This is a genomic window from Neomegalonema perideroedes DSM 15528 (genome assembly GCF_000374145.1).
GTDB classification, from domain to species: Bacteria; Pseudomonadota; Alphaproteobacteria; order Rhodobacterales; family Rhodobacteraceae; genus Neomegalonema; species Neomegalonema perideroedes.
Window position 1 is genome coordinate 57672 of sequence record NZ_KB893653.1, and the last position, 224587, is coordinate 282258.

General features: G+C 67.3%; 208 protein-coding genes and 4 tRNA genes (2 of these 212 only partly in view). 94 read left to right on the plus strand and 118 right to left on the minus strand.

Translation table 11 applies throughout. The annotated features are described in order from the left end of the window. Positions 1 to 532, plus strand: partial view of a gamma-glutamylcyclotransferase gene (locus B161_RS0100215; RefSeq protein ID WP_018631329.1) — the 3' portion only. 29 nt of this gene lie to the left of the window's left edge; 532 of the gene's 561 nt are visible here — the last part of the coding sequence; the start codon falls outside the window, past its left edge; it ends in the stop codon at positions 530 to 532. A 24-nt stretch (positions 533 to 556) separates the two neighbouring features. Here the strand turns inward: B161_RS0100215 and B161_RS0100220 are convergent, their stop codons facing one another. The 5 genes from B161_RS0100220 to B161_RS18395 form a co-directional block, all read right to left on the minus strand. Then, positions 557 to 1138: a DUF998 domain-containing protein gene (locus tag B161_RS0100220; protein ID WP_018631330.1), complete on the minus strand. Its 582-nt coding sequence runs from the start codon at positions 1136 to 1138 to the stop codon at positions 557 to 559. A 195-nt stretch (positions 1139 to 1333) separates the two neighbouring features. Then, complete coding sequence (gene nusB, locus B161_RS0100225) at positions 1334 to 1861, minus strand: transcription antitermination factor NusB (protein ID WP_018631331.1); 528 nt, start codon at positions 1859 to 1861, stop codon at positions 1334 to 1336. After that, on the minus strand, positions 1854 to 2411 hold the full coding sequence (locus tag B161_RS0100230; protein WP_018631332.1) for a 6,7-dimethyl-8-ribityllumazine synthase: 558 nt from the start codon (positions 2409 to 2411) through the stop codon (positions 1854 to 1856). Before B161_RS0100230 ends, nusB begins: the two co-directional genes overlap by 8 nt. Before the next feature lie 3 nt (positions 2412 to 2414). After that, positions 2415 to 3029: a riboflavin synthase gene (locus B161_RS0100235; RefSeq protein WP_018631333.1), complete on the minus strand. Its 615-nt coding sequence runs from the start codon at positions 3027 to 3029 to the stop codon at positions 2415 to 2417. 48 nt (positions 3030 to 3077) lie between these two features. Next, the gene (locus B161_RS18395) at positions 3078 to 3890 is read right to left on the minus strand and encodes an SseB family protein (RefSeq protein WP_018631334.1); all 813 of its coding nucleotides are present in this window, start codon (positions 3888 to 3890) and stop codon (positions 3078 to 3080) included. 330 nt (positions 3891 to 4220) lie between these two features. Between B161_RS18395 and pyk the strand changes: the two genes are divergently transcribed. Then, complete coding sequence (gene pyk / locus B161_RS0100245; RefSeq protein ID WP_018631335.1) at positions 4221 to 5648, plus strand: pyruvate kinase; 1428 nt, start codon at positions 4221 to 4223, stop codon at positions 5646 to 5648. Between the two features lie 27 nt (positions 5649 to 5675). Here the strand turns inward: pyk and B161_RS0100250 are convergent, their stop codons facing one another. From B161_RS0100250 to B161_RS0100260, 3 genes are all read right to left on the minus strand, one after another. Next, complete coding sequence (locus B161_RS0100250) at positions 5676 to 6518, minus strand: EamA family transporter (RefSeq protein ID WP_018631336.1); 843 nt, start codon at positions 6516 to 6518, stop codon at positions 5676 to 5678. Positions 6519 to 6617: 99 nt separating this feature from the next. Further along, positions 6618 to 8858 carry a DNA topoisomerase IV subunit A gene (gene parC, locus B161_RS0100255; protein WP_018631337.1) on the minus strand — a complete coding sequence of 747 codons (2241 nt, stop codon included), beginning with the start codon at positions 8856 to 8858 and terminating at the stop codon, positions 6618 to 6620. A 59-nt stretch (positions 8859 to 8917) separates the two neighbouring features. Beyond that, positions 8918 to 9937 (minus strand): AbrB family transcriptional regulator, encoded by a 1020-nt coding sequence (locus B161_RS0100260; protein WP_018631338.1) that lies wholly within the window; start codon positions 9935 to 9937, stop codon positions 8918 to 8920. 176 nt (positions 9938 to 10113) lie between these two features. On the opposite strand from B161_RS0100260, the gene truA reads away from it, so the two are divergent. Both truA and B161_RS0100270 read left to right on the plus strand, forming a co-directional pair. Continuing rightward, the gene (gene truA / locus B161_RS0100265; RefSeq protein ID WP_018631339.1) at positions 10114 to 10869 is read left to right on the plus strand and encodes a tRNA pseudouridine(38-40) synthase TruA; all 756 of its coding nucleotides are present in this window, start codon (positions 10114 to 10116) and stop codon (positions 10867 to 10869) included. Positions 10870 to 11144: 275 nt separating this feature from the next. Further along, positions 11145 to 12062: a transferrin-binding protein-like solute binding protein gene (locus tag B161_RS0100270; RefSeq protein WP_018631340.1), complete on the plus strand. Its 918-nt coding sequence runs from the start codon at positions 11145 to 11147 to the stop codon at positions 12060 to 12062. 19 nt (positions 12063 to 12081) lie between these two features. Here the strand turns inward: B161_RS0100270 and B161_RS0100275 are convergent, their stop codons facing one another. From B161_RS0100275 to B161_RS0100285, 3 genes are read right to left on the minus strand one after another with little or no spacing between them, the layout of a single operon-like run. Then, positions 12082 to 12555: a hypothetical protein gene (locus tag B161_RS0100275; protein ID WP_018631341.1), complete on the minus strand. Its 474-nt coding sequence runs from the start codon at positions 12553 to 12555 to the stop codon at positions 12082 to 12084. Next, positions 12552 to 13379, minus strand: a complete 828-nt coding sequence (locus B161_RS16035; protein WP_018631342.1) for a lysophospholipid acyltransferase family protein — start codon at positions 13377 to 13379, stop codon at positions 12552 to 12554. The genes B161_RS0100275 and B161_RS16035 overlap by 4 nt, the downstream gene beginning before the upstream one ends. After that, on the minus strand, positions 13376 to 14179 hold the full coding sequence (locus B161_RS0100285) for a GNAT family N-acetyltransferase (RefSeq protein ID WP_018631343.1): 804 nt from the start codon (positions 14177 to 14179) through the stop codon (positions 13376 to 13378). The genes B161_RS16035 and B161_RS0100285 overlap by 4 nt, the downstream gene beginning before the upstream one ends. A 245-nt stretch (positions 14180 to 14424) precedes the next feature. Here B161_RS0100285 and B161_RS0100290 point away from each other — a divergent pair. From B161_RS0100290 to B161_RS0100305, 4 genes are all read left to right on the plus strand, one after another. Beyond that, positions 14425 to 14499, plus strand: a tRNA-Asn gene (locus tag B161_RS0100290). Between the two features lie 374 nt (positions 14500 to 14873). Continuing rightward, positions 14874 to 15752: a 3-hydroxybutyryl-CoA dehydrogenase gene (locus B161_RS0100295; RefSeq protein ID WP_018631344.1), complete on the plus strand. Its 879-nt coding sequence runs from the start codon at positions 14874 to 14876 to the stop codon at positions 15750 to 15752. 110 nt (positions 15753 to 15862) lie between these two features. After that, entirely contained in the window at positions 15863 to 16738 is an 876-nt protein-coding gene (locus B161_RS16040) for a class I SAM-dependent methyltransferase (protein WP_018631345.1), read from the plus strand. A gap of 74 nt (positions 16739 to 16812) precedes the next feature. After that, on the plus strand, positions 16813 to 17790 hold the full coding sequence (locus tag B161_RS0100305) for a chorismate mutase (protein ID WP_018631346.1): 978 nt from the start codon (positions 16813 to 16815) through the stop codon (positions 17788 to 17790). Here B161_RS0100305 and B161_RS0100310 read toward each other — a convergent pair. Further along, positions 17757 to 18002 (minus strand): hypothetical protein, encoded by a 246-nt coding sequence (locus B161_RS0100310; protein ID WP_018631347.1) that lies wholly within the window; start codon positions 18000 to 18002, stop codon positions 17757 to 17759. The two genes, B161_RS0100305 and B161_RS0100310, sit on opposite strands and share 34 nt — an antisense overlap. Positions 18003 to 18248: 246 nt before the next feature. Here B161_RS0100310 and B161_RS0100315 point away from each other — a divergent pair, with 246 nt between their 5' ends. The 4 genes from B161_RS0100315 (at position 18249) to B161_RS0100330 (ending at position 22468) form a co-directional block, all read left to right on the plus strand. Further along, positions 18249 to 19049, plus strand: coding sequence for a 3-hydroxybutyrate dehydrogenase (locus B161_RS0100315; RefSeq protein WP_018631348.1), 801 nt, complete (start codon positions 18249 to 18251; stop codon positions 19047 to 19049). Beyond that, on the plus strand, positions 19046 to 20080 hold the full coding sequence (locus B161_RS0100320) for a patatin-like phospholipase family protein (protein ID WP_018631349.1): 1035 nt from the start codon (positions 19046 to 19048) through the stop codon (positions 20078 to 20080). Before B161_RS0100315 ends, B161_RS0100320 begins: the two co-directional genes overlap by 4 nt. 76 nt (positions 20081 to 20156) lie before the next feature. Continuing rightward, positions 20157 to 22073, plus strand: coding sequence for a potassium transporter Kup (locus B161_RS0100325; protein ID WP_018631350.1), 1917 nt, complete (start codon positions 20157 to 20159; stop codon positions 22071 to 22073). Between the two features lie 8 nt (positions 22074 to 22081). After that, positions 22082 to 22468 (plus strand): glyoxalase superfamily protein, encoded by a 387-nt coding sequence (locus B161_RS0100330; RefSeq protein WP_018631351.1) that lies wholly within the window; start codon positions 22082 to 22084, stop codon positions 22466 to 22468. Between the two features lie 15 nt (positions 22469 to 22483). Here B161_RS0100330 and B161_RS0100335 read toward each other — a convergent pair whose 3' ends face one another. The 3 genes from B161_RS0100335 to B161_RS0100345 all read right to left on the minus strand — a co-directional run bounded on the left by B161_RS0100335 (position 22484) and on the right by B161_RS0100345 (position 24709). Continuing rightward, on the minus strand, positions 22484 to 23671 hold the full coding sequence (locus B161_RS0100335) for an amidohydrolase (protein ID WP_018631352.1): 1188 nt from the start codon (positions 23669 to 23671) through the stop codon (positions 22484 to 22486). Positions 23672 to 23738: 67 nt separating this feature from the next. Beyond that, positions 23739 to 24482 (minus strand): tRNA1(Val) (adenine(37)-N6)-methyltransferase, encoded by a 744-nt coding sequence (locus B161_RS0100340; protein ID WP_018631353.1) that lies wholly within the window; start codon positions 24480 to 24482, stop codon positions 23739 to 23741. Continuing rightward, a complete protein-coding gene (locus B161_RS0100345; protein ID WP_018631354.1) occupies positions 24479 to 24709 on the minus strand; it encodes a putative signal transducing protein in 231 nt (76 codons plus the stop codon). The genes B161_RS0100340 and B161_RS0100345 overlap by 4 nt, the downstream gene beginning before the upstream one ends. 109 nt (positions 24710 to 24818) lie before the next feature. On the opposite strand from B161_RS0100345, the gene B161_RS0100350 reads away from it, so the two are divergent. Beyond that, entirely contained in the window at positions 24819 to 25826 is a 1008-nt protein-coding gene (locus B161_RS0100350; RefSeq protein WP_018631355.1) for a polyprenyl synthetase family protein, read from the plus strand. A gap of 37 nt (positions 25827 to 25863) precedes the next feature. On the opposite strand, the gene B161_RS0100355 is transcribed toward B161_RS0100350, so the two are convergent. Next, positions 25864 to 26463, minus strand: a complete 600-nt coding sequence (locus tag B161_RS0100355) for a hypothetical protein (RefSeq protein WP_018631356.1) — start codon at positions 26461 to 26463, stop codon at positions 25864 to 25866. A gap of 340 nt (positions 26464 to 26803) precedes the next feature. Between B161_RS0100355 and truB the strand changes: the two genes are divergently transcribed. From truB to pnp, 3 genes are all read left to right on the plus strand, one after another. After that, positions 26804 to 27703 (plus strand): tRNA pseudouridine(55) synthase TruB, encoded by a 900-nt coding sequence (gene truB / locus B161_RS0100360; protein WP_018631357.1) that lies wholly within the window; start codon positions 26804 to 26806, stop codon positions 27701 to 27703. 13 nt (positions 27704 to 27716) lie between these two features. Then, complete coding sequence (gene rpsO, locus B161_RS0100365; protein ID WP_018631358.1) at positions 27717 to 27986, plus strand: 30S ribosomal protein S15; 270 nt, start codon at positions 27717 to 27719, stop codon at positions 27984 to 27986. 202 nt (positions 27987 to 28188) lie between these two features. Next, positions 28189 to 30438 (plus strand): polyribonucleotide nucleotidyltransferase, encoded by a 2250-nt coding sequence (gene pnp, locus B161_RS16045; RefSeq protein WP_040788856.1) that lies wholly within the window; start codon positions 28189 to 28191, stop codon positions 30436 to 30438. Positions 30439 to 30601: 163 nt separating this feature from the next. On the opposite strand, the gene prfH is transcribed toward pnp, so the two are convergent. The 3 genes from prfH to B161_RS0100385 form a co-directional block, all read right to left on the minus strand. After that, positions 30602 to 31225 carry a peptide chain release factor H gene (gene prfH / locus B161_RS0100375; protein WP_018631360.1) on the minus strand — a complete coding sequence of 208 codons (624 nt, stop codon included), beginning with the start codon at positions 31223 to 31225 and terminating at the stop codon, positions 30602 to 30604. Continuing rightward, entirely contained in the window at positions 31222 to 32370 is a 1149-nt protein-coding gene (locus tag B161_RS0100380; RefSeq protein WP_018631361.1) for an RtcB family protein, read from the minus strand. Before B161_RS0100380 ends, prfH begins: the two co-directional genes overlap by 4 nt. A 285-nt stretch (positions 32371 to 32655) precedes the next feature. After that, positions 32656 to 32880 (minus strand): hypothetical protein, encoded by a 225-nt coding sequence (locus B161_RS0100385; protein WP_018631362.1) that lies wholly within the window; start codon positions 32878 to 32880, stop codon positions 32656 to 32658. A gap of 476 nt (positions 32881 to 33356) precedes the next feature. On the opposite strand from B161_RS0100385, the gene nadA reads away from it, so the two are divergent. After that, positions 33357 to 34445 (plus strand): quinolinate synthase NadA, encoded by a 1089-nt coding sequence (nadA, locus tag B161_RS0100390; protein WP_018631363.1) that lies wholly within the window; start codon positions 33357 to 33359, stop codon positions 34443 to 34445. Positions 34446 to 34616: 171 nt separating this feature from the next. Here the strand turns inward: nadA and B161_RS0100395 are convergent. The 4 genes from B161_RS0100395 to B161_RS0100410 all read right to left on the minus strand — a co-directional run bounded on the left by B161_RS0100395 (position 34617) and on the right by B161_RS0100410 (position 37684). After that, positions 34617 to 34693, minus strand: a tRNA-Arg gene (locus B161_RS0100395). A gap of 205 nt (positions 34694 to 34898) precedes the next feature. Next, on the minus strand, positions 34899 to 35825 hold the full coding sequence (gene tsf / locus B161_RS0100400; protein ID WP_018631364.1) for a translation elongation factor Ts: 927 nt from the start codon (positions 35823 to 35825) through the stop codon (positions 34899 to 34901). A gap of 164 nt (positions 35826 to 35989) precedes the next feature. Continuing rightward, entirely contained in the window at positions 35990 to 36763 is a 774-nt protein-coding gene (gene rpsB, locus B161_RS16050; protein WP_018631365.1) for a 30S ribosomal protein S2, read from the minus strand. Between the two features lie 180 nt (positions 36764 to 36943). Further along, entirely contained in the window at positions 36944 to 37684 is a 741-nt protein-coding gene (locus B161_RS0100410) for a hypothetical protein (RefSeq protein WP_018631366.1), read from the minus strand. 682 nt (positions 37685 to 38366) lie between these two features. On the opposite strand from B161_RS0100410, the gene B161_RS0100420 reads away from it, so the two are divergent. The 3 genes from B161_RS0100420 (at position 38367) to B161_RS0100430 (ending at position 43390) form a co-directional block, all read left to right on the plus strand. Beyond that, a complete protein-coding gene (locus B161_RS0100420) occupies positions 38367 to 38891 on the plus strand; it encodes a hypothetical protein (protein WP_018631368.1) in 525 nt (174 codons plus the stop codon). Between the two features lie 219 nt (positions 38892 to 39110). Then, the gene (locus B161_RS18400) at positions 39111 to 40637 is read left to right on the plus strand and encodes a penicillin-binding protein activator (RefSeq protein WP_018631369.1); all 1527 of its coding nucleotides are present in this window, start codon (positions 39111 to 39113) and stop codon (positions 40635 to 40637) included. After that, entirely contained in the window at positions 40634 to 43390 is a 2757-nt protein-coding gene (locus B161_RS0100430) for a [protein-PII] uridylyltransferase (protein ID WP_018631370.1), read from the plus strand. The genes B161_RS18400 and B161_RS0100430 overlap by 4 nt, the downstream gene beginning before the upstream one ends. 16 nt (positions 43391 to 43406) lie before the next feature. On the opposite strand, the gene B161_RS0100435 is transcribed toward B161_RS0100430, so the two are convergent. From B161_RS0100435 to B161_RS0100500, 13 genes are all read right to left on the minus strand, one after another. Next, positions 43407 to 43742 (minus strand): hypothetical protein, encoded by a 336-nt coding sequence (locus tag B161_RS0100435; RefSeq protein ID WP_018631371.1) that lies wholly within the window; start codon positions 43740 to 43742, stop codon positions 43407 to 43409. 293 nt (positions 43743 to 44035) lie between these two features. Beyond that, positions 44036 to 45964 (minus strand): acetate--CoA ligase, encoded by a 1929-nt coding sequence (gene acs, locus B161_RS0100440; protein ID WP_018631372.1) that lies wholly within the window; start codon positions 45962 to 45964, stop codon positions 44036 to 44038. Positions 45965 to 46263: 299 nt separating this feature from the next. Beyond that, positions 46264 to 48678: a phenylalanine--tRNA ligase subunit beta gene (gene pheT / locus B161_RS0100445; protein ID WP_018631373.1), complete on the minus strand. Its 2415-nt coding sequence runs from the start codon at positions 48676 to 48678 to the stop codon at positions 46264 to 46266. Between the two features lie 110 nt (positions 48679 to 48788). Beyond that, positions 48789 to 49865, minus strand: coding sequence for a phenylalanine--tRNA ligase subunit alpha (gene pheS, locus B161_RS0100450; protein ID WP_018631374.1), 1077 nt, complete (start codon positions 49863 to 49865; stop codon positions 48789 to 48791). Between the two features lie 111 nt (positions 49866 to 49976). Further along, on the minus strand, positions 49977 to 50339 hold the full coding sequence (locus tag B161_RS0100455; protein WP_018631375.1) for a hypothetical protein: 363 nt from the start codon (positions 50337 to 50339) through the stop codon (positions 49977 to 49979). A gap of 28 nt (positions 50340 to 50367) precedes the next feature. Beyond that, the gene (locus tag B161_RS0100460; protein ID WP_018631376.1) at positions 50368 to 50898 is read right to left on the minus strand and encodes a hypothetical protein; all 531 of its coding nucleotides are present in this window, start codon (positions 50896 to 50898) and stop codon (positions 50368 to 50370) included. 321 nt (positions 50899 to 51219) lie between these two features. Then, positions 51220 to 52002 carry a hypothetical protein gene (locus B161_RS16060; RefSeq protein ID WP_018631377.1) on the minus strand — a complete coding sequence of 261 codons (783 nt, stop codon included), beginning with the start codon at positions 52000 to 52002 and terminating at the stop codon, positions 51220 to 51222. Between the two features lie 6 nt (positions 52003 to 52008). Continuing rightward, the gene (locus tag B161_RS0100470) at positions 52009 to 52482 is read right to left on the minus strand and encodes a hypothetical protein (RefSeq protein WP_157755497.1); all 474 of its coding nucleotides are present in this window, start codon (positions 52480 to 52482) and stop codon (positions 52009 to 52011) included. A 311-nt stretch (positions 52483 to 52793) separates the two neighbouring features. Next, a complete protein-coding gene (gene rplT, locus B161_RS0100480; protein ID WP_018631380.1) occupies positions 52794 to 53147 on the minus strand; it encodes a 50S ribosomal protein L20 in 354 nt (117 codons plus the stop codon). Positions 53148 to 53166: 19 nt separating this feature from the next. Continuing rightward, positions 53167 to 53370, minus strand: coding sequence for a 50S ribosomal protein L35 (gene rpmI, locus B161_RS0100485; protein WP_018631381.1), 204 nt, complete (start codon positions 53368 to 53370; stop codon positions 53167 to 53169). A 197-nt stretch (positions 53371 to 53567) separates the two neighbouring features. After that, on the minus strand, positions 53568 to 55100 hold the full coding sequence (locus B161_RS0100490) for an acyl-CoA carboxylase subunit beta (protein WP_018631382.1): 1533 nt from the start codon (positions 55098 to 55100) through the stop codon (positions 53568 to 53570). A 32-nt stretch (positions 55101 to 55132) separates the two neighbouring features. Continuing rightward, a complete protein-coding gene (locus B161_RS0100495) occupies positions 55133 to 56284 on the minus strand; it encodes a COX15/CtaA family protein (RefSeq protein ID WP_018631383.1) in 1152 nt (383 codons plus the stop codon). A gap of 107 nt (positions 56285 to 56391) precedes the next feature. Next, entirely contained in the window at positions 56392 to 57099 is a 708-nt protein-coding gene (locus tag B161_RS0100500; RefSeq protein WP_018631384.1) for a tetratricopeptide repeat protein, read from the minus strand. Between the two features lie 265 nt (positions 57100 to 57364). On the opposite strand from B161_RS0100500, the gene B161_RS0100505 reads away from it, so the two are divergent. The 5 genes from B161_RS0100505 (at position 57365) to B161_RS0100525 (ending at position 64097) form a co-directional block, all read left to right on the plus strand. Beyond that, positions 57365 to 57859, plus strand: coding sequence for an Hsp20 family protein (locus tag B161_RS0100505; RefSeq protein WP_018631385.1), 495 nt, complete (start codon positions 57365 to 57367; stop codon positions 57857 to 57859). Positions 57860 to 58139: 280 nt separating this feature from the next. Further along, entirely contained in the window at positions 58140 to 59654 is a 1515-nt protein-coding gene (locus tag B161_RS0100510; RefSeq protein ID WP_018631386.1) for a Ppx/GppA family phosphatase, read from the plus strand. A gap of 548 nt (positions 59655 to 60202) precedes the next feature. Continuing rightward, complete coding sequence (proS, locus tag B161_RS0100515; RefSeq protein WP_018631387.1) at positions 60203 to 61540, plus strand: proline--tRNA ligase; 1338 nt, start codon at positions 60203 to 60205, stop codon at positions 61538 to 61540. Positions 61541 to 61555: 15 nt separating this feature from the next. Then, on the plus strand, positions 61556 to 63412 hold the full coding sequence (locus B161_RS0100520; RefSeq protein WP_018631388.1) for a lipoprotein-releasing ABC transporter permease subunit: 1857 nt from the start codon (positions 61556 to 61558) through the stop codon (positions 63410 to 63412). Next, a complete protein-coding gene (locus tag B161_RS0100525) occupies positions 63405 to 64097 on the plus strand; it encodes an ABC transporter ATP-binding protein (protein WP_018631389.1) in 693 nt (230 codons plus the stop codon). Before B161_RS0100520 ends, B161_RS0100525 begins: the two co-directional genes overlap by 8 nt. Positions 64098 to 65063: 966 nt before the next feature. Here the strand turns inward: B161_RS0100525 and B161_RS0100535 are convergent. Beyond that, complete coding sequence (locus B161_RS0100535; RefSeq protein ID WP_018631391.1) at positions 65064 to 65867, minus strand: 3-deoxy-manno-octulosonate cytidylyltransferase; 804 nt, start codon at positions 65865 to 65867, stop codon at positions 65064 to 65066. A gap of 253 nt (positions 65868 to 66120) precedes the next feature. Beyond that, complete coding sequence (locus B161_RS16065) at positions 66121 to 66738, minus strand: YcbK family protein (protein WP_018631392.1); 618 nt, start codon at positions 66736 to 66738, stop codon at positions 66121 to 66123. A gap of 201 nt (positions 66739 to 66939) precedes the next feature. Between B161_RS16065 and clpB the strand changes: the two genes are divergently transcribed. Both clpB and B161_RS0100550 read left to right on the plus strand, forming a co-directional pair. Next, positions 66940 to 69567: an ATP-dependent chaperone ClpB gene (clpB, locus tag B161_RS0100545; protein ID WP_018631393.1), complete on the plus strand. Its 2628-nt coding sequence runs from the start codon at positions 66940 to 66942 to the stop codon at positions 69565 to 69567. A gap of 165 nt (positions 69568 to 69732) precedes the next feature. Next, positions 69733 to 70128: a hypothetical protein gene (locus B161_RS0100550; RefSeq protein ID WP_018631394.1), complete on the plus strand. Its 396-nt coding sequence runs from the start codon at positions 69733 to 69735 to the stop codon at positions 70126 to 70128. Between the two features lie 32 nt (positions 70129 to 70160). Here the strand turns inward: B161_RS0100550 and B161_RS0100555 are convergent, their stop codons facing one another. Together B161_RS0100555 and sseA are read right to left on the minus strand one after the other, a co-directional pair. Continuing rightward, complete coding sequence (locus B161_RS0100555; RefSeq protein WP_018631395.1) at positions 70161 to 70610, minus strand: DsrE family protein; 450 nt, start codon at positions 70608 to 70610, stop codon at positions 70161 to 70163. 23 nt (positions 70611 to 70633) lie between these two features. Next, complete coding sequence (sseA, locus tag B161_RS0100560) at positions 70634 to 71506, minus strand: 3-mercaptopyruvate sulfurtransferase (RefSeq protein ID WP_018631396.1); 873 nt, start codon at positions 71504 to 71506, stop codon at positions 70634 to 70636. A 118-nt stretch (positions 71507 to 71624) separates the two neighbouring features. On the opposite strand from sseA, the gene B161_RS16070 reads away from it, so the two are divergent. Further along, complete coding sequence (locus tag B161_RS16070) at positions 71625 to 72965, plus strand: ATP-binding protein (protein ID WP_157755498.1); 1341 nt, start codon at positions 71625 to 71627, stop codon at positions 72963 to 72965. A gap of 83 nt (positions 72966 to 73048) precedes the next feature. Continuing rightward, positions 73049 to 73125, plus strand: a tRNA-Met gene (locus tag B161_RS0100570). Positions 73126 to 73243: 118 nt separating this feature from the next. Here B161_RS0100570 and leuD read toward each other — a convergent pair. The 8 genes from leuD to traA form a co-directional block, all read right to left on the minus strand. Then, a complete protein-coding gene (gene leuD / locus B161_RS0100575) occupies positions 73244 to 73864 on the minus strand; it encodes a 3-isopropylmalate dehydratase small subunit (protein ID WP_018631398.1) in 621 nt (206 codons plus the stop codon). A 91-nt stretch (positions 73865 to 73955) separates the two neighbouring features. Beyond that, positions 73956 to 74690 carry a hypothetical protein gene (locus B161_RS18405; protein ID WP_157755499.1) on the minus strand — a complete coding sequence of 245 codons (735 nt, stop codon included), beginning with the start codon at positions 74688 to 74690 and terminating at the stop codon, positions 73956 to 73958. Then, complete coding sequence (locus B161_RS0100585) at positions 74651 to 76300, minus strand: recombinase family protein (RefSeq protein WP_018631400.1); 1650 nt, start codon at positions 76298 to 76300, stop codon at positions 74651 to 74653. Before B161_RS0100585 ends, B161_RS18405 begins: the two co-directional genes overlap by 40 nt. A 43-nt stretch (positions 76301 to 76343) precedes the next feature. Beyond that, on the minus strand, positions 76344 to 76676 hold the full coding sequence (locus B161_RS0100590; protein ID WP_018631401.1) for a type II toxin-antitoxin system HicB family antitoxin: 333 nt from the start codon (positions 76674 to 76676) through the stop codon (positions 76344 to 76346). Next, entirely contained in the window at positions 76673 to 76927 is a 255-nt protein-coding gene (locus tag B161_RS19065; protein WP_083922785.1) for a type II toxin-antitoxin system HicA family toxin, read from the minus strand. The genes B161_RS0100590 and B161_RS19065 overlap by 4 nt, the downstream gene beginning before the upstream one ends. Positions 76928 to 76943: 16 nt before the next feature. After that, positions 76944 to 77258 (minus strand): hypothetical protein, encoded by a 315-nt coding sequence (locus B161_RS19070; RefSeq protein ID WP_083922786.1) that lies wholly within the window; start codon positions 77256 to 77258, stop codon positions 76944 to 76946. Continuing rightward, on the minus strand, positions 77248 to 77475 hold the full coding sequence (locus B161_RS0100605) for a helix-turn-helix transcriptional regulator (RefSeq protein ID WP_018631404.1): 228 nt from the start codon (positions 77473 to 77475) through the stop codon (positions 77248 to 77250). The genes B161_RS19070 and B161_RS0100605 overlap by 11 nt, the downstream gene beginning before the upstream one ends. A gap of 137 nt (positions 77476 to 77612) precedes the next feature. Continuing rightward, complete coding sequence (gene traA, locus B161_RS0100610) at positions 77613 to 80591, minus strand: Ti-type conjugative transfer relaxase TraA (protein WP_018631405.1); 2979 nt, start codon at positions 80589 to 80591, stop codon at positions 77613 to 77615. Positions 80592 to 80762: 171 nt separating this feature from the next. On the opposite strand from traA, the gene B161_RS16080 reads away from it, so the two are divergent. From B161_RS16080 to B161_RS19080, 8 genes are all read left to right on the plus strand, one after another. Beyond that, complete coding sequence (locus B161_RS16080; RefSeq protein WP_205619209.1) at positions 80763 to 81089, plus strand: conjugal transfer protein TraD; 327 nt, start codon at positions 80763 to 80765, stop codon at positions 81087 to 81089. Between the two features lies 1 nt (position 81090). Then, positions 81091 to 81342, plus strand: a complete 252-nt coding sequence (locus B161_RS0100615; protein WP_026310092.1) for a conjugal transfer protein TraD — start codon at positions 81091 to 81093, stop codon at positions 81340 to 81342. A gap of 136 nt (positions 81343 to 81478) precedes the next feature. Beyond that, positions 81479 to 81685 carry a type II toxin-antitoxin system Phd/YefM family antitoxin gene (locus B161_RS16085; RefSeq protein ID WP_018631407.1) on the plus strand — a complete coding sequence of 69 codons (207 nt, stop codon included), beginning with the start codon at positions 81479 to 81481 and terminating at the stop codon, positions 81683 to 81685. 11 nt (positions 81686 to 81696) lie between these two features. Next, positions 81697 to 83262 (plus strand): type I restriction-modification system subunit M, encoded by a 1566-nt coding sequence (locus B161_RS0100625; RefSeq protein ID WP_205619210.1) that lies wholly within the window; start codon positions 81697 to 81699, stop codon positions 83260 to 83262. After that, positions 83259 to 84494, plus strand: coding sequence for a restriction endonuclease subunit S (locus tag B161_RS19075; RefSeq protein WP_040788868.1), 1236 nt, complete (start codon positions 83259 to 83261; stop codon positions 84492 to 84494). Before B161_RS0100625 ends, B161_RS19075 begins: the two co-directional genes overlap by 4 nt. Then, positions 84491 to 87514, plus strand: a complete 3024-nt coding sequence (locus B161_RS0100635) for a type I restriction endonuclease subunit R (RefSeq protein ID WP_018631410.1) — start codon at positions 84491 to 84493, stop codon at positions 87512 to 87514. Before B161_RS19075 ends, B161_RS0100635 begins: the two co-directional genes overlap by 4 nt. Beyond that, positions 87511 to 88461, plus strand: a complete 951-nt coding sequence (locus B161_RS0100640; RefSeq protein WP_051085711.1) for a restriction endonuclease — start codon at positions 87511 to 87513, stop codon at positions 88459 to 88461. Before B161_RS0100635 ends, B161_RS0100640 begins: the two co-directional genes overlap by 4 nt. 39 nt (positions 88462 to 88500) lie before the next feature. Then, a complete protein-coding gene (locus B161_RS19080) occupies positions 88501 to 89718 on the plus strand; it encodes a DUF3644 domain-containing protein (protein WP_083922788.1) in 1218 nt (405 codons plus the stop codon). Between the two features lie 28 nt (positions 89719 to 89746). Here B161_RS19080 and B161_RS0100650 read toward each other — a convergent pair whose 3' ends face one another. The 4 genes from B161_RS0100650 to leuS all read right to left on the minus strand — a co-directional run bounded on the left by B161_RS0100650 (position 89747) and on the right by leuS (position 94488). Further along, a complete protein-coding gene (locus B161_RS0100650; RefSeq protein WP_018631413.1) occupies positions 89747 to 90163 on the minus strand; it encodes a hypothetical protein in 417 nt (138 codons plus the stop codon). Between the two features lie 98 nt (positions 90164 to 90261). Next, positions 90262 to 91302 (minus strand): DNA polymerase III subunit delta, encoded by a 1041-nt coding sequence (gene holA, locus B161_RS16095; protein WP_157755500.1) that lies wholly within the window; start codon positions 91300 to 91302, stop codon positions 90262 to 90264. Beyond that, complete coding sequence (gene lptE, locus B161_RS0100660; RefSeq protein WP_018631415.1) at positions 91299 to 91853, minus strand: LPS assembly lipoprotein LptE; 555 nt, start codon at positions 91851 to 91853, stop codon at positions 91299 to 91301. The genes holA and lptE overlap by 4 nt, the downstream gene beginning before the upstream one ends. A 31-nt stretch (positions 91854 to 91884) precedes the next feature. Next, positions 91885 to 94488 (minus strand): leucine--tRNA ligase, encoded by a 2604-nt coding sequence (gene leuS / locus B161_RS0100665; RefSeq protein ID WP_018631416.1) that lies wholly within the window; start codon positions 94486 to 94488, stop codon positions 91885 to 91887. Between the two features lie 304 nt (positions 94489 to 94792). Here leuS and B161_RS0100670 point away from each other — a divergent pair, with 304 nt between their 5' ends. Next, positions 94793 to 95632: a S49 family peptidase gene (locus B161_RS0100670; protein WP_018631417.1), complete on the plus strand. Its 840-nt coding sequence runs from the start codon at positions 94793 to 94795 to the stop codon at positions 95630 to 95632. A gap of 6 nt (positions 95633 to 95638) precedes the next feature. On the opposite strand, the gene B161_RS0100675 is transcribed toward B161_RS0100670, so the two are convergent. The 5 genes from B161_RS0100675 to rph all read right to left on the minus strand — a co-directional run bounded on the left by B161_RS0100675 (position 95639) and on the right by rph (position 99208). Next, positions 95639 to 96274, minus strand: coding sequence for a LysE family translocator (locus B161_RS0100675; protein ID WP_018631418.1), 636 nt, complete (start codon positions 96272 to 96274; stop codon positions 95639 to 95641). Between the two features lie 80 nt (positions 96275 to 96354). Next, positions 96355 to 97458 (minus strand): enoyl-CoA hydratase/isomerase family protein, encoded by a 1104-nt coding sequence (locus B161_RS16100; protein WP_018631419.1) that lies wholly within the window; start codon positions 97456 to 97458, stop codon positions 96355 to 96357. Between the two features lie 33 nt (positions 97459 to 97491). Next, positions 97492 to 97872 carry a RidA family protein gene (locus B161_RS0100685; protein WP_018631420.1) on the minus strand — a complete coding sequence of 127 codons (381 nt, stop codon included), beginning with the start codon at positions 97870 to 97872 and terminating at the stop codon, positions 97492 to 97494. Between the two features lie 8 nt (positions 97873 to 97880). Next, positions 97881 to 98489 (minus strand): RdgB/HAM1 family non-canonical purine NTP pyrophosphatase, encoded by a 609-nt coding sequence (rdgB, locus tag B161_RS0100690; RefSeq protein WP_018631421.1) that lies wholly within the window; start codon positions 98487 to 98489, stop codon positions 97881 to 97883. Next, positions 98489 to 99208 carry a ribonuclease PH gene (rph, locus tag B161_RS0100695; protein ID WP_018631422.1) on the minus strand — a complete coding sequence of 240 codons (720 nt, stop codon included), beginning with the start codon at positions 99206 to 99208 and terminating at the stop codon, positions 98489 to 98491. The genes rdgB and rph overlap by 1 nt, the downstream gene beginning before the upstream one ends. A gap of 274 nt (positions 99209 to 99482) precedes the next feature. Between rph and B161_RS0100700 the strand changes: the two genes are divergently transcribed. Together B161_RS0100700 and B161_RS0100705 are read left to right on the plus strand one after the other, a co-directional pair. Further along, positions 99483 to 100070 carry a hypothetical protein gene (locus B161_RS0100700; RefSeq protein ID WP_018631423.1) on the plus strand — a complete coding sequence of 196 codons (588 nt, stop codon included), beginning with the start codon at positions 99483 to 99485 and terminating at the stop codon, positions 100068 to 100070. 144 nt (positions 100071 to 100214) lie between these two features. After that, positions 100215 to 100886 (plus strand): invasion associated locus B family protein, encoded by a 672-nt coding sequence (locus tag B161_RS0100705; RefSeq protein ID WP_018631424.1) that lies wholly within the window; start codon positions 100215 to 100217, stop codon positions 100884 to 100886. 83 nt (positions 100887 to 100969) lie between these two features. Here B161_RS0100705 and B161_RS0100710 read toward each other — a convergent pair whose 3' ends face one another. From B161_RS0100710 to B161_RS0100720, 3 genes are all read right to left on the minus strand, one after another. Further along, on the minus strand, positions 100970 to 101542 hold the full coding sequence (locus B161_RS0100710; protein WP_018631425.1) for a cob(I)yrinic acid a,c-diamide adenosyltransferase: 573 nt from the start codon (positions 101540 to 101542) through the stop codon (positions 100970 to 100972). A 2-nt stretch (positions 101543 to 101544) separates the two neighbouring features. Beyond that, positions 101545 to 101754 carry an HIG1 domain-containing protein gene (locus B161_RS0100715; RefSeq protein WP_018631426.1) on the minus strand — a complete coding sequence of 70 codons (210 nt, stop codon included), beginning with the start codon at positions 101752 to 101754 and terminating at the stop codon, positions 101545 to 101547. Between the two features lie 127 nt (positions 101755 to 101881). Then, on the minus strand, positions 101882 to 102739 hold the full coding sequence (locus B161_RS0100720) for an SDR family NAD(P)-dependent oxidoreductase (RefSeq protein WP_018631427.1): 858 nt from the start codon (positions 102737 to 102739) through the stop codon (positions 101882 to 101884). A 97-nt stretch (positions 102740 to 102836) separates the two neighbouring features. Here B161_RS0100720 and B161_RS16105 point away from each other — a divergent pair, with 97 nt between their 5' ends. The 9 genes from B161_RS16105 (at position 102837) to B161_RS0100765 (ending at position 113857) form a co-directional block, all read left to right on the plus strand. Continuing rightward, a complete protein-coding gene (locus tag B161_RS16105) occupies positions 102837 to 103820 on the plus strand; it encodes a LysR family transcriptional regulator (RefSeq protein WP_018631428.1) in 984 nt (327 codons plus the stop codon). 4 nt (positions 103821 to 103824) lie between these two features. After that, on the plus strand, positions 103825 to 104550 hold the full coding sequence (gene recO, locus B161_RS0100730; RefSeq protein WP_018631429.1) for a DNA repair protein RecO: 726 nt from the start codon (positions 103825 to 103827) through the stop codon (positions 104548 to 104550). Between the two features lie 268 nt (positions 104551 to 104818). Further along, positions 104819 to 108241 carry a hypothetical protein gene (locus tag B161_RS0100735; RefSeq protein WP_020607766.1) on the plus strand — a complete coding sequence of 1141 codons (3423 nt, stop codon included), beginning with the start codon at positions 104819 to 104821 and terminating at the stop codon, positions 108239 to 108241. 152 nt (positions 108242 to 108393) lie between these two features. Further along, a complete protein-coding gene (locus tag B161_RS16110) occupies positions 108394 to 108888 on the plus strand; it encodes a c-type cytochrome (RefSeq protein ID WP_018631430.1) in 495 nt (164 codons plus the stop codon). Beyond that, positions 108888 to 109802 carry a cytochrome c gene (locus B161_RS0100745; protein WP_018631431.1) on the plus strand — a complete coding sequence of 305 codons (915 nt, stop codon included), beginning with the start codon at positions 108888 to 108890 and terminating at the stop codon, positions 109800 to 109802. Before B161_RS16110 ends, B161_RS0100745 begins: the two co-directional genes overlap by 1 nt. Before the next feature lie 187 nt (positions 109803 to 109989). After that, on the plus strand, positions 109990 to 110955 hold the full coding sequence (locus B161_RS0100750) for a Bug family tripartite tricarboxylate transporter substrate binding protein (protein ID WP_018631432.1): 966 nt from the start codon (positions 109990 to 109992) through the stop codon (positions 110953 to 110955). A gap of 71 nt (positions 110956 to 111026) precedes the next feature. Continuing rightward, positions 111027 to 111536: a tripartite tricarboxylate transporter TctB family protein gene (locus B161_RS18415; protein ID WP_018631433.1), complete on the plus strand. Its 510-nt coding sequence runs from the start codon at positions 111027 to 111029 to the stop codon at positions 111534 to 111536. 119 nt (positions 111537 to 111655) lie between these two features. Continuing rightward, the gene (locus B161_RS0100760; RefSeq protein ID WP_018631434.1) at positions 111656 to 113161 is read left to right on the plus strand and encodes a tripartite tricarboxylate transporter permease; all 1506 of its coding nucleotides are present in this window, start codon (positions 111656 to 111658) and stop codon (positions 113159 to 113161) included. Between the two features lie 36 nt (positions 113162 to 113197). Next, positions 113198 to 113857 carry a TerC family protein gene (locus B161_RS0100765; RefSeq protein WP_018631435.1) on the plus strand — a complete coding sequence of 220 codons (660 nt, stop codon included), beginning with the start codon at positions 113198 to 113200 and terminating at the stop codon, positions 113855 to 113857. Between the two features lie 60 nt (positions 113858 to 113917). Here B161_RS0100765 and tpiA read toward each other — a convergent pair whose 3' ends face one another. From tpiA to B161_RS0100785, 4 genes are all read right to left on the minus strand, one after another. After that, the gene (tpiA, locus tag B161_RS0100770) at positions 113918 to 114652 is read right to left on the minus strand and encodes a triose-phosphate isomerase (protein ID WP_018631436.1); all 735 of its coding nucleotides are present in this window, start codon (positions 114650 to 114652) and stop codon (positions 113918 to 113920) included. Further along, complete coding sequence (locus B161_RS0100775) at positions 114649 to 115035, minus strand: TfoX/Sxy family protein (protein WP_018631437.1); 387 nt, start codon at positions 115033 to 115035, stop codon at positions 114649 to 114651. The genes tpiA and B161_RS0100775 overlap by 4 nt, the downstream gene beginning before the upstream one ends. Positions 115036 to 115221: 186 nt before the next feature. Then, positions 115222 to 115539 carry a YbjQ family protein gene (locus tag B161_RS0100780; RefSeq protein WP_018631438.1) on the minus strand — a complete coding sequence of 106 codons (318 nt, stop codon included), beginning with the start codon at positions 115537 to 115539 and terminating at the stop codon, positions 115222 to 115224. A 103-nt stretch (positions 115540 to 115642) separates the two neighbouring features. Beyond that, positions 115643 to 116458: a class II glutamine amidotransferase gene (locus B161_RS0100785; protein ID WP_018631439.1), complete on the minus strand. Its 816-nt coding sequence runs from the start codon at positions 116456 to 116458 to the stop codon at positions 115643 to 115645. 249 nt (positions 116459 to 116707) lie between these two features. Here B161_RS0100785 and B161_RS0100790 point away from each other — a divergent pair, with 249 nt between their 5' ends. The 6 genes from B161_RS0100790 (at position 116708) to B161_RS0100815 (ending at position 121493) form a co-directional block, all read left to right on the plus strand. Continuing rightward, positions 116708 to 117409 carry a response regulator transcription factor gene (locus B161_RS0100790; RefSeq protein ID WP_018631440.1) on the plus strand — a complete coding sequence of 234 codons (702 nt, stop codon included), beginning with the start codon at positions 116708 to 116710 and terminating at the stop codon, positions 117407 to 117409. Next, positions 117378 to 119078, plus strand: a complete 1701-nt coding sequence (locus B161_RS0100795; RefSeq protein WP_018631441.1) for a stimulus-sensing domain-containing protein — start codon at positions 117378 to 117380, stop codon at positions 119076 to 119078. Before B161_RS0100790 ends, B161_RS0100795 begins: the two co-directional genes overlap by 32 nt. A gap of 217 nt (positions 119079 to 119295) precedes the next feature. Then, positions 119296 to 120237 carry an RNase adapter RapZ gene (gene rapZ, locus B161_RS0100800; RefSeq protein WP_018631442.1) on the plus strand — a complete coding sequence of 314 codons (942 nt, stop codon included), beginning with the start codon at positions 119296 to 119298 and terminating at the stop codon, positions 120235 to 120237. A gap of 97 nt (positions 120238 to 120334) precedes the next feature. After that, positions 120335 to 120613 carry an HPr family phosphocarrier protein gene (locus B161_RS0100805; protein WP_018631443.1) on the plus strand — a complete coding sequence of 93 codons (279 nt, stop codon included), beginning with the start codon at positions 120335 to 120337 and terminating at the stop codon, positions 120611 to 120613. Continuing rightward, positions 120610 to 120957: a divalent-cation tolerance protein CutA gene (gene cutA / locus B161_RS0100810; protein ID WP_018631444.1), complete on the plus strand. Its 348-nt coding sequence runs from the start codon at positions 120610 to 120612 to the stop codon at positions 120955 to 120957. Before B161_RS0100805 ends, cutA begins: the two co-directional genes overlap by 4 nt. A gap of 89 nt (positions 120958 to 121046) precedes the next feature. Then, positions 121047 to 121493, plus strand: a complete 447-nt coding sequence (locus B161_RS0100815) for a DMT family transporter (RefSeq protein WP_018631445.1) — start codon at positions 121047 to 121049, stop codon at positions 121491 to 121493. Between the two features lie 71 nt (positions 121494 to 121564). On the opposite strand, the gene B161_RS0100820 is transcribed toward B161_RS0100815, so the two are convergent. The 5 genes from B161_RS0100820 to B161_RS0100840 all read right to left on the minus strand — a co-directional run bounded on the left by B161_RS0100820 (position 121565) and on the right by B161_RS0100840 (position 128857). After that, a complete protein-coding gene (locus B161_RS0100820; RefSeq protein WP_018631446.1) occupies positions 121565 to 122641 on the minus strand; it encodes an NAD(P)/FAD-dependent oxidoreductase in 1077 nt (358 codons plus the stop codon). 145 nt (positions 122642 to 122786) lie between these two features. Then, on the minus strand, positions 122787 to 123578 hold the full coding sequence (locus tag B161_RS0100825; RefSeq protein WP_083922901.1) for an RlmE family RNA methyltransferase: 792 nt from the start codon (positions 123576 to 123578) through the stop codon (positions 122787 to 122789). Positions 123579 to 123597: 19 nt separating this feature from the next. Further along, on the minus strand, positions 123598 to 124776 hold the full coding sequence (locus B161_RS16120; protein WP_018631448.1) for a Ppx/GppA phosphatase family protein: 1179 nt from the start codon (positions 124774 to 124776) through the stop codon (positions 123598 to 123600). A gap of 122 nt (positions 124777 to 124898) precedes the next feature. Further along, on the minus strand, positions 124899 to 127394 hold the full coding sequence (gene hrpB, locus B161_RS0100835) for an ATP-dependent helicase HrpB (RefSeq protein WP_018631449.1): 2496 nt from the start codon (positions 127392 to 127394) through the stop codon (positions 124899 to 124901). After that, a complete protein-coding gene (locus B161_RS0100840; protein ID WP_018631450.1) occupies positions 127391 to 128857 on the minus strand; it encodes a cytochrome P450 in 1467 nt (488 codons plus the stop codon). Before B161_RS0100840 ends, hrpB begins: the two co-directional genes overlap by 4 nt. Positions 128858 to 128917: 60 nt before the next feature. Here B161_RS0100840 and B161_RS0100845 point away from each other — a divergent pair, with 60 nt between their 5' ends. Next, positions 128918 to 129826, plus strand: coding sequence for a glutathione S-transferase N-terminal domain-containing protein (locus B161_RS0100845; protein WP_018631451.1), 909 nt, complete (start codon positions 128918 to 128920; stop codon positions 129824 to 129826). A 38-nt stretch (positions 129827 to 129864) separates the two neighbouring features. Here B161_RS0100845 and B161_RS0100850 read toward each other — a convergent pair whose 3' ends face one another. From B161_RS0100850 to hemE, 8 genes are all read right to left on the minus strand, one after another. Further along, on the minus strand, positions 129865 to 130785 hold the full coding sequence (locus B161_RS0100850) for a ParB/RepB/Spo0J family partition protein (RefSeq protein WP_018631452.1): 921 nt from the start codon (positions 130783 to 130785) through the stop codon (positions 129865 to 129867). 14 nt (positions 130786 to 130799) lie between these two features. Further along, entirely contained in the window at positions 130800 to 131657 is an 858-nt protein-coding gene (locus tag B161_RS0100855) for a ParA family protein (protein WP_018631453.1), read from the minus strand. Further along, a complete protein-coding gene (gene rsmG, locus B161_RS0100860) occupies positions 131657 to 132277 on the minus strand; it encodes a 16S rRNA (guanine(527)-N(7))-methyltransferase RsmG (RefSeq protein ID WP_040789003.1) in 621 nt (206 codons plus the stop codon). Before rsmG ends, B161_RS0100855 begins: the two co-directional genes overlap by 1 nt. A 23-nt stretch (positions 132278 to 132300) precedes the next feature. Beyond that, the gene (gene mnmG / locus B161_RS0100865; RefSeq protein WP_018631455.1) at positions 132301 to 134196 is read right to left on the minus strand and encodes a tRNA uridine-5-carboxymethylaminomethyl(34) synthesis enzyme MnmG; all 1896 of its coding nucleotides are present in this window, start codon (positions 134194 to 134196) and stop codon (positions 132301 to 132303) included. A gap of 5 nt (positions 134197 to 134201) precedes the next feature. After that, a complete protein-coding gene (mnmE, locus tag B161_RS0100870) occupies positions 134202 to 135590 on the minus strand; it encodes a tRNA uridine-5-carboxymethylaminomethyl(34) synthesis GTPase MnmE (protein WP_018631456.1) in 1389 nt (462 codons plus the stop codon). Between the two features lie 221 nt (positions 135591 to 135811). Then, positions 135812 to 137083 (minus strand): transcription termination factor Rho, encoded by a 1272-nt coding sequence (gene rho / locus B161_RS0100875; RefSeq protein ID WP_018631457.1) that lies wholly within the window; start codon positions 137081 to 137083, stop codon positions 135812 to 135814. 182 nt (positions 137084 to 137265) lie between these two features. Beyond that, complete coding sequence (gene hemJ / locus B161_RS0100885; protein WP_018631459.1) at positions 137266 to 137715, minus strand: protoporphyrinogen oxidase HemJ; 450 nt, start codon at positions 137713 to 137715, stop codon at positions 137266 to 137268. 2 nt (positions 137716 to 137717) lie between these two features. Then, on the minus strand, positions 137718 to 138755 hold the full coding sequence (gene hemE, locus B161_RS0100890; protein ID WP_018631460.1) for a uroporphyrinogen decarboxylase: 1038 nt from the start codon (positions 138753 to 138755) through the stop codon (positions 137718 to 137720). 529 nt (positions 138756 to 139284) lie between these two features. On the opposite strand from hemE, the gene B161_RS16125 reads away from it, so the two are divergent. Genes B161_RS16125 through dnaQ form a run of 5 tightly spaced genes read left to right on the plus strand, consistent with a single transcriptional unit; the run spans position 139285 to position 143012 of the window. Continuing rightward, positions 139285 to 140244: a pyruvate, water dikinase regulatory protein gene (locus B161_RS16125; RefSeq protein ID WP_018631461.1), complete on the plus strand. Its 960-nt coding sequence runs from the start codon at positions 139285 to 139287 to the stop codon at positions 140242 to 140244. Next, the gene (locus tag B161_RS0100900; protein ID WP_018631462.1) at positions 140241 to 140834 is read left to right on the plus strand and encodes a Maf family protein; all 594 of its coding nucleotides are present in this window, start codon (positions 140241 to 140243) and stop codon (positions 140832 to 140834) included. The genes B161_RS16125 and B161_RS0100900 overlap by 4 nt, the downstream gene beginning before the upstream one ends. Continuing rightward, complete coding sequence (locus B161_RS0100905) at positions 140831 to 141670, plus strand: shikimate dehydrogenase (RefSeq protein WP_018631463.1); 840 nt, start codon at positions 140831 to 140833, stop codon at positions 141668 to 141670. Before B161_RS0100900 ends, B161_RS0100905 begins: the two co-directional genes overlap by 4 nt. Then, positions 141667 to 142281 carry a dephospho-CoA kinase gene (coaE, locus tag B161_RS0100910; protein ID WP_018631464.1) on the plus strand — a complete coding sequence of 205 codons (615 nt, stop codon included), beginning with the start codon at positions 141667 to 141669 and terminating at the stop codon, positions 142279 to 142281. Before B161_RS0100905 ends, coaE begins: the two co-directional genes overlap by 4 nt. Next, positions 142278 to 143012 carry a DNA polymerase III subunit epsilon gene (dnaQ, locus tag B161_RS0100915; protein ID WP_018631465.1) on the plus strand — a complete coding sequence of 245 codons (735 nt, stop codon included), beginning with the start codon at positions 142278 to 142280 and terminating at the stop codon, positions 143010 to 143012. Before coaE ends, dnaQ begins: the two co-directional genes overlap by 4 nt. A gap of 61 nt (positions 143013 to 143073) precedes the next feature. Here the strand turns inward: dnaQ and secB are convergent, their stop codons facing one another. Further along, positions 143074 to 143574 carry a protein-export chaperone SecB gene (secB, locus tag B161_RS0100920; protein WP_018631466.1) on the minus strand — a complete coding sequence of 167 codons (501 nt, stop codon included), beginning with the start codon at positions 143572 to 143574 and terminating at the stop codon, positions 143074 to 143076. 304 nt (positions 143575 to 143878) lie between these two features. Between secB and B161_RS0100925 the strand changes: the two genes are divergently transcribed. From B161_RS0100925 to B161_RS0100935, 3 genes are all read left to right on the plus strand, one after another. Beyond that, positions 143879 to 144541, plus strand: coding sequence for a Tim44/TimA family putative adaptor protein (locus tag B161_RS0100925; protein WP_018631467.1), 663 nt, complete (start codon positions 143879 to 143881; stop codon positions 144539 to 144541). Positions 144542 to 144559: 18 nt separating this feature from the next. Next, on the plus strand, positions 144560 to 145975 hold the full coding sequence (gene mltA / locus B161_RS0100930; RefSeq protein ID WP_018631468.1) for a murein transglycosylase A: 1416 nt from the start codon (positions 144560 to 144562) through the stop codon (positions 145973 to 145975). Positions 145976 to 146114: 139 nt separating this feature from the next. Further along, complete coding sequence (locus B161_RS0100935; protein WP_018631469.1) at positions 146115 to 146777, plus strand: Smr/MutS family protein; 663 nt, start codon at positions 146115 to 146117, stop codon at positions 146775 to 146777. 71 nt (positions 146778 to 146848) lie between these two features. Here B161_RS0100935 and B161_RS16130 read toward each other — a convergent pair whose 3' ends face one another. The 10 genes from B161_RS16130 to B161_RS0100985 all read right to left on the minus strand — a co-directional run bounded on the left by B161_RS16130 (position 146849) and on the right by B161_RS0100985 (position 161192). Beyond that, a complete protein-coding gene (locus tag B161_RS16130; protein WP_040788882.1) occupies positions 146849 to 149332 on the minus strand; it encodes a DUF2497 domain-containing protein in 2484 nt (827 codons plus the stop codon). A 301-nt stretch (positions 149333 to 149633) separates the two neighbouring features. After that, positions 149634 to 151064, minus strand: a complete 1431-nt coding sequence (locus tag B161_RS0100945; protein ID WP_018631470.1) for a TolC family outer membrane protein — start codon at positions 151062 to 151064, stop codon at positions 149634 to 149636. 56 nt (positions 151065 to 151120) lie between these two features. Further along, positions 151121 to 151786, minus strand: a complete 666-nt coding sequence (locus B161_RS0100950) for a protein-L-isoaspartate O-methyltransferase family protein (RefSeq protein ID WP_018631471.1) — start codon at positions 151784 to 151786, stop codon at positions 151121 to 151123. A gap of 379 nt (positions 151787 to 152165) precedes the next feature. After that, positions 152166 to 153038: a carboxylating nicotinate-nucleotide diphosphorylase gene (nadC, locus tag B161_RS0100955; RefSeq protein WP_018631472.1), complete on the minus strand. Its 873-nt coding sequence runs from the start codon at positions 153036 to 153038 to the stop codon at positions 152166 to 152168. Then, positions 153035 to 154630, minus strand: a complete 1596-nt coding sequence (locus tag B161_RS0100960) for an L-aspartate oxidase (protein ID WP_018631473.1) — start codon at positions 154628 to 154630, stop codon at positions 153035 to 153037. Before B161_RS0100960 ends, nadC begins: the two co-directional genes overlap by 4 nt. An 84-nt stretch (positions 154631 to 154714) precedes the next feature. After that, the gene (locus B161_RS0100965; RefSeq protein WP_018631474.1) at positions 154715 to 155239 is read right to left on the minus strand and encodes a hypothetical protein; all 525 of its coding nucleotides are present in this window, start codon (positions 155237 to 155239) and stop codon (positions 154715 to 154717) included. Positions 155240 to 155288: 49 nt separating this feature from the next. Next, on the minus strand, positions 155289 to 155786 hold the full coding sequence (locus B161_RS0100970; RefSeq protein ID WP_018631475.1) for a hypothetical protein: 498 nt from the start codon (positions 155784 to 155786) through the stop codon (positions 155289 to 155291). 206 nt (positions 155787 to 155992) lie between these two features. After that, positions 155993 to 157813: an aminopeptidase P family protein gene (locus B161_RS0100975; protein ID WP_018631476.1), complete on the minus strand. Its 1821-nt coding sequence runs from the start codon at positions 157811 to 157813 to the stop codon at positions 155993 to 155995. Continuing rightward, positions 157794 to 159665: an ABCB family ABC transporter ATP-binding protein/permease gene (locus tag B161_RS0100980; RefSeq protein ID WP_018631477.1), complete on the minus strand. Its 1872-nt coding sequence runs from the start codon at positions 159663 to 159665 to the stop codon at positions 157794 to 157796. The genes B161_RS0100975 and B161_RS0100980 overlap by 20 nt, the downstream gene beginning before the upstream one ends. Positions 159666 to 159767: 102 nt before the next feature. Beyond that, the gene (locus tag B161_RS0100985) at positions 159768 to 161192 is read right to left on the minus strand and encodes an aminotransferase-like domain-containing protein (RefSeq protein ID WP_018631478.1); all 1425 of its coding nucleotides are present in this window, start codon (positions 161190 to 161192) and stop codon (positions 159768 to 159770) included. A 128-nt stretch (positions 161193 to 161320) separates the two neighbouring features. Here B161_RS0100985 and B161_RS0100990 point away from each other — a divergent pair, with 128 nt between their 5' ends. Continuing rightward, positions 161321 to 161539: a hypothetical protein gene (locus B161_RS0100990; protein ID WP_018631479.1), complete on the plus strand. Its 219-nt coding sequence runs from the start codon at positions 161321 to 161323 to the stop codon at positions 161537 to 161539. Positions 161540 to 161646: 107 nt separating this feature from the next. Here the strand turns inward: B161_RS0100990 and aroA are convergent, their stop codons facing one another. Continuing rightward, positions 161647 to 162996, minus strand: a complete 1350-nt coding sequence (gene aroA / locus B161_RS0100995; RefSeq protein ID WP_018631480.1) for a 3-phosphoshikimate 1-carboxyvinyltransferase — start codon at positions 162994 to 162996, stop codon at positions 161647 to 161649. Positions 162997 to 163239: 243 nt separating this feature from the next. Here aroA and B161_RS0101000 point away from each other — a divergent pair. The 8 genes from B161_RS0101000 to B161_RS0101040 all read left to right on the plus strand — a co-directional run bounded on the left by B161_RS0101000 (position 163240) and on the right by B161_RS0101040 (position 170235). After that, positions 163240 to 163314: transfer RNA gene (locus tag B161_RS0101000), tRNA-Val, on the plus strand. An 87-nt stretch (positions 163315 to 163401) separates the two neighbouring features. Further along, entirely contained in the window at positions 163402 to 163527 is a 126-nt protein-coding gene (gene ykgO, locus B161_RS0101005; protein ID WP_026310104.1) for a type B 50S ribosomal protein L36, read from the plus strand. Between the two features lie 272 nt (positions 163528 to 163799). Next, positions 163800 to 165464 (plus strand): replicative DNA helicase, encoded by a 1665-nt coding sequence (locus tag B161_RS0101015; protein WP_018631482.1) that lies wholly within the window; start codon positions 163800 to 163802, stop codon positions 165462 to 165464. Positions 165465 to 165584: 120 nt separating this feature from the next. Continuing rightward, the gene (locus B161_RS0101020; RefSeq protein WP_018631483.1) at positions 165585 to 166643 is read left to right on the plus strand and encodes a MaoC family dehydratase; all 1059 of its coding nucleotides are present in this window, start codon (positions 165585 to 165587) and stop codon (positions 166641 to 166643) included. Between the two features lie 35 nt (positions 166644 to 166678). Then, positions 166679 to 167866 carry a phosphoglycerate kinase gene (locus tag B161_RS0101025; RefSeq protein ID WP_026310106.1) on the plus strand — a complete coding sequence of 396 codons (1188 nt, stop codon included), beginning with the start codon at positions 166679 to 166681 and terminating at the stop codon, positions 167864 to 167866. 174 nt (positions 167867 to 168040) lie between these two features. Next, the gene (locus tag B161_RS0101030) at positions 168041 to 169252 is read left to right on the plus strand and encodes an MFS transporter (RefSeq protein WP_169338259.1); all 1212 of its coding nucleotides are present in this window, start codon (positions 168041 to 168043) and stop codon (positions 169250 to 169252) included. Then, on the plus strand, positions 169249 to 169656 hold the full coding sequence (gene mutT, locus B161_RS0101035) for an 8-oxo-dGTP diphosphatase MutT (RefSeq protein WP_018631486.1): 408 nt from the start codon (positions 169249 to 169251) through the stop codon (positions 169654 to 169656). Before B161_RS0101030 ends, mutT begins: the two co-directional genes overlap by 4 nt. Before the next feature lie 63 nt (positions 169657 to 169719). After that, positions 169720 to 170235, plus strand: a complete 516-nt coding sequence (locus B161_RS0101040; protein WP_018631487.1) for a hypothetical protein — start codon at positions 169720 to 169722, stop codon at positions 170233 to 170235. Here the strand turns inward: B161_RS0101040 and B161_RS0101045 are convergent. After that, on the minus strand, positions 170232 to 170768 hold the full coding sequence (locus tag B161_RS0101045) for an invasion associated locus B family protein (RefSeq protein WP_018631488.1): 537 nt from the start codon (positions 170766 to 170768) through the stop codon (positions 170232 to 170234). The two genes, B161_RS0101040 and B161_RS0101045, sit on opposite strands and share 4 nt — an antisense overlap. Before the next feature lie 143 nt (positions 170769 to 170911). Between B161_RS0101045 and def the strand changes: the two genes are divergently transcribed. The 9 genes from def to B161_RS0101090 all read left to right on the plus strand — a co-directional run bounded on the left by def (position 170912) and on the right by B161_RS0101090 (position 182077). Then, a complete protein-coding gene (def, locus tag B161_RS0101050) occupies positions 170912 to 171463 on the plus strand; it encodes a peptide deformylase (protein ID WP_040789009.1) in 552 nt (183 codons plus the stop codon). 40 nt (positions 171464 to 171503) lie between these two features. Further along, on the plus strand, positions 171504 to 172700 hold the full coding sequence (locus tag B161_RS0101055) for an Mrp/NBP35 family ATP-binding protein (protein ID WP_018631490.1): 1197 nt from the start codon (positions 171504 to 171506) through the stop codon (positions 172698 to 172700). 201 nt (positions 172701 to 172901) lie between these two features. After that, a complete protein-coding gene (locus tag B161_RS0101060) occupies positions 172902 to 173576 on the plus strand; it encodes a protein-L-isoaspartate(D-aspartate) O-methyltransferase (protein WP_018631491.1) in 675 nt (224 codons plus the stop codon). Positions 173577 to 173613: 37 nt separating this feature from the next. Then, a complete protein-coding gene (locus B161_RS0101065; RefSeq protein WP_018631492.1) occupies positions 173614 to 175896 on the plus strand; it encodes a LysM peptidoglycan-binding domain-containing protein in 2283 nt (760 codons plus the stop codon). Between the two features lie 144 nt (positions 175897 to 176040). Continuing rightward, positions 176041 to 177252: an FAD-dependent monooxygenase gene (locus B161_RS0101070; RefSeq protein ID WP_018631493.1), complete on the plus strand. Its 1212-nt coding sequence runs from the start codon at positions 176041 to 176043 to the stop codon at positions 177250 to 177252. Beyond that, positions 177249 to 178523, plus strand: coding sequence for a hypothetical protein (locus B161_RS16135; protein WP_018631494.1), 1275 nt, complete (start codon positions 177249 to 177251; stop codon positions 178521 to 178523). Before B161_RS0101070 ends, B161_RS16135 begins: the two co-directional genes overlap by 4 nt. Beyond that, entirely contained in the window at positions 178520 to 179914 is a 1395-nt protein-coding gene (locus B161_RS0101080; RefSeq protein ID WP_018631495.1) for a cytochrome P450, read from the plus strand. Before B161_RS16135 ends, B161_RS0101080 begins: the two co-directional genes overlap by 4 nt. A 154-nt stretch (positions 179915 to 180068) precedes the next feature. Then, on the plus strand, positions 180069 to 180755 hold the full coding sequence (locus tag B161_RS0101085; RefSeq protein WP_018631496.1) for a tellurite resistance TerB family protein: 687 nt from the start codon (positions 180069 to 180071) through the stop codon (positions 180753 to 180755). A 77-nt stretch (positions 180756 to 180832) separates the two neighbouring features. Continuing rightward, a complete protein-coding gene (locus B161_RS0101090; protein WP_018631497.1) occupies positions 180833 to 182077 on the plus strand; it encodes a hypothetical protein in 1245 nt (414 codons plus the stop codon). A gap of 134 nt (positions 182078 to 182211) precedes the next feature. On the opposite strand, the gene B161_RS0101095 is transcribed toward B161_RS0101090, so the two are convergent. Continuing rightward, the gene (locus B161_RS0101095; RefSeq protein ID WP_018631498.1) at positions 182212 to 183141 is read right to left on the minus strand and encodes a class I fructose-bisphosphate aldolase; all 930 of its coding nucleotides are present in this window, start codon (positions 183139 to 183141) and stop codon (positions 182212 to 182214) included. A 206-nt stretch (positions 183142 to 183347) separates the two neighbouring features. Here B161_RS0101095 and B161_RS0101100 point away from each other — a divergent pair, with 206 nt between their 5' ends. Both B161_RS0101100 and B161_RS0101105 read left to right on the plus strand, forming a co-directional pair. Beyond that, positions 183348 to 184658, plus strand: coding sequence for a pilus assembly protein TadG-related protein (locus tag B161_RS0101100; protein WP_157755501.1), 1311 nt, complete (start codon positions 183348 to 183350; stop codon positions 184656 to 184658). 190 nt (positions 184659 to 184848) lie between these two features. After that, the gene (locus tag B161_RS0101105; RefSeq protein WP_018631500.1) at positions 184849 to 186129 is read left to right on the plus strand and encodes a pilus assembly protein TadG-related protein; all 1281 of its coding nucleotides are present in this window, start codon (positions 184849 to 184851) and stop codon (positions 186127 to 186129) included. A gap of 5 nt (positions 186130 to 186134) precedes the next feature. Here the strand turns inward: B161_RS0101105 and B161_RS0101110 are convergent, their stop codons facing one another. The 9 genes from B161_RS0101110 to ettA form a co-directional block, all read right to left on the minus strand. Then, the gene (locus B161_RS0101110; RefSeq protein ID WP_018631501.1) at positions 186135 to 187538 is read right to left on the minus strand and encodes an AMP-binding protein; all 1404 of its coding nucleotides are present in this window, start codon (positions 187536 to 187538) and stop codon (positions 186135 to 186137) included. Beyond that, the gene (locus B161_RS0101115; protein ID WP_018631502.1) at positions 187535 to 188389 is read right to left on the minus strand and encodes a hypothetical protein; all 855 of its coding nucleotides are present in this window, start codon (positions 188387 to 188389) and stop codon (positions 187535 to 187537) included. The genes B161_RS0101110 and B161_RS0101115 overlap by 4 nt, the downstream gene beginning before the upstream one ends. Further along, a complete protein-coding gene (locus B161_RS0101120; RefSeq protein WP_018631503.1) occupies positions 188386 to 189720 on the minus strand; it encodes a diacylglycerol/polyprenol kinase family protein in 1335 nt (444 codons plus the stop codon). Before B161_RS0101120 ends, B161_RS0101115 begins: the two co-directional genes overlap by 4 nt. Then, complete coding sequence (locus B161_RS0101125; RefSeq protein ID WP_018631504.1) at positions 189717 to 190829, minus strand: DUF3419 family protein; 1113 nt, start codon at positions 190827 to 190829, stop codon at positions 189717 to 189719. Before B161_RS0101125 ends, B161_RS0101120 begins: the two co-directional genes overlap by 4 nt. After that, positions 190826 to 193267: a PEP/pyruvate-binding domain-containing protein gene (locus tag B161_RS0101130; protein ID WP_018631505.1), complete on the minus strand. Its 2442-nt coding sequence runs from the start codon at positions 193265 to 193267 to the stop codon at positions 190826 to 190828. Before B161_RS0101130 ends, B161_RS0101125 begins: the two co-directional genes overlap by 4 nt. Then, entirely contained in the window at positions 193264 to 194196 is a 933-nt protein-coding gene (locus B161_RS0101135; protein WP_018631506.1) for a UbiA family prenyltransferase, read from the minus strand. Before B161_RS0101135 ends, B161_RS0101130 begins: the two co-directional genes overlap by 4 nt. Then, entirely contained in the window at positions 194193 to 195599 is a 1407-nt protein-coding gene (locus B161_RS0101140; protein ID WP_018631507.1) for a hydroxymethylglutaryl-CoA reductase, read from the minus strand. The genes B161_RS0101135 and B161_RS0101140 overlap by 4 nt, the downstream gene beginning before the upstream one ends. Before the next feature lie 222 nt (positions 195600 to 195821). Then, positions 195822 to 196289: a hypothetical protein gene (locus B161_RS0101145; protein WP_018631508.1), complete on the minus strand. Its 468-nt coding sequence runs from the start codon at positions 196287 to 196289 to the stop codon at positions 195822 to 195824. A gap of 113 nt (positions 196290 to 196402) precedes the next feature. Further along, complete coding sequence (ettA, locus tag B161_RS0101150; RefSeq protein WP_018631509.1) at positions 196403 to 198067, minus strand: energy-dependent translational throttle protein EttA; 1665 nt, start codon at positions 198065 to 198067, stop codon at positions 196403 to 196405. Between the two features lie 247 nt (positions 198068 to 198314). Here ettA and B161_RS0101155 point away from each other — a divergent pair, with 247 nt between their 5' ends. Both B161_RS0101155 and B161_RS16140 read left to right on the plus strand, forming a co-directional pair. Further along, complete coding sequence (locus B161_RS0101155; RefSeq protein WP_026310108.1) at positions 198315 to 199166, plus strand: hypothetical protein; 852 nt, start codon at positions 198315 to 198317, stop codon at positions 199164 to 199166. 466 nt (positions 199167 to 199632) lie between these two features. Next, entirely contained in the window at positions 199633 to 200247 is a 615-nt protein-coding gene (locus B161_RS16140; protein ID WP_040788888.1) for a hypothetical protein, read from the plus strand. Between the two features lie 79 nt (positions 200248 to 200326). Here the strand turns inward: B161_RS16140 and B161_RS0101165 are convergent, their stop codons facing one another. After that, on the minus strand, positions 200327 to 201565 hold the full coding sequence (locus B161_RS0101165; protein ID WP_040789013.1) for an NAD(P)/FAD-dependent oxidoreductase: 1239 nt from the start codon (positions 201563 to 201565) through the stop codon (positions 200327 to 200329). A gap of 2 nt (positions 201566 to 201567) precedes the next feature. Next, complete coding sequence (locus B161_RS0101170; protein ID WP_018631511.1) at positions 201568 to 201993, minus strand: hypothetical protein; 426 nt, start codon at positions 201991 to 201993, stop codon at positions 201568 to 201570. A 99-nt stretch (positions 201994 to 202092) separates the two neighbouring features. Here B161_RS0101170 and B161_RS0101175 point away from each other — a divergent pair, with 99 nt between their 5' ends. Together B161_RS0101175 and B161_RS0101180 are read left to right on the plus strand one after the other, a co-directional pair. Then, on the plus strand, positions 202093 to 202581 hold the full coding sequence (locus B161_RS0101175) for a peroxiredoxin (RefSeq protein ID WP_018631512.1): 489 nt from the start codon (positions 202093 to 202095) through the stop codon (positions 202579 to 202581). A gap of 55 nt (positions 202582 to 202636) precedes the next feature. Continuing rightward, complete coding sequence (locus B161_RS0101180) at positions 202637 to 203209, plus strand: nicotinate-nucleotide adenylyltransferase (protein WP_026310109.1); 573 nt, start codon at positions 202637 to 202639, stop codon at positions 203207 to 203209. A gap of 6 nt (positions 203210 to 203215) precedes the next feature. Here the strand turns inward: B161_RS0101180 and B161_RS0101185 are convergent, their stop codons facing one another. The 11 genes from B161_RS0101185 to tgt form a co-directional block, all read right to left on the minus strand. Then, positions 203216 to 203491 carry a hypothetical protein gene (locus B161_RS0101185; RefSeq protein WP_018631514.1) on the minus strand — a complete coding sequence of 92 codons (276 nt, stop codon included), beginning with the start codon at positions 203489 to 203491 and terminating at the stop codon, positions 203216 to 203218. 153 nt (positions 203492 to 203644) lie between these two features. After that, on the minus strand, positions 203645 to 204247 hold the full coding sequence (locus tag B161_RS0101190) for a hypothetical protein (protein WP_026310110.1): 603 nt from the start codon (positions 204245 to 204247) through the stop codon (positions 203645 to 203647). Between the two features lie 119 nt (positions 204248 to 204366). Then, complete coding sequence (locus B161_RS0101195) at positions 204367 to 205893, minus strand: UbiD family decarboxylase (RefSeq protein WP_018631515.1); 1527 nt, start codon at positions 205891 to 205893, stop codon at positions 204367 to 204369. A 66-nt stretch (positions 205894 to 205959) separates the two neighbouring features. Then, positions 205960 to 207651, minus strand: coding sequence for a DNA repair protein RecN (gene recN, locus B161_RS0101200; RefSeq protein WP_018631516.1), 1692 nt, complete (start codon positions 207649 to 207651; stop codon positions 205960 to 205962). Between the two features lie 141 nt (positions 207652 to 207792). Then, a complete protein-coding gene (locus tag B161_RS0101205) occupies positions 207793 to 208683 on the minus strand; it encodes an outer membrane protein assembly factor BamD (protein ID WP_018631517.1) in 891 nt (296 codons plus the stop codon). Positions 208684 to 208892: 209 nt separating this feature from the next. Further along, positions 208893 to 209843 carry a UDP-3-O-acyl-N-acetylglucosamine deacetylase gene (lpxC, locus tag B161_RS16145; protein WP_051085725.1) on the minus strand — a complete coding sequence of 317 codons (951 nt, stop codon included), beginning with the start codon at positions 209841 to 209843 and terminating at the stop codon, positions 208893 to 208895. Between the two features lie 136 nt (positions 209844 to 209979). Then, positions 209980 to 210456 (minus strand): SspB family protein, encoded by a 477-nt coding sequence (locus B161_RS0101215; RefSeq protein ID WP_018631520.1) that lies wholly within the window; start codon positions 210454 to 210456, stop codon positions 209980 to 209982. Positions 210457 to 210609: 153 nt separating this feature from the next. Continuing rightward, positions 210610 to 211191: a hypothetical protein gene (locus B161_RS18420; protein WP_018631522.1), complete on the minus strand. Its 582-nt coding sequence runs from the start codon at positions 211189 to 211191 to the stop codon at positions 210610 to 210612. Positions 211192 to 211419: 228 nt separating this feature from the next. Continuing rightward, positions 211420 to 212685 carry a phosphoribosylamine--glycine ligase gene (gene purD / locus B161_RS0101225; RefSeq protein WP_018631523.1) on the minus strand — a complete coding sequence of 422 codons (1266 nt, stop codon included), beginning with the start codon at positions 212683 to 212685 and terminating at the stop codon, positions 211420 to 211422. Positions 212686 to 212785: 100 nt separating this feature from the next. After that, complete coding sequence (locus tag B161_RS0101230; RefSeq protein ID WP_018631525.1) at positions 212786 to 213226, minus strand: GNAT family N-acetyltransferase; 441 nt, start codon at positions 213224 to 213226, stop codon at positions 212786 to 212788. Further along, positions 213223 to 214356, minus strand: coding sequence for a tRNA guanosine(34) transglycosylase Tgt (gene tgt, locus B161_RS0101235; RefSeq protein WP_018631527.1), 1134 nt, complete (start codon positions 214354 to 214356; stop codon positions 213223 to 213225). Before tgt ends, B161_RS0101230 begins: the two co-directional genes overlap by 4 nt. 200 nt (positions 214357 to 214556) lie before the next feature. Between tgt and B161_RS18425 the strand changes: the two genes are divergently transcribed. The 3 genes from B161_RS18425 to B161_RS0101250 are packed head-to-tail and all read left to right on the plus strand — an operon-like array spanning position 214557 to position 216618. Continuing rightward, a complete protein-coding gene (locus tag B161_RS18425; protein WP_018631529.1) occupies positions 214557 to 215777 on the plus strand; it encodes a cysteine hydrolase family protein in 1221 nt (406 codons plus the stop codon). Continuing rightward, positions 215774 to 216214, plus strand: coding sequence for a DUF59 domain-containing protein (locus B161_RS0101245; protein ID WP_018631531.1), 441 nt, complete (start codon positions 215774 to 215776; stop codon positions 216212 to 216214). Before B161_RS18425 ends, B161_RS0101245 begins: the two co-directional genes overlap by 4 nt. An 11-nt stretch (positions 216215 to 216225) precedes the next feature. Next, positions 216226 to 216618 carry a HesB/IscA family protein gene (locus B161_RS0101250; protein WP_018631532.1) on the plus strand — a complete coding sequence of 131 codons (393 nt, stop codon included), beginning with the start codon at positions 216226 to 216228 and terminating at the stop codon, positions 216616 to 216618. A gap of 336 nt (positions 216619 to 216954) precedes the next feature. On the opposite strand, the gene kdsA is transcribed toward B161_RS0101250, so the two are convergent. From kdsA to B161_RS16165, 3 genes are all read right to left on the minus strand, one after another. Further along, positions 216955 to 217809 carry a 3-deoxy-8-phosphooctulonate synthase gene (gene kdsA / locus B161_RS0101260; RefSeq protein WP_018631535.1) on the minus strand — a complete coding sequence of 285 codons (855 nt, stop codon included), beginning with the start codon at positions 217807 to 217809 and terminating at the stop codon, positions 216955 to 216957. A 92-nt stretch (positions 217810 to 217901) separates the two neighbouring features. After that, on the minus strand, positions 217902 to 219200 hold the full coding sequence (locus tag B161_RS18430; protein WP_018631536.1) for a protelomerase family protein: 1299 nt from the start codon (positions 219198 to 219200) through the stop codon (positions 217902 to 217904). Positions 219201 to 219284: 84 nt separating this feature from the next. Next, on the minus strand, positions 219285 to 219722 hold the full coding sequence (locus B161_RS16165) for a methyltransferase family protein (protein WP_018631537.1): 438 nt from the start codon (positions 219720 to 219722) through the stop codon (positions 219285 to 219287). Positions 219723 to 220141: 419 nt separating this feature from the next. On the opposite strand from B161_RS16165, the gene B161_RS0101275 reads away from it, so the two are divergent. From B161_RS0101275 to add, 3 genes are all read left to right on the plus strand, one after another. Continuing rightward, complete coding sequence (locus B161_RS0101275) at positions 220142 to 220735, plus strand: GNAT family N-acetyltransferase (RefSeq protein ID WP_018631538.1); 594 nt, start codon at positions 220142 to 220144, stop codon at positions 220733 to 220735. Between the two features lie 99 nt (positions 220736 to 220834). Next, entirely contained in the window at positions 220835 to 221752 is a 918-nt protein-coding gene (locus B161_RS0101280) for a DMT family transporter (RefSeq protein WP_018631539.1), read from the plus strand. Positions 221753 to 221881: 129 nt separating this feature from the next. Further along, positions 221882 to 222853 carry an adenosine deaminase gene (gene add / locus B161_RS0101285; protein ID WP_018631540.1) on the plus strand — a complete coding sequence of 324 codons (972 nt, stop codon included), beginning with the start codon at positions 221882 to 221884 and terminating at the stop codon, positions 222851 to 222853. A 75-nt stretch (positions 222854 to 222928) separates the two neighbouring features. Here add and ilvN read toward each other — a convergent pair whose 3' ends face one another. Continuing rightward, complete coding sequence (ilvN, locus tag B161_RS0101290) at positions 222929 to 223450, minus strand: acetolactate synthase small subunit (RefSeq protein WP_018631541.1); 522 nt, start codon at positions 223448 to 223450, stop codon at positions 222929 to 222931. 25 nt (positions 223451 to 223475) lie between these two features. Further along, positions 223476 to 224587: the 3' portion of an acetolactate synthase 3 large subunit gene (locus B161_RS0101295; RefSeq protein ID WP_018631542.1), read on the minus strand. 643 nt of this gene lie beyond the right edge of the window; only the last 1112 of its 1755 coding nucleotides appear in the window; its start codon lies off the right edge, out of view — the gene reads right to left on this strand; it ends in the stop codon at positions 223476 to 223478.

Consider the following 224587-nt stretch of genomic DNA (forward strand, 5'->3'; position numbering starts at 1 on the left):
CGGCTATGGTTCTTTGATGTGGAATCCCGATTTTCCCTATGTCGAGCGGCGCCCGGCCCTGCTGGAGGGCTGCGCCCGAAGGTTCGCCTTATGGTCCACAGAATACCGCGGCACGGCGGAGCGTCCGGGGCTGGTGCTGACGCTGGAGCCCGCGCAGGACGCGACCTGCCGGGGCGTGGCTTTCCGGATCGCGCCCGCCGCCGTGGAGGAGACTCTCGCGGGGCTGCGGGCGCGCGAGCTGGTGACCGGAGCTTATGAAGAGGCCTGGCGGCCCGTCCGGCTGCTCGACGAGGCGGGGGGCGCGGCGGAGGCGGTCTGCTATCTGGCGCGCTTAGGCCATCCGCAGCACGCCGGGGGCCTGAGCCTCGCGGATCAGGCGGCGATCATCGCCCGCGCCCAAGGCAAGCGCGGCCCCAATCCGGATTATCTCTTCAGCACGCTGGAGGCTCTGCGCGCCGAGGGCGTGCGCGACGAGGAGATGGAGGATCTCGGCGCGCGGGTCGCGGGGCTGCTGAAGAACGGCGCCTTTTGATCATTCGGCTGATCATCCGGCTGATCATCCGGCCATGGCGAAGGCGAAGATCCCCAGCCAGAGCAGGACCGAGAGCAGGAAAATCCTTTCGACCAGCCCGAAGATCCGGCGCAGCGCCGGAATCAGGCAGATCACGACTCCCGCCAGAGAAGCCGCGACGACCCAGCCCAAGCCGTTCAACACAGGCCGCGCCCATGCCGCCGCCAAGCTCGCGGCGGAAGGCGACAGGGCGTCCACGGCCATATAGGCCAGCGCGAAGCTCGCGACGGCGAAGAGATAATGCGCCTTTCCGCTCCGCGTGAGGCGCTCGCCCTCCAGATCGGTCGGGAAGGCCAGAACCCCGAGCCTCAGGGCCGCCATGGCCAGAAGATAAAGCCAGCCCTGCGCGGGGAAGCGTCCATCCGCGAGCAGCGCCCCGGCGAGCACGGCCGCCGCCGCGATTCCCGCCGCTCCGTAAAGGGCGAAGAGCCGCCTGCTCGGCCCGACGCCGTAATCGCTCACCGCCTCGGAGACGGGATCGCGCCCGCCCCGCAGATGCAGCCGCGCGAACAGAGCCAATTGGGCCAGATAGGCCGCTCCGGCGAGAAAAAAGAGAAGCTGCGTCATGACGCGCCCCTGTGAGGAAGACGCCGAAAGACTTCAGACGGGAACGCCCCTCCGGCGCCGGATCAGGAACCGCTCCCTTCCGGCGAAAGACCGCCGGGGTCCGGGCGTTCTCCGGTCAGGCCGGAGCGCCGAAGCCTTCAGGAACATAGGAAGCGGCGCAGGCCCGCGCATCCGGCGGGCCGCTCGGATCTCCGCTCAGAACTCGCCGGGGCGCAATTGACGCGCGAGGCCGTCCAGAACGCCGTTGGCGAAGCGGGATTCCTCGCCTTGGTCGAAGAAGGCGCGCGCCACGTCCACATATTCCACGATGGCCGCGCGGGCGGGCACGTCGGCGCGGGCGGTCAGCTCATAGGCCGCCCCCCGGAAGACCGCCCGCAAAATCGGGTCGATCCGCGCGATGGGCCATTCCTTCGCCAGAACGCCGTCGATGAGGCGATCCAGCTCGCCCTGACGCTCCACCACTCCACGCAGGATCTCGCGGAAGAGCCCGAGATCCGGCATGCGGTATTCGGCCTCGTCGACCACCCGCCCGAGGCGATGGGCCTCGAATTCGAGCTGGGCCGAGCGCCAGCCCATGCCGGTCATCTCCATCTGATAAAGCGCCTGCACCGCGCCGAGGCGCGCCGCCGAGCGCATCAGGCGCTTTTCCTGATGGCCGGGCTTTTGCGGGCGTTTCTCCTCGGGGACCGGAGTTTCCGAGGATTCGGGAATCGGATCAGCCATGTCGGCCCGCTCCCGCAGAGGCCACGACGATATGCTCGGAATCCGGCGCGAAGCTGGATTTGCGCGTTCCGGCCGTCTCCGGCGCGCCCCAATGCGTCCGCAGCGCGATGAGCGCCAGAGCCGCGTCGGCGGCGCCCGCGCCCTTGTTCATCTTCTCGGGATTGGCGCGCTTGAGCGCCTGTTTGCGGGTCTCGACGGTGAGGATTCCATTGCCCACGGCCTGACCCTTCAGAGTCAGATCCATCAGCCCGCGCGCGGATTCCGCGCAGACGGTCTCATAATGGGTGGTCTCGCCGCGAATGACGCAGCCGAGCCCGACATAGCCGTCATAGCGCCCCGATCCGACCGCCAGAGCCACGGCGCCCGGAATCTCCAGAGCCCCCGGCACCTCGACGAGATCGGCGGCGACTCCGGCCTCCTTGAGGCGGGCCTTGGCGCCTGCGATCAGGAAATCGGCGATGTCGCGGTAGAAGGGCGCGACGACGAGCAGAACCCGCGTTCCGGCGGGGACCTGCGGCGGCGGGCCGACGGGGGCCTCGGATTCGGCCATGGCTCAAACTCCTTCGAGAGCGGCGTCTTTGAGACGCGCCACGTAACGGGCGAGAAGATCGATTTCAAGATTCACGGGCAGGCCCGGCGTCAATTCGCCGAAGCTGGTCGCCGCCAGAGTATGCGGAATGAGATTCACCTCGAACTCCGCGCCCTGCACGGCGTTGACCGTCAGAGAGGCGCCGTCCACGGCCACCGAGCCCTTTTCGGCGATGAAGCGCGCGAGGCTCTTCGGCGCGCGGAAACGCACGCGCGTCGAATCCCGCTGCGGCGCGACCGAAACCACCTCGCCGACGCCGTCCACATGGCCCGAAACCACATGGCCGCCGAATTCGTCGCCGAGCCGCAAAGGCCGCTCCAGATTGACCCGCCGCCCCGGACGCCAAAGCCCGAGCGTGGTCTTATCCAGCGTCTCCTTCGAAACGTCGGCGTCGAAGCTCCAGCCTTCGCCCTCGCGGCGCTTGGCGGTGACGGTCAGGCAGACCCCCGCGCAGGCGATGGAGGCGCCCGAAGGCGCGTCCTCAAGATCGAGCTTGGTCCGCAGGCGCACCCGCAGACCCGCGCCCTGAGGCTCCAGAGCCAGCACCTCGCCCAGATCGGTCACGATCCCTGTGAACATCGCCGCGCCTCCTTCGCCTCAGACAAGCCCGCCCAGAATTCAACCCCCTCAGTTGAGGGAGCCGAAATCGATGATCGGCAGGCGCAAACCCACATTGCGCGCTTTCTCCAGCAATTCCGAGCCCGGATGAAGGATCGTCACCTCCAGAGGCTCGGCGATGGAGAAGGAAGAGCGCGCCGTCTTGGCCAGAGCCGCCGCCACTTCGTCGGCGCGATGGGCGCCGAGCGCCGTCGGCGCCAGAGCCAGAACCAGCCGGCTGGTTTCGCGGCCGTCCGCGCCCTCGACGAAGAGCCGGAAGAGCGTCGCCTCCTCGATCTCGGCGCGGAAGCCCGCCAGCCGCGAGGTCAGAGCCGCCACCGCCTCGCGGGGGGCCTCGGTCGGGGGCTCGACGCGCAGGCTGGCGCCTGCGGGCACCTCCTCGGTCTGGGTGGCTTCGAGCGCGCGCTCATGGAGCCACTCCACATTCTCGCGCGTGATGATCAGCGAGGAGGGCGCGACGCCCAGATTCAAGCCGACCTGCTCGCGCCCGTCGAACATCTCGAAGATCGCGGCGCCGGGCAGCCCGACGTAGTTCACCGGCTCGGTGGCCCATTCCGCGAGGCGCTCCTCGCTGTCGAAGACGAGGATGGTCTCTTCGTCCTCGACCTCGAAGACGATGGGCGAAATGGATTGTCCGCCGGTCAGCGTCTCTTCGGGCTCGTCATGGATGGGCATGAAGAGCGTGGTCGCCATCAGCTCGTCGAAGAAGCGGGGCGAGGCCTCGGGATTGCGCTGCGCCTCCAGAAAGGCGGCGTCGAGCGTGCTGTGGGCGCGCGGAGCGGCCCCGTTTCGGGCGGAGTTCTTGGCTTTGGCGTCGGTCATGGGCGTTCTTTCTCGGCGCGGGCTCGGCGCGGGCTCGGCGCGGGTCTGGTCCTGCGGGCGCGACTTCCTCATGACGTCCCCCGCCCCGGCTGTAAAGATCCAAATGGCCGCAAGAGCGCCCGGCGAAAAGGCCCGCGGCCCCGGCGGCGGCGGCGCTTCGCCCCGCCTGCGGAGCCTCGAGGTTCGATTCTTCCGCACGAGGACGCAGAAAGCAAGAATCGGCCCATCCGCTCTTGAGACAAAGCGCTTTGGCTGAGCTATAGAGCCTAAAGGGGGCTCTGCGGGGGTTCGGCCCCCCCACCCCTTTCAGCTGGCCGCCAGGAGGGTTCGATGAGGCGTCGACGCAACGTGAAGATCTTGGCCACGCTTGGCCCCTCCTCCTCCGATTACGATCAGATCCGCGCCTTGTTCCTCGCAGGCGCCGACGTCTTCCGGCTCAACATGAGCCACGGCTCCCATGAGGACCACCGCGCCCGCATGGGGCACATCCGCGCTCTGGAGGCCGAAACCGGACGGCCCATCGGGGTGCTGGCCGATCTTCAGGGCCCCAAGCTGCGCGTGGGCGTGTTTCAGGACGGCGCCGCCGAGCTGAAGGAGGGCGACGCCTTCCGGCTGGATCTCGACGAGGCCCCCGGCGACGCCCATCGCGCGCCTCTGCCCCATCCCGAGATCTTCGCGGCCCTGCGGCCCGGCTCGACTCTGCTCGTCAACGACGGCAAGATCCGCCTGAAGATCGAATCCTGCGGCGCCGATTTCGCCGAAACCCGCGTCGAGGTGGGCGGCGTGATCTCCAACCGCAAGGGCGTCAACGTGCCCGACGTGGTGCTGCCGCTCGCCGCCCTGACCCGCAAGGACAAGCAGGATCTCGAATTCGCCTGCGAAATCGGCGCCGACTGGATCGCCCTCTCCTTCGTCCAGCGCCCCGAGGACGTGCGCGAGGCCAAGGAGCTGGTCGCCGGACGCGCGCTCGTCATGGCCAAGATCGAAAAGCCCGCCGCGGTGAAGGATCTCGAATCCATCCTCAAGATGGCCGACGGCGTGATGGTGGCGCGCGGCGATCTCGGGGTGGAGATGCCCCTCGCGCAGGTGCCCACCACGCAAAAACGCATCGTGCGGCTGGCGCGCAGCCTCGGACGTCCGGTGGTGGTCGCCACCCAGATGCTCGAAAGCATGATCGAGGCCCCCACCCCCACCCGCGCCGAAGTCTCGGACGTGGCCAACGCCGTCTTCGAGGGCGCGGACGCGGTGATGCTCTCGGCGGAATCGGCGGCCGGGCATTATCCCGTCGAGGCCGTGGCCGTGATGAACGACGTGGCCGTGACCGTCGAGCAGGATCCGCTGCATCGTCAGGTGGTCGAGGCCGCCCGGGGCGCCGCCGCCGCCACCACCGCCGCCGCCATGACCGCCGCCGCCCGGCAGGTGGCCGAGACGACTCAGCTCGCGGCCATCTGCTGCTTCAGCCATTCGGGGACCAGCGCCATGGCCGCCGCCCGCGAGCGGCCGCGCGTGCCGATCCTCGCGCTGACGCCGCTGCTCTCGACCTCGCGCAAGCTGACGCTCGTCTGGGGCCTGCATTGCGTGAAGGTGCCCGAGGTGCAGATGTTCGGCGAGGCCGTCGCGGAGGCGGTGCGGGCCGTGCGGGCGCATGAATTCGCCGGAGACGAGGATAAGATCGCGATCATCGCGGGCGTGCCCTTCGGACGCGCGGGCTCCACCAACATCCTGCGCGTGGCCAACGTCGGCGGCCCGACGCTGTGAAGAGGCTCTGACGAATTCCGGCGCGGCTCATCCCAGCCGCGCCAGAACCACCCCGCAGAGGATCGTCAGCGCCGCGACGAGGCGCGCCCGCGTCGGAGGCTCGCGCAGGATCGCCGCCGAGATCAACGCCGCGAAGAGGACGCTCGTCTCGCGCAGAGCCGCCACCAGCGCGATGGGCGAGACCGTCGCCGCCCAGATGGCGATGGAATAGGCCCCCATCGACATGACGCCGCCGACCCATTCGGGCCAACCCGTCCGGGTCAGCCGCCGCCACCCCTCGGCGCCGCGCAGAATCCGCAAGGCCGCGAACATCGCGACGCCGTCGCAGAAGAAGAGCCAGAGCGCATAGGCCCGAGGATCGCCGCTCGCGCGGGCGCCCATGCCGTCGAGGATGGTGTAGCCCATGATCCAGACCGCCGTGATCAGCGCCGCCCCCACGGCGCCTTTCTCCGTCTGCACCAGACTCCGCCCGCCCCGCAGCGACATCAGCGCGATGCCCGCCGCCAGAATCCCCACGCCCGCGAAGGCGAGCGGAGACAAGGGCTCGCCGAGGGCGGCCATGGCGCAGGCCGTCAGCAGAGGCGCGGCGCCCCGGGCGATGGGATAGACCTGCCCCATGTCGCCCAGCTGATAGGCCCGCGCGAGAAAGAGCTTATAGCCCGTATGGGCCACGAGCGAACCCGCCAGCCAAGGCCATGCGGCGGGCGAAAGCCCTCCCACGAAGGGCAGAGCCGCCGCCGAGATCGCGCCCGCCGCGACGGTCAGGGCGGCGATGGAGAAAAAGCGGTCGGCGTTGGTTTTGACGATGGCGTTCCAGCCCGCATGGAGCGCGGCGGCGCAAAGCACCGCCAGAAAAGCCGCCGTGGTCATGGATCGCCCTCATGCGGAGAGGCGCCCCTCCGGCCCTTTCAAGAGCCGGAGCGGACGCCCAGAAGCCCGCCCCCGCGCGCCGGAGCCGCGCCGGAGGCTTCAGCCGAATTTATTGTCTCTGGGGAAGCCGCGCGGGGCGATGCTCCCCGCCGCGCCGCGATTCCCGAGCCAGGCCGCCAAATCCGGCTCATGGCGCCGCCTTCCGCCGCCTTCGGTCCAGCTCAGGCCCTCGGCGAGGTTCAGCGTGCGGATGTCCGAAAGCTCGGCGCCCTTATAGCGTTGCAGCGTCACGCCCTTGCCGCGGGTCATCTCCGGGACTTGCTCCAGCGGAAAGACCGTCAGCTTGCGGTTCGTGCCGACCGCCGCCGCGTGATCGCCCTCCACCGCCGCGCAGACCTTCGCCTGAGCGCCCGCCTCCGGCGTCAGCACCTGACGCCCCGCGCGGGTCTGGGCGAGCATGTTCGCCTCCAGAGCCACGAAGCCGCGCCCGTCCGAAGAGGCGAGCAGGCGCTTGCCCTCGGGGCGCGGGACGAACAAGGCCACGATCTCGTCCTCGTTCGCCAGATCCGCCATGAGCCGCACCGGCTCGCCGAGGCTGCGCCCGCCCGGCAGCTTATCCGCCGCGAGGGCGTAAGCCTTGCCGCTGGCCGCGAAGGCGATCAGGGTGTCCGTGGTTTCGGCGTGGAGGCGGAAGGCTTCTTTATCGCCGTCGCGGTGCTTGGCCTCGAAATCGGCGGCGAGATGGCCTTTCATCGCGCGGATCCAGCCCTTTTCCGAGAGGATCACCGTCACCGGCTCGCGCTCGATGAAGGCCTCGATGGGCGGCGCCGCGACTTTCGGCGCCTCGGCGATTTCGGTGCGGCGGGCGCCGCCTTTGGCCGTGGGGCCGAAACGGCGCTTGGTCTCGCGGATCTCGGCGGCGAGGCGGGCGTTCTGCTTGGCGGGGCTGTCCACGAGGGCGGAAAGCTCCTCATTCTCCTTGAGCAGCGCCGCGCGCTCATTGCGGAGCTCCATCTCCTCCAGCTTGCGCAGAGAACGCAGGCGCATGTTCAGGATGGCCTCGGCCTGAGTCTCGGTCAGACCGAATTCGGCGACCATCAGCGGCTTGGGCTCCTCCTCGCCGCGCAGGATCTCGATCAGACGGTCGAGATTCAGATAGGCGATCAGAAAGCCCTCGACCAGCTCCAGCCGCGTCCTCAGCTTGTTCAGACGATGATTGGAACGCCGGAGCAGCACCTCGCGCCGATGATCGAGGAAGGCTTGCAGCACCTCGTTCAGCGCCATGACGCGAGGCGTGCGGCGGGAATCGAGGACGTTCATGTTGAGCGGGAAGCGCGTCTCCAGATCCGTCTGTTTGAAGAGCGCCTCCATGAGGGCCTCCGGCGCGACGGCGCGGGATTTCGGCTCCAGAACGATGCGGACGTCCTCGGCGGATTCGTCGCGCATATCGGCCAGAAGCGGCGATTTCTTATCCTCGATCAGCGAGGCCAGCCGCTCGATGAGCTTCTCTTTCTGAATCTGATAAGGGATTTCGGTGACGATGATCCGCCATTGCCCCCGCCCGAGATCCTCGGTGCGCCAGCGCGCCCGCAGACGGAATCCGCCGCGTCCGGTGCGATAGGCCTCGCGGATGGCGGCGGCGGGCTCGACGAGAACGCCGCCGGTCGGGAAATCCGGCCCCGGAATCAGGGCGATCAAGTCGTCCAAAGGCGTCTTCGGATTCTTCAGCAGGATCTGAAGCGCGTCGCAGAGCTCGCCCGCGTTATGCGGCGGCACGCTGGCCGCCATGCCCACCGCGATGCCGCTCGCGCCGTTGGCCAGCAGATTGGGAAAGGCCGCGGGCATGACCTCCGGCTCGCTTTCGGAGCCGTCATAGGTCGGGCGCATGTCGGCGCCGTCCTCTTCGAGCCCCTCCATGAGCGCCGCGCCGACCTCGGTCAGACGGGCTTCGGTGTAGCGCTGGGCGGCGGCGCTGTCGCCGTCGATATTGCCGAAATTGCCTTGGCCGTCGACCAGCGGATAGCGCGTGGAGAAATCCTGCGCGAGCCGCACCATGGCGTCATAAACCGAGGCCTCGCCGTGAGGGTGGTATTTGCCGATCACGTCGCCGACCACGCGGGCCGATTTCTTATAACCCAGCGAAGGATCGAGCTTCAACTGACGCATGGCGTAGAGAACGCGCCGATGCACCGGCTTGAGCCCGTCGCGCACGTCCGGCAGCGCGCGATGGGTGATGGTCGAAATGGCGTAGGCCAGATAGCGCGACCCAAGGGCTCGGGTCAGCGGCTCGTCGAAGATGCGGCCTTCGTCGGCGGACGAGGAGTCGGAAGATTGGGTCATGAAGCCTTCCTAGCCGGAGGCGCGGCGGCGCGCAAGAGACAAGAACGTAAAAAGAACTATCAGCGTTTCAGCCAGAAAGGCGCCGTCAGCGACAAGGCGAGAATCCGGGCGATGTGATGCGACCCGACGTAAGCCGCCTCGAAGCCCATGGTCAGGCCGATCACCGCCATGGCCTCGGCGCCGCCCGGCGCGAAGGCGAGGGCCGCCTGCGCGAAGGGCACGCCCGAAGCCCATGAAGCCAAAGCCGCCCCGATTCCGCCGACCGCCAGCAGCAGGACCACCAGAGCCGCCGCCGCTCCGAAGGCCGCGCGCAGCTCCGCCCGCGTCACGCCGAGGAAGCGCGCTCCGATCAGCGCCCCGACCACCACATAGGCGGGCGCGGCGAACCAGACCGAGGGCCGCCCATGGACCACGCCCGTCAGATGCAGCGTCATGCTGGCCAGAAGGCCGCCGATCACATAGCCCGCAGGCGTCTTGATCCGGGTCAGCAGCCAGCCGCAGAGCCCGCCCGCGGCGAAGACCAGCGCCAGTTCGAAGGGATCTCTGAGAATCTCCGGCGCGGGCAAAGCCGCAGGCGGCGGCAAAGCGGCGTCGAGCGCGACGGGCAGAAAGGCCACCAGCACGATCAGCCGCAGAGTCTGGAGCAAAGCCACCCGCCCGACGTCGCATCCGGGCGTCGAGAGGGCCGTGGCCATCACCGCCGAGAGCGCTCCCGGCGCCGAGGCCAAACGCGCCGTATTGGCGTCATAGCCGAAGCCTTGGCGCAAAAGCCGCGCGCCCAAGACCATCATGGCGACCACCGCCGCCGCCAGAATGACGAAGCTCGCGGGCCAGCGCGCGGCCTCCTGAAGCGTCCCCTCGTCCACGCTGGAGCCGAGCATCACGCCGAGAGTCAGAAAAGCCGCGTCGCGCAGCCCATTGGGCGGATTGGGATCATGCCCGAGGCCCGCCAGAACCAACGAGGCCGCCGTCGCGCCGAGCAGCCAGCCCGCCGGAAGCCCCAAGGACTCCGCCAGAGCGCCCCCCGCCAAAGCCGCGGCCAGCAAAGCCGCCAAACGCATGAGCGCCCGCGCCGTCATGACTTCATCTCCTTCGCGCGGCTTGTCCCGCCCGCCTCAGGCGGCCTTCATGCGCCCGCGAAGCCCCCCGCGTCTAGGGGGAGAGGCCGCTTTGCGCAGGCCCGCCCTTGCGGTCCCGGCGCCGAGAGGCCAAAAGGCCCCGGTCCCTTTCCGCCCGATCCGCTTTCGGAGGCCCCATGCCGCGCTTCAAACTCATCGTGGAATATTCCGGCGCGCCCTTCGCGGGCTGGCAGCGTCAGGCGAACGCCCCGAGCGTGCAGCAGACTCTCGAGGAGGCCCTCCGCAAGCTGGAGCCCGAAGCGCCCCCGGTCATCGCCGCCGGACGCACCGACACGGGCGTCCACGCCATGGGGCAGGCGGTCCATTGCGATCTTGAAAAGGACTGGGATCCCTTCCGCCTGACCGAAGCTCTGAACAATCATCTCCGGCATGATCCCGTGGCGATTCTGGCGGCGCGGGTCGTGGATTTCGGCTTCAACGCCCGGTTTTCGGCTCTGGAGCGGCTTTACCGCTATAAGATCGTGAACCGCCGCGCGCCTCTGACCTTCGCCAAGGGGCTGGCCTGGCGGGTGAAGGCGCCCTTCGACCTCGCGGCCATGGCGGAGGGCGCGGCCCATCTGCTCGGACGCCATGACTTCACCACCTTCCGCTCCTCGCAATGTCAGGCGGATTCGCCTTTGCGGACGCTCGACGAATTCGCGGTGCGTGCGACGCCCGAAGGCTGCGAGATCACCGCCCGCGCCCGCAGCTTCCTGCATCATCAGGTGCGCTCGATGGTGGGGAGTCTGGCGCTGGTCGGCTCGGGGCGCTGGGCGCCTGCCGAGATGCGCCGCATCCTCGAAGCCCGCGACCGCGCCGCCTGCGGGCCTCTCGCGCCCTCCGAGGGGCTTTATCTGGAGGCCGTGCGCTATCCGCCTCCTTGGGCGGACTAAAGCGTTTTCCAGCGAAGCCGCGACCAATTCAAAACTGAGAGCGTTTGAAGGACCCCGCCTGATCTGAAAGCGCTCTCAGCCGGCCGACCGTCCCCTTTTGGGGCGGATATTTCCGGAAAACCTCTGGAAACCATGATTTTTGGAACAAATCCGCGTTCAAACCTTGAGCCTAAGCCTCAATTCCTGAGGATTCCGCGCGCAAATCCCGTCATGGCGCGGTCCTTGCTCTCCGAAGGTGAAGATTTCAACCTTCACCCGCCGGCTCGGAGAGCGATATGGGACAATCCGCCTTCCTGCGAATCCTCGCCGCGCTTGCGGCCCCGACCCTTCTGGCGGCCTGCGGCGGCGGTGGAGGCGGAGGGTCCGGCGCCTCCTCCTTCGCCTCGACTCCCGCCATTTTCTCGGCGGCGCCGGGCAAGGTCGTCGCGCAGGGCTTCGGCCGAGATTTCGCCGTTCAGGACGACGAGACGGCGAAAATCGCCCGGATGTCGGATTTCTCCGCCGTCTCCGCCGTCGAGCTGAGCCTCACGCGCAATGCGGCGGGCGCGGTCTCGGAGATCGCTCTGACGACCCCGCATCTCTCCACCGCCTGGAGCAAGGACGACAAGCAGCTCTCCGTGGACGACGGCCTGCTCGTCGGCTACCAGAGCAAGGCGGGCCGCACGCTGGCCGCCGTGATCGCCGCGCCGGATCAGGCGGGCTTCGAGCATCAGACCTTCGGCTTCTGGTATGACGTGGACGCCTCCTCCGGTCTGAACCGCTTCGGCGCGGTCAGCGTCGGGCAGGAGACCGCCGCCGCCGATCTGCCGAAATCCGGCAAGGCGACCTTCCTCGGCGAGGCCGTGGGCATGCGCGTCGTCGGAGGCGATTCCCCCGATTTCCAAATCCTGCGCGCCAAAGCCCGGCTTGAGGCGGATTTCGCCGGCCGCACCGCCAGCTTCCGCACCACGGAAAGCTCGGTCGGCCGCGACGCGGCGGGCGCAACGATCTTCGACGAATCCCTGAATATGAGCGGCGCCCTGAGCGCGGCGGCGGACGGCCGCCTCTCGGGCCGGGTCGAGACGACGGGCGGTCTGGCCGGAAGCCTCGACGCGCGATTCTACGGCCCCGGCGCGACGGAGGTCGGCGGAATCTTCTCGCTGAACGGGGGTTCGGAAAGCCTCTCAGGCGGCTTCGGCGCGCGCAGGGAGTGAGCCCCCCGCAAAGGGCGGCTCACTCGGAGGGCCGCCCGAAGAAGCCCGGCGCCATGAAGTCCAGCGGCGTGGAGGCGTAGCGCGCGCGCCAGGGAATATCTGTGACGACGCAGGAGGCCGGACGGCTGGCGAAGCCCGCATCCGCGCCGTGATCGGCGAGGAAGCTCAGATCCAGCAGCATCCAGGAGCCGCCGATCCCCACCCGCGCGCCGCGCAGCAGATTCCCCACATAGGCGTCGATTCCCAGCTCCGGCCCGTCCGGCCCCGGAACCGTGGCGTAGGCGCCGCAGAAAGAGACCTTGCCGCCGTCCTCCCGCGCCCGCAGCGCGAGCGTGGTGACCGAGCCGCCCTTCCATTCCCCCGGATAAAGCGCGTAGCCCGGCCCGAGGCTCTCGCCGGAGGTCGGGCGCGACGTGGCGCAGCCCGCCAGCAGAACGCTCCCGAGCAAGCCGCAGGCGAAAATCCTCGTCGAGACGCTCCGGGCGGAGATCATAGGGCGGCGCTCCTCACCTGCGCCTCGCAAAAGGCGGCCATGCGTTTGCGATCCGGGATCTCGGTCGGGTCGACGGGGGAATGGAAGGTCACGGTCAGCCTCCCCCCCTTCGAGCGCGCCAGCACGGCGCCGGCCGAGTCTCCAAAACTCAGATCGTCATAATAGCCGTAAAACCGCCGGGGCAAATGCGCAGGCGGGGTATATTTCAGCGAAACCGGCTGAGCCTTGGCGCCGGTGGCCTGAAAGATCGCGAAGAGCGTGGTTTTGAAGGGCAGCACGACGAGTCCGTCGCTGCTGGTGCCCTCGGGGAAGAAGCAGAGCAGATCCCCCTCGCGGATCCGCTTGACGAGCCGGGCCTCATGCTCGCGGGCCTGAGCCGGGCGGCGGTCGATGAATTCGGCGTCGGCGATGCGCGCGATGAAGCCCACCACCGGCCAATGCGCCACCTCGGATTTCGAGACGAAATGCGCGGGCGCCGCCGCCGCCAGAGCCAGAATGTCGATCCATGAGACGTGGTTCGCCACCAGAGCCCCCGGCTCCTTCATGGGCGCGCCGCGAATCTCCAGCTTCACGCCGAGGATCCAGACGAGGATGCGCCCCCAGATCCCCGCCATCCAGCGATCCGGCTGACGCCCCGGCCAAAGCCGCGCCAGCAGATAGACCGGCACCAGAATCGCCGTGACGGCCAGAATCAGCGCCCCCCGCCGCACCGCCCGCAGCTTCTCGCGCAGCGTCGGCGGCGGCAGAGGATCGGGCGGCGCGAAACGCCGCTTGAACGGCTCCGGCGCAGGCGGAGCGGGAGTCGCGGAAGGCGTTTGGGTCATCCCAGCAGCCGGTCCAGATGCTCCGGGCTCTGGCGGGAGTAGAAATTCCGGTAGCGATTGGCGATCTGGCTGGTCTCCACGACGAAGCAGACGTCCACCGTGTTGAAGGCGTGGTCCACATAAGCGCCGTCGCCGACCAGCCCGCCCGCCCGCAGATAGCCCTTGATGAGCGTCGGCATGGCCTTCACCGCCGCGACGGGGTCCACTTGGTCGGGCGGCAGAATGTCCATGGCGACGTAATGGCGCGCCCAGGACCGCGGACGCAGATCCGGCGGCGCCAATTTGCGCTGATGCAGATAGCTCAGCGGCTCGGCGATGGCCTGAGGATCCGAGCCGTGGAAGCTCGCGCAGCCCGCCAAAAGCCCGATGTCGTGCATGTCGATGTATTGCGCCAGCCCCATCCAGAGCAGCTGCATCGCCGAGCCCCCGCGATAGGGCTTGGCCACGCAGGAGCGCCCCATCTCCAGCACTTCGCGGGGATAGGAATCAAGCGGGCTGAGGTCGAATTCATTGGCCGAGTAGAATCCCGGCCCCTTGCGCGCCACGGAGCCCCGCAGCAGACGATAAACGCCCACCACCTTGTCCAAGGGGTCTTCATGGACCGCTTCTTCGTCGATGAGGATGAGATGCTCGCAGAAGGGGTCGAAGGAATCGGCCTCCAAGCGCGCGGCGTGATTCTCCGCCGAGGTCTCCGCGCCCAGCTCTTCGACGAAGACGGCGTAGCGCAGGCGCTGCGCCGAGCGCAGATCCTCTTCGCTGTCCGCGAGCCGCAACAGAAACCGGCCGACCTTGATTCGCATGCGTCCTCCGTCCAAGGATCAGGCGCGGGGACTGTAGAGCCCCCGAACAGGAAGCGCAACGCGGCAAGGAAGTCTTGAGGATTCGCAAAGGGCGTGGCCCGGAAGCGGGAGGCGGCCCGATCCCTCCTCGGAAATCCGCCTGAAGCGCGGCGCAAAAGACGCTGAGCGACGAACCGCCCCAAGTTGACGCAAAATCTTCTGGACGACGGCGAAAGCTCCGCGCTATAAGCCCGCCACGGCGCTGATCGGGAGTAGCTCAGCGGTAGAGCAGGCGGCTGTTAACCGCCTGGCCGGGGGTTCGAATCCCTCCTCCCGAGCCATTTTCCTCAAGGCTCGCGCGCCGGTCCCCCAACATACGCGAAACGTCGTTCCGGATCAGGCCGCCTCCGGCTTCCGGGCCACGCCCTGACCCAAGCGCGCCCGGATCGCGCGGCCTCCTTGGGGCCTCTCTCCGGCTGGACGGCCTCTCCGCGGGCCCCATGTTCGGCCGGGCGAGGATCACGCCGCGCAGGCGAAGACATCCGGATCAAGGCGCGCCGGACGGAGGCTTCCGCGGCGGATTCCGCGGCGGGCTCTCCCCTCGCCTGCGCCCCCTCGGCGCTTGCGCGTGCGGGCCGCCGCTTCTAGTTTGGCCTCGTCATTTCGCAGGGACATGAGCGCCCGCCTCCGGGCGCGGCTTGAGGGGGAGCGGGCGATGCAGGACGTCAAAACCGTCGGCGTGATCGGGGCTGGGCAAATGGGCAACGGCATCGCCCATGTCTTCGCCCTCTCAGGGCGCGAGGTCGGGCTCTACGACCTCAAGCCGGAGGCGATTCAGGCCGCGCTGGCCGTCATCGACCGCAATCTGGAGCGCCAGTTGCGCAAGGGCTCCATCTCCGAGGCCGACAAGGCCGCCGCTCTGGCGCGGATCAGGCCCGTTTCGGCCCTCTCCGAGCTGGGCGCCATGGATCTGGTGATCGAGGCGGCTTCCGAGGTCGAGGCGGTCAAGAACAGGATCTTCGAGGAATTGCGCCCCCATGTGAAGGAGAACGCGATCCTCGCCTCCAACACCTCCTCGATCTCGATCACGCGGCTCGGCGCGGTGAGCGGCCATCCCGAGCGCTTCATGGGCGTGCATTTCATGAATCCGCCGCCGGTGATGAAGCTGGTGGAGCTGATCCGCGGCATCGGCACCGACGAAGCCGTGTTCAACCAGATCCGCGACCTCATCGTGAGCATCGGCAAGGTGCCCGCCCTCGCCGAGGATTTCCCGGCCTTCATCGTGAACCGCCTGCTGATTCCGATGATCAACGAAGCCGTCTACACGCTTTACGAGCGCGTCGGCGGCGTGGAATCCATCGACACGGCGATGAAGTTCGGCGCCAACCACCCCATGGGCCCGCTGGAGCTGGCCGACTTCATCGGGCTGGACACCTGCCTCGCCATCATGAACGTGCTCTACGAAGGGCTCTCGGACAGCAAATACCGCCCCTGCCCGCTGCTGGTGAAATACGTCGAAGCCGGATGGCTCGGGCGCAAAGCCGGGCGCGGCTTCTACGACTACCGCGGCGAAAAGCCCGTCCCGACGCGCTGAATCCCGCGCTCCGCGCCCTTCATGGCCTTCGCCGGCGCGATGAGCTATGATTTGGCCTCAGGATCGGCCGCGGCCTCGCGAGAAGGGCCGCGGAGGAGTGAGGAGGAGCCGTGCGGCTGGACGTTCTGCAATTGCGGGAGTTTTACGAAACCCAGCTCGGCGCGATGACTCAGCGCCACGCGCAGGGCGTCCTGCGCGCGCTCTGGCCGAATCTGAAGGGCCAGAGCCTCGCCGGATACGGCTATCCCCTCCCCTTTCTGCGGCCCTTCCTGCACCAGAGCCAAGGCGGCGCCGAGCGCGTCGCGGCGCTGATGCCCGCCCATCAGGGCGCGGTCCATTGGCCGCGCGAGGGCGGGAATCTCTGCGTCCTCGTCGAGGAGGGCGGCTGGCCCTTCTCCAACGGCTTCTTCGACCGCATCCTGCTGGCCCATGCGCTGGAGCTTTGCGAGAATCCCACCGCCCTGCTCGGCGAGGTCTGGCGGTCGCTGGCGCCGGGCGGGCGGCTGATCGCGGTGGTCTCCAACCGCACGGGGCTCTGGGCGCGGCGCGAGACCACCCCCTTCGCCTTCGGACGCCCCTTCAGCGCCGAGCAGCTCGAAGGGCTGCTCCTCGAAGCCGGATTCACCCCCCATCGCCGCGCCGCCGCGCTTTACGCGCCGCCGAGCCACCGGAGATTCTGGCTGCGGGCCTCCTCGACGCTGGAGCGGGCGGGCGCGCGGATCGGCGCCGAGCGTCTGGCGGGGCTGCGGATCGTCGAGGCGGTGAAGGAGATCTACGCCCTGCCGCGCGGAGGCGCCAAGGAAGCCGCCGCCGCGCCTTGGCGCTGGCGCCCCGCGACGGCCCAGAGACCAGGGTTGGGGCCGGGTCTGGCGGCGGCCTCCGAACCCTCTCCGGAGGGCGGCCCCGAGTCGGGAGCGGCCCCCGGCGCGGCTCCGGGCGCGGCGCGGCTGAAGAGCGCGCAGGAAGGGCCGCTGAAGGGCTCCTAAACGGGAAACCGGTTTCGTTTTCGCGGGAAATCTTCTAAGTCCAAGGCGAGGCGAGCGCGGAGGGAGCAAGCATCATGAGAACGCCGGAGGCGGATTCGGCCATGGCCGCGGTTCGGGCGCAGATCGACGCCGTCGACGACCGGATTCTCGCAGCCATTCAGGAGCGCGCCCGACTCGTCGAGCAGGTCCGCGCGCTGAAGGCGGCGCAAGCCGCGAGTCAGACCGCCCGCGAACAGGCCGCCCGCGAACAGGCCGCCCGCGAAAGCGAGAACCCGACGGCTCTCCAGAACGGCGCCGCGCCCCCCTCCACGCCCCCCTCCACGCCTCTGCGGCCCGCCCGCGAAGCGCAGATCCTGCGCCGGATCGCGCGGCTCTCCAGCTCGCCCATGCCTTTCGGCGGAACGGCGGCCATCTGGCATGAGCTGATCGCCAGCTCCGTGGTCATGCAGGGCGGGCTGACGGTCTCCGTCTACGCCCCCGGCGAAGGCCCCGAGCGCGATCGCGTCTGGAAGGCCGCCCGCACCCGCTTCGGCGCTCTGACGCCTCTGACGGGGCGTTCCTCGGCGGGGCGGATGATTCAGGATCTGCAAGGCCCCGAGCCTGCGGCGGGCGTGGCGCCGGGCGATCTCTCGCCGGATTCCCACGGCGAAGTCTGGTGGCGGGCCTGCCTCGATTCGAGCCCCCTCGCGCCGAAGATCCTCGCCGCCCTGCCCTTCGCGCCCGAAGCCGGCGAGGGAATCGACGCCTGGCTCCTCGCCGCCGCGCCTCTGGAGCCGAGCGGCGACGACGTGACCCTCTTCGGCCTCAGAACCGGCGCGCCGATCAGCCGCGCTCAGATCTCGGCGCGCCTCGCGCGGGCGACGGAGGCCCTCGGAATCGAGGCGCGTCTGGCGGCCCTCGTCCCGGACGCCCTGCTCATCGCCTGCGAGGGCGCCCACGCCGATCCTCATTCGCCCGTCAAGGCGGCTCTGGCCGAAGCCTTCGACATCGATCCTCAGGATCTGACGACGGCGGGGCTTTACGCCCGCCCGCTGCCGCCGCCCGGCGGCTGATCGCGCCGGGACCGCTCGCGGCAGGAGGCGCAAGGCTCGTCGGGCGCCTTATAAGCCCCGCAATGAGGGCAGGCCTCCAGATCCTCCGCCTGAAGGCGCGGACGCGGCGCGGCCGGGTCCTCAGCTCTGGGCGGCGCAGGCGCGAAGGCCCGGCGCAGCAGAATCCAAAGTCCGAAAGCCGCCAGCCCCAGCGTCAGGATCTTCATCAGCACCGCGTTTCTCCTTCGGATTTTCGCGCAGTTTGTCATGAAACCGCGACGGGAATCATCCGGAAAACGCTTCACGATCGCGGGCGCATCCGCAGAGAGGGCGCCCGGAGCGCGGGCGCCTCCGCGCTTTGGGGGCTGACCGCGCCGGATTCCAAGCCTATATTCCGCCCGTCATTCCGCATCGCAACATCCCAGCTTCCTCCGGCCGGGCGGAGCGCCCCGAGGAGAGAGCCTTCCGAGGAGATCCAAATGGGCGAACTTTCCGGCAAAACCGCCGTCGTGACCGGCTCCACCAGCGGCATCGGCCTCGGCATCGCGAAGGTTCTGGCCGCGCGCGGGGCGAATCTGGTTCTGAACTCCTTCTCCGACACGGAGGCCGACCACGCCGTCGCCGCCGAGGTCGCCAAGCTCGCCACGGGGGGCGCCCGCGCCCTCTATGTGCAGGCCGACATGTCCGACCCCGAGGCCTGCGCGAATCTGATCCGCAAGGCCGAAGCCGAATTCGGCGCCGTCGACATCCTCGTCAACAACGCGGGCGTGCAATTCGTCTCGCCGGTCGAGGATTTTCCGGTCGCGAAGTGGAATCAGATCATCGCGATCAATCTGTCTTCGGCCTTCCACACCGCCCGCGCCGCCATCCCCGGCATGAAGAAGCGCAATTGGGGCCGCATCGTCAACATCGCCTCGGCCCATGGCCTGACCGCCTCGCCTTATAAATCGGCCTATGTCGCGGCCAAACACGGCGTGGTCGGCCTGAGCAAGACCATCGCCCTCGAATTCGCCGAGGAGAAGATCAAGGCCACCTGCAACGCCATCTGCCCCGGCTATGTCTGGACGCCCCTCGTCGCGGGCCAGCTCGAGGACCAGATGAAGGCCCATGGCATGACGAAAGAGGAAGTCCTCGAAAAGATCATGCTCGCGCGCCAGCCCTCGCGGGAGTTCGCCACCGTCGAGCAGCTCGGCGGGACGACCGCCTTCCTCTGCTCCGAGGACGCCGCCCAGATCACCGGAACCACCATCTCCGTCGACGGCGGCTGGACCGCTCTGTGAGCCGCCCCGCTCTGGCTTTGGGGCTCCAAGGGGGAGGCGCGCATGGCGCCTTCACCTGGGGCGCGCTCGATCGTCTTCTCGAAGAGGAGGATCTGGAGATCTCCGCCCTGACCGGAACCAGCGCGGGGGCGATGAACGCCGCCGTGCTGCGCGCCGGATGGGGCGAAGGCGGGCGCAAAGAGGCGCGGCGTCGGCTCAGCGCCTTCTGGCGGCGCGTGGCGGAGCGGAGTCTGGCGATTCCGCCCGCTCTCTGGGACGCCGCCTGCGCCGGGATCAAGCCGCCGGTGGAGACCATCCGCAATTTCTATGAGACCAACCCCTTCTACGTGGGGCTCGGGTTTCTGCAGAATCACGTCTCGCCCTATAAGCTCAACCCGCTGAATCTGGATCCTCTGCGCTCGGTGCTGCTGGAGTTCGTCACCGACGAATCCTTGCAGGCGGGCGAGGGTCCGGCGGTCTTCGTCAACGCGACTCATGTGAAAAGCGCCAAAGGCCGCATCTTCCGCCGCGAGACTCTGACCGTGGACGCCATTCTGGCCTCGGCTTGTCTGCCGCAGATGTTCCAAGGCGTGGTGATCGACGGCGAAACCTATTGGGACGGCGGATATACGGGAAATCCGGCGCTCTGGCCGATCACCTACGACACCCGCAGCTCGGATCTGATGATCATCCGGCTGGAGCCCGATCTGCGCGAGCATCTGCCCAAAAGCGCCGGAGAAATCTCCGACCGCGTGAGCGAAATCAGCTTCGGCGCGGCTCTGCGGGCCGAGATCCGGGCCATAGACTTCGTGGCGCGGCTGGTGGATTCGGGAAACCTCGCGCAAGGCCGCTGGCGCAAGCTGCGGCTGCATGAGATCAGCGACGATCTTCTGATGCGCGGACTCGGGCCGACGACCAAGATTTTCCCAGATTGGCGCGTGCTCGAAACCCTCCGCGACGCCGGGCGCAGACAGGCCGATTCATGGCTGAAAACGCATAAGGCTCAAATCGGCGTGGAGTCGACTCTGGACGTTCGGCGCGTGTTCCTCTAACCTCGCGCGCCGCGGGCCGTTTTCGGCCGAGGCCCGTCGCCGCTTTCCTGCGGCGGGCCTTCCGGCGGATGGGTCCATGTCTTCGCCTTCTCCCGAATCCGCCGCTCCCGCCCCCAAAGACGGCGGCTCCCCTCATCATAAGCCCGGCTTCTGGATTCTGACGCTCGGGGCTTTGGGCGTGGTCTACGGCGACGTGGGCACCAGCCCGCTTTACGCCTTCAAACAGGCGCTGATCGCCGCAGGCCCCCATTCCGGGCCTGAAGGAATCTTCGGCGTGCTCTCGCTGATCGTCTGGACGCTCACGATCATCATCACCCTGAAGACGGTCTTCATCCTGCTGCGCGCCGACAACGAAGGCGAGGGCGGCACGCTCTCGCTGGTGGCTCTGGCGCAGAAGGCGGGGGGCAAATGGCGGATCATCGCGATTTTCCTCGGGATGATCGGCGCGGGGCTCTTCTTCGGCGACGCGGTGCTGACTCCGGCGGTTTCGGTGCTTTCGGCGCTGGAGGGCCTGACGGTGCTGATTCCCTCGGCTCAGCCGGCGGTTCTGCCGCTGGCGATCCTGATTCTGGCGGGGCTCTTCTTCGCCCAAAGCCGCGGCACGGCCAAAGTGGCGAAGCTCTTCGGGCCGATCATGCTGGTTTGGTTCGCGGTTCTGGGGCTGATGGGGCTGGTCCGCATCTTCGCGCATCCCGAGGTGGTTCAGGCGCTGAATCCCATGTGGGGGCTGCGGCTGCTGCTGGAGGGCGAAGGCCGGACTCTGGCGATCCTCGGAGCGGTGTTCCTCGCCGCCACCGGCGCGGAGGCCCTTTACGCCGATCTCGGCCATTTCGGACGCGCGCCCATCCGGGCGGCGTGGCTCGGCTTCGCCTATCCGGCTCTGGTGCTGAACTATCTTGGCCAAGGCGCCTTGGTGATCGCCGATCCGGCGGCGGCGGCCAATCCCTTCTTCAGCCTCTTTCCGAGCTGGCTGCTGCCTTTCGGGCTGATTCTGGCGACTCTGGCGACGATCATCGCCAGTCAGGCGGTGATCACCGGCGCCTTCTCCTACGCCAGCCAAGCGGTGCGCATGGGGCTTTTGCCGCGTCTGCGCATCCTCCACACCTCCGAGGAGCACGCCGGACAAATCTACATGCCCCATATCAACGCGATCATGTTCGCGCTGGTGATCGCGCTGGTGCTGAGCTTCCGGACCTCCTCCTCTCTGGCGGGGGCCTATGGCGTGGCGGTGGCGGGCGAGATGGTCCTCACCGGCCTGCTGGCCGGTCTGGTCGCCTGGCGGGTCTGGAAATGGCCGCTCTTGGCGGGGGCGGCGCTCATGGCGCCTTTCCTCGTCGTGGATCTCGCCTTCCTGACCGCCAATCTGCGCAAGCTCGGGGAAGGCGGCTATGCGCCGCTTCTGGTGGCGGCGGGCGTGTTCTTCACCATGCAGAGCTGGCGGCTCGGGGCTCAGGCGGTGGCGGCCAAATCGCGCAAGAACGAAATCCCCATCGACGCCCTTTTGCGCAGCCTCAAGCTGAAGCCGCCGCATCGGGTGGCGGGGGCGGCGGTCTTCCTGACCTCGGAGCCCGCCACGGCGCCCATGGCGCTCATGCATACGCTGAAGCATTTCCGCGCCCTGCATGAGCAGGTGGCCATTCTGACCATCCGCACCGCCCCGACGCCCCGCCTCTCCGATTCCCAGCGCGCCCGGCTGGAGCCCATCGACGAGGAGATGGGCTTTTACCATCTGACCCTCGAATTCGGCTATATGGAGACGCCCAACGTGCCGCGCGCCCTGCTGCTGGAGCGCAAGCACGGCTGGAAGCCCGACATCATGCAGACCTCTTTCTTCCTCTCGCGGCGGAGCCTGCGGGTGATGGAGAAAGGGACTCTGCCGCGCTGGCGGGCGCGGGCCTACGCCTTCATGTCCGAGAACGCCAGCGACGCCAGCACCTATTTCAAGCTCCCCGCCGACCGGGTGGTCGAGGTGGGCGCCCAAATCCAGCTTTAGAGGCCTTCATGAGCGCGGCTTCCGAGATCGCCTTTCTGGAGGTCCATCCGGTTCTGAGGATCTTCGACGAGGCCAAGGCCCGCGAATTCTATCTGGATTGGCTCGGCTTCAAACCCGATTGGGAGCATCGCTTCGCGCCGGGCATGCCGCTGTACATGCAGGTTTCGCGGGCGGGCCTCGCGCTGCATCTGAGCATGCATCACGGCGACGGAACCCCCGGAAGCGTGGTCTTCCTGCGGATGAAGGGCGTCCGGGCGCTGCACGCCGAGCTTACGGCGCGGCCCTATCCGAACTTGCGCCCCGGTCTGGAGGCGCAGCCTTGGGGGCTGGAGCTGACGCTCCTCGACCCCTTCGGCAATGGCCTGCGGCTTTGCGAGGCGCCTCAGGAGGGCTGAGGCGCCGACGCCGCTTCAGCGCGGCAAAGCCTGCTCGACCAGACGCACCCAATAGGCCGTTCCCCAAGGAGCGGCCTCGTCGTTGAAGTCGTAGCGCGGATCATGCAGCGGCGCCCCCGGCCCGGTCCCCATCAGCATGAAGCAGCCCGGACGCGCCCGCGCCATGAAGGAGAAGTCTTCGGCGCCCATGGTCGGCTGAACGTCGCCCACCACCGTCTCCGAGACCTCCGAGGCCACGCCCAGAGCGAAGCGCGTCGCCTCGGCCTCGTTGACGGTCGGCGGATAATAGCCCTCCATCTTGCGTTCGATCCCGGCGGTCAGGCCATAGGCGGCGGCCGTGTCGCGGACGATGCGGGTCATCTCGGCGTAGATGCGTTCATGGGTCTCCTCGTCGAAGCTGCGGACGGTGCCGCGCAATTCGGCGAGTTCGGAGATGACGTTGAAGGCCGTGCCCGCATGGAACTGCGTCACGGAGAGCACCGCGGGCTGAAGCGGATCCACCGCGCGCGAGACCACCGTCTGAAGCGCCAGCACGATGGCCGAAGCGCAGGGGATGGGATCGCGGCCCTGATGGGGCTGGGCGGCGTGTCCGCCCTTGCCGTGAATCTTGATGGCGAATTCGTCGGCGGCGGCCAGCAGCGGCCCCGTGCGGGTGAAGAAGGCGCCCACCGGGGCGTTGGGCCAGTTATGCATCCCGAAGACCTGACGCGCCGGGAAACGCTCGAAGAGTCCGTCGCGGATCATGGCGGCGGCGCCCGCTCCGCCTTCTTCGGCGGGCTGGAAGACGAAATAGACCGTGCCTTTGAAATTCCGCGAGGCCGCCAGCAGCTTCGCCGCCCCGAGCAGCATGGTGGTGTGGCCGTCATGGCCGCAGGCGTGCATCACGCCCGGATGCAGCGAGGCGTGATCGACGCCGGATTCCTCGCCCATCGGCAAGGCGTCCATGTCGGCGCGCAGCAGAATGCGCCCGGATTCCTCGGCGGCGGGGCCGCCCGCGCCATGCAGAACGCCCACCACGCCGGTTCCGCCGAGCCCCGTCGCCACCTCGTCGAAGCCGAAATCGCGCAGAAGCTCGGCCACGCGGGCCGCCGTGCGGTTCTCCTGATAAGCGAGCTCCGGATGGCGATGGAAATCGCGGCGCCAGGCGCGCATCTCTTCGGCGATCTGAAGGACTTCGTTGCTCAGGGGCGGAGAGGCGTTCATGGCGGAGAGCCCTCGAAATTCACAATCTGACAATCTGAACGATTCCGGCCAGTATGGGCCTTTCGCGTCAAAAAGCCAGAGCGCGCCCCTCGCGGAGAATCGCTTCCGCCTCCGGCGTGAAGGCCCCGTCGGCTTGATGGAGGATCAGCGGAAAGGCCAGCCTCAGCGGCGAGCGTCCGCCCTTGATCCCGCGCAGGAGGATCAGCTTCGCGGGCAGGCCGGATTTGGGCGCCAGAGGCAGAATCGCCCATGAGCCCGCCCCGCCCTCCAGAGCCGCGAGGATCTCCGGCAGGCGCTCGACGCGCTGGACGACGGTCAGGCTTCCCCCCGGACGCAGACGCTTCAGCGCGCCCCTCAGCCAGACCGCCAGCGCGGCGCTTTCACGGTTGGCCTCGTCGCGGAGGATCTCCGGAGAGGCGGCGAATCCGGCGGGGAAATAAGGCGGATTGGTCAGCACATGGTCGAACTCCAGAGCCTTCAGCCCGGCGGGCGGCGCCTCGACCCGCCCGATATGGACCCGCCAAGCCAGCCCATTGGCGGCGGCGTTGGCCTCCGAGAGCGCGGCCATGGCCGGATTCCCCTCCAGCCCATGGAGGTCCAGCCCCCCCACCCTGCGCCCGAGGCAAAGCCCCGCCGCCCCCGCCCCCGATCCCCAATCCAAAACCCTCTCGCCGGGAAGCGCCGGAACGGCGGCCGCGAGCAAGGCCGCGTCGCTGGCCGAGCGGAAGCCCTTGCGGGGTTGGCGCAAAACCAGCCCGCCGCCGAGCATCCGGTTTTCGGTCAAATCGGCGGCTTCGGGGAGGTCGGTCATTCTTCCGGCGGCGGGGAAAGCTCGAAGCCGAGCGGCCGCAGGATCATCCGCGCTCGCGCGGCGTCTTCATCCGCGACCATCAACCGCTGAGGAATGAATCCCAGAGCCCCGCCGTAAAGCCCGCTCATATGGACGTCCAGAAGGAAGAACTCTATAGCTTCGCCCTGAAGATAGGCCCGCGCGGCGGCGATCACCGTGGGGTCGGTCGTCTTGAGGATCTCGATCAAGGGCGGCCTCCCTGATGGGCGCGGGAATCGCGGCCGGCCCATGATCCGGCCTCAGGGGGTCTTTGTCAAAGCGCCGCGACGCGGGCGGCGGTCTCAGGAGTAAAGACGCATGGCGGAAGTCACGGCGATGGATCGTCTGGCGCGGCGCACGGCCGAGGGTCTGAAGCTCGCGGATTCCGAATTGCGCGGCCGCATGTCCAGCAAGGCGGCGCCGCTGATCGAGCAGCTTTCGGCCCATCTCATCGAGGCGGGCGGCAAGAGGGTGCGTCCGGCGCTGACCCTCGCGGCGGCGGAGCTCTGCGGCGGCGGCGGAGATTCCGGCGTCAACCGCGGCGCGGCCAAGATGGCGGCGGCGGTGGAGTTCGTCCACACCGCGACCCTGCTGCACGACGACGTGGTGGATGAAAGCGCCCTGCGGCGCGGACGGCCCTCGGCCAACATCCTTTACGGCAACAAGCCCAGCGTGCTGGTGGGCGACTTCCTCTTCGCCCGCAGCTTTCAGCTCATGGTGGAGGCCGGATCCATGGAGGCCCTGCGCATCCTCGCCGACGCCTCCGCGACCATCGCCGAGGGCGAGGTCATGCAGCTCGCCACCGCCAACAACCTCGCCACCACCGAGGCGCAGCATCTGGCGGTGATCCGCGCCAAGACGGCGGCGCTCTTCTCCGCCGCGACCGAGACCGGCGCCGTTCTGGCCGAGGGCTCGCCGGAGCAGCGCGAGGCTCTGCGGATCTACGGCGACCGGCTCGGCGTCGCCTTCCAGATGGCCGACGACGCGCTGGATTACGGCGGCCAGACCCGCAAGCTCGGCAAAAACGCCGGAGACGACTTCCGCGAAGGCAAAGTCACCGCGCCGGTCATGATCGCCTTCGCCCGCGCCGCCTCCGAGGACGAGCGCGAATTCTGGCGGCGGACCATCGAGAAGAAGCGTCAGGAGCCGGAGGATTTCGGCCACGCCCTGACTCTGCTGACCCGCCATGGCGCGGTGCGCGAGACCATCGCCCGCGCCCGCATCTGGGGCGAGGAGGCGAAGACCGCGCTGGAGATCTTCCCGCCGAGCGAATTGCGCGGGATTCTGGCCGATCTCGTCGATTACTGCGTCGAGCGCGCCGCCTGAATCGCCGCCTGAATCGCCGCCTGACCGAAGGCTTTGGTCAGCTCCGCTCGCCGGGCGCGGCCCGAGCGAGCAGACGCGGCAAAGGCGTCCAGAGCAGCAGGAAGGCGCCGAGCGCCGCCCCGCCCGCCGCCAGAGCGAGCAGCGGGAACAACTGGTTGAAGTCCATGCTCCTGACGCTGCGGGTCGCGCCCAGCGTCAGAGAGGCCAGCCAGCAGGTCGTCGAGACGATTCCGGCGAAGGTCAGCCCGAGCCGCAGCCCGAAGGGAATCTCGCGGAAGGGCCGGCGCCCCCATTCCCGCATGATCGGCAGGACGTATTCCTTGATCAGCAGGGCGTTGGCCGTCAGCAAGGCGACGGAGCCGATCTTCATGACCAGCTTCGGCGTGAAGCGCTCGGGGTCGAAGCGCGTCAGATCGTAGACCAGCAGGATTCCGGTGATCCAGAGCCCCGCCAGCGCCCAGCTCGCCAGATCATGGGCGCGCAGCAGCAGACCGAACCGCTCTTTGGTCAGGCCCTCCTGCGAACTGGCGAGATAAAGCCCGTCGGCGGCCATGGCCACGCCGAAACCCGCGACGAAGGTCAGGAGATGCGCCACGCGAGCGAAATCGGAGAGGAAAAGGGGCAAGCCTGTGGTCATGGTCTCGGGTCCGAATGGTCAGGGAACGCCTCATGCGGCGTATGAATTTCGCATTGCGGCCATTCTATCACGAATCAGTGAGCCTCAGGATGAAATTCGGCGCGGCGGAGAGCGAAAATCTCAGAAATACCGCTGTAAGAACAATACAGTATACGGAGACGCTCCAAAATCGACGGCCTCATCGCTTGAATTCCGCATATCCGCATATCGCAAAAAGCGAGCGCCCCGCCTCCCTCGCCCCTCTCCGTGGAGAAGGCCGGAGCGGCCGCAATCCTCCGGTTCCCAAAACCGCGCCCGCGCCTTAAGAAGCCGACTCTGAGGCTGGAAGAGAGACAAACCTATGAAGCGCGAGATTCACGGCTGGCTTCTGCTCGACAAGCCGGTCGGCCTCGGCTCGACTCAGGCGCTGGGCAAGGCGCGCTGGGCTCTGAAGGCGAAGAAGGCGGGCCATGCGGGCACCCTCGACCCTCTGGCGAGCGGGCTTCTGGCCCTCGCTTTCGGCGAGGCGACCAAGACCATCCCCTTCGCCATGGGCGGGCTCAAGACCTATCGCTTCGCGGCGCGCTGGGGCTTCGAGACCGAAACCGACGATTCCGAGGGCGAACCGCGCCTGATCTCGGAGGCCCGCCCCTCGCCGGAGGCCATCCGCGCGGTCCTGCCGGGATTCCACGGCGAGATTCAGCAAAAGCCTCCCGCCTATTCGGCCATCAAGATCGACGGCGAACGCGCTTACGACCTCGCCCGCGCCGGAGAGGCGCCCGAAATGGCCGCCCGCCCCATCTGGATCGAAAGCCTGACCTATCTGGAGGCGGAATCCGCGCCGGATCTCGGCCGCTTCGAGATGACCTGCGGCAAAGGCGGCTACGTGCGCTCCATGGCGCGCGACCTCGGACGGGCGCTCGGCTGCGGCGCCTATGTGACGGAGCTTCGGCGCCTCAGAGCGGGTCCATTCGCTTTGGATCAGGCGATTTCTCTGGAAAGCCTCGAAGCTTTGCGCGATAACCCGCACGCGCTCACGCGCCTGCTGCCCGTCTCGACCGGTCTGGACGACATCCCGGTTCTGGCCGTGACGGAGGCTGAAGCGGCCCATATCCGCCAGGGAAGGGCCGTTCCGGCGGCGGGAGTCCTCTCCCTTCACGACGGCGATAAGCTCTGGGCGTCCCTCGCGGGCGAGCCGGTGGCCATCGGCCATATGGAGGAGGGGAGATTCCAGCCGGACCGGGTGTTCAACCTCGCCTGATATGGAGGCCCCGATGTCGATCGCCGCAGACCGCAAAATCGAAGTGGTTCAGGAATACGCGACCAAAGCCGGAGACACCGGCTCGCCCGAAGTGCAGGTCGCGCTGCTCACCGAGCGGATCAACAACCTGACCGGCCATTTCAAAGACCACAAGAAAGACAACCATTCGCGCCGCGGCCTGCTGCGCATGGTCAGCCGCCGCCGCAAGCTCCTCGACTATCTCAAGGACCGCGACGAGGCCCGTTATCAGGAGCTGATCAAGCGCCTGAACCTGCGCAAATAAGATCATCTGGCGGGCGCGCTGCGGCGCGCCCGTTCTCTTTGCGCCTGCCCGCGCGGCCCTGACCGCCCGGCCGAGGCGCCCGAAGCGCGCCGCCTCTCCGGCCCGGAGGCGGAGCGAGGATGTCCTTAGGAACGGGCCATGACGCGCCGCAGGGGCGGCGACGGCGAAGCCTCAGGGCGGCTCCGCCGGGATAGGATGAAGCATGTTCGACGTAGTTCGTAAGGAATTGAATTGGGGCGGCGTGCCCCTCGTGCTGGAGACCGGGCGCATGGCCCGTCAGGCCGACGGGGCGGTGCTCGTCACCTTCGGCGAGACGACGGTGCTCTGCACGGCGGTCTTCAATAAATCGGTGAAGCCGGGCGTGGATTTCTTCCCGCTCACCGTGAATTATCAAGAAAAATTTTACGCCGCGGGCAAGATCCCCGGCGGCTTCTTCAAACGCGAATCCCGGCCCTCGGAGAAGGAGACCCTCGTCTCCCGCCTCATCGACCGCCCGATTCGTCCGCTTTTCGCGGAAGGCTTCTATAACGAGACTCAGGTCGTGGCGACCGTCCTCAGCCATGACCTCGAGAACGATCCCGACATCGCGGCCATGATCGGCGCCTCGGCGGCGCTGACGATCTCCGGCGCGCCCTTCCTCGGGCCCATCGGCGGCGCGCGCGTCGGCTTCTTCGACGGAAAATATAAGCTCAACCCGACCACGGCCGAGTTGAAGGACACCCGTCTCGACCTCGTGGTGGCGGGCACCGCCGACGCGGTGATGATGGTCGAATCCGAGGCGCACGAGCTTTCCGAAGAGGAGATGCTCGGCGCGGTGGTCTTCGGCCATGAGCAGATGCAGCCGGTGATCGACCTGATCATCAGCCTCGCGGAGGAAGCCGCCAAGGAGCCCTTCGAGTTCAAGGCGCCCGACAAGTCGGCTCTGCTGGCCAAGGCGCGCGATCTGGTCGGGGCGGATCTGGCGAAAGCCTTCTCCACCGTGGTCAAGCAGGATCGCCGCAGCCAGATCGACGTCGCGCATCAGAAGCTGATCGCCGGTCTGACCCCGGAGGAGGCCGCCGACGGCCTCGCGGTTCAGGGCGCCTTCAAGCAGCTCGAATCCGACGTGGTCCGCGGCCGCATCCTCGACGAGGGCCGCCGCATCGACGGCCGCGACCTCGTGACGGTGCGCCCCATCGTGGCGGAGGCGGGCGTTCTGCCGCGCACCCACGGCTCGGCGCTCTTCACGCGCGGCGAGACTCAGGCTCTGGCGGTGATCACGCTCGGCACGGGCGACGACGAGCAGGTCATGGACGCGCTCGAAGGCGAATATCGCGAGCGCTTCCTGCTGCATTACAATTTCCCCCCCTTCTCGGTGGGCGAGGCGGGCCGCATGGGCGCGCCGGGCCGTCGCGAGATCGGCCATGGCAAGCTCGCCTGGCGCGCGCTGCGTCCGATGCTCCCGGCCGCGACGGACTTCCCCTACACCATCCGCCTCGTCTCGGAGATTCTGGAGTCCAACGGCTCCTCCTCCATGGCGACGGTCTGCGGCGGCAGCCTCGCGATGATGGACGCGGGCGTTCCGCTGAAGCGTCCGGTGGCGGGCGTGGCCATGGGCCTCGTGCTTGAGGGCGAGCGCTTCGCGGTGCTCACCGACATCCTCGGCGACGAGGACCACCTCGGCGACATGGACTTCAAGGTGGCCGGAACCGAGCAGGGCGTGACCTCGCTCCAGATGGACATCAAGGTGGCGGGCATCACCCCGGCCATCATGAAGCAGGCGCTGGCTCAGGCCCGCGACGGCCGTCTGCACATCCTCGGCGAGATGTCGAAGGCTCTGTCCTCGGGCCGCGCCGAATTCTCGGCCCATGCGCCCCGCATCGAGGTCATCCAGATCCCGACCGATAAGATCCGCGAAGTGATCGGTTCGGGCGGCAAGGTGATCCGCGAGATCGTGGAGCAGTCCGGCGCCAAGATCGACATCGGCGACGACGGCGTGGTCAAGATCGCCTCGGCCAACGCCGAGTCGATCCAGAAGGCCAAGGACCGGATCCTCGGCATCGCCGCCGAGCCGGAGCTTGGGAAGATCTACGAAGGCAAGGTCGTGAAGGTGATGGAGTTCGGCGCCTTCGTGAACTTCTTCGGCCCCCGCGACGGCCTCGTGCACGTCAGCCAGATGACGCCTGAGCGCAACGCGAAGCCCTCGGACATCGTCAAGGAAGGCGACATCGTCAAGGTGAAGCTCATGGGCTTCGACGAGCGCGGCAAGGTCCGCCTCTCGATGAAGGCCGTGGACCAGACCACCGGCGCCGAGATCGCCGGCGTGGCCGACGACGAAGGCCCGGCTCCGCGCGGCGAGCGTCCTCCGCGCCGCGAAGGCGGCGACCGGGGCGGAGATCGCGGCGGCGAGCGCCGGGACCGCGGCGGCGAGCGTCGCGGCGGCGGCGATCGCGGCGGCCATATCATCTCCTGATCGGGCTTTTGGTCCGACGACATGAAAAAGCCCCCTCCCGGTTCGCCGGGAGGGGGTTTTCGTTTGAGAGCGTTTTCCGATCAAGCGACATCGCTCAAACGCTCTAAGCTTTTGTTTGCCGCGCAATTTATCCGAAAAGTCTGTCAACTTTTCGGATTGCGCTCTAGGCTTCCGGCAGGAAGCGCGGCCCCTTGAAGCGCCGCACGGGCGCGCCGCGCTCAAGGGATTTATGCGCCAGCCAATCCTTGCGCCGGGCCGAGGCCGCCGCCAGAACCGCCTGACCCATCAGCATCTCGCCGAGCCGCGCCAGAGCCGCCGCCTTATTGCGATGCTGAGACCGCTCCTCCCGCGCGACCACCGAAAGCCCGGTCGGGATATGGATCGCCCGCACCGCGCTGTCGGTGACGTTCTGATGCTGGCCGCCGGGGCCTCCCGCGCGGAAGGCCTCGAAACGCAGGTCGGCGGGCTCCAGCAGCGGCGCCTGCGGAATCTCGGGGGATTCATAGACGCCGATGAACCAGTTGCGCCGCTTATGATGCGGCCGCGCCGGGCTGTCGGCGGTCCAGAGGATCGTTCCCAGCCAGCGCCGCGCCAGAAGCTCCGCGCCTTCGCCGTAAAGCGTCGCCAGAGCCGAAACCGGGCCCCAGTCGTCCGGACGCGGGCCCTCGACGGCGGCGAAGTCGAGCCCCGCCTCCTCCGCCTCCGCCGCGAGCCGCCGCAGCGCATGCGCCGCCGCGAGCCGACATTCCGCAGGCCCCGCCCCGCTGGAGATGAGCAGACGTTTCATGCGCGGGCCTCTCTTGCGGTTTTGAAGGTCAGGAGCGGGCGCGTCTCGACCACCGGAGCCGCCAGCCCGAAGGCGACCAGATCCGCGAGCACCTTGCGGGCGTCCTTATAGGCCGCCCCGGCCTCCTCTATGAGCAGGCCGCGATCCTCGCAGATCACCCGCGAGCCTCCCGCCGGACGCTCCAGACGCAGCAATTCGGATTTGCTGCGCCCCACCCGCCCATGCATCGCCGAGCGCCGATAACGCCGCCCCGCTCCATGAGCCAGCGAATCGAGCGCTCCCTCCGGCTGAGTCGTCGCCGCCTTCAGAAGCCAGCTCGGCGCCTCGCGCGAGCCCGCCAGAGGAACCAGCGCCCCCGGCGAGGTCTTGGCCGCGCCCTTGCGATGCAGCCAGCCCCCCGCATGAGGCTCCAGCAGATTATGCGGGGAATCGGCGATCAACTCCGCCTCGGCGCGCAGAAGCTCCGCCGCCCGCCCGGCGATCGCGCGCCGGTTCAGAGCCGCCCAGCGCACCGCCATCTCCTGCTGACGCAGATAATCCGCGCCCGCTTCGGTCGCGAGGTCGAGGGCCTCCTGCTCCGCCGGAGTCAGAGCGCCGAGGAGCATCGGCCCGAAAGCCCGCGAGCCGGTATGCACCAGCAACAGCAGGCTCCCGGACTCGACGCCCGCCCGCGCGGCCTCCTCCGGGTCGTCGAGGGCGGCCACGGCCTGAAGCTCGCAGAAGTGATTGCCCCCGCCGAGAGTGCCCAGAGCCGCCGGGAAGGTTTCGGGATGCAATCCCTCCGCCTCCAGAAGCTCCCAAGGATTCCCCCGCCAAGATTCGCTCAGCCCGCGCAGAGCCGCCGCAGCCTTGTCGAGCTTCAGCCGCCGCGCCGGGAGATCCAGCCGGAACATGGCCATGCCGCATCCGACGTCGCCGCCGATCAGAGCCGGATGCGCCCGATCCGACAGGATCGCCGCGCCCACCGGGCCGTGAATCCCCGGATGCAGATCCGGAAAGGCCGCGACGGCCTGAACGCCGGGCCGGGCCAGAGTTTGAGTCAATTGCCGCTCGGCGTCGCCTTCGATCCAGGCGCCGGAGCTATAGAAACGCCGCAGCCGCTGAGATTCCGCGGAATCTCGGGCCGCCATATCGGGAAAAGTCATAAGGTCTCGGGTCTCAGGAATTGAGAATCCGTCTTCAGAAAGCTCTGAAGCCGATTCCGCCTCCGAACGCCGACGCGGTTCAGATGCGGGAGAAGCCCGGTTGGGGCGAAGGAAGCTTGCGCGACATGGGCGAGGCTCCTTGTGAACCTGAGATTGGGGCGACCCCAGCCGGGCCGCCTCCGATGCGCGGAAGGATGGGGCCTCTCCTGCGGGACCGCAAGCCCGGCGCGGCGGATGGGGAGCGGATTCGCCGCGCCGTCGCCCGAAGGACACAAGCTCCGAGCCTCAGGTCTTGCGCCGCAGCGGGCAGGAGAAGCATTCCTGCTTATAGCGGCAGGAGACGAGATGCTCGATCCAATCGAGGCCGCCGCCCCTGCTCACCGGCAAAAGCGCCGCCTGATAGGGGACTTTGCGCCCGAAAAGCCACGGGAGGGAAAAGGTGGGCGGCTCGTCGCAATCGCCCTCTATGATCTGCGGCGTGAAGCCGTGCAGCGGATTCAGAGCGTTCATCGCGGGGGTCTCCTCTGTCGAGAGGCTGACGCCGGGCCATGAGGAAGCGCGCGGCGAAAGCCTTGCGGAAGGGACGAAAACAACGCCTGTTTCTGAAAGCTAGGGGGCTCCGGATCCGACGGAGGCCGTCGGCTCCGAGGTTTCTTCAGGCCCGCCTTGGCGCGGAGTCCGGTCCTCCCGGCTTCGCGAGGCGGAGGCTTGGAGCGCTCCTTATGGTCAGCCTGAAGATGGTTCCGGTCTGTGTCAATAAGCTGACGGGAATTTCACCCGGATTTCATCTTTCAGGCGTGTTCAAAAATCGATATTCACGCTTTATTCTTGTTCCATGTCGAATTTACGACGCCGGATCGCGGCGAATCGGTCGCCATGATCAGCGAATCAGCGACGAATCCGGGGGCGCCTCTGGCGCCGGAGCCCTCGCTCTTTTACATTCAGAAGCCAGCTTCCCGCAGGAAGCCGTCCAGAAAGGGCTAGCCATGTTGATCAACGCCGCCATGCCTATGCAGGCCGCCCGCGCCGAGTTGGCCGCGCATTACGACCTGAGCTGGTCTGAAGGGCTCGCCAAAGAGACCGCGCATATCTATGAGAAGCTGCGCCCGGTCATGCCTGAAATCGAATGGCCCGCGCACGCGCCCTACATCCGCGCCATCAACGAGCTGAAAAAGAAAAAGAACGCCGTGATTCTGGCGCATAACTACATGACGCCGGAAATCTTCTTCGGCGTCTCCGACATCGCGGGCGACAGCCTTCAGCTGGCCATCGCGGCGACCAAGGTCGACGCTCCGGTGATCGTGCAATGCGGCGTGCATTTCATGGCCGAGACCTCGAAGATCCTGAATCCGCAAAAGACGATCCTCATCCCCGACAGCCGCGCGGGCTGTTCGCTGGCCTCCTCGATCCGCGCCGACGACATCGAGGCCATGCGCAAGCTGCATCCGGGGGCGCCGGTGGTCTCCTACGTCAACACCACGGCGGAGACCAAGGCCGCCTCGGATTACTGCTGCACCTCGGCCAACGCCGTGGACATCGTCAACGCCATGGAGTCGGACGTGGTCATTATGACTCCGGACGGCTATCTGGCGCAGAACGTCGCCGCCAAGACGAATAAGAAGATCGTCTACTGGAGCGGCAGCTGCATCGTGCATGAGCGCTTCACCGCGCCGGAGATCCGCGCCTTCCGCGAGGCCAATCCGGGGGTGACGGTGATCGCGCATCCGGAATGCCCGCCGGAAGTCGTGCGCGAGGCGGATTTCGCCGGCTCCACCTCGGGCATGATCGATTGGGTGCAGGAGCATAAGCCGGAGAAGGTGGTGATGATCACCGAATGCTCCATGAGCGACAATGTGGCCGCCTCCAATCCGCAGACTCAGTTCATCCGGCCTTGCAGCCTCTGCCCGCATATGAAGCGCATCACGCTGGAGAAGATCCTCTGGTGCCTGCACACCGGCCAAGAGGAGGTGACCGTGCCGGAGGAGATCATTCCCCGCGCGCGCCTGCCCATCGAGCGCATGATCGCCATCAGCAATGAGATCGCGGCGCGCCGGGCGGCGGCGGCTCTGGCCTGAGCGGCCCGACACCAACCAAGCCCCGTCGGCCTGAGCAAGGCGGCGGGGCTTTCCGTTTTCCGGCGAGGAAGGCGGCCGGAGTCCGGCGCGCGACGCGCATGGCTTTTCGCGGCGCTCGGGACGAATCCCGCCGCGGCCTCAGCCGTTCAATTTTCGACTTCAAAGGAGAAATGGCGCGCCCAAAGAGATTCGAACTCCTGACCCCCAGATTCGTAGTCTGGTGCTCTATCCAGCTGAGCTATGGGCGCATGCTCCGAGCGATGCGGCGAAGTCCGCCGCGTCGGTGCGGGGCGATCTATAGCCCTCCCTCGATATGGGCGCAAGAGCTTTCCGCAGGAAAAAGAGCCTTTTTCTCGCAGAAAACGACGCGCCGCGCCTCCCCGCCCTCCGCATGAAAAAACCCCTCCGCCTTGCGGGCGGAGGGGCCTGAATTTCGCCGGAGACCGCAGGGCCTCAGCCCTTGGCGGCGGCGGCCACTTCGGCGGCGAAGTCGGTCTCGGCCTTCTCCACGCCCTCGCCCACCGCGAGCCGCGAGAAGGCGACCAGCTTCACCGGCGTCCCCAGCTCCTTGGCCAGACCCTCGACGGCCTGCGCCACCGTGACGTCCGGATTCATCACGAAAGCCTGACGCAGCAGAACCACCTGCTCATAGAACTTGCGGATGCGGCCTTCGATCATCTTCTCGACCACGGCGGCCGGGCGGCCCGACTGAAGCGCCTCCTCGGTCAGCACGGCCTTCTCGCGCTCGACCAGAGCCTGATCGAGGTCTTCGTCCGCCAGCGAGGCCGGGCTGTTCGCCGCCACATGCATGGCGATCTGACGGCCCAGAGCGTCGAGCTTCGCGGCGTCGCCGGTCGATTCCAGCGCCACCAGCACGCCGATGCGGCCGAGGCCCGGAACCACCGCGTTATGCACGTAGTTCGACACCACGCCGTTGGCGACGGCCAGACGCGCCATGCGGCGCAGATTCATGTTCTCGCCGATGGTGGCGATCTTATCGGCGATGGCCAGCTCGACCGGCTTGCCCGCGGAGGGCAGATGCGAGGTCTTCAGCTCCTCAAGCCCGCCCGGCAGACCGAGGGCCAGTTTGGCGGTCTCGGCGACCAGCGCCTGAAATTCGGCGTTGCGGGCCACGAAGTCGGTCTCGGAATTGATCTCGACCAGCGCGCCCACGCGCGCGTCGGAGGCCACGCCGACAAGGCCTTCGGCGGCGGCGCGGTCGGCCTTCTTGGCGGCCTTGGCGATGCCCTTGGAGCGCAGCCAGTCGATGGCCGCCTCGATGTCGCCGTTGGTCTCGCCGAGGGCCTTTTTGCAATCCATCATGCCGGCGCCGGTGCGCTCGCGCAGCTCCTTCACGAGGGCGGCGGTGATCTCGGCCATGGGTTCGCTCCTTGAAGATGAGGCCGCGAAGAGGTCGCATGCGGCCGGAATATGAAAACGAAAAAGCGGCGCGCGACGAAGGCGGCGCCGCTTTCACGGAAAGCCCGATCCGGAGCTTCTCAGCGAAGCTCCGGCGGTTTCATGACGCCCGCAGGCGCCGGCGCTTACTCGGCGGCTTCGCCTTCGCCCTCGGGCAGGGTCTCCGGGAGAAGCTCGGCGGAGTCGCCGAGATCCACGCCCGAAGCGCCCGCGGCCTGGCTGATGCCGTCGATGGCGGCGCCGGCCACGAGGTTGCAATAGAGCTCGATGGCGCGCGCGGCGTCGTCGTTGCCGGGGATGACGTAGTCCACGCCCTTGGGCGAGCAATTGCTGTCGACCACGGCCACGACCGGGATCTTCAGCTTATTCGCCTCGGCGATGGCCAGCTGCTCGCGGCCCACGTCGATCACGAAGAGCAGGTCGGGCAGGCCGCCCATCTCCTTGATGCCGCCCAGAGCCGCCGAGAGCTTCGTGCGCAGACGCTCGCGGTCGAGCTGCTCGCGCTTGGTGTAGCCCACGTCGCCGCCCGCGGATTCCTCGTCCAGCTTCTTCAGCTTGGTGATCGAGTTGGAGACGGTCACCCAGTTGGTCAGGGTGCCGCCGAGCCAGCGATGGTTGATGTAATATTGCGCCGAACGCTCGGCGGCCTCGGCCACGGAGGTCTGCGCCTGACGCTTGGTGCCCACGAAGAGCACGCGGCCGCCGCGCGCCACCACGTCGCGCACCGCCACGAGGGCCTGATGCAGCATCGGGGTGGTCTGGGTCAGGTCCAGAATATGCACGCCGTTGCGCTGGCCGTAGATATACGGCTTCATCAGCGGGTTCCAGCGATGGGTCTGGTGGCCGAAATGGACGCCCGCCTCAAGCAGCTGGCGCATGGAGAAATCAGGAACAGCCATAGAAAAAACTCCGGTTTGGCCTCGGCGGGCGTCCGCCCCGTAAGGGACGACCGGAGGCGCGAAGAGCCACGGAGGGCTCAGCGCGCCGAAAGGCCCGCCTGTGAGATGGCGCCTCTCCTACCTCAGCCCGAAGCGCCGCGCAAGCGGAGTCCGGAGTCCCGGCCGGAGAGGCCAAGAGGATCAGTCGATGGAGAGGAGGCGACGCTCCTTGAAGCCGCCGCTCGAATCGAAGTCATAGGCGATCAGCATCCGCCCCGCGTCCTCGCAGGCGCGGCAATCGCGCAGCGGGACGCCGTAGACCAGACGCCAGCCCAAGAGATGGCGCTCTGAGGCCACCAGCTCAAGAGGCGGCACCGGGAAGGCGTCGGGCCGCTTGGCCTTGAAGCCGGTCCAGATCGCGTCCGTCTCGAAGCCGATGGCGGGCGCCTCGTCGATGAAGAGCGCCGCGCCCGTGGGCGGAACCAGCAGGGTCTCGGTGTTGGTGTTGGCGCGCAGCGGACGCGTCACGGTCGCGATTCCAATGGAGCCTTCGCGCCGCCAGCCCGAGAGATAGCCCGGATCGCCTTTCGTCGAGAGCCATTCGGCGGCCAGAACCGCGGGCTGAGCGGCGCCCGCCGCCTTCAGGCCCTCGGCGAGGCAGAGGTTCGGCTCCGTGCGGCCCGAGCCCTCCGGCGCGCGGCAGGCGTCCGCCGCCGAATCCGCCGCCGCAGCGGAGCCGCTCCAGACCGCCGCCTCGCCCAAGGGGACGTCGGCGTTCAGCAGCACGAAGGCGCCCGGAGGCGGAACGAAGGCTTCCGGCGCATGCGGCTGAAGGCTCGCCGGCAGATCGTCTTGCGGAACGGGCGTGGCCGGAACCCCGGCGCAGGCCGCAAGGCCCAGACCCAGCGCGAGGACGGCGGCGGAGGCGAGGATGGATTTCACGAAAAAGCTCCCTCAAGCGATGTTGGCGAAAGACGCGGGATCGGCCCTGCGCGGGCCGACGGCTGAAACCTGCGTCGGAGCCGGAGGCGAAAGGCCTTCGCGCCCGGCGGCGACGCTCTGAAGAACGGCCGCGCGCCTCGCCCCGAAGAGGATCCTCCGAGCCCGACCCGTCAGGCCGCGCAAGCGCGGACGGAGGGCCAAGAGGAGGGCCAAGGGCGGAGGACGGCGCGCCCCGAAGCATTTGGGCGAGCGCGGGACCATCCGCAAGGCGTAAGGCGATCGCCTCCCTCCGAAAGCTTCGGGAAGGCCCGTCGGGGCGCCGTCCCGCTCCGGAACGCCGCCCCCGGACGGAGCCCGCGCAAGACCCCCGGGGCGGGCGGCGGGAGTTTGTGCGGCGCAGCGCGGATTCCCTCAGCGGAATCCGCAGGCTGGGCGCTGAAGTTCACGCGCTTCATGAACTCCGGCGCAAGCCTTTGACAATCCTCAGGAATCAAAAAGATATGCACATAATTATGCACAAGATCTGGTGGCCTCCGGGCCCGCCTCCACTAAGTCTGGCGCCCCCGCCCCCGGGTTTCCGGGCCTCCTACGCCCTTCGTTTAGGATTCGTTAAGGATTTCGCCGGACTCTCTTCACCTGAGCGGGAGAGGACGCCCGCGCTGAAAGATCGAGGAGAGCGCGCATGACGGCTCCTGTCGTCTATGTGGTCGAGCCGGATTCGCGCCTGCGGGCCCTCGCCGCGCAGGTCGCCGAACGCGAGGCGCGGGCGCAGGTCGCCGCCTTCGAGACCCTCGCCGAAGCGCGGGCCGCCCTGAGTTCGGACGCGCCCGCCCTCGCCATCTGCCGCTGGTCGGACGAAGCGGGCGAAAGCGCCTTCGGGCTGCGTCCGCCGGGCCGGGCCGAGGGCCCCGAAGCCGGGCCCCGCCCCTATCTGCTGATCCTCACCGAGGCCGCCACCTCCGAGCGCATCGCCGCCGCCAGCGCGGCGGGCCGCGCCGAATTGCTCATCTTGCGCCCCTTCGATCCGGAGGCTTTGGCCAATCGTCTGGTCCTGCTCATCTGGGGCGTGGACGCCCTGAGGGCGCGGGCCCGCGAGAAGGCCCGCCTGCTGAGGCGCGCGGACCGCTCCGCCGCCGAGGGGAGCGGCCCCGAAAGCGCGGCGCGGACGGCGCCTCCGGCGCTGCTGCGGCGTCTGGACGCCGCTTGAATCCGTCTGCGGAGCATGGCGCGAAAGCATGGCGCCCCCCTGAACGGCGGATTTGCGGCGGGTTTGAGGATTTACATCCTGCGTCGCCCCGCATAGCGTCTGCCTCGCCCCCTGGCGCGCGCGGCCCGGCGATTCGGCTCCTTCGGCGTGGCCTCGGGCCAGATCCGCAGGACGCGCCGCAAAATTCAGAATCCCGGACGCGGCTGAGGAGATCCGAACATGAGCCGTCCCCGCCTTCCTCTGGCGCTGACGGCTAAAGCCGTCGCCGCGGCGATGATGACCTTCGCCGCCAGCGCCTGCGCCCAGCAGCCGCCCGCTCCCGTCGCTTACGGGACCGGCCAGAGCCTCCAGCCTTCAGGACAGCCGATCCGGCCCGCGGTGGATCCCAACGCGCCCTTCTCCTTTCAGATGGGGCCGATCTACGATCCCGGCGAGGCGCCCGCCCGCCCCGCGCCGCAGCCCGCCCCGGTCTACGCGCCGCAGCCCGCCGCCCCCTCCCCTTACGTCGCTCCGGCCCCTTCCTACGCCGCGCCGAGCTACGCCGCGCCCGCGCCGAATCATCCTCAGCCGGGCTATGCGCCGCAGCCGGGCTACGCCCAACCCGGATATGTCCAACCCGGCTATCCCCAGCCCGGCCTTCAGCCTCCCCTGCGGACGGATCAGCCGGCGCCCATCGCCATTCTGCTCCCGACCTCCGATTCCCGGGCCGGCGTGCGCCGCCTCGCGGAATCTCTGGCCAACGCGGCCAAGCTCGCCGCCGAGGACATCGGCGACCGCAACGTGATCCTCACCGCCTATGACGACGGCGGAGATCCCGCCAAGGCCGCCGCCGCCGCCCGTCAGGCCATGGACGACGGCGCGCGCCTGATCCTCGGGCCGCTCTTCTCCGCCAACACGCAGGCCGTGCGCCGCGAGACCGCGCCGCGCGGCGTCAACGTCATCTCCTTCTCGACGGATGCGGGCGTGCTGGGCCAAGGCGTCTGGTCCATCGGCTTCCTGCCCGAGACCGAGACCCGCCGCATCCTGACCTACGCCGCTCAGCGGGGCCTCGCCTCTCTGGCGCTCTTCACGCCCCAGACGCCCTATGGCGCCGTGGTGCGGGCCGCCGCCCAGCGCGCCGCGACCGACGCGCGGATCCAGATCCTCGATTCCCAGAACTTCGCTCAGGATTTTCAGGCCATCGAAGCCCAAGCCAAGAGCTTCGGCGCCCAATACAGCCGCAATCCGCAGCTTCAGGGCGTGATGCTCGCCGCCGGAGGCCAGACCCTTCAGGCCCTCGCCAGCTTCCTCGCCTATAACGACGTGCTGCCGAGCAAGGTGAAGTTCCTCGGCCCCGGCTCATGGGAGGAGGACGACGTCTTCCGCGAGGCGACTTTGCGCGGCGGCTGGTTCGCGGCGCCCGATCCCGATCTGCGCAAGGCTTTCGAAACGCGTTATGAAAGCGCCTATGGCGTCAAGCCCGATCCCCTCGCGCGGCTGGCCTATGACGCGGTGGCCACCGCCGCCGCCCTGCTCGAAGACGCCCGCCGCACCGGCGACCCCTCGCCTTTCGACGCTCAGGACATCCTCGATCCCAACGGCTTTTCGGGCGTGACCGGCGTCTATCGCTTCCTGCCCGACGGCCGCAACGAGCGCGGCCTCGCGGTTCTGGAGGTCGGACGGCGCGAGTTCACCGTGGTCGATCCCGCGCCCAAGACCTTCGTCCCCTCGACGGAGGCCGGATTCGGGGGCTCTCCCTTCAGATGAGTCCTCCGCTGAAGCTGAGCGCCTTCGATCAGGCCCTTGAGGCCGTCTTCGCCGATTCCTCCGGTCCGCCGGAGGAGATCCGCAAACGCGCCTCCGAGAGCATCGGCCGCGTGCTGCGCGAGGCCCGCGCCGGAGTCCTCGCCGATTTCGAGGCCCATGGCGCCGACGGCGTCGAAGCCGGACGCGCCCTCAGCGCCATTCAGGACACCGCCGTCTCGCTGCTCTTCGAGGTGGCGGCGCGGCGGCTGCACCGCAACGCCATCCCCACCTCCAGCGAGCGCATGGCTCTGGTGGCGGTGGGCGGCTATGGCCGGGGATTGCTCGCGCCCGCCTCGGACGTGGATCTGCTCTTCCTCACGCCCTATAAGCAGACCGCTTGGGGCGAGAGCGTCATCGAGAGCATTCTTTACGCGCTCTGGGACATGAAGCTGAAGGTCGGCCACGCCTCGCGTTCGGTGGACGAATGCCTTCGGCAGGCGCAGGGCGACATGACCATCCGCACCTCGCTGCTGGAGACGCGGCTGATCTGCGGCGACGCCGCCCTTTACGAGGAAATGCGCGGGCGGCTCTGGAGCGAGCTCTTCACCCGCACCGGACCGGAATTCGTCGCCGCCAAGCTGGAGGAGCGCGCCGAGCGCCATAAACGCGCCGGAGGCTCGCGCTATCTGCTGGAGCCCAACGTTAAGGAGAGCAAAGGCGGCCTGCGGGATCTGCAAAGCCTCTTCTGGATCGCGAAATATCTCTATGAGGCCGATTCCGTCGAGGATCTGGTGGCCAAGGAGGTCTTCACGGCGGCGCGGGCGCGGCAATTCGGCCGGGCGGAGGTCTTCCTCTGGACGGTGCGCTTCTGGCTCCATCTGCTGACCGGGCGCGCGCAGGAGCAGCTCACCTTCGATCTTCAGCTGGAGATCGCCGAGCGCATGGGCTTTCGCGCCCGGGGCGGCCGCCGCGCCGTCGAGCGCTTCATGAAGCGCTATTTCCACACCGCCAAGACCGTCGGCGATCTGACGCGCATCTTCTGCTCCGCCATCGAGGAGCAGCATAAGGTCGAGCGCGCCGACGTGGATCGTCCGCGCCCGTGGATCTTCCGGGGCCTGCTCTCGCGGCTGAAGCCGCCGGGGGGCGTGGCGGAGGTCAAGATCGAGCGCGGAAGGCTGGCTCTGGAGCCGGAGCTTGACCTGAAAGCCCATCCTCTGGAGATCCTGCGCTTCTTCAAGGCCGTGGCCGACACCGGCGCCCCCGCCCACCCGGCGGCGCTCAAGCGCATCCGCGAGAATCTCCGGCTGATCGACGCCGATTTCCGCGAAAACCCCGAAGCCAAAGAGCTTTTCCTCGAAATCCTCTCCTCGCGCGGCGATCCCGAACGCGCCTTGCGTCTGATGAGCGAGACGGAGGTGCTCAGCCGCTTTCTGCCGGAATTCCGCTGGATCGTGGCGATGATGCAGTTCAACATGTATCATCATTATACGGTGGACGAGCACACCATCACCGCCATCGGCGTGATGTCGCGGATCGAGCATGGCGCGCTCAAAGAGGAATTGCCGCTCTCCACCCGTCTGGCCAAGGGGCTGGAGGGGCGGCGGGCGCTTTACGTCGCGATTCTGCTCCATGACATCGGCAAGGGCCATGCGGAGGATCATTCCATCCTCGGCGAGCGGGTCGCGCTGAAGGTCTGCCCGCGTCTGGGGCTCAGCCCGGAAGAAACCGAGACCGTCGCCTGGCTGGTGCGCTGGCATCTGCTCATGTCGGACGTGGCGCAGAAACGCGACCTCTCGGACATCGAGACCATCCGCAATTTCGCCTCCACGGTGCAGAGCCGCGAGCGGCTGAGGATGCTTCTGCTTCTGACCGTCTGCGACATCCGGGCGGTGGGGCCGAACGTCTGGAACGGCTGGAAGGCCGAGCTTCTGCGCAACCTCTATCGCGAGGCGGACGCTCTGCTCAGCGGCGGCCATTCCGCCGCCTCGGAGACGCGTCAGGCCCGCGAGGAGGCCGCCAAAGCCGCCTTGCGCGCCCGTCTGACCGATTGGCCGCCCGAGCGCATCGACCGCTTCCTCGACCGCCATTATCCTTCCTACTGGCTCGGTCTGGAGACCGACATGCATGAAGCCCACGCCCGCATGCTGGCCGAAGGCGGCGAAGAGCCTCATATGCACGTCGATCATGATCCGGCCCGGGCCACGACGCGGCTCAGCCTTTCGATGAACGACCATCCGGGGCTTTTCGCGCGCATGACCGGCGCCATAGCTCTGGCCGGGGCCAATGTGGTGGACGCCAAAAGCTTCACCACCTCGGACGGCATGGCGCTCAACAGCTTCTGGATTCAGGACGACGAGGGCGGCGCCTACGAAGATCCCGACCGCATCGCGCGGCTGCGCAACACGCTCTTCCGCACTTTGCGCGGCGAGATCCTGCCGCGTCAGGAATTGCGGCGGCGGGCGAAGATCCGCAAGCGCGAGCAAGGCTTCGTCGTGGCGCCCCATGTGGCTTTCGACAACGACGCCTCGGAGTTCTACACCGTGGTGGAGGCCACGGGCCGCGACCGCCTCGGGCTGCTGCATGAGCTGGCCCGCGCCTTCGCCGAGGAGAACGTCAATATCTTCGCGGCGGTGATCGCCACCTATGGCGAGCGCGCCGTGGACAGCTTTTATGTGAAGGATCTCTTCGGCCATAAGATCACGCAGGAGAGCAAGCGCAAATCTCTGGAGCGGCGTCTGCGCGCGGCCTTGGCTCCGGAGGAGGCGGAAGGTTGAAGCGGCGCCTCCCAACCTAGGGAGGGGGCGCCGAAATCGATCCGGCCAAGAGATCTTCAATCTCTCCCGCCGACTTCCTTTCCGCGCCCGGCCATGTGAAACGCAGGAGCATCCGTTTTGTGGGATTCCCCCCTTTCACGCCCGCCCCCTGTCCAAAAGCCGCCGAGGCCCGCTGAATTTCACAGCGGAGCGCCTGAACGTCGACGCTTTTCGACAGCTTCATGGGCAGATGGAATCCTTGCAGGATCAGCCGCCTCTCCTCCTCCGTCTTCGTCATGGCGGGCCTGCTGACGATCTGCGCCTCATGCAGCGTCGCGCCGCGCACGCCCAGCCTTTTGAGATGCAGATCCAAGGCGGGCGCATAATCCCGGTTCCGCGCCTGAGGACTCAGCTTCCCCCCCGCCGCGAGACTTGACGATCAAATCAAAGCCGCTCGGGAAAACCTCGACTGAATATTGCGCGTCCAGTTCTCGTCCTTCGTCGTCGACAGGATTCCTCACCCCGACTTCCCCCCTCAATGCGAACGAGGCGGCTTTCGCCGCCCCGTTCCCCACAGTCGCTTGCTTGCGTCCCTCTGCGGGTTTTCGGCGCGCGCTCCCCCCTCAAGGGGCCCCCCGGACCGCGCGCCCCGCCTGCTCCGAAGCTTCAGCCCCGGTTCTGGCGATTCTCAATGAGGTGGTCGACCACGGTCGGATCGGCCAAGGTCGAGGTGTCGCCGAGCGCGCCATATTCGTTCTCGGCGATCTTGCGCAGAATGCGGCGCATGATCTTGCCGGAGCGCGTCTTCGGCAGGCTCGGGGCGAACTGGATCAGATCCGGGCTGGCGATGGGGCCGATCTCCTTGCGGACCCAAGCAACCAGCTCCTTGCGCAGCGCGTCGTTCGGCTCCTCGCCCTCCATCAGGGTCACATAGCAATAGATGCCTTGGCCCTTAAGGTCGTGCGGATAGCCGACCACCGCCGCCTCCGAGACCTTCGGATGGGCCACCAGAGCCGATTCGACCTCGGCGGTGCCCATGCGATGGCCCGAGACGTTGATCACGTCGTCGACGCGGCCGGTGATCCAATAATCGCCGTCCGCGTCGCGACGGCAGCCGTCGCCGGTGAAATAGGTCCCTTTGAAGGTCTCGAAATAGGTCGCGACGAAGCGCTCATGATCGCCGTAGATGGTCCGGGCCTGACCCGGCCAGCTGTCCTTGATCACCAAGACGCCCTCGGCGGGGCCTTGCAGCTCGGTTCCGTCATTGTCGAGCACCGCGGGGATCACGCCGAAGAAAGGCGTGGTCGCCGAGCCGGGCTTGGCCGGATTCACGCCCGCGATGGGCGTGATGATGAAGGCGCCGGTCTCGGTCTGCCAATAGGTGTCGACGATGGGGCAGCGCCCGCCGCCGACCACGCGGTGATACCAGCGCCAGGCCTCGGGATTGATCGGCTCGCCCACCGAGCCCAGAACGCGCAGGCTCGAAAGATCGTGCTTGGTCACATGGGCGTCGCCCGAGCCCATCAGCGAGCGGATGGCGGTCGGAGCGGTGTAGAAGATGTTGACCTTATGCTTCTCGCAGACCTCCCAGAAGCGGTCCGGCCCCGGATAGGTCGGCACGCCCTCGAACATCAGCGTGGTCGCGCCGTTGGCCAGAGGCCCGTAGACGATGTAGCTGTGGCCCGTGACCCAACCCACGTCGGCGGTGCACCAGAAGACGTCGCCCTCGCGATAATCGAAGACGACCTGATGGCTCAGCGAGGCGTGGACGAGATAGCCGCCCGTGGTGTGCATCACGCCCTTGGGCTTGCCGGTCGAGCCCGAGGTGTAGAGGATGAACAAGGGATCTTCGGCGTTCATCGGCTCGGCGGGGCAATCGGCGGAGATCTGGTCGAGGCCCTCGTCATGCCAGACGTCGCGCCCGGCGACCATCGGCGTGTCGCTGTCGGTGCGGCGGACCACCAGAACCTTGACCGAATCGTCCTTGAGGCGCTCCAGCGCCTTGTCGACGTTGGTCTTGAGCGCGACCTTGCGGCCGCCGCGCAGGCCCTCGTTGGCGGTGACGACGATCTTCGAGGTCGCGCCTTCGATGCGGTCGGCGAGGGCGTCGGAGCTGAAGCCGCCGAAGACGATGGAATGGGGCGCGCCGATGCGCGCGCAGGCCAGCATGGCGTAGGCCGCTTCCGGGATCATCGGCAGATAAAGCGTGACGCGGTCGCCCTTTTTCACGCCCATGGACTTCAGGCGGTTGGCCATCTTGCCGACCTGCTCGTGAAGCTCCTTATAGGTGATGCGCTTGACGTCTTTGGGATCGTCGCCTTCCCAGATGATGGCGGTCTGGTCGCCGCGCTTGGCGAGATGGCGGTCGACGCAATTCGCCGCGACGTTCAGAACGCCGTCCTCGAACCATTTGATGGAGACGTCGGGATAGGCGAAGGTGGCGTTCTTCACCTTGGTGAAGGGCTTGATCCAGTCGAGGCGCTTGGCCTGCTCGCCCCAGAAGCCGTCGGGATCCTCCACCGACTGCTTATACATCCTCCGATAGCCCTCGGCGTCGATGATGGAGGATTTATAGTGGTCCTGTTCGGCTGCCATATTCGAACGTCTCCCTCCGCGCTTTTCTTCTGAAAATCCTCGCCCAGCCGCAGCGCAGGAGCGGCCGTCCCTAGCGTTCGGGCAAGAATCTTGCGGGCATTATCTAAGGTTCATGCGGAGGCGCCAATAGTCAAAAGCGCTGGAGCTTCGAAAAACCCGCCTGACGCGCGACGCCTCCGCGCGGAGGCTCGCGCCCTGCGCCCCAAGGAAAAGCCCTGAAACCCGCCCGCAGGGGATTTCAGGGCTTTGCGTCGGTCTTTTCAAGACGACTTAGGCGCCGTGAGGACACCCCGCCCCGGTCAGCCGCGCAGAGCGGCCCCGGTGGTCTTCGCCACGGCCTTGACCACCTTGTCCGAAACCGCCTCGATTTCGGCGTCGGTCAGAGTGCGCTCGCGGGGCTGGAGGCGAATCGTCAGGGCCACGGATTTCTTGCCCGGACCGAATTGCGCCTCGGCTTTGGGGCCTTCGAAGACGTCGAAGATCCGCGCCTCGGCGATCAGGGCCTTGTCGGCGCCGCGGGCCGCGCGCAGGAAGGCCGCCGCCTCCGCCGAAGATTCCGCCACGAAGGCGAAATCCCGCTCGACGGGCTGAAGATCCGAAGCCTCCAGAGGCGGCCGGGCGCGGGTCTTGCCCGCCGGAGCCGCCGGAAGGGCGTCGAGATCCACGCTGAAGACGACCACGGGGCCGCGCAGGCCGTAGAACTCGACCACGCGCGGATGCAGCTCGCCGAAGACCGCGAGGGTGTTTTTCGGCCCGAGCTTCAAAGCGCCGGAGCGCCCCGGATGCAGCCATTCCGGCGCCTCGCGCGCGACCTGAAGGCTCGCCACGGGCGCGCCCAGAGCCGCCAGCGCGGCCTCGGCCAAGCCCTTGGCGTCGAAGGCGTCCACGGGCCGCCGCGCGCCCGACCATTCGCGCGCCGTGGTCCCGCCGACGAGAATCCCCGCCGCCGTCTCGCGCTGCTGTCCCGGCTCGGGGCCGAAGAACTCGGCGCCGATCTCGAAAAATCCGAGATCGAGGAAGCCGCGCGCCTGATTGCGCGCCGCCGCCGCCAGAAGCCCCGGCAGAGCCGAAGGCCGCATGTCGGAGAGATCCGCCGCGATGGGATTGGCGAGCTTCATCTCCGGGCCGCCGCCGCCGAAGAGCGCCGCCTGATCCGCCGGAATGAAGCTATAGGTCACCGCTTCGTTGAGTCCCGCCGCCGCCAAAGCCCGGCGCGCCGCCGCCGTCCGCCGCTGGCGGAGGGTCAGCACGGGCTTCGCCACGCCCAAAGGCCGCGCCAGAGGCTGAGATTCCAGCTTCGTCAGCGAGGCCACGCGCGCCACCTCCTCGACGAGATCCGCCTCGCCATGGACGTCGGGGCGCCAGCTCGGGACTTCGACCTCGAAGCGGTCGCCCCGGTCATGAGCCTTGAAGCCGAGGGCCTCCAGATGGGCGGCCTGAATCTCCGGCGCCAGATCCAGCCCCACCAGAGCCTTGAGCCGCGCCTTGCGGAGCGGCAAAATCCGGCTCTGGATGGGCGCGGCGCCCGCCTCGACCTCTTGCGAGACCTCGCCGCCGCAAAGCTCGAGGATCATCCGCGCCGCCGCCTCGACGCCCTCGCGGGTGAAGCCGGGGTCCACGCCCCGCTCGAAGCGATAACGCGCGTCGGAGTTGATCCGCAATTTGCGGCCCGTCTCGGCGGTGCGGATGGGGTCGAACCAGGCGCCTTCAAGGAAGACCTCGACGGTCTCCTCCTCGCAGCCGGTCTCGGTCCCGCCCATGATCCCGCCTATGCCGACCGCTTTCGCGGAATCCGCGATGACGGTCATGCCGGGCGCGAGGTCGTAGCTCTTGCCGTCCAGCGCCGCGAGGCTCTCGCCCTCCCGCGCCGAACGCACGAGGACGTCGCCGCTCAGCTTAGCGGCGTCATAGACGTGCAGAGGCCGCGCGCGGTCGAGGGTGAAGAAATTGGTGACGTCCACAAGGGCGTTGATCGGACGCAGGCCCACCGCCTTCAGACGATCCTGAAGCCATTGCGGCGAAGGCCCGTTCTTCACGCCCCGGATCAGCCTTCCGACGAAATGCGGACAGGCGCCCTCGGCGACTTCCGGCGCGAGCTTCACCTTGATCGGCGAGACGAAGGCGCCCGGAAGCGGCTCGACGGGGGCGGGCTTGAGCTTTCCGATTCCCCGCGCCGCGAGATCCCGCGCCACGCCGCGCACCGCCAGAGCGTCGGGGCGGTTGGGCGTGAGTTTGAACTCGATGACCGGATCGGCGGGGCGATAGACGCTGAAGGCCACGCCCACCGGCGCGTCTTCGGGCAATTCGATGATGCCGCCATGCTCGTCGGAAAGCTCAAGCTCGCGCTCGGAGCAGAGCATGCCGTTGGACTCCACGCCCATGAGCTTGCCGGGCTTCAAAGTCTTGTCGATGCCGGGAACATAGGTCCCCACCGGCGCGAAGACGGCCTTCATGCCGGTGCGGGCGTTATGCGCCCCGCAGACGACCTGAATCTCTTGGCCCGTCCCGGCGTCCACGCGGCAGCGGTTGAGATGGTCCGAGCCCTCGATCCGCGCGGCCTCGATCACGCGGGCCACGACGAAGCCCTTCAGGCGGCTGGCGGGATCCTCGATCCCCTCCACCTCCAGCCCGAGGTCGGTCATGGCCGCCGCGATCTCTTCGAGACTCGCGGAGGTCTCCAGATGGTCCTTGAGCCAGCCAAGGGTGATTTTCATAGCTTTTCCCTCGTCTCGCCTGCTCGCCGACGCGGAGGAGGCGGATCGCTCCAAGTTTTTGCTTTCACGCGCAATTTATCCGAAAAATCTATCAATTCTTCGGATTGCGCTCACCCGCTCACGCCGCCGCGCAGAGTCGGGACGTTCAGCGGATTGAATCCGTAATGGCGCAGCCAGCGCAGATCCGCGTCGAAGAAGCCGCGCAGATCCGCGATGCCGTATTTCAGCATGGCCAGCCGATCCAGACCCATGCCGAAGGCGAAGCCCTGCCATTGATCGGGATCGACGCCGCCCGCCCGCAGCACGTTCGGATGCACCATCCCGGAGCCGAGGATCTCCAGCCAGTCGTTCCCCTCGCCGAGCTTGATCTTGCCGCCCGAGCGGTCGCAGCGGACGTCCACCTCGGCGGAGGGCTCGGTGAAGGGGAAATGCGAGGCGCGGAAGCGCAGCTCCACATTGTCGATCTCGAAGAAGGCCTTGAGGAACTCCTCCAGCACCCATTTGAGATTGGCCATGGTCACATCCTTCCCGATGGCCATGCCTTCGAGCTGATGGAACATCGGCGTATGGGTCATGTCGTAATCGGAGCGATAGACCCGCCCCGGCGCGATGAAGCGCACGGGCGCGCCCTCCTCCAGCAAAGTGCGGATCTGCACCGGGCTGGTGTGGGTGCGCAGCACATGGCGCGAGCCGTCGGGGCGCGGAGACATGAAGAAGGTGTCGTGCTCCTGACGCGCCGGATGCTCCGGGGCCATGTTGAGCGCGTCGAAATTATGCCAATCGGATTCGATCTGCGGGCCCTCCCGCAACGAGAATCCCATATCGGCGAAAATGGCCGTGACCTCTTCGGTCACCTGCGAGATGGGATGCGTCGAGCCCGCCGAAGCCGGACGCGCCGGAAGCGTGACGTCCAGCCTTTCGCCCGCGAGCCGGGCCTCCAGCGCCGCCGATTTCAGACCGGCCTTGCGCGCGGCGAAAGCCTCCTCGACCTGCGCCTTGACCGCGTTGACCTCCGCGCCCCGAGCCTTGCGCGCCTCGACGTCCAATCCGCCGAGATCGCGCAAAAAGCCCATCAACGCGCTTTTCTTGCCGAGAGCTTCGACTCGCGCCGTCTCCAGCGCCTTGTCGTCCGCCGCCGCCGCGATCTCCGCAAGGAGCCGCGTTCTGAGACTTTCGAGATCGCTCATGCCCGCCTGACCTGATGTTCCGTATCGAGAGCGGGCGGGATAGCACATCTTCGCCCGGCGCGCCAACTGCGGCGCGCCGGGCTCAGCGAGGGGCTCCGCCCGCGGCCTTCGTCAATCGAGATGCTTGACCAGTCTTCCCAGATCCTTCAGCTCGCGATGCAGCTGCTTGCCCAGCGCCTTATCGAGCTTTCCGAGATCCTTCAGCTCCCGCTTGACCTGCTTGCCGAGCGCCTTGTCGAGGCTTCTCGCGAATTTGGGGCTGAGCGGCGGACCATAGGAGACCACGGTGGTCGCGCCGTTCGGAGTCCCGGCGGCCGGGGCGCTCCAGCGGGGATTGGCGCTCGACCAGCTCGGCGCCCCCCAGCCGGAGGCGGCCGCAGGAGCGGAGGCCGCTCCGAAGGCTTGGGGCTGGGCCGAAAGGGCCGCGCGCGGCGCAGCCGCTCCGCCGAAGGCGGTCGTATTGAAAGCGTTCATGTCTTCATCCTCTGCCGGAAGCCGGACCTTAGCCGTAGGTCGCGCTGAAACGGGGCCCGCCGTAGCTCACGCCCGCGGAGGGCGAGGCGTAGCCGTAGTTCACGCCCACGGCGGGAGAGGAATAGCCGTAGCTCACGTTCGCCGCCGGCGCGGCGTAGCTGTAGTTCCCGCCCCAGCCGCGATCGCCGAAGAGGAAGTCCAGCTTCGAGCCCAGAAGCCCGCGATGGCCCTGCGAGACGGTCACGGTCTGGGGCTGCTGCTCGAGGCTCGCGTAATATTGCCGCCATTTGGCGTTGGAGTTGGACCAGCTCGGCGCGCCGATCCAGCCGGTCGAGGCCCCCGGCGCGGCGGTGGACTGGAAGCCGCCCGCAGCGCCGCCCGAAGCGCCGCCGTTGACGATGTTGCGCCAGTTGCTGCTGGATCCGGTCATCCAGGAGGGGCCGTAAGCGCCGTTCCAGGCCGCGCCGCCTCCGGCGGAGCCCTGAGGCTGGGCGTAGGTGGTCACCACTTGCGGGCGGCGATGGGCCCCTAAGAGGGCCGCTTTCAATCCAAGGGTCATCTGTTCTGCTCCTGAGAACATCTGTACGCCTCCCGACGAGGCGCATACTGATCTAATATGGAGCATATTACATGAGATTACAGGAATTTTTGTATTTTATTAGGATTGTTGGATCAATTTGATACAATTCGGCGCAGACCCAGATCCCCGAAAGGTTGAAGAAGACGAGGCGGCCGAAACCGAGCCCCGCCGCTCGGGCAGGATCGGCCTCAGGCCCCGATCTCCTTTCGATTCTCGCGCGTTAGGGCCTTTTCCCGACGCGGGGCCGCAGCGGCGCCGCCGGAGAGCGCTCCGATCCGGCCCCGCCGCCCGCGCCGCGCCTCAGGTTTGCAGCTGATGAGGATTCGGCGTCGCCTCCAGAGGCGTTCCGGCTTCGCGGCGCGCGCGCGCCATGGCCTCCTCCCGCGCGGAGCCGCCGTTTCGCCGCCCTTCGCCGCGCGCCTCTCCGCCTCGGCCCTCCTCTTCGGCGCCCTGAGACGCCCGCGACCCGCCCCCCGCGCCGAGAAGCCTGAGAATCTTCTCAAGGACGGCCTCTTTGATTCGCCGGACCGGGCTGAAGAGCGCCTCCAGCAGACGCCGGGCGGGAGACGGCTCCTCCTCCTGCGGCTCCTCAGGCTCGGACGGAGGCTGCGCCTGTCGGGCGTAGGTCTCCGCGGCCCAGCGCCGGGGATCCGGCGCGGCGACCGCCGCCGCCTGAGCCCCGCCCGCCGCCTGAGGCCCCGAGCCTTCGCCGGAGGCTTCGGCGCGCATCTCCCGAAGGCGATGCGCCAGAGAGCCCGGCTTGGGCTCGGCCTCCTCCCTGCGCGCCGCCGCCTCGGGAGGGGGCTCTTCGAGCGGGCCTTCGATCTCCGGATCCGGCTCGATCTCCCGCAGCGGACGCCGGACGTAGACCGGTTCAGATCCGCCCTCTTGCTCGGGAGGCGGGCCTTTCGGCGCCCTCCAATCGTCAGGGACGCGCGATTCTTCGCGCCGCGCGCCCTCCTCCCACCCTGAAGCAGGACGCGCGGCGGCGCCATGCGCCGAAGGGAAGTCTTGAGCGAAGCGAATCCTGAGATTCACATGCGCGTCGCGGCCATCGGAGGCCGCCGCCGGAGGGAGACGCATGCGCGCTCAGGAGCCGGAGCTCTGCGAGGAGCCGCCCGCATGGGCCTCCGCGCGCCAAGCGGCGATCTTCTCCTTGAGGCTCTGGCCCTCCGCGGAGCCGGACCCGCCCTCCGGGGATTCGGAGCTCCGGTCTTCGGAGGCCGCGCGAGAGGATTCCGCAGGAGCCTCCTCGGAGGATTCTTCGGAATCCGAGGCGGCTTCCGCATTCCCGGAGCCTCCCGCGTAAGCCTCTTCGCGCAAAGCGGCGAGCCGCGCGGATTGGCTGCTGCGCTCGGAGCCTTCGGCTTCGGATCCGCCCTCGGAATCTGAGGCGGAATCCTGCGCCTCCTCCCCTTCGCCGGAGGATTCGTCCGCGGGCGCGCCGCTCCGCGCGTCGATCCAAGGCGCTCCGCCCGTTTGCGCCGCCGGAACCCAGACCATGGCCGGACGCGCCTGAGCGAAGCCGCCCGCGCCCCATTGGGCCGCCGCGCGCGGGTCCATGACCGGGAAGGCGCCTCCGAAGGCGCCGCGCGCCGGAACGCAGACTTGCGCCCCTTGGAGACCGAGGATTCTTGCTCCGCCAGATAAAGATCCGAACATTTGGCCGCTCCTGAGACAAATGAAACCAAACCCAATGGGGTTAGGCGCTATGTTGTATCATTTTGGAGCGATTGTCCTCAAGAATGGCGAATTCATTGAAGAGATCGCCATCCGCGTGCGGATCTTGCGTCAAAAAAAAGAAACGCCCGGCTTGCGCTGGGCGTTCCTGAAATTCTTCTGCGGTCCTCTTGCGAGGCCGGATCGCGCTCCGCTCAGACGGCGGCGCGGGCCTTGGCGACCACCGCGGCGAAGGCGGCGGGCTGATTCACGGCGAGATCGGCCAGAACCTTGCGGTCCACGGCGATTCCGGCCTTGGCCAGACCATGGATGAGCTGAGAATATTTCAGGCCATGCTCGCGGGCGCCCGCGTTGATGCGCTGAATCCAAAGCGCGCGGAAATTGCGCTTCTTATTCTTGCGGTCGCGGTAGTGATATTGCAGCGCCTTGTCGACGGCTTGGGCGGCGGCGCGGAAGATGTTCTTCCGACGGCCGTAATAGCCCTTGGCGGCGGCGCGGATGCGGTTGTGGCGGGCGCGAGCGACGACGCCGCGTTTGACTCGGGACATTTTGTCTCTTCCTCAGGCGTCAGAAGGAGTTAGGCAGGAAATAGCGCTTGATGTTCTCGCCGTCGGTCTCAAAGAGCACCGCGGTGCCCCGAGCCTGACGGATGAACTTCGTCGTCCGCTTGATCATGCCGTGACGCTTGCCGGCCTGGGTGTATTTCACATGGCCGTTGGCGGTCACTTTGAAGCGCTTCTTCGCTCCCGAGTGGGTCTTCATCTTGGGCATTTCGGCTCCTGAAGGTTTTGGAACGTGAAGTCGCCGCGGCAGCCCATTCGGCCGGGCGACAGGAAGTCGAGGCTTATAGGCTCCCCCGCGCGCCAAGGCAAGAGGGGGAGCGGCAAGACATAAGGCTCGCGCGAAAGGCCGCTTTAAACTGGGCGCGCGCTTGATCCGAAAAGTCTTTCAACTTTTCGGATCGCGCTTCACAACGGCAGATTATCGTGCTTGCGCCACGGATTTTCGAGCTTCTTCGTCCGCAGGGCGGCGAAGGCCCGCGCCACCCGGCGACGGGTGGAGTGCGGATTGATCACCTCGTCGATGAAGCCGCGCTGCGCCGCCACGAAGGGATTGGCGAAGCGGTCCTCATATTCCTTGGCGCGGGCGGCGATCTTGTCCTTATCGCCGAGTTCGCTGCGATAGAGGATTTCCGTCGCGCCCTTGGCGCCCATCACGGCGATCTCGGCGGTGGGCCAAGCGTAATTCACGTCGCCGCGGATATGCTTGGAGCTCATGACGTCATAGGCGCCGCCATAGGCCTTGCGGGTGATGACCGTGACTTTCGGCACGGTGGCCTCGGCGAAGGCGAAGAGCAGCTTGGCGCCATGCTTGATCACGCCGCCATGCTCCTGAGCCACGCCCGGCAGGAAGCCCGGAACGTCGACCAGAGTCAGGATCGGAATGTTGAAGGCGTCGCAGAAGCGCACGAAGCGCGCGGCCTTGCGGCTGGATTCGATGTCGAGGCAGCCCGCCAGAACGAGGGGCTGATTCGCCACCACGCCCACCGTCGAGCCCTCCATGCGGATGAAGCCGGTGAGGATGTTCTTCGCGAAATCCTGCTGAATCTCGAAGAAATCGCCCTCGTCGGCGAGGCTGAGGACCAGCTCGCGCATGTCGTAGGGGGTGTTGGGATTCTCGGGGATCAGCGTGTCCAGCGCATTGTCGAGCCGATCGGGAACGTCGTTCACCGGGCGGACGGGCGGCTTCTCGCGGTTGTTCAGCGGCAGGAAGTCGAAGAGGCGGCGGATTTGAAACAGCGTCTCGACGTCGTTTTCAAAGGCGCCGTCGGCCACCGAGGATTTGGTGGTGTGGGTGCGGGCGCCGCCCAGTTCTTCCTGAGTCACGGTCTCGTTGGTGACGGTCTTCACCACGTCCGGCCCGGTGACGAACATATAAGAGCTGTCGCGGACCATGAAGATGAAGTCGGTCATGGCGGGCGAATAGACCGCGCCGCCCGCGCAGGGCCCCATGATCACGCTGATCTGCGGCACCACGCCCGAGGCCATGACGTTGCGCAGGAAGACGTCGGCGTAGCCCGCGAGGCTGCCCACGCCTTCCTGAATGCGCGCGCCGCCCGAATCGTTGAGCCCGATGACCGGCGCGCCGTTGCGCACGGCCATATCCATGATCTTGCAGATCTTCTGCGCATGGGTCTCGGAGAGCGAGCCGCCGAAGACGGTGAAGTCCTGACTGAAGACGTAGACCGGGCGGCCGTTGATGGTGCCCCAGCCGGTCACCACGCCGTCGCCGGGAATGGTGCTCTGCTCCATGCCGAAGTCATGGGAGCGGTGCAGCACATAGGCGTCGTATTCCTCGAAGCTGCCCTCGTCGAGCAGCAGCTCCAGCCGCTCGCGGGCGGTGAGCTTGCCCTTGGCGTGCTGCGATTCGATGCGTTTGGCGCCGCCGCCGAGACGCGCCTGAGCGCGCCGGGACTCCAGTTCCTCAAGAACGGCCTTCATTCGAGCAAATTCTCCTCAGCGTCAGCAGGGGCTCAGGCGCGCGCGATCTTCTCCTCGCGCGGATAGGCGACTTCATGTTTGGCCCAGACGAAGGCGCCCATCAGCGCGAAGGCGAAGACCTGATGTCCCACGGAGAGCCAGAAGGGCATCCCGTGAGTCAGGATCGTCACGCCGATCAGAACCTGAGTCAGCGTCAGGCCCAGAACCCAATTCGCCCGGCGGCGAATCTCGGCGTGGCCCGCGCGACGCGCCCGCATCCAGAACACGACCGCCATACCTATAAAGCAATAAGCGAGCATTCTATGCAAAAATTGCGTGGTCGCCGCATCCTCGAAGAAATTCCGCCAGAAGGGCGCGATCGAGGCGCCTTCGGGGGGGAAGAAGCTTCCGCCCATCATCGGCCAGTCGGAATATTGCCATCCGGCCTGAAGCCCCGCCACCAGAGCCCCCGCCAGAACCTGAAGGGAAAGCAGCGTCAGAGTCGCCCCGGCGAAGGCCATCAGGCCCTTGTTTCGGCGGCGCCGCGCGGCGAGCAGCTCATGGGCGGGCCGCAGCAGGCTGAGGGCCGTCCAGAGCATGAACATGAACAGCAGCGCCGCCAGCCCGAGATGCGCCATCAGCCGATAGGGCGCGACCCGCACCCGGTCCGAGCCCTCCAGCCCGGAGGAGACCATCCACCAGCCCAGCACGCCCTGAAGGGCGCCAAGGACTCCGAAGATCAGGATCCGGCCCATATAGCCCGCCGGAATCCATTTCTTCGCGGCGAAGACCACGAAGGGGACGAAGAAGACCACGCCCAGCAGCCGCCCGACCAGCCGATGCGCCCATTCCCACCAATAGATTCCCTTGAACTCGGCGAGGGTCATCATCTGGTCGGATTCGGTGAATTGCGGAATCAGCTTATATTTCTCGAATTCCGCGCTCCATGCGGCTTCGGAGAAAGGCGGCAGGATTCCCTTGATCGGCGCCCATTCCACGATGGAGAGCCCCGCCTCCGCCAGACGCGTCGCGGCGCCCACCGCCGCCACGAGCGCCACCAAAGCCGCCATGACGAACAGCCAGATCGCCACGGCCCGGCGCCGGCGCGCCTTGATCCGATCCGCTTCGCCGGGGCGCGGAGCCTCGGCCGCGCGGCGGCGGGCCTCCTCTTCAGGGGCCACCTCTTCGAACACCAGACGCGACATTTCGCCTCTCCTTGCGCTGAGCTTGGGCGCTAATCCCGGTCGGAGTCCTTAAGGGATTTCGGCCTGAGGCGCGAGAGGAGAGGCCGGGACGCGAGGCCGCAGGCGCTTCACCAGCCTGCGGCGCGCAGGATGTCGGCGCGCTCCTGCGCGAAGCTCAGAATCAGCCGCGCCTCGTCCTCGATCCCGGCGCGACTCTCCATCCCCATCTCCACGACCTCCTCATAAAGCGCCCGCGCCTTGGCCGAATCGCGCGGCAGGCCCGGCCCGCCGCGCTCATAGAGCGAGGCCAGCGCCGTCAGAGGCTCGAGATGGTCCCGCGCGGCGGCGTAGAGCCGCGCGGCCTCGGCCCAGTCCCGCGGCCTGCCCTGCTCGCCCGCCTCGGAGATCGCGCCCAGCCGCAGAAAGGCCAGCGGATTGCCGGTCCCGGCGGATGTTTCTAGCCAGAGGATCCCCTCCTGCGCCCGCGGCGAGCCCGGAGGCTCGTCAAAAATCAGCCGCTCGCCGAGGATGCGCATCGCCATGGGGTCGCCCGCCTCGGCGGCCCTGCGCGACCAGAACCAGGCCAGAGCCTCGTTCCGCTCCAGACCGCCCCAGCCCCAGTCATGCATGAAGGCGAGGTTGATCATGGCGCGCGGATGGCCCTGCGCCGCGCCCGCCTCCAGCCAGCGCAGCCGGCGCGGCTCGTCCAGCGGCGGCGCGTCATGCATTTTGCGGATCGCCTCCGCCCGCCCGCGCTCCAGCCAGAGATGCGCGGCGGCCCCCGTCCCCAGAAAGACGGCGAGCGCGAAAACAAGCTTCCAGACCGGACCGCGCATGCGCCCTCCCTCTCCCCCGGAAGAGAGGAGACTAGGGCTCCGGGCCTTAGGGGGAGGTTGAGGACTCCCCGCCCTCCCATCTTCTTCCCGGTTTCGTGAAAAGCCGGATTTCTGAAAAATCGGGCGGGCCTCTTCACAAAGCCCCGAGCCCCCCTAAATCCATTCCCGTCGGACGCCTCCTGAAGGGTCCGGCGCCGAGACCCCGGCTCCGTCCGAACCCGGAGGGGCCATGAGACGACCATATCGCTTATGAAGGATATGATTCATGCGCAGACTTGATTTCGCTCCGCTGAACCGCACGACCGTCGGCTTCGACCGCATGGCCTCGCTGCTCGACAATCTGCTGACCGACGCTTCGGAGCCCCAGACCTATCCGCCCTACGACATCGAGCGGACCGGAGAAGCCTCCTACCGCATCACCATCGCGGTGGCCGGCTTCACTCAGGACGAGATCTCCGTCGAGAGCCGCGAGAACGCGCTCGTGATCTCCGCCGCCAAGGCCCGCCCCGCCGAGGGCGCCGAAGCCGAGGCCCCCAAGACGGTCTATCTGCATCGCGGCATCGCCAAACGCGGCTTCGAGCGCCGCTTCCAGCTCGCCGACCATGTGCGGGCGACCGACGCCTCGCTGGAGAACGGCTTGCTGCACGTGGATCTCGTCCGCGAGGTGCCGGAGGCGCTGAAGCCCCGCCGCATCCAGATCGCGACCAACGCCGCCCCGACGACCGTCGAAGGCGCGCTGGAGCCTCAGGCCGCGGCCTGACCTCTTGAGATCCGGCGCTCCGGCTTCCCTTGGGGCGCCCTTCCGAACTCCTCTTCTCCGGAGCCCCGCGCCTCTCCACGCCGAGGCTCCGGCCCTTCCCGCCCAGAACCCTCGCCTGCGCCCCTGAAGGAAGCTTCAGGGGCGCTTTTTGCGCTTTGGAGCCGGGTCCTCTCGCCACGGCGCTTGACCGCCCCCCGTCTCAACGCTTATCCGGCGCTGGAGCGCGGCCCCGCCGAAAGGCGTGGGGGCGCTCCGGAGCGTCCGCAGAAGGGGAGCCATCATGACGCCGACCGACGCCGCCCCACCCCTCTCCCGAGAAGATTCCGGAACCGCCTCCGAAGGCCCCTTTGGGGTCATCGACATCGGCTCGAACTCCATCCGGCTGGTGATCTTCGCGAGCGCCAGCCGCAGCCCCGCCTATATGTTCAACGAGAAGGTGCTCTGCGGCCTCGGGCGCGGACTTCAGGAGACGGGCGTCCTGAATCCCGAAGGCAAGGAATCGGCGCTGATCAATCTCCGGCGCTTCGCCGCCGTGGCGCGGGGCATGGGCGTGACGCGCCCGACCGTGGCGGCCACCGCCGCCGTCCGCGACGCCGCCGACGGCCGCGACTTCGCCGCCCGCATGGAGGCCGAAACCGGCCTGATCCCCCGGATCGTCAGCGGCCCCGAGGAGGGCCGTCTTTCGGCCCTCGGCGTGCTGATGGGCGCGCCCGACGCCGAAGGCGTGGCGGCGGATCTCGGCGGCGCCTCGCTGGAGCTGATTTCGATCAGCGGCGGCGAGGTCGGCGAAGGCTGGACGGGTCCGCTCGGCCCGCTGCGCCTTGAGGCGCTGAAGCTCAAGCCCTCGGCGCTGGACGACTGGATCGACGAGCGCCTGAAGACCGCCCCTCAACTGCCCCTCATCTCCGGCAAGACGATTTATTGCGTGGGCGGCGCCTGGCGGGCCCTCGCCAGAATCGACATGACGCGCCGCGCCTATCCGCTGCACGTCCTGCATGAATATGAGATGTCGCCGGAGCAGGCGCTCGACACCGCCCTCTGGGCCGCCAAACAGCCGCCCGCGGCGCTCAAGCCTCTGGTGGACAGCTCCTCCATGCGGCTGGCCACGGTGCCTTACGCGGCGCGGGTGATGAGCCGCCTGATCGCCCTCGGCAAGCCCGCGCGGCTGCGGGTCTCGGCGACGGGCCTGCGCGAGGGCCTGCTTTTCGAAACCCTCTCCGAGGAGGAGCGCCGCCGCGATCCGCTTTTGGAATCCGCCGCCGCCATCGCGCGCGACACGGCCCGCTTCCCCGCCTTCGGCGACGAGCTCGGCGATTGGCTCGCGCCGCTCTATCCGAATCTGGCGCCGCGCCTGCTGCGGGCGGCGGCGCGGCTCAGCGACACGGCTTGGCGCGCCCATCCCGATTATCGCGCCGAGGCCTGCTTCGAGCTGATGACCCGTCCCGACGTCAACGGCGCCTCGCATCAGGAGAGGGCCTTCCTGACCCTGACTCTGCTGCATCGTCACAAAGGCGGCAACGGACGCCTCGCGATGCTGCGGGGGCTGCTTCCGGCCGAGGCCGCCGCGGAGGCCGAGACGCTCGGCAAGGGCATGCGGCTCGGGGCGGTGCTGGCGGCCTCGACGCCGGGGGTGCTGCCGCTTTGCCCCGTGGATCCGCACCCCGACGGCGAGCGCCTGAGGCTGCGCCTCGCGCCCGCCTGCGCGGGTCTGCGCGGCGAAGCGGTGGAGAAAAGGCTCTCCACGCTCGCCTCGGCCTTCAAGCGGAAACCCTTCCTTGAGGTCTTCGAGTCCTGAGGCCCGAATCCGGAGCTGAATCTGGCGCGGAAATTGCTTAATAAATGAGGCGGCCGGCCCGCATTCGCGTTCCCTCTCCTCATCCCGCCCGGCCGGACGTTCGTTTGCGTGCATCCCTTGACGCCCCTTCACAGAGAAGGGGCGTTTTTTCGTCACGCTTTCAAAAAAACCGCATAAAAAAACGCCCTCTGAAAGAGGGCGTTGATTTTTTTGATTTTATCTTTTTAATATTCTTAACGGCTGGTCCTCCCCAGACCGGGCCTATGGGCCTTCTGTATGGGGAACCTTCTAGCCCCTGCGACCCCCTGTCACGCAATTTTCTGCGGGGCGCGCAATATTTCTTGCAAAATCAATGCTGCAACGCAAAATCATGATCCTCTCCTCAAGGCGGCGCATCTTTGTTCCTCCGGCGGCTCTCTTGGACGGCTGACCGGAAAAGAGCTTCCAGCAAACGCCAAACGGCTTTAGAACGAAACGCCCCTCGCGGAGGAAAGCCCGGTCGCATAAGGGCTTTATTCGCAAATCGAAACTCAGATTGGTCGCCCATCATGCGTTTGACGCGATATGTCCTGCCCCTGCTCAAGGAGACTCCCGCCGAGGCGCAGATCGTCTCGCATCGGCTGATGCTGCGCGCGGGCATGATCCGGCAATCCAGCGCCGGCATTTATTCCTGGCTGCCGCTCGGCTATCGCGCTTTGCAGAAGGTGGAGCGCATCGTTCATGAGGAGCAGCAGCGCGCCGGGGCCATCCCGCTGCTCATGCCGACGATCCAGCCCGCCGAGATCTGGCGCGAATCCGGCCGCTACGACGCCTATGGCCCCGAGATGCTGCGCATCAAGGATCGTCATGAGCGCGAAATGCTTTATGGCCCGACCAATGAGGAGATGATCACCCTCCTCGTCCGCGACGCGGTGAAGAGCTGGCGCGATCTGCCGCGCATCCTCTACCACATCCAGTGGAAATTCCGCGACGAGACGCGTCCCCGCTTCGGCGTAATGCGCGGGCGCGAATTCCTCATGAAGGACGCCTATTCCTTCGACCTGACCGCCGAGGGCGCGCGGCTCTCCTATCAGAAGATGTTCGTGAGCTACCTCAAGACCTTCGCGCGGCTCGGCCTGACCGCCGTGCCCATGAAGGCCGACACCGGCCCCATCGGCGGCGATCTCAGCCATGAATTCCTGATCCTCGCCGAGACGGGCGAATCTCAGGTCTTCGTGGATAAGGCGCTTCTCGCGAAGGACTGGTCCTCCGTCGAGGTGGATTATGAAGATCCCGCCTCGGTCGCGGGCATCTTCGAGAGCTTCACCAGCGCCTACGCCCGCACCGACGAGACCCATGACGAAGCGATCTGGGCGGAGACGCCCGCCGAACGCCAAGTCTCGGCGCGCGGCGTCGAGGTCGGACATATCTTCTATTTCGGAACCAAATACTCCGAGCCTCTGAAAGCCGCCGCCATCGGCCCCGACGGCCAGCCGGTCACGCTGGAGATGGGGTCTTACGGCGTGGGCGTCTCGCGTCTGCTCGGCGCGATCATCGAGGCGAGCCATGACGAGAACGGCATCGTCTGGCCCGAGGCCGCGGCGCCTTTCCATGTGGCGCTCGTGAACCTCAAGCAGGGCGACGCCGCCGTGGACGCCGCCGCTGAAAAGCTCTACGCGGAGTTGACCGCCGCCGGGGTCGAAGTCCTTTATGACGACCGCGACGAGCGGGCGGGCGGCAAATTCGCCGCCATGGACCTCATCGGCCTGCCTTGGCGCCTGACGGTGGGGCCGCGCGGCCTCGCTTCGGGACAGGTTGAGCTGCGCCGCCGCAAGGACGGCGCGACCGAAGAGCTGACTCCCGAAGCCGCCGCAGCGAAGCTCATCGCCGCGACGCGCGGCCTCTGAACCGGAGGGCGCGGCGTGACGGGCGGTCGGAAAGAAGAGGATCTGGAGCGCGGCGAGGCCCTTGTGGATCGTCTCGCCCGCCAAAGGATCGAGCTGGAAGCGCGGCGCCGCGCCGAAGCCGAGGCCGCGCCTTCCGCTCCGCCTGCGCCGCTCCAGCGCGACGGACGTCCGCGTCCGCCGGGCGCTCCGGGGCCCGAACCGCGCCGCGCCGGGCCTCCGCTCGGGCCTCCGGGCAATCCGCCGCGCACCCGCACGCCCTTCAAGGGCGCGCCGGCTCAATCCGAAGCCGCCCCGCCCGCTCCCGCCGCTGTCGACCCGCCGCCCTCCCCGACGCCTTTCGAGGGCCCGGCGGGCTTCTCCGGGGCGCCTGCGCCGCAGGCCGGCTCTCATCCCCCGGGTCCGGATCCTTTCTCAGGCTTCGACTCCGGCGAGGCCGCCGCTCCGCCTGAGGCGGGCGCCTCTTCGCCGGAGCCCTTCGCCTTGGAGCGTCGTCGTTTGCGCGTGCCCCCGGCTGAAACTCCGCCCGTCTTCCCCGAAGACGAGGAGGAGGAGGCGCTCGACCTCACCGAGCGCGCGCCTCTGACCGACATGGCCCGCACCCGGCCTTTCTCCCGTTTCGAATGGGGCGTGGCGGCGCGCTATCTGCGGGCGCGGCGCAAGGACGGATTCATCTCGGCGATCAGCTGGCTTTCTCTGGCGGGCATCGCCTTAGGCGTGGCGGCTCTGATCGTGGTCATGGCCGTGATGACCGGCTTCCGCTATGAGATGATCAATCAGATCCTCGGCGTGAACGCCCATGTCAGCCTCGCGCCGCAGCAGACCACGCTCCAGAGACGCCCCTTCGAGAATTACGAAGCCGTCTCCGCGCGGCTCGCGGCCGCGCCGGGCGTGATTCAGGCCGCCCCCGTGATCCACGGGCAGGTCATGGCCTCGAATCCGCAGTCTCAGGCCAACGCCATCGCTCTGGTGCGCGGCGTGCGGCTGGAGGACTTCCGGCGCATGAAGGCCGTGGCCGATCCCGAAACCGCCGAAGGCTCGCTGGCCAATTTCCGCGAGGATCAGGGCGTGGCCATAGGCTCGGGTCTGGCGCTGATGCTGAATTTGCGGGTGGGCGAGCAGATCACTCTGCTCTCTCCGGACGGCGACCTCACGCCCATCGGCGTCAGGCCGCGAATCAAATCCTACCCGGTCGCTTACGTCTTCAAGCTCGGCATGTCCGAACTCGACTCCGCCCTGCTCTACATGCCTCTTGAGGAGGCGCAGATCTATTTCAACAAGATCGGCGCGGTCGACGGCGTCGAGGTCATGGCCTCCGATCCTCAGAACATCGAGCGGCTGGAGCCCACTCTGCGCGCCGCGGCGAGCGAGCCCGTGACCCTCATGACCTGGAAGGGACAGAACGGCAGCTATATCTCCGCGCTCGACATGGAGCGGCGGGTGATGCGGCTGATCCTCTCGCTGATCATCCTGATCGCGGCCTTCAACATCATCTCGGGGCTGATCATGCTGGTGAAGGAGAAAGGCCGCGACGTGGCCATTCTGCGCACCATCGGCGCGAGCCGGGGCTCGATCCTGCGGATCTTCTTCCTCTGCGGCGCGAGCATCGGCGTGGCGGGCACGGCGATCGGCGTGGTTCTGGGCGTGCTGGTGGCGCTGAACATCGCGGGGATTCAGCATTTCCTCGAAAGCCTCTTCGGGGCGAAGCTCTTCCCCGACGAGATTTACTTCCTCAGCCGGATGCCCTCGCGGCTGCAATGGGGCGACGTGGCCACCACGGCGGCCATTTCGCTGGGCGTCTCCTTCCTCGCGACGATCTTCCCGGCGCGAAGGGCGGCGCGGCTCGATCCGGTGGAGGCCCTGCGTTATGAATAGCAAACGCGCCGCGCTGCGGCTGGAGGGCGTCGGCAAGCGCTATCGCGAGGGCGGCGGACAAGGCCATCTGACCGTGCTGCGCGAGGTCAGCCTGAGGCTGGCGCCCGGCGAGCTGACGGCTCTGGTCGGGCCTTCCGGCTCGGGGAAGTCGACCCTGCTGCATATCGCCGGATTGCTGGATTCGCCGGATCGCGGCGAGGTCTGGATCGCGGGGAAACGCTGCGGGCGGCTCGACGAGGCGGGGCGCACTCTGCTGCGGCGGGTGGCCATCGGCTTCGTCTATCAGTTCCACCATCTGCTCCCGGAGTTCTCGGCTCTGGAGAACGTCGCCATTCCGCGGCGTCTGGCGGGGGCCTCGAAGGCCGAATCCGAAGCGACGGCGCTGGATCTTCTCGGCCGCATGGGGCTGGCCGCGCGGGCGCATCACCGCCCCGCCGAGCTCTCCGGCGGCGAGCAGCAGCGCGTGGCCATCGCGCGCGCGGTGGCGAACCGGCCGCTGGTCCTGCTGGCCGACGAGCCGACGGGGAATCTCGATCCGGAGACTTCGGAGAAGGTGTTTCAGGAGCTGACCAGCCTCGCCCGGCGTCAGGGGCTGGCGGCGCTGATCGCCACGCATAACATGGAGCTGGCGGCGCGCATGGACCGCGTGCTGCGCATGTCCGGCGGCAGACTCGTCGAGGATTGACGGAGAAGTCGGGCGGGGAGATTCCGCGGGGAGGTTCGGCGGCGAAAGGCCATGTCGAAAGCCTTTCGCCCTTCCGTTCGTCCCGGAGGCTCGCCTCCCTTCTTCCGGGGAGGCCGACGCCGGAGCCGGGCCCCGCCGAACGCCGGGATCACGGCCCATTCAGGATCGCGGCCGCAGCGGCCGCCTGTTCTTGAGGATGCGCTCTGAAATCCTTGCGACGAGATTCCACAGCGCATCGAACTTCGCATGACGCGGGCCTTTCTTACGCCGGTTGGGACCGGAAGGCTCCTGCGTCGGGGTCTCGTCCGCTTCTCACCCTATGAAGCCGACGGGCCGGGTCGAACTCCCGATCAATACCGCGGCCGCTCATAGGCCGGTCGCGGGAAGGGCTGCGGCAGAGGCTGCATCTGCGCAGGCACCGGGAAGGGCAGCGGCATCGCGCCGGGGTGCGTCCGGAGCGTTTGAGAGCCGCCTTCCGACGTGTAGGCCTGAGCCGCGGAAGCGGCGCTCAAGGCCGCCGTCATCCAGACCAGAGCGAAAGCCGATCGCTTCGCGAAGCTTTTCAGAGTGAGGTTTGCCATATCCTTGCGCCGTTATGTTGGGTTGCGGATTTTACAGTTTCTGACCTAACTCCCCCCCCGATTTGTTTCAATCTGCTCTTAAGAATTACCTAGGGGGCTCGTATGGCTAGATTCTCCTCACAGGGGAATAATATTATCCGCATACAAACTAGAGGCGTATTTTAACGGATGCAGGTTTTGCTCAAATTTCAATATCAGCGCCTTAGGATAGCCCCCTACGGATGATATTCGGGAAAATCAAGCTGCCTCAGCGTCACCCTTCCTGAGGTGAAACTCCGTTCACGTAATATTTTCTGCGGAATTGGGACGCAAGCAGATCATCAGAGGTCAACGCCCCTGCGCCGGAGATCCATATATAGCACAAAGACGCTGAGGGAATCGCGGATCAGTCCAATCCCATGCGCAGAAGGGCCGCTTCGATCCGCGGAACGTCCACAGGATTGTTCAGCTCCCAGAAGACGCGCCCGCGCCCCTCCACCTCGACGCAGCGGATCGGAAGGCCCTGTTCGAGGAAGCGCAGCTGCTCCAGCCCCTCGAAGCCCTCCAGCGGCCCCGGCGCGGCGCGGCCATAGGCCGCCAGAGCCGCAGGCCGATAAGCGTAAAGCCCGACGTGATGGAAGACGGGGATCCTCTCGCCCCCGGCGAAGCTGCGGCCCGTATAGGGGACGACCTCTTTCGAGAAATACAGCGCGTCCCCATGGACGCCGAAGACGGCGGTGGTGCCGCCCACCCGTCCGGCGCGGCGGTCTTCGAGGAGGGCCTCCAGCGTCTCCTTGTCGCAGCGCAGCACCGGCGTGGCGACCTGAAGCCCCTGCTCCGCCTGCATGGCGGCGATCAGCGCCTCGACGAACCAAGGCGGCGTCAGAGGCGAATCGCCCTGAAGATTGACCACGATCTCCGGCTGGAGATCCGGGCGGCGCGCCAGCACGTCGGCGCAACGCTCGGTGCCGTTGGCGCAGGCTTCGGAGGTCATGACCACTTCGGCGCCGAAGGCTTCGGCGGCGGCGCGGATGCGGTCGTCGTCGGTGGCCACGACCACGCGGTCGGCGCCGGAGACCGCCTGAGCCGCCTCCCAGGTCCGGCGGATCAGAGACTTCGCCGCGCCCGAGGCGCCGCGCAGCTCCGCCAGCGGCTTGCCGGGATAGCGCGAGGACTTATAGCGGGCGGGAACGACGATCAGAACGGACATGCTCAGCCTCCGGCGGATGGGTCGGCCGAAGCTATAATCCTTCGCGGCGCGGCGGGATAGCGGCGCCGAGCGCGCAGTCCGAAGAGGCCGGAGGAGGCTCCGGCCGCCCCAAAACGACCCGCGCCGCTCCGGAAGGCTCCAGATCGGGACGGGGCGTTTTGAAACGGCGCGCCGAAGCTCCCTCCCGAGGCCATCCCGGAGCCCCGCCTGAAAGCCTCGCCCGAAAGCCGCGTCCGAAAGCCTCGCCCGCGGCTCAATATCTCCAGTCGCGGGTCGCGCCGACGTCCACATGCAGGAAGCTCGCGCCCGCATAGGAGCCGACGCCGCCGCGCTTGAGGCCATGCGCGATCTTCTGCACCTCGGAGATCTTCACCCCCGGAGTCTTGAGGTCCACGGCCATGCCCTGCATGTGCAGGCTGTTCTTGGCGACGCGCTCGCTGCCTTGGCTGAGGCGGGCGTTGGTGCGGGGCGTGCGGTAGCCCGAGGTGATTTGAATCTGTTTGCCGCCGATGCGGCTTTGAATCTCGGCGAGGAAGTCGAAGAGCCGCACGTCCATCATCAGGGCGGCGTTCTCGCGGTGGTCGCGCAGCAGAAGGTCGAGGCTCTCCACCGCGCCGGGGTCGTAGAATCCGCCCTGATAATAGACGCCGGAGAAGCGTTCGCCGGTGTTGACCGCCACCAGATCCAGCGTGCGCGGCGCGAGGGCCGCGGCGCGGGCCGCCGGATCGAAGGAGGCCACGGTCGCCTTGGCCGAACCCCCGAGCCCTAGCCCCGTCCCCACCGCCGCGCCTGTGGCCGCCAAGCCCATGGCGGTCAACAGGAATCCTCGCCGGGTCGGCTTTTGGGCCTCAGGCTTTCCGCTCTGCGTCATCTTGAGTCTTCTCCCCCAACTCGTTCCGGAGAACCCTGCCATGAGGAATTTGCGGCTCCCTTAACGGGGCGCCCCTTGCGCGCCGGAGAAGGCGCGCCACATAAGGTTTCGGGCGGCCGCGAAGTCGGCGCCCGCATGCCAAAACTCAGCAAGACCCGCGCCAATCTCCGGGCGGCTTGCGGACATGCCGGAAGGACGACCATGGACATCGAGAAATACAGCGAACGCGCGCGCGGCTTTCTTCAGGCCGCCCAGACCATCGCTCTGCGCGAGGGCCATCAGCGCCTGACGCCGGAGCATCTGCTCAAAGCCCTGATGGACGACGATCAGGGCATGGCCTCCAATCTGATCCGCCGCGCCGGCGGAGATCCCGCGCAGATCAAGCGCGACGTGGATCTGGCCGTGGCGCGTCAGCCGAAGGTCAGCGGCTCGGGCTCGGAAGGCGTCTATCTGGATCCCCAGACCGCGCGGCTCTTCGCGCAGTCCGAAGAGATCGCCAAGAAAGCCAAAGACAGCTTCGTCACCGTCGAGCGCCTCTTGCAGGCTCTGGGCATGACCGGCTCGACCGCCAAGATCCTCAAGGACGGCGGCGCGACGCCTCAGGCGCTCAACAGCGCCATCGAGGAGATCCGCAAAGGCCGCAACGCCAACAGCGCCACCGCCGAATCCACCTATGACGCTCTGAACAAATACGCCCGCGACCTCACCGCCGCCGCCCGCGAGGGCAAGATCGATCCGGTGATCGGCCGCGACGAAGAGATCCGCCGCACCATGCAGGTGCTCTCGCGGCGCACGAAGAACAACCCCGTCCTCATCGGCGAGCCCGGCGTGGGCAAGACCGCCGTGGTCGAGGGCCTCGCGCGGCGCATCGTCAACGGCGACGTGCCGGAGAGCCTGCAAGAGAAGACCATCATGGCGCTCGACATGGGCGCTCTGATCGCGGGCGCGAAATATCGCGGCGAATTCGAGGAGCGTCTGAAGGGCGTGCTTCAGGAGGTCACCGCCGCCGACGGACAGGTCGTCCTCTTCATCGACGAGATGCACACCCTCGTCGGCGCGGGCAAGGCCGACGGCGCCATGGACGCCTCGAACCTCATCAAGCCGGCCCTCGCGCGCGGGGAGCTGCATTGCATCGGCGCGACCACGCTCGACGAATACCGCAAATACGTCGAGAAGGACGCCGCCCTCGCCCGCCGCTTCCAGCCGGTGATGGTCGACGAGCCCAGCGTTCAGGACACCATCTCGATCCTGCGCGGCATCAAGGAGAAATACGAGCTGCACCATGGCGTGCGGATCTCGGATTCGGCGCTGGTCTCGGCGGCGACGCTCTCGCATCGCTACATCGCGGACCGCTTCCTGCCCGATAAGGCCATCGACCTCATGGACGAGGCGGCGGCGCGTCTGCGCATGGAGGCCGACAGCAAGCCCGAAGAGCTGGACGCCCTCGACCGCGACATCATGCAGATGCAGATCGAGGCCGAAGCTCTGAAGAAGGAGACGGATTCCGCCTCCAAGGACCGGCTCGCCAAGCTTGAAAAGGATTTGGCCGGGCTTCAGGAGCGCTCCGCGAGCCTCACCGCCGCTTGGGAGACCGAAAAATCCCGGCGCGGCGACGAGCAGAAGCTCAAGGAGCGGCTGGATCAGGCCCGCATCGATCTGGACAACGCCAAACGCAAAGGCGACCTCGCGAAAGCGGGCGAGCTGGCTTATGGCGCCATCCCGGAGCTGGAGAAGGCTCTGGCCGAGGCCGAGAAGAACGGCGACGGCGCCCTCGTCGAGGAGGCCGTGCTGCCGGATCATATCGCCTCGGTGGTCAGCCGCTGGACGGGAATCCCGGTCGACAAGATGCTCGAAGGCGAGCGCGACAAGCTTCTCCGCATGGAGGAGGAATTGTCCAAGCGCGTCATCGGCCAGCAGGAGGCCGTCGAAGCCGTCTCCAACGCGGTGCGCCGCGCGCGGGCGGGCATCTCGGATCCGAACCGGCCTCTGGGCAGCTTCCTCTTCCTCGGCCCGACGGGCGTCGGCAAGACGGAGCTGGTGAAGGCTCTGGCGGCCTTCCTCTTCGACGACGACGCCGCCATGACCCGCATCGACATGAGCGAATTCATGGAGAAGCATGCGGTGGCCCGTCTGATCGGCGCGCCTCCGGGCTATGTGGGCTATGACGAGGGCGGAGTCCTCACCGAGGCCGTGCGGCGGAGGCCCTATCAGGTGATCCTCTTCGACGAGGTGGAGAAGGCCCATCCGGACATCTTCAACGTGTTGCTTCAGGTTCTCGACGACGGCCGTCTGACCGACAGCCAAGGCCGCACGGTGGACTTCCGCAACACGCTGATCGTGCTGACCTCCAACCTCGGGGCTCAGGCTCTGGTGGAGCTGCCCGACGGCGCCGACACCGACGAAGCCCGCGAGGCGGTGATGTTCGCCGTGCGGTCGCATTTCCGCCCGGAGTTCCTGAACCGCCTCGACGAGATCGTCCTCTTCGAGCGCCTCGACCGCGAGCATATGACCGGCATCGTGGCGATTCAGCTGGGCCGCCTCAATAAGCGGCTCGTGGACCGCAAGATCCGTCTGGAGTTCACGCAGGAGGCTGAGGACTGGCTCGCGGATCGCGGCTATGACCCCGCTTACGGCGCGCGTCCGCTGAAGCGGACGATCCAGAAGGCGGTCGAGGATCCGCTGGCGGAGCTTCTGCTGCGCGGCGAACTCAAGGACGGCGAGGTTCTGCCCGTGACGCTCGGCCCGAACGGGCTGATCTTCGGCGATCACAAGGCCAAGACCCCGCCCGCCGCCGCCCCGGAGGAGCCGCAGGCTCCGACCGTCCACTAAAGCGGCGGAGCCGCAGGCTCCGACGGTGCGCTAAGCCCTCTCACACAACCAGCCCCCGGCCTGAGCCCTCAGGCCGGGGGTTTTTCATGGCGTTTACGAAGCTTCCTGAGACCTCGTTAAGGGCGGCGGGCGAGACTCCGGCTTCTTCAATTCGGGAGTCCTTTCATGCGATTCGCCTTATCCGCCCTTCTCCTCGCCGTGATGGCGATTCCAGCGGCGATTCCGGCGGCCCTTCCGGCTCAGGCCGAAGGCTTCGTCCAGCGCGAGCTTTCGGCGCAGGAGCGCGCGGCCGTCGAGGAAAGCCTGCGCTTCGCCTTGCCCGCAGGCGCGGTCCTCGCGGATTACACCGCCGCCCTCAGCCTCGTGGAGCCGGGCGTGGGCCGGGTCTGCGGCCTCGCGCGGATCGGCGGCGAGGCCGTCCCCTACGCCGTCGATCTCGGTTGGGACCAGACGGGCGCGGCGCTCGGCAAGCTGATCGGCGGCGTCCCGGACGCGGAATATCCCGAGGCGGCGGTTCCGGCGCTCAAAGCCTGCGGCGAGATCGGCGTCGATCTTCTGTAAGCCGCGCCCCCTTCTTCAGGGCCGCCCCTTCTTCAGGGCCGCACATAGCGATAGCCGCGGTCCTGAAGATCCATCAATTCGGCCACGCCCACCGGCGCCACCCGCACGCCCGGCAGAAGGTCGATCTCCGAAACCGGGACGTTCATCGAGGCGGCCGCGCCCCGCAAGGTGCTGCCGCAGGCGATGAAATCCACCTTGGGCAATTCGCTTTTCAACCTCAGCAGCCCGTCGGCGAAGCTGGTGCGGTCGACGCGGAAGATGTCCAGCCCGCTTCCGGTGGCGAGGATCTTAATATCCACCGTATCGCCGTATTTGGCGTAATGCTCCGTGACGTTGCGCGCGATGACGATGGCCTGAGACATGGTCGTCGTCTGTCCCTCGGCGACATGGATCACCAGCTTGCGCTCGGCGGCCCAAGCGCCGGAGCCCGTCGCAAAGGCCAGAGTCAGAGCCAGAAGCAGGACTCGCAGAAAGCTCGGCATGGGAATCTCCCTGAGATGAAGGCTCAAAGGGGCTTGGCGGGCCCGGTCTCGATGGGGAGATCCGCATAGGAGCCCCATTCCGCCCATGAGCCGTCATAGAGCGCGTTCTCCGTATGCCCGAGCCGCGACAAAGCCAGACTCACCACCGCCGCCGTCACGCCCGAGCCGCAGCTCGTGATGATCGGCCGCGCGAGATCCACCCCCGCCGCCTCGAAGACCGCCTTCAGCTCCGCCGGGGGCTTCATGGCGCCGTCGGGATTGAGCAGCGTCGAGAAAGGCACGTTGCGCGACCCCGGAATATGCCCCGCCCGCAGACCCGGACGCGGCTCCGGCTCGGCGCCCTCGAAGCGGCCCGCCGAACGCGCGTCCACGATCTGCTCCGTCCCGAGCTTGGCGGCCCTGGCCACCTGGGTGACGTCGCGCACGAGGTTGAGATTCGTGCGTCCCGTATAATGGCGCTCGCGGGCGAGCAGGGGCTCGCCCTCCTCGACGGGGCGGCCCTCGGCGAGCCATTTCGGAAAGCCGCCGTCCAGCACCGAGACCTCGGAATGGCCGAAGAAGCGGAACATCCACCACGCCCGCGCGGCGCTGAAGATTCCCTGCGCGTCGTAGACCACCACATGGCGCCCGTCGCCCATGCCCAGCCGGCGCATGGCCAGAGCGAATTTCTCATGCGGCGGGATCATATGCGGCAAAGAGGTCTTATCGTCGGACAAGGCGTCGATGTCGAAGAAGAGCGCGCCGGGAATCCGCCGGGCGGCGTATTCGGCTTTGGCGTCCCGGCCGGAGGCGGGCATATGCCAGCTTGCGTCCGCCACGCGCAGCGTGGGCGAGGATTCGATCTGTTCGGCGAGCCACTCGGTGCTCACGAGGCTAGGCGCAGCGGCGCGCGTCATGGCGGTTCTCTCTCCTCAAACCCCTTCGGGCGCGCAGTCTAGAAGCATTCGGCGCGCGGCGCGACCGCAATTTAATTTCTAGAGGCGCGAAGAGCCTCCGGAAGTTATGATGAGGTCCATGGCCCATCTTCTGCCCAAACGCTTGTTTTCGCGCGCCTTGCTGATTCTGGCGGCGCCGATTCTTCTGTTTCAGCTTCTGGTGAGCGCTTTGCTCGTCGAACGCCATTGGGCGGGCGCGACCCGGCAATTGGCGGCGGGGGTGGCTCAGGAGATGAAGCTGCTGACCGGGGTGGTGCAGGGCGCGCAATCGGAGGCCGAGGCCCGCAAGGCTCTGGAGCAGGCTTCCAGCCTGCTCGGCTATGAGGTGGATTTCGAGCCGGGCCGCCGCGTGACGCCGGAGCCCATCCCCTTTTACGACGTCTCGCGCCGGGCTCTGGCCGAGGCTTTCGAAGAGGCCGTCGGGCCGGTGGAGATCGGGCAAAGCGCCGAAGAAGCCTTCATCCTGCGGGTGACGGCGCGCGGCGGAGCTCTGGCGGCGCGGCCTCCGGCGCGGCGGCTCTTCGCCTCGCGGGCCTGGCAATTGCTCGTCTGGACGGGCGGCGCGGGTCTGGTGCTGCTCTCCATCGCGGCGATCTTCCTGCGCAATCAGATCCGGCCCATCCGCGAATTGGCCCGCGCCGCCGACGCCTTCGGCAAGGGCCAGCCCGCCGAGCTGCGGCCCTCCGGCGCTCTGGAGGTGCGGCAGGCCAGCGCCGCCTTTCTGCAGATGCGCGCCCGAATCGAAAAGCAGCTCGCCCAGCGCACCATGATGCTCTCGGCGGTGAGCCATGATCTGCGCACGCCCCTGACGCGCATGAGGCTGGCTTTGGCGATGCTGCCGCCCGGCCCCGAGATTCAGGATCTCGAAGCCGACGTGGACGAGATGAACCGCATGATCGGCGCCTATCTCGACTTCGCCAAAGGCGAGGGCGGCGAGGCTCTGGAGCAGGCGGATCCGGCGGCCCTCGCCCGCGAGGCCGTGGAGAAGCTGACCCGCGCCGGGGCGAGGGCGCGGTTGAAGGAGATTCCCGGCGCGCCGCCGCCCGCTCCGCTCTGGATGCGGCGGGGCTCGGTGACGCGGGCTTTGCAGAATCTCGCCGACAACGCCGCCGCCTACGGCCGCCATGTCGAGGTCTCGGTGGAGGACGGCCGCGCCGCCGTGGAGATCCATGTGGACGACGACGGGCCGGGAGTGCCCGCCGATAAGCGCGAGGAGGTGTTTCGGCCCTTCGTGCGTCTGGATGCGGCGCGCGGGGCGCTGTCCGGCGGCGGCGCGGGCGGCGTGGGCTTGGGTCTGGCCATCGCGCGGGACGCGGCGCGGGCTCATGGCGGCGAGGTGGAGCTGAGCGCGAGTCCTCTGGGGGGCCTGCGGGCGACTCTGCGTCTGCCGCGGCTGCGGGCCGAGCTGCACGGAGATTGAGAGCTTATGCGAAATTCGACGCGGCGGGGCGTCGATGGCGAATTGACAAGCCCCCGTCCGTCAAGTTATCAGGCCCGGTATCTGGTGAGGTAGCTCAGCTGGTTAGAGCGTCGGACTCATAATCCGAAGGTCGGGGGTTCGAGTCCCCCCCTCACTACCAGATTTTTCCCTATATCGAAGATCTCCACCCGCTCGCGCAGGCTAGGGCCTCCACGCCTCCATGAGGCGGAGAAGCCGGAGGGAGGCCCCCCGGCTTCACGGATCTGCGGGACGGCCTCTCAGGCGCGCTTCTGGAGCACCCAAGGCTGATCGCCGTTCATCTTCGCCTCGAAGGCGTCGATCTCCGAGCCGTGCTGAAGCGTCAGGCCGATGTCGTCGAGACCGTTCAGCAGGCAATGACGGCGGAAGGCGTCCACGTCGAAGGCGATCTTCTCGCCATTGGGGCGCTCGATGGTCTGAGTCTCCAGATCCACCGTGATGCGGGCGTTGGCGCCTTTCTCGGCGTCCTCCATGAGCAGGTCGATCTGCTCCTGAGGCAGGGCGATGGGCAGAACCCCGTTCTTGAAGCAATTGTTATAGAAAATATCCGCGAAGCTCGGCGCGATCACGCAGCGAATGCCGAAATCCAGCAAGGCCCAAGGCGCATGCTCGCGGCTGGAGCCGCAGCCGAAATTATCCCCCGTCACGAGGATCTCCGCCTGACGATAGGCGGGCTTGTTCAGCACGAATTCCGGATTCTCGCCGCCCTGCTCGTCATAGCGCAATTCCGAGAAAAGCCCCGTCCCGAGCCCCGTGCGCTTGATCGTCTTCAGATATTGCTTCGGGATGATCATATCGGTGTCGATGTTGATCAAGGGCAGGGGCGCGGCCACCCCCGAGAGGCTGGTGAATTTCTGCATGGCTTTATCTCCTCCGCCCCGCGAGATCGGAGGCGGGGGCGCTTGGAGCCGAACTTAGACCCTGCGCCCGCCGCTTTCAACCTGAGGGGCTTCAGGGCGCTCCAATGCGGAGCATGGGCAAGCCGTCCCTGCGCAGGATTCGATTCAGCGCCGCGGAGGCCAAGGGATTCGCCAAACCCTCCTGAGCCTCGCCCAAGCCCAGAATCACCGCCGCGCAAAGCCCCTCGACGCCCTCGGCGTGGGAGGCGGAGATCTCGGCGGCGGGTTCGGGAAGCTCGGCCCGCCACAGCCCGGCGGAGCGCTCGGCGGCGGCCTGAGCCGTCGCGCAATCGGGATAGGCCAGCGAAACGACCAAAGCCGGACGCCCTTGAATCTGCGCGTCGGCGAGGAGGCCGCCGAAATAGGGCGGAAGGCCCTGCGCCGTCTCCGCCATGCGGGCCTCGATCTCGGCGCGCAGAACCGCCATGTCCTGACCGGGCCGCGCCCGCAAGAGCAGCTCCGCAGGGTCGAAGCCCGCCTCCAGCCCGAGAACCGGCGTGAAGGGCAAAGCCTGAAGCGCCTCGCCCTCCCCCGCGACGGATTCGAGGCCCGCCAAAGCCGTGGCGAGGGCGGGAGTCTCTAAAGCGCTCCGCTCCATGGCGCGCAGAAAGCCGATGGCCTCAGGCGTCGGCGCATGGATCAGAGCCGCGCCCTTCCCTCCGACGGCCACCGCCTGCCCGATGCTCCCGCGCCAGGGATCGGCGGGATTTCGGCGCCCGAAATCCTGCTTCATGGGCTCGCCGTTGATCAGCGCGTCCTCCAAGCCTTCGACAGGTTCGAATCCCACCTCTTCCGCCACTTCAGTCCCTGAGTGGGCACTGAGTTTACGCCACCTCCCGACACAAGCGTCTGTAGCAGTCGGGATTTCGATCCCATGATGCGAACCTCGCCCTCGGCGACCTCGACACGCTGGGCGAGCGCGCGCAGGTGGTCGCGGCGATAGCCACCGCCTTCCAGCCGGATACGGTCGCGGGCGGTTGCGGCGAACTTGCGCAGCATCTGCGTCGTCACGGCCTTTTGTCCCGAATTTTGAAGCATGGCCTGCGCCCGGTCGGCATCGGCCTTGGCCTGATCGCGGATGGCCTTGAGGCCGTCGATGCGATCTTTCAACGCGGGATCGTCCAGATCAGCCACGCCTGCTTCGATGGCGTCGTAAAGCCGCTTGAGACGCAATTCCGATTCGGTGGCGCGCTTGTTCAACTCGGCAATGTGCTCGCGGCGGCGCTCGGCGTGTTCTTCCCTCCGGTCGAGTGCTGCGGCAAGAACCGTTTCCAGCCGCTCAGGTTGGAGTAGCTGTTTTTCAAGGTGATTGACGACCAGATCGTCCAGCTTCTCCATCGGCACGGCCATGCCCTCGCAGGCGGTCGGCCCCTGCCGCGCCTTCATGGAGCAAGCATAATAGCGATAGCGCCCACCCTTGCCGGTGCGGATGGTCATGGCCCCGCCGCACTTGGCGCAATGGATCAGTCCCGTCAGCATGGTCGGGCCGCTGATGACGCGGGCGGGCATGACCTTGGGATTGCGGGCCTTGAGCAGCTTCTGAACCGCCTCGAACGTTTCTTTGTCGATAATTGGCGGGACCGGAACCGTCACGATCTCGCTGACCGGCTTCAATTCCTTGGTTTTGGAGCGCTTGTTGAACTCATGCTCGCCCATATAGGTGCGGCGGGTCAGGATGCGGTGAACCTGACCAATCCCCCAGCGTCCGCCGTCGCGGGTGAAGATGCGGCGGCTGTTGAGATACGAGACGATATTCTTGACGCCCATCTGTCCGGTGGTGCCGTCGCCTTCCAGCGCAAGACGATAGATCAGCCGCACCGTGTCAGCGTGAAGCGGGTCGATTTCCAATTTCTTCTTGGTCTTCGCACCGCGCTGCTCGGCGGCGACGGTGCGATAGCCGATAGGAGGAAGCGAGCCGTTCCAGAAGCCTTGCCGCGCGTTCTCTTTCAAAGCCCGCATGACGTGCTTGGCGTTTTCCTTGGACTGGTATTCATCGAACAACGCCATGATCTGCCGCATCATGACGTGCATGGGGTCATCCCCCATTTCCTGAGTTATCGAAACCAGCTTGACGCCGTTCTTCGCCAGCTTACGGACGTAGAACTCAAGCTCGAAGTGATCGCGGAAGAACCGACTGAACGAATGGACCACGACTACATCGAAGGGCGCGGGCTTGGACGTTCCCGCCTCGATCATGCGCTGGAACTCCGGGCGGCGGTCGTTGGTGGCCGATGCGCCGGGTTCGATGAAGGTTTCCACCAGTTGCAGCCCGCGTGACTCGCAATAGGCTTCGCCCTGCCGCTTCTGGTCGGGAATGGAAACGTCATGCTCGGCCTGCCGCACCGTCGAGACGCGCAAATAAAGGGCGGCGCGTAACGGCACGGTGGAAGCGGTCATGTTCTGTCTCCTTTCAAAGCCGGTCGTGTCCCGAACGGGGCCGCTACTCCGCGGCCTCCCTGATTGTCCCGACGATCCATTCATTCAGGCTCTTGCCCGATGCTGCTGCGGCAATGACTGCGGCGGCATGGTCGTCAGGCGTGAGGCGGACATTGAACTTGCCGGAGAACTTCCGGCGCGGCTCGATGCCCTTCTCCCGGCACATTTCGAGATAGACGGCCAACGACTTGCGGCCTTCCTCGATCAGATCGTGGACGCTCTCGGCATAGAAGTCGGCCCCACCATTGAGGCCGATAAACTCGCCGCGCAGCATCTGAATCTCGGGATCGAAAGCGATAACCGCCTTCTCGCCATTGATTTCAACGACATTGTTCATGGCTTTACTCCGTGTTCGTCCAGCCATTTACGGATGCTGGCAACCGCACCTTTGTCCGTATCCGGCGAAGGATGCGGGCGATGAAAGACGCGCACTTCGCCAAACAGGAACACGCCGACGCGCGAACCTTCCCGCTCGCTGACTTCCGCCCCGAGGCTTACAAACAGCGCCTCAACATCGGCCCAGCGGATCGAACCATTGACCGGGCGGGCGAAGATCAGTTCCAGCGTGGCTCTGTGACGCTTTTTCATGGAGTGTCCAGTATCATTATTTAGTACCGTTTTCAAGGTCAATCTCAGGCCCTGTGTCGGGCGATCCGGTGTCGTGGCCGAACATTTCATCGAAGAGATCGCCGAACCATCGCTCGAACACCTCGATCTCGGCTTCCGTGACCGGAACGGGATCGGGCCAATCGTCGGTCACAGCCCACGTGCTGAGGTCATGTTTAGGCGGCCTCCCGGCGAACGGCCACGGATAGCCCAACAATTCCTCAAGCTGTTCCGACGCCGTAGGCGGTCGATTGGTGCGCCGGGGATGGGATGCCGTCACCGGCTTGTGGTCGCCGCTCCGGTCAGAAGTCATCGAGGAAATCAAATTCGTTGAACGAACGCTGCCGCCATCCGGCAGGGTTGGCGACCCAGCGGTTGATGTCGGATTCCTTCCAGCCCGCGCCGTTGGTGCTGATCTTGATCTGGGCTGGAAAGGTGCCTTCGGCGATCTTGCGATAGATGGTGGACCGGGACAGGCCGGTGCGGGCGAGAACGGTCTTCAAACGGACGATACGGTCTGGTTGACGCATGGCTGCGCTGCCTCCTGCTGGTGGTTTCTGACGATTACAGGGACCAGACAGAGCAACGAATTATCGTTGTGCAACTGATATTTAGGCAGCGTAGGGCTGTAGCGTAGAGACGGCGGTAAATAGGATGGTTCTTCGCTCTACAATCCGATGCCCCGGCCTCTGCCAAGGCCATGACTGAGGGAAAGTTGCCGCCCCAGCCTCATTCCTGAGTCGAAATCCATGTCGATGCCGAGTTGCTTCTTGCGACCTTCGAGCAGGGATTCCATCTGGGGATCACGCTCAAGGCTTTTTGCCATGTTGCCCATCTCGGCCCGCGCGGCCTTGTAGCCGGAATAGTTGCCTGCCGCATACTGGCGGTCGCCAGTCTGCTTGAGGTCCCGGAACCGCTCCACGAAGCGGTCGGCGCGCAGTTCGGGATTTTGGCGCATATCGGTTTCCCGTTGCACGGCGTGCCTTGCGGGCATGGCTCGCTCACGATCACCAGAAGCCACATCTGTCGCAAAGTCGGGATTCCGCTTGTAAACCGCCTCGGCGTCTTGGGAACCGTGAGGCCTCAGATCATTGAAGGCTGCGCGAGCGTCGTTGAGTTCCTGCACCTGCTCGGGCGTTGCAGCGACGTCCCGGTCTTGCGTCTTGAAGATCGCATCTACGGCACGGGCATGACGGACAAAGGCCCGGCCACGGGCACGGCGCAACGCGGCCTCTGGATTTTCCCCAGCCTGCCGTTCCGGTCCCGTCTTCCCGGCGCTTTCCCTTTCCGGGTGCTGCACGGCCTCGCGGCCAGGCGCGACGTTGTCATGCTGGTGCAGACGGTTGAGCATGTCATCGACAGCATCGCGCATCCGTTCCGGCATCAACCTGCGCATGATCTGAGCGACACGGGTGCGGAAGGTGATGCCGCGCCGCTCGGCATAGTCTTGCGCCGGGTCGTAATCCGTCGCCATATCCTTCGCGCGGTCGCGCGAAAGGGTGTTCACCAATCTCTCCTGACTGGCGAAGTCGTCGCGGCCATAATGCAGGTCCATGCCGTCGCGGTGGCGCGACAGGGCGACATAGCTGCCGTGGGCGTCCATGCCGGGTGTCGCCAGCACATGGGTGCGGTCCACTGTCATGCCCTGCGCCTTGTGGATAGTCGCGGCATAGCCATGGTCGATGCGGTCATAGTCTTTCAGGTCAAAGGCGATGTCGCGCCCGTCATCGGTGCGCACGGTTATGCTCTTCGCGCTGACCTGTTCGATGGTGCCAAGGGTGCCGTTCTTCACGCCTAGGCCGCGCTCGTTTTGCAGGAACATGACGCGTTCCCCGCTGGCAAAGCTGCGCTCACCCCGGTCCACCGTCACGCGCACGTCTTCGCCCAGATCGCCAGCGTCCCGCATCCTGTCGCGGGCGGCTTCGTTGAGTTCGCGCACCTCGGCGTTGGTGTGGGTGAGAATGATGCGGCTCGCGTCCGGTGACGCCTGTCGTTCGCGGTCCCATCGGTCGATCAGATCGGCCCGCGCCTGCTCGCGCGTCTCGGCGAAATGCACCATGTCGTGACGGTCATAGTTGGCGATGGCACTGCCGGTCCTGCGGGTCGCCAGATCGCGGGTGGCGTTCCGCTGCCAGTCCTCGTGCTGGCGGCGCACCTCATGGATTTCGACACCGCCATGTCGGTCATGGATCGAGCGGAACGCTGCACCTGCTTCGATGGATTGAAGCTGCTGCGGATCGCCAACCAGAACAACCTTTGCGCCAGCCTCGGCGGCATGGGACAGAACGCGCTCCATCTGCTTTGTGCCGACCATGCCCGCCTCGTCGATGACAAGCACGTCGCGGCTGGTGAGCATGTCGCGGCCCTGTCCCCAGCCGTGCTCCATACTGGCGATGGTGCGCGAGGCGATGCCCGATCCGCTTTCCAGATTCTCGGCAGCGATGCCGGAGAGCGCAACGCCGCGAACCTCAAAGCCCGCCGCTTCCCATGCCTCGCGGGCCACGCCAAGCATGGCGCTCTTTCCCGTCCCGGCATAGCCGACGATAACGCCAAGATCGCGCCCGTCCGTGACATGCGCCAGCGCATCGGCCTGCTCGCCGGATAGGATAAGGCCGCGCTGTTCTGCACGCGCAATCGCCGCCTGTCTGTCGCGGTCGCTGACCTCGTGCAATTCCTGCTCGGCCATCAGTTCCGCCGCACGATGCAACCGCTGTTCCGCCTCAATCATCTCGCGGGTGGTGAACCGATCCTCGCCGCGTCCGTCCTGCCCGAGTTCGACCAGATCGGGCGAATTGCGCATCGCGCCCATCACCTCGTTGAACTGGTCGATGCCGTCGCTGTGGCGGTGCGCAAACTTCGCCATATCGCGCCGCGTGAATGTCGATTGCTGCTGCGTGATCGCGTCCAGCGCCACGGAAGGATCGGCGATGATCCGTTCGCCATTGTTGCGCGCGATCTCGCGGTGCATGTCGGCACGGTCTGCCGCTTCGACGCCTTCACCCTCGATCCGCTGCGCGGGTGCTCCGATCTGGCTTTGTGGCTCAAGCCCGATGCCCTGCGCCTCAAGGCTGCGATGGTCGATCCGGGCGTCCATGTCGAGTTCGGCCAGACGTTCGTTGACATGCTCGGCCCAGCGTTCGCGCCAACGCTCGACCATCTCCGTACGGTTCCATTCCCGCACTTTTGGCCCGAAACCGTTCTCGTCCACGCTGCGCATGGTCAGCATGACATGAGCATGGGGTTTGGGCATCCCGTCCTCGCCGATGTCCCAATGCACATTCAGATCAGCAATCATGCCCTGATCAACAAACTCCGCCTGTGCGAAGTCGCGGGCCAGTTCGATGCCCTGCGCCTGCGTCATCTCGCGCGGAATGGCAAACTCGACCTCGCGGGCAAGCTGCGCGTCCTTCCTGACCTCGAACGCCTCCACATCGTTCCAGAGCCGTTCGCGGTCGCTCCATGCCTCCGGTGCGTTCTCGGGCAACAGCACCTCGGAATGGACGACGCCGCGCTTGTTGGAAAAGTCCTGAACGCGGTCGATGCGCTCATCGCGCATCCGCGACGCCGAACGGTAGGCGGCGGACGCCACCGCGCTGCTTCCGGCCTTGCGGCCAATGACCTTGACGTGAAGATGATAGATCGCCATCGCGATCAAGCATTGGCACGGTCAAGCGCACGTCGGAACGACGTATAAGCGCGCCCTCCCTCGAAAAAATCTCGGGATGGACCGGCCCGTGCCAGACCGTCCCGGCAACATTACTGCGTTTCGCTGTCCGCGCAACTATCATCGCTCCATCAACAGCTTATGGAGATGATGATGCGCAAACCACGGGACTATGACGCGGAACTGAAGGCGCTGGAAGACAAGGCGCGCGAACTCAAAACCCGCAAGGTGCAGCAACTCGGCGAACTGGTGATCGCGACTGGAGCGGACGCTCTCACCGCCTACGAGCTGGCCGGTGCGCTGGTTGTGCTGGCGGAAACGACCGATGCCGGAAAGAGGGAGGCATGGGCCAAACGCGGTGCGGCGTTCTTTCAGGGCCGGTCTCGGCGATCTGCACCAACGCTTGAACGCGAACACGGCGGCGCTCCGACGCAACCGCGCGGCGCGCAATCGGCATCAGGCGCAACGGGCGCGACATGACATGCGCACATGGCAGGTCGAACGTCGCAAGAGAACGCGGCATCTGATCGAACTCGGTGGCCTCGTCGTGAAGGCCGGCATCGTGGACCTGACCGGCGACGACCGCGTCATGATCTACGGCGCAATGATCTGGATCGCCGAAAAACTCAACAGCGAAGACGAAGAACATGCGCGCGGTGTCTGGACAAAGCTGGGAAAAATGGGATTCGAGACCGCAAAAATAGGCGCTCACAATACGTCGAATCCGAAGTAGGGATGATCATGGAAGCGGCGGGCGGCGCGGAGAATTACATATCGCAGTGCTGCCCGCCGATGTTCCCCAGTTTGGTATTGCCTAAAAGAGCTATTTCGCCTTAATTGGCTCAATTAGTTCCATGCGGGAATCAGCCATGAAAACCATGTCTGCGCGCGAAGCGAAAAACGGCTTCGGGCTGATGATCGACACTGCGCGTGCCGCTCCTGTGCTGATCGAAAAGCACGGGCGCGGCGTCGTGGTCGTCATGTCCGTGGAAGAGTATGAGCGGCTGAAAATGATCGAAGTGGAGCGGAGCCTTGGCGGCGATCTCAGCGGAGACACTGCGAGCGGGGACGTGTGAAGGTGAGTAGTGTGAGGGAAGTCGAACGCGCCGAGTTGCACAAAACCATCTGGCGCATCGCCAACGATTTGCGCGGGAGCGTCGATGGCTGGGATTTCAAAAGCTATGTGCTCGGGATGCTGTTCTACCGCTTCATCTCGGAGAATTTGGTCGCCTATCTGAACGATCAGGAGCACCGGGCGGGCTCTTCTGACTTCGACTACGCCAGCCTAAGCGATGCTGATGCTGAGTTCGGTCGCGCCGAAACGGTGAAGGAAAAAGGCTTCTACATCCTGCCGTCCAGCCTCTTCGCCAATGTGCGGCAGCGCGCGCGCAATGATGCCAACCTCAACGAAACGCTTTCCCGCATCTTTGCCGAGATCGAAGGCTCAGCCAATGGTGCGGACAGCGAGGATGATTTTAAGGGCCTGTTCGACGATCTCGACGTCAACAGTGGAAAGCTTGGTCCTACCGTCATCAAGCGCAACGAAAAGCTGGTTAAGCTGCTCGACGCCATCGGTGATCTGCCGCTAACAAGCGGAGGGTTTTCGGATAAAAGCATCGATCTTTTCGGCGACGCCTATGAGTATCTGATGCAGATGTATGCATCAACCGCCGGAAAGTCGGGCGGTGAATACTACACCCCGCAAGAGGTTTCCGAACTGCTTGCCCGCATCGCCGTTGCGGGCAAGACGGAGGTCAACAAGGTTTACGACCCCGCCTGCGGCTCGGGTTCACTGCTGCTCAACTTCAGCAAGGTGCTGGGGCACGACAAGGTTCGGCAGGGTTTCTTCGGTCAGGAAATCAATCTGACCACCTACAATCTGTGCCGGATCAACATGTTTCTGCACGATGTGAACTATGAGAAGTTCGACATCGCACATGGCGACACGTTGACCGATCCGGCCCATTGGGATGATGAGCCGTTCGAAGCGATTGTTTCCAATCCGCCCTATTCGATCAAATGGGACGGCGATGCTAACCCGCTGCTGATCAACGATCCGCGCTTTGCGCCTGCAGGTGTACTGGCGCCAAAGAGCAAGGCAGACCTCGCCTTTACCATGCACATTCTGCACTGGCTGGCGGTGAATGGCACGGCGGCCATCGTCGAGTTTCCCGGGGTGCTGTACCGCGGTGGAGCTGAACGGAAAATCCGCCAGTATCTGATCGACAACAACTATGTCGATGCGGTGATCCAGCTTCCGCCAGACCTGTTCTTCGGCACGACAATCGCCACCTGCATCATCGTTCTGAAGAAATCGAAATCCGACAACGCAACCTTGTTCATCGACGCGAGTGCGGAGTTCAGCCGCCAGGGCAATAAAAACAAGCTGGCACCTGAACACCGGCAGAAAATCCTCGATGCCTTCACCGCACGGGAAAGCATCGACCATTTTGCGAAACTGGTGGACAATAGCGAGATCGCGGAAAACGACTACAACATTGCCGTGTCGTCCTATGTCGATCAGGAGGATACGCGCGAGGCCGTAGACATCACCGCGCTGAATGCCGAGATCGCGGCCATTGTTGCGCGGCAGGCACAGTTGCGAAAGGCGATAGACGCCATTGTCGCTGATCTGGAAGGAGTGGCGACATGAGCCGGATCGATGATCTGATTGCGAAACTGTGTCCGGGTGGCGTGGAATTTAAGGCACTTGGCGAAGTCGGTGCATTCATCCGCGGCAACGGCCTTCAGAAGAGCGACCTGACGGAATCTGGAACTGGCGCGATCCACTATGGCCAGATTCATACGCATTATGGCGTATGGGCCACGGAAACAAAATCTTTCGTCAGCAAAGCGTTAGCCAATAAGCTTAGAAAAGCCCGCCCCGGTGACCTCGTAATTGCAACAACCAGCGAAGACGATGATGCGGTTGCGAAGGCAGTTGCATGGGTGGGTGAATCCGAAGTTGCCGTTAGCGGCGATGCATATATCTACCGGCATGATCTTGAACCAAAGTATGTTTCATACTTCTTCCAAACTAATCAGTTCCACGACCAGAAAAAGCGGCGCATCACAGGCACGAAGGTTCGGCGCATCTCAGGAGAAGCACTTGCAGGTATTTTTGTTCCCGTCCCGCCACTGAAAATTCAGCAGGAAATAGTTGCAATACTGGATCGGTTCACCAAGCTTGAGGCAGAGCTTGAGGCAGAGCTTGAGGCGCGACGTGCGCAGTATCGCCACTATCGCGATGCGCTTTTGACGTTCGACGAACACACAGATAGCGCAAGCAAGCAAGCAAGCAAGCAAGCAAGCAAGCAAGCAAGCAAGCAAGCAACGAGGATAATGGCATTGGGTGAGATTTGCCATATAAATCGTGGCCGAGTGATGTCCAAAGACTACCTGCGCGATCATGCAGGACCTTATCCGGTATATTCGTCACAAACGGCAAACGGTGGCGTTTTCGGTCACATCGATTCATTCGACTATGATTTTGAGTCGATCACTTGGACAACCGATGGAGCGAACGCCGGGTCGGTTTTTTATCATAATGATAAAAAATTCAGCATCACCAATGTCTGTGGATTGCTTCGAGTTATCGACCCGCAAGCAGTGAGCACAAAATTTCTCTTTTATATGCTGGGGCAGCTTACAAAGCGTCATGTCAGTGACGGGATGGGGAACCCAAAGCTGATGAGTAATGTCATGTCGCAAATTAGGGTTCCTGTCCCCCAGCTTGAAGAACAGGAACGTATCGTTGCCATTCTCGACAAGTTCGACACGCTTGTGAACGATCTTTCCGGCGGCCTGCCTGCCGAGATCAAGGCGCGTCGCCAGCAATACGAGCATTATCGCGACCGCCTGCTGACCTTTAAGGAAGCGGCATGAAGGAAGCGCCGTCGCCCTCTCGCTATGAACCCATCGCGCTGTCGAGCGAAAGCACGGTTGTTGCCGAATACCTGCCCGATTCTGCGGGCGCAGCGGATGCTGGCTATCAGTCGGAAGCCGAACTGGAGAAGGCCTTCATCCGCCAGTTGCACGCACAGGCATACGAATTTCTGGCGGTGACGTCAGAGGCGGGCCTTGTCGCCAATCTGCGCCGCCAACTGGAAAAACTGAACAACGTTTCGCTGTCAGATGCAGAGTGGGAGCGTTTCTTCTCCACCTGCATCGCCAGCGCCAATGACGGCATCATCGAGAAAACCGCGCGCATTCAGGAAGACCATGTGCAGGTGCTGAAGCGCGATGACGGCACCACCAAGAACGTCTACCTGATCGACAAGGCGAACATTCACAACAACACGCTTCAGGTGTTGAACCAGTATGAGGTAGAGGGCGCGCGAGCCAACCGTTATGACGTGACCGTTTTGGTGAACGGCCTGCCGATGGTGCACATCGAGTTGAAGCGCCGGGGCGTTGATATTCGTGAGGCTTTTAACCAGATCAATCGCTACAGCCGAGACAGCTTCTGGTCTGGGTCTGGGCTGTTCGAGTATGTGCAATTGTTCGTCATCAGCAATGGCACGCTGACCAAATATTACAGCAACACCGTGCGTGACGGGCATCTGGCAGAGCAACGCGGCAAAAGAAGCCGCCAGAGAAATTCCAACAGCTTTGCTTTCACCAGTTGGTGGGCTGATGCGAAGAACCAGCCCATTACCGATCTGGTCGGCTTCACCAAAACCTTCTTCGCCAAGCATACGCTGCTGAACATTCTGACACGCTATTGTGTGTTCGATGTGGACCGGAAATTGCTGGTGATGCGCCCCTACCAGATTGTGGCGGCAGAGGGGATATTGCTCCGCATCGGCACAGCCACCAATCACCGGCAATTGGGTACTTTGGCAGCAGGCGGCTATGTTTGGCATACGACCGGCAGCGGCAAGACCCTGACCAGCTTCAAAGCCGCGCAACTGGCGCGGGCGCTACCCGGGATCGACAAGGTGCTGTTCGTCGTGGATCGCAAGGATCTCGACTATCAGACTATGCGGGAATACGAACGATTTGAGAAAGGCGCGGCCAATTCCAACACCTCGACCGCCGTGCTGCAACGGCAGTTGGAAGACCCTAACGCGCGGATCATCATCACGACGATCCAGAAGCTTAGCCGCTTCGTCGCCCGAAATAGAAAGCACCCCGTCTACGATGCGCATGTCGTGGTCATTTTTGATGAATGCCACCGCAGCCAGTTCGGCGACATGCACACGGAGATCACCCGATTCTTCAAGCGCTATCACTTGTTCGGCTTCACCGGTACGCCGATCTTTGCCGAAAACTCCGGTACAGGCGGTAATCCGCGCCTGCGAACGACGCAACAGGCATTCGGTGACAAGCTGCACACCTATACCATCGTCGATGCCATCAACGACAGGAACGTGCTGCCGTTCCGCATCGACTACATCAATACCATCAAGACTGCGCCGAACGTGCGCGACAAGCAGGTATCGGCTATCGATACCGAGCGGGCGCTGCTTGCGCCTGAGCGTATCACCCAAGTCACCAGTTATATCCGCGAGCATTTCGACCAGAAGACGAAACGCAGCGCCAGCTACCGGCATGGCGGAAAACGCCTGAGCGGCTTTAATTCCATATTTGCCACAGCGTCCATCGACGCGGCTAAACTCTACTACACGGAATTCGCCAACCAGCAGAAAAATATACCTTTCGCTCAACGGCTAAAAATCGGTTTGATCTACAGCTTTGCCGCCAATGATGACACGGCGAACGATTTATTGAGCGAAGAAGAGTTCGAGACTGAAGGGTTGGATCAGGGGTCACGCGATTTTCTCGAAGTCGCCATCCGCGACTACAATTCCCAGTTCGGCACCAGCTACGATACCTCAGCCGACAAATTCCAGAACTACTACAAGGATTTGTCGCAGCGGTTGAAGAACCGCGAGCTTGATCTCGTGATTGTGGTAAACATGTTCCTGACCGGCTTTGACGCCACCACGCTTAACACGCTCTGGGTGGATAAGAACCTGCGCGCGCACGGGTTGATCCAAGCCTATTCGCGCACCAACCGCATACTCAATTCGGTCAAGTCCTACGGCAACATTATCTCCTTCCGCAATCTGGAGCAGGCGACAAACGATGCGCTGGCGCTGTTCGGCAACAAAGACGCCAAGGGCATTGTTCTGCTCAAGCCCTATGCCGATTACTACGCAGAATATGAAAAGAAGATCACCGAACTGGTGACGCTGTTCCCCTTGGGAGCGCCAATCGTCGGCGAGACTGCGCAGAAGTCGTTCATCAAGCTGTTCGGATCGATCCTGCGGCTGAAGAATATTCTGACGGCATTCGACGATTTTTCTGGCAACGAAATTCTCAGCGAACGCGACTTCCAAGACTATCAAAGCCTCTATCTGAATCTGCACGCCCAGTTTCGTAGCGTGTCGGATGCCGAGAAGGAAACAATCAACGACGATGTGGTGTTCGAGATCGAGTTGATCAAACAGGTCGAAATCAACGTCGATTACATCTTGATGCTTGTCGAGCGATACATTGGGGCCAAAGGCACCAGCGAGGACAAGGAAATCCGGGCGACCATCGAGCGTGCAATCAACTCCAGCCCGTCTCTGCGTAACAAGAAAGACCTCATCGAGCAGTTCGTGGATTCCGTCTCCGCAACGGCAAAGGTGGATGCTCAATGGCAGGCCTTCATGGCCGCCAAGAAGGTCGAGGAACTGGATCGCATCATTGCAGACGAAAATCTCAATGCCGACGAGACAAAGGCATTCGTAGATAACGCATTCCGCGATGGCAGCATTCCCACTACTGGCACTGCAATCACCAAAATCCTGCCTCCCGTATCGAGATTCTCGAAGGGCAACGGCCATGCCACCAAGAAGCAGACGGTACTCGACAAACTGGCTGCCTTTTTCGAACGATATTTTGGACTGACATGAGCGAGACAACGGAAACTATAGACCCTGCCGATCAGGTTCCAGACTATCAGAGTCTGATGCTGCCAGTATTGCGCGCAGCTGGACAAGGCGAGATTCGGATCGGCGATCTCATCGTGCAACTGGCGAATATTCTTGGCTTGAGCGAAGCCGCACGGACCGTGCTGCTTGCTTCAGGACGGCAAACCGTTTTCGCTAACCGAGTGCATTGGGCAAAGACCTATCTTGCAAAGGCGGGGCTTGTTGAAGCCACGCGACGCGGTCATTTCCGCATCACCGCACGCGGCGAAGAGGTGATGGCAACGCCACCTGATCGGATTGACAATCGCTTTCTCGCCCGCTTTGAGGAGTTTCGTGCCTTCACCGACCGGGGGATAGCCCCAGCCCCGGAGGCACCTAGTGGGGAAGAGATAGTTTCTGTTGCGACAGAAGCGACGCCTGACGAAATCATGCGCGCTGCTCATCGTCGAGTCGAGACTGCGTTGGCAGAGGATTTGCTCGACCGCGTGCGTGCTGCGCCACCAGACTTTTTCGAGAGGCTAATCGTCAATTTGCTGCTTGCCATGGGCTATGGTGGATCAGCCGTCGAAGCTGGGCGCGCCCTTGGTCGAAGCGGCGACGATGGTGTTGATGGCGTAATCGATCAGGACGAACTGGGGCTTGATCGTGTTTACATTCAGGCCAAGCGCTACGCGGCGGGCAACAGCGTAAGCTCAGGTGCGATACGCGACTTCTTTGGCAGTCTTGATCGACACAAAGCTGCCAAAGGGCTGTTTGTCACTACATCTTCCTTCACCGCTAGCGCTCGGGACACAGCCGAATATCTGAGCAAACGCATCGTGTTGATCGATGGAGGACAACTGACCAAGTTGATGATCAGGCACAACGTAGGCTGCCGAATCGAGGAAGTTTTATACGTTAAGAAGGTTGATGAGGACTTTTTCGAATAGGAGGGGCATGAGTCAATAGGGCTGAAGGGGGGATGGATCGTGCCAGTACGGAAACGGGGCAATAAACTCGAACGCTGGGAAATAGCGCTTGTCAAGGCGATGATCTCAGATGGGCGCTGGCCGAACGACCAAGACATCCTTGCTTATTTCACGCGCCCCACCCGTTCAATCAATCATAGGGCCATCGCCGAAATACGTACTGGAAAAAAACATGCATCCATAAAAGCGGTTGCAGCTGATGATCTCGAAGTCTTTCTGTCATCGTGGCCAGAAATCGATGCAGAAACTGGACTGTCGCTGCGTGGTGACGAATTGCTTATCAAAGCGCGTGAAGCGATGATCGCTGCGGTACACACTTTCAACAGTGCGGGCCTCACCTTTCGAGCTGAGTTATTCATAGTCACTGCCGTGATCGCATGGACCTATCTGCTACATGCTTGGTTCAAAGGCGAAGGCATCGACTATCGACACATGAAGAACCAGAATGGGCAGAAAGTCGTTGCCAAGACGCCCAGTGGCGCAGAAAAATTCTGGGAATTAAGTCAATGCCTGAAGGAGCCGCGCTGCCCAGTTGAACAAGGCGCAAAAGATAATCTAAGTTTTCTGCTCGAATTGCGGCACGAAATTGAGCATCGCTCGACAAATCGAATCGACGACGCGGTCAGCGCAAAACTTCAAGCCTGCTGCATTAATTTCAACGAAACGATCAAGAAGTTGTTCGGCGCACAATATGCACTCGAACGTCGCTTGCCCATAGCGTTACAATTCGTGACCTTCAGCCCGGATCAGCGCGCAATCTTGAAGAAGGCAAGCGGCCTCCCGCGTAATGTCGAAATCATGATGGGCGGGTTCGAGGGTCGTCTAACGCCAGAGCAACAGGCCGATCCAAGCTATGCTTTCCGTGTCTTTATGGTCGGTAGGACAGCTAATCGCGCTCCAAACGCCGATCTTGCCGTCCAAATCGTGCCGCCCGGCTCGGAGGTAGCGGAGAAGTTCAATATGGCCCTCAAAGAAGTCGAGAAAAAGAAATACCTTCCAAGCGAGATCGTGAACCAGATGAAAGATGAGGGCTGGAACCGATTCACGATGGATAGCCATACAAAGCTCTGGAAGAAGCTGGATGCCAAAAATCCGGCAAAGGCTTATGGCACCGTCGCAGTTGGCAAGACTTGGTGCTGGTATGAGACTTGGTTGAATCGGGTTCGAGAGGAATGCGAACAGCATCCGCAGTTATACCAATCCGCACCATCATCGTAGGGCTATAGCGTAAATGTAGTGATCATCACTATCGGTCGCGGCCCGCCAATTTAGCGAGAAGGCCCTGAACGGCCTCCGGGGTCTCCATGCCGAGGACCGAAACCACGAGGGGCGGCTGGCCCATGACAGCCACGAAGCTCAGATCCTCCAGATCGGTTCCCGTGGTTTCGCGCCAAGCCCCGGCGCCGGTCTGACGCCAGACCTCCCAGAAGCCCGCGCCGATGGGATAAACCGCCCGCATCCGAATCTCCTGCGCCGCAAGATCTCCGCCGGAGAGCGCCGCCAGAGCCTGAGGATCCGCCAGATAGATCGGCAAGGGAAAGGACGCCGCCTCCTCGAAGGCCCCGGCGGGGATTTGCGCGAGTCCCGCCCGAAAAGCGGAGTCGGCCAGAGCGGCGGAAGGGGCGAAAGCCAGCAGGGCGGCGCAGCATGAGCCTTTGAGCATGGGCGCGAAGCTCCTTTCGTCGACGGAAAGGTTTCAGGACGCGCCATCATAGGCCGCCCCGTTTCGTGAACTGCGTTAAAAATTGGCAAGACCGGGCTTCACCGCCGCCGCAGAGAGGCCGCCCGCAGCAAAGCCCGCGCGATCATGGTCTCTTCGGGCTTGCGTCCGCCGCGCCGCGAGGCGGCTTCGGCCTCGGCCAGCCCCATCAGCGCCGCCTCCAGAGCCTGAGGCGGCCAGCCCCGCGCCTGAGAGGCCATCGCCGGTTTGATCTTGAAGAAGACCGGAGGCCGCAGCCGGTCCAGAGCCGAATCCACGGGGATTCCCTCGCGCTCGGCCAAAGCCTGCGCCGAGCGCAGCCGCGTGAAATGCCGGATCGCCGCCCGCAAAGCCTGAGCGGGCGTCCCGCCCTGAGCCGCGAAGCCGTCCAGCAGGCGCGGAACCTCGCCCGCCTTGCCCTCGGCCAGAGCCATGGCGAGGTCGTCGGCGCCCGCCTCCGCCGCGCCGGGGGCCAGAGCCGCCACGTCTTCAGGCGTCAGAGGCGAATCCTCGCCTTGCTTATAAAGCGCGAGGATCTCGGCGAAGCGCATCGCCTCGCCATGGCTCGCGCCGCCCAGAGCCTGAGCCAAAGCCGCCCGCGTCTCGCGCGAGGAGTCCGGCCCGCCCAAGCGCCGGATCTCCTCCGCCGCCAGATCTCCCAGAGCCGCGCCCTCGGCGGGATAAAGCGCCAGAGCCCCCGCCTCCTTGGCGCCCTCGAAGAGCTTCTTCAGCTTGGAGGCGCCCGTGAGGCTCCCCGCCGTGACGATGAGGAAAGTCTCCTCCGCGATCAGCCCCAGAGCGTCGGAGACGGTCCCGGCGAGGCCGTCGGTGGCGTTGTCGAGCGTCACCGCCCGCGAACCGCCGCCGAAGGCGAGGGCCGCGCATTCGTCGGCCAGAAGCGCCGGAGTCTTGCGCAGAGCCTCCGCCGGAACGTCGGAGCGGCGGAAAGGGTCGTCCGTGGCGGCGCCGAGGATCGCCTTGAGCGCCTCGCCGCGGGCCTGAGCCGTCAGGCCGCCGTCGGGGCCATGGAAGAGCACGGCCCGCAGGCCCGCCTTGCGCGGATCCGCCCGGCGCCTGCTCCATTCGGAGGCCGAAAGCTTCACGGCCCCCACCACTCCGGCTGAGCCTCGACGGCGAGGCGTTTGAAGATCTTGTCGGCGGCGTCCTCGGCGGCGCGGCCCAAGCTCTCGCGTTCGGAGACGAGGGTGGCGTATTGCGAGGCCACCGCGTTCACGGCGGCGATGGTCTCCACCTCGCCCGAAGCGAGCAGGGCCTCGCCACGTTTGAGGCGGTAGCTCACCACGAGGTCGAGGTTATAGCGCGTCACGGCGTCGTCCTGCCCGACGGCCAGACCGCGCCTCACGGCGGCGGGCGTGGTCTCCAGCAAAAGCGGAGCCTCGGGGAAGGGCGCGCCGAAGCTCCGCGCCAGAGCCCGGTTCAGACGATCCGGCAAGTCTCCCCGCGCGGCGGGCGCGAGCCGCACTTGGTTCATCAGAGAGCCGCCCGCTCCCGCGCCGGAGCCGTAAAGCGGCCGGAATCCCCCCGGCCCGCCGCAACCCGCGAGCAGGGCCGCGCCGAGCAGCCCGAAGGCCGCCCGGCGCGAGGGGCTGAAGCCGTGAACGGCTCCAGCCTTTTTTGTGGTCGCGCAATTCATCCGAAAAATCTGCAATTTTCCGGATTGCGCTCTAGACCACGAGGTTGAGGATCTTGCCGGGCACATAGATCACCTTTCGGAAGGGCTTTCCTTCGATGGCGCGGGCCACGCCCTCATCCGCGAGGGCGGCGGCTTCGGCTTCGGCCTGCGCGGCGTCGGGGGCGAGGCGGATCTCGCCGCGCCGCTTGCCGTTGACCTGAACGCCGATCACCACCGCCGCGTCGGTGAGCAAGGCCGGATCGGCCTCCGGCCAAGGCGTGCGGGCGAGCATCTCCTGATGGCCCAGAGATTCCCAAAGCTCTTCGGCGAAATGGGGCGTCACGGGGTTCATCAGCTTGGCCAGAACCTCCAGAGCCTCGCGGCGGGCGGCGGGATGGGCGCTCCGGCCGGCGGCTATGGCGTTGACCAATTCGTAGAACCGCGCCAGAGCCCGGTTGAAGCGGAATTCGGCGATGTCCTCGGTGGCGCCCGCCGCGACCTTATGGGCCGTGCGGCGCAGCTCCATGCTCGGCTCGTCGAGACCCTCGGGGATGGGCGCTCCGGCGGGCGGCAGATCGGGGATCGCCTCCTGAGCCAGACGCCAAACCCGCTGCAAATGCCGCGAAGCGCCTTCGGCGCCCGCGTCGGTCCATTCCACGTCGCGCTCCGGGGGCGAATCCGACAGCACGAACCAGCGCGCGACGTCCGCCCCGAAGCGCGCGACGATCTCCATGGGATCGACCACGTTCTTCTTGGATTTGGACATCTTGATCACCGGGCCGATCTTGGCCGGGGCGCCCGTGGCTTTGACCTTCGCGCCTTGATTCGCGCCTTGGGGGGAAAGCTCCACCTCTTCGGGGAAGAGATAGCGGCCCGCCTCGTCCTGATAGGTGGCGTGGGTCACCATGCCCTGCGTGAAGAGCGCCTTGAAAGGCTCGCGGGCCTCGGGCGGCAGCCAGCCCACTTGGATCATCGCCCGGGCGAAGAAGCGCGAATAAAGCAGATGCAAGATCGCATGCTCCACGCCGCCGATATATTGATCCACCGGCATCCAGGCGGCCACGGCCTCGCGGTCGAGGGGCTCCTTGGCGTGGGGCGAGCAGAAGCGGGCGTAATACCAGCTTGAGTCGACGAAGGTGTCCATGGTGTCCGTCTCGCGCCGCGCCGGAGCGCCGCATTTCGGGCAATCCACGAATTTCCACGTCGGATGGCGATCCAGAGGATTGCCCGGCTTGCTGAAATCGGCGTCCTCAGGCAGCCGGATCGGCAATTCCGCCTTCGAGGCCGGGACCACGCCGCAATCCTCGCAATGGATCACCGGAATCGGGCAGCCCCAATAGCGTTGGCGCGACACGCCCCAATTCCTCAGACGATAACGCACTTTGCGCTCGCCCCGGCCCTCAGCCTCCATGCGGTCGTTGACGACGGCCTTGGCCTGCTCGATCTCCATGCCGTCGAGGAAGCGCGAATTCACCAGACGCCCCGGCCCGGTGTAAGCCTCGTCGCCGATGGGAGCTTCGGGCGGGGTTCCCTCGGGCGCCACGACCCGCGTCACCGGAAGGCCGTATTTGCGGGCGAAATCAAGGTCGCGCTGATCATGGGCCGGGCAAGCGAAGATCGCGCCGGTTCCGTAATTCATCAGCACGAAATTCGCCACATAGACCGGCAGGAGCCAATCGGGATCCAGAGGATGGACCGCCTTCAGCCCGGTGTCGTAGCCGAGCTTCTCGGCGGTCTCGATCTCCTCCTCGGCGGCGCCGCCCTTGCGGCATTCCGCGATGAAGGCTTGCAGCTCCGGGGAATCCTTCGCCAATTCCGCCGCCAGAGGATGATCCGCGCTGATCGCGCAGAAGCTCGCGCCGAAGAGGGTGTCCGGGCGGGTGGTGTAGATCTCCAGCTCGCGGGCTTGCGTGCGCGGATCGGGCTTGAGCGCGAAGCGCGCCTGAAGCCCCTCGGAGCGCCCGATCCAGTTCTTCTGCATCAGCCGGACCTTCTCCGGCCAGTTCGGGAGTTCGTCCAGCCCCGCCAAGAGATCCTCGGCCATGTCCGAGATCTTGAAGAACCATTGAATCAGTTCTTTCTTCTCGACCTCGGCGCCCGAGCGCCATCCGCGCCCGTCCACCACCTGCTCATTGGCGAGCACGGTGTTGTCGATGGGATCCCAGTTCACCACCGAGCCCTTGCGCTCCAGCAGCCCCGCTTTGAGCATGTCGATGAAAAGCGCCTGCTGCGCGCCGTAATATTCCGGATCGGAGGTCGCGAATTCGCGCGTCCAGTCCAGCGCGAAGCCCAGAGGCTTCATCTGCTCGCGCATGTCGGCGATGTTCTGGCGCGTCCAGACCGCCGGATGGATCCCGCGCTCGATGGCGGCGTTTTCGGCGGGCAGGCCGAAGGAATCCCAGCCCATGGGATGCAGCACGTCATAGCCCTGAGCCCGCGCCACCCGCGCCACGAGATCGCCCATCGAGTAATTGCGCACATGGCCGATGTGGATGCGCCCCGAGGGATAAGGGAACATCTCCAAGACGTAGCGCTTCTTCGCGCCGGGCTTGAAGGGCGCCTTGAAGACCTCCGATTCCTCCCAAAGCTTGCGCCATTTCGGCTCCGCCTGACGGGGATCGTAACGGTGAGGCTCGGAAGCGGTTTCGGCGGTCATGGCGAAGGACTCTCATCTTCAAGGCTGGCGCGGGGGAAAAATCCCCCGCCTTGCTTGTAGAGCCTCCCCCGAGCATTTTCCAGCGAAGCCGAAGGGCTTCGCGTCGTGAAAATGCGACCACGAAACAAGAGCATTTTCCAGCGAAGCCGAAAGGCTTCGCGTCGTGAAAATGCGGCCGGATCAAAAGCTCTTGCGCGGCGGGAAGGCTCAAAACCGCGTCAGAAACGGGAGGCTCCGCCAAGGGGGCGATTGCGGGGGCGCGGCGCGGCGCCTATCTGCTGATCTTCAGGATCAGGAGCCTCATATGTCCCTCGCGGAAAGATTCCAGCGTTTCAAAAAGCGCATCCTCTCGCCCGGCCCCTTGGTTCCGGTGATCCGGCTGCAAGGCGCCATCGCGGCGAATTCCGGCGGGATCGGCTCCGGCCCGACGCTGAATCATGCAAGCCTCGCCCCGGCCATAGAGCGCGCCTTCTCCGGCAAGCCCGCCGCCGTGGCTCTGGCGATCAATTCGCCGGGCGGCTCGCCGACGCAAAGCGCCCTCATCGCCGAGGACGTCCGCCGCCGCGCCGACGAGAAGGGGATCAAGGTCTTCGCCTTCTGCGAGGATGTGGCGGCTTCGGGCGGCTATATGCTGGCGGTCTCGGCCGACGAGATTTGGGCCGACCGCTATTCGCTGATCGGCTCCATTGGAGCGATCATGGCGGGTTTCGGCTTTCCCGAGGCTCTGGAGAAGCTCGGCGTCGAGCGCCGCGTCTATCGGGCGGGCGAGAATAAAGACCTCATGGATCCCTTCCGCCCCGCCCGTCCCGAAGACCGCGAGCGGGCGGAGCGTCTGCTCTCCGACATTCATTCCGGCTTCATCGGCTGGGTGAAGGCGCGGCGGGCGGGCCGCCTCGACGAGCAGACGCCCAATCTCTTCGAGGGCGAGGTCTGGACTTCTCCGGACGCGCTGCGCATCGGGCTGATCGACGGCATCGGCCATATGGCGCCGGTTCTGCGCGAGAAGCTCGGGGCGGAGCCGCGCTTGCGGCTGGCGAATCCGACGCGTCGGGGCTTCCTCGGGCGGCGGCTCGGGGTGGAGCTGGCGGAAGGGGCGCTGGGCGCTTTAGAGACCCGCGCGGAGTTCGGGCGCTTCGGGCGCTGAAGCCTTTTAAGGCGCGCCGCGCCGCCAGCCTGCGGCCAGAACTCCGGCGCCGATCAGCAGAGAGCCGCCGATCCGGTTCGCCGCCAGCTGGACTCCCGGCTTGCGGATGGAGCCGCGCGCCTTCGCGGCCGCCAAGGCGTAAAGCAGGGCGTTCAGAGTCGCCAGACAGAGGAAGGTCGCCTCGAAGATGAGCAGCTGCGGCCAGAGCGGCGCGGCGGGGTTGAGGAACTGCGGCAGGAAAGCCATGAAGAACAACAGGCTTTTCGGATTCAGCGCCGTCACCAGATAAAGATGCGCGAAGATCTTCAGAGAAGATTCCTGCGCGGCCTCCCGCTCCGCGACCGCCTCGCCCCCCGAGACCGGCGCCCGCCAGAGCTTCACGCCCAGATAGATCAGATAGGCCGCGCCGATCCATTTCAGCGCCGTGAAGAGCCCCGCCGAGGCGGCCAGCAAGGCCCCGAGCCCGAGCATGGAGGCCGTCATGGCGGTGAAGTCGCCTAAGGCGACTCCCGCCACCGAAGCCTTCGCCGCCTTGCGGCCATGGCCGAGCGCATAAGAGACCACCAGCAGAATCGTCGGGCCGGGAATGGCCAGCATGACCGCGGAGGCGGCCGCGAAGGCCAACCATTGCTCTAAAGGCATCTCGCTTCTCCCTTATGTCAGAAGGGAGAAGCGATCCATGATTCCGCAGGGGATGCAAGAGGCGGTCTCGCCTCCTCGCCTTAGCCCAGAACTTCAGGCCATGAGGCGGTCGGATCCGCCCAGTCGAGCGGCAACTCCTTGCCCGGCCCCAGAGGCTCCGCCAGAGCCGCCGCCATCTGCGCCGTCGCCCCCGCGAGGGTCGGAGGCTCCCATTTCGGCGATTTATCCTTGTCGATCAGCAGAGCCCGCACGCCTTCGAGGAAGGTCTGACCCTCCAGCATGCGCCAGGTCAGGCGGAATTCGCGGCGCATGGCGGCGTCGAAATCGAGCCCCGCCCCCTCGCGCATCTGCTGGAGCGTCACGCGCAGACTCAGCGGCGCGGCGCGCTCCATGGCGGCGAGGGCCTCTTTCGCCCAATCCTGCGGCGAAGCGCTCAGGCGCTTCAGAATCTCCTCGACGGAATCCCCGGCGAAGATCTCGTCGACCTCATGGCGGCGCTCCACCACCGGAGCCGGAGTCTCCGGGGGCTGATGGAAGGATTCGAGGATCTTCTCCACCGCCTCCTCTTCGCCCTCGGAGTAATCGGCCTGAGCCAGCGCCGTCTCCAGAGCCTCCAGCCGCTCCGAACGCACGGTGTGCGTGGCCAGTCCGAGGCCCAGCATGTCCTCCCAGCCGATGCGGGCGCCGGTCAGGCCGAGATAGGCCCCCGCCTCGCCCGGCAGGCGCGGCAGAACATAGGTCGCGCCGACGTCGGGATAAAAGCCGATCCCGGTTTCGGGCATGGCGAAGAGGACTTTCTCCGTCGCCACCCGATAGCGGCCATGAGCCGAAATCCCGAAGCCGCCGCCCATGGTCACGCCGTCGAGGAAGGCGATATAGGGCTTGGAGAAGCGGAAGATCCGCCAGTTCATGCGGTATTCCGTGGCGAAGAAGCGCATGGCCTCCTCGACCCGGCCTTCCCGGCGCAGCTCGGCCACCGCCCGCACGTCGCCGCCCGCGCAGAAGGCCCGGCCGCCCGCGCTTTTGATCACGACGGCCTTGACCTCCTCGTCCCGGCTCCAGCGGCCGAGCGCGTCGCCGACGATCTCGCACATGCCGGGACTCAGGGCGTTGAGCCTCTGCGGCGCGTCGAGGATCAGCAGGCCCAGCGGGCCGCGGCGCTCCACACGGACTTCGGCGCTCATGGTCTTCCTCCCCCTTTGTTTTCGCTCCGGACGTCAGCCTTTAAAGGCCGTCACCTCGATCTCGACCTTCATCTCCGGTTTGATCAGCCCGGCGACGACCATGGTCGCGGCGGGACGGATCTCGCTGAAGACCGCGCCCAGCTCGGGCGTGATCTCGGCGACATAGGCCGCATCCGTGACGATGTAGGTCGCGCGGACCACATGCCCGAAGCCGAATCCGGCCTCGGCCAGCGCCTTGCCGATCACCGCGAGGGCGTTGCGCGCCTGTTCGGCGGCGCTCTCAGGCATGACGCCGTTCGCATAGCCGGTGGTGCCCGAGACGAAGGCCCAATCGCCCTGAACCACGGCGCGGGAATAGCCGAGCTGGGATTCGAAAGGCGATCCGGAGGAGATGAGACGACGCGTAGAGGCCATGATGGGCTTCAATCCTCGAAACAGGCTGCGACAAGCTGACGAAAAGCGCGGGCGCGATGGCTGGAGGCGTGTTTGCGCTCCGGCTCCATCTCGCCATAGGTCTCGGCTTCCCCCTCGGGGAGGAACATCGGATCATAGCCGAATCCGCGCGTCCCGCGCGGCGGCCAGAGGAGATCGCCCTCGACGATCCCCTCGAAGATCGCCTCCTCGCCGTCCGGCCAGACCAGAGCGAGGGCGCAATGAAAGGCGCCCTTTCGGGGCTCGGGGGCCTGTTTGGCCTCAAGCTCGGACCAGACCCGCTTCATGGCGAAGCCGAAATCCTTGTCCGGCCCCGCCCAGCGGGCGGAGTAGATCCCCGGCGCTCCGTCGAGCGCCGCGACCGAAAGCCCCGAATCATCGGCCAGAGCCGGAAGCCCCGAAGCCTCGGCGGCGGCCTTGGCCTTGAGCCGGGCGTTGCCGATGAAGCTGGTTTCGGTCTCCTCAGGCTCGGGCAGGCCGAGTTCGCCCGCCGAAACCGCCTCCACGCCGTAAGGCGCGAGCAAAGCGGCGATCTCGCGGAGCTTGCCCGCGTTATGGCTCGCCACGACCAGCTTGCCGCCGCTCCAGCGCCGCGCCATCAGGAGACTCCCAGAGCTTGCTTCTGCAGATCGACCAATTCGCCGATTCCCTTGCGGGCCAGCCGCAGCATCTCCTGAAACTGCTCCTCGGAGAAAGCTTCGCCCTCGGCGCTGGCTTGGGCCTCGACGAGGGCGCCCTCGCCGGTCAGCACGAAATTGCCGTCGGCGCCGGCGACCGAATCCTCGGCGTAATCGAGATCCAGCACCGTCCGCCCGGCGTAGACGCCGCAGGAGACCGCCGCCACATGGGTCCGGATCGGCCAGAGCGCCAGAGTCCCGGCCTTCTTCAGCTTGGCGCAGGCCCGCCAGAGCGCCACGAAGCCGCCGGTGATCGCCGCCGTGCGGGTGCCGCCGTCGGCCTGAAGCACGTCGCAGTCCACGACGATCTGCTTTTCGCCCAAGGCGTGGAGATCCACCCCGGCCCGCAAAGCGCGGCCGATCAGGCGTTGAATCTCCTGAGAGCGGCCCGTCTGGCCGCCATGTTTGGCCTCGCGGCGGGTGCGGCTGTTGGTGGCGCGGGGGAGCATGCCGTATTCGGCGGTGACCCAGCCCTTGCCCGAGCCCTTCAGCCATGGCGGCGCGCGCTCTTCGAAGGTCGCGGTGCAGAGGACTTGAGTCCGTCCGAAGCTCACGAGGCAGGAGCCTTCGGCGTGCAGGCTCACGTCGGGCTTGAGGGTCACGTCGCGGAGCTGGTCGAGGGCGCGGCCGGAGGGGCGCATGGGAGATCCTTATCTGATTTCTCCATCCCCTAGCCGTTTTCGCCCGGCGCCGTCCAGAGCCGCCGCGTCCTGAGAAGGCGCCCAAAGCCGGAAAGCTGGGGAAAGCCGTTTCTCGTATATGGCTAACATCGTGTTTTCACGAGAATTTTAGCGATTACGTGGCTTGGCCTGAGCCCCGCGCCAAGCTTTTATAAAGCCCGAAGACCTAGAGTTTCGTCGAAAGCGGCCGACCGGCTTCGGGTCAGGCGGCCGCCGGATTGGGGGAAAACGCGACATGGGCCATGGTCCCGACGCCTCGTCAGAGGCGCAAGACGCAGGCGCGCGGGTGTTCGACTGCATGCTCCGCGAGGCCGACGACCTTCTTGAAGAGGCGCAGGCCGAATGGTTCCTCGCCGCCGATCATCCCGAAGCGGCCCGCGAAGGGCTGCGCGCCATGGGATTCCTCGCGGCGGTGGGCGTCTGGCTGGCCGCCATGCGCAGCGAGCCCGCCGCCAGATCCCGGCCCGGACTCTCGCCCATCCTGCCGCCGCCGCGCCCCAAGGAGGAGGCCGAAGAGCCCGCGCTCGAGCGTCTTAAAGGCGTCGGCGCGCGGGCGGCGCGGCTTTATGAGCGCGCGGCGCGGCTCGACGGGCTGCTCAGCGGCCGCGAGGAGGCCGCCGCGGTTCGGACTCCGGAGCCCATGACCGCCCGTCCGGCGCGGCTTTCGCCGCCCAAGCGGGGAATCCGGACGCAGGCCGGAGCGGAAACCCGCCCTGCCGCCGGACGCGCCGCCGCGGCGGAGGCCGGTCCGGACGCCAGTCCGGACGCCCGGGGACGCCTGATCTGGCTCTCGGAGGCGCTGGCCGCCGAAGCCTGGGGCTGATTCCCGCCCGAATCGCCTCCGCGGAGGATCTTCTCTCCATAAGAACGCCCGGAGGACCACGCCCTTCTGTTGCGTTGCTTACAGCGTCGCGCTATCCAATCCCCCGTGAAATTCCTGCGGGGACCGGGAATTCGGGGGGATGGCATGACGGAGTTGTTTAAGGTGAACGCATCTCTACGGATTCTGACGGCGGCTTCGGCGGCCGCCCTCTGGGGCGCGACGGCTTTCGCGCAAACGCCGGGCGTGACCTATGATCCGCCCAGCGCCGCGCCTTTCGCGACGACGGCCCCGACGACCTCGACCGCGCCCATCGCGATTTCTCCGGCGCCCATGGCCGCGCCCGGAGTCGGCACGGCCGCCGCCGCCAGCGCCGTCTCCGGAGGCGGCGAATTGAGCCTTCGCGCGAATCACGGCGATTGGGAGGTGCTTTGCGACGCGGCGAACGCCTGCCTCATGACCCAGATCCACCGCAATGAAGAAGGCTCGCCGGACGTCATCTTCAAGGTCTCCAAGCCCCGCGCGACCAGCCCCACCACCGGCCAGCCGCTGCCCGCCTTCGCCGAGATCTTCGTGCCGCTGGGCGTCTTCCTGCCGGAAGGGCTCGGGCTGCGCATCGACCAGAACGAGCCCATCGTCGCGCCCTTCTACTCCTGCGTTCCGCTGGGCTGCTCGGTGCGGGCGCCGCTGACCGATCAGATCATCGACACGCTCAAGCGCGGCGCCACCGTCACGGTGATCGTGGCGATCAATCCGCGCAACACCATCGAGATTCCGCTCTCGCTGCGCGGCTTCACCGCCGCCGTCGGCGCCATCTGAGCCGAGCGGCCTTCAAGCCCGACCTGAAAAAACCCCGGCGCCGCAAGACGCCGGGGTTTTGATTCGCCTGAAGGCTCCGGAGTTCAGCGCGTGCCGCCCGGAACCCACAGCACGTCGCCCGCGCCGTTTTGATTCGCCGCGCGGGAGGCCACGAAGAGCCAGTCCGAAAGCCGGTTGAGATAGGTGATCGCGGCGGGGTTCACGTCTTCGCGCGCGGCGAGCTCCGTGGCGCGGCGCTCGGCGCGGCGGGCCATGGTCCGGCCGAGGTGCAGATAGGCCGCCAAAGCCGATCCGCCGGGCAGAACGAAGCTGCGCAAAGGCGCGAGCGCCTTGTTCATGGCGTCGATCTCCCGCTCCAGACGCTCGGTCTGGGAGGGAATCATGCGCAGAGGCGCATATTTCTCCTCGGAGTCCTTCTCCATGTTCGGCCGCGAGAGATCCGCCCCGAGGTCGAAAAGCTCGTTCTGAATGCGTCCGAGCGCGGCGTCCATTTCGCCTTCAGCATGGAGCCGCGCCAGCCCGAGCGCCGAATTGGCCTCGTCGACGCAGCCATAGGCCTCGACGCGCAGGTCGTGCTTGGGCCGCCGCGAGCCGTCGCTGAGCGCGGTTTCGCCCTTGTCTCCGGTGCGGGTGTAGATGCGGTTCAGAACCACCATCTTCAGCGTCCTCCTCTCAGCAGGGCGTAGAGAATCAGGAAGGCGATCACCGCCCCGAACTGAAGCCCGACGCGCCAGCGCATCAGCCGGTTCGAGGCCCGGGCGCGCTCGATGTCGCCTTTGCCCGCGCCCACGCCGAGGATTCCCTTGATCAACACGAAGAGCGTGGCCAGCGCCAAAGCCGGGGCCACGACGATCATCACAGCCTGCATGGGCTTTCCCTCCCCAGAGCGTTTTTCAGCGAAGCCGGAGGGCTTCGCGTCGCGAAAATGCGACCAAACAGAAACTTGAACTTGGAGCGTTTGAACGATCCGGCGGGATCGGAAAACGCTCCAAGGATCACGCCTTCGCCAAAACGGCGTCGAAGGCCTTTTGCGGCAAGAGCCTCTTCATGACCGCCGCCGCCTTCGTCGGGAAGGTGACGCGATAGCGCGCCCTGGGCTCGCGCGCCTCCAGAGCCCGCAAGAGGATTTCGGCCACCGCCTCGGGGCCGAGCTCCCAGCGGTCCTTCTCCCCTTCGCCGCGCAGACGAGGCTCGACTTGCTTCGCGTAAAGCTCGCGCCAAAAGGAGTCCGGCGTCAAGGGTTTGATCCAGCGGGCGTATTGCAGAGCGGCGTTCGCCCGGAAAGGCGTCGCGATGGGGCCGGGCTCGATCAGAATCGCCTTGATCGGGCTTCCGCGCAATTCGAGCCGCAGAGTGTCCGTCAGCCCTTCGAGGGCGAATTTCGTGGAGTTATAGGCGCCGCGCGCCCGCGCCGCCGCGAATCCCAGCACCGAAGAGCATTGCACGATCCGCCCCGCCCCCCGGCCCTCGTCTTGGGCGCGCATGGTCTTCAGCGCCAGCCGCGCGAGCTGATGCGGCCCGAAGAGATTGGCGGCGAAGATCGCCTCCAGAGCCTCGCGGGGGAGATCCTCGACCATGCCGGGAATGGCGTAGGCCCCGTTGTTGAAGAGCGCGTCCAACCGCCCGCCGAGAAGCTCCAGAGCCTCGCGATGACCCGCTTCGACGCTGGCGGAATCCTCATAATCGATGCGGACCGAAGCATAGCCTTCGGCCTGTTTGCGCGCGACGTCCTCGGGCTTGCGGCAGGCGGCGACCACGCGCCATCCCCGATTCCGGAGCGCGGCCGCGCTCGCGGCGCCGATCCCCGAGGAGCAGCCGGTGATCAGAATGGTCTTTTGAGCCTTCGGAGACATGGCTTCTCGCGGATCTGCGGCCTTCGGGCGCTCCGGAGGGGCTTTCCCCTCGCGCGCCGAGATCGTAGACTGTTCCTCCATCAGGGAAAAGAGGCGGATGGACAATCTCCAGACCATGCGCGCCTTCGCCGCCGTCGTGGAGGCCGGGTCCTTCACCGCAGCGGCGGAGCAGTTGCGCCTGACTAAAGGCGTCGTCAGCAAGCAGGTCAGCCAGCTTGAGGGCAGATTAGGCGTGCGGTTGCTCAACCGCACCACCCGCTCGGTGAGCCTCACCGAGTTCGGGCAGGCCTATTATGAGCGCGTCGCGCGCATCCTGACCGACATCGAGGATCTGGAATCCGCCGCTCAGGAGCGCCAGACCGAGCCGCGCGGACGCCTGCGTCTGACCGCGCCGCAGGTCTTCGGCGACATGTTCGTGGCGCCGGTGGTGCGGCGCTATCTGGAGCTTTACCCCGAGACCACCGTGGAATTGATCCTCGCGGACCGCTTCGTCTCGCTGGTCGAGGAGGGCTTCGACCTCGCGGTGCGCATCGCCGAGCCTCCCGACTCCAGCCTGATCGCCCGCAAGATTCGTCCGGTGCGTCATGTGACCTGCGCTTCTCCGGCCTATCTGGGCCGTCGCGGGACGCCCCATCATCCCCGCGATCTGCGCGATCATGATTGCGTCATCGACCTCAACGGGCGCACGCCCCGCACCTGGCGTTACCGCGCCAACGGCGAGCCTCTGACGGTCAACGTCAACGGGCGGGCGGCGGTCAACAGCGCGGCCTCGGCGCGGGGCATGGCTCTGGAGGGGCTGGGCGTGGCGCTGATCCCGGATTTCGTCATCGCGGCGGATCTGGCGGCGGGAACCCTCGTCGAGCTTTTCGCCGAGAACCACGCCTATGATTCCGCCGTCTATACGATTTATCCCCATGCGCGGCATCTGGCGCCCAAAGTCCGGCGCTTCATCGATCTGCTCAATGAAAGGCTGAAGGACTCGCCCGACTGGATCGCGCGGCCTTTCTGTCCTTCTCCCGTCGCGCCGGAGCTTCAGCCGCCCGCGCCTGCGGCGGCGCCTCTTCAGGTCAAGGCGGGCTGAAGCCGTGGAATGGCGCGACGCGGGAATCGCGCTCGGGCTCGCGCGCCATGGCGAGGGCCATGCTCTGCTCGACGTCCTCACCGCCGGACATGGCCGCTGGCGCGGCTATCTCCATGGCGGCGGAAGCCGGAAACGCGCCTCGCTTCAGCCGGGCGATCTGCTGGACCTCGTCTGGCGGGCGCGGCTGGAGGACCAGCTTGGGAGCTTCCGCGCCGAATCCCTCGCGAGCCCCGCCGCCCGCGCCCTCGACGACGGCGAGGCTCTGGCCATGCTGAGCGCCCTTTGCGCGCTCTGTCTGCGGCATCTGCCCGAACGCGAGCCCGCGCCGGGAATCCACGCCGGAGCCTTGGAGCTTCTCGCCGCCCTGCCCGATCCGCCGCGCCGCCGCGCCGCCTACGCCCATTGGGAGCTGCGGCTTCTGGCCGAAATCGGCTTCGGACTGGACTTCACGCGCTGCGCCCTCGGGGGGCCGGCGACGGATCTCGGCTGGGTCTCGCCGCGCAGCGGACGCGCCGCCGACCGCGCTCTGGGCGCGCCTTGGGCGGAGAAGCTTTTGCCTCTGCCTGTCTTTTTGCGGGACGGCCTGCCGGAGGCTTCTCCGGCCGAATTGCGCGACGCCCTGCGTCTGACGGGCCATTTCCTCGGACTCTGGGCGGGACGTCAGGGAGCGGGCGACCCCTTGCCTCCGGCCCGTCTGCGGCTGGCGGCGCGGGCCGAACGCGCCGCCTGAGCCCTCCTGACGCAACTTCCGGATATGGATCGCGCCCTCATTCTCGCGCACGAGGCGAGAAAAGCTTTTAAGGCTTCGGCTTTTCCCTCATTCCTGCTTCTGTTATGTTTCGAAACGCGTCAAGATGAACGGCGGCGGTCGGAGGATCGCCCGCCCTTCCTGCGGGGCGCGAGGAATCCGGCGCGGCGCGTTCAGGCGCGCGGCGGGATTTCAGGGGGCGGCGGCTGGAGCGCGCCGCGAAGGTTTGGTTAAGGGCTGGAGCCGCGCAATGTCCCAATTGGTCGCCACTCTCTTCTGGATTCTGCTTGTGATCCTCGGCGCAGGCATCTTGGGCTGGCTCTTAAGCCGGTTCTGGAGCCGCGAGGGCTTCCGCTGCGGCGCAGGCGCCCATAACGGCGGCCATCACGGCGACGGGGGATCCGGCCATTCGGCCCATGCTCATGACGTCGAGATCGACGCCCATGGGAATCCGGTCCGCCTCGGCGACGACGCGCGTTACGGCCTGCTTCTGGCCGAGCGCGACGCTCTGGCTCAGGAGCGCGACGCCCTGCGGCTGAAGGCCGAGGAAGGCGACGCCTTGCGCGCCCGCTTCTTGGGCGGCGCGGATTTCGACGGCTCCGCAAGCGTGGAGGGCGAGCCCTCCGGCGAGCTTCTGGCCGCCCGCGCCCGCATCGCCGAGCTTGAGGGCGAAGCGACGGATCTGGTCCTCTGGCGCACCCGCGCCGAAGAGGGCCGGGTCAACGCCGAATCCGCCTACGCCGAGCTGGAGAAGCTCCGCGCCGAACTCTCCGCCGCCGAAGAGGCCGCGAAGGACGGCGCCGAAGACCTGCGGTCCAGCGCCGATTCGGAGGCTTGGGGCCTGCGTCAGGATCTGGAGGAGGCCCGCGCCCGCATCGCCGAGCTTGAAAACGCCTCCGAAGTCGAGGAGGCCGCGCGCCTTCTGAGCCCCGAAGCCAGCGCCAGCCTCGCCCGGGGCGAGGAGAGCCTGCTCGCCGATCTGGCGGCGGCCCGCGCCCGCATCGTGGATCTGGAGGACCGGCTCGCCGGAGAGGCCCGCGAGGTCGTGCGCTACGTCTGGCGCGAAGGCGACGAAGAAGCCGACGCCGGGACCGGTGTCGGGGCCTCTGCGGAGCGCGCGACGCCCGCCGCCTTCGCCTCGCTGCGCGCCGAGCTTGAAGAAGCCCGCGCCCGCCTCTCGCGCATCTCCGAGGACGGCGAAGAGCCTTCGGGCTCGGGCGTTCTGGGCTTCGCGGCCTCGGGCGCGGCGGGTTCCGATCTTGAGGCCCTGCGCGCCGAACTCTTCGCGACCCGCAACCGCCTCGCCGACGCGGAGGCCGCCCTCAACGCGGCGCAGGCCGAAGCCCTGCCCGCCGAAAGCGAGCTGACCGCCGCCCGCGCCCGGCTCGTCGAGCTGGAGGCCGAGGCTCAGGCCGCCAAGGAGAAGGCCGCCGCCCTCGAAGGCGAGGTCAAGACGCTGGTCGAGACCAATCAGGCCGACGAGGAAGGCGCCCTTCAGGCGAAGACCGAGCTTGATCGTCTGCGCCGCGAGCTTGAGGCGGCTTTGGGCCGGGTGGACGAGGTCGAAGCCCGCGAGGCCCGGGAAGTCGAGGGCTGGCGGGTCAAATTCGCCGATCTGGAAGGGGGATCCTCCGAGGCGAAGATCGAATCCGAAGCCGAATTCCGCCGCCTGCATGGCGAATTGGCCTCTCTGACCGGAGCCAAGCGCGCCGCCGACGAAGAGATCGGCCAGCTCCGTCTGCGCCTCGCCGAGGCCGAGCAGGCCGGGACTCAGGCCGCCGAAGCCTCGCGCGTCAAGCTGGTCGAGCTTGAAGCGGGCTCCGCCGATTCCTCCGCGCTGCTCGACTCCCTGCGCGCCGAGCTGGAGGCCGCCCGGCTGAAGCTGCGCGACCTCGACGCCCAAGGCGCCGAGGAGAAAGCCGCTTGGGAGCTCAAATTCGCCGATCTTCAGACCGGCTCCTCCGAGGCCGCGACCGAATCCGAAGCCGAATTCCGTCGCCTGCATGGCGAATTGGCCTCTCTGACCGGGGCCAAGCGCGCCGCCGACGAAGAGATCGGCCAGCTCCGCCTGCGCCTCGCCGAGGCCGAGCAGGCCGGGACTCAGGCCGCCGAAGCCTCGCGCGTCAAGCTGGTCGAGCTTGAAGCGGGCTCCGCCGATTCCTCCGCGCTGCTCGATTCCCTGCGCGCCGAGCTGGAGGCCGCCCGGCTGAAGCTGCGCGATCTCGACGCCCAAGGCGCCGAGGAGAAAGCCGCTTGGGAGTTGAAGCTCTCCGGCGCCCAAAGCGAGACCGAGGCCGAATTGGCGCGTCTGCGCGGCGAACTGACGGCGGCTCAAGGCCGCATCGGCGAGCTGGAGGGCGGGGCCTCCGAAGAGGCGACGCTCTGGAAGACCAAATTCGCCGATCTGGAAAGCGGCTCCTCCGAGGCGAAGACCGAATCCGAAGCCGAATTCCGCCGCCTGCATGGCGAACTCGCCTCTCTGACCGGGGCCAAGCGCGCCGTCGACGAGGAGCTCGGCCGGCTCCGCCTGCGCCTCGCCGAGGCCGAGGCTGCGGCCGCCGCCTCCGTCGCGGAGCCCGCCGCTGAAAGCGAATCCGACGCCCTGCGCATCCGCATCGCGCGTCTGGAGGCGGGGGCCTCCTCATCCTCCTCCGAAATCGAATTGCTGCAATCTCAGCTGCGTTCGGCGCGCGGCCGCGTCTCCGAGCTGGAGGCGAGCGCCTCAAACGGCGGAGCGGCGGGCGGCGCTCTGGGCTTCGCCTCGCTCAATTCCGAGACCTCCGCCGAACTCGACGCCCTGCGTCTGGATCTGCGCAAGGCTCATGACCGCATCGCCGAGCTGAAAGCCCAAGGCGAAGGCGGAACGGAGATCCGCACCGAAATCCGCGAGGTGATCCGCTACGTCGAGCGCCCCGCCGCCGAAGCCGCCGAGGCCGAGGAGGAGGCCCATCCCTTCACCGACGAAGAGCGCGAAGCTCAGGAGCTGATCCGCTCCGGCGCCCGCGACTTCTCGCGCCCGACGCTGCTGCTCTCCGCGCCCCGCGCGGGCGAGGCGCCGGACGATCTGAAGCTCATCCGCGGCGTCGGGCCGAAGCTCGAAGGCCTGCTCCATGAGAACGGGATCTATTACTTCGAGCAGCTCGCCGCCTTCACCCCCCGCGACATCGCGTGGATCGACGGCCAGCTCGAAGAATTCCCCGGCCGCATCCTCCGCGACCGCTGGGTGCCTCAGGCCCGCGAATTCGCACGGCTTAAGGGCGTCGCGAGCTCCGGCGCGGCCTCCGCCGCCCCGAAGAAATCCATCTTCGCGGAGGTGGGCGAGACGCCCGCCGCGCCCAAGCCCGCGCCCAAGACCGTCTCGGCGGAGCTGACCCAAGTCGAGGCCGAGGCCCTGCGCCTGATCGACAGCGGCGAAAATTTCGAAGGGCTCGAAGGCTTCGCAGGCGCTCTGCCCTCCGCGAACCGCGGCGAGCCGGACGATCTCAAGCGCATCCGGGGCGTGGCCTATAAGCTGGAGGAGCAGCTCCACGAATTGGGGATCTATTACTTCGACCAGATCGCCGAGATGTCGCCCGCCGAAGCCGCTTGGCTCGACTGGCGTCTGGGCCTGCGGGGCCGGGTGATCCGCTATCGCTGGATCGCTCAGGCGCAGGTCTTCGCCGCCGAGGACTGAGCCTTCCCGAGCCGAATTTCAGGGGCCGCCGCCTTTTTCCGAGGCGGCGGCCTCGTCTTTCGATGCGGCTCCTTGCGGGATCGTGAAGCCCGCTTCGACCGGGGCTTGTGCTAGCTTGGCGGCCTTCGCCAGGCCTCACAGGAGCTTGCCCCATGACGCTCAGCCGCTTGATCCCCCTTGGGACCGCCGCCGCGCTTTCCGCCTTCTTCGCCCTTTCGCCGCTCGCCGCCCAGGAGGCCGCCGAGACTCCGGCGCTCGCGCCCGCCGAGGCGCTCAAGGCGCGCGTCGCGGCGATGAAGGCCATCGGCGGCGCCAATCGCGCTTTAGCGCCTCTGGCGGCGGGCCAGACGGTTCCGGCGGCGGCGCTTCAGGCGGCCGCCAAGACCATGAGCGAGGAAGGCGCCAAGCTGGCCGCGTTCTTCCCGGCGGGCTCCTCGATCTCCGATCTGCCGGAGAGCTACGCCTTGCCGACGATCTGGTCGGATTCCGAAGGCTTCTCCGCCGCGCTGGAGAAATTCCAGAAGGCCGCCCATGGGCTTGAGCAGGCCGCCGAAGGCGGGGATCAGGCCGCGATCTCCGCCGCCTTCGCCGAGCTGCGCCCGACCTGCGGCGCTTGTCATCAGACCTATCGCCAGCCGAAGAACTGATGGCGGGCCTCCTCCGGCGCGCTCTGAAGGGCGGGCTGGTCCTCGCGGCGGCGGTCGGGGCGGCTCTGGCCGTCCCGGCCTTCGCGCCGGGACTGGTCTGGTCGCGCGCCGCCACGACGCCCGCAGGCTTCGCGCCGAGCGCCGAACGCGGCGCCTATCTTTATGCGGCGGGAGGCTGCGCCTCCTGCCACGCCACGCCGGGCCGCGAGGACGGGGCTCCGGCGGGCGGCCATGAATTGGCCTCGCCTTTCGGAAGCTTCCTCGTCCCCAACATCACGCCGGACCGCGAAACCGGAATCGGCGGCTGGAGCGGCGAAGACTTCATCCGCGCCATGACTCTCGGGATAGATCCGAAGGGACGGCATCTCTATCCGGCCTTCCCCTACGCCTCCTACGCCCGGATGACCAATGAGGATCTGCTCGACCTCAAGGCCCATCTGGATTCTCTGGAGCCGGTGGCGCGGGCCAATCAGCCGCATCAATTGGGCTTTCCCTTCTCGGTGCGGCCCGGACTGGCGCTCTGGAAGCTGGCCTTCTTCGATCCGACGCCGGACAGCCGTCTGCCCGTCGCCGCTTCGGCCGCGGCCCGGCGCGGCGCCTATCTGGCGGAAGGCCCCGGCCATTGCGCCGAATGCCATAGCGACCGCAATTTCGCGGGCGCCATCCGCCCCGAGACTTGGATGGCCGGAACCCCCGCAGGCCCGGACGGGCGGCGCGTGCCGGGAATCCGGGGCGCGGATCTCGGCGGCTGGGAGCCTGAGGATCTCGTCTTCGCGCTCGAATACGGCATGACCCCCGACGGCGACGAACTCGCCCGCGGGATGGATCTCGTCGTGCGCGAGAACACGAGCAAGCTCACGCCGGAGGATCGCGAGGCCATAGCCGCCTATCTCATGAGCCTGCGCGGCTCCTGAGCCCTCGCCTGCGCGCGAAGCCTGCGCGGCGCCTCCCTGAAGCCGGGGCGCCGCGCCTCTCCCCGCGTCAACCAAGGATTAACCTTGACCTGATTGGGAAAATCGTCTCAGGCTGAAGAACTGGCGCGCGGCTTCGGCCTCTTCGCCGCCAAATTCAAAAAACGCATCCTTGGGAGGATGACGCCTGATGTCGAATCTCCGTTCTCTGCGCGGGGCCGTCGCGGCCGCCGCTTTCAGCCTCGTCTTCGCGACGGGCGCCGCCTTCGCCGCCGAAGATCTCTCGATCATGGTTCCCGCCAATCCGGGCGGCGGCTGGGATCAGACCGGCCGCGCCATGGCCGAAGTTCTGCAAGGCGAGAAGCTCGCCCGCTCGGTCGAGGTGGACAACGTCGCGGGCGCGGGCGGCACCATCGGCCTCGCGCAATTCGCCTCGCGCCCCGGCGAGCCCGACGCCATGCTGGTCATGGGCCTCGTGATGACCGGCGCCATCCTGACCAATAATTCTCCGGTGACGCTGGAGAGCACCACCCCCCTCGCCCGCCTGACCTCGGAATATGAGGGGCTGGTGGTTCCCGCCGATTCGCCGCTGAAGACCATCGGCGAGCTGGTCGAGAAGCTGAAGGCCGATCCGGCTTCGGTCTCCTGGGGCGGCGGCTCGGCGGGCGGCACGGACCATATTCTCGCGGGCCTCGTGATGAAGGCCGTGGGCGCCGACACCTCCAAGCTGAACTACGTCGCCCATTCCGGCGGCGGCGAGGCCCTCGCCTCGATCCTCGGCGGCCATGTGACGGTCGGCGTCTCGGGCGTCGGCGAATTCGTCGAGCAGGCCAACAGCGGCAAGCTGCGCTTCCTCGCGGTCTCCTCCGACGAGCAGATCGAGGGCGTCGAGGCCCCGACGCTGGCCGAAAGCGGCGTGGACGTGGTGCTGGGCAACTGGCGCGGCGTGGTGGGCTCGCCGGGGATCGACGACGAGGAGCGCGCCGCGCTGCTCGCCACGCTCGACGCCATGGCCGCCACCGAGGCTTGGAGGAAGATCCTCTCGGATCGCGGCTGGACCGACGCCTATCTTTCGGGCGACGCCTTCGCCGAATTCCTCAAGGAGGACGACGCCCGCGTGGTCCAGACCCTGAAGGACATCGGCCTCGTCGAGTGACGTTTCGAGGCGGAGGGGCCGCGCGCTCCTCCGCTTTTGCGCGCCGCGCCTCCAGATCTGAGGATTCTCCCATGCGCCTGACCGCCCGCGCCGGAGCCGGCCTTTTCGCCGCCGCCGTCGGCGTCTTCTTTTACGCCTATTCCTTCGACATCCGTCAGCCGCCGAGCCTTTCGACGCTCTCCGGCCCGCGGATCTTCCCGCAGATGACGGGTTTGGCGCTGGCGGCGCTGGGCCTGCTCTTCGCGGTGAACGAAACGCTGAATCCGACCGCCTTCCCCGAAGAAGAGCGCCCCGGCCCCTTCGATTATAAAGCCTTCGGCCTGACGCTCGGGTCTTTGGTCCTGTTCATCCTGCTGCTGCCGCGTCTGGGCTTCATCATCGCCGAGACGGCCATGTTCGGAATCGTGGCCATGGCCTTCGGCGCGCGCAGGCCCTTGCAGGCTTTCGGCGTGGGGCTGATCGTGGCTCTGATCGTCTATTACGTCTTCACGCAATGGCTGGGCCTGCGCCTGCCGGTGGGCGACGTCTTCCGCAACGAGCCTTTGCGCGGCGCTTTGAACTTCTTCGGCTGGCGTCCTTAGAGCGCTTTCCAGCGAAACCGATCAGGTTTCGCGTCGTGAAAGCGCGACGGAATAAAGGCCGCCTTTTCGCGAACTCCTCCAGACATGAGGCGCCCCGAAAGCGTCTCAGGAGCCTTCCCATGGATCTTCTGACCAATCTGGCGCATGGCTTCGCGGTCGTCTTTCAGCCGATCAACCTGATGTGGTCTCTGGTGGGCGTGACGCTCGGCACGCTGATCGGGGTGCTGCCGGGGATCGGCCCGGCCCTGACCATCGCGCTTTTGCTGCCCGTCACCACCAAAATGGACCCGGCGGCGGCCTTCATCATCTTCGGCGGCGTCTATTACGGCGCCATGTACGGCGGCTCGACCACGGCGATCCTCATCAACACGCCGGGCGAATCCGGCTCGCTGGTCACCGCCATCGACGGCAATAAGATGGCCCGCAAAGGCCGGGCTCCGGCGGCTTTGGCCACGGCGGCCATCGGCAGCTTCGTCGCGGGCTGCATCGGCACGCTCCTGCTGGCGGCCTTCGCGCCGACCATGGTCGAATGGGCGGTGAAGATCAGCCCGGCGGATTATTTCGCTCTGGCGATTCTGGCCTTCGTCTCGGTCTCCTGCCTTTTGGGACGCTCGGTGCTGGCGGGGCTGCTCTCGCTGCTGATGGGCGTGGCCATCGCGCTGGTGGGCATCGACGGCCAGTCCGGACAGGCCCGCTACGCCTTCGGCGAGCCCTCGCTGATGAATGGAATCGGCGTGGTGGTGGTGATCGTCTCGCTTTTCGCGGTGGCCGAGGCTTTGTCTCTGGCGGCGGATCCCAAGGCGCGCTCGGAGGAGATCACGCCGCTGAAGGGCCGCGTGCTCATGACCCGCGAGGACGTCCGGCGTTCGTGGAAGCCTTGGCTGCGCGGCGCGGCCATCGGCTTTCCCTTCGGGGCTCTGCCTGCGGGCGGCGCCGAGATCCCGACCTTCCTGTCCTATTCCCTCGAACGCAAGCTTTCGGACCATCCCGAGGAGTTCGGAGAGGGCGCCATCGAAGGCGTGGCGGGCCCCGAGGCCGCCAATAACGCGGCGGTGGCGGGCGTCATGGCGCCGCTTCTGGCGCTGGGTCTGCCGACTTCGGCCACGGCGGCCATTCTGCTGGCGGCTTTCCAGCAATATGGCCTTCAGCCCGGCCCGACGCTCTTCAGCGGGGATTCGACCCTCGTCTGGAGCCTCATCGCGAGCCTGTTGCTCGGCAATCTCATGCTGCTTTTGCTGAATCTGCCGATGGCGGGGCTCTGGGCGCGTCTACTTTACATTCCGCGGCCTTTCCTTTACGCGGGGATCCTCGTCTTCGCGACGCTCGGCGTTTACGGCGCTTCGCGCTCGCTCAACGACGTGATCTTCATGCTGGTCGTCGGCTTGATGGGATTCGCCATGCGGCGTCTGGATTTCCCCATCGCGCCGATGGTGGTGGGTCTGGTGCTCGGGCCGATGGCCGAGCAGCATTTCCGCCGCGCCATGCAGATCTCGCAAGACGACTGGACTGTCTTCTTCACCAGCACGCCCGCCGGACCGCTCTTGGCCCTTGCGGCGATTCTGGCGATCGCGCCGCCGCTGATCCGGCGCTGGCGGCGGAGAAGCGCGCAGACGGCGCCGGCGTGAGCGCTCCCCACGGAGGAGCGCCAAGGAGAAGCTTGAATGCTCGGTGAGCTGACGGCGCTGGGTCAGGTCATTCTGATCGACCTCGTGCTGGCCGCGGATAATGCGGTCGTCGTGGGCATGGCGGCGGCGGGGGTGGAGCCCGCGCGTCGCAAACAGGTGGTGTTCTGGGGGATCGCGGCGGCGGTCGTCATCCGGATCATCTTCGCGCTGCTGACGGTGCAGCTGCTTCAGGTGCCTTATCTGAAGATCGCGGGCGCTTTGCTGCTGCTCTGGGTCTGCTGGAAGATGTGGCGCGAGATCGCCGCCCATTCCGACCAGACGGAGACGGCGGAAGGCGGCGCGTCTCAGCATAAGAGCTTCGTGCAGGCTCTGATTCAGGTGGTGGTCGCCGACGTCTCCATGTCGCTGGACAACGTGCTGGCCGTGGCGGGCGCCGCCCAGGACCATACCTGGGTCTTGGTGGTGGGGCTGATCTTCTCGGTGGCGCTGATGGGCGTGGCCGCGACCTTCGTCGCCGAGCTTCTGGCCAAATATAAATGGATCGCCTGGATCGGCCTTGTGGTGATCCTCTATGTGGCGCTGAACATGCTCTTCCACGGCTGGGCCGACGTGGCCTGCGAAAAGGCCGACGAAGTCTGCCGCGCCTATTGGGAGGGCGGCCTGCTCGGCGCTTTGAGGGGCGGCTCGCCCGCCTGATCCCCCGCCTGAAGCCCTGAAACAAGGCCCTCCCCGCCCGGCGGGGAGGGTTTTTCGTCTTCAGGCGGCGGCCTGAAGGATCGGCAGGAACTCCGCCGCCGTCAGGCTGGCGCCTCCGACCAGAGCCCCGTCGACGTTCGGGACCGCGAAGAGCTCGGCGGCGTTCGCGGGCTTGACCGAACCGCCGTAGAGAATGCGGAAGTTCTCGCCTTCAGCGCCGAAACGCCCGACCAGAGCCGCCCGAAGAGCCGCATGGATCTCGCGGACGTCCTCCGGCGTGGCGGCGCGGCCCGTGCCGATGGCCCAGACGGGTTCATAGGCCACGACGACCTCCGCCGCCGTCGCGCCTTCCGGGAGGGAGCCCGCAAGCTGGCTCCCGACCACCGCGACGGCCTGTCCGGCCTCGCGCTGCTCCAGAGTCTCGCCGACGCAGACGATCGCCAGAAGCCCGGCCCTTTTCGCGGCTTCGGCCTTGGCCCGCACTTGGGCGTCGGTTTCGCCGTGATCGGCGCGGCGCTCGGAATGCCCGAGGACGACCGCCGAGGCCCCCGCGTCGCGGAGCATCTCCGCCGAGAGGTCGCCCGTATGGGCGCCCGAGGGCTTGGCGTGGCAATCCTGTCCGCCCAGCGCCAGACCCCGCCCGGCCAGAGCCGCGATCAGAGTCGCCGGAGGACAAATCAGGGCGTCGGCGCCCGAGACGGCGGCGGCGCCCGCGCTGATCCGGTCGAATTCGGCGAGGCTGGCGACGAGTCCGTTCATCTTCCAGTTTCCGGCGACGAGCTTGCGGCGGCTCATGCGGGGTCTCCTTTCGCTTGAGAGAATTTCTTCGCGCGCGAGGGCGCGGAGGCGGCCTTCAGCCGAACCGCGACGCTCCAGGCGCGGCGCGCCAGAGCGGCGGCGGCCTCCGGATCGTCCAGAGCCTCCTCGGGCAGGCGCCAATAGGGCAGATGAGAGGATTTTCCGTCCTTCTCCATCTCGAAGCGCCCGGCGGAGCCTTCGGCCTCCAGATCCATGGCGAATTCCGGATCGGCGCGCAGATAAACCGCTTCAGAGGCCAGAAGGGCGAACATCACGCCCTCCTTATAGAGCCCCGCGCCGCCGAACATGCGGCGCGCGGAGACTCCGTCCAGATCGGCGAAGAGCTCCAGGGCTTGGGCGATCTCGGAATCGAGGCTCATGATCGGGGCTCCTGAGGATCCGGCGGATGGGCCGAACCTAAAGCCCGCGGCGCGCCCGGACCAATCGACCAAAAGCCGCAGCGCGTTTTCACGACGCGCGGCCTCTGGCTTCGCTGAAAAACGCTTCAGCCTCTTTCTGGGTCGCGTTTTCACGACGCGCAGCCTTCGGCTTCGCTGAAAAACGCTCTAGCGCTTCAGCGTGACCGCCGTGCCCATCAGCGTCAGAATCATCATGTTGTTGGCGCTGAAATAATCGCTGCGCAGCCCGATCACGGCCTCGGCGCCCATCTGGCGGGCGTTCTCCTCCAGCTCGCGCAGACAATCGTCGCGGCATTGGCGGAGCATGTTCTCCAGCGTGCCCGAGCGCCCGCCCACCACGTCGCGCACGGCGGCGAAGACGTCCTTCACGATGTTCACGCCCTGAACGGATTCCGCCGTGACGATCCCGAGAACGCGGTCGATCTCGCGGCCGGGAACCTCGGGCGTGGTCATGATGAGAGTCATATGCGGCCTCGCTTCTGAAGAAAGGCCGGAGGCGACGCGCCTCCGGTCCGGCTTCATCTCATGCGCCGAGGCCGCTCGCGCAAGCCCTCTCTTTCAGGAGCCTTCATTGCGCGGCCTGGAGCGGCGCGGAGGGGGCGGCGTCGCAACGCGGTTCGAAAGGGGTCATCTCCACGCCCTCGATCTCGACGCGGCCGAAAAAGCCTTGCGGCGCCTCCTCCCAATCGGTCTCCTCGGCGTCCAGCGGCTCCGAGGCCACGGCCCGTCCGCCCAATCGCCGCGAAAGACGATGGAACAGGCTCGGGGCCTCGCCGTCGGTGGCGTAGCGGGCGATGTAGAGCGTCGCGCCGTCGGAGAGCGCGAGGGTCATCTTGAGGCAGGGCCGCGCGCCGATTCCGCGCGCCGTCTCCTCGATGAAGCCCACCATGCGCTCCAGAGCGCCCTGCGGATCGCCCTCCAGCCCGAAGCCGAGCGCCAGCAGAAACATCAGCTCCGAATCGGTGGCGCCGCGCCGCTGGGCGTAAAGGGAATCGGGCAAAGCGGATTCCAGCGCCCGGCGGACCCAAGGATATTCCTCGATCTGGCCGTTATGCATGAAGCTCCAGCGGCCCGAGACGAAGGGATGGCAATTGGCCCGGTTCGAGGCGCCGCAGGTGGCGGCCCGCACATGGGCCAGAAACAAGGGCGAGCGCACTTGTCCGGCCAGATTGCGCAGATTCTCGTCGGACCAGGCCGGCCCCGCGTCGCGGAAGACGCCCGGCTCGGGCTTTTCGCCATACCAGGCGACGCCGAATCCGTCGCCGTTGGTGGGGGTGCGGCCGCGAAGGGCCTGAAGGCTCTGGGCGATCAGAGACTGACGAGGCGAGGCGATCACCTCTTCGAGAAAAATCGAGGGCCCTTTGTAAGCCGCCCAACGGCACATGACCGAGACTCCGACGCGGCGACGCCTCCGCGCAAAGACGAACCCGCAGATCACGCGCGGGCCTGTCATCAGGGTGTCAAGAAAAGCCCTTTCATACAAGAGGCGGAGACCCTCCCGCGACGAAAACGGCGCGGCGCGGCTTCCGCGCCTCGCTTTCCAAGGTCTGAATCCCCCGATCCGCCGCCGTGACGGCGATTGCGTTTCCTCCCGTAAAATCATAGCCTTTCGCGCGAGCGAGGAGAGCCTTTCATGACCAGCATCGCCTTGGTGGACGACGACCGCAACATCCTGACCTCCGTCAGCATCGCGCTGGAGGCCGAAGGCTTCGAGGTGCGGACCTATTCCGACGGCGCCGCGGCTCTGACGGCCCTGTCCGCCGCGCCGCCGGATCTGGCGGTCTTCGACATCAAGATGCCCCGCATGGACGGCATGGAGCTGCTCAGGCGGCTGCGGCTGAAATCGGATCTGCCGGTGCTGTTCCTCACCTCCAAGGACGAGGAGATCGACGAGGTTCTCGGCCTGCGCATGGGCGCCGACGATTATATCCGCAAGCCTTTCTCGCAACGTCTGCTGATCGAACGCATCCGCGCGGTGCTCCGCCGCCGCGAGGCTCAGGCCATGGATCCCGCCGAGCGCGCCGAAAAGGACAAGATCATTCAGCGCGGCAAGCTCTCGCTGGATCCGATGCGCCATTCCTGCGCCTGGAGCAACGAGCAGGTGACGCTCACCGTCACCGAATTCCTGATTCTTCAGGCTCTGGCGCTGCGGCCCGGCTTCGTCAAAAGCCGCGACCAGCTCATGGACGCCGCCTATGACGATCAGGTCTACGTCGACGACCGCACCATAGACAGCCACATCAAGCGCATCCGCAAGAAGTTCCGCGTCGTGGACAAGGACTTCGCCTCAATCGAGACTCTTTATGGCGTCGGCTACAGATATCGCGAGGTCTGACGAGGCTGCGGAAGCCGCCTCCGCCTCCCCCTCCGCGGGCGGGGTCAGGCTTTGGGGGCTGGCGCGCAGGCTCTGGGGCACGCTCGGGCGGCGGATTCTCTTCGTCAATCTGCTGGGCCTGATCGCGCTGATGCTCGGCGTGATCGCGGTGCATCAGCCGCGCGTGGCTCTGATGGACATGCGCGTCGAGGGGCTCAAGACCAGCGCGCGGCTGCTCGCCGCGGCCGTGGCGCAATATGCTGAAAACGAGGAAGGCCGCGCCCTTGACGTGCAGCAGGCTTTCCGCCTCGTCACGGCCCTCGCGCCGCCGGTCGAGGTGCGGGTGCAGCTTTACGACCGTCAGGGCCGCCTCGGCGCCGACACCCGCGACGCGGGCGAGATCGAGGCCGCGGTGATCCTCGGCGCGCCGCTGGAGGCGCCCGCCTCTCAGCCTGTCGCCGCCGCGCATAACCTCGTGGACGGGCTGCGCACCTTTTTCACCGGGCGCGGCGGCCATGACGGGCTCCCCCTCTATCGCGAGACCCGCCCCGCCGCCATCACCAGCGACCAAGAGGTCTGGGACGCCATGAGCTTCGGCCGCGAGACCGAGGCGCGGCGCGTCAACAGCCGGGGCGAGCTGATCATCTCGGTGGCGGCGCCCATCCGGCTGGCTTATTCCTCCATCGGGGCGGTGGTGGTCTCGACCGACGGCGGGGACATCGACACGATTTTCGCAGGAGAGCGCGCTTCGCTCTGGCGGATGTTTCTGGTGGCGGCGGCGGTTTCGGCGGGTTTGTCGGCGCTGCTGGCGGCGACCATCGCCAAGCCCATCGAGAAGCTCGCCGAGGCCGCCGAGGCCGGCGCCGCCTCCAGCGGACGCCCCCTCGCGGAGGTGCGCATCCCCGATTATTCGCGGCGCGGCGACGAAATCGGCCATCTCTCCCAAGCCTTGCAGGCCATGACCGCCGTGCTCGGCCGCCGCATGAACGCCGTCGAGAGCTTCGCCGCCGACGTCGCTCATGAAATCAAGAATCCTCTGACCTCCCTGCGCTCGGCGGTGGAGACCATGCCCTCCGCGCGCACCGATTCCCAGCGCGAGCGCCTGCTGGAGGTGATCCGCAACGACGTGGGGCGGCTGGACCGCCTCGTCACCGACATCTCCAACGCCTCAAGGCTCGACGCCGAGCTTTTGCGCGAGGAGCAGGCGTCCTTCGACGTGGGCGCGCTCTTTGACACGGTGATCGACGTGACCCGCCGCCATTGGGAGGCCCGCGGCCTGAGGATGGTCCGGCGCCTGCCGGAGGACGGGCCGCTGATCCTGCGCGGAGTCGAGGGCCGGTTGGGACAGGTGCTGCGCAATCTGGTGGACAACGCCGTCTCCTTCAGCCCCGAGGGCGGGACGCTGACCCTGCGCGGCTGGCGCGAGCCGAACGGCGAAATCCGCATCAGCGTCGAGGATCAGGGGCCGGGCGTGCCGGAGGAGAATCTCGAATCGGTCTTCCAGCGCTTCTACAGCGAGCGCCCCGACAGCGAGGATTTCGGCCAGCATTCGGGGCTCGGGCTGGCGATCTCGCGCCAGATCGTCGAGGCCCATGGCGGACGGATCTGGGCCGAGAACCTCCGCCCGCCTGAGGCCGAGCCGGATTCGCCGCCTCAGGGCGCGCGGTTTCAGGTGGCCTTGCCGGGCTGAGAACCCCAGCTTACGCGGGGTTGATCTTGAGCGTTTTCCGACCAGTTTGGTTCGTTCAAACGCTCTCAGTTTTCGTTTGGCCGCGTTTTCACGACGCGAAGCCAAAACGGCTTCGCTGGAAAACGCTCTAAGCCGCGCAGAATCGCGCGGAAAATGCTTTATGCTGCGGCCGCCGCCCGCCCCGATTCCCCCGCTCGTTTCCCGCCGGAGACCCGCCATGCCGACGACCCGCGACGCTCGCAACGCCGCCGCCTCAGACGCGCCCGCCGACAAGCCTCTGCCGATTCTCGTGCTCGTGGGGCCTTCGGGCTCCGGACGCAGCACCGCCGCCGCCGCTCTGGAGGATCTCGGCTTCGCGGTGGTGGATAATCCGCCGCTCGCCCTGCTGGAGGCCGTGGCCGAGGCTCTGCGCGCCGAAACGCGCGGCGCGGAGGCGAATCGCGGCCTCGCCCTGAGCCTCGCGCCGCCCCCGCCTTCGGCCTTCGCGGCGGCGGAGGGCGGGCATCCGGTCGCCGACGCTCTGGCGCGGCTGCGCCGCCGCCCTGAATTCACCGTGACGCTGATCTATCTCGACGCCGAGGATTCGGTCCTGCTGCGCCGCTATAAGGAGACGCGCCGCCGCCATCCGCGCGGCGGCGAGGCCCTCGCCGAGGCGGTGGCTCAGGAGCGCGCGGCGCTGCGGCCTCTGCGCGCTCAGGCGGATCTGACGCTCGACACCTCGGATCTGACCCCTCACGCCCTGCGCGCCGAGATCGCCGAACGCTTCGATTCGCCCGAACGCGCCCGCATGACGATCTCGGTGGTCTCCTTCGGCTTCAAGAACGGCGCCCCCCGCGACGCCGATCTGATGTTCGACGCGCGTTTTCTGAACAACCCTTACTGGCGGCCGGAGCTGCGCCCTCTCTCGGGGCGCGAGGCGCCGGTGGCCGAGTTCATCGCCGCCGATCCCAACGCCGGGGAATTTCTCAAACGCCTCACGGAAATGCTGAAATTCCTTTTGCCGCTTTACGAAAGCGAGGGGAAAAGCTATCTCAACATAGCTATAGGCTGCACCGGCGGCCAACATCGTTCCGTTTATGCGGCGGAAGCCGTCGCCCTCAGTCTGCGCGAAGCCGGATGGTCGCCGAAACTCCGCCACAGGGATATGAGGGCGCCCTGACCGAACGCCGACGGAACATGGGCGGCTTTTCATGGCCCTGTCAAAAAAACTATGATAAAACAGGCCATTGAGTTCGTCCGGATAGGGAGGCCGAACAATGGATGGATTTCTGGAGCGCGATCTCGTCATCGCCAACGCCAAGGGGCTTCACGCCCGGGCGGCGGCGCGGGTCGCGGTTCTCGCCGAGGGCTACGACGCGCGCGGCGTCTTGTTCTTCGAGAATGAAGAGGCGGACATCCGCTCGATTCTCGATCTTCTGACGCTGGGCGCGGCTCAGGGCGCGCAGGTGCGTCTGCGCGTCTGGGGCGCGCAGGCCATGGAGCTGGCCGAGGCGCTGGTGGCGCTCATCCGCGCCAAATTCGGCGAAGAGGATTGAGCGCAGAGGATCAGGATTCAGAAACGAGGGCCGTCGCGGTCCTCGTCTCCGCGCCCTCGCGCGCAGAGGCGCGCCGTCTCGCGCGGCTGCTGCTGGAGCAAGGCCTCGCCGCCTGCGTGCAGCTCTCCCCCATCGACAGCCTGTATCTCTGGAAGGACGCGATTCAGGAGGATGAGGAGATCCTCATGATCGTGAAGACCCGCGCCGCGCTCTTCCCGGCTCTGGAGGCGCTTTTGCGCGAATCCCACGGCTATGAGACGCCGGAGATTCTGGCTCTGCCGGTTTCGGCGGGCTCGGCGCCCTATCTGGAATGGCTGAGGGCCTCCACGCGCGATCCCGCCTGAGGCGTCGCGCGATCCCCCTTCCCCCGCTCCGCAGGAAGCTCGTAGAAGGGGAGGACGGCCCCGCGCGGGCGCGTCTCAAATCAGGTGGCATGATGCAGTTTCCGTTCACAGCGCTGATCTTCGTCGTTCTGGCGGGGGCCTGCATCTCGATTCAGGCGCCGATCAACGCGGCTCTGGGCCGCGCCGTCCAGAGTCCGCTGGTGGCGGCGGCGATCTCCTTCGGGGTGGGATTCGTCCTGCTGGGGCTGGCCGCTCTGGCTTCGGGCGACGGCCGCGGCTTCGCGACGGCGCTGCGTCAGGACTGGCGCCTCTGGCTGGGCGGGGCCTTGGGCGCCTTCTACGTCTGGACCATCGTCTGGACTCTGCCGCGAATGGGCGTTCTCACGGCGATCTGCGCGCTGGCTCTGGGGCAGATGCTGGCCGCCATCCTGCTCGACAAGCTCGGCGCCTTCGGCATGCCCGTGCGCGAGATCACGGCGCCGCGCATTCTCGCGGCGGCGATGGTGGCGGGCGGCCTCGCGCTCTCGCGCTTCTGAGGCGCCATGAACAACGGCCTCCCATCCTCAGGATGAAAGGCCGCCCTGTCTTCGAAGCTTCGGAGGCGGCTTCAGGCCACGCCGAGCTTCTCCTGCAGATTCGTGCTGCTGGTGGTGTATTGGAAGCGGAGCTTCTTCTCCGGATAGACGATGCGGAAAGCCTCCTGAGACATCAGCGCGGCCTCATGGAAGCCCGAGAGAATCAGCTTCAGCTTGCCGGGATACCAATTGATGTCGCCGATGGAGAAGATCCCCTTGGTGGAGGTCTCGAATTTCTCGGTGTCCACCGGGATCAGGCCGTCCTTGACCTCATAGCCGAATTCGCCCACCGGCCCGAGCTTCATGGTCAGGCCGTAGAAGAAGAGCGCGTCCTGAGCCGGAATGACGAATTCGCCCCGCTCCTTGGTCTCGGCCTTGATCCCGGCGAGGTTGGGGGCGTCGCCCGCGATTCCGCGCAGCTTGGCGATCTCCAGACCCATCTGGCCCGCCGCCACCAATTCGCGCATCTTATTCACGCTGTCGGGCGCGGCGCGGAAATCGTCGCGGTGATGGACCAGCGTCACGCGCTTCGCCATGGGCTGAAGGTTCAGCGCCCAGTCCAGAGCCGAATCGCCGCCGCCCGCCACGATGATCTCGCGGTCGCGGAAGCGCTCCATCCGGCGCACCGAATAGAACACCGAGCCGCCTTCATAAGCCTCGATTCCCGGCAAAGCGGGCTTTTTCGGCGTGAAGCTGCCGCCGCCCGCCGCGATGACCACCAGCTTGCAGTCGACGGTCTCGCCCGCGTCGGTGACCACGCGCCAAATCTGCGCCGAGCCCTCCGGCAGACGCTCCAGCCGGATCGCCATTTGTCCGAGCGAGAAGGCGGGCTTGAAAGGCGCGATCTGCTCCATGAGCCGCGCGGTCAGATCATTGCCGGTGATGATCGGCCAGGCGGGAATGTCGTAGATCGGCTTTTCCGGATAAAGCTCGGCGCATTGCCCGCCGGGCTTGTCGAGAATGTCGATCAGATGGGCCTTCATGTCGAGCAATCCCAGCTCGAAGACCGCGAACAGCCCCACCGGCCCCGCGCCGATGATGCAGACGTCCGTCACGTGAGTCGCCGCCGCGCCCGAGTCCGTCCCCGAGTTTGTCATCGAGTCCGCCATGATCGCCCTTCGCCTGAGAGGGGTATATTTGGTTTTCGGATAAGCCTATCCCAAATTCCGCCAGTTCTGAATTAAACGCCACATAATCCCCTGAGCGCCGCGCGTCAATCGCGGCGTTGCCGAAAGCGCGCTTGCGCCGCAGGGCTTATCGCGCCTCTTCTTCGGACTCGGGCGCCTCGGGACGGAAGCCCGTCGCCACGACATACATCTCGGCGCTGTCCTGACGGCTGGATTCGGGCTTCATATGCCGCACCACGGCGAAGCGCTTCTTCAGCTGCGCCAGAAGATCGTTTTCGGCGCCGCCCTGCAGAATCTTCGCCGCGAAGGCGCCGCCGGGCTGAAGGATGCGGCAGGCGAAGAAGGCCGCCGCCTCGCAAAGCGCCATGATCTTGAGATGATCCGTCTGGCGATGCCCCGTCGAGCTGGCCGCCATGTCGGAGAGCACCACGTCCGGCCGCCCGTCGAGCCGCGCTTCGATGGCGGCCTCGGCCTCTTCGTCGAGGAAGTCGAGCTGCATGGCCTCGGCCCCGGCGACGGGTTCGATCTCCTGAAGATCCACGCCCAGCACCTTGCCCCGCGGACCGGGCTTCAGCCCCTCGGCGTTGACGCGCTTGACCGCCACCTGAAGCCAGCCGCCCGGCGCGGCGCCCAGATCCAGCACGCGGGCGCCCGGCTTGAAGAGCTTATATTTATCGTCCAGCTCCATGATCTTGAAGGCCGCCCGCGAGCGCCAGCCCTCGGCCTGAGCCTTGCGCACGAAGGGATCGTTGATCTGGCGCTCCAGCCATTTCTGCGAAGAGAGGGTGCGGCCCTGCGCGGTGCGCAGACGCTCCTTGAGATCGCGCAGAGGCTTCTTCTTCGCGGGTCCGGCGGATTTTCCGCCCGCGCCCTTGGAGGCTCCAGAGGGCGAGGCGGGCTTGCGGGGGCCTTGAGTCATGACTTGCGGGCTCGTTTCTTTATGCGGCGCTTTGTCCGGCGTCGCCGGGGGCGGCCCCAAGGCCGGGCTCCGGGACGGAGGCGGCGAGGCGCGGACGGTCGCGGTTGATCAATCCATAGAGCAGCCCCTCGCGCAAGCCCCGGTCGGCGACGCGCATGCGGGGCGTCGGCCAGCGCCGGACGATGGCCGTGAAGATCGCCGCGCCCGAGATCACCTGATGGGCCCGCTCCTCGCCGACGCAGGGGATTCCGGCCCGCGCCTCCGGCGAGAGGTCGAGCAGACGGGTCACCACCCGCTCCAGCGCCTCCACCTCCAGCAAGGCGCCGTCGACGTCCTCGCGGTTATAGCGCGGGAGGCCCATATGCACCCCCGCCAGCGTGGTGATCGTGCCGGAGGCCCCGAGGATCTGCATCCGCCTGAGGGTCTCGCGCCGCCCGCCCGATCCGAGCGAGGCCGCGAAGGGCTTCAGCAGCCGGTCCACATGCGACACCATCTCGGCGAAGCGGGCGCGTTCGTTGCGGATGAAGGCGAAGCGCTCGGCGAGGGTGGCGACGCCCACCGGCAGAGAGACCCAGCTGCTGGCCTCCGGCCCAAGGCGGATCTCCGGCGCGCGGCCCATGAGGAAATCCCGGCGCCGATCCGGCGGCGCCGCCGCGAGATTGGCCCAGACGAGTTCGGTGCTGCCCCCGCCGATGTCGAAGATCAGCAGCTGATCGCGCCGCAGATCGATCAGCGGGGCGCAGCCCGCCACCGCCAGACGCGCCTCTTCGGCGGTGGAGATGACGTCGAGGCCCAGACCCGTCTCGCGGCGCACGCGCTGAATGAAATCCCCGCCGTTGCGGGCGCGGCGACAAGCCTCGGTGGCGATGGCCCGCAGCCGCAGAGGCTGGCGGCGCTCGATCTTCTCGGCGCAGATGCGGAGGGCCTCGATGGCGCGGTCCATCCCGGCCTCGGAGAGGCGATTCGAGGATTCCATCCCCTCGCCGAGCCGCACGATTCGCGAAAAGGCGTCCACGACGCGAAAGCCCCGGTTTCCCGAGGCCGCGATGAGCAGACGGCAATTATTGGTGCCGAGATCCAGCGCCGCGTAAAGCGGTCCGGGGATCGTTCCATGAGCCGAGTCCGCGCCTTCCGCCCGAGGCGGCCAACCTGCGGCCTCGGCGGCCGTCGGAGTCGGCTCCATCTCCAGCGCGGGCAAGCTGCGGCCTCCTCTTTGTCTGCGGCGTGATTCCCTTATGCTCCCGTCAAGCCTAACAAGAGCGGAAAGCAAGGAAAAGGGGCTTCCCCATCCCTCCATCGGTTTCCCATGGCTTTCCCGGATCAGGCTTTTCGCGGCTTGGCGCGGGTGGTCGGGGCGGCGGAGGCGGGATCCTCAGGCCATTCATGGCGCGGATAGCGTCCGCGCATGTCCTTGCGCAACTCGGAATAGGCGCCGCGCCAGAAGGCGGGCAGATCGCCGGTGGTCTGCATGGGCCGGTCCGCCGGCGACAGCAGCCGCACCGCCAGAGGCGCGCGGCCCTCGTCGATGGAGGGATGACGCGCCAATCCGAAGAGATGTTGAAGCCGGGCCTCCAGAGCGGGCGGATGGACGGAGTAATCGATGGGCGCGCGGGTTCCGGCGGGAGTCTCGAAGCTCCCCGGCGCGCGGCGGTCGAGGCGGCGAAGGCGCTCATGGCCCAGGGAGGCCCGCAGAGCCTCGGCCGGATCGAAGCGGGCGAAATCCGCCGCCCGGCGCAGAGCCCCCGCGAAAGGCGCGAACCAATCCTCAGCGGAGGCCAGAAGCCCGGCGTCGGACCAATCAGGCAGATCCGACTCGGCGCCCTCCCGCCCCTTGAGCCATTCCACGCGGTCGCGCAGACGCTGCGCCGCCGGACTCCAGTCCAGCGCCGAGATCCCGAGATCCCGCAGGCCCTCCACGGCGGCGAGGCCCCAAGCCTCGGGGCCGGGGTCGAAGGCCTCCTCCTCAAGGATCAGGGCGCCGAAGCGCTTCCGCCGCCGCGCGAGGCTCGCGCCTTGGGGCCGCGACCATTGGCAGACCTCCTCGGATTGGAGGCGATCCGCGAAGAGATCGAGAATCTCGGCGCGCGAGATCGGCGCGGCGCGGCGGATGCGGGTCTCGCGCAGATCGCCGTCGAGATCCGCCGCCACGAGCCAAGGCTCATCCCCGAGCGGATCGCCCGGATCGAGGAATCCGCCCTTGCCGCCCGAAAGCAGATAACGCGGCGCCTCGCCTTTGCGGCGCTGAGCCACGCGGTCGGGGAAGGCCAGAGCCGCCAAGGCGCCCAAGCCTTCGACGCCTTCAGTCGCCCCGCCCCGCCCCGCTAAGCGCTTCGCCTCCTCCAGAATCCGCGCCCGCGCCGGACGATCCACCGCCCCGCCCCGCTCGGCCTCATAGCGCCCCGGATCGGCCAGAGCCTCCAGATGGCGGCGGAGATCCGTTTCGCGCCGGGCCTCGCCGCGCAAGACGCCGCGATCCTCCAGCAAGGCCGCCAGACGCGCCGCCAGAGGTTTTCGCTCAGGCGGCGCCGAAAGCAGCATATGCCCGAGCCTCGGCCCCAAAGGCGCCGAAGCCATGGCGCGGCCATGCGGCGTCGGGCGGCCCTCCGCGTCGAGAGCGCCCAGCGCCTTCAGAAGCTCGACGCCTTGGGCGTAGGCGGCGGCGGGCGGCGGATCAAGCCAAAGCAGATCTTCCGGCGCGGCGCCCCAGATCGCCAGATCCAGCGCGAGGGCCGAAAGATCCGCCTCGCGGATTTCGGGCGGCGGTTGAGCGGCTAAAGCCCCCTCCTCCGCCTCGGTCCAGAGCCGCCAGGCCGTCCCCGGCGCGACGCGCCCCGCGCGGCCCGCTCTTTGGGCGGCCTCGGCCTTGGAGACGCGCTCCGTGACCAGCCGCGACATGCCCGCCCCCGGATCGAAGCGCGCCCGCCGCGCCTTGCCGCCGTCCACCACGATGCGCACGCCGGGCAAGGTCAGCGAGGTCTCGGCGATGGAGGTCGCCAGCACCACGCGCCGACGCCCCTCCGGCGCAGGCAGAAGCGCCCGACGCTGCTCGGCGAAGGGCAAGGCGCCATGCAGCGGAATCGCCTCGATATGGCTCGGGAGCCGCCCGGATAACGCCGCCTGAACCCGCCCGATCTCCGGAGCGCCGGGCAGAAAGGCCAGCAAATCGCCCTGAGGCTCCGCCGCCAGAGCCTCAAGGATGGTCTCGGCCATGGCGGGCTCGATCCGCGCGGCGGGCGGCAGAGGCGTGGAGCGCCAGCGGAGCGCCACAGGAAAGGCGCGGCCCTCGGAGCGGATCACGGGGGCGCCGCCCATCAGCCGCGCCGCGGACTCGCCGTCGAGCGTCGCCGACATGACGAGAATCCGCAGATCGGGCCGCAGCAGGCTCCGCGCCTGAAGGCAGAGCGCCAAGCCAAGATCCGCATGAATGGACCGCTCGTGGAATTCGTCGAAGATCACGCAGGCGACGCCCTCCAGCCCCGGATCGCTCTGCATGCGCCGCGTGAGGATTCCCTCCGTCAGCACCTCGACCCGCGTGCGGCCCGAGATCCGGCTTTCGCCCCTTATGCGATAGCCGATGCGCTCGCCCGCCGCTTCCCCGAGGGTTTCAGCCATGCGCTCGGCGGCGGCGCGCGCCGCCACGCGGCGCGGCTCCAGCATGAGGATGCGGCCTTGAGCGGCCCAATCCTCGCCCATCAGAGCCAGAGGAACCCGCGTGGTCTTGCCCGCGCCCGGAGGCGCCTCCAGCACCGCGAGGCCCTCTTCGCGCAAAGCCGCCCGCAGAGCCGGAATCGCCTCCTCGATCGGAAGATCCGTCATGCTGGCGGGGCGGCGGCGGGCGCAGGCGTCAGGCTGAGATGCATCCCCCCGCGCGGACGCAGGGTGAGCTTCATCATGGGATCCACCTTGCGGACGTTGGTCGGCGCGACCTCCCAGCGGTCGAGGATCGTCGCCAAAGCGAGGGAGGCCTCCATCATGGCGAAGCTCGGCCCGATGCAGACCCTCGGCCCGGCGCCGAAGGGCAGATAGGCGAATTTATGCCGCGCCTTGATCTTCTCGGGCGTGAAGCGCTCCGGATCGAAGGCGTTGGGATTCTCCCAGACGGCCTCATGGCGATGCAGCGTGTAGATCGGCGCGAGGATCACGTCGCCTTTGCGGATCTTCGCCCCGCCGAGCTCGTCCGCCTCGCGCGCGACCCGCACCAGATGCGGCGCCGGAGGATAAAGCCGCATGGCCTCATAAAGCACCTGATGGGCGAAGGGCAGATTCTCCAGAGCCTCCGCCGCGCTTCCCTTGGCCAGAGCCGCCCGGGCCTCGGCGCGCAGACGCTGCTGCGTGGTCTGGTCGTTGGCGATGAGATAGAGCGACCAAGTTAGCGCCAAAGCCGTCGTCTCGAAGCCCGCGATGATGAAGGTGAGCAGATTATCCCGGATCTCACGGTCGGTCATCCGGCGGCCGTCCTCGGGATCCTCCGCCTTGAGCATCAGCGCCATGAGGTCCACGCCGAAATCCCCGGTCTGTTCGGCGGCGGCGCGACGGGCGGCGATCCCCTTCTCCATCACCTCGCGGGCGCCCTCCAGAGGATGCTTGCTGAACAGCGCCGAAGGACGCGGCAGCCAAGTCGGCAGATTCAGCAGATCCAGCAGATTCGGCGAGCCGAAGCCCCGCAAATGGCTCATCAGAGCGTCGTCGATGCGGGTCTTATAATCATGCCAGTCGCCTTTGGCCGCAGCGGCGGCCTCGGCGCCCGCGACATGCTCCAGCAGCAGACGGTCGATGTCGGTGAACATCGTATCGCGCACGATCTCCATGGCGAGGCGCCTCATCTCGGCGCCGACGTTCTGCGGCTCGCCCTGCGCCGCCCCCAGACGCTCCGCCGAGCGCAAAGCCGCCGCCCGCATGGCCTCGGCCATGGCGTCGAGCTTCTTGCGCTGGAACATCCCCGCCATGGAGCGCCTTTGCCAGCGCCAGTCCTCGCCGTCGGCGAGAAAGACGCTCTCGCCGAGATAGGGCCTCAGCAGGCGGTGCATGAAAGGCGCCTTGGGGTAATTGCCCACATTGTCGAGGAAGACCCGCTTGAGCAGATCCGGCCCCGTCACCACCCGCCAGCGCCGCGTGACGACCCTCAGCGTCACCAGCGGCTCGCGATAGGCGGCTTCCGGCACGATCTCCAGCATATTGCGGCGGGCCGCCTTGAGCATGCCCGGCAGAGCCAGAGGCCGCGCCGGAGGCCGCGCGGCGGCGGGCGTGAACAGAGTTTTCTCAGGCGACGCCGCGTTCATGGCTTGAGCCCTCCGCGCCGAAGCTTTAGAGCCGGAGAGCCCTTTTTCCGGAGATCATCCATGTATCGGCTCCACATCGGCGACAAATCCTATTCGAGCTGGTCTTTGCGCGGCTGGCTGCTGTTCGAAGCCTTCGGCCTTCCTTATGAGGAGGCTTTCCACCCCATGTATACCCCCGAGTTCGAGGCGTTCAAGCGACAGGCCGCCCCAGCCCTGAAGGTGCCGACGCTGGAGATCGTCGAGGACGGGGCCTCGCGCTATGTCTGGGACAGCCTCGCCATCGCCGAAACCCTCGCGGAGGCGCATCCGGAGGCGGGGCTCTGGCCCGCGGACAAAGCCGCCCGCGCCGCCGCCCGCAGCTTGACCGCCGAGGCTCATTCCAGCTTCGCGGCTCTGCGCAACGCCATGACGATGAACATCCGGCGGCGTTATCCGGGGGTGGGGCATACCGAACAATCCTTGGCCGACGCCGGACGCGTGCAGATGCTCTGGGCTTGGGCGCGGTCGCGTTTCGGCGCGGAGGGCCCTTGGTTGTTCGGCGCGCGCTTCAGCGTGGCGGATGTGTTTTACGCCCCCATCGTCACGCGCTTCGAGACCTATGGCGTGCCGACCATCCCGGAGGCCCGCGTCTATATGGACGCCGTTCTGGCCCATCCGGCGATGGTGAAATGGATCAAGGGCGCCATGGAGGAGAACTGGTTCCACGCCCGCTATGAGCCCTTCCCCGAGGAGAATTTCGCCGACTGGGCCGACCCCCGCCCGCCGCGCAAGGTCGAGGCCTGGAAAGGCGACGTCAGGGCGCGGGTGAACCTCGCCTGTCCTTTCTCGGGCAAGCCGGTGAAGGCGGATTCTCTGGCCGTGGCGGACGGCGTGGTGATCGGCTTCTGCAATTCGGGATGCCGCGATAAATTCGTCGCCGATCCGACGGCCTATCCTCAGGCGATGCGGCTGCTGGTCGGGCATCGCTGAGCTGAAACGTCGAAGGGGAGGCTTTCGCCTCCCCTTTTTCATTTTCCCGCGCCGAGCCGCGCGCAAAGCGCCTCCAGCTCTTCGGCCGAGGCGTAGCGGATGACCAGCCGCCCCCCCTTCCCTTTCGCCTCGACCTCGACCGGCGCCCGCAAAAGCCTGGTCAGCGCCTTGAGCCGGGCCGCCATCTCGGCGGAAGGCTTCGCCGGAGCTTTGGGTTCGGCGAGGGCGGGCGGCTGATGCGACTCCTGCGCCAGCTTCTCGGCCTGACGCACGCTCAGGCCCTCGGCGAGGATGCGCCGCGCCAGAGCCAAGGGGTCCGCCGCCGCGAGCAGAGCGCGGGCGTGACCTGCGGTGAGCGTCCCCTCCTCCAGCATGCGGCGGGCTTCCTCGGGCAGCTTCAGCAGGCGCAGCAGATTGGCGATATGGCTGCGGCTCTTACCGAGCCCCTGCGCGAGGCGCTCTTGGGTGTAGCCGAAATCCTCGATGAGCCGGGCGTAGCCCGTGGCCTCTTCGAGCGGGTTCAGATCGGCGCGCTGGACGTTCTCCACCAGCGCGACCTCGAAGGCGGCGGCGTCGTCGAAGCGGCGGACGAGAACCGGCGCATTGATCAGCCCGGCGCGCTGGGCCGCCCGCCAGCGGCGTTCGCCCGCGATGATCTCATAAGGCGCGCCGTCGCGGCGCGGGTTGGGCCGCACGAGGATCGGCTGAAGCACGCCCCGCTCGCGGATCGAAGCGGCGAGATCCTCCAGATCCTCCTCGCGGAAGAGGCGGCGGGGCTGGCCCGGATTGGGCTCCAGATCGGCCAGAGGCAGGCTCTTCAGCGTCTCGTCGCGCAGAGCCTCCGAAACCGCCAGAACCGCCCCCGGCGGCGAGGTCGGAACCTCCCGCGTCTCCGCTTCGCCGAAGAGGGCCGAAAGGCCGCGCCCCAGAGCCTTCTTGCGTGGTTTGATCTCGCTCATGACGCTCTCCCCGCTCACGCCGTCACCGGATCGCGCTCGCGGCGCAGGACTTCCTCCGCCAGACGCAAGTAAGCCTGACTCCCCGCGCAGGCCCGGTCATAGAGCAAGGCGGGCTTGCCATGGGAAGGCGCCTCGGAAAGCCGGACGTTGCGCGGAATGCTCGTCTCATAGACCACCCCGCCGAGATATTCCCGCACGTCCGCCGCCACCTGAGCCGAAAGGCTGTTGCGGCGGTCGTACATGGTCAGGACCACGCCCTGAACCGCCAGAGCCCGGTTCAAAGTCTTCTTCACCCGGTCGATGGTGTCGAGAAGCTGGCTCAGGCCCTCCAGCGCGAAGAACTCGCATTGCAGCGGCACGACCACGCCGTCGGCGGCGGTCATGGCGTTGATGGTCAGCAGATTCAGCGAAGGCGGGGAATCGATCAGCACGTAATCGAAGCGCTGATCCGCAGGCCCCTCGCCTGCGGGCGTTCCCTCCGGCCCGCGCAGAGCCTCGCGCAGGAGATGCGCCCGACGCGGCGAATCCGAAATCTCCAGATCCAAACCCGCGAGGTCGCTATTGGCCGGAACCACCCAGAGGTTTTCAGAGGCGGTCGCCTGAGCCGCCTCCTCCAGCGAGGCGCGGCCGCTGAGCAGATGATAGGAATTGGTCTCGCGCTGACGACGCTCCACGCCGAGCCCCGTGCTGGCGTTGCCCTGCGGATCGAGATCCACCAGCAGCACCCGCCGCCCGACCGCCGCCAGAGCCGCGCCGAGATTGATCGTGGTGGTGGTCTTGCCGACGCCGCCCTTCTGGTTCGAGACGGCGAAGACGCGCAGCGGCTTGACCTTCTTGGGTCGCAGCGCGGCGCGGAGGGGAGCGGATTCCATCAGGTCGAGCCTCCAGTGCGAAACCGCAGGATCATGCTTTCCGGATCGACGCGGCTGGGAAGAATCTCCGGCGCAAAGGGCCAGACTCCGGAGGCCGCGTCAAGCTCTTCGCGGCCTTGGCGGCCTTTGGGAAAGAGCGCGACGCCCTCGGGGCGCAGCAGCCGCCCGCTCCAGAGCAGCAGATCCTTGAGCGGCGCGAGCGCCCGCGCCGAAACCACGTCGGCGCAGGCGTCGGGCAGATCCTCCAGACGCTCCGCCTTGACCTGAACCGAAACGCCCGCCGCCCGCGCCGCCTCCAGCAGAAAGGCCGCCTTACGCCGGTCGCTCTCGACGAGGGTCACGCGCAGATCCGGCGCGGCCTCCAGAGCGAGGATCGCCACCACGAGGCCGGGAAAGCCCGCCCCCGAACCAAGGTCGAACCAATCCTTCGCATCCGGCGGCGCCAGAGGCAGGAGCTGCGCCGAATCCAGCATATGCCGCGCCCAGAGATCGCGGATGGTCGAGGGCCCGACCAGATTCACCGCCTTGTTCCAGCGCCGCAGCAAGGCGGCGTAGGCCACCAGACGCTCCAGCGTTTCACGTGAAACATCGGTCTTCTCGCGGAACTCCTCCGCGGACATGACTTCCCCGTTCTCGCCCCCGCTCACGCCGCGTCGCTCCCCTGCCCCGCCCCGTTCCCCGGAGCCCGCCGCACATGGCCGAGCAGCGCCGTCAGAGCCGCAGGCGTCACCCCGTCGAGCCGCGCCGCCTGCCCGAGCGTCGCCGGACGCGCGGCGGCCAGCTTCTGACGCACCTCCGCCGAAAGCCCGCCGATGGCCGCATAATCGAGATCAGGCGGAATGCGCAGAGCCTCGTCACGGCGGAAGGCGGCGATCTCGGCGTTCTGACGCAGAAGATAGCCCGCATAAAGCGCGTCGATCTCCAGCTGAGTCGCCAGAGCGGGCGCAAGCTCGCCCATCTGCGGCCAGATCTCCGCCAGACGCGCCGCATCGATCCCCGGCAGGGCCAGAAGCTCCAGCGCGCTGCGCCGACGCCCGTCCTTATTCAGCGCGAGGCCATGGCGCTCGGCTTCGTTGGGGGTCAGGCTGAGGCTCTCCGCCATAGCCCGCGCCTCGGCGAGCCCCCTGCTCTTCCCGGCCCAGACCTCCGCGCGGCGCCCGCCGACGCAGCCCCAGCCGATCCCTTTATCCGTCAGACGCTGATCCGCGTTGTCCGCGCGCAAAGTGAGGCGGTATTCCGCCCGCGAAGTGAACATGCGGTAAGGCTCCGTGACGCCCCGCGTCACAAGGTCGTCGATCAGCACGCCGATATAGGCTTCCGCCCGATCCAGCACGAGGCCCGCGCCGTCTCCGGCCCGACGCGCCGCGTTCAGACCCGCCATGAGCCCTTGCGCCGCCGCCTCCTCATAACCCGTGGTGCCGTTGATCTGCCCCGCCAGATACAACCCCGGCAGACGCCGGACCTCAAGCTCAGGCGTCAGCTCCCGAGGGTCGACGAAATCATATTCGATGGCGTAGCCCGGACGGAGGATCTCCACCTTCTCCAGCCCCGGAATCGTGCGGAGGAAAAGCTCCTGCGCATCGGCGGGCAATGAGGTGGAAACCCCATTCGGATAGATCGTGTGGTCGTCCAGACCTTCGGGCTCAAGGAAGATCTGATGGCTCTCCTTCTCGGCGAAGCGCGTGATCTTATCCTCGATGGAGGGGCAATAACGCGGCCCCCGCCCACTGATATGCCCGCCGAAGAGCGCCGAACGTCCGAGATTCTCCGCGATGATGCGATGAGTCTCGGCGGTGGTGTGGGTGATCCAGCAGACCGTCTGAGGCGTCTCGATGCGCTCGGTCAGGAAAGAGAAAGGCGTCGGCGGATCATCGCCGGGCTGAACCTCTAACGACGCCTTGTCGATGCTCCGCCCGTCGAGCCGCGCGGGCGTGCCGGTCTTGAGCCGCCCCATGGCCAGATCCAGCCCCTTGAGCCGTTCGGCCAGAGCCACCGAAGGCGCGTCGCCGACCCGTCCGCCCGGAGACCGCACGTCGCCGATGTGGATAATTCCGTGGAGAAAAGTCCCGGTGGTCAGGATCACCGCGCCCGCCGGATAGCTCTCGCCGCCTGCGGTCACGCCCGCCGCATGGCCGGAGGCGGCGAGGATCAGGTCCGAGACCTCCGCCTCGATCACGTCGAGATTCGCCTGAGCGCGGATCTCGGCCTGAATGGCCTCGCGGTAAAGCTTGCGGTCGGCCTGAGCCCGCGGCCCCTGCACCGCCGCGCCCTTGGAGCGGTTCAGCAGACGGAATTGAATCCCCGCCTTGTCCGCCGCGCGGCCCATCACGCCGTCGAGGGCGTCGATCTCGCGCACGAGATGGCCCTTGCCCAAGCCGCCTATGGCCGGATTGCAGGACATCTCGCCGAGGCGGTCGAATCTATGGGTGATGAGCGCCGTACGCGCGCCCATGCGCGCCGAGGCGAAAGCCGCCTCGCAGCCCGCATGGCCGCCGCCGACCACGATCACGTCGAATTTGCGCGCGGTTTGCTGCGCCATCGCGGTTATTTCCCTAAGCAGAATTCCGAAAACACGATGTCGAGCAGCGCCTCGACGCCGACCCGTCCCGTCACCTCGCCCAGCGCGGCCAGAGCGGCCCGCAATTCCTCGGCGGCCAGCTCAGGATAAGCGATCAGGCCCGCCGCGTCATCCGCTTCGCTTTGGGCCGCGAGATCGTCGAAACCCGCGAGGGCCTCGGCGGCGCGGGAAAGCGCCGCCTTATGGCGCGCTCGAGTCAGCAAAGCCGCCGAAGGATCGGCGCCGCCCGCCAGAATCCGCGTTTTGAGCAGGGCCGCGACCTGAGCCGCACCCGCCGGATCTTTGAGGCTGACGGGGAGGGGAGGGGAGATCGTTTCACGTGAAACATCGCCGAAATCGGGGAGGGGGCCGAGATCGCTCTTATTGGCGAGGATCAGATCGCCGCTTGAGAACAAATTGAAAACATTCTCCGGGGGCGGCGCATCCGGCGCGAGGAGGAAGATCCGCAGATCCGCGCCCGCCGCCAATTCGCGCGCACGTGTTACGCCCTCGCGCTCGATTTCATCCTCGGTTTCCCGCAGGCCCGCCGTGTCGATCAGCGTGACGGGCAGGCCGTCGATCTCCACGGCGGCCTCGATGGCGTCGCGGGTGGTGCCGGGGCGATCCGAGACGATGGCCGCCCGGCGCTGAGTCAGAGCGTTGAGCAAAGTCGATTTCCCGGCGTTGGGCGCTCCGAGGATCGCCACCCGCCAGCCCAGACGCAGACGCTCGCCATGCTCCGCCTGAGCCAGAGCCGCCGCGATCTCGCCGCCCACGCCCGCCGCCTTGGCGCGCATCCGGGCGATGACGTCGGGAGGGAGTTCGTCGTCGATGAAGTCTATGCTGGCTTCGAGAAAGGCGAGGGCCTCCGAAATGCGCTTCGACCAGCCGCGACAAGCCTCGCCGAGCGCGCCGTCGAGCTGGCGCAGGGCGGCGCGGCGCTGAGCCTCGGTTTCGGCGGCGAGGAGATCGGCGAGGCCCTCGACCTGCGTCAGATCGAGTTTCCCATTCTCGAAGGCGCGGCGGGTGAATTCGCCCGGCGCGGCGAGGCGCAGGCCCTCCAGCCCGCCGAGCGCCTCTAAAAGCGCCGCGAGAATGGCCGGGCCGCCATGAATCTGAAGCTCCGCGACGTCTTCGCCGGTGAAGCTGGCGGGGGCGGGAAACCAAAGCGCCAGAGCCTGATCCAGCCTTTCGCCGCTGATCGGATGGCGCAGATCCGCCAGAGTCGCGCGGCGAGGGGAGGGGAGGCGGCCCGCCAGAGCCTCCAGAGCCGCGCCCGCGCGCGGCCCGGAGACGCGCAAAACGGCGACTCCCGCCCGTCCGGGCGCCGTGGCGGGCGCGAAGATGGTGTCTCGGCTCAGGTCGGAGGGGGTCATTTCGGGGCGCTCGTCAGGAATGTTTCACGTGAAACGCTCCGCGAGCCGCAGGCGCGCAAGCGGAGCAGGGCGCAAAAGGGAAGGGGGCCCGAAAGCCCCCTCAAGGTCGGATTTCAAAGGCTTCGGATGAAGCCCTTGCAGGTTTAAGCGCTTCCCTGAGCCGTCAGGCTCAAGCGTTCCCCTGAGCCGTCAGGCTCAAGCATTCCTCTGAGCCGTCAGGCTCAAGCATTCATCGAATCGAAGAATTCGGCGTTGGTTTTGGTCTGTTTCAGCTTGCCGAGCAGGAATTCGATGGCGTCGGTCGGCCCCATGGGGTTGAGGATGCGCCGCAGGAGGAAGGTTTTCGCCAAAGCGCCCTTCTCCGTGAGCAATTCCTCTTTGCGGGTGCCGGACTTCAAGATGTCGATGGCCGGGAAGACGCGCTTATCGGCGATCTTGCGGTCAAGGATCACCTCGGCGTTGCCGGTGCCCTTGAATTCTTCGAAGATCACTTCGTCCATGCGCGAGCCGGTTTCGATCAGCGCCGTGGCGATGATCGTCAGCGAGCCGCCTTCCTCGATGTTGCGCGCTGCGCCGAAGAAGCGCTTCGGGCGTTGCAGGGCGTTGGCGTCCACGCCGCCGGTCAGCACCTTGCCCGAAGAGGGCACCACGGTGTTATAGGCGCGGCCGAGGCGCGTCACGCTATCGAGGAGGATCACCACGTCGCGCTTGTGCTCGACGAGGCGTTTCGCCTTTTCAATAACCATTTCAGCGACTTGCACATGCCGAACCGCCGGTTCGTCGAAGGTGGAGGAAATGACCTCGCCTTTGACGGTGCGCTGCATGTCGGTGACCTCCTCGGGGCGCTCGTCGATGAGCAGCACGATGAGGTAGCATTCCGGATGGTTCGCCGTGATCGAATTGGCGATGTTCTGGAGCAGAACCGTCTTGCCGGTGCGCGGCGGCGCCACGATCAGAGCGCGCTGGCCCTTGCCCATGGGCGAAACGATGTCGATCACCCGCGAGGAGCGGTCGCGGAGGGTGGGATCGTCCACCTCCATGCGCAGGCGCTCGTTGGGGTAAAGCGGCGTGAGGTTGTCGAAATGGACCTTATGGCGGATGGCCTCGGGGTCTTCGAAATTGATCGTATTGACCTTCAGAAGGGCGAAATAGCGCTCGCCTTCCTTGGGGGAGCGGATCTGACCCTCCACCGTGTCGCCGGTGCGCAGGCCGAAGCGGCGGATCTGGTTCGGGCTGACGTAGATGTCGTCCGGACCGGGAAGGTAATTCGCTTCGGGAGAGCGCAGGAAGCCGAAGCCGTCCTGAAGCACCTCCAAAACGCCGACGCCTGTGATGCGGACCTCGCGTTCGGCCAATTCCTTGAGGATGGCGAACATCATGTCCTGCTTGCGCATGGAGCTGGCGTTCTCCACCTCCAAGCTCTCGGCGAATTCCAGAAGGGCTTGCGGCGTCTTCGCCTTCAGCTCCTGGAGCTTGAGGTCCTGTTGATCCATGAATTTTTCGTCTCTTGGGGGGAAAGCGCGTGGGGCCGCAGCTGGAATGGCGGCCGCGCTTTGGAAAGCGGCGCGGAATATAAGCCGATTCGGCCTTTTCCGCAAGGTTGCGTCGGAAATTCGGCCTTCGGGCCGGAATCTGGGGATAAGATTGGGGATAATTCCCCGATTTTCGCCAGATTTTAGAAGGGCTTGAAGACCACCAAAGCCACGATGAGCAGCATCAGGATCGTCGGGGCCTCGTTGATCATCCGATAGAATTTCTCCGGGCGTTTATTCGCGCCTGCGGCGAAATCCTTGCGATAGCGCGAGAGCATCCCATGCACGCCCGACAAAACCAGCACCAGAGCGATCTTCGCATGCAGCCAGCCCCCTGCGCCCGCCTGAGGCGTGAAGCTCAGCAGAAGCCCGGCGGCCCAAGTCACGATCATCGCCGGATTCATGATGATCTTCAGGAGCTTGCGCTCCATGGTTTGGAAGGTCGAATCCATCTCGGAGCCCGGCGTCGCCCGCGTGTGGTAGACGTAGAGCCGCGGCAGATAGAACATCCCCGCCATCCAGGAGATCACCGCCGCGATATGCAGCCATTTCAGCCAGAGATAGGCGGGGGCGAGCGCGTCGAAGACGGGCATGGCTAGCCTCGGATGAGCTTGAGCAGCCGCTCGACCTGAGCGGGGTCGGCTTCAGGGGTGATCCCATGGCCGAGGTTGAAGATATGGGTGCGGCCCGCGAAGCCTTCCAGAATCGCCTCCGCTTCGCTCTGGAGGGCCTTGGAGCCCGGCAGCAGGGTCAGAGGGTCCAGATTGCCTTGCAGCGTCACAGAGGCCGGAATCGCGCTCTGAGCCCATGCGGGCGAGACGCTGGTGTCCAGCCCGAGGCCGGAGATCCCCGTCTCGCGGGCGTAGAGCGCGTAGCCGCCGCCCGCGCCGCGCGGAAAGCCGATGACCGGAACGCCCGGATGGCGCGCCTGCAAAGCCTCGACGACGCGTCGCGCCGGGGCGACGGAGAACCGCGCGAAGGCCCGAGGCGCCAGAGCGCCCGCCCAGCTGTCGAAGAGCTGCACGGCCTCGGCGCCCGCCTCGATCTGGCGAGAGAGATATTCGACGGTGGCCTCGGTCAGCAGGTCGATCAGAGCCTGAAAGCTCTCGGGATGGGAGAACATCCAGCGCCGCGCCGCCGCCTGCTCGTCCTTGCCGCGCCCGGCGGCCAGATAGGTCGCGAGGGTCCAGGGCGCGCCCGCGAAGCCGATCAGGGTCGTCTCGCGGGGCAGCTCCTCGCGCAGACGGCCGAGGGTTTCGTAGACCGGCGCGAGCTTCCTGTGGAGATCTTCGGGGATAAGTCGGGGCAGGGGCGCTTCGGGGCTCTGGACGTCGAGCCTTGGCCCCTCTCCCTGCTCGAACCAGAGCCGCCAGCCCAGCGCATGCGGGACGACGAGAATATCCGAAAACAAGATCGCCGCGTCGAAGCCGTAGCGCCGGATGGGCTGCAAAGTCGCTTCCACGGCGAAGTCCGGATTGTAGCAGAGTTCGAGAAAGCCGCCCGCCTTGGCGCGCAGCTCCCGATATTCCGGCAGATAGCGCCCCGCCTGACGCATGAGCCAGACGGGAGGGCGAGGAAGGGCCTCGCCGGAGAGGGCGCGCAGAAGGAGCTTATCGGGCGTCTGATCGGTCATGGGCGCGCTTGTAGCCTGCTCCATGGCCGGAGTCGATGCGGCGACCGGGCGCGTCTCGCGCCCCTTCCCTCCCCAGCCCGTCGCCGCAGGGCGGAGCGGATATCCACAGGAAAACATCTACAAGAAAGAATCTTAAAAAAGGTTGAAGAAGATAGTAGGAGGGTGGAAAAGCGTGAATTCTTTGGGATTCACAGGTTATGCCCAGAGTTATCCACAATCGAATCGATTCTTTCGGGAATCTCGCCAAGCTCTCAGGATGCTTGAAGCTCTCAGGAGAAGATTTTGATCCTATTGGGTTTCCACCTGATTCGCACTCGGAATCGGAGTCGGCGATTCGTTCGCGATTCGACCATGAGTCGTCGGAATCCTCCACAATCGGCGCCCGTTATGAGTCGGTCGCTGCCGAGATTCCATCCACCTGTGGATAACTCTGTGCATGAAGGTCTAATCGAATCCGCTTGACTCGGGATAACCCCCTTTTTCCCCTGATTCTTCCCCGTTATCCCCGTTATCCACAGGAGTTGTCCCCATGCGCCCGGAATCCGCTCCGGCCCCCGCTCCGGCCTCCATTTCGGAAGCCTCGCCGGAGGCGCCCGGAAGACCCGCGGGCCGCCTGCCTCAGGTGCATATCCTCTCCGATTCCACCGGCGACACCCTGCGCGCGGCGCTCCGGGCGGTCTCGGGGCAATTCCGCCATGTGGCCTTCGAGACCCGCGCCCATACCCTGATCCGCAGCCTGCCCGCCCTCGACCGCGCCTTTCAGGAGATCGCCGCCGCGCCGGGCCTGGTCATGCACAGCGTCGTGACGCCGCAGCTGCGCGCCCGGCTGGAGGAGCATTGCCGCAGGCTCAGCCTGCCCAACGTGGCCCTGCTCGATCCGGCCATCGCGGCCATGGCGGCCCATCTGAATTCTCCGCCCAACTGGCGGCCCGGCGGACAGCATGAGGTGGACGTCGCCTATTACGCCCGCATGGCCGCCATCGACTTCGCCATGGAGCATGACGACGGCGAATGGAGCGAAAGGCTGCGCGCCGCCGAGGTGCTGCTGATCGGAGTGAGCCGCACCTCGAAGACGCCGACCTGCGTCTATCTGGCGGGCAAAGGCGTGAAGGCGGCGAATCTGCCGCTGACTTCGGCGCGGCCGCCGCCGCCCGCCCTCTTCGAATTCGGGCCGGACGAGGGGCCGCTTCTGGTCGGGCTGACCGCCAAGCCCGCGCGTCTGGCGCAGATCCGGGCGCATCGGCTTCAGAGCCTGCGCCAAGAGGACGGGCGCGGCGGAGATTACGCCGAGGTCTCGGCCATTCAGCGCGAGGTGGTCGAGGCGCTCAAGCTCTTCGAGCGGCTGCAATGCCCGGTGATCGACGTCACGCGCCGCTCCATCGAGGAGACGGCGGCGGCGGTCATGAGCCTGCTGGAGGCGCGGGGCCGGGCGCGCCGGGCGGGGATTCCCTTCACGGGCGGCCTGACGGACAGGGGAGAAGGCGCATGATTCTGCTGGCTTCAGGCAGCGAGGCGCGGGCGCGGATGCTGCGCGCCGCAGGCGTGGAGGTCCAGACGCGCCGGGCCGCCGTGGACGAAGAGGCCGTGACCGCCTCTCTGCGGGCCGAGGGGGTGGGGCCGCGCGATCTCGCCGACGCCCTCGCCGAGATGAAGGCGATGCGGGTCGGGGCTGCGGCGCCTGCGGGGCTGCTGACGCTCGGGGCGGATCAGACCCTCGCCTTCAAGGATCGGGTCTACGGCAAGCCCGAGAGCCTCAAGGCGGCGCGGGCGCAGCTTCTGGAGCTGCGCGGCGAGTCGCACACCTTGTTTTCGGCGGCGGTGATCGTCGAGAACGGCGCGCCGGTCTGGCGTCATGTGGGCGCGGCGCAATTGCGCATGAGGCCCTTTTCGGAGAAGTTCCTCGACGCCTATCTTGAGGCCGAAGGCGAAGCGATCCTCGGATGCGCGGGCGCCTATCGCATCGAGGGGCCGGGGGCGCAATTGTTCTCGCGCGTGACGGGCGATCATTTCACCATTCAGGGTCTGCCTGTGCTGGAGATCCTGGGCTATCTGCGGGCGAGAGGGATTTTGACCGAATGAGCGAAGAGCGGGACGCGCCTCTGGCGGGAGTCTTCGGCTGGCCGGCCTCCCATTCGAAATCTCCGGCGCTGCACGGCCATTGGCTGAAGCGCTATGGGATCAGGGGCTGGTATCTGCCGCTTCCGGTGCGGCCGGAGGATTTCGCCGAAGTTCTCAAGGCTCTGCCGCGCATGGGCTTCGTGGGGGCCAACGTCACCATGCCCCATAAGGCCGAGGCCTTCCGCATGGCCGATGAGGCCACGCCTCTGGCGCGGCGGCTGCGGGCGGCGAATACGCTGATCCTCCGCGAGGGCCGCATCTTCGCCGACAACACCGACGGATTCGGCTTCATCGAGAATCTGCGCCAAAATTCGCCTGAATGGAGCCCGGCGGCGGGCCCTGTGACGGTGATCGGCGCCGGAGGGGCCAGCCGCGCGGTGATCGCCGCTCTCGCGGAGGCGGGGGCGCCGGAGATTCGGCTGCTCAACCGCACCCTCGCCAATTCCGAGGAGCTTCAGCGCGACCTCGACCTGCCTCTGAAGCTTCTGCCCATGGAGAAGCTGTCCGAGGCTCTGGAGGGCGCGGCTCTGGCGGTGAACGCCACGGCGCTCGGCATGGCGGGCGGGCCGCCCTTCGACCTCGACCTCAGCGCGCTGGCCCCGGGAATCCTCGCCACGGATCTGATCTACGCGCCGCTCAAGACGCCTTTCCTCGCAGCCGCCGAGAAGCAGGGCGCCCGGATCGTGGACGGACTCGGAATGCTGCTGCATCAGGCGCGGCCCGGATTCGCGGCGTGGTTCGGGCGCGAGCCGGAGGTGGATGAAGAGCTCCGCCGCGCCGTTCTGGAGGCCGCATGACCTATCGCCTCGGCCTGACGGGCTCCATCGGCATGGGCAAGAGCGCCACCGCCGAAATGTTCCGCAAGCGCGGGATTCCCGTCTATGACGCCGACGTCGCCGTGGCGGAGCTTTACGCGCCCGGAGGCGGCGCCGCGCCGGTTCTGGAGGCGCTGATTCCCGGCGCCGCCGCGTCCGACGGCTCGGCGGATCGCGAGGTTCTGCGCAAGGCCGTCCTCGGGAATCCCGGGATGCTGAAAAAGCTCGAAGCGGCGATTCATCCGCTGGTCCTCGCCAAACGCGCGGAGTTCCTCGCGGCCAACCGCGAGGCGCCGCTCGCGCTGCTCGACATTCCCTTGCTTTATGAAACGGGCTCGGAGCGGGAGATGGAGGCGGTGCTCGTGGTCTCCGCCCCGGCGGAGGTCCAGCGCGCGCGGGTTCTGGCGCGTCCCGGCATGACGCCCGAGCGTTTCGAGGCCATCCTCGCCCGCCAGACTCCCGACGCCGAGAAGCGCGCCCGCGCGGATTGGGTTCTCGACACGAGCCGGGGATTCCCCGCCGCCGAGGCCGAAGTCGAGGCGATCCTCGCGCAATTCCGCGCGACAGGCCGCATCGGACAGGAGAAGCCATGACCCGCGAGATCGTCCTCGACACCGAAACCACCGGCTTCGACCCCGCGCGCGGCGACCGCATGGTGGAGGTCGCCTGTCTGGAGCTGGTGAATCGTCTGCCGACCGGGGCGTATTTCCACCGCTACATCGATCCTGAGCGCTCCGTCCCCGCCGAGGCCGCCGCCGTCCACGGCCTGACCGACGAGAAGCTGCGCGGCCAGCCGAAATTCCGCGAGATCGCGCAGGATTTCCTCGACTTCATCGGCGAAGCGCCGCTGGTCATCCATAACGCCGCCTTCGACATGAAGTTTTTGAGCCATGAACTGGCTCTGGCGAATAAGCCCACCCTGCCTTACGCCCGCGCCGTGGACACTCTGGCCATGGCCCGGACGCGCTTTCCCGGCGCTCCGGCCACCCTCGACGCGCTCTGCCGGCGGTTCGGCGTGGACAACTCCGGCCGCCAGCTCCATGGCGCGCTCATCGACTGCGAGCTTCTGGCGGGCGTCTATCTGGAGCTGACCGGCGGGCGTCAGATCGGCTTCGGCCTCGACGCGGGGCCGAAGGGGCGCAGAGCCTCCGTCTCCCCGGCCTCCGAGGGGCTTGCGGCGGGAGGCGCCGCCGCGAAGGGCGAGGCGCCCGCCGCGCGGCGTCCCTCCGCGCGGCCTGCTCTGCTGACCTCCGAAGAGGCCGCCGCGCATGAGGCCTTCGTCCGCGGCCTCGGCGAGGCCGCGCGCTGGCGGCGGCCCTCCTGAACGAAAAAGGCCGCGCTCTGCGCGCGGCCTTTCCGTCTCGTCGAAACCGAAAGCCTGAGGATCAGGCCTGTCCGGCGGGGGGCTCTCCGGCGGCCTGCTGGGCGCGCTGGGCCGCCACGGCGTCGAGCCGCTGGCGATAGAGCGCCATGAAGTCCACCGGATCGAGCAGCAGCGGCGGATAACCGCCGTCGCGCGTGGCGTCGGCCACCACGCGGCGCGCGAAGGGGAAGAGGATGCGCGGGCATTCGGCCAGCAGGATCGGCTCGATCATGTTCTGAGGCGCGCCGGTCAGGCGGAAGATCCCGACGTAATCCAGCGAGGCCGCATAGATGTTCTTGTTCTCGACGACGGCCTTCGCGTCGATCTTGAGCGAAACCTCGAAGATGCCCTGCTCGCCGTCTTCGGCGGGCAGCTGGCGGGCGTTGGCGTCGATGCGCACGGGCAGGTCGGGGCGCGAGTCGATGCGCATTCCGGCGCCCGGATTCTCAAACGACAGATCCCGCACGAATTGCGCGAGGATCGACAGCTGAATGTCGGCCGGAGGGGGGGCGGCGTCGGTCATCGAGGATAGGCTCCTGAAGATAGGTTCAAAATGGGACGTTGAGCCAAGGGGCTATCATGGGTCGGCCCCGGCGCCAAGTCTCGCGCATGGAGGAGGGGCGAGATTCGCAGGCTCCTTTCCTTTCAGGCGGGGATTGAGAAAATGTGAAGACGGAGAGGCGCGCATTTGGCGTTTCGCCGCCTCTGCGACGCTTGCGCGCCCCGCGACAGTGGATTTTAAGCCTGCGACGCCATACATAGAGTCTCAAGCCCCGCGCGCCCGATTTCGGCCGCCCGGCCCCATCCGCCTCAGGAGACGCGCCCTGATGACCGACGCCTTTCTGGAGATCCTCATCCTCGCCGCCGTGGCCGGATTCGTGTTCATGCGCCTGAAGGGCGTGCTGGGCACCCGGGTGGGGCGTGAAAACCCGGAGGAATGGGGCTTCGGCGCGCCGTCGGGCAAGCCCGGCCCCGCCGCGGACCGGGCCGAGGCCGCTCCCGGCCTGCCGCCCGAATTGGGCGTCGATCCCGCCAGTCCCGCCGGACGCGCTCTGATCCTCGGGCTGGAGGCCGATTCCGAATTCGACCCCGCCGATTTCATGCGGCGCGCGGGCGACGCCTATGAATATATCCTTCTGGCCTTCGAACATGGCGAGAAAGACGATCTGAGGCCGCTTCTCGCGCCGAACGTTTACCAAAGTTTTTCCCATGTGATCGATGATCGTACGCAGAAAGGCGTCGTCGTCGAGGCCCGTCTCGTCCGCATTCTGGCGACCGAACTCAAGGACGCCAGATTCGACCCGGCGACCCGGGAGATGCAGATGGACGTGCGCTTCGAAGCCGAGCTGATCTCCGCGGCGCGCGATGCGGCCGGCGCGGTGGTGCAGGGCGATCCGACGCAGCCGCGCGTCATCTCCGATCTCTGGACCTTCTCGCGCCGACTGGGCGACGCCGATCCCAACTGGTTGCTCGTCGCGACGGGCGACTGAGCCCGTCGAGGAGCGAGCATGATCCGTTTCGCCCGAGCCGTCGCCTGCGCGACGGCCCTTTCCGCCTTGAGCGCCTGCGCCAGCGGACCAAAGACCCCTCTCGCCGTCGCGCCGACGCCTCTGGCGCCGGCCGCTTCGCCGATCAGCCCGCCCCCCCCTCAGGCGGCGGGGCCCGTTCTGACCCCCATGCCCGGCGGCGGCGCCTTGCTGCCGCCGATGGTGGCTCAGGCGCCGCGGCCTCCCGCCGCGCCGGGGCCGGCCGGCCCTCAGCCCCCAGCCGCGCCCGGCCTGCCGCCCGGCGCCTATACGCCGCAAGCCATGCAATTTCCGCCTCAGCCCGTCGCCGGACCCGAATTCGTCCTTGAAGGCGCCGCCGGACGCGCCCAGCCGGTGCAGTTCGCCGGGCTTCAGGGCTGGGCCGAAGACGACCACGCCGCCGCGCTCAACGCTTTGGCGGCGGTTTGTCAGAAGCTCTCCGGGCGCGAGGTCTCGGCCTCCATCGGCGGCCCCAAGGCCGCGGACGGCGCGCCGATCGGCGGCTACGCCGGGGATTGGGTCCAGATCTGCGGCGCCTGGCCGCGCGATCCGCGCAACCGCGCCGAGGCCCGCGCCTTCTTCGAGCATTGGTTCCAGCCGGTGCGCATCGAGGCCAAGGCGGCCGACGAGGCTTTGTTCACCGGTTATTACGAGCCGGAGCTGCGCGGCTCTCTGACGCCGGTCGGGCCTTATCAATTCCCGCTCTACCGCAAGCCCGACGACCTCATCGACGGCGTCGCCTATCACAACCGCGCCCAAATCGACGCGGGCGCGCTGAAGGGCAGGGGGCTGGAGCTGGTCTTCGTCGACGATCCGGTGGATCTCTTCTTCCTGCACATTCAGGGCTCAGGCCGGGTGCGTCTGCCCGACGGCAATGTGATGCGCGTCGGCTACGCCGGGAAGAACGGCCATAGCTATAAATCCATCGGGCGGGTGCTGGCCGACCGCGGCGAGATGACCCTCGGCGAGACCTCCGCCGACGGCATCAAGGCTTGGGCGCGGCGCAATCCTCAGAAGATGTGGGGGCTTTTCGCGGAAAACCCCTCCTATGTCTTCTTCACGCCCAAAGAGAGCCTTTCGCCCAACGAAGGCCCCGTGGGCTCCTTCGGCACGCCTCTGCCGGCCTTGCGCTCGGTGGCGGTGGACCAGAAATTCTACGCCCTCGGCCTGCCGATCTGGATCGAGACGGATTCGCCCGCCGGAGCCCTGCGCCGGCTGGTGGTGGCGCTCGACACGGGCGGCGCCATCAAGGGCGCCCAGCGCGCGGACATCTTCTTCGGCTCCGGCGACGAGCCGGGCCGCCTCGCCGGATCCACCAAGGATTACGGGCGCATGACCGCCCTGCTTCCGAAGCTTTCGGTGCAGCGCATCTGGCAGGGCGCGGTTCCTCGCATCTAAAGAAAAGCGCGCGCGCCGAGGAAACGTTTCCCGCGCGCCGCGCGCCGCCTATATAAGGCGCTTCCCGCCCCATCCGGCCCTTCGACAGGTCGGATGGGGTTCGGCGTTTGGGCGAAGGGAGATCGGGGAGGGCGCGCAGGTGCGGCGCAAAAGCGGCAGAACCACCACGGAGGAGGAGCTTCGGCTCTGGCGGGCCGCCATGCGCGACGCGGAGCCTCTGGCGCGCGCTCAGTCCGCCGCGCCTGAAAAGCCCGCCGAGCCGCCTGAAGCCGCGCCGCGCAAGCCGGAGACGCCCGCCGCCCGGCCCGACCTGCTTCCTCTGGCGGATTTCTCCGCCCTGCTCGGCTTGGGGCCCATGGCCCGCGCCGCCCGTCCCGAGCTTTCGCCCGCCCGGCTTTTGACCTCGCCCCCGCCCGCGAAGCCCTTCGTGGAGCCGCTCGGGCCCAGCACCCCCGGACTCGACCGCCGCACCGCCCAACGTCTGATGAAAGGCGACAAGCGCCCCGAAGGGCGGCTTGATCTGCACGGCCTGACTCTGGACCGCGCCCATGTCGCGCTGATCCTCTTCGTCATCGCCGCGCGCCGCGAGGGCAAACGCATGGTTCTGGTGGTCACGGGCAAGGGCGGCGATTATCAGGCGCGCGCCTCAGGGCGCGAGGGGCCGCGGCCCGGAACTCTGCGGGAGGCGACGCCGCGCTGGCTCGATTCTCCGCAGCTCAAGCCTCATGTCGGCGGAGTCTATCCGGCCCATGAGCGCCATGGCGGCGCGGGGGCGCTCTACGTCTATCTGCGCAAGGGCTGAACCGCGCCTTAAAAAAGGAAGGCCCCTCCCTTGCGGAAGAGGCCCGAAGAAGCTTCGCCTTCGGATGAGGATCAGGTCTGATCCGACCAGGCCGCGCGGGCGCTGACGCGCTCCACCTCGGCCCGCACCAGCCGCTCGACCATGCCCGGCAGATTCTCGTCCAGCCACTCGCGCAGCATGGGCTTGAGCATCTGACGCACCACGGCGTTCAGCGATTCCGTCTCGCCCTCGGCGGCGCCGGGCAGCGGGAAGCCGCCATGCAGACGCGGAGCCTGCGCGCCCGTCAGGGCGGCCATCGCCCGGGCGGAGGCCCGTTCGGCGGCTTCGGAGAGCAGATCCTCGTCCTCGATCAAGGAGCGGCGGGCTGAAATCGCGGCGGGCGGCGCCGGGGCGCGCGTGGTCAGAGCCGTGGAGGCGGCGGCGGTCGCGGCCGCTCCGGTCGCGGCGGCGGTCTCCCAGAGGGCGGCCGGATCCTCGGCCTCCCCCAGACGCTCGGTGAGCAGCAGCTCCTCGCGCGCGAAGCCGGATTCCGGCTCGGTCGGGGCGGGCGGGATGTCGAGCGGCGAAGCCGGATCCCGGCTCGGCTCGAAATCGGAATCCGAGCCCCAGAAGGAATTGACGTCGAAGGGCGGCGGCTCGGCGGCGGCGGGCTCGGCGGCAGGCGCTTCGGGAATGCGCCGGTCCGAAGAGAGATTCAGCACCCCCTCGTCGAGATCCTCGCGGCTGAAGCGGTCGACGCCGAAGACGTCCAGAGGATCGCCCAAATCCGCAGCCCCGCCGCGGGCCTCGACGGCGGCCTCTCCGGAGGCTTCAAGGAAGGATTCGGCCTCCTTGAGCGGTGCGGCGGAGGATTCGGCGGGGGCTTCGTCGAGGGCGCCGAAAATATCGTCCACTTCGCGGCGCGTGGTCTCCACCGTGCGGGAGGCCTCTTCGCGCAGAGAGGCGAAATCGGGCAGATCGAATTTCGGCGGCTCGAAGACCGGCAGATCGGGGATGGCGGGGGCGGCCTCCTCGACCGTCTCCGCGACGGCCTTGACGGCGGAGCGGCCCGCGTCGCCGACGGCCTTCGCGGCGTCTCCGGCGAGGTCGGCGGCCTCTTTGGCGCTCTCCGCCGCGAAATCGACGCCCGCGTCCACGGCTTCGCCGAAGAAGCGTCCGGCGCCTTTGGTCAGATCGGCGGCGGCGTCCAAAGCGGCGCCTCCGGCCTCTCTGGCGGAGTCAAGAGCCTCTCCGGCGAGATCGGCGGCGTCCTCCGCGAAGGCGGCGCCGGATTCGACGACGGGGGAGACGACGCGGTCGGCGGCCTTGTCGAGCGCGCGTCCGGCGTCCTCGGTCAGATCGGCGGCGGTCTCGAAGACGGAGCGTCCGGCGGAGCGGGCGCCCTCGACGAGGCTCGAAGCGGCCTCGGAGGCGAGGTCTTGGGCGCCCTCGACGACGAACTCGGCCGAGTCTCCCGCCTCTTCGGCGAAATCGACGGCGGATTCGAAAACGGAGCGCCCGGCCGTTTTGGCGGTCTGGGCGGCGCCTCCGGCGAATTCGGTCAGATCGGCGAGGCTCTCCGAAGCGGAGCGGCGCAGGAAGACCTCCGCCTCGTCGGCGGAATCGACGACGGCGCGGCGCGCGACGCTCGCGGCCTCTTCGGTCTTGCGGCCGAGGTCGGCGGCTTCGGATTTGAGGCCGGAGAGAAGTTCGGCCTCAGGATCCAGCGTATAACCATCGTCGAAGGCGCTCGGCGGCGGGGTCAGGAAGCGGGCGAAGGGATCCTCCGCCGCAGGGGCGGGCGCGGCGGCGGCCGACGGCGGCGCGACGGGCGCGGGCTTCGGCGGCGGCGCGAGGGGGCGCGGCGGCTCCTCGACGAAGCGGCCGCCGTAAGCGCCCTCCACCACGCGCGGCGGCGCGGCGGGGGGCTCGACCTTGGGCGCGGAGGATTTCAGGATGGCGCCGAAATCGGCGTCCAGATCGGCGTCGTCGCTGTCGCGGAAGGGGATTTCGAATTCGAAACGCGATTCGGGCTCGGGGGTCTGGCTGGGCCGGCCAAGGGCGCGCTCGGCCCAACCGAACTCCTCCTCAAGGCGCTCGTCCTGAGGGCCGGGCTGAGGGCCGGGCCGGGGCGCGGGGCGCGAGGGCGCGGGCGGCTCGGGATCGCGCGCGACGCCGCCGAGGCCGCTCCAATCGACTTTGGCGGGAGCGGGCGGCGGGGGCGGCGGAGCGGGAGCAGGCGCCGGAGGCTGGGCGGCGACGGGCGGCGGGGCGGGATCGGCGGGCGGCTCCTCGAAGCGGAAGCGGCGCGTCTCGGGGCGCGGAGCCTCAGAACGCGGAGGCTCAGAACGCGGAGGCTCAGAGCGCGGAGTCTCGGGGCGGGAGGGTTCGGGACGGGAAGGCTCCGCGCGGGCGGGCGTCGGGACTTCGGCGCGAAGCGTCGCCTCCTCGGCCTCGGCGCGCCCGCGCCGGGCGCTGCGCGCCTCTTGTTCGTCCTCCTCGGCGATGATCCGACGGATGGAGGCGAGAATGTCCTCCATGCTGGGTTCGAGAGGCGAAGCGGAATGATTCGACATGGCGGCCTTCACGATATCCCTGCGCGCAATGCGCCCCAATGCAAGAAACTTAAGATTTATGTCGTGCCAAAACAAGACAGGCCGGGCTCGAAACCTCGAACCTCCGGCCGGTTTCGCCCGGCATGCATGGGCATCATGAGGCCCACAATCTTAAAGGCTGGTTATTGGATGGGAGAAGGAGGAGCGCGAAGGGGTTGATCCCGCGTTTCAATTTTCGGCCGGGAAGCGCGAATGCGCTCCTCGGCCTCAGATCAATGCGTTGTTTTTGAAATAAGTTTTATCGGCTTGCGCCGAGGGGCCTTCACAGCCTGTCGCGGACATATCCGAAGGGGTTCCACGGGAAGTTCCAGCGGTTGACCATGGCCGCGGCGGCGTCGAGGCCCATGCGGCGGATCTCCTGCGTGGTCGGCGTGGGGGGAATCGGCTCCGAGATGCGGGCGAGTCCGATGGAGGTCGGGCTCAGGCGGCCCATCGTCCCGAGGATCCGATAGGCGCTGAGATGCGAATCAGCCGCCGCCCGCACCAAAGCCGTGCGCGCGTCCAAAAGACTCTGCTGCGCGTTGAGCTGATCGAGAATCGAACGCGCGCCGACGGTCATCTCCTCGCTCACGCCGGTGTAGGCGAGCTGCGCCGCCTGCACCCGCGCCAGATTGGCCGCGAGGCTCTGTTGCGCCGTGACGTAGCTGGTGAAGGCCGAGCCTACGCTTTGGCGAACGGCGGCCTCGGCGTCCATGATCTGCATCCGCCGCTGCGAGGCCGTCGCCCGCGCCGCCCGCACGCGGCTGTCGACCACGCCGCCGTCGTAGATCGGATGATTGATCGACACCCCGATGTTGGCGCTGTTGGTGAAGCCGTCGAGGATCGGGAACATGTCGCTTTTCGCGGTGGAGACGCCGGCGCTCAGGCCCACGGTGGGCATATAGCCGGTCATGGTCGATTCGGCGGCGGCGATGGCCGCGCGCTCGCTGGCGCGGGCCGCCAGAATCGAGGGATGGGCCATGGCCTCGGAGAGCGCGGTCTCCAGCGTGGAGGGCAGGGTGGGCAGACGGCTCGGCGGCTGCGGATTATTCGGGACGCGCCCGACCAGCCGCTGGAAGGTCTGCTCGCTGATGGTCAGGGCGCCGCGCGCCTGCACCACCGAGGCGCGGGTGCTGGAGAGCTGAGCCTCCGCCTGAGCCACGTCGGTGAGGGTGGCCTCGCCGACCTGAAAGCGCAGCCGCGCCGCCTCGGATTGCTGGCGGAAGATCTCGAAGCTCGACAGGGTCATGCCGAGCAGCTCGCGGTCGCGGACCAGGCCGATATAGGCGACGATGGTGTCGAGGAGGGCCGCTTGCTCGGATTGCAGATAGCCCAGCTGGCTGGCGTCGAGGGATTCGGCCGCCTGACGAATGGCGATGGCGGTGCGTCCGCCGTCATAGACCGGCAAGGAGGCGCTCAGCGAAGCGGAGAGGCTGTCGCCCCAAGCCGCGCCGCTGTCGAGCAGGCGGTCGCCGCGCACGCCGTAGCTGCCGCTGGCGTTGAGCGAGGGCGAATAGCCCAGCCGGGCCTGAGTCAGGCTTTCGGCGGCGCTTTGCAGTCCGAAGCGGCTCGCCGCCAGAGAAGGATTATTGCGATAGGCGTCGCTCAACGCGTCGTAAAGCGTTTCGGCCTGCGCCGAGGGAGTCGCGAAGAGTCCGGCGAAGACGCCCGCCGTCAAGGCGAGAGCGGTCGTCCAACGCGTCCAGCGGCGCATAGGGGCCTCCTTAGGGCGGCGAGGCGGCGGGAGGCCCTGAGGGCCGCCGCCGACGGTCAGAACACGAAGCCGGGCTTGCGTTCGAAGCCCGGCAGAGCCGTCGCGGCGGCGTCGAAGGCCACGCGGCCCCGCAGATCGCCCTTCGCCGCCAGACGCGCCCGGCCCATGGGGCCTTCGAGGCTGACGAAGATCAGGCGCCCGCCGGGGGCCAGCTGGGAATCGAGCGTCTCCAGCGATTCGAGGGCGGTTTCGACGCCGCCTTCGAGGAGTATTACGTCATAGGGGCCGGAATCCGGCGCGCCCGCGGTCAAATCTCCGACGACCACCCGCACGTGAGGCGCCAGAGGCTCCAGAAGAGCGCGGGCCTTCTCGGCGAGCGCGGGGTCGCTCTCCAGCGCCGTCACATGGCGCGAGAGCTTGCCCGCCAGAGCCGCCCCGTAGCCGGTTCCGGCGCCGACGATCAAAATCTTCTCCTCCGGCTCCAGCTCGGCGAGGTCCAGAAGCTTGGCCTGCACGCGCGGCTCGAGGATCTGGCGGCCCCCGCCCAGAGGCAGCGGCGAATCGGAATAAGCGGCGGCGCGCAGGGATTCGGGCGCGAAATCCTCGCGCGGAACCTCCAGCATGGCGGCGATCACGCCGCGGCGGGTCACGTCGGCGGGGCGCACCTGACGATCGACCATGGCTTGGCGCGCGGCGGCGAGAGGGCTGCTGCTGCTCGACATGGAAAGGCTCCTCCGGAGGAACGAAGAGATTGGTCTGTGCCACGGAACGAACCGGGACGCAAGGCGAGGCGGCGGCGCGGAGCGGGTTCGGAGGCGGATTTCCGCCTTATCCGGACTCGCCTTTCGCGAGGGTTCAGTTATGGGGCCAAGGCGCCCCGAAGTCACGTTTCCTGAGGCGCTCCGGACTGCGATTCGACGTCGCCGCGATGGACGAGGAAGCGCGGCGGAGGCTCGCCGGGCCGCCGTCCGGGACCATCTGACGCCGACGCAGGCCCAAAGGCGCCGGAAGCGCGTCGTCAAATCTCCCGGCGCGCTCCAGACCCTCGGCGCCGAGGGCCGCATGGCTGAACATCAGGAAAAATCGAGTCCCCCTTCGACGTCAGGAGAAATCCAAACCAACGTCGAGCGTCTTGACCGAATGGGTCAGGAAGCCCGCCGACAGCAGATCCACCCCCGTCTCCGCGATGGAGGGCGCGGTCTCGGGCGTGATTCCGCCGCTGGCCTCCAGCAAAGGCCGCCGCGCCGCCAGATCGGCCCGGCGCACGGCCTCGCGCAGGATCTCGGGCGACATGTTGTCGAGCAGGATGTTGTCGGCGATCCCGATCTTCAGCGCCTCGTCGAGCTGATCGAGGGAATCCACCTCAAGCTCGATCTTCAGCATATGCCCGGCGTAGGCGCGGGCGCGCTCCAGAGCGGGGCGGATGCCTCCGGCGGCCACGAGGTGGTTGTCTTTGATCAGCACGGCGTCGTCCAGACCGAAGCGGTGATTCGCCCCGCCTCCGAGCCGCACGGCGCGCTTCTCGAAGATCCGCAGGCCCGGCGTGGTCTTGCGGGTGTCGGCGATTTTGGCCTTGGTGTGGGCGATGGAATCGGCGATGCGCCGCGTGAGGCTCGCGATTCCGCACATGCGCCCCATGAAGTTCAGAGCCACGCGCTCGCCCATGAGAATCGAGCGGGCTTCTCCGGTCACGGTGAGGATGGCGTCGCCTTTGATCATGCGCTCGCCGTCGCCGAGACGGACCGCGATCTTCAGGTTCGGGTCCACCAGCCGGAAGGCCAGCTCCGCCGCCTGCACGCCCGCCGCCACGCCGGGCTCGCGGGCGTTGATCGCCGCGCGGGCCTGAGTCCCCATCGGAATCGTGGCGTCGGTGGTCACGTCGCCCGCCCGGCCCCAATCCTCGATCAGCGCGGCCTCGACGGCGGGCCGGATCAGAGCCTCGGGCAGAGGCGGAACGGGAAGGCTGGCGCTCATCTGTCTTCCTCCACGGCCGCGGCGCGGATGGCCAGAGCCTCGTCGAGCGTGATTTCGGTGCGATGCGCCCAAGCGGGATCCGTCTCGGGGAAATCGCTGCGGAAATGTCCGCCGCGGCTTTCCGTGCGGCGCAGGGCGGCGGCGGCGACCATGGTCGCGGCGGTGGTCATGTTGAGATAGCTGCGCGAGGCGCCCGCCGCCTCGCGCTCCAGACGCGCGATCTTGCGCAAAGCGCGCTTGAGGCTCTCGGCGTCGCGGACCACGCCCACGTCTTCGCTCATGGTCTGACGCAATTCATGCACCGCCCAGAGATTGCGCAATTCGCCCTCGGCGCTGAAATCGGCGCGAGGGAGAAGCTCGGGCAGGGCGGCGGGCAGGCTGACGGAGATCTTCTTCTCCACGTCCTCGGCGACGCGGGCGGCGAAGACCACCGCCTCAAGCAAGCCGTTGGAGGCGAGGCGATTGGCGCCGTGCAGCCCCGTCGAGGAGGCTTCGCCGCAGACCCAGAGCCGGTCAAGGGAGCTGCGGCCTTGGGAATCCACCCGCACGCCGCCCATATGGTAATGCGCCGCCGGGGCCACGGGGATGGTCTGGGTCGCGGGATCGATGCCCGCCTCCTGCAGATAGCCCATGACGGTGGGGAAATGCTCGCCGAAATGAGCGCCCAGAGCCTCCCGCGCGTCGAGCGCCGGACGATGGCCCGTCTGGATCTGCGCGAAGATCGCCCGGGCCACGATGTCGCGCGGGGCGAGTTCGGCGTCCGGATGGACCTCCGGCATGAAGCGCCGCCCGGTCTCGTCGACCAGAAAGGCGCCTTCGCCGCGCAGGGCCTCGGTGGCCAGAGGCGCGGGGTCTTTGCCGAGGTCGATGGCGGTGGGGTGGAACTGCACGAATTCCGGATCGGCGATCACGGCGCCCGCGCGGGCCGCCATGCCCATGGCCTGCCCCCGCACCCGCGAAGGATTGGTCGTCACGGCGTAGAGGCCGCCCAAGCCTCCGGCGGCGAGGATCGTCGCGTCGGCGCGGAAGAAGAGCGGCGTGGCGTAGCGGTCTCCGGCGGCGCGGGCGAAGACGCCGATCACGCGGCCCTCCGCCACGGCGAAATCCACCGCGATGACGCCCTCGACCACCGAAATCGAGGGCGTGGCCCGCACGTCCTCGATCAGAGCGTCCATGATGGCGCGCCCGGCGCGGTCCCCCGCGACGCGCACCACCCGCGCCCGGCCATGAGCCGCCTCGCGGGAGAGCATGTATTGGCCTTCTTCGTCGCGGTCGAAGGGAGCGCCCAGCCGCGCCAGATCCTCGATGCGGGCGGCGGCCTCCTGAGCCACGCTGCGGGCGGTGGCTTCGTCCACGATGCCCGCGCCGGCCTTGAGCGTGTCGGCGGCGTGATCCTCGGGACTATCGCCCGCGCCCACGGCGGCGGCCACGCCCCCTTGCGCCCAAGCCGAACTCGCGCCCTGCCCGAGCGGATCCGGCGACAGCACCGTCACCGGACGCGGCGCCAGCTTCAGCGCCGCGAAAAGCCCCGCCAGACCGGCGCCGATGATCAGCACGCCTCCGGTCTCGAACGCCGTGTCGAAGCGGCTCATGCCCGCCCTCCAAGCTCTTCGGATGAATATCCCCCGAGGGCCGAGTCTACGGCGAATTCTCGGCTGGGGCTAAAAAAAACGCGTTCAGCCGGGTTCGGGCTTTGGTTGGGGGAGGGGGAGGGCGCTCCGGCGGCGGCGGCTCCGCAGAAGCAGATGGACGCCCGCCGCGAATCCCAGCCAAAGCAGGAGGTTGACCGGATGATCGAACAGGACGCCCGCGATCAGCAGGGGCGCGAAGAGCGGCAGGACGGCGTATTCTCCGCGCATGCTCCTCATCAGCCCGATTCCGGAGGAGGTTTCCGGGAAGAGCCCGAAAAAATCCATGCCCTGAATGGTCAGGAACATCAGCAGCCCCCCGAAGAGCGCGCCGAGCAGGGTCGCGAGGATCAGCCGGAGCCCAGAGAACAGCCACCCGCGCAGGCCCTCTCCGCCAAGGCCGCGCGCCAGCAGCGCCCCCGCCAGAGCCGCCCCGATTCCGCCGAGCAGCGCGACGGGCCAGAATTGAAGGAGGCCCTGAAGCTTGTCGCGCTCCATGATCATGACGACGCCCAGCCACCAGAACGCGCCCATCGCGCCCACGAGCAGGGCGCTCCATCCGCGCAGGTTCATCACGGCCTCCTGAAGGGATTCGGCTGATGGGCTCCGCGCGCCTTGGCGCTCAGAGCTTCCATTCCTGCTGAGACACCAGAATCCGCCGCGCCCGATACATCAGCAGATGCACCCCGAGAAACAGCACGAACCACAGACACAGCATCGGCAAAGAGCCGATGAGCAGCCGCGTCACGACGAAGCTGGTCATGCCGCCCTCCGCGAGGGCCTCGCCGAACATGCCCACCGGATCGAAGCCGTCGCGCAGAAAGACCCTGACCGCGCCGACGACGCCCCCGGCGACGGCGCCGGTCAGAATGGTCGCCAGAAAAGCGCCGATCAATCCGAGCAGAAGCCCGCCCGCGCCCGGCTGTCCGAGGATCGGGCCGAGCAGCCAGCCTGCGAAGAAGCCGCTGATCAGCGCCAGCAACAACAGGCTGAATAATTGGGTTTTATGCGTGGAATCCGCGAAATCGACCGGCGGCGCCTCGATGAAGAGCTGCAGCACGAGGGCGCAGAGCCCCGCCGACAAAGCGATCCAGAAAGAAGCCTGAAGGCGCAAACCCATGATCAGATCTCCCTATCCGCTCGGGGTTTCGACGCAGGGAGGCGGCGCGACGTCCGGAGGCGCATGATCCTGATCCTTTTCCGACGGGGGGCGCGGTCGGAGGGAAGGATGTGCGCAAAAAGATGAAAAGAAAAGCCTAAGGCCGCGCCGTCAGGGCGAGTTTCGCGGGCGACGGAGCGGGAGAGCCCGCGCCGCCCGCCGGAGCTTCAGACGCGGGCCTTCAGCGGCGCCGTCGCCTTTTTGAGCCAAGGCCGCAGGCCCGGATCGAGCAGCGGCTCCAGAGCCTCCCGCACGCGGGCGTGATAGGCGTCGATCCACGCCCTTTCGCCCTTGCGCAGCAGCTTGGTCAGGATCAGGCGGCGGTCGATGGGCGCGAGGGTCAGAGTCTCGAAGCCCATCATGGGGCGCTCGCCGCCTTTGGGGATCTCGGGCGCAGTCGTGAGCAGCAGATTCTCGATCCTCAGGCCGAATTCGCCCGCTTTATAATACCCCGGCTCATTGGAGAGGATCATGCCCGGCTCCAGCGCGACGGCGCCGGTCTTGGCGATGCGCGCGGGGCCTTCATGGACGTTGAGATAGGCCCCGACGCCATGGCCCGTGCCATGGTCGAAGTCCAGCCCCGCCTTCCAGAGCGCCAGACGCGCCAGAGTGTCGAGCTGCGCGCCGGTGGTCCCGACCGGAAACCGCGCCCGCGAAAGCGCGACCACGCCTTTCAGCGTCAGAGTGAAGGCGCGGGCCATGGGCTCCGGGACTTCGCCCACCGCCACGGTGCGCGTGACGTCGGTGGTGCCGTCCTCATATTGCCCGCCGGAATCGATGAGATAGAGATTGCCGGGCAGAATCTTCAGATCGCTCTCGCGGCTGACGCGGTAATGCGGCAAGGCGGCGTGCGGCCCATAGGCCGAGATGCTCGGGAAGCTCAGATCCTTGAGCGCGCCGGTCTCAAGGCGGATCTCCTCCAGCTTTTCGGCGGCGGAGATTTCGGTGAGTCCGCCCTTGGGCGCTTCGGAATCGAACCAAGCGAGGAAGCGCGTCAGGGCGGCGCCGTCGCGGAGCTGGGCGGCGCGGGCGCCTTCGATCTCGGCTTTGGTCTTGCGGGCCTTGGGCTTGACGCAGGGGTCTTCGCTCCAGACGACTTCGGCGCCCGCCGCCGCGAGCTTCTCCGCGAGGGCGGCCGGGGCCGTCTGGCGGGCGACGCCGACCCGCGCGCCTTTCAGCCCGGCGAGGGCCTCGGGCAGAGCCGATTCCGGCGCCAGAGTCACGGCGTCGCCGAGATGACGGCGGGTCTTCGCGTCGGCGCGGGAGGGATCGACGAAGAGCCGCGCCCGCCCGTCGGCCTCCAGCAGCGCATAGCCCAAAGCCACCGGATTATGCGCCACGTCCGAGCCCCGGAGGTTGAGCAGCCAATTCACCGAATCCGAGGCCGAGAGCAGCATGGCGCCGAGCTTGCGGCGCTTGAGCTCTTCAGCGGCGGCGGCGCGTTTCTGCGCGCCGGAGGCTCCGGCGAGGGCGGTGGCCTGAATCCGCAGCGGATGGGCCGGAGCGGCGGGCCGATCCTTCCACACCGCGTCCAGAGGATTGGACTCCAGCGCGATCAATTCGCGCCCGCCTCCCTCGAAGGCCTCCCGCCAATTGGCGAGCTCGGCGGGCGTCAGAAGCCAGGGGTCATAGCCGATCCGCGCGCCTTGCGGCGCGGCTGCGGCGGCCCAGTCCCAAGGCTTGCTCTGTTCGATCCTTTGAGTCTCGTAAGCCGAGGAATCGAGCTGTTCGGCGGCCTGAGTCGTATAACGCCCGTCCACGAAGACCGCCGCCCGGTCCTTCAGCGCCACGGCGAAGCCCGCTGAGCCGCTGAAGCCGGTCAGCCAGAGCAGACGCTCGTCGGCTTCGGGGATGTATTCGCTTTGGAAGCGGTCGGCGTGGGGGATGAGGAAGCCGTCCAGCTTGCGGCGCTTCAGCTCCGCCCGCAGCAGCGCGAGCCGCGCCGCGCCTTGGTCGTGGCTCGGCGTTTCAAAGGATTGAAGGGGCAACTTCGCTCTCCTCGCTGGACCCGGACTCCGCCGGAGGGGCGGCCGCGGCCTTCTGGCTGGCCCACATGGCGGCGTAGCGCCCGTTCTGGGCCAGAAGCCGCGCATGAGGCCCCCGCTCGACGATCTCGCCCGCGTCGAGCACGATGATCTCATCCGCATCCACCACGGTGGAGAGACGATGGGCGACCACCAGCACTGTGCGGTTCCGCGAGAGGCTCCGCAAGCTCTCCTGAATGGCCTTCTCGGTGCGGGTGTCGAGGGCGGAGGTCGCTTCGTCGAGGATCAGCACCGGGGGGTTCTTGAGGATCGCCCGCGCGATGGAGACGCGCTGCTTCTCGCCGCCCGAGAGCTTCAGACCGCGCTCGCCCACTTCGGTCTCATAGCCTTTGGGGAGGCTGCCGATGAACTCATGCAGGCGGGCGGCCTCGGCGGCGGCCAGCACCTCCTCGCGGGAGGCCTCGGGGCGGCCATAGGCGATGTTGTAGAAGATGGTGTCGTTGAAGAGCACCGTATCTTGCGGCACCACGCCCACCGCCTGACGCAGGCTCTCCTGCGTCACGTCGCGCAGGTCTTGGCCGTCGATGCGGATGGCGCCCGACTCCACCTCGTAAAAGCGATAGAGCAGCCGCGCGAGGGTGGATTTCCCCGAGCCCGTCGGCCCCACCACCGCCAGAGTCTTGCCGCCCGGAATCTCGAAGCTCACGCCTTTGAGGATCTCGCGGTCGGGATCGTAGCGGAAACGCACGTCGTCGAAATTCACCCGGCCTTCGGTCAGCTTCAGAGGCTCGGCCTTGGGCGAATCCTTGATCTCCACGTTCTGATCCATGAGGACGAAGAGCTCGGTCATGTCGATCATGGCTTGGCGGATCTCGCGATAGACCGTCCCGAGAAAGCCCAAAGGCATGGTGATTTGCAGCATGAAGGCGTTGACCATCACGAAATCGCCGACGGTCAGATTCCCCTGCGCCACGCCGTAGCCCGCGAGGATCATCGCCGCGCCGAGGCCCGCCGAGATGATGAAGGCCTGGCCCGCGTTCAGCCAGGCCAGAGAGGTCTGGGTCTCGACGCCCGCCTGTTCATAGCCCTGCATGGATTGGTCGTAGCGCTCGACCTCGCGCCGTTCTGCGGCGAAATATTTCACCGTCTCGTAATTCAGAAGGCTGTCGACGGCCTTCTGCATGGCCTCTTGGTCTTTGTCGTTCATCCGCTTGCGGATGCCGAGCCGCCATTCCGTCGCCTTATAGGTGTACCAGACGTAAGAGACCAGCGTCCCCGCCACCACGAGGAAATACCAGAAATCGAACTTCAGCCAGAAGATCGCCGCCACCACGATCAGCTCGACCACCAAAGGCGCGAGGTTGAACACGAGGAAGCGCAGCAGGAAGTCCACGCCCTTCACGCCGCGGTCGATGATCCGCGAGAGCGCGCCGGTCTTGCGCTGAAGATGAAAGCGCAAAGAGAGCTGATGCAGATGGGTGAAGCTCTGGATGGCCAGACGCCGCAAGGCCCTCTGGCCGACCTTGGCGAAGACGCCGTCGCGCACCTGAGCCAGCCCGACCTGCATGAATCTCATCACGGCGTAGAAGAGGATCAGCGCCGTCGGCGCGACCATCAGCGCCCGCGCGCCGTCCGAGACGCCCGCCGGGGTCAGGGCGTCCACCACGTCCTTGAACAGGAAGGGCGTCCAGATGGTGGCGACCTTCGCCAGAATCAGGAAGACCATCGCCACGACCACGCGCAGCCGCGCCTCAGGCTCTCCCTTGGGCCAGACATAAGGGGCGACCGCCGCCAAAACGCGCCAATCGCCTTCGCCGTCCGCCCGCAGACGGCTTCCGCCTTCCGCTTGTCGCATAGGATCTCCGTTCCGCTTGCGCTTTTCGCTCTTGCGAAATGGTTCTAAGCTTATCGCGCGCAAGCCCCAAGGAGTTTCAGGGCCGCGCAAGGATGGGCGGGGTCAGGAGATCATGGCCGAGGCCGCCGGACCCTCCTGAAGGATCGACTTCAGCCGCCCCAGCCCCTCCGCCAGAATCTCGCGGTCGGGCGCCGGGCCGAAGGCCAGACGCACGCCTCTGAGGTGGTCGGGGGCGGCGTGGCGCGGCAGACAATAGGATTCGTCCACCGCCACCCGCACCCCCGCGTTCAGCGCCCGCATGGCGAAGTCGTTGCTGCGCCATTTCGCGCCCAGCGGCAGCCAGGCGAAATTCGCGGCGTCGGGCGCCCTCAGGCCCCATTGCCCGAGCGTCTCGCGCGCCAGAACGGCCCGGGCCGCCGCCTCCGCCCGCACGGCGCGCAGGATCCGGTCTGCGGCGCCCGAAGAGATCATTTCGGCGAGGAGGGCGGTCATCGGCGTCGAGGTGTGGTAGTTCAGCACGCGCAGACAACGCGCCGCCGCCGCCGCCTTATGCTGGGGCGCGATGAGCCCGCCGACCCTCAGCCCCGCCGCGAGGCATTTGGAGATTCCGGCGATGTAATAGGATCCTTCCGGATACAATTGCGCGAAATGCGGCGGATGCGAAGATTCAAGCCAGCCATAGACGTCGTCCTCGATCACCGCCACGCCGCGCGCCTGAGCGATGGCCGAGATCTCGACCCGCCGCCGCACCGGCAGCACCGAAGCCGTGGGATTGTGATAGGTCGGCGTGAGGATGATCGCGTCGGGGCTATGGCGGCGACAGGCCTCGTCGAAGGCGGCGGGAATCACGCCTTGGTCGTCCATGGCCACCGGCTCCGTCCGCAGCCCGAGCATCGTCGTCATCTCGACGAATCCCGGATGGCTGAGGACGCCCGTCAGCACCACGCCGTCGCGGGTCGGAACGGCGGTGCGCAAGGCGATGTGCAGGGCCTGCTGCGCCCCGGAGGTGATGATCAGCCGGTCGGGCGACGCCTCCATCCCCGCGACCTCCGAGATCCAGCGCGCGTAGGTCTCGCGTTCGGCGAAATCCCAATCCCGGCCGCCATAAGTCGTCAGCCGCAGGGCGGAGCGCGGATCCGAGGCCAGCTTGATCATCGCCTTGCGGATCTCGGCGTCCTGACCCACCTCGGGCACGCAATTATTCGCCATCTCCAGCCAGGAGGCGTGAGGCGGGGCGGGGGGCGCGGAATCGGGGCCGGCGGGACGCGGGCCGGCGGCCTCCGGCGCGTCCGAGGCGCGCACGAAAGTGCCGCGGCCGACTCCGGCCGAGAGCTGCCCGCGCTCGATGGCTAATTTATATCCGCGCGCCACCGCGCCCGGCGAGATCTTCAGCCGCCAGGCCAGATCGCGCACCGGCGGCAATTGATCGCCCGGCGCCAGCCCTCCCGAAGCTATGGCGCGGCCTATGGCGTCGGCCAGAGCGCGGAATTTCGGGGCGGGCCCCTCCAGAAGCTCAGGCGTCCACATTGTATCTATCACAACTTTCCTATTGTTCTTGTGATTTTGGAATTGTATCCTTCAAGCCGCGCCGCAACATGTAACATGTGGTTACGATTTGCGGTTGAAAGATTACATTTAGGTAAGGGTTGAATACAATGTCCGCCGTCCTTCAGCAAACGCTTTCTCCTTCCGCCGCTTCGCGCGCCGAAAGCGCGCTGGGCCGAATCTTCGGCTGGGTCGGCGGGCTGTTCAAACCCCGCGACCCGTCGATGCTGGCGCTTGAGCGCATGCTCGACGATCCGCATCTGCTGAAGGACATCGGCCTCGACGCCGAGGCCGCCCGCCGCGAGATCGAGCTGAGCCGTTCGCGCTGAGCCCGCCGCAGGTCGGCCCAAGGGCTCCGCCCTCTTCTTCGTTTGCAAGTTTTCCTGACGAACTGGCGCGACGTCTTCGGACGCCGCGCCTTTTTCGTCGCGCGCCCTCAGGCGAGGGCAATCTGCGCCCCGAGCGCCGCCATGATCGGCGCGAAGCCGGGGAAGCTGGTGCCCACGGCGCCGAAGTCGTCGATGGTCACCGGGCGGCGCGCGGCCAGTCCGAGCACGAGGTGGCTCATGGCGATGCGGTGGTCCAGATGGCAGATCACGAATCCGCCGCCCTCCACGTCCCCGGCGCCGCGTCCATGGACGATCAGCGTGTCCTCGTCCGATTCGGTCGTCACGCCGCAGGCGCGCAATCCGGCCTCCATGGCGGCGATGCGGTCGGATTCCTTGGCGCGCAGCTCCTTGACGCCGCGCATGACGGTCTCGCCCGTCGCGAAGGCCGCGACCACCGCCAGAATCGGATATTCGTCGATCATCGAGGGGGCGCGCTCGGGCGGAATCTCTATGCCCTTGAGATTCCCGCTGAAGCGGGCGCGCAGATCGGCGGCGGGCTCTCCGCCCTCGACGGTCTCGTTCTCGAAGACGAGATCCGCGCCCATCTCCTGAAGGGTGAGGAAAAGCCCCGCCCGCGTCGGATTGATCCCGACCCGCGGACAAAGCACCTCGGAGCCCGGAACGATCAGCGCCGCGCAGAGCGGAAAGGCCGCCGAGGAAGGATCGCGCGGCACGGCCACTTTCTGCGGCCGCAATTCGGGACGGCCCTGAAGCCGGATGATCTTGCCGCCTTCGGGGCGCGCCTCCACGGAGACCTCGGCGCCGAAGCCTCGCAGCATGCGCTCGGTGTGGTCGCGGGTGGCCTCGGGCTCGATCACGGAGGTCTCGCCGGGGGCGTTGAGCCCCGCCAGCAGCACCGCCGACTTCACCTGAGCCGAAGCCATCGGCAGGAGGTAGGAGACCGGCAGGGGCGATTGCGCGCCGGTCAGCGTGAGCGGCAGCTTGCCGCCCCTGCGCCCGGCGTGAGTCGCGCCGAACTGCGCCAGAGGCGTCAGCACCCGGCCCATGGGCCGACGGCGCAGGCTGGCGTCTCCGGTGAAGGTGGCGGAGAGGTCTGTGGTGGCGGCCGCGCCCATGATCAGCCGCACGCCGGTTCCGGCGTTGCCGCAGTCGATCACGTCCTCGGGCTCCATGAAGCCGCCGACGCCCACGCCCTCCACGCGCCAGTCGCCGGGGCCGAGCCGCTCGACCTTGGCGCCGAAGGCCCGCATGGCGCGGCCGGTGCCCAAGACGTCCTCGCCCTCCAGAAGCCCGGAGACCTCCGTGCGTCCGACCGCCAGAGCCCCGAGAATCAGCGCCCGATGCGAAACGGATTTATCGCCGGGGACCGCCGCCTCGCCCCGGAGGGGGCCGGAGGCGCGCGAGACCGCAGGTTGAAGAGGGCCGTGGCCGGACATGGAGCAGCTCCTGAATTTCGGGAAGGGGCGCCGCGGAGGAGGGCGGAGCGCCCGCGCGGGCTCTTTGAATAGCTCATTCGGGCGGCCTTCCGCAAACCCGCCGCGCTCCGGAGGCGGGGGGAGGCGCCCGGATTTGCGAAAAAACGCCGGAAAACCCTTGCCAAGCGGGGGCGGGCGCTGTTATAGCCTCCGCCCATCCGCAGCAGGGGCTTCTTCGGAAGCTTCGGGGGCGGGTCGTGTTTAGGGCGCGTAGCTCAGCGGTAGAGCACTGTGTTGACATCGCAGTGGTCACAGGTTCGATCCCTGTCGCGCCCACCATATTTTCAACATCCGACGCCGTCGGCGCGCTTCAGGGCGCCTCAGGCGACGTCGCGTCGGCCGGATCAGAAGCTAGGCGAGAAGAAAATGAAAGTTCGGAATTCGCTGAGATCGCTCAAGGCCCGGCACCGCGACTGCCAGCTTGTCCGTCGCAAGGGCCGGATCGTCGTGATCAACAAGACCCAGAAGAAGTTCAAGGCGCGTCAGGGCTGAGTCTTCGCCCGGTCCCTTGACCTTCCTTCCAGATGAATTCGAACCCCGTCGCGCGATGCGCGGCGGGGTTTTCGCGTTCTCCGCGCGCCCCTTCGAGGCTTCGGGAGCGGGAATCGGCCGCGCCGCCGACGGCCGCGCGCGGGCGGAGCGTCAAGGAATATATTTCCAAAGCGCGTTTCTTCGCGCGCTCAAGCGCTAAGGAAAATCGTTCTCTATACGTGCTTGATCTTGCGGAATTTTGGCCGTTTTCGACGGGGCGCGCCCCGCCTATAATGGGCGGCTCGGAGACGCCCGCAGGGCGAAAGGCGCCGGAATTTCAGAGGGCGAAGGCGCGCCGAGCGACAGAGGGATGGGGCGGATCCGCCCCCGACCGGACCCAGCTTCAGAATCATTCAGAGCCGAACCGCCGCAGGCCGACCGAGGGGACGCAAGCCGTGAACCAATCCGCCGATCTTCCGCCGAATCCGTCGCCCAATCCGCCCCCGGCCCGCGCCCTGCCGCATAACGTCGAGGCCGAGCAGGCCGTCCTGGGCGCGATTCTCGTGAACAACGAATCGATGGACCGCGTCACCGCTTTTCTGGAGGCGGAGCATTTTTACGACCCCCTCCACGCCGAGATCTACCGCGCGGCCCGCACCCGCATCCAGCGCGGCCAGATCGCTTCGCCCATCACCCTGCGCGCCCGATTCGAGCAGGAGCCCGCTTTGCAGGAGCTTGGGGGCGTCGGCTATCTCTATAAGCTCGCCGAGGGCGCCGTGGCGGTGTTCAACGTCGAGGATTACGGGCGGATCGTCTATGATCTGGCCATCCGGCGCGAGCTGATGCGGCTCGGCGAGAATCTCGCGGATCAGGCGGGCGACTTCCGCAACGAATCCTCGGGCGCCGATCAGATCGTCGACGCCGAGCGCCAGCTTTACGCCCTCGCCGAGCGCGGGCGTCTGGAGGGCGGCTTCCGCAGCTTCGCCGCCGCGCTCAGCGAGGCGGTGAACGTCGCCAACGCCGCCTATCAGCGCGAGGGCGGTCTGGCGGGCATTTCGACCGGTCTGAAGGATCTCGATCTGAAGCTGGGCGGGCTGCACACCTCCGATCTGCTGATTCTCGCGGGCCGCCCCTCCATGGGCAAGACGGCGCTCGCGACGAACATCGCCTTCAACGTGGCCAAGGCCTACCGGCTGGGGACCAAGCCCGACGGGACGCCGGGCGCGGTGGACGGCGGCGTGGTCGGCTTCTTCTCGCTGGAGATGTCCGCCGAGCAGCTCGCCACGCGCATTCTCTCCGAGCAGGCGCAGATTCCCTCCGAGATGATCCGCAAGGGCGAGCTCAGCGAGGCCGAATTCGAGCGCTTCCTCACCGCCTCCGGCGAGCTTCAGCGTCTGCCGCTGCATATCGACGACACCCCCGCCATCTCCATTGCGACGCTTTCGGCGCGGGCGCGGCGGCTCAAGCGTCAGCATGGGCTGGATCTGGTGGTGGTGGACTATCTCCAGCTCGTGCGGCCCGCCGGAAGCGGAAGGGGCAATGAAAACCGCGTGCAGGAGGTCAGCGAGGTGACTCAGGGGCTCAAGGCTCTGGCCAAGGAGCTGAACGCCCCGGTGATCGCCTTGTCTCAGCTCTCGCGTCAGGTCGAGAACCGCGACGACAAGCGGCCCCAGCTTTCGGATCTGCGCGAATCGGGCTCCATCGAGCAGGACGCCGACGTGGTGATGTTCGTCTATCGCGAGGAATATTACGTCGGCCGCAAGGAGCCCCGCGAGGATTCGCCCGAATACGCCGGATGGCAGGCCGAGATGGAGAAGGTGCATAACCTCGCCGAAGTCATCATCGGCAAGCAGCGCCATGGCCCCATCGGCGCGGCGCAGCTCTTCTTCGACAGCCGCTTCACCAAATTCGGCGATCTCGTCCGCGATTCCGACAAGGGTTATCGCCACGAGGCTTGAGGCGCGTCAGCCGGTCGTCCTGCGTCCAAGAGCCGACTTCCCCCCCGCGCGCGCAAGCCTTAACAGAGGCTTGCGCCGCCGCTCCGGGCGGCGCGCGAGCCTGCTGGGGAGCCTCGATTCATGCCGTCCGCCGCCTCCAAGACCGACGCCGGGAATTTCTTCGAAGATTTCACGCTGGGCCGCAAATTGGTCCACGCCACGCCGCGCAGCCTCACGGAGGGGGATCGGGCGCTCTACACCGCCCTTTATCCCTCGCGTTTCGCGCTTCAGTCTTCGGACGCCTTCGCTCAGGCTTGCGGGCTGCCTTCTTCGCCGCTGGACGATCTGATCGTCTTTCATACGGTCTTCGGCAAGACCGTGCCCGACGTCTCTTTGAACGCGGTGGCCAATCTGGGCTACGCCGAGGGGCGCTTCCTCAAGCCGATCCGGCCGGGCGACAGCCTGCGCGCCGAATCCGAGGTGATCGGCCTCAAGGAGAACGCCAATGGCGAGACGGGCGTGGTCTATGTCCGCACCAAGGGCTTCGACCAGAGCGGCGCGACGGTGCTGGAATATGTCCGCTGGGTGATGGTCCGCAAACGCGTTAAGGCCGATCCGGCGCCTGCGCCCGTGGTTCCGGGCCTCGCCAAGGCCATTGCGGCGGCGGATCTCGTGGTTCCCGACGGCTTCGACGTCAAAGGCTACGACTTCGCCCTTGCGGGGGCGCCCCATCGCTGGGGAGATTATGAGGTCGGCGAGAAGATCGACCATGTGGACGGCGCCACCGTCGAGGAGGCGGAGCATATGCTCGCGACGCGCCTCTGGCAGAACACCGCCAAAGTGCATTTCAATCAGCACACCGAATCCAAAGGCCGCTTCGGCAAGCGCCTGATCTACGGCGGCCATGTGCTGAGCCTCGCCCGCGCCTTGAGCTTCAACGGCCTCGCCAACGCCTTTCAGATCGCCGCGATCAACGGCGGAACCCATGTCGCGCCCCTCTTCGCGGGGGATACGGTCTACGCATGGTCCGAGGTGCTGGATAAAGCCGAGACCTCGAATCCGGGGATCGGGGCTTTGCGTCTGCGGTTGGCGGCGGTCAAGAACCGCAGCGCCGAAGGCTTTCCGCTCAAGACCGCCGAAGGCAAATATGAAGAGGGCGTGATCCTCGATTTCGATTATTGGGCGCTCACGCCGCGCTGAACCGCAACAGAATCAAAAGCGTCAGGGAGAAGATCATGGGCTTTCGGAGTTTGGACGATCTGGATCTGAAGGGGAAAAGGGTTCTGGTGCGGGTGGATTTGAATCTGCCGGTCGAAGAGGGCCGCGTCACCGACGCCACCCGCGTCGAGCGGATCCTCCCCACCATCGAGGAGATTCTCGACAAGGGCGGAACGCCGATCCTGCTCGCGCATTTCGGACGCCCGAAGGGCCGCGACGAAAGCCAGTCGCTGAAGATCGTCGCTCCGGCTCTGACGCGGGCGCTGCGCCGGGAAGTGGTCTTCGGCGCCGATTGCGTCGGGCCGGACGCCGAAGCGGCCATCCGCGCCGCCAGGCCCGGCGACGTGGTGCTGCTCGAAAACACCCGCTTCCATAAGGAGGAGGAGACAAACGACCCGGAATTCGCCCGCCGCCTCGCGGCCCTCGGCGATCTCTACGTCAACGACGCCTTCTCCGCCGCCCATCGCGCCCACGCCTCGACGGAGGGCCTCGCGCGGCTTCTGCCCTCGGCGGCCGGACGCGCCATGCAGGCCGAACTGGAGGCCCTCGGCAAGGCGCTGTCTCATCCGGCCCGTCCGGTGGTGGCGGTGGTGGGCGGGGCCAAGGTCTCGAGCAAGCTCGACCTGATCGGCAATCTGCTCGACAAGGTGGACGTGGTGGTGATCGGCGGCGGCATGGCCAACACCTTTCTGTCGGCGCAAGGCCATGAGGTCGGCAAGTCGCTCCAAGAGGCCGATATGCGGGAGACCGCCCGCGCGATCATGGCCAAAGCCGAGGCCGCCGGGAAAACCATCCTCCTCCCCGTGGACGTGGTGGCGGCGACCGAGTTCAAACCCGACGCCGACCATGTGGTCGTCTCCGCCGAGGCCGTCCCCGCCGACCGCATGATCCTCGACGCCGGGCCGCAAAGCGTGGCGCGGATCGCCGAAGCCTTCGACAAGGCGAAGACCATCGTCTGGAACGGCCCCTTGGGCGCCTTCGAGCTGACTCCCTTCGACGCCGCCACCAACGCGGCGGCGCTCAAGGCGGCGGATCTGGCCGAATCAGGCCGGGCTCTGGCGGTGGCGGGCGGCGGCGACACCGTGGCCGCGCTCAACGCCAGCGGCGCCGGAGAGCGCTTCACCTACGTCTCGACGGCGGGCGGCGCCTTCCTCGAATGGCTGGAGGGCAAGACTCTGCCGGGGGTGGCGGCGCTCGAAGCCTGAATCTTGCGCGCCTCCGGAGGCTTAGAGGCTCCGGAGGCGCGACGGCGCGCTCTTCCGGCGACGCTCCGCGCGCCGCGCGGGGCTGCGGCCTCAGGCCCATTGACGCGCGCCGGATTCCTGCGAGACATGCGGCTCTCCGCCCTCCGGGGCCTTTCTCGCATCAGGCCTCGCATCATGGCCCATCTCTCCGAAGCGGAAGCGCGCCGCTATCTGACCTTCATTTCGGTTTTATTTCTGATCTGGGGCGTCGTCGCGACGATCTTCGGCGCCATTTCGCCCAATCTGCTGCGCGAATTCGCTCTGGACGACGCGCGGCTCTCCTATGCTCCGGCTTGTCTGGCGGGGGGCGGCGCCTTGGGGGCGCTCTGGGGCGGAGCGCTGGGCGGCGCCTTGCGGCTGCGGCGGGTGATCCTTGGTTTTCTGACCGCGGGTCTGGGCGCGGTGGCGCTGATGGTTCTGGCGCCGGTCTGGCCGGTCTATCTGCTCGGCGTCTTTCTGACGACCTTGCTGTTTTCGGTCAGCATCACGCTTTGCAACGGGCTTTTGACCAAGATCGCCGCGCCGGAGCGCCGCACGGCGGTCTTCGGGAGGGCTCAGGCGGTCTACACCTTCGGCGCGGCCATAGGCCCGCTTGTGGCGGCGGGGCTGCTCTGGCGCGATCCCGAGGCCTGGCGGCTGATCTACGTTCTCTGCGGGCTGGCCATGGCGGGGCTTCTAGTCTGGGCCTGGACCCGGCTGGCGAGCCTCTCGCAAGCGGGGGTGCGGCTGGAGTCCAAAGGCGGATTCTCCGCCTATGGCGACGTGCTGCGCGATCCGGGCCTGCGCTGGATGCTGCTCGCTTCGGCTTTGGGCGGGGGAATCCTCGAACTCACGCACGCCGCTTTCTCGACGTTGCATGCGGTGAAGGCGCTCGATCTGAGCGACACGGCGGGGCGGGTGGTCTATACGGCCTTCACGGTGGGCATGTTCCTCTCGCGGCTGGGCGTCTCGACCACGGGCGGGCGCTTCCGGCCGGAGGCTTTGTTGACGGCGGCGGCGGTTCTGGCCTCGGCTTCGGCGCTGCTGCTGATGGCGGCTCAGGGCCAGACGGTCGCCCTCCTTGCGAATTTCGGCCTTGGTCTGGCGGCGGGCGCCTCTTTTCCGCTGACCATGCTCATGGCCTCGGCGCGGCGGCCCGATCTGGTGGACGCCACGACGGGCGCCATGATCCTCGCCGGTTCGGCGGGCTATCAGGCCGCGAGTCTGACGCTCGGCGCTTTGGGCGAGGCCTATGGCCTGAAATCGGCTTATTGGTTGGTCGCGGTCGGGGCGGGGCTGTGGCTTCTGGTCTGTCTGAGGCTGCGGCGGATGAGCGCCGCGCCCCTGCGGGAAGGAAAGACGGCGTGAGCGGAGCGAAGATTCTTCTGGTGGTCGCCTGCGCCCTCGTGGACGCGGACGGCCGGGTGCTGCTGGCCCGGCGTCCCGAGGGCAAGGCTCTGGCGGGGCTCTGGGAGTTTCCCGGCGGCAAGCTGGAGCCCGGCGAGCGCCCCGAAGAGGCCTTGATCCGCGAATTGGCCGAGGAATTGGGAATCGACGTCAAAAGCGCCTGCCTCGCGCCTTTGACCTTCGCCTCCCACGCCTATGAGGACAAGCATCTCCTCATGCCGCTTTACGTCTGCCGCCGCTGGAGCGGACAGGTCCAGTCCAAAGAGGGGCAGGCTCTGGCTTGGGTGAAGCCCAATAAGATGCGGGAATATCCCATGCCTCCGGCGGATCTGCCGCTGATCGCGCCGCTGATCGATCTGCTTTAAGCCTCTCTTGATCTGGAGGCGTCAAGCTGGAGCCCTCCGAAGCTCCGGCGCGCCGAGGCCCGCATGATCGATTACGACGGCGCGGCGATCCTCTATCGGGAGGCCGCGCCTTCATGGCGGTTGAGGAGCCTCTTCGTCCTTATGGGGCTGACGCTGGCGATCATGATTCCGGGGCCGGTCTGGATGCAGGTCGACCGGGGGGAGATCTGGTCCTCCCTCGCCGCCCTGACGCCCTTCGCCTTCCTGATGCTGACCATCTTCACGCTGCTGCCGCCGCTGGTCGGAGGGCTTTTCGTCATGATCGGGCTGGCGAGCGTCGCGGAGCTGCGGTTGGATCCGGCCTCCGGCGAGGCCGAAAGGATTCTGCGCGGCCCCGTGATCCGCAAGCGCGAGCGTTTCCCGCTCTCCGGGATCGGCGCGCCTGAGCTCGCCGTTCGCCATCACGACGACGGGCCGAGCTTTTTTCTGCGCCTGCCTTTGGCGGAAGGACGTTCGACCGAGATCGACGGCTTCCGCGACAAAGCCGAGGCGGAGCTTTGGCGCGGCCGCATCCTCAAGCTTCTGGCCTCCGCCGCCTAACGCGGCGCCGCGAGCCAAGCCTCGCCCGCGCCGAGGCCGTTCAGCGAAAACCGCGCCTGACGCGCCCTTCCGTCGTCGCCGGTGAAATCCACGATCAGCGCGCGGCCCTGCCGCATGCGGGGCAGAAGATCGGCTTGGGAGATGCTCGGCGCGAAGAGGATTTCGTTGGGCGCCCCGTCCCCGACCGGATTCCAGCCGTCCGCCGCGTCGAGCCGCGCGATGGAGGCGGCGTCGATGCGGAGCCCGATCAGCGAGCCGGGCTGGACCGATCCCCCGACGGGGGTGAAGACGATCTCGTCCCAAGGAGACCCGGCCCGGCGCAGCAGGCTCAGGCGATAGGCGGGCTGCGGGCCCTGCGGCCGGAAGGCGACGGGGCCTTGCGGATCGGAGAAGGCGCTGAGGCTGCAATGGCCCGAGACGCAAAGCCCCGTCCAGTCGCCGAAGGACTGCGGCCCGGCCTCCTGAGCCTGAGCCGCAGGAGAGAGAGTCAGGGCGGAAGCGAGAGCGAAGAGGGCGGCGGATAAGCGGCGCATGAAGAATCTCCGCAGGGAAAGGCGCGGGAAGAAGGCGCCCGGCCCCCGAGCTTAAGCAGGAAAATGGGCGGCCCTGAGGCGAAAGGGAAAGGCGGGTCGGGCGACCCTTGATTTTCCCGCCGCGCCCGCGCAAATTGCCGGATATGACCGCTCAGATCCTCCCTATCCTGATCCATCCCGACCGCCGTCTGCGCGCCAAATGCGAGCCCGTGGCGGAGGTGGACGATTCCATCCGCGCTTTGCTGGAGAGCATGCTCGCGACCATGTACGACGCTCCCGGCGTCGGGTTGGCGGCGCCGCAGCTGGGCGTGCTGAAACGCGTGATCGTGATGGATTGCGTCGAGAAGGACGCGCCGCCCGCGCCGGTCAAGATGGTCAATCCGGAGATCCTCTGGTCCTCCGAAGAGCTGAACGTCCATGAAGAGGGCTGCCTCTCGGTTCCCGAGGAATATGTCGATGTGACCCGACCCGCCCGCGTGCGGGCCCGCTGGCTCGACGAGCGGGGCGCGCCTCAAGAAGCCGAATTCGATGGGCTTTGGGCCACCTGCGTGCAGCATGAGATCGACCATCTCGACGGCAAGCTCTTCATCGACTACGTGGGGCCGCTGAAACGCAAGCTCATCACCGACCGCATGAAGAAGCTCAAGCGCGTCCGCGCCCGCGAACAGGAAGAGCGCGAAGCCGGCGTCGCCTGAAGCCCCGCCCGCCCCAACCCTCTCCCCGCGGAGCCGCCTTATGACCGAAGACCTGAAGCGCCGCCTTGAGGCGGCCGTCGCCGCCTTGGATGGGCCGGGCGGCAAGATCAGCCTGACTCCCGCCGGAGCGGCCATCCTCACCATCGAGATCGATCCGGCCCGCGCCGCCGAATACGAGCCTTACCGCCGCCGCGCCGAAGAGGCTCTGAAGGCGACGCCGGGCGTGGCCAGCGCCCGCGCGGTGCTGACCGCCCACGCCGCTTCGCCTTCGGCTCCGGCGCCGAATCGGGCGCACGCCCATGGCCATGGCCATGCGGGCCATTCCCATGCCCATGGCGAGCCCAAGCGCGTCTCAGGAACGCCGAGCGCCGGCCCGCCCAATCTGCGCGGCCCCTCTCAAACCCCCGACGGCCGCGCCGGTCCCGGCGCGAAGCCTCTGGTCCCCGCTCCGGTCTCCGAAGGCCCGATTCCCGGCGTGGCGCGGATCATTGCGGTGGGCTCGGGCAAGGGCGGGGTGGGGAAATCCACGGTCTCCGTCAATCTGGCTCTGGCGCTGGCCAAGGAAGGCTGGCGCGTGGGGATGCTCGACGCCGACATCTACGGGCCTTCGCAGCCGCATCTGCTCGGGCTGCGCGGAAGGCCCGAAACCGACGGCAAGATGATCCAGCCTTTGCAGGCGCATGGGATCAAGGTGATGTCCATGGGCTTTCTGCTCGGGGCGGATCAATCGGTGGTCTGGCGCGGACCGATGCTCATGACCGCGCTCCAGCAGATGCTGCGGCAAGTGGCCTGGGGCGAGCTGGACGCTTTGATCGTCGACCTGCCGCCCGGCACCGGCGACGTTCAGCTGACCCTCTCGCAAAAGGCCGACGTGACCGGGGCGGTGATCGTCTCCACGCCGCAGGATCTGGCTTTGCTCGACGCCCGCAAGGCCATCGACATGTTTCATAAGCTGAACACGCCGATTCTCGGGATCGTCGAGAACATGGCGAGCTTCTGCTGTCCCAATTGCGGGACCGAGACGGCGATTTTCGGCCTCGGCGGGGCCAAGCGCGAGGCCGAGCGTCTGAAGGTTCCCTTCCTCGGGGCCATTCCGCTGGATCTGGAGCTGCGCATGGCCTCGGACGCCGGGACGCCGCTCGCCGCGACCGATCCCGAAGGCGCGCAGGCGAAGCGCTTCCGCGCCGTCGCCCGCGATCTGATGAGCCGCCTCCACGCCGAGGCGAATCTCAGGTGAAGGCCCGATGCGGGCGGAGGGCGCGGGAAGGGGCGGCGAGGGGGAGAGGCTCCGGGCGCCTCTTTTCTCATCACGTTCCTGTGTCCTGCGCGCTTCCCTTTGCGGATAAGCCTCGGCGAAGCCGCGAAAGCTGAGGCGCCGAAGCCTCAGAGGCTCTAACCTGACGGGGCTTCTTCGCCGCAGTCCGGAGACCCGCCCCTCATGACGGCCGCCCCGACCCCCTCTCCGACGCGGATGCGCGACGCCCTGCTGGACGAGCTCGTCCGCGAGGGCGTGCTGGACGCTCCCGCCCGCGCCGCCATGGAGGCCGTCCCGCGCGAGATCTTCGTGGACCCCCTCTTCGCCGCCCGCGCCTGGGAGGATTCCCCGCTGCCCATCCCCGGCGGCCAGACCATCAGCGCGCCCTCCGTCGTGGCGCTGATGACCACGGCCCTCGCGCCGACGCGCCGGTGCAAAATCCTCGAAGTGGGGGCGGGCTCGGGCTATCAGACCGCCGTTTTGGCGCGGCTGGCGCGGCGAGTCTACGCGGTGGAGCGGCGGGCGGATCTGGCGCGGCTTGCGGAGGATCGATTCGCGGCTTTGGGGATCGGCAACGTCTCGCTGCGCCACGCCGACGGCGCTTTAGGCTGGCCCGAGCAGGCGCCCTTCGACCGCATTCTGGTGGCCGCCGCCGCCGAAGACCCGCCGCCGGCCCTTTTGAGTCAGCTGCGTATCGGCGGCGTTATGGTGTTGCCCGTAGGACAAACCAGCGGAATGCAAGAATTGATTAAGGTTGAGAAGTCAGAATTCGGCTACCATTATACGGAGCTGAAACTTGTCCGGTTCGTCCCGCTGCTCGGCGGGGTGGTGCGAGCCGAGGAAGCGGACAGGCTCTGAAGCGCTCCCCCGCGCGTGACCCCACATGAGGATGCCCATGACGTCCATCGTTCCGCAGCGCCCCGGACGCGGCGCGCCTCGCCTGGCCCCCCTGGCGGGCGCCACCGCCATGGCGATGGTCCTCTCGGCCTGCGTCCAGACCGGAGCCCAGGCGCCCATTCAATACGCCTCTCCGGCCCAGGGCCAGACGCTCGGCTGGCCGAGCCCCGCCCCGGCGACTCCGGTCTCGACCGCCTGGCTCGGACAATCTGCGGGCGTGACCTACGCGGGCGGCGTCGGATCGGGCGTCGCGCCCTTCTACGACCAGCGCCTGACGGCGGCCCCGGTCTATGGTCCGGCCACGAGCTATCTCTCCGAGGTGGCTTACGGCGGCGTCCAGAGCCTGCCGGTGGTCCAGCAGACCACGACCGTCTCTTCTTACGTCCCGGCGCCGGGCTACGCCGCCCCCGTCTACGCGGAGCCGGCTTACGCGGCGCCGAGCTATGCGGTTTCGGGCTATTCGGGCGCGGCCAGCTATGTGCAGCCCTCGATTCCGACCTCGACGGTCTACGCCGATCCGAGCGTGAGCTACGCGCCCCAGACGACCTACGCCGCCGCGCCCGCGCCGGTCTACGACCCGGCCCCCGGGCCGAACTATAACTACGCTTACGGCGCGACGGCGGGCCTCGGCGGCGTGACGCTCTACGACGGCCGCCTTCCGGCGGCGCCGGTCTACGGCCCGAGCTCGAATTACGTCGCTTCGGCGAGCATGGCCCCGATCTACGATCCTCAGGACCATGTCTCCACGGCCCAGAGCTACGCGCCGAGCCAGATCTATTATCCCCCGACTCCGGCGCCGAGCTACGCCCTCGCCGCGCCTGCGCCGGTTTATTCCGCCCCTGCGCCGAGCTACGTCGCTTCGGCTCCGCCGATCCATGATCCCTGGCCGCCGCAGGGTCAGGGCTACGCTCCGACGATCAACGAGACGCCTTACGCCTACGCCTATGCTCCGGCGCCCCAGACGACGACGAGCTATCCGAGCTACGCGCCCAGCTACGCGCCGCTCTCCGCCCCGAGCTATTCCGGCCTCGGCGTGGCGCCGAACGCCTATGTCTCGACCTATGCGCGCGGCGACGTGCTCTTCCGCGTGACCGACGCCGATCTGCGCGTCGGCGGCGCCCAGATCGCCCAGAGCGCGCCCTCTTCCCCGGGCTATGCGCCCGCCCAGCCGGGCTATGCGGTCGAAACGCCTTACGCCTTCGCCAACGTCCCGGCCTATCCGACCCGGCTCGGCGAGAGCCTCGGCGATTATCGCGGCGGCCTGAGCCTCGGCGTGGGCCCTGCGCCGGCCCCGCTCTACGACGCGCCGAATTATCAGCCGCCGACCAGCTTCACGCCTTCTTACGAACCGCCGTCGAATCTGTCGCGGCCCTATCCGCGGCCCTATCCGGTGAGCGGCGCGGGGATCTATCCCTCCACGCCCACGCCGACCGGCGTGGCCTCGGCCCGCGTGCTGGATTACGGCTACGCGCCTCAGCCCGCCCAGTTCTCCGCGCCCGTCTTCGAGCCGGGCACGCCGATCTACGCCGATCAGCGCAATCAGCGCTATGTCCGCGAGATCGTCCGCTTGCCGCAGAGCCAGCCCGGCCTCTGGACCGACGCCGCTTCGCTGCGGGCGGGCGCCATGGTTCCGGCCTCCTCCGGCCCGGCCTATCTGGTCTCTTCGGGCGACACGCTTTACGGCATCGCCCGGGTTCATGGGGTTTCGGTTCAGGATCTCGCCTCGGCCAACGGCCTGACGCTGAACGCGGTGATCCATCCCGGCCAGCCGCTCTATATTCCGCGCGGCGGCATCGGCCCCATGGTGCCGGTCTATGAGACCTTCGCCCAAGGGCCGCAGGCTCTTCCCGCCCATGGGCGGATCGAGACCGGTTCGACGACCAGGCCGGTTCCGGCCTCCGTCGCCGCCGGGCTCGGCCCGCGCGCGGCCTCTCCGGATTTCGTCTGGCCTCTGCGCGGCCCGCTGAAGGCCAAGCGCGACGCCTATGGCGTCACCTCGGTCGAGGTGAAGGGCGCTCCGGGCGCGCCTGTCCGCGCCGCGGCGGCGGGCGAGGCGATCCATGTCGAGAACGGGCCTCAGGGCGTGATGGTGGTGCTGGATCATGGCGGCGGCTGGACTTCGATCCATGTCGGCCTCGCCGAGGTCGGGCTGAAGGTCGGACAGCGCGTGAATCCGGGCGATCTGCTCGGCGTTCTGGCGGCGCGTCCCGACGCGGCTCTGGTCTTCGAGCTGCGCCGCAATAATCTGCCGGTGGATCCCACCGACCGCATGCGCGGCTGATCCTGCGCAGGATCCCCGAGAACATCCGGCGCGCTCCTCGCTTCGCGGCGAGGGGCGCGTCTTTTCGCGTCGGCGGGGCGCCTTGCGCCGGAGAGGGGGCGCGACCATAATCGAAATCAGGCGGCTTCAGCGTGGGTTTCGGTCATGGCGGGCGATCTTGAGACGGAGATTCTGGTGGTCGGAGGCGGCCCGGCGGGCCTGATCCTCACGGCTCGTCTGACGGCCATGGGCCGCAGCGTGATCTGCGTCGAGCGGGCGCCTCCGCCCGCCGATCCGGAAGATCCCGCCGCCGATCTGCGCACCACGGCCTTTCTGCGCCCTTCCGTCGAGACCTTGCGCCGCGCCGGGGTCTGGGAGGCTCTGGCGCCTTTGGCGGCGCCTTTGCGGATCATGCGCATCGTGCAGCGCGCGCCGGACGCCGGGAAGCCCCCGAGGGTCTCGGCGGATTTCACGCCTCCCGAAGAGGAGGAGGCGGGCGGGCCTTTCGGCTATAACATCCCGAACGCGGCTTTGCGTCTGGCTCTGACGCGGGTTCTGGCCGAGCGCCCCGGCGCGCGGCTTCTGGCCCCCATGACGCTGGAGCATTGGATCGCCCGGTTCGACGGCGTGCGGGCGCGTCTTTCGGACGGCCGGATTTTGCGGGCGCGCCTGCTCATCGCCGCCGACGGCCGCGATTCGGAGATTCGCCGCGCGGCGGGCATCGGCGTCCGGCGCGTGGATTACGGACAAAAGGCGATCGTGGCGGCGCTCTCCCATGAGGCGCCGCACGGCTACGCCTCCAGCGAGATCCATAGCTCCGGCGGACCGCTGACCTTCACGCCGCTCCGCGATCCTCTGCGTTCAGGGCTGGTCTGGATGACGCCCAATCTGAAATCGGCGCGGCTCATGGCTGTGTCGCCCGAGGCTTTCGAAGCCGAGCTTCAGGCCGAGGCCGAGGCGGCGGATCTGGGTCTGGGCCGCATTCGTCTGCTGACGCGGCGGGCGGCTTGGCCGATCATCGGACAATTGGCCGAGCGGCTTCAGGCGCCGCGTCTGGCGCTGATCGCCGAGGCGGCCCATGTGGTGCCGCCCATCGGGGCTCAGGGGATGAACATGTCTCTGCGCGACGTCGAGGTTTTGGCCGAGGAGCTGGCGGGGGCCTCCGATCCCGGCGCGGCCTCGGTTCTGGGGGCCTATGAGCGCCGTCGCCTGCCGGATCTGCGGCTGCGCGGCTTCGGCGTGGATCTTCTGAACCGCGCGGCCAAATCGGATTCGCGGGCGATCCGCGATCTGCGGGCCTTCGGGCTGGCGGCGATCCGCGATGTGACGCCTCTGCGCCGCACGGCGGTGCGTCTCGGGCTGGGAGAAGGCGGATGAAGGCTTCCGCGCAAGAGGTCCGGCGTCGGCGGGTCTTCTACATGCCGGGCTTCGACCCGCATCCTGATCGCCGCTATCATCGGCTCTTCCGGGAGGAGGGCGCGCGTCAGGCGGCGATCTCCGGCTATCGGCTGGAGGTGGGGCGGGCCGCTCAGGGCGAGCATCGCGCCGATTGGAGCGCCGTTTATTCCGACGACTCCGGCGCGCGGGTCGAGACGGATCTGCGGGTCTGGTCCTGGCGCGATCTGGTTTCGGCGCGCATGAGCCAGCCGCTTTGGCGGCGGGCTCTGCGGGGCTACGGCGCCTATGCGCGGCTGATCTTCTCCGGCGACCTCTTCCGGCTCGGCCGTCTGGCTTGGACGCCGATGATTCCGACGCTTTATCCTCTGGCGGCGGTGACCTTTTATCTCCTGCTGTCTTTGGGCGCGGGCGCGGCGGCTCTGGCGCTGATGGTCTGGGCCTTAGGCGCGGCCGGCTGGGTCTTGGGGCTGGTTCTGGGGGCTTTGGCGGCGCGGGCGGTCTTTCGGCTGCTGCGCAAACGCGACGGACGGATCTTCGCCTTTTACCTCTTCGACACCTACGCCCTGATGCAGCAGCACGCCCGGGGCGCGGCGCCGGATCTGGAGGAGCGGCTGGAGGCCTTCGCCTCCGACCTCACGGCGGCCTCCGAGAGCGGCGTCTATGACGAGATTCTGGTGATCGGCCATAGCCTCGGGGCGGCCTTCGCCGTCGAGGTCTGCGGGCGGGCCTTCGCGCGGGATCCGGATCTGGCGACGCGCGGCGCGCGGATCGGCGTTTTGACCTTGGGTCAGATCCTCAGCGCCTTTTCAGCGGTGGGCGGCGGGCGCGGCGCCGAGGTGCGGCGCGCGGCGCGGCTTCTGGCGGCGCGGCCGGACGCGGTCTGGGTGGACGTCACCTCGCAGGCGGACGGCGCCTGCTATGCTCTGATCGATCCTCTGGCGGGGGGCGAGGCGCCGCCCTCCATGGCGCGTCTGGCGGGGCCCAAGCTGGTGTCGGGGCGTTTCCGCGAGACCATGGGCGAGGCCGAATACGCCAAGCTGCGCCGCAAGTGGAACCGGCTGCATTTCCAATATCTCCACGCCTTCGAGCGGCCGGGAATCTTCGAATATTTCGCCATCTGCGCCGGACCGCTTTCTCTGGCGACGCGCTTCGCCGGGCTGCGCAGTTCGCGCCGCGGGCCGCCGCTGGCGGCGGAGGTCGAGGGGGCCGAAGCCGCCTCCGCGTCCGAATTTGCGGCGGCTCCGGCGTGAGCGGCTGTCCCTTTCATCCGCCCAAGCCTCCGGCGCAGCGCAGCCAAGCCTCAGGCGCGCTGAAATATCTGCTGGGGCGGGGCAACATCCTCTCGGCGCTGAACGAGAAGCTCTTCAACGGCTGGGTGGGGCGCTCGCGGGCTTGGGGGCATTCGAGCTTCTGCGTCAATGATCCGGCCTTGGTGCGGCGGGTGCTGGTGGAGAGGGCTTCGGCCTATCCGAAAAGCGCCGTGATGGACCGCGCCTTGCGGCCCTTGCTCGGCGAGAGCGTCTTCATCACCAACGGCGAGGTTTGGGCGCGTCAGCGGCGGATGATCGATCCGGCCTTCGCGGGAGGCAAAGTCCGCAAGAGCTTCGAGGACATGCGCGCCGCCGCCCGCGACAGCGCCGAGAGGCTCGCGGCTCAGGCCGACGGGACGCCCAAGGCGGTGGATCCTGAAATGACCTACGTCACCGCCGACGTGATCTTTCGGACGCTCTTCTCGACGCCCATCGCCGCCGAGGACGCCCAACGGGTCTATAAGGCTTTTCAGGCCTATCAGGCCGAGGCGCCTTTCGTGAGCCTGCGCAGCCTCTTCGGCTTCTGGCGGGTTTTTCCGAAAAGCCGCCGCACGCGGCGTCTGGAGGCTTCGGGCCGCGAGATCCGGGCGCTTTTGCTGGAGTTCGTGCGCCGCCGCTCGGCGGAGATCCGCGCCGGGACCGCGCCGGACGACCTCGCCACGGCGATCATGACCACTCAGGATCCCGCAAGCGGCGCCGTCTTCGGCGACGAGGAGATGCTGGATCAGGTGATGATCTTCTTCCTCGCCGGACATGAGACCTCGGCGAGCGCCTTGTCCTGGGCGCTTTACCTCATCGCCCGCGATCCGGGGATTCAGGCGGATCTGCGGGCCGAGATCGAGGCCGTCGCGCCGGAGGGCCGCGCGCTGGAGTTCTCCGACCTGCGCAGGCTGGAGAAGCTGCGCGACGTGTTCAAGGAGGCTCTGCGGCTTTATCCGCCGGTGCCTTTCTTCCTGCGCACGGCCCTTGAGGCGGATCGGTTCCGCAAAGCCGAAGTCCCCGCAGGCTCGACGGTGATCGTGGGGCCTTGGTTCCTGCATCGCCATAAGAAGCTCTGGAAGGAGCCCGACCTCTTCGACCCCGCCCGCTGGGAGGGGCCCGAGGAGAAGGACGCCGGGCGCAAGGCGTGGCTGCCCTTCGGAGCGGGGGCGCGGGTTTGCCCCGGCGCGGCCTTCGCGCTTCAGGAGGCCCTGCTGATTCTCGCCGAGATTCTGCGCCGCCTGAATCTGGAGGCCGTGGAGGGCCGCGACCCGGAACCCACCATGCAGGTGACCTTGCGGCCCAAAGGCGGCGTCTGGCTGCGTCTGAGGCCCGTGGTCGCGCAGGCGTGAGCCTCCGCGAGCGGCCCGAAAGGCTCCGGCGCCCTCCGCGACGCAACTTCGGCTTGATGGGGGCGCGGCTTGAAGCTTAGAATGTCCCGGAACGGCGCGGAGACGGCGCGAATTCGTCGTAAGCGTCTTAATTTCTGATTCGGAGCCCCCGGTGATGCCTCTCTGGTCGCGCGTCCGGGCCTTTTTCGAGAGCTCCGGAGTCCTGAGTCTTCTGGACGTCTTCCGCTGCGAGGAGAAGCCGCCCGAGACGCGCGTCGCCTTCACCATCGCCGTGGTGGCCCTTGGGGCGAAGATGGCGGGCGTGGACGGCCGCGCCACCGATCCCGAGCGCGCCGCCTTCATCGAGGCTTTTCAGGTCGCGCCCGAGGATCTGCCCGGCGTGGAGCGCTTCTTCGCCCAAGCCCAGAGCGATCCGGCGGGCTATGAGATCTACGCCCGGCGCATCGCCGAGATGTTCGCCGGGCGTCCCGAATTTCTGGAGGACGTGCTGGCGGGTCTGGTCCACATCGCCCGCAGCGACGGCGAGCTGGACGGGCGCGAGGCCGTGTTTCTGGAGAACGTGGCCGACGTCTTCGGTCTGGAGGCCGCCGCGCGTCGGCGGATCCTGCGGCGGGACGAGGGCGGGGCGGCCTGCGCCTATGCGACTTTGGGTCTGCCGCGCGACGCCTCCGCCGAAAGCGTGCGCGAGGCGTGGGCGCGCCTCGTGCGCGAGAATCACCCGGATCGGCTCATGGGGCGGGGCCTGCCGCCCGAGGCGCTGCGAATCGCCACGGAGCGTTTGAGCGCCGTCAACGCCGCCTATGAGGCGCTGAAGCCGGCCCGTCTCGAAACCGCGCGTTAAGCTTCCCAACGTATTCCTGACGGCACGGCTCCGTCTCCCCCTGCGGGGCCGCAAGCCTTGCTGCGGGAGAGTCTCCAATGGCCGAACGTGAATCCCTCTCCGCCCAGACGGAACGCCTCGCCGCGCTGCTGAGCAAGCGGCGCGGCGCGGGAGCCGCCGCCGCAGTCGGGACGACGCCGAAAGTCGAGGCCGCGCCTCTCGCGCCGCCTCCGCCGCCGAAGGCGCCTGCGGCCGAAGCCGCGGCGGGCGGAACAGGCGGCGACAGTCTCTCCCTCTATTTCAAGGCTTTAGGACTGGAGGATCCTTTCTCGGGTTCGGACGCCGGGGCCTCCGCCTCTCTTGAGGATCTCTTAGCCATTCAGGGCGAGCGGCCCGCCGCCGCGCCCGCTCCGGCGCCGCAGGCCCTCGCCGAGGCGGCGCGCGCTCCGCGGCCCGAGCCCGTCGTCGCGCCTTCCCGGCCCGAGCCCGCTCCGCCGCCGGTCGCCGTCGCGGCCGAGCCCGCTCCTCCGCCGCCCGCCCCGCCTGCTCCGGAGGAGCCCGCTTTCGCCTCCGTCGTCGAGTCGGCCGCCGAATCTTTCGATCAGGGCGAGGATTCCGAATTCGTCCATACGGATCCGGCGGCGCAGGCCGCGGTCGAGCTCGATCTGGAATCCGAGCCCGCTCCGGACGCCCGCGAGCAGCCCATCCGCGAGGCTGAATCCGTGATCGCCTTGGGCGGCGCCGCGGAGCCTGCGAAGGCCGCCATGGAGGCGCGCCGCGACGAGGATCCGGGGGATTTCCTCGATCAGGTCTCCTTCGACGATCCCGCTTACGGGCATCCTGAGCCCTCTCCGCGCGCGCCGCGCGCCGACTCCGCCCGGCCCGCCGCTCCGGCCCCCGAGCATGAGTCCCTCGACGATCCCGCTTTCTGGGAGTCGCCCGAGAACGGACAGATCCTCGCCGAAGAGCGCGCCGTCGCCGAAGCCGCCCATCAGGAGGCGCATAAGCGCGAATATGAGGCCGAGCTGGCGGTCTTCGATCAGGATGGGGAGGTCTCCGCCGAATCCGCCCGCGCCGCCGAAGAGGCGCGTCATGAGGAAGGCGAGGAGGAAGCCTATGGCGCCGAGGAGGAGGCTTACGCCGAAGATCCCGCCGAACGCCGCGCCGTCGGGCTGGCCGAAGGCGAGATGCTCATGCCCATAGACGCCCAGCGCGCCGAAATGATTCGGCATCTGGCCCATAATATGGGCTGCGAGCCTGAGGACGTGGTGGTCACGGCGCTGGACTGGTATCTCGACGCGCTGATGAACGCCGAGAACAACGGAGATTCCGACGCCGCCTGAGGCTCCGCCGCCCGGCTTTTTCCTTGAACGAAAATCAAGAAGAAACGGCCCTTCCGGGGTTCTCCGGAAAGGCCGGGAATCGAGGGACGACTCTGGAGCGTCTCCGCCATGCGGAGGCGCTCCTTTTCTTTGGATCAGGCCTTGCCGCGATAGATGGCGACCAGCTCGTTGAGCATCTCCAGCGCCTCGGCGCGGGGGCGCTGGAAGACGTTGCGGCCGATGATCGAGCCGTTGCCGCCGCCGTCGCGGATGGCGCGGGCGTCGGCGAAGATCGAATCCGCGCCCTTGGCCGCGCCGCCCGAGAAGACCACCAGACGGCGGCCCGCGAAGCAGCTCTGCACCACATGGGCCACGCGCTCGGCCTGAGAGCCTGAGGGCACCTTCTGCGCCTGATAGACCTTTTTGGCGTCGGGCTGCTCCAGATGGTCGGTGGGCAGCTTGACCTTGATCACATGGGCGCCGAGCAGGGCGGCCATATGGGCGGCGTAGGCGGTGACGTCGAAGGCGGTCTCGCCCTCTTTGCCGAGATCCTCGCCGCGCGGATAGGACCAGATCACCGAAGCCAGCCCATAGGACTTCGCCTCCGCGACGATCTCGGCGGCCTCCTCGAACATGTCGAGCGAGCTGCCCGAGCCCGGATAGACGGTCAGGCCCACCGCCGAGCAGCCGAGCCGCAGGGCGTCCAGAGGCGAGGCGGTGATCGCCTGATCCTTGGGCGCGGATTTCGGCAGCAGGCTATTGGCGGAGTTCAGCTTGAGGATCAGCGGAATCTGTCCGGCGTATTTATCGGCGGCGGCCTCCAGCATCCCGAGCGGGGCGGCGTAGGCGTTGAGCCCGGCCTCCACGGCGAGCTGCGGATGATACAGCGGATCATAGGCTTCGGGATTGGGCGCGAAGCTGCGCGCGGGGCCATGCTCGAAGCCCTGATCCACCGGCAGAATGATCATCTTGCCGGTGCCGCCGAGCCGCCCCGTCATCAGCAGGCGGCGCAGATTGGCTTTCACGCCCGGCGAATCGGCGCCGTAGCTCTCCAGAATCTTCTCAACCGTCCGAGTCGTTTTCATTCGCCGCACCTGACTTGAAGCCTCAGAATCTTGCGCGCCTCCGCGCCCGCCTCCTCATAACGAAGCCTTCGCGAAGCGGTCAAGGCGCAGAGCTGCGGCGCATGCGCCGGATCCGTCCGCGCGAGGGCGGTTCACCATGACGCTTCAGCCTTCCTTCAAGCTTTCGTCAAAGACTGCGGGGGTCCCAGAGCTCAAGGATTGGAATGATGCGGCTCGTCTCCCTTTTCGCCCGATCCCGTCGCGCCGCCGTCGCTCCGATGATGGGCGTCTGCATTTTCGTGCTGGTGTTGATCAGCGGCGGCGCGGTCGAATACAGCAATTACTACCGCGCGCGCGACACGCTCCAGAGAACGGCGGACGCGGCCGCGCTGACGGCCGCCCGGCATTTCCACGAGAACCGGGACGAGGCCGCCGCCCGCGCTCTGGTCGAGAAGATTCTGGTCGCCGGCGAGACCGCCCGTTATCAGATCGATCTCCCTGTCGAGCTGAAGCTTGAATATAATGAGGAATATCACAGCACCAGCGCCGCCATCCGGGTGCGCGCGACGGCGCCCACCGCCTTCATGCGCCTGACGGGCGTCGATGATTTGACGACGAAGGTGGAGTCCTTCGCCCTCAAAGGCGGCGCGAAGGACATCTACGTCTATCTTCTGCTCGACGTGACCGGCTCGATGCAGGGCCTGATCGACGTGGCGAGCGCCGCCATGGTCGATTTCGAGGCTCAATTGCGCGTGCGTCTGGAGCGCGAGGGCATCGAGATGGGGCGGCTCTTCGTGAAGGCGGGCTATTTCCGCGATCTGCGCACCGATCTGAGCTCTCCGGCCTGGGAGGAGTCTCCGGCCTACGACATGTCGGACGCCGCGCAGCGCATGCTTCTGCGCGACCATATCCGCGCCCGCCAGGCCACCGGCGGCGGCGACACGCCCGAATCCTCGACGGCGGCCGTGGCTCACGCCCTGACCGCGCCTCTGGAGACGCCCGTGGGCGGCGCGCCCTTGTCCCGCCATATGATTCAGGTGATCGGCCTCTGGACCCATGTGGAGGGATTGCCGCTCGGCTTTGAGGACATCGCCGCCTATCAGGCCGCCGGCGGCAGCGCCATGAACCCCAAAGTCGACGACATCACCGTCCCGCTCTACAAGGCGCTGCTGGCGAACGGCCAATTGGCCGCCTTTCAGGCCACGCTCCGGAACAGAGATCTGCCCCGCGCCGAGGACGATCATTACGATTCCGCCACGATCGAATACGGCTGCTGCAGAAACATGGAGCAGCTGCGCACCGAATGGCTGTCGCGCGGCGCGGTGAAGCTGGCCAACCGCTATCTCGCGCTTTTCGTGGATCAGACGCATTACCCCTGGCGGGAGATGTCGCGCTGGGAGCATGTGATGGGCATGCAATATATGGCCAGCTCCCCCGACGCCTTCATCGACGGCGTGGTGCGGGCGGTGGTCGAATCCGGCGTGTCCTTGCGGGTCAATCCGCCGCCCGCCGGCGGCTCGCCCTGGGGCGGCTCCTGAGCGGGAGCGCCCCGCGCTCCGCCCGCTTCCGCCCGACTCAGCTTGATCCGGGTCGGCCGCCTGCGGCGGCCGGGGATCTCCGCCCAGCTCCGCCGACTCCGACGGATCGCGCGTTTCTCCGCAAGCCAGGCTCCCGGCTTCGGATCGCGCTCTGAACCATCGCGGGGGGCGATCTTCGAGGATGCGCCGGATGCGACTCCCGTCTCTGTTTCTGAACTCCCGCCGCGGGGCGGTCGCCCCGATGCTCGGCGTCTGCGTGTTCTTGTTGACGGCGATCAGCGGCGGCGCGGTCGAGTACAGCAATTACCACCGCGCCTATAACGCGCTCCAGAAGGCCGCCGACGCGGCGGCGCTTTCGGCCGCGCGCCATTATCATGAAACCAACGACGCGGCCGCCGCGCAAGCCGTGGCGAACCGCATTCTGGAGGGGGGCGCCGTCTCGGGATACGTCGCCCAGCTGCCCGCCGAGATCGCTTTCGATTATAACGACGACCTCAATCTCACCTCGGCGACCGTGAACGCGCGCGCCGTCGGTGCCACCTCCTTCATGCGCCTCGTGGGCGTCCAGCATCTGACGGCGGAGGTGGGCGCCTACGCCGAAAGGGGCGGGGTGAAGGACGTCTACATCTATTTCCTGCTCGACGTGACCGTCTCCATGATCGGCCTGATTCAGGCGGCGGGCCTCGCCATGACGGATTTCGAGGCGCAGATGCGCGTGCGTCTGGAGCGCGAGGGCGTCGAGATGGGGCGGCTCTTCGTGAAGGTCGGGTTCTTCCGCGATCTGCGCCATGATCCGGTCGTCGTGCCCGCTTGGGAGGAGTCTCCGGTCTACGACATGGCGGATCCGGCTCAGCGCAAGCTGCTCAGCGGCCTGATCATGAGCCGCCTGCCCATCGGCGGCATGGATCTGCCGGAATCTTCGGCGGCGGCCGTGGCGCATGCGCTGACCGCGCCCATTGAGAATCCCCTCGAAGGTCCGGCGATTTCGCGGCATGTGCTTCAGGTGATCGCGATGTGGACCGACACCCACAGCGTGCCCTTAGGCCCTGAGGATCTCGACGGCTATCAGGCCGGAGGCGGGCCCCCCCTCTCTCCTGAGGTGGACGACCTGACGGTCAAACTCTACAACGCCCTGCGCCGGAACGGGCAGATCGCCGCCACTCAGGCGACTTTGAGCCTCCGCTCCGAGGATCATCATTACGGCTCGCGAGACTACGGCTGCTGCAAGAACATGGCCGATCTGCGCACGGAATGGCATTCGCGCGGAACGGTTCCCTTGGCCAGCCGCTATCTGGCGCTGTTCTCGCCGCGCAACGCCTATCCCTGGCGCGAGATGGCGAATTGGGAGGGCGTGGTGAATCTGGGCTATCTGGCCGCCTCTTCGGAGGAGTTCATCGACGGTCTGGTCCGGTCGGTGGTCGAGTCGGGGGTCGAGCTGCGGATCGCGCCGCCGCGCCGTCCGGAGAGCTGATCAGCTCAGAGCATCCGGCGCAGCGCCTTGAGATCCGTCTTGGAGCCATGGCGCCGGTCCACGGGAATCCGCGCCAGAGGCCGAACCTCCAGCGGCCCGAGCCGGGCGGCCTCGCGCCGCCAGAGCGGCGCCTGCTCCGCGTCTCCTGCAAGGGCCAGAACCGCCCGCCCCTCCAGATCGACCAGAGCCGCCGCCGTCACGCCGGGCCAGAAGCGGGCGGCGGCCTCCACGGCGAAGGGCTTCAGCCCCGCCGCCTCGCCGCCCCGGCGCCCGAGCAGCCAGAGCCGCCCCTGATCGTCGAGGCGTCCGGAATCTCCGGTGCGATGCCAGATTTCGCCTGCGCGCCGGATTTTGGTTTCGGCTTCGCCCTCGCCGCCGAGATAGCCTTGATTGACGTGATCCCCCGTCACGAGGATTTCGCCCTCCTCCAGCCTCAGCCGGATCTGCGGGACGGGCCCGCCCGCCAAGAGTCCGCCGCCCGAGCGCATCGCCGCCCAATCCTCCGGCGCGATCTGCGCGCCGCGCAGATGGGCGATGGGCTCCGCCTCGGTGGAGCCGTAGACCGCCGTGGCCTCGACTCCGGGCAGACGCTCGGCCATGGCTTGGAGAATATCCGGCCAGACGGGGCCGCCTCCGGTGAAGACCGCCCGCAGGCCGGGATGGCCTCCGCCCTCGGCCAGCTTGCCGCAGAGGACCGGAGGCAGAAGGGCGCGCTCGGCTCCGGTTGCGCGGATCCGGGCGGCGAGGCGCTCGGGCGCCAGAAGCTCGGGGCGGCGGGGGCTCCAGTCGGGCAGGATCGAGGCGTTCCCGAGCATCAGATTGGCGATGACGAAGACCGGAAAGCCCACCAGATCGCGGCTGGGCTCTTCGGCGCGGAGCAGATCCGCCACGCAGGCGTTTTGCGCCGCGAGGAAGCCATGGCTGCGCGACACGGCCTTAGGCCGCCCCGTCGAGCCGGAAGTGAAGCTGATCAAGCCCGGATGATCGGGCGCCGCCTCATAGATTCCGCGCCAAGGCGCGCCCTCGCCGAGGCCCAGCTTCAGCGGCGTGGACCAAAAGGCGGGCAGCAGCCGCAGCAGATGAAACCAGCCCGAGGAGATCAGCGCTTTCGGCTTGGCGATCTCCACCGCGCGATTGAGGCCGCTCAAGCCTAAGGCGGGCTCGGGAAAGACCGCGACCGCCCCGAGCCGCCAAAGCGCGGCTATGGCGGCGTAAAGCCCGATCCCGACGGGCAGGGCGATCATGGCGCGGTCTCCCGGCCCGAGGCCCTCCGCCGCCCATGCCCCCGCCAGACGCTCCGAGCGGGCGGCGAGATCGGCGTAGCTCGCCTGAGCCCCGCCGCCCTCGATCAGCGCGAGGCGTTCGCCCCGCCGCCCGACCTCGGTCAGGAAGGGCTCCAGCAGATTCACAGAAAGCGCCGCCCCATCAGCGCATAGCGGCGGAAGACCTCGGCGCCGTAAAGGCGGCTGGAATCGCGCGAGCGGTTGTCCTCGCGCATGAGGGCGTGGATCACGAAGCGGAAGCCCATGTCATGGGCGCGGCGATGGAAGAGATCGGCCATGCGCCGCCCTCCGCCGGGCGTGAGGCTGGCGTAGGTCTTGATCACGGCGGAATCCGGCTGCGGCCCCTCGCCGAAATTGGGATAGCCGAAGAGGAAGCCCGTGAGCCGCCCGCCTTTCTCCGCCAGAATCACGAAGCGCGGATCGACCATCGGCAAAATCGGAGCGTAATGCTCGGCGAAGGCTTCTAGATCGATGGGCCGGAAGAAGGGATTGGGCGCGAAGGCTTGCAGCGAGACCTCATGCAGCCGGGCGATCAGAGCCTCGGGCTCCTTGCCGTTCCAGAAGCTCAGACGCAGGCCGGGGTCCGGCGTCTCGCCCGCCTCCGGCGGGAGGGGCGGCAGGCCCTCCAGCGCCAGCCGCGTCGAGACGTATTCCGAGATCGGCGCGAAGCCCGCCACGCGGAAGGCGGTCAGATCCTCCAGACCTCCCGCCGGCTCCAGAGGGAAGGGCGGAGAGCCGTCGCTTTCGGTCACGAGCCGATAGGGGCCCCAGCTATCGCCGTCCATGGGGCCGACGAGGGCGCGGAATCCCTCTTTTTCGGCCTTCTGCGCCATCTCGTTGAGCAGCGCCGCGCCTGACATGGCGTCGAGGCAGCGCCAATGCCCCACGGCGGCCGTGCGTTTGCCTTCGAAATTCGGCGCGTCGCGATGGAGCACCGCCGAAGCGCCGCCGTTCTTGAAGATCTCGATCTCGCTCAAGCCGCGAGTCCTCCCCGCATGAGGTGCCAGGCGGCGTAAAGCCCCGCCGGAACGATCAGCGCCGCCGCGAAGATCTTCGCCCGGCGCCAGGTTTCATAAGATTCGGGCCGCCAAAGCGGGCCGAGACTCGCCAAAATCAGACTGACGGCGATCCAGGGCGCGAATCCGCCGCCCCAATCGGGCGAATGGAGATTCCCCCGCGCGACGAGCCAGACCAGCCCGCCCAGAACCGCCGCTGCGGGAATCCAGATCCAGCGCCGCCGCCTCGGCAGGGCGAGCGCGAGATGGGCCGCCGCGATCCCCGCGAAGGTCAGGCCGTAGAGATTGATCGCCGTGGGGCCGAAGCCCTCGCCCACGCCCAGCCAGAGCAGGCTGACCAGAGCCGTGGCCGCGAGGAAGTCGAGATCCGGGAAGGCGCTGGAATCGGGCCGCGTCCGCCGCGCCGCCAGATGGGCCAGAATCGCCAGAGCGGGCAAAAGGGCGTTCTGCGCCTGAGTCACGGCGCAGACGAGGAAGATCAGCACCGTGGCGGCGCGGGCGGCGTGATCCGAAAGCCCGAGCTTCGGAGCCAGCCGCAAAGCCGCCCAAAGCGCGATCAGGAAGACTCCCGCCATGGCCGCCAATTCGGCCAGAGGCGCGTCGAGATAGCTCGCAAGCAGGAAATGCGCCCCCACCGGCACGAAGAGATTATCCAAGCCTCGCCAACTATCGGCCTCCACGAGGGCGGCGAAGGCGGCGGTCATCAGCCCGAGCAGAATCACGGCGGGGCGCGGGATGTCGGTCAGCAGCAAAAGCGCGATCATGCTGACCAGAAAGGCCACGATGAAGAAGGCCGCCACCCCTTCGAGGCTCTTCTCTCCGCTGGCCACGGCGAAGCGGCTGCGTCCATAGGCCGAGCCCACCAGAGCCGCCGCCGCGTCGGCCAGAGCCAGCAGCAGCAGCGGCAGCACATAGAGGATCGGCTCTCCGCCCGAGCGCAGAAAGAGGAACCCCACCGCCAGAATCAGCCAGATCTCGCCATAGGACTGACGCTCGACGCCATGCAGCGCCGCCCCGAGCCCCGTCCGGCGCAAAGCGGGCAGGCGCAGGACGCCCAGCACCAGCAGCGAGAGCCCCATGAGGAGCATCACCGGCCAAGGCTCTTTGAAGAGGACCGGCAGCGCCAGAGCCGAAAGTCCCGCCGCCATATGGGCGAGCTTGCGCTGGCCCTCCGGCCCGAGGCCCTCTTTCTCGGCCAGCCAGCGCGCGAAGCCCAGCACCCCCAGAAGCGCGAGGATGAAGCTCAGCACGAGCCCGATATGGCGCAGGGCCAGAGCGGTTTCCGGAGTCATGGCCGCATCTCCTCGACGATGAAGTCGGAATAGAAGAAAGCCTTGTCCATGGCCGCTCCCGCTTGCTCCAGATCCGCGCGCCGGATCGCGCGCCCAGCCGTCTGGGCGAGATCGGCGCCCCGGCGCGGCGCCATCATGTTCCAATAGACCAGACGCGCCCCCGGAGACGCCTTGTCCAGAAGACTGGCGTAGATCCGCGCGAAGGCTTCGGGCGGCATATATTCGAAAATATCGGAGAGATTATAACCATCCGCTTTTTCGCCGGGCTCCAGAGCCGCCTCGACGGGGCCGGGGCGGATGTCGATGCGGCCGAGGCGTTCGCGGATCGTCTCGAAGGACTCGGGGCGCCAAGGCAGAGGCAGGGCCGCGCCGTGAGTCCCGAAGAAGATCCAATGCAGGAAAGGATTCGCGCAGGGATCGAGATCGACCGCCGCATGACGCAGCCGCCGCGCCACATGATCCGACAAGCTCCCCTCGACATGGGCGAAGAAGGCCGGATCGCGTCCGAGCCGCCCCATGACGAAATTCGAGAAAAACAGCTTCAGCAGAAGCCGCCAGCGCCAGTTGCTCCAGCGTTCATCAAGGAAACGCGCCCGCCCGGCTGTGTCGCGGGGCTCGAAAACGGCCTCGACCGTCCGGCGCCCATGGGCCAGCGGCAGAACCCGCCGCCGGAAGAGGCGGAAATAGCGCTCGAATTTGCCGATCCCGCCGAGGCCATGGGCCTCGACTTCGGATTTCAGCGGCGCCCAGAAAGCCTGATCCTCAGCGGAGAGGCCGCGGGCGGCTTTGTCCAGCAGCTCTCCGCGCCGCGCCGAAGGACGCGAGCCGAACAGCTCCAGAAGCTCGGCGTGAGTCAGAACCCGCCATGCGCTGAGGCGAATCCTCAGGCAGGCCAATTGCGCCGGAGAGAGATCGGCCACCACCACCCGCGCCGGATCCAGCAGCAGCAGGGCGAGAGCATTGTCGCCCGCCGAGCAGATGGAGACCAGAGTTCCGCCCTTTTGCGCGCCGAGCCCGAGCAAGAGCGGGTCGGCGTCCTCCCAAAGCTGGGCGTAACGAATATGGTCGAAGGCGGCGTGAGCCTCGATTGGTGATTGAACGTTGTTCATAATTTGAGTCTTCGCACGAATCCGCCCGCGCCGTCCACTTCGATCTCTTCGCCGGAGATCAGCCAGGCCGTCGCGCCCTTCAGCCCGACCACGCAGGGAATCCCCAATTCCCGCGCCACGATGGCCGAATGCGAGAGCAGACTCCCGCGCTCCACCACGAGGGCGGAGGCGTTGGCGAAAAGCGCGATCCAGCCGGGATCCGTATGGGGCGCTACGAGGATCTCCCCCGGCGCGAGGTTCTCCTTGCGGGGATCGAGGATGATCTTCGCCGCGCCGCGCGCCAGACCCGCCGAACAGCCGGTTCCTTTGCGCTCTTCGTCTCCCCCGATTCTGGAATCGCGCAGGCCGGAGGCGCGGGGCGCCGCAAGGGCTCGGTCGAGGCCAATCAGCGCCGCCCCTTCGATCCTCAGCCGGGCGGGCGGCGCGGGCCGCGCCAGAGACCCGGCCTCGGCGGCTTTGCGCAAGGCGACGAGCCCTTTCAGATCAAGATCCGCGCCGAAGCCCTCGACGGCGCCGAGAAGCTCCAGATGCGTGAGATGCAGAACATCGCGCGGGGCCTCCAGCTTCCCCGCCGAGGTCAGCCGCGCGCCCATCTCCAGAAAGAGCCTGCGGGCGCGCCCGAAGATGCGGGTGCGCTCGAAGCGGAGGTTCTCGCGGTGCCGCACGAGGGTTTTCGCCTGAGCCAGCCTGCGCCGCGCCAGAAAGCGCCAGACGGGCCGTTTCGGCGCGATCTCCTTCAGGCGGGCTTTCACATCGGCCTCGGTCAGAGGCGGCGGCGGGCCTGCGGATTCAGGCTTTCCGGCGGCGGCGAGAACCGCCGCATGCAAAGGGCGCGGATCTGCGTCGAGGGTCACGCTTTCGAGCTTCAGCTCCTCGGCGCAGCGGTCGGCGAATTTGGCGAGATAGCTCGCCAGAGGCGGCCCCAGCGCCCCCGCCGCCAGAGCCTCGGAATCGTTCGCGCGCAAAGCCTCCATGAGGGCGGGATCGCGGCGGGCGAGGGCGCCCATCTCGCGGATGCGCTTCGCCGGTTCGGCGGAGACGATGTCTCCTTGGCCGATCATCACGTCGTTATGCAGCGTCAGGCCCCGGTCGCCGCCCGCCGTCTCCAGCATCTTCCGCGAGGAGCCGAAGGCGATCATGCAGAGAAAATCATTGACCAGCGGCGCGTCCCATTTTTCGAGCAACTGCGCCTCGATGCGGCGATATTCCTCCGCCAGAGCCGAAAGCGGCAGAGCCTTCAGCTCTTCGGCGGGGCGGGCGAGGGCGGCTTCAAGCCGAGTCTCGAAGAGGCGGATGCGTCCGGGCAGACGCAGCCACTCCCAAAAGAGCCTCAGCCCCGCGCCGCCGAGCCGGGCGTATTCCCCAAAGCGCGCGAAGCCCTTGGCGGGGGGCGGCGTCAGCCGGGCGAGGAGATCGGCGGGCAAGGGCTCGTCGAGGCCCATCATGCTATCCATGAATTGGGCGTTGAGCCGCGCGCCGGGCAGCAGGCCGAGCGCCTTCCGCCAATTGGCGAGGTTGTAATAGACTCGCCCATCCGCCCGCGCGAGGAGGTTCTCCAAAACCTCCCGATGATCGGAGATCGTTTCGCGCTTCACGCCGAGCAGCCCCAAAAGCCGCTGATAGACCCGCGCATAGACATATTGCGCGAAACCATAAGTCAGCGTGGAGACCACCCCCGGATAGCTCTCCACGATGTTGGAGTTGTCGAAGACCGTCAGCGCCGGATCATGAGAGGCGGGCAGGGTGGTGATGGGCCGCGCCTGAAGCAGCCAGAGCTTTTCCCCTTCGAAGGCCCATTCGAAGTCTTGCGGCCCCTTGAGCTTCGCCTCCAGCGCCTTGCCCAGATCCGCCAAGGCTTTCAGGTCGGCCCCGGTCAGAACATGCGGGCCTTGGCTGGCGGGCGTCGCATGGCCTTGGGCGTCGAGGCGCCAATCCTCGCCCTCGACCTCGCCGCCGACGAGCTTGTCGGCCAGCCCCTCCACCGCCGAGATCAGCAAGACGCCGCGCTCGCCCGTCACCGGATCGGCGGTGAAGGCGACTCCGGCGGCGCGCGGCGCGATCATCCGTTGCGCCAGCACGGCGGGGGCGCCGCCTTCCGGGTCGAGGCCCCGCGCCGCGCGATAGGCCCTCAGGGAGTCCGTGAGGCCGGAGGCCCGCACTTGGCGGGCGGCTTCGGCCACGCCCTCGGCGGGGATGTTGAGCAAAGAGAGGAATTGTCCGGCGTGGGAATGGCTCGCGCCGTCCTCCTCGCGGCCTGAACTGCGCACCGCGTAAGGCCCCGGACCTAGCGCCGCCAAGGCCTCGGCCAGATCGGGCGTCTCACCCTCCAGAACGAAGAAAGGCGGAATCTCAAAACCCTCCGCCTGAAGCCGCGCCAGAGCCGCCGCCTTGCCGCCCGCCCGCGCGGAATCCCGCGCCGCTTCTCCAGTCAGGATCATGAGCCGCCTCCGGTCAGAAAGGGCGCGAAGCCCGCCGCCGCATAGCAGAGCAAGACCCAAAGCCCCGCCATGAGGTCGAGGCGCTTGGCGCGCTCCGGCGTCGCGGAGTTCACGAATCCCAGCCCCGCCATCAGCGCCGCGAGGGCTGAGGCGGTCCCGATCAGCGCGACCACGCCGAAAGAGCCCATCGCCCAGCCCACCCAGAGCAGCGCCGCCCAAGCCAGAGTCACGGCGCCCATCCAGATCCGCGTCGCGCGCTGCGGTCCCCAGAGGCCGGAATAGCTCTCGACGCCGGGACGTTCGCTTTGCGGCGCCCAGATCTTGCGCCCGATCTCCAGCACGCAGCCGTTGACGAAGCTCAGCGCCAGAAATCCGCCCAAGCCCGCCGGAGGCCGCCCCGCCGCCGGAAGCCATTCCATCGCCGTCACGAAAAGGTCGATCAGCGGCATGATGAGCATATGCGAGAGCAGATAGAGGATCGGCCGCGCCTTGAGCCATGCGGGGGCGCCGAATTCGGCGGTCATCAGCGCCAGCCAGACCCAGACCAGAGCCAGAGGCCCCAAGAGCCGCCCATCCACGCCGAGACTCGCGGCGATCATGACCGCGCCCGCGCCAAGCCCGAGATTGCGCAAAAGCCCGAGCGTCACCAGCCCGCGCGGGACGGGCCTTTCGGGCCGGAAGCGCGAATCCTCCTCATGATCTTTGAATTCGTCGCAGACGCGCATTTGAAAGAAGATCGCGATCATGCAGAGCCAAGCCGCAAGATAGGCCCAGATCCCCGGCGCGGACCTGCCGCCCAGATGGGCCGAGACGCTCAGACTCGCCGCCGAGAAGGCCGCCAGCAGGATTCCGCTTTTCACCAGCGGAAACCGCTCCGCTTGATAGATCCAGAGCCTGCGCGCGAGGCTCAAACCGGCTTCGGCGCTCATGACAGGGCCTCGCCTTCAGAGCCTTCGCCGATCCTAACGGATCGTTCAAAGGCTCGAAGTTTTTCCGTGGTCGCATTTTCGCGACGCGAAGCCTGATCGGCTTCGCTGGACAATGCTCTGGGCGCGCGTCTGGCGAGACTCGCATGGGCGCGGGTGAATTGCCCCGAGGCTATGGCCGCGATGATCGAGATCTCGCCGCAGAGGCAGAGCGCCGCCGTCACCTCCGCCAGAGCCGCCGCCTTGCCCTCGCCTTGCAGCCCGAGGATGCGCAGAGCCGCCGCCTGCGTGGGCAGGCCCGTCCCGCCGCCCACCGAGCCCACGAGGATGTTCGGCAAAGTGGCCGAGAAGAACAATCCGTCTTCGCGCGGCTCCATGCGGGTGAAGCCCACGGCGGATTCCGCCACGCAGGCGGCGTCTTGCCCGGTGGCGATGTAGAAGGCCGCGAGTCCATTGGCGTAATGGGCCTGCGCCCCGATCTGCCCCGAGAGCAGCGCCCCCAGATTGGCCATGCGCCCATAGGCCAGCATGGCTTCCGGCTCGGCGCGCAGATGGCGGCGGATCAGCTCATGGGGCAAGGTCACGCTGGCCGTGACCTTGCGTCCGCGCCCGGCCAGAAGCCCCAGATGGCTGGCTTTCTTATCGCCGGAGAAATTCGCCTCGACGAAGGCGTGCAGCGGCTTCACGGGCGTATGCGCGAGGATATGGTCGCAGAGCGCCTGCGTGGCGATGGTGGCCATGTTCTGGCCCGCCGCGTCGCCGGTGGCGTAGCGGCAGAGCAGAAAGACGCAATCGCTGTCGAGGACCGGCTCCAGCGAGATCAGTTTCCCGTGGCGCGTGGTGGCCTCGGCGGCGGCTTTGAGGGCCTCCGCCTCCCGCGCGACCCAATCCACGAAGACGCCCGCCTCCAGAATATCGGCGAAGAGGAAGCCGGGGCTGCGCAGGACGCCCTCGCCGAGCAGCGCCGTCGCGACGCCGCCCGCCCGGCTGATCGCCTCGGCGCCGCGTCCATAGGAGGCCACGAGCGCGGCCTCCGTCGTGGCGAGCGGAATGAAGAAATCGCCGCGCGCATTGAGCCCCAGCACCCGCAAAGGCCCGATGACGCCCATGGGCAGCTTGGCGCGTCCGATGAAGTTTTCGATGTTGCGGCTATAGAGCGGCGCGGCTTCGAGATCCTCCGGCCCGGCGAGGATCTCGCGATCTTCGGCGGAGGCGCCGCTTTCGGCCTCCAGCCTTTCCCAGAAGCGCGCGAGATTCGTCGCCGAAGCCTCGCGGGCGGGGCGCAGGGGCCGCGTCGGCTCGGCCGTCGGCGAGGGCGTGAAATGGGCGCGCGCTCCGGCTATGGAGTCGAAGACCCGCCGCAGACGCTCCAGCATCGCTTCGACGTGAGAGGGAACGATGGCCATGGCTGCCCCTGCGCTTCCGCCAGAAGGCGGATTTCGCCGGAAGCTTACATCATCGGCTCGAAAGGCGGAAACTCTCCCAACGGAGCGCGATCCGGACGGGACGTCCGGGTGAAGCGCGCGACCAAACCAAAGGCCGAAGCGCGATCCGGACGGGGCGTCCGGGTGAATCGCGCGACCAAACCAAAGGCCGAAGCGCGATCCGGACGGACCGGAACGGTCGTTTTAAGGCGCGTCTTCGGCGGGGGGCTCGAAGCCTTCGGGCGGATCTTCGTCCGGCGTCGGCTCCTCCTCTTCGTCGGGCGGGAGCGGCGCGCAGCTTTCGGCGGCGGCGCTCAGCACCGCGAAGCCGTAGACATGGCGGCTCAGCAAAGCCGAGGAGGCGCCCGAGCCATAGGCTTCTTCGGCGGCCTGAGCCGCAAGGGGGTCCAGCCCCGAGAAGCTCAGGGCGGCGGCGGTGACGGGCATGTCGGGATAGGTCTCCGCCAGCCGTTCGACCCGCTCGGAGAGGCAGGCGCAGAAGCGTCGCGCGGGAATCAAAGGCTTGTCGGGCACGCCCCAGATGACCTGAAACCTCGGGCAGGCGGGGGCGAAGCTCAGGCGCTCCGGGGCCTGCGCGAGGGCGGGCGCGGAGAAGGGCGCGAGAAGCCCCGTCCAGAGGACGAGCGTCGCCGCGATTCGGCGTCTGGTCATGGAAGTCTCCCCTGAGTCGGCGCGTGAGTCGGCGCGCGGCGGGGGCGACTCCAGCCGCCCCGGACCCCTTTCGTCAAGCGGCCCGCCGGGAAGGGCGGGCCGGGATCGGGCCTTCAGCGGGCGAATTTCTTATATTTCAGCCGCTTAGGCTCGACCGAATCCGGGCCGAGGCGCCGGATCTTGTCCTTCTCGTAATCCTCGAAATTGCCTTGGAACCATTCGACGTGCGAATCGCCCTCGAAGGCGAGGATATGGGTGCAGATGCGGTCGAGGAACCAGCGGTCATGGCTGATGACCACAGCGCATCCGGCGAAGTCGAGCAGAGCGTCCTCAAGCGCGCGCAGAGTCTCCACGTCGAGGTCGTTGGTCGGCTCGTCGAGGAGCAGCACGTTGCCGCCCGATTTCAGCAGCTTGGCCATATGGACGCGGTTGCGTTCGCCGCCCGAGAGGATCCCGACCTTCTTCTGCTGATCGCCGCCCTTGAAGTTGAAGGCGCCGACGTAAGCGCGGCTGTTCATCTCGGCGTCGCCGAGCTTGAGCACGTCCAGCCCCTCGGAGATCTCCTGCCAGACGGTCTTATTCGGATCCAGCGCGTCGCGGGACTGGTCGACGTAAGCGAGCTGCACCGTGTCGCCGAGGGTGATCGCCCCGGCGTCTGGCTGCTCTTGTCCGGTGAGCATGCGGAAGAGCGTGGATTTGCCCGCGCCGTTCGGCCCGACCACCCCCACGATGCCGCCCGGAGGCAGCGCGAAGGTCAGGCCGTCGATGAGCAGGCGGTCGCCGTAGCCCTTCACCAGACCCTCGGCCTCGATCACCTTGCCGCCGAGGCGGGGGCCGTTCGGGATGATGATCTGAGCCTGTCCGATGCGGTCGCGCTCGGATTGGTTCGCCAGATCCTCATAGGCGCTGAGGCGGGCCTTGGACTTGGCCTGACGCGCCTTCGGCGAGGAGCGCACCCATTCCAGTTCGCGCGCGAGGGTCTTTTGACGGGCGGCGTCGTCGCGCTCCTCCTGCGCGAGGCGCTTGGCCTTCTGCTCCATCCAGCTGGAGTAATTGCCTTCCCAGGGAATGCCCTTGCCGCGGTCCAGCTCCAGAATCCAGCTCGTGATCTGGTCGAGGAAGTAGCGGTCATGGGTCACGATGAGGATCGTGCCCTTATATTCGATCAGATGCTTTTGCAGCCAAGCGATGGTCTCGGCGTCGAGATGGTTGGTCGGCTCGTCGAGGAGCAGCATCTCCGGCGCTTCGAGCAGCAGCTTGCAGAGCGCCACGCGGCGGCGCTCGCCGCCCGAGAGCGTCGCCACGGAGGCGTCGTCGGGAGGGCAGCGCAGGGCCTCCATGGCCACGTCCACCTGAGAATCCAGATCCCAGAGGTTTTGCGCGTCGATCTGATCCTGAAGCTGGGTCATCTCCTCCATGAGCTCGTCGGAATATTCCTCGCCGAGCTTCATCGAGATCTCGTTGAAGCGGTCGAGCAGGGCCTTTTTCGGCGCCACGCCCTCCATCACGTTCTCGCGCACGGTCTTCGTCTCGTCGAGCTTGGGCTCCTGAGAGAGATAGCCCACGCGCGCGCCTTCGGCGGCCCAAGCCTCGCCCGAGAAATCCTTATCCTGCCCGGCCATGATCCGCAGCAGCGAGGACTTGCCCGCGCCATTGACGCCGATCACGCCGATCTTCACGCCGGGAAGAAAGGAAAGCCTTATGTTTTCAAAGACTTTCTTGCCGCCCGGATAGGCTTTGGACACGCCGTCCATATGATAGACGTATTGATAGGCCATCTTGCGGAGATCCCCGGAGTTTTTGGGTCGATTCGGTCATGCGGAAAGGCCCGGCTCAGGGGTCGGGCGTCCTGAAGGGGTTGTAGCCCCCCCGCGTCGCGGGCGCAACGCGTCTTAACCTCATGTGGCCTTCAGGAGACAGACGCTCCCTCGCGAGGCGGACTCGCCGCACGCGCCATTGAAGCGGGCGCAACCAAACCTTTATCTTTCCCGACAAGCTCGCGACCCCCCGCAGGAGGAGCCTCTTATGATTCGTCAGATTCCGCGCTTCGCGCCGACCGCCTTCGCCGCCCTTCTCGCTTTCGGCGCCGCGCCCGCTTCCGCCCAGACCGCCGATCCTTCCGTCGACCTGATGCTGCAGGCGCTCGGCGCGGGCCTTCCGGCCTCGGCCGCGCCCCAGCTCGTGCAGAACGCCGACGTCTGCGCCTCGCGCGGCGGACAGATGATGGCCACCACCAGCGGCGCGCAGGTTTGCGTCGGCGGCGTGGCCGCTCCGGGCGCCGCCGCGCAGCTCGGCGCGGTTTCTCTGCCCGGCGTCGAGGCGATCCGCGTCGAATCCACCTCCATTCCCGGTCAGGGCGTGGTGCAGCAGCCGGTCGCCTTCACGGCGGTGCCGCCCTCGGTCGTGGTGACCTCGACCCAGACCGCGCCGATCGTTCAGGCCCCCGCGCCCGCCGCGATTCCGCAGCCTCCGGCTCAGGACGCCTTCGCGCCCCAGTTCGCCGCCCCCGCTCCGGCCTTCCAGCCGGTCCCGGCGCCGCAGCAATTCGCCGCCCCCGCCCCGGCTCCGCAATTCGCGGCTCCGGCCCCGCTTCCGGCGGCTCTGCCCTCCACGACCAGCGTGACGACCACCCAGAGCTTCGTCTCGCCGACCTATAGCGCCCCGACGGCTTCGGCGGGCTCCGAGGGCTTCGTGACGCTGAATCTGCAAGAGGATCCGGTCGCCTCCGCGGCTTGCCGCGAGCAGGGCGGAATCTCGGCCCATGCTCTGGACGGCCGCTTCCTCTGCCTGACCGGCGACATCTACCGGAGCCTCTCCGTTCCGGCGCAGCAGGTTCTGCCCGCCTCGATCGTCACGACGGCGCCCGCCGCCCAGTGATCCGGTCCTGATCCGGACTTTCTGAAGGGATCCGCCCGGAGCGGGAGGCGCGCCTCCCGCGCGGCCTGACGCCTTCGCGCCGCCTCTCAGGCGAAGAGGCGGCGGGGCGGAGTGATTCGCGAAAAGCCGCACGCCATGCGCGAACCCCTGTGGGGGAATCGCGCATGGGAACATTTTGATTCGCATTCGGAGAATAATTTTTCGAAACCTATCCGTAAGGATAGGGCTCGGAACGTTCTTTTGTGCGCCGCCGCATCCGTTGGAAGGCGGAATATTTTTTGTAATAAAAACAATTCGAATTGCGGCGTTTTCATGGTCGCCGCGACCTATTTTCACGTCTTGTCAAAACTTTCGCCTCAGACTCCATCCCTACGGATCAGCCGGGGGGGGTTGGCCTCTTCATCATTTTCCGCCCTACATGGAACGGCGGGTGACGAGAGCGCGAGCTTCATCAAGGAGTATGTGAATGTTCAAGAGGAATCCGGCGACGACTCTGGCTCTGGCGGCGGCCTTCGGTCTGGCGGCGGCGGCCCCGACTGTGGCCAACGAAGCCCTGAGCGGCGCGTTCGGCGGCGCCTCGGGTCTTTCGGACCTCCGGGTCTCCATCCAGCCGGCCTCTTCGGTGGTGGCGGCGGCCCCTATTTATAATCCTGCCCCTGCGCCGGGCGTCGGCTCCGCGCCGGTCTACACGCCTTCGGCCTCCTCCGCGGTCTACGCGGCGCCGGTGCGGGCGGCTTCCCCGACGACGAGCGGCTCGCCCTATCCGGGCCTGAACGTGGTGCCCGCCGATTCCATGGCGGCGCGCCCCTCCTCGACGCAGAAGCTCGACATGAGCGGCGCCGACGGCAGCCTGCGCGCCTGCTACGCCAACGGCGGCATGGCCCAGCAGTCCGGCGATCTCAGCTATTTCTGCAATTACGAGCCGGTTTCCGCCGAACCCTCGCCCTACATCACTCCGCCTGACGTGGAGACGGGCTACACCGGCACGAAGAACGCGCTCGACGCGACGATTCAGGATTGCATCGTGCGCGGCGGTTCGCTGGCGCAGCTGACCAATCAGAACTACGTCTGCGTGATGTGACCTCGGGCGGCCTCCGGGCCGCCTGCGCAGTTTCGCGCTCGCCCCTTCTCCGCGCCGGAGGAGGGGCTTTTTCCTGCGCTCACAGCGTCTTGAGATCCCGCGCCGGATCGGCCAGATCTGCGGGATCGGGGCTGCGGCCCTGCTCGATCCAGCGTTTGCCGGTCATATAGGCGCGGGCGTCGTTCAGGGCCTCGACGGCGATGAGCACGCCCTCGCGGAAGAGCCAGACCGCCTGAGAGCGTCCCGCGCCTTTGCGGATCACGGCCTGATCATAGCCGTAGGGCAGGCCCGCCGACTGCAATTTCACGTCGAACTGGTCGGACCAGAACCAAGGCGCCTGTTCGGTCGGGCGCGGCTGGCCGAGGATCGCGGCTGCGGCGATCTTGCCCTGATCTATGGCGTTCTGCACCGATTCCAGCCGCAGAGGCCCATAGCGCGGATCCTCGCGCTCGGCGCAATCGCCGATGGCGTAGATGGCCGGATCGCTCGTGCGGCAATCGGCGTCGGTGCGGATGCCGTTTTCGGTGCGCAGATCCGCTCCCCGCGCGAGATCCTGATTGGGCAGAGCCCCGATTCCCGCCACCACGAGATCCGCCTCCAACTCGGCCTCATGGATGCGGCGGACGTGATCCACCTCCACCCGCTCGACGGCGGCGCGCTGGACCCGGCCTTCGCCTTCAAGGGCGTGGAGCGTCTGGCGGAGGCGGATATGCACGCCCTCCGCTTCGTGGATCGCCTGAAGCGCCGCCGCCGTCTCGACGCTGGCCACCCGCGAGAGCAGCCGCTCCGAGCGATGGATCACCGCCGCCTCCATGCCGCGTCCGCGCAGAGCCGCCGCCGCCTCCAACCCGACGTAGCCGCCGCCGAGAATCACCGCCTTCGCCCCCGGACGGATCTCCGGCGCGAGTCGGTCGATGTCGGCCATGCCCCGGATCACATGGACGCCCTCCAGCCCGGCGCCCGGTCGATCCAGAGGCCGCGCCCGCGCGCCCGTCGCCAGAACCAAAGCCTCATAAGCGAGGGAGTCGCCGTCCTCCAGTCTGACGCGCCCGGCCTTGCGGTCGATCTCGACCGCCCGCGCCTTCAGGCGCAGATCGATTCCATGATCGGCGTAGAAGCTTTCCGGCTTGAGAAACAGCCGATCCCGCGCCATTGCGCCGAGGAGATAGGCCTTGGAGAGCGGCGGACGCTGATAAGGCGGCCAAGCCTCTTCGCCGAGCAAAGTCAGACGCCCCTTGAATCCGCCTTTGCGCAGGCTGTCGCAGAGCTGAAGCCCCGCCTGTCCCGCCCCCGCCACGACGATTGAATCCGGAACCATGATCATAACCCCGCCGCGTCAGGCCGCACGTTGGCGGGCTCGTCGATGCGCTTCATCTCATACCAGCGGCGCGGCGCTCCGCCTTCGCGGGGCGTGGCCACGAACCAGCGGCCTTGCTCATGCGCCAGATCATAGCAATGCGGGCGCGGCTCGTCGAAGCAGACTCCGGGGCCTTCCGCGCGCCAGGGCGCGGCCCATTGCGCGGCGGCTCCGGCGTAGGTGGCGCGTCCGTCCTCATAGAAGCGGAGGATTCCCTCGGTCCCGTCCGGCCGATATTCGACGATCTTGCGATGGCTCATCGCGCCGAGGATCTCGCCGGGCGCCAGAGCCCGCGTCCGGGCCAGATGCGGCGGAGGCGGCGCGCAGGCGCTCAGAAGGACGGAAAGGGCGAGGACCGCGCGCGCGGCCCTGCGACGAAGGAAGGTCATGAGCGGCGGCCTCTCCCTGAAATCAGCCCTCGACTTTTGCCGCTTGGGGCCGCAGGTTGCAAGGCCCCCGCTTTGGGGTAGGTTGGGAGGAGAAACCACATGGCCCAGATTCAAGAAGGCGACCGCCTGCCGGAGGCGACCTTCACGGTCATGACCGCCGAAGGCCCCAAGCCCGTGACGACGAAGGAGTTCTTCGGCGGACGCAAAGTGGCTTTCTTCGCGGCGCCCGGCGCCTTCACGCCCACCTGCGACAAGGCCCATCTGCCGAGCTACGTCGCCAACGTCGATAAATTCAAGGCCAAGGGAATCGACGAAGTGGCGGGCACCACCGTCAACGACGTCTTCGTGCTCGACGCATGGTCCAAAGCCAGCGGCGCCGACGGCAAGGTCGCGCTGCTCGCCGACGGCTCGGCGGCCTTCGCCAAGGCCATCGGCATGGATCTCGATCTGACCGCCCGCGGGCTTGGGGTGCGCTCCAAGCGCTACGCCATGCTGGTCGAGGACGGCGTGGTCAAAAAGCTGCTCGTCGAGGACGTCCCCAGCGAAGCGACCTGCTCCACGGGCGGCTTCCTGCTCGACCAGATCTGACCCCTGAGGGAGAAGCGCGCTCATGCTGCGTGATCCGGCCGCGCCGCCGCGCGGCTTGAGCGTCGGGCTCTTCGGCGGGTCTTTCGATCCGCCGCATGAGGGCCATCGTCTGGTGGTGGAGACGGCCATGCGCCGACTCCGCCTGAAGCGGCTGTGGGTTCTGGTCACGCCGGGGAATCCGCTGAAGCCGCGCCCGCCCGCCGATCTGGAGCGCCGCATCAAGGCTTGCCGCGCGCTGATGGCCGGGATTCCGGGCGTCTCGGTGACGGGAATCGAGGAGCGTCTCGGCGCGCGCTACAGCGCCGACACTCTGGCGCATCTGCAACGGCTTTATCCCCGCACCCGTTTCGTCTGGATCATGGGCGCCGACAACCTCGCCCAATTCCACAAATGGGAGGATTGGGATTGGATTCTCGAAAACTTCCCTCTGGCGGTGGTGGCGCGGCCGCAATCGGTGGTCAAGGCGGGGCTTTCGCCCGCCGTGCGGCGCTATGCTCAGGCGCGGCTCGCCGAGGGCGCGGCGCCGATGCTGCCTTTCCTCGCGCCGCCCGCTTGGGTTCTGCTGGCGCGCGGCCCGACCTCCAAGCTCTCCTCGACGGCGCTGCGCGCGGCGGGAAGCTGGCCCTGAGCCGCTTTATCTGAAGACCGGCGGAATCGGCTGGGGATTCAAGGCGCCTCTGTCGACGGGCGGAATCGGCTGAGGATTCAGCGCGGGCCAGAGGGCGGAGCCGGGAAGGCGCAGAGAATCCGGCTGTAAGGCGGGGCGCGCGGCGCGCTGATCCAAGGCGGGCGCCGTCACGACATGGCGAGGCCCCGGCGCGGGGGGCTGCTGCGCCGAAGCCGCAGCTGAAAAAGCGAGCGGCGCGGCCAGAGCCGCGACGGCGCCGAACAAGACCAAAATCCGAGACATGACGAATCTCCTGTCCATCCGAGGGGAGAGGCCGACCCCTCCGCGCAAACAACCCTGAGGGGAATTTGCGGCGGGAAAAAGACTCGCGCAGGGCGAAAATAAGAGCGCGCCCCCTCAGGAAGGCCCCCGCCGCTCAGAGCCTTTCGCCGTTGTTCAGCGGGCGGGGAGGAGCAGGGGAGCAGGCCCGCTCAGCGGCGGACGGGAGAATTTATCAAGCTGCTCATCTCTGAAAATCTCGGCTTTCGGCTCGATGAGGAGTCCTTCCCCGGCGCGCCAGGAAGGCTTGGGCGCAAGCTCGACGCCGCAGCAGGACGGACCCAGCTCTATGGAGCCGAAGGGAGGGGGGGAGCCGACGGAGCCGAAGGGAGAGGGGCCGAGGGGGGAGCCGGAGGCGTCGTAGGGGCTGATCGTGATGGGAGCCGGGCCGGAGGCGTAGGGGAAGGCGAGGGGAAGGGAACCCGGGACGTCGGGATTGGGCGGCGTCGGCTGAGGCTGTCCCACCACGACCGGCGGATCGCATTGGAGGCCGCCTTCAGGAGTCCATTTGCATTTGGTCTCCGCCAGAAGGGGGTCGACCCCGGGCAAGGAATCAGGCGGCGCCGGCTGAGGCTGTCCCGCCACGACCGGCGGATCGCATTGGAGGCCGCCTTCAGGAGTCCACTTGCATTTGGTCTCCGCCAGAAGGGGAGCCGCCCCGAACAACAGCGGTGCGGCGAAGGCTGCGCTCAAGGCGCGCGCGATCCAAAGGCGGGACATGTGAGGCTCCTGTAGAAGATTCGGCGGTTTGAAAACGCGCATCGCCGATTCATCTCCACTTTGGATGGAATCTGGACGAAAGGAAGGCCGTCCTGCGGCTTTAAAAGGGCCGCCTCCCCTCACCCCGGCAGATTCAGCTTTCGCCAGATGGCGTCCACGCGGGCTTTGGTCTCGGAATCCATGTCGAGCTTGCGGCCCCATTCGCGATTGGTCTCGCCTTCCCATTTATCGGTCGCGTCGAGGCCGATCTTCGAGCCCAGACCCGAAACCGGGGAGGCGAAATCGAGGTAGTCGATGGGGGTGTTCTCCAGCATGGTGATGTCCCGCGCGGGGTCCATGCGGGTCACGACGGCCCACCAGACGTCTTTCCAGTCGCGGGGGTCGATGTCCTCATCCACCACGATGACCCATTTGGTGTACATGAATTGCCGCAGGAAGCTCCAAGCCCCGAGCATCACGCGCTTGGCGTGGCCCGGATAGGCCTTGCGCATCTGGATCACCGCGATGCGGTAGCTGCAGCCTTCGGGCGGAAGCCAGAAATCGAGGATCTCGGGGAATTGGCCCTGCAACAGCGGGATGAAGACCTCGTTCAGCGCCTCGCCGAGGATGGCGGGCTCGTCGGGCGGGCGGCCCGTGTAGGTGGTCAGATAGATCGGCTTTTTGCGCATGGTGATCGCGCTGACGGTGAAGACCGGGAACTGCTCGACCGAATTGTAATAGCCGGTATGGTCGCCATAGGGGCCTTCAGGAGCGGTCTCGTCGAGGCTGACATGGCCTTCGAGCACGATCTCCGCCTGAGCCGGAACCTTCAGAGGCACCGTCTTGCAGGGGACCAGCTCCGCCGCTTTGCCGCGCAGCAAGCCCGCGAAGTGATATTCGCTCAGCGTGTCCGGCACCGGCGTCACGGCGGCGAGGATCACGCCGGGATCCGCGCCGATCACCGCCGCCGCAGGCAGAGGCTCGGGCCGCTCGGCCTTCCAGCGCCGATGGTGCTGCGCCCCGCCGCGATGCTTCAGCCAACGCATGATGAGCTTATTCTTGCCCAGCTTCTGCATCCGGTAGACGCCGAGGTTGAAATTATCCTCTTTGCCTTCGCCGGGGCCTTTGGTCACGACGAGGGGCCAAGTCACGAGCGGCGCGGGCTCGTCGGGCCAGCAGGTTTGGATGGGAATGCGGTCGAGGTCGATCTCGTCGCCTTGCAGGACCACCTCTTGCGTGGGGGCCGAGCCGCCGAGCAATCCGCCGCCGCCGATGGTCTTCGGCTTCATGCCGAGAACGGTCTTGGCGATGGGCAGCATGCCCATGGCCTCGCGCAGAGAGCCGGGCGGCTCGGGCTGACGCAGAAAGGCCAGCAATTCGCCGACTTCGCGCAGATCCCGGGCGGTGCGGCGCTCCTTGCCCCCGAGGGTCACCGCGCGGGCGACGCGCTCCACCGTGCCGAAGAGATTGGCCAGAACCGGCATCTCCGAGGGGCGTCCGTCGGCATGGACCGCGTTCTCGAAGAGCAGCGCCGGGCCGCCCGCATGCAGGACGCGCTTATGGATCTCGGTGATCTCGCGATCCAGAGACACCCGCTCGCGGATGCGGACCAATTGGCCTTTGGCCTCCAGACTCTCGAGGAAATCGCGCAGCGAGCCGTAAGCCATGAAAGCCTCCCTGATCGGAACCGGCCCGAGTCTTAGCGGGCTTAGCTCAGGAAGGGGAGGGGCGAGTTAAGCCGCCTTCTCCTGCGCGAGGGCCAAGAGGCTGGCGGCGGCCTCGCGGGCCTGAGGCGTGACGATCTCGCCCGCCAGCATGCGCGCCAATTCCTCCAGCCGCGCGACTCCGGTCAGAGCCTCGACCTCGGTGCGGGCGGAGAGGCCGTTTTCCGTCTCGACCAGCCTTTTGGAGATTCGCCAGTGATCGCGCGCCCGCGCCGCCACCTGCGGCGAATGAGTCACCGCCAGAGCCTGCCCCGCCTCGCCGATCTTCTGGAGACGGCGCCCCACGGCGTCGGCGGTGGCGCCGCCCACGCCGCTGTCGATTTCGTCGAAGATGAGGGTTTTCGGCTCCTCCGAAGAGGACAGCCGCGCCTTGATCGCCAGAAGGAAGCGCGCCAATTCGCCGCCCGAGGCGATCTTGTCCAAAGGCCCCGGACGCGAACCCGGATTGGTCGCCGCCTCGAAGCTCACGCGGTCCTGACCTTCGGATCCGGCGTGAGCGGGGTCGGATTCGATCTTCACCCGGAATTGCGCCCGCTCCATGCGCAGAGGCGCCAGCTCCTCGGCGACGGCCGCCGCCAGAGCCTCGCCCGCCTTCCGCCGCGCCGCGCTCAGCTCCCCGGCGGCGAGGGAATAGGCTTTGCGGGCCGCTTCGGCGGCGGCGGCCAAGGTCTGAAGCCGCTCCTCGCCCGCCGAGATGAAGGCCATCTTCGCCGCCAGAACCTCGCGGAGCTTCGGCAATTCCTCGACCTGAGTCTGATGTTTGCGCGCCAGCCCGCGCAGAGCGAAAAGCCGCTCCTCGGCCTCCTCCAGACGGCGCGGATCGAAAGCCAGAGATTCCAGAGCCCGATCCACCTCGCGGGCGGCCTCCGAAAGCTCGGTCAAAGCGCGGTCCAGAGCCGTCAGGGCCGGATCAAGCAGACCCTCGGCTTTGGGCGCGGCGCCCTCCAGCCAGCGGACGGCCTCGGCCATGCGCCCCTCCGCGCCCTGAGCCCCGAGAAGCTCGGCGGCTTTGGCCACGTCTCCGGCGATCTGCTCGGCGCGGCGCAGGCTGCGGCGCGTGACGTCGAGCGTCTCCTCCTCGCCGGGCTCGGGCGCGAGGTCGTCCAGTTCTTCAAGGGCGTGGGAGATGAAATCGACTTCGCGGCGGGCCTCGGTCAGAGCGGCTTCGGCTTCGCGGCGGGCGGCTTCGGCCTCGCTGCGGGCGCGCCAGAGCCGCCGGATCTCGGTCAGGCGCGCGGCGTTCCCGGCGTAGGCGTCGAGCAAATGGCGATGTCCGGCCGGATTCAGCAGGCCGCGCTCGTCGAATTGGCCATGGATCTCGACGAGCAGCCCCCCCGCCGCCTTGAGCGCCGTCAGGCTGGCGGGCTGATCGTTGAGGAAGGCGCGGCTGCGGCCCTCCGCCGAGATGGCGCGGCGCAGAATCAGCGGCTCGCCGGGCTCCCAGAGATAGCCCTGTTCCTCGGCCCAAGCCCGGACGGGATGGGTCTCGGGGATGTCGAATTCGGCCATGACCAGAGCCTGAGAAGCCCCGACCCGCAGGACCTCGGCCCCGCCCCGCGCGCCCAGAGCCAGCCCGAGCGCGTCCAGGAGAATGGATTTGCCCGCGCCGGTCTCGCCGGTCAGCGCGCCGAGACCTTCGCGAAAGCTCAGATCCAGCGCTTCGATCAGAACCACGTCGCGGATGACGAGCCGTCGGAGCATGGCCAGGCGGCCCCCGTAAGCATGTGAAGTTCAGGTCTGGAGCGCCGGGATTTCGGCGCTCCGGATCTTCATAGCCTCACGCGGCGGCGGCGAAAAGCGGGTTTCGTCTTTCGGTCGCCTTTTGATCGCTTTTCGGACCGGTCAGAGGATCTCGCCCTCGATCACCTGACGATAGATCCGGCGCAGCCATGAGCCCGAACCCATCTCCGGCGAGAGGCCCTGTCCCTGCAGCATGGCGTAAGAAGCCTGATACCACTCCGAACCGGGGTAGTTATGGCCCAGAACCGCCGCCGCCGAACGCGCCTCGCTCACCACGCCGAGGCGCAGATAGGATTCGACGAGGCGATGGAGCGCCTCGGGCACATGGGTCGAGCCCTGATGGTTCTCGACCACGTTGCGGAAGCGGTTGATCGCCGCGAGATAATCGCCGCGCGCCAGATAGAAGCGGCCGATCTCCATCTCCTTGCCCGCCAGATGGTCGCGCACGAGGTCGAGCTGAACCTGAGCCTCGCGGGCGTAGGGCGTGCCGGGATGACGGAGGATCACCTCTTCAAGGGCGGTCTGCGCCTCTTCGGTGACGGATTGGTCGCGGCCCACGTCCACGATGCGCTCGTAATAGGATTGCGCGATGAGATAGCGCGCATAAGCCGTCTCCGCGTCGCTCGGATAGAAATCGACGAAGCGGTCGGCGGCGAGGATGGCCTTGTCGTATTCCGCCGCCTCGAAGGAGGCGAAGGCCGACATGATCATGGCCCGCTTGGCGTAGGGCGAATAGGGATGCAGGCGCTCGACTTCGTCGAAGAGCGGGGCCGCGGCGCGATAGTTCTGCGCGTTCATCAGGGCCTCGGCGCGGCCGAAGATCGATTCGGGCGTTTCGCCGGGACGGGCGAGGCGGCTGTCTGCTCCGCTCGTGAACCAGCTTGCGGCGCCGTCATAGGCGTCGCGGGCGGTCTGGCAGCCGGCTAAGGCCGTCATGAGGAGGGCCGCGGCCCCAAGCTTCGCCACGGAACGCGCGCTGGAAGTTAGCGCCATGTGTCTCGCCTCCGGATCATCGGTTCTGAACGGGCTGAGCGCCCCAAGGGCCTAGGGAGCCGACCGACGCCCCGCGCCCGATCTTGCGCCCCAACCTCGCGCCCCAACCTCGCGCCGGAGCATAAACATCTCCTCTGCGCGCGTCGACTCCCGCGAAAATTCGCAGGCTGACTATACGGAGGAGCCCGTGGAGAGCCGGAGAAGCCCGTTCAGGCCGTGGCGCGCAGCCCGGCGGCGACCGGCGGAACGGCCTCCAGCGGCAGGCTCAGCGGCAGAGCGTCGGGCAGCACGGCCCCGCGCGCGCCCTCGACGCTCTCGAAGCGCCAGAGATGCGGCGCCGCGAACAGCGCGCGCAGAAGGCGGTTGGTCATGTCGTGGCCGGCCTTCTCGCCGACGTAGCGCCCGAGGATCGGCGCGCCCGCCAGAGCCAGATCGCCCACGGCGTCGAGCATCTTATGGCGCACGAATTCGTCGGACCAGCGCAGCCCGCCCGGATTCAGCACCCGGCCGCCGTCCACCACCACGGCGTTCTCCAGCGAGCCGCCGCGGGTCAGGCCCATTTCGCGCAGCTTCTCGATCTCGAAGAGCCGGCCGAAAGTGCGGGCCGCGGCCAGCTCCTCGACGAAGGCGTCTCCCGTGAGGTCGAGCGCGATCTCCTGACGTCCGATGGCCGGATCTGGGAATTCGATCATGAAGCGGCCCTCGAAGCGGGCGCAGGGCTCCAGCCGGGCGAGCTTGTCCTCATGCCGGACCTCGACGGGCGCGAGGATGCGGATCGCCTGCAAAGGGGCGTCGGCCTCGCTCAGGCCCGCCGCGAGGATCGCCTCGACGAAGGGGCGCGAGCCGCCGTCCATGATGGGGACCTCCGGGCCGTCGATCTCGACGAGGACGTCGTCCACGCCGCAGCCCGCGAGGGCCGCCATGAGATGCTCCACCGTGCCGACGCTTCCGCCATGGGCGTTGGTCAGCTTGGTGCAGAGCCGCGTGTCGGTCACGAGGTCGTAGCGGGCGGGGATGAAGGCGGCCTCGCCGGTCAGGTCGCGGCGATGGACGACGTATCCGGTTTCGGGCGCGGAGGGGCGGAGGGTCAGACGAGCGGGCGCGCCGCTATGCACGCCCACGCCCTGCAGATGGATAGGCCGCTTCAAGCTCCGCCGCATGATCTCGATCCCTCGTCCGTGACGCCGTTTCCGGTCTTGTTCATGGAGCAGGATGCCTTTGACCAAAGGCCAAGACAAATCACGGATCATGTCGAAATATGACAGGATCCGCGAGGAGACGCGCAAAGGGATGGGGTCAGCGCTTGCGGAAGGCGTCGAGGCTGACGACCTGACCCTCGCCGGGCGCGGCGGGGCCGGGCGAAGGAGAAGGCGGCTCGGGATCCTCCTCGAAAGCGGAGTCGGGATCCTCGTCGTCGTCGGTGGCCGGGATCTCGAAGCCGAATTTCGCCGAAGGATCGACGAAGCGCGTCAGGGCCTGCAACGGCACGACGATGGTCTCGGGGACGTCGTCGAAGTTCAGGCCCACGGAGAAGCGATCTGAGGCTACGGCCAGATCCCAGAACTCGTTCTGAAGGACGATGGTGATCTCTTCGGCGTATTGCGCCTTCACGCGCGCGGACATCACCACGCCCGGATGATCCGTCCGAAAGGAGATGTAGAAATGCGTCTCGCCCTGAAGGCCGTATTCGGCGGCCTGCGCGAGGATCCGACGCGCCACGCCTAAAAAGGCGTCGCGCATGATCTCCCTGTAGTTCAGCGTGTCCCCGCTCATGACTCCTCCGGGAGCTTCGTTCTGCGCTCCTGATCTTTCACCGATGAGCGGACGACGCAAACGAAAACGCGCTCGGCGGCGCTTCCCGGGGATTCTGTCGCATTTGCGCCGCGCCCGACCGTGGTCTGAGGAGGTCGGGCGCGGGGTTCGGGCTTAGAAATTCGCGATGGCGTCGAAGTCGATCTTCTCGGCGTAGGCGCGTTTCTCCTCAAGGGAGGCGGAGCCGCCGACGGTCACGAGGGCGCGGTTGGCCACGACGATCTGAAATTCGCCCTCGCTGGTCTCCAGACCGCGATGACGTCCGAAGCGGGCGCTTTTGCCCATGGAGGCGGTCATCTGCGGGCTGCTCATGATGGCCGCGAACTGCGTCACCATGGGCGAATCCAGGATCAGGGCGACCTCGACGTTGTCGCGGGATCCGGTCTTGACGTATTCGCGCGAGACGGTGGTTCCGCCGCCGAACATCGCGGCGGCCACGCCCATGCCGGAGGCCTCGGCGTCTTCGGCGGTCCAGCCGTCGAAGGCGGCGGGCAGAACCTCGGCGAGGGTGGCGGCGCGCTGCTCGGAGATCAGCTGGGAAGCCGTGTCGAGGGAGAATTTCGTCTCGACCAGATCGCCCGCCTCATAGGCTTCGAGCGCGGCCTGAATGGCGTCCTTCACGTCGTCGGCGAAGGCGGCGGGCGGGGCGGCGAGCAGAACGGCGGCGATCACAGCGGCGGCGGGTTTCAAACGCATGGACCTCAGACTCCTGAAACGTGAAGAGGCGCTTCGCCCTCGAAGGGCGAGGCGCCGGATCAGGCCGGAGCTTAGCACAAGATGCCCGTCAGGGGAAATCCCGCCCGAAAATCTCCTTTAACGTGCGTTAACCCTGTGGTCTCGCCCCGCGCAGCGGCGCGGGCGCCCCAGCCTTTGCTGGGTCGCGCGCTTGGTCCGAAAAGTCTTTCAAACTTTTCGGATCGCGCTTCAGGCGCCCCGGGCCACGGCGCGGGCGCCGATGTCGCGGCGATGGAAGCCCTCGGGCCAGTCGATGAGGTCCACGGCGGCGTAGGCGCGCTTTTGCGCTTCGGCGGCGGTCGCGCCCGAGGCGACGACGCTCAGCACGCGCCCGCCCTCGGCGATCAGGCGCGCCTCCTCGCGTTTGGCGCCGGCGAGGAAGACCAGAGCCCCCGAAGCCTCCGCCCGCCCGACGCCCCGGATCTCGCTGCTGCGGACGTAGTCGCCGGGATAGCCCTTGGCCGCCATGACCACCGCAAGGCAGGTCTCAGGGCTCCAGGACAGCGAGATCTCGCTCAGCCGCCCCTCGGCGACCGCCAGAAGCGCGGGCAGCAGATCCGACTCGAGGCGCGGCATGAGCGCCTGACATTCCGGATCGCCGAAACGGGCGTTGATCTCGATGAGGCTCGGCTCGCCCGCTTCGATCATCAGCCCCGCGAAGATCACTCCGCGATAGGGCGTCCCGCGCCGCGCCATCTCGCGGGCGATGGGGCGGATGATGCGCGCCATGGCGCGCTCCGTGACGGCCTCGTCCAGCACGGGGGCGGGCGAATAGGCGCCCATGCCGCCGGTGTTGGGGCCTTGGTCGCCGTCATAGGCGCGCTTATGGTCCTGAGCCCCCGCGAGGGGAACGGCCGTCTCGCCGTCCACGAGGGCGAAGAGGCTGGCCTCCTCGCCGGTCAGCACCTGCTCGACCACCACCTCGGGCTTGCCGAAGCCGCCGCCGAAGATATGCCGGAGGGCCTCTTCCGCCTCGTCGAGCGTGGCGGCCACGGTCACGCCTTTGCCCGCGGCCAGCCCGTCGGCTTTGACGACGATGGGCGCGCCTTCCGCCCTCACGTAATCCAGAGCGGGATCCAGAGCCTCGAAGCGCCGCCAGCGGGCGGTCGGGGCGCCGCAGGCGTCGCAGACCTCTTTGGTGAAGCTCTTGGAGATCTCCAGTTGGGCCGCCGCGCGGCTCGGGCCGAAGACGCGGAAGCCCGCCGCCGTCAGGCGATCCGAAACCCCCGCCTCCAGGGGCGCCTCGGGGCCGATCACGATCAGGTCGAGCTTCTCGGCGCGGGCGAAGGCCTCGACCGCCTTCGGGTCCAGCGGATTCACCGCGGCGGAGGCGACGCCCTCCGGCAGAGAGGCGCCGTTCGCGCTGCGCCAAAGCTTCGTGAGCAGGGGGCTTTGCGCCAATTTCCAGCAAAGAGCGTTTTCGCGGCCTCCGCCGCCCAGCATCAGAACCCGCATGTCTCGCCCTTTCTCTCGCTCTACGCCGTCGGGAGGGGCTTAAAGCCTTCCGGCTTCGCGCGCCAGAGCGGGAGGCGGGATGCGCTTCAAGACCGCAGGTTCAAGCCTCCAGCCTCATGCGGAGGTTGGGGAAGGGAAGGCCTTCGTCGTTCAGCTCGCGGCGGAGGATCTCCTGAAAGCCGAGGCGCTCGTAGAATCCGCGCGCGGAGGCGTTTTGCGCATAGACCTCAAGCTCCAGCCGCCCCTTGAGCCTCAGGGCGCGGGCGACCAGAGCCCGCCCGATTCCGCGTCCTTGCGCCGAGGGATCCACGAAGAGGCCGCCGATGAAGTCGTCGATCAGCCCGATGAAGCCCACAGGCTCGTCGGAACGCAGCGCCACCCAATTCTCCGCCTGAGGGAGATAAACCTCTTCGATCAGTTTGTGCTGTTCGCGCAGACGCGCCTCGCCGAGGAAGCCATGGGCCCGCCGCGAGGCCTCGAACCAAATCGCCGAAAGCGGCTCCAGATCGGCGGGCTCATAGGGGCGGATGAGGAGAGTCATAGCGGGTCTATGTCGCCTTCGGCCCAGCGGGCGCGGGTCTCGGCGGCGAATTCCGCGAGGCTCCCCGCCTCGATGGCCGCCCGGATTCCCCGCATGAGATCCTGATAATAGGTCAGATTATGCTGGGTCACGAGCATGGAGGAGAGGATTTCCCCCGTCTTATAGAGATGATGATGATAGGCCCGGCTGAAGTCGCGGCAGGCCGGGCAGGCGCAATCCTCGTCGATGGGACGGCGGTCGGCCTTATGGCGGGCGTTCTTGACGTTGAGCGGCCCGCGCCGGGTGAAGGCCTGTCCGTTGCGGCCCGAGCGGGTCGGCAGGACGCAATCGAACATGTCGATTCCGCGCTCCACCGCGCCGAGGATGTCGTCCGGCTTGCCGACGCCCATCAGATAGCGCGGCTTGTCCTCCGGCAGCATCCCGGCGCAGAAATCGAGGGTGGAGAACATCAGCTCCTGACCCTCGCCCACCGCCAGACCGCCCACGGCGTAGCCCTCGAAGCCGATCTCGGTCAGGGCCTTCGAGGATTCTTCGCGGAGATCCTTATGGACCGAGCCTTGTTGAATCCCAAACAGCGCATGGCCGGGCCGGTCGCCGAAGGCCTCGCGCGAGCGCTTCGCCCAGCGCATCGACAGCCGCATGGAGGAGGCCGCGCCCGCCTCGTCGATGGGCCAGGGGGCGCATTCGTCGAAGGCCATGACGATGTCCGAGCCGAGCTTGCGCTGAATCTCCATGGAGGTCTCGGGGCTGAGCATATGCTCCGAGCCGTCGACATGGCTGCGGAAGCGCACGCCTGATTCGTCCAGCTTGCGCAGCCCCGCCAGAGACATCACCTGATAGCCCCCCGAATCGGTCAGGATGGGCCGGGGCCAGTTCATGAACTCATGCAGCCCCCCGAGCTTCTCCATCAGATCCGCGCCCGGCCGCAGCATCAGATGGTAAGTATTGCCGAGCAGGATCTCGGCGCCGGTCGCGCGCACCTCCTCGGGGCGCATGGCCTTGACCGTCGCCGCCGTGCCGACCGGCATGAAGGCGGGGGTCTCGATGGAGCCGCGCGGCGAATCGACGCGTCCGCGCCGGGCGGCGCCGTCGCGCGCGAGCAGGGTGAAGCGAAAGGCCGCAGAGGTCATCTTGGTGGTTCGCTCCGTTTTCGGAAAAGGCCGGGTTTCAGAATGGGACCGGGCTTGCTAACATGGCGCCGCCCGCCGATCCCACCGCCCCCTCCATACGATGCGGGAGGACGCGGCGAAAGGGCGAAGGGCGTTTTTCAGGATGGGGAAGGCTCCGGGGAGGGAGGACCCTCGATCAGGCGTGGAGGCGCGAGCGGCTTATGAGCCTCGCCATGGATCTGGCTGAAGTCTGGGATGAGGCGGAGGCGCGGCGCGGCCGCCGCTGGGCCTATCCCGAGCTTGACGCGCCCGCGACCGCTCTGGTCGTGGTGGGCCTGACGCGCGGACTTCTCCAGCAGGCGCCGCATGCGCAGGGCGCGCTGGCGCGGCTCGGGGCCCTCGCGGAGACGCTGCGGCTGGTGGGCGGCAGGACGCTCTGGGCGCGGCCCGACGATTCCCCGGTTCCGCCCGGCCTCGCTCTGACTCTGGGCGCGGCGCGCGCGACGGCGGAGCAAGACGAATTCGCCCCCGAGGCGCCTCGGCGCGCGGGGGATCTGGCGGTGCGGGCCCGTCCGCCGAGCCTCTTTTATCCTGGCGCGAGCCTCGCGCCCCATCTGCTGCGCGACGCGGGGATCTCCACGCTGATCTTCGCGGGAGGGCTCACGCATCTGGAGGTGGAATCCTCGCTGCGGGACGCCGTCTGCGCCGGATTTCAATGCGTCGTGGCGGCGGATTGCTGCCTCGACCGCGCGCCGGAGGCCCATTTGGCCTCGCTGCGGGCGATGCACCGCGGCTTCGCCGACGTGCGGCCTGCTCAGGATCTGGCGACGCTTTTGCGGCGCAACTTCGGCATGAGCCTGCATGACGTGGAGGACGTCAACGAAGCGGCGGCCTCCGTGGTGGCGGCTTCGGCGGCGGCCTTGCCCTTCGCGCCCCAGCTCGGGCGGCCGGCGGAGAAGTCCGAGGCCCCCGCGCTCAAAGGCCCGGAGATCAAAGCGGCGGAGAAACTCGGCGCGCGGATCGCCGCCGCTTGGGCGGGAGAGACGCCCGCCGCGCCGCCCGCCGCCGCGCCTGCGGAGCGTCCGGCCCGCCCGCAGCCCGCTTTGGCCCCGATGGCCGCGCGGGCGGCGGGAGCCGCCGCCGCCGCGGTTCGGACCGCTCCGCCGCCTGAAGAGCCGCAGGAGGAGTCCGACGAGGAGCCTTCGATGGAGGCCATTCTCGCGGCGATTCTGGAATCCCGCGAATTCCAGAGGGCGAGCGAGGTTCTGGCCGCGGATCGGACGGAGGATTCGGAAGAAGCGCCCGCCGAATCCCGGGAGGCCCCCCGGGAGGCGCGCCGCGCTTTCGGGCCTCAGGCCGGCGCCATGGACGAAGCCGCCGCAGCTCCCTATATTCCTCTGGAGAATCTCCTCGCATCGGAACCGGATCCGTCCAAGCCATGACCGAGTCCATAGACCGCTCCGAAACCGCCGCCCGCTCCGAGGAGGAGGCGCGCGAAGCTTCTCAGAAGGACGCCGCGGCGATCTCGGAGGAGATCCCCGAGGGCGTGCCGCTGATCTCGCCCTCCAGCGTCGAGCATCCGCTCTTCCCGGAGATCGAGGCGGCTCTGCGCACCATCTACGATCCCGAGATTCCGGTGAACATCTATGATCTCGGACTGGTCTACTCCATCCGCGTCGACGCGGAGGGCGTGGTTCGGATCGAGATGACGCTCACGGCGCCGGGCTGTCCGGTGGCCGGAGAAATGCCCGGCTGGGTGGTCGACGCCGTCGAGCCCCTGCCGGGGGTCAAGCAGGCCGAGGTCGAATTGGTCTGGGATCCGCCATGGACCATGGACCGCCTCACCGACGAGGCGAAGCTTGAATTGGGCTATTTGTAAGGAGGCGCGCCATGAGCTTCATGATTCCCGGAAAAGCCTTCCTCACCCTGACGCCCCGCGCCATGAAGCGCATCCGCGCCATGGCCGAGGAGAAAGGCGTCTACGCTTTGCGCCTCGGCGTGAAGAAGGGCGGCTGCGCGGGCATGGAATACGTCATGGAGGAGGCTTCCGAGCGCAAGCCCGGCGAAGAGCTGATCGAGCAGGAGGGCGCCCGGGTGCTGGTTTCGCCCATGGCGGCCATGTTCCTGCTCGGCTGCGAGGTGGATTATGAGACGGGCCTTCTGGAGTCCGGCTTCAAATTCCGCAATCCCAACGTGGTGGACAGCTGCGGCTGCGGCGAATCGGTGAAATTCGCCGGACAACCCGAGCCCGCCGACGGCGATATTCAGGATTGCGGCCGTTGAAGGCCCGCCCTTTCTGAAGAGCCCCGGACGCCGCCCCGCAAGAGGCGGCGTTTTTATTTCGCCGTCAAGATTCTGAAAAACATAAGGATTTTTCTGAAAACGCCTCCGTCGCCCTTGAAAGGCGGGCCTATCCTTCCGATTTACGCCAAACGAAGGTCGGCGAAGCTCCGTCGGCGCGACGAGACAAGTTCAGCAGGGAGGATTTCACCATGAAAGGCGCAGCGCTTTGGCTTTTGGGAGTTCCGATCCCCATCATCATCCTGCTCTACGTCTTCTTCTTCAACTAAGAGCAGGCGAGGGGCCGCGCGGGCGGGAAGTCCGGCGGCCTTTTCGTTTTTAGGCCTCAGGCGGCTGAGGATGGGCCTTGGCCACGGCGTCCAGAGCCTGAAGCCGCTCCAGCAGCGCTTCGATCTTGTCGAGCCGCACCATATTCGGGCCGTCCGAGGGGGCCTTGTCGGGGTCTTGATGGGTCTCGATGAAGAGCCCCGCCACCACCCCCGTCGCCAGAGCCGCCCGCGCCAGAGTCTCGACGAAGCGCCGCTCGCCGCCGCTGGAGCCGCCTTGTCCGCCGGGCTGCTGCACGGAATGGGTGGCGTCGAAGATCACCGGCGCGCCGATCCCGGCCAGAATCGGCAGAGCCCGCATGTCGGAGACCAGCGTGTTATAGCCGAAGGAGACGCCGCGCTCGGTGGCCAGCACGTTGGGATTGCCCGATTCCGCGATCTTGGCCACCACGTTGCGCATGTCCCAGGGCGCGAGGAACTGGCCCTTCTTGACGTTGACCACCTTGCCCGTGCGGGCGGCGGCGATCAGAAGATCCGTCTGACGGCAGAGGAAGGCCGGAATCTGGAGCACGTCCACATGAGGCGCGACCTCGGCGCATTGCGCTTCGGCATGGACGTCGGTCAGCACCGGCAGGCCGAGGCTCGCGCGGATCTCGTCGAAAATCGGGAGGGCCGCCTCCAGCCCCACGCCGCGCCTGCCGCTGAGAGAGGTGCGGTTGGCCTTGTCGAAGCTCGATTTATAGACCAGCCCGATTCCCAGCCTGCCGCAGATCTCCTTGAGCGCGCCCGCCATGTCGAGGGCGTGCTGACGGGATTCGAGCTGGCAAGGCCCGGCGATGAGCGCGAAAGGCGCGGCGGCGTCGAAGAGGACGCCGCCCGCCGCGACGCGTGAGGAGAGAGGGCTCATAGGGGACTCCCGGGACGACAGGGGGCTTCGGATGGACTGGCATGAAGCACGGCCGCGCCGCCTGCGTCCAGAGCCCCGAAGCCGTCGTCTGGTCAGGAGGGCGGCTTCAGCGCCAGACGGGCGGCCCGGCGCGCCCTCTTGGCGGCGAGGGCCTCCGCTTTGGCGAGGCGTTGCGCCTCCTCGGCGGCTTCGCGCTCGGCTTTGGCTTTGATCCCCTCCTCGCGGGCTTCGTCGCGCTCCATGAGCAGGCGGTGGATCTCCTCCATGCCCGCCGAGGCCCCCTGTTCGTTCAGCGAGAGCGTCATATAGGAGAGGGCGGTTTCATATTGCGTTTCGGCGTGGCCGAGGATGCGCGCGAAATAGGGCGCTTTGGTCATGGGCGGGGCGAAAGCCTCCATGCAGGCCTCGGCGTAGAAGGCCCGCAGCGCCTTGAGCGTTAGAGTCGGATGCGGCGGCCAGCGCATGGCGATGGGCGGATATTCCCGCAAGAGCTTGTTGAAGGGCGGATTCACCGCCGAATTCAGCTTGGCCGGAGTCATCTCGGCCCAGCGCGCGCCCTCGCGGTCGGCGCGGAGCCGCGCGAAGGCGTCGAGGATCCGCGCGGCGGGGGCGAGAACCGGAATCACATAGCTCTTGCCGAACATGGTGCCTTCGGCGCCGCGGGTCTTGGCCTGCCCCGAGAACTCGACGAGCCATTTCTGCCGGACCCGCACGCCCGAAGGCAAAGCGGAATCCACGGGGGCGAAATCGCCGAATTTCAGCACCTCGACGAAGCGGCGCCCCGTCAGGCCCATCAGCCCGAGGGCGAGGAAGCGGGCGTCCGTCGAATCGAGCATGCGGGTCAGCTCGGCGAGGATCTCGCGCCAACCGCTCACCCGCGCGAGATGGCGGTTGGAGCCGTCCACCGTCTGGCGGTAATCCTCGTTGACGGCGGCGACCATCTCGCGCTCGATGCGGACCTCCTCGAAGACGGCCTCCAGAATCTGAGGGGCGACTCCGGCCTCTTCGAGCGCCCGGCGCAAAGGCGCCCGGAAGCGCGAGCCGTAAAGCTTCTGCGTGGCGGGGGTCTTATTGCGGAATTGATCGCGCTCGCGGCCCCAGCGGACGACCAGCTTGCGCCGCCAGTCCTTGACGGGCTTGGGCGTCAGCAGCTTCAGCGCGTCGCGGATGAAGATCTCCACCGCCTCCGCCAGAGCGTAATGGCGCAGAGGCGGCGGAGCGGCGGGGCGCTTGGCGATTCGAGGGGCGCTTCTGGGCGCGGCTTTGGCGGTCGTCCGGGCCTTCCGGACCTGCGGAGCGGCGGGAGTCGGGGCGGGCCCGGGGGCTTCGACGGCGCGGGGCTTGCGGGGCTTCGCGGCCTTGGGCGGCGCCGAGGCTTCAGGATCGGACATGCGGCCTCGCGCCTCCTGAGGATTAAGCATACGGGATTCCGTTGCGGCGATCTTAGATTAAACGTTCGGGAAACACGCGTCGATTCAAAGCCAGCGCCGCACGCGCGCCAGATAGGCGGGCGCCTGATCGGGGAAGCGCGCCAGAAGCCGCCCCTCCTCCTCGCGGATGAAGCGCTTGTCGATCAGCGCCGCGAAGCCGAAGGGAATCAGGAGCGCGGGCGGCGCGCCGAGGATCAATCCCCAGCCGAGCAGAATCAGGAGCATCCCGAGATAGATCGGATTGCGGCTGAAGCCGAAGATTCCGGTCGTCAGCAGCTTGTCCGGATCGTTGCGGGGCATGATCGGCGTGGCCGCGAGCAGGAATTGCGGCGCCGCGAGAAAGATCGCGCCCGCGCCGAGGAGCATCGCCAGCCAGCCCCAAAGGTCGGCGTCGAAGCGCCAGGGCGTCCAAAGGGCGATCAGCAGCATCGTCAGGCCCGAAAGCGCCATCCAGACAGGCGGAAGATCAAGACGCCGCAACATGGCGGACTCCTTTTCGTCAAAGGCGCTCCGGCGCGGAACGCCTGAGAATTCAAACTTCTGGAGGCCGAGGGCGCAAGCGTCGCGTCTTGCGGGCCTCAGCCTCTCCCGAATCTCCGGCCCGGCCCCGCTAGAGGACTTCGCCCCCATGGACAGGGCCGCGAACCCATGTTAGAGCGCAATCCGCTCCGCCGCAGAAGAGGTCGCAGGCGATCTTACGCGAAAGCGCGGCGGGCGAGGGCTTGGAGCTTCGGCCATATCCCCCATATGGGGCCGAAGGCCGCTCCGGGCGCGTTCGAACGGGCGTGGAGGGCCTGAAATGCGAATGGTCTTGCGAAAGGAGTCGCGACGAGCCGCACGCCGTCTCGCTTGACCTTTGGTTCTGGTCCCGCCGCACCATTCGTCGCTCTGGGAGCCCGCCCATGAACGCCTCCGCCGCCGCCTCGCTTCCCGCCTCCTCCGCGCCTTCCGAAGCGCCTTTGCTCGACATCCGCCGCGAGACCCCCGAGGATCTCGCCGAGGTGGAGTATCTGCTCGACACCTGTTTCGCGCCGGGCCGCACGGCCTTGTCCTCCTATCGTCTGCGCGACGACGTGGAGCCTCTGCGCGAATTCTGCCTCGTGGCCCGCGACGAACAGCGGAGCCTCGTCTCCTGCATCCGTTATTGGCCGGTGCGGGTGGGCGAGGCGGGGTCTCCGGCGCTGCTGCTCGGGCCGGTGGCCACCCATCCGACGCGCCAGGGCGAGGGGCTCGGGGCCATGCTGATTCTGCGCAGCCTGCGCATGGCGAGGGAGGCGGGATGGACCCGCGTGATCCTCGTGGGCGACGAGCCTTATTACCGGAAATTCGGCTTCACGCGCGAGGTCGCGCTGAACATCTCCTATCCGCCGCCGGTGAATCCCGCGCGGCTGCTGGCGAAGGAGCTGAAGCCCGGCGCCATGGCGGAGATCTCGGGCATGGTCCGCAAATGGACCCCCGAAAATCCAGCCGAGGCGCCTCCTGAAGCCCCGGCCTGAAGCTCCGGCTAAATCCGGCCTCACGGGGCGCGCCGCTTCTCCTCCACGACCTCCCTCCCCATCGCGGCCTTTCGCGGGCCTTGTCATCGAGTTCGGACCATGTTTTCCGACCCGGCCCATCTGGCCGCCTTTTTCGCTCTGGCGGCGGCTTTCTGCTGGTCCGTCTCTCCGCTGCTGGCGGCGGGCGCCAATTCTTATCTGGGCGGGATCGGCTTCTCGCGGGTCCGCACTTATTGCGCCTTGGCGATTCTCGCGCTGATGTCGCTCTGGACGGGCGGCTGGAGCCAGATGCAGGGCTGGCAGATCCGCGATCTGACGCTCTCGGGGCTGATCGGCGTCTTCATCGGCGACACGCTGCTCTTCGCGAGCATGGCGATTCTCGGGCCGCGCCGCTCGGGGCTGCTCTTTTCGACTCACGCCGCCATGACCGCCGCCCTCGCCGGAATCTTCCTCGGCGAGCGGCTGACGGCTCCGGTCTGGGCGGGAATCGCCCTTGTGACGGGCGGCGTGATGCTCGCCACCTTCTACGGCAAGAGCCGCGACAACGCCCATGCCTGGGAGGCGAACGCCGGCGCCGTGAGCCTCGGCGTGGCCCTGGGGCTGCTCTCGGCTTTGGGGCAGGCGGTGGGGGCGGCCATCGTCAAGCCCGCCATGGACGCGGGCGCCGATCCCGTCGCGGGCTCGACTTTGCGCATGGCGGCGGCGGCGGTCTGCCATCTGGCGGCTTTTCTGATCTGGCCGAAATTCACGGCTCTGCGCAATCCGCTGACGCCGAAGATCTTCGCGCGGGTTCTGCTCGTCTCGCTGATCGCCATGTGCCTCGGCATGACCTTCTTTCTGGAGGCTCTGGCTCATGGCGAGGCCGGATGGGTCTCGGTGCTCTCGACCCTCTCGACCATTCTGATTCTGCCGCTGCTCTGGATCTTCTTCAAAAAGCCGCCGCCTTTCGGGGCTTGGGTCGGCGCGGGGGTCGGCGTGGCGGGGACGGCGCTGATTCTCCTCAACGTGGGCGGATGATTTGGCGCCGAGGTCAGGCGCGGCTTGTCGGGTTTGGGGCCGGGTGCTAGCTTCGGGTCCGGTCGAGGCTGCGAAAGGCGGGCTGATGGAGCGGGCGGGTCTGAAAGAGCGAACCCCGGAGGGCCGCGCGTGAGCGCCTACGCCGCCCGCCTGCCTAAGGCGGATCTCCGCTTGCGCCTTGAAGGCGCGGTGGAGCCTGAGCTCGCCGTCGCGCTGGCCGAGCGCCATGGCCTCGCGCCGGAGATCGAAACGGGCTCCTCCATCGGCAGAGTCGCGGATTTCGCCGCCCGCATGCAGGCGCGTCTCGTCGGGCTGATCACGGCCGAGGATTTCCACGCCGCCGCCGCCGCCGCTCTGGAGCGCGCTTTCGAGGGCCGCGTGCGCCATGTGGAGATGGCGCTGACGCCGCAGCTCCATCTGCCGCGCGGCGTGGCCTTCGCGGCCATGCTCGAAGGGATCGCGGCGGCCTTCCGCGAGGCCCGCGCGCGCGGCCAGACGACCCGGCTGCTGCTCGCCTTCCGGCGCGAGTTCTCCGAGGAGGAGGGTTTCGAGATTCTGACCGCCGCTGAGCCGTTCCTCGCCGATTTCATCGGGGTGGCGCTGACGGGGCCGGAGTTCGGACAGCCGCCGCAGAAATTCGCCCGGCTCTTCGCCCGCGCCCGCGAGATGGGCCTCAAGCTCACCTGCGACGCCGGACAGGACGGCCCGCCCGAATATGTGCGTCAGGCGGCGGTGGATCTCGACGTGGACCGCATCGACCATGGCGACGCCGCCGCCGAATTCCCGGCGCTCATGCGCGAGATCGTCGAGCGGCGGGAGACTTTGGTGTTGCGTCCTTCGGCGAATCTGGCTCTGGGGCTGCTGGATTCGGCGAGCGCCCATCCGCTGCGGACGCTGACCGGGGCGGGCGTCAGCGTGACCCTCGCCAGCGGAGATCCCGCCTGGTTCGGCGACCTCAACGCCAATTACGCGCTGCTCGCCGAGGAGCTGGCGCTCTCGAAATCCGAGATCCTCAAGCTCGCGCGCACCAGCTTCGAAGCGGCCTTCCTCACCGAAGAGGAGCGCGAGGCCCATCTGGCGGCTCTGGCCGAGGCGGCCTGAAGCGACAAAGCCTGAATCGACAAGGCCCGCCTCCGGGAAAGAGACGGGCCTCGCCGCAGTCTTGGCGGGAAAGGCTCACATGCCTTCGGGGCCGCGGGCGATGGCCGCCACGCCCGTGCGGGCCACGTCCACCAGCCCGAGGGGCCGCATCAGCTCGACGAAGGCGTCGATCTTGCCGGGATCTCCGGTGAGTTCGAACACGAAGCTCTCCAGCGTGGTGTCCATGATCCGGCCGCGGAAAGCCTCGTTGAGCCGCAGGGCCTCGACGCGCTTCTCGCCCGTCGAGCGCACCTTGATCAGCGCCAGTTCGCGCTCGACCGAGGGCCCGGCCACGGTGATGTCCACGACCTTATGCACCGGCACGATCTTCGAGAGCAGCGCCTTGATCTGCTCGATCACCATGGGCGAGCCCGTGGTGACGATGGTGATCCGCGAGAGATGTTCGTTATGGTCCACCTCGGCGACGGTCAGGCTCTCGATATTGTAGCCGCGCCCCGAAAACAGCCCGATGATCCGGGCCAGAACGCCCGATTCATTATCGACCAGAACCGCCATGGTGTGGCGCTCGATGGTCTCCGGCTTCTGCATCACGCTCATGTTTCGGCTCCTTACGCCAGCCCAGTCAAACCAACATCGCGCCGGCGGCGTCGATGGCGCCTTCGGTGTCGGCTTCGCCCAGCAGCATCTCGTTATGCGCCTTGCCCGAGGGAATCATGGGGAAGCAGTTCTCATGTCTCTCCACGAGGCAGTCGAAGATGACCGGGCCGTCATAGGCGAGCATCTCGGCGATGGCGCCGTCCAGCTCCTCGGGCTTCTCGGCGCGGACGCCCTTGCAGCCGAAGGCCTCGGCCAGCTTGACGAAATCGGGCAGGGCCTCGGAATAGCTGGAGGAATAGCGCTCGCCATGGAGCAGCTGCTGCCATTGGCGCACCATGCCGAGGCGCTCGTTGTTCAGGATGAAGATCTTGATCGGCAGGCGATATTGCACCGCCGTGCTCATCTCCTGCATGGTCATCAGGAAGCTGGCCTCGCCCGCCACGTCGATCACCAGAGACTTCGGATGCGCCATCTGCACGCCGACGGCCGCCGGAACGCCGTAGCCCATGGTTCCGAGCCCGCCCGAGGTCATCCAGCGGTTGGGCTCCTCGAATTTCAGGAACTGCGCCGCCCACATCTGATGCTGGCCGACTTCGGTGGTGATGTAGAAATCCTTCTTCTCGATGGCGGCCTGCAGGCGCTGGAGCGCATATTGCGGCTTGATGGTGGTTTCGCTCGGGGCGTAGCGGAAGCAGTCGACGGCGCGCCAGCTCTCGATCTGACGCCACCAGTCCTTGACCGCGTTCTTCTGGCTTTTCGAGCCGCCGGATTTCCAGATGCGAAGCATGTCCTCCAGCGCCACGGCGCAATCCCCGACGATCCCGACGTCCGCGCGCACGGTCTTGTTGATCGAGGAGGGATCGATGTCGATGTGGATCTTCTTGGAGCCCGGCGAAAAGGCGTCGAGGCGTCCGGTGATGCGGTCGTCGAAGCGGGCGCCGATGTTGATCATCACGTCGCAGCCGTGCATCGCGAGATTGGCCTCGTAAGAGCCGTGCATGCCCAGCATCCCGAGCCATTGCTTGTCCGAAGCCGGATAGGCGCCCAGACCCATCAAAGTCGAGGTGACGGGAAAGCCCGTGGCCCGGGCGAATTCGCGCAGCAGCCGCGTGGCGTTGGGGCCGGAGTTGATCACGC

Bases quoted from the DNA above. Each gene is read 5' to 3' on its own strand.
- B161_RS0100220 (WP_018631330.1), bottom strand. From the start codon at position 1,138: ATGACGCAGCTTCTCTTTTTTCTCGCCGGAGCGGCCTATCTGGCCCAA.
- nusB (WP_018631331.1), bottom strand. From the start codon at position 1,861: ATGGCTGATCCGATTCCCGAATCCTCGGAAACTCCGGTCCCCGAGGAG.
- B161_RS0100230 (WP_018631332.1), bottom strand. From the start codon at position 2,411: ATGGCCGAATCCGAGGCCCCCGTCGGCCCGCCGCCGCAGGTCCCCGCC.
- B161_RS0100235 (WP_018631333.1), bottom strand. From the start codon at position 3,029: ATGTTCACAGGGATCGTGACCGATCTGGGCGAGGTGCTGGCTCTGGAG.
- B161_RS18395 (WP_018631334.1), bottom strand. From the start codon at position 3,890: ATGACCGACGCCAAAGCCAAGAACTCCGCCCGAAACGGGGCCGCTCCG.
- pyk (WP_018631335.1), top strand. From the start codon at position 4,221: ATGAGGCGTCGACGCAACGTGAAGATCTTGGCCACGCTTGGCCCCTCC.
- B161_RS0100250 (WP_018631336.1), bottom strand. From the start codon at position 6,518: ATGACCACGGCGGCTTTTCTGGCGGTGCTTTGCGCCGCCGCGCTCCAT.
- parC (WP_018631337.1), bottom strand. From the start codon at position 8,858: ATGACCCAATCTTCCGACTCCTCGTCCGCCGACGAAGGCCGCATCTTC.
- B161_RS0100260 (WP_018631338.1), bottom strand. From the start codon at position 9,937: ATGACGGCGCGGGCGCTCATGCGTTTGGCGGCTTTGCTGGCCGCGGCT.
- truA (WP_018631339.1), top strand. From the start codon at position 10,114: ATGCCGCGCTTCAAACTCATCGTGGAATATTCCGGCGCGCCCTTCGCG.
- B161_RS0100270 (WP_018631340.1), top strand. From the start codon at position 11,145: ATGGGACAATCCGCCTTCCTGCGAATCCTCGCCGCGCTTGCGGCCCCG.
- B161_RS0100275 (WP_018631341.1), bottom strand. From the start codon at position 12,555: ATGATCTCCGCCCGGAGCGTCTCGACGAGGATTTTCGCCTGCGGCTTG.
- B161_RS16035 (WP_018631342.1), bottom strand. From the start codon at position 13,379: ATGACCCAAACGCCTTCCGCGACTCCCGCTCCGCCTGCGCCGGAGCCG.
- B161_RS0100285 (WP_018631343.1), bottom strand. From the start codon at position 14,179: ATGCGAATCAAGGTCGGCCGGTTTCTGTTGCGGCTCGCGGACAGCGAA.
- B161_RS0100295 (WP_018631344.1), top strand. From the start codon at position 14,874: ATGCAGGACGTCAAAACCGTCGGCGTGATCGGGGCTGGGCAAATGGGC.
- B161_RS0100305 (WP_018631346.1), top strand. From the start codon at position 16,813: ATGAGAACGCCGGAGGCGGATTCGGCCATGGCCGCGGTTCGGGCGCAG.
- B161_RS0100315 (WP_018631348.1), top strand. From the start codon at position 18,249: ATGGGCGAACTTTCCGGCAAAACCGCCGTCGTGACCGGCTCCACCAGC.
- B161_RS0100325 (WP_018631350.1), top strand. From the start codon at position 20,157: ATGTCTTCGCCTTCTCCCGAATCCGCCGCTCCCGCCCCCAAAGACGGC.
- B161_RS0100330 (WP_018631351.1), top strand. From the start codon at position 22,082: ATGAGCGCGGCTTCCGAGATCGCCTTTCTGGAGGTCCATCCGGTTCTG.
- B161_RS0100335 (WP_018631352.1), bottom strand. From the start codon at position 23,671: ATGAACGCCTCTCCGCCCCTGAGCAACGAAGTCCTTCAGATCGCCGAA.
- B161_RS0100340 (WP_018631353.1), bottom strand. From the start codon at position 24,482: ATGACCGACCTCCCCGAAGCCGCCGATTTGACCGAAAACCGGATGCTC.
- B161_RS0100350 (WP_018631355.1), top strand. From the start codon at position 24,819: ATGGCGGAAGTCACGGCGATGGATCGTCTGGCGCGGCGCACGGCCGAG.
- B161_RS0100355 (WP_018631356.1), bottom strand. From the start codon at position 26,463: ATGACCACAGGCTTGCCCCTTTTCCTCTCCGATTTCGCTCGCGTGGCG.
- truB (WP_018631357.1), top strand. From the start codon at position 26,804: ATGAAGCGCGAGATTCACGGCTGGCTTCTGCTCGACAAGCCGGTCGGC.
- rpsO (WP_018631358.1), top strand. From the start codon at position 27,717: ATGTCGATCGCCGCAGACCGCAAAATCGAAGTGGTTCAGGAATACGCG.
- pnp (WP_040788856.1), top strand. From the start codon at position 28,189: ATGTTCGACGTAGTTCGTAAGGAATTGAATTGGGGCGGCGTGCCCCTC.
- prfH (WP_018631360.1), bottom strand. From the start codon at position 31,225: ATGAAACGTCTGCTCATCTCCAGCGGGGCGGGGCCTGCGGAATGTCGG.
- B161_RS0100380 (WP_018631361.1), bottom strand. From the start codon at position 32,370: ATGACTTTTCCCGATATGGCGGCCCGAGATTCCGCGGAATCTCAGCGG.
- B161_RS0100385 (WP_018631362.1), bottom strand. From the start codon at position 32,880: ATGAACGCTCTGAATCCGCTGCACGGCTTCACGCCGCAGATCATAGAG.
- nadA (WP_018631363.1), top strand. From the start codon at position 33,357: ATGTTGATCAACGCCGCCATGCCTATGCAGGCCGCCCGCGCCGAGTTG.
- tsf (WP_018631364.1), bottom strand. From the start codon at position 35,825: ATGGCCGAGATCACCGCCGCCCTCGTGAAGGAGCTGCGCGAGCGCACC.
- rpsB (WP_018631365.1), bottom strand. From the start codon at position 36,763: ATGGCTGTTCCTGATTTCTCCATGCGCCAGCTGCTTGAGGCGGGCGTC.
- B161_RS0100420 (WP_018631368.1), top strand. From the start codon at position 38,367: ATGACGGCTCCTGTCGTCTATGTGGTCGAGCCGGATTCGCGCCTGCGG.
- B161_RS18400 (WP_018631369.1), top strand. From the start codon at position 39,111: ATGAGCCGTCCCCGCCTTCCTCTGGCGCTGACGGCTAAAGCCGTCGCC.
- B161_RS0100430 (WP_018631370.1), top strand. From the start codon at position 40,634: ATGAGTCCTCCGCTGAAGCTGAGCGCCTTCGATCAGGCCCTTGAGGCC.
- acs (WP_018631372.1), bottom strand. From the start codon at position 45,964: ATGGCAGCCGAACAGGACCACTATAAATCCTCCATCATCGACGCCGAG.
- pheT (WP_018631373.1), bottom strand. From the start codon at position 48,678: ATGAAAATCACCCTTGGCTGGCTCAAGGACCATCTGGAGACCTCCGCG.
- pheS (WP_018631374.1), bottom strand. From the start codon at position 49,865: ATGAGCGATCTCGAAAGTCTCAGAACGCGGCTCCTTGCGGAGATCGCG.
- B161_RS0100455 (WP_018631375.1), bottom strand. From the start codon at position 50,339: ATGAACGCTTTCAATACGACCGCCTTCGGCGGAGCGGCTGCGCCGCGC.
- B161_RS0100460 (WP_018631376.1), bottom strand. From the start codon at position 50,898: ATGACCCTTGGATTGAAAGCGGCCCTCTTAGGGGCCCATCGCCGCCCG.
- B161_RS16060 (WP_018631377.1), bottom strand. From the start codon at position 52,002: ATGCGTCTCCCTCCGGCGGCGGCCTCCGATGGCCGCGACGCGCATGTG.
- B161_RS0100470 (WP_157755497.1), bottom strand. From the start codon at position 52,482: ATGGACCCGCGCGCGGCGGCCCAATGGGGCGCGGGCGGCTTCGCTCAG.
- rplT (WP_018631380.1), bottom strand. From the start codon at position 53,147: ATGTCCCGAGTCAAACGCGGCGTCGTCGCTCGCGCCCGCCACAACCGC.
- rpmI (WP_018631381.1), bottom strand. From the start codon at position 53,370: ATGCCCAAGATGAAGACCCACTCGGGAGCGAAGAAGCGCTTCAAAGTG.
- B161_RS0100490 (WP_018631382.1), bottom strand. From the start codon at position 55,100: ATGAAGGCCGTTCTTGAGGAACTGGAGTCCCGGCGCGCTCAGGCGCGT.
- B161_RS0100495 (WP_018631383.1), bottom strand. From the start codon at position 56,284: ATGTCGCGTCTGGTGTTCGAAGAGGTGGCCCCTGAAGAGGAGGCCCGC.
- B161_RS0100500 (WP_018631384.1), bottom strand. From the start codon at position 57,099: ATGCGCGGTCCGGTCTGGAAGCTTGTTTTCGCGCTCGCCGTCTTTCTG.
- B161_RS0100505 (WP_018631385.1), top strand. From the start codon at position 57,365: ATGCGCAGACTTGATTTCGCTCCGCTGAACCGCACGACCGTCGGCTTC.
- B161_RS0100510 (WP_018631386.1), top strand. From the start codon at position 58,140: ATGACGCCGACCGACGCCGCCCCACCCCTCTCCCGAGAAGATTCCGGA.
- proS (WP_018631387.1), top strand. From the start codon at position 60,203: ATGCGTTTGACGCGATATGTCCTGCCCCTGCTCAAGGAGACTCCCGCC.
- B161_RS0100525 (WP_018631389.1), top strand. From the start codon at position 63,405: ATGAATAGCAAACGCGCCGCGCTGCGGCTGGAGGGCGTCGGCAAGCGC.
- B161_RS0100535 (WP_018631391.1), bottom strand. From the start codon at position 65,867: ATGTCCGTTCTGATCGTCGTTCCCGCCCGCTATAAGTCCTCGCGCTAT.
- B161_RS16065 (WP_018631392.1), bottom strand. From the start codon at position 66,738: ATGACGCAGAGCGGAAAGCCTGAGGCCCAAAAGCCGACCCGGCGAGGA.
- clpB (WP_018631393.1), top strand. From the start codon at position 66,940: ATGGACATCGAGAAATACAGCGAACGCGCGCGCGGCTTTCTTCAGGCC.
- B161_RS0100550 (WP_018631394.1), top strand. From the start codon at position 69,733: ATGCGATTCGCCTTATCCGCCCTTCTCCTCGCCGTGATGGCGATTCCA.
- B161_RS0100555 (WP_018631395.1), bottom strand. From the start codon at position 70,610: ATGCCGAGCTTTCTGCGAGTCCTGCTTCTGGCTCTGACTCTGGCCTTT.
- sseA (WP_018631396.1), bottom strand. From the start codon at position 71,506: ATGACGCGCGCCGCTGCGCCTAGCCTCGTGAGCACCGAGTGGCTCGCC.
- B161_RS16070 (WP_157755498.1), top strand. From the start codon at position 71,625: ATGGCCCATCTTCTGCCCAAACGCTTGTTTTCGCGCGCCTTGCTGATT.
- leuD (WP_018631398.1), bottom strand. From the start codon at position 73,864: ATGCAGAAATTCACCAGCCTCTCGGGGGTGGCCGCGCCCCTGCCCTTG.
- B161_RS0100585 (WP_018631400.1), bottom strand. From the start codon at position 76,300: ATGACCGCTTCCACCGTGCCGTTACGCGCCGCCCTTTATTTGCGCGTC.
- B161_RS0100590 (WP_018631401.1), bottom strand. From the start codon at position 76,676: ATGAACAATGTCGTTGAAATCAATGGCGAGAAGGCGGTTATCGCTTTC.
- B161_RS19065 (WP_083922785.1), bottom strand. From the start codon at position 76,927: ATGAAAAAGCGTCACAGAGCCACGCTGGAACTGATCTTCGCCCGCCCG.
- B161_RS19070 (WP_083922786.1), bottom strand. From the start codon at position 77,258: ATGACTTCTGACCGGAGCGGCGACCACAAGCCGGTGACGGCATCCCAT.
- B161_RS0100605 (WP_018631404.1), bottom strand. From the start codon at position 77,475: ATGCGTCAACCAGACCGTATCGTCCGTTTGAAGACCGTTCTCGCCCGC.
- traA (WP_018631405.1), bottom strand. From the start codon at position 80,591: ATGGCGATCTATCATCTTCACGTCAAGGTCATTGGCCGCAAGGCCGGA.
- B161_RS16080 (WP_205619209.1), top strand. From the start codon at position 80,763: ATGCGCAAACCACGGGACTATGACGCGGAACTGAAGGCGCTGGAAGAC.
- B161_RS0100615 (WP_026310092.1), top strand. From the start codon at position 81,091: ATGCGCACATGGCAGGTCGAACGTCGCAAGAGAACGCGGCATCTGATC.
- B161_RS16085 (WP_018631407.1), top strand. From the start codon at position 81,479: ATGAAAACCATGTCTGCGCGCGAAGCGAAAAACGGCTTCGGGCTGATG.
- B161_RS19075 (WP_040788868.1), top strand. From the start codon at position 83,259: ATGAGCCGGATCGATGATCTGATTGCGAAACTGTGTCCGGGTGGCGTG.
- B161_RS0100635 (WP_018631410.1), top strand. From the start codon at position 84,491: ATGAAGGAAGCGCCGTCGCCCTCTCGCTATGAACCCATCGCGCTGTCG.
- B161_RS0100640 (WP_051085711.1), top strand. From the start codon at position 87,511: ATGAGCGAGACAACGGAAACTATAGACCCTGCCGATCAGGTTCCAGAC.
- B161_RS0100650 (WP_018631413.1), bottom strand. From the start codon at position 90,163: ATGCTCAAAGGCTCATGCTGCGCCGCCCTGCTGGCTTTCGCCCCTTCC.
- lptE (WP_018631415.1), bottom strand. From the start codon at position 91,853: ATGAATTGCGCGACCACAAAAAAGGCTGGAGCCGTTCACGGCTTCAGC.
- leuS (WP_018631416.1), bottom strand. From the start codon at position 94,488: ATGACCGCCGAAACCGCTTCCGAGCCTCACCGTTACGATCCCCGTCAG.
- B161_RS0100670 (WP_018631417.1), top strand. From the start codon at position 94,793: ATGTCCCTCGCGGAAAGATTCCAGCGTTTCAAAAAGCGCATCCTCTCG.
- B161_RS0100675 (WP_018631418.1), bottom strand. From the start codon at position 96,274: ATGCCTTTAGAGCAATGGTTGGCCTTCGCGGCCGCCTCCGCGGTCATG.
- B161_RS16100 (WP_018631419.1), bottom strand. From the start codon at position 97,458: ATGAGCGCCGAAGTCCGTGTGGAGCGCCGCGGCCCGCTGGGCCTGCTG.
- B161_RS0100685 (WP_018631420.1), bottom strand. From the start codon at position 97,872: ATGGCCTCTACGCGTCGTCTCATCTCCTCCGGATCGCCTTTCGAATCC.
- rdgB (WP_018631421.1), bottom strand. From the start codon at position 98,489: ATGGCGCGGCGCTGGAGCGGCGGCAAGCTGGTCGTGGCGAGCCATAAC.
- rph (WP_018631422.1), bottom strand. From the start codon at position 99,208: ATGCGCCCCTCCGGCCGCGCCCTCGACCAGCTCCGCGACGTGACCCTC.
- B161_RS0100700 (WP_018631423.1), top strand. From the start codon at position 99,483: ATGGGCCATGGTCCCGACGCCTCGTCAGAGGCGCAAGACGCAGGCGCG.
- B161_RS0100705 (WP_018631424.1), top strand. From the start codon at position 100,215: ATGACGGAGTTGTTTAAGGTGAACGCATCTCTACGGATTCTGACGGCG.
- B161_RS0100710 (WP_018631425.1), bottom strand. From the start codon at position 101,542: ATGGTGGTTCTGAACCGCATCTACACCCGCACCGGAGACAAGGGCGAA.
- B161_RS0100715 (WP_018631426.1), bottom strand. From the start codon at position 101,754: ATGCAGGCTGTGATGATCGTCGTGGCCCCGGCTTTGGCGCTGGCCACG.
- B161_RS0100720 (WP_018631427.1), bottom strand. From the start codon at position 102,739: ATGTCTCCGAAGGCTCAAAAGACCATTCTGATCACCGGCTGCTCCTCG.
- B161_RS16105 (WP_018631428.1), top strand. From the start codon at position 102,837: ATGGACAATCTCCAGACCATGCGCGCCTTCGCCGCCGTCGTGGAGGCC.
- B161_RS0100735 (WP_020607766.1), top strand. From the start codon at position 104,819: ATGTCCCAATTGGTCGCCACTCTCTTCTGGATTCTGCTTGTGATCCTC.
- B161_RS16110 (WP_018631430.1), top strand. From the start codon at position 108,394: ATGACGCTCAGCCGCTTGATCCCCCTTGGGACCGCCGCCGCGCTTTCC.
- B161_RS0100745 (WP_018631431.1), top strand. From the start codon at position 108,888: ATGGCGGGCCTCCTCCGGCGCGCTCTGAAGGGCGGGCTGGTCCTCGCG.
- B161_RS0100750 (WP_018631432.1), top strand. From the start codon at position 109,990: ATGTCGAATCTCCGTTCTCTGCGCGGGGCCGTCGCGGCCGCCGCTTTC.
- B161_RS18415 (WP_018631433.1), top strand. From the start codon at position 111,027: ATGCGCCTGACCGCCCGCGCCGGAGCCGGCCTTTTCGCCGCCGCCGTC.
- B161_RS0100760 (WP_018631434.1), top strand. From the start codon at position 111,656: ATGGATCTTCTGACCAATCTGGCGCATGGCTTCGCGGTCGTCTTTCAG.
- B161_RS0100765 (WP_018631435.1), top strand. From the start codon at position 113,198: ATGCTCGGTGAGCTGACGGCGCTGGGTCAGGTCATTCTGATCGACCTC.
- tpiA (WP_018631436.1), bottom strand. From the start codon at position 114,652: ATGAGCCGCCGCAAGCTCGTCGCCGGAAACTGGAAGATGAACGGACTC.
- B161_RS0100775 (WP_018631437.1), bottom strand. From the start codon at position 115,035: ATGAGCCTCGATTCCGAGATCGCCCAAGCCCTGGAGCTCTTCGCCGAT.
- B161_RS0100780 (WP_018631438.1), bottom strand. From the start codon at position 115,539: ATGACTCTCATCATGACCACGCCCGAGGTTCCCGGCCGCGAGATCGAC.
- B161_RS0100785 (WP_018631439.1), bottom strand. From the start codon at position 116,458: ATGTGCCGTTGGGCGGCTTACAAAGGGCCCTCGATTTTTCTCGAAGAG.
- B161_RS0100790 (WP_018631440.1), top strand. From the start codon at position 116,708: ATGACCAGCATCGCCTTGGTGGACGACGACCGCAACATCCTGACCTCC.
- B161_RS0100795 (WP_018631441.1), top strand. From the start codon at position 117,378: ATGGCGTCGGCTACAGATATCGCGAGGTCTGACGAGGCTGCGGAAGCC.
- rapZ (WP_018631442.1), top strand. From the start codon at position 119,296: ATGCCGACGACCCGCGACGCTCGCAACGCCGCCGCCTCAGACGCGCCC.
- B161_RS0100805 (WP_018631443.1), top strand. From the start codon at position 120,335: ATGGATGGATTTCTGGAGCGCGATCTCGTCATCGCCAACGCCAAGGGG.
- B161_RS0100815 (WP_018631445.1), top strand. From the start codon at position 121,047: ATGATGCAGTTTCCGTTCACAGCGCTGATCTTCGTCGTTCTGGCGGGG.
- B161_RS0100820 (WP_018631446.1), bottom strand. From the start codon at position 122,641: ATGGCGGACTCGATGACAAACTCGGGGACGGACTCGGGCGCGGCGGCG.
- B161_RS0100825 (WP_083922901.1), bottom strand. From the start codon at position 123,578: ATGACTCAAGGCCCCCGCAAGCCCGCCTCGCCCTCTGGAGCCTCCAAG.
- hrpB (WP_018631449.1), bottom strand. From the start codon at position 127,394: ATGACGGATCTTCCGATCGAGGAGGCGATTCCGGCTCTGCGGGCGGCT.
- B161_RS0100840 (WP_018631450.1), bottom strand. From the start codon at position 128,857: ATGAACGCGGCGTCGCCTGAGAAAACTCTGTTCACGCCCGCCGCCGCG.
- B161_RS0100845 (WP_018631451.1), top strand. From the start codon at position 128,918: ATGTATCGGCTCCACATCGGCGACAAATCCTATTCGAGCTGGTCTTTG.
- B161_RS0100850 (WP_018631452.1), bottom strand. From the start codon at position 130,785: ATGAGCGAGATCAAACCACGCAAGAAGGCTCTGGGGCGCGGCCTTTCG.
- B161_RS0100855 (WP_018631453.1), bottom strand. From the start codon at position 131,657: ATGGAATCCGCTCCCCTCCGCGCCGCGCTGCGACCCAAGAAGGTCAAG.
- rsmG (WP_040789003.1), bottom strand. From the start codon at position 132,277: ATGTCCGCGGAGGAGTTCCGCGAGAAGACCGATGTTTCACGTGAAACG.
- mnmG (WP_018631455.1), bottom strand. From the start codon at position 134,196: ATGGCGCAGCAAACCGCGCGCAAATTCGACGTGATCGTGGTCGGCGGC.
- mnmE (WP_018631456.1), bottom strand. From the start codon at position 135,590: ATGACCCCCTCCGACCTGAGCCGAGACACCATCTTCGCGCCCGCCACG.
- rho (WP_018631457.1), bottom strand. From the start codon at position 137,083: ATGGATCAACAGGACCTCAAGCTCCAGGAGCTGAAGGCGAAGACGCCG.
- hemJ (WP_018631459.1), bottom strand. From the start codon at position 137,715: ATGCCCGTCTTCGACGCGCTCGCCCCCGCCTATCTCTGGCTGAAATGG.
- hemE (WP_018631460.1), bottom strand. From the start codon at position 138,755: ATGACCGATCAGACGCCCGATAAGCTCCTTCTGCGCGCCCTCTCCGGC.
- B161_RS16125 (WP_018631461.1), top strand. From the start codon at position 139,285: ATGCGCCCGGAATCCGCTCCGGCCCCCGCTCCGGCCTCCATTTCGGAA.
- B161_RS0100900 (WP_018631462.1), top strand. From the start codon at position 140,241: ATGATTCTGCTGGCTTCAGGCAGCGAGGCGCGGGCGCGGATGCTGCGC.
- B161_RS0100905 (WP_018631463.1), top strand. From the start codon at position 140,831: ATGAGCGAAGAGCGGGACGCGCCTCTGGCGGGAGTCTTCGGCTGGCCG.
- coaE (WP_018631464.1), top strand. From the start codon at position 141,667: ATGACCTATCGCCTCGGCCTGACGGGCTCCATCGGCATGGGCAAGAGC.
- dnaQ (WP_018631465.1), top strand. From the start codon at position 142,278: ATGACCCGCGAGATCGTCCTCGACACCGAAACCACCGGCTTCGACCCC.
- secB (WP_018631466.1), bottom strand. From the start codon at position 143,574: ATGACCGACGCCGCCCCCCCTCCGGCCGACATTCAGCTGTCGATCCTC.
- B161_RS0100925 (WP_018631467.1), top strand. From the start codon at position 143,879: ATGACCGACGCCTTTCTGGAGATCCTCATCCTCGCCGCCGTGGCCGGA.
- mltA (WP_018631468.1), top strand. From the start codon at position 144,560: ATGATCCGTTTCGCCCGAGCCGTCGCCTGCGCGACGGCCCTTTCCGCC.
- B161_RS16130 (WP_040788882.1), bottom strand. From the start codon at position 149,332: ATGTCGAATCATTCCGCTTCGCCTCTCGAACCCAGCATGGAGGACATT.
- B161_RS0100945 (WP_018631470.1), bottom strand. From the start codon at position 151,064: ATGCGCCGCTGGACGCGTTGGACGACCGCTCTCGCCTTGACGGCGGGC.
- B161_RS0100950 (WP_018631471.1), bottom strand. From the start codon at position 151,786: ATGTCGAGCAGCAGCAGCCCTCTCGCCGCCGCGCGCCAAGCCATGGTC.
- nadC (WP_018631472.1), bottom strand. From the start codon at position 153,038: ATGAGCGCCAGCCTTCCCGTTCCGCCTCTGCCCGAGGCTCTGATCCGG.
- B161_RS0100960 (WP_018631473.1), bottom strand. From the start codon at position 154,630: ATGAGCCGCTTCGACACGGCGTTCGAGACCGGAGGCGTGCTGATCATC.
- B161_RS0100965 (WP_018631474.1), bottom strand. From the start codon at position 155,239: ATGAACCTGCGCGGATGGAGCGCCCTGCTCGTGGGCGCGATGGGCGCG.
- B161_RS0100970 (WP_018631475.1), bottom strand. From the start codon at position 155,786: ATGGGTTTGCGCCTTCAGGCTTCTTTCTGGATCGCTTTGTCGGCGGGG.
- B161_RS0100980 (WP_018631477.1), bottom strand. From the start codon at position 159,665: ATGCGACAAGCGGAAGGCGGAAGCCGTCTGCGGGCGGACGGCGAAGGC.
- B161_RS0100985 (WP_018631478.1), bottom strand. From the start codon at position 161,192: ATGTGGACGCCTGAGCTTCTGGAGGGGCCCGCCCCGAAATTCCGCGCT.
- B161_RS0100990 (WP_018631479.1), top strand. From the start codon at position 161,321: ATGTCCGCCGTCCTTCAGCAAACGCTTTCTCCTTCCGCCGCTTCGCGC.
- aroA (WP_018631480.1), bottom strand. From the start codon at position 162,996: ATGTCCGGCCACGGCCCTCTTCAACCTGCGGTCTCGCGCGCCTCCGGC.
- ykgO (WP_026310104.1), top strand. From the start codon at position 163,402: ATGAAAGTTCGGAATTCGCTGAGATCGCTCAAGGCCCGGCACCGCGAC.
- B161_RS0101015 (WP_018631482.1), top strand. From the start codon at position 163,800: ATGGGCGGCTCGGAGACGCCCGCAGGGCGAAAGGCGCCGGAATTTCAG.
- B161_RS0101020 (WP_018631483.1), top strand. From the start codon at position 165,585: ATGCCGTCCGCCGCCTCCAAGACCGACGCCGGGAATTTCTTCGAAGAT.
- B161_RS0101025 (WP_026310106.1), top strand. From the start codon at position 166,679: ATGGGCTTTCGGAGTTTGGACGATCTGGATCTGAAGGGGAAAAGGGTT.
- B161_RS0101030 (WP_169338259.1), top strand. From the start codon at position 168,041: ATGGCCCATCTCTCCGAAGCGGAAGCGCGCCGCTATCTGACCTTCATT.
- B161_RS0101040 (WP_018631487.1), top strand. From the start codon at position 169,720: ATGATCGATTACGACGGCGCGGCGATCCTCTATCGGGAGGCCGCGCCT.
- B161_RS0101045 (WP_018631488.1), bottom strand. From the start codon at position 170,768: ATGCGCCGCTTATCCGCCGCCCTCTTCGCTCTCGCTTCCGCCCTGACT.
- def (WP_040789009.1), top strand. From the start codon at position 170,912: ATGACCGCTCAGATCCTCCCTATCCTGATCCATCCCGACCGCCGTCTG.
- B161_RS0101055 (WP_018631490.1), top strand. From the start codon at position 171,504: ATGACCGAAGACCTGAAGCGCCGCCTTGAGGCGGCCGTCGCCGCCTTG.
- B161_RS0101060 (WP_018631491.1), top strand. From the start codon at position 172,902: ATGACGGCCGCCCCGACCCCCTCTCCGACGCGGATGCGCGACGCCCTG.
- B161_RS0101065 (WP_018631492.1), top strand. From the start codon at position 173,614: ATGACGTCCATCGTTCCGCAGCGCCCCGGACGCGGCGCGCCTCGCCTG.
- B161_RS0101070 (WP_018631493.1), top strand. From the start codon at position 176,041: ATGGCGGGCGATCTTGAGACGGAGATTCTGGTGGTCGGAGGCGGCCCG.
- B161_RS16135 (WP_018631494.1), top strand. From the start codon at position 177,249: ATGAAGGCTTCCGCGCAAGAGGTCCGGCGTCGGCGGGTCTTCTACATG.
- B161_RS0101085 (WP_018631496.1), top strand. From the start codon at position 180,069: ATGCCTCTCTGGTCGCGCGTCCGGGCCTTTTTCGAGAGCTCCGGAGTC.
- B161_RS0101090 (WP_018631497.1), top strand. From the start codon at position 180,833: ATGGCCGAACGTGAATCCCTCTCCGCCCAGACGGAACGCCTCGCCGCG.
- B161_RS0101095 (WP_018631498.1), bottom strand. From the start codon at position 183,141: ATGAAAACGACTCGGACGGTTGAGAAGATTCTGGAGAGCTACGGCGCC.
- B161_RS0101100 (WP_157755501.1), top strand. From the start codon at position 183,348: ATGCGGCTCGTCTCCCTTTTCGCCCGATCCCGTCGCGCCGCCGTCGCT.
- B161_RS0101105 (WP_018631500.1), top strand. From the start codon at position 184,849: ATGCGACTCCCGTCTCTGTTTCTGAACTCCCGCCGCGGGGCGGTCGCC.
- B161_RS0101120 (WP_018631503.1), bottom strand. From the start codon at position 189,720: ATGACTCCGGAAACCGCTCTGGCCCTGCGCCATATCGGGCTCGTGCTG.
- B161_RS0101125 (WP_018631504.1), bottom strand. From the start codon at position 190,829: ATGAACAACGTTCAATCACCAATCGAGGCTCACGCCGCCTTCGACCAT.
- B161_RS0101130 (WP_018631505.1), bottom strand. From the start codon at position 193,267: ATGATCCTGACTGGAGAAGCGGCGCGGGATTCCGCGCGGGCGGGCGGC.
- B161_RS0101135 (WP_018631506.1), bottom strand. From the start codon at position 194,196: ATGAGCGCCGAAGCCGGTTTGAGCCTCGCGCGCAGGCTCTGGATCTAT.
- B161_RS0101140 (WP_018631507.1), bottom strand. From the start codon at position 195,599: ATGGCCATCGTTCCCTCTCACGTCGAAGCGATGCTGGAGCGTCTGCGG.
- B161_RS0101145 (WP_018631508.1), bottom strand. From the start codon at position 196,289: ATGACCAGACGCCGAATCGCGGCGACGCTCGTCCTCTGGACGGGGCTT.
- ettA (WP_018631509.1), bottom strand. From the start codon at position 198,067: ATGGCCTATCAATACGTCTATCATATGGACGGCGTGTCCAAAGCCTAT.
- B161_RS0101155 (WP_026310108.1), top strand. From the start codon at position 198,315: ATGATTCGTCAGATTCCGCGCTTCGCGCCGACCGCCTTCGCCGCCCTT.
- B161_RS16140 (WP_040788888.1), top strand. From the start codon at position 199,633: ATGTTCAAGAGGAATCCGGCGACGACTCTGGCTCTGGCGGCGGCCTTC.
- B161_RS0101165 (WP_040789013.1), bottom strand. From the start codon at position 201,565: ATGGTTCCGGATTCAATCGTCGTGGCGGGGGCGGGACAGGCGGGGCTT.
- B161_RS0101170 (WP_018631511.1), bottom strand. From the start codon at position 201,993: ATGACCTTCCTTCGTCGCAGGGCCGCGCGCGCGGTCCTCGCCCTTTCC.
- B161_RS0101175 (WP_018631512.1), top strand. From the start codon at position 202,093: ATGGCCCAGATTCAAGAAGGCGACCGCCTGCCGGAGGCGACCTTCACG.
- B161_RS0101185 (WP_018631514.1), bottom strand. From the start codon at position 203,491: ATGTCTCGGATTTTGGTCTTGTTCGGCGCCGTCGCGGCTCTGGCCGCG.
- B161_RS0101190 (WP_026310110.1), bottom strand. From the start codon at position 204,247: ATGTCCCGCCTTTGGATCGCGCGCGCCTTGAGCGCAGCCTTCGCCGCA.
- B161_RS0101195 (WP_018631515.1), bottom strand. From the start codon at position 205,893: ATGGCTTACGGCTCGCTGCGCGATTTCCTCGAGAGTCTGGAGGCCAAA.
- recN (WP_018631516.1), bottom strand. From the start codon at position 207,651: ATGCTCCGACGGCTCGTCATCCGCGACGTGGTTCTGATCGAAGCGCTG.
- B161_RS0101205 (WP_018631517.1), bottom strand. From the start codon at position 208,683: ATGGCGCTAACTTCCAGCGCGCGTTCCGTGGCGAAGCTTGGGGCCGCG.
- lpxC (WP_051085725.1), bottom strand. From the start codon at position 209,843: ATGCGGCGGAGCTTGAAGCGGCCTATCCATCTGCAGGGCGTGGGCGTG.
- B161_RS0101215 (WP_018631520.1), bottom strand. From the start codon at position 210,456: ATGAGCGGGGACACGCTGAACTACAGGGAGATCATGCGCGACGCCTTT.
- B161_RS18420 (WP_018631522.1), bottom strand. From the start codon at position 211,191: ATGCGTTTGAAACCCGCCGCCGCTGTGATCGCCGCCGTTCTGCTCGCC.
- purD (WP_018631523.1), bottom strand. From the start codon at position 212,685: ATGCGGGTTCTGATGCTGGGCGGCGGAGGCCGCGAAAACGCTCTTTGC.
- B161_RS0101230 (WP_018631525.1), bottom strand. From the start codon at position 213,226: ATGACTCTCCTCATCCGCCCCTATGAGCCCGCCGATCTGGAGCCGCTT.
- tgt (WP_018631527.1), bottom strand. From the start codon at position 214,356: ATGACCTCTGCGGCCTTTCGCTTCACCCTGCTCGCGCGCGACGGCGCC.
- B161_RS18425 (WP_018631529.1), top strand. From the start codon at position 214,557: ATGAGCCTCGCCATGGATCTGGCTGAAGTCTGGGATGAGGCGGAGGCG.
- B161_RS0101245 (WP_018631531.1), top strand. From the start codon at position 215,774: ATGACCGAGTCCATAGACCGCTCCGAAACCGCCGCCCGCTCCGAGGAG.
- B161_RS0101250 (WP_018631532.1), top strand. From the start codon at position 216,226: ATGAGCTTCATGATTCCCGGAAAAGCCTTCCTCACCCTGACGCCCCGC.
- kdsA (WP_018631535.1), bottom strand. From the start codon at position 217,809: ATGAGCCCTCTCTCCTCACGCGTCGCGGCGGGCGGCGTCCTCTTCGAC.
- B161_RS18430 (WP_018631536.1), bottom strand. From the start codon at position 219,200: ATGTCCGATCCTGAAGCCTCGGCGCCGCCCAAGGCCGCGAAGCCCCGC.
- B161_RS16165 (WP_018631537.1), bottom strand. From the start codon at position 219,722: ATGTTGCGGCGTCTTGATCTTCCGCCTGTCTGGATGGCGCTTTCGGGC.
- B161_RS0101275 (WP_018631538.1), top strand. From the start codon at position 220,142: ATGAACGCCTCCGCCGCCGCCTCGCTTCCCGCCTCCTCCGCGCCTTCC.
- B161_RS0101280 (WP_018631539.1), top strand. From the start codon at position 220,835: ATGTTTTCCGACCCGGCCCATCTGGCCGCCTTTTTCGCTCTGGCGGCG.
- ilvN (WP_018631541.1), bottom strand. From the start codon at position 223,450: ATGAGCGTGATGCAGAAGCCGGAGACCATCGAGCGCCACACCATGGCG.